Genomic DNA, 225,931 nt, shown 5'->3' on the forward strand with positions numbered 1-225,931 from the left:
AGTCAGCTGCGCTTGCACTTGCAACGGCCCCAACGGCTCCATATCGAACGCCAGTTCCACGCGCCAGAGCATCTGCTTGGGGTCTTTGCGCTCTTTGCGGTCGGGCTGCTCTTTATCCGCGGGCGGCTCCTCGCGCTGGAATTTCACCTGCAGCGGCACGATGTCCTGCAGGTTGCGCATGGGGATTTCCAGTTGCCAGGTGGTTTGCAGGCGGCCATCGGCGGTGGTGCCGGTCTGTTCCAGGCTCGACAGTTGGTGGCTCTGTAAGCGAGCGATCGCCCCGGCGGCCAGGCGCAGCAGGTTTTCCAGGTCGCCTTCGCCTTCCAGTTTGGCCATCAGCCGCTCGGGCAGTGGGAAACTCGCGGGCGTCTGACGCGCACTGACCTGACCGAGGGTGCCCAACGGGCTGCGCACAAAATTGGGCAATACCTGGGCCAACGTATTGGCGGCGAGGATGGCATTCAGATTGGTGCTGGCGGGCAGGGCAGGCAGTAGATCCGCGACCAGGCGCAGCAGCGCGCCCTTCATGTCCAGCGGTGGTATTTGCGGGTTCTGCCCGGCAAGCAGCTTCGCCTCCAGAAAGGCCCCGCTATTCTGCACCAGTTGCGCCAGCACCTTGGGATTGCTGACTTGTGCCAGGTCGGGGAGGGCCGCCAGTAAACGCTCGGCCGCCCCACGCAGGTCGGCGGAGGTGCTGTCGCCACGGGGCAGGTTTTGCAGGGCGGTAAACACTGCATCCAGCGAGCCTTGGCGACTTTGCTGGGTCGAGAGTTGCTGCGCGACCGCCAATTGGTCCTTCATGCCACTCAAGGGCACGAAGCTCAGGGTCTGCGCGTCCTGCACGACCGCGCTGAGCAAGCTGCCAACCCTTAACGGCTGCGGGCTTTCCACGGTGAGGGTGGCAGTGGTCATGGCGTTATTGAGCACAGTCACCAGCGAGCGATAGACCGCCGGCTGCGCGGTGCCCTGGGGCAGCATCTGGGTGGTCAGCACCTTGGCTTGCAGCAGCGTGCCCACCGGCATTTGGGTAGTGTCGATGCGGGTGAGGGCGGCGACATTGGCGCTCAACGCCTGCTGCAGCGAGAGGGTAAGGTTGCCCGCTGGCGTCTGGCCCACGGCCACGTTACTGCCCAACGGCAGCGGCTGGGTGCTGCTGGCCTGCACCAGGGTCTGGCGACCACCCTCAAGCGTCAACTTCAACAGTAACTGAAAAGCTTCGCCGCCTTGTTTAAGCGCGATGACCTCGGCGTTGACGGTTTTTCCAGGCGCGATCAAGCCGGTCTGCGGCTCCAGCAGCTTGAGCAACTCGCCGGCCGCAGGCAGCGGGGCGGGGCCTGAAGTCGCGGTTGGCGGCAGGCTAGGAAGGTTGATCTCACCGGTCATCGTGCGCATCGTCTCTGGGGAAATTGCCCTCTTTAGAGTAGGGCATCGCATGTATAATGCCGCCCGTCTGCAACGAGAGCGGTAAAAACCTCACAACTATTTGATCCAGCTCTCTAAAATCGGTCGCCAAAGCCGTTATTGTGCATTTCTCTATAACGGCCGCTGCACCGCCGACTTGAACCGTAAAGGCCCGCGATCTCTTGACCAGCCCTCTTCTTGAAGCCGTAGCGCTTGCCTGTGAACGCGACCTGCGCCTGCTGTTCGAACACCTCCAATTGCGCCTGGCGGGCGGCGACATGGTGCAAGTCAGCGGCCCCAACGGCAGTGGCAAGACCAGCCTGCTGCGCTTGCTGGCAGGGTTGATGCAACCGACGGCGGGTGAGGTTCGGCTTAACGACAAGCCCCTGCATGAACAGCGCACCGAGTTGGCCCGCAACCTGATCTGGATCGGCCACGCCGCCGGGATCAAGGACGTACTCACCGCAGAAGAAAACCTCAGTTGGCTCAGCGCGCTGCATCATCCCGCTGGCCGCGATGCAATCTGGCAGGCCCTGGCCGCTGTCGGTCTCAAGGGCTTCGAAGACGTGCCCTGTCACACCCTCTCCGCCGGCCAGCAGCGTCGTGTCGCGCTGGCGCGCCTGTACTTGCCGGGCCCGCCGCTGTGGATTCTCGACGAACCATTCACCGCCCTCGACAAACAAGGCGTGGCCCAATTGGAAGAACACCTGGCCCGGCATTGCGAGCAGGGCGGGTTGGTGGTGCTCACCACCCACCACACCCTGGCGCGCAGGCCCGCCGGTTACCGTGAACTGGATCTGGGGCGGTGGTCGGCATGAGCGTCTTTGCGCTGCTGGTCGCCCGCGAAGCACGCCTGTTGTGCCGTCGCCCGGCAGAGCTGGCCAACCCGCTGGTGTTCTTCGCCATCGTGGTTGCCTTGTTCCCCCTGGCGGTCGGTCCCGAGACTAAACTGTTGCAAACCTTGTCCCCGGGACTGGTTTGGGTAGCGGCGCTTTTATCCGTGCTGCTCTCGCTGGACGGGCTGTTTCGCAGTGATTTCGAAGACGGTTCCCTGGAGCAATGGGTCCTTTCGTCGCACCCTTTGCCCCTTCTGGTATTGGCCAAGGTACTGGCACACTGGGCCTTTTCCGGCCTCGCGCTGGTCTTGCTTTCGCCGCTGCTGGCGCTGATGCTGGGTTTGCCGGTTGAATGCTTGCCGGTGTTGCTCCTGTCCTTGTTACTCGGTACACCAGTGCTCAGCCTGCTGGGGGCGGTGGGCGCAGCGTTGACCGTCGGTTTGAAGCGCGGTGGCCTGTTACTGGCCCTGCTGATTCTGCCGTTGTACATCCCGGTCCTGATCCTCGGCAGCGGTGCTTTGCAGGCTGCGCTGATGGGCATGCCGGCAACCGGTTACCTCCTGTGGCTTGGCAGCCTGGCCGCCCTGGCGGTAACCCTGACACCCTTTGCCATAGCGGCCGGCCTGAAGATCAGCGTCGGCGAATAATGAGGTCTGGTCAGGCTTTACACGCTTAGCCAGTAAAGACCCTAAGCTGCTTGCCACGACAAGCAGCAACCGTGAGAAACAGCAATGAACTGGACCTGGTTTCACAAGCTCGGCTCGCCCAAATGGTTTTATGGCATCAGCGGCAGGCTGCTGCCGTGGTTGAGCGTCGCCGCCGTGCTGCTGATCGGCACCGGCCTGGTTTGGGGCCTGGCCTTCGCACCGCCGGACTACCAGCAAGGCAACAGCTTTCGCATCATCTATATCCACGTGCCCGCCGCCATGCTGGCGCAGTCCTGCTACGTGATGCTGGCGGTATGCGGCATCGTCGGTCTGGTCTGGAAGATGAAGCTTGCCGACGTCGCCCTGCAATGTGCCGCGCCGATAGGTGCGTGGATGACCGCCGTGGCGCTGGTCACCGGCGCGATCTGGGGCAAACCCACCTGGGGTTCGTGGTGGGTGTGGGATGCGCGGCTCACGTCCATGTTGATCCTGCTGTTCCTGTACTTCGGCCTGATTGCCCTGGGCAACGCGATCAGCAACCGTGACAGCGCCGCCAAGGCCTGCGCGGTGCTGGCGATTGTCGGCGTAATCAACATCCCGATCATCAAATACTCGGTAGAGTGGTGGAACACCTTGCACCAGGGCGCCACCTTCACCCTCACCGAAAAACCGACAATGCCGGTGCAAATGTGGGCGCCGTTGCTGTTGATGGTGCTGGGTTTTTACTGCTTCTTCGGCGCGGTGCTGCTGCTGCGCATGCGCCTGGAAGTGCTCAAGCGTGAAGCCCGCACCAGCTGGGTCAAGGCCGAAGTTCAAGCCAGCCTGGGAGCGCCTGCATGAGTTTTACTTCATTCAGCGATTTTCTCGCCATGGGCCATCACGGCCTGTATGTCTGGACGGCCTATGGCATCTGCCTGGCGGTGCTGGCCCTCAACGTCGCCGTGCCACTCCTGGCGCGCAAGCGTTACCTGCAACAAGAGGCGCGTCGTCTGCGCCGGGAGACCGATAAGTGAATCCGTTGCGCCGAAAGCGTCTGTTGATCATCCTTGCCATCCTCGCCGGCGTCGCCATTGCCGTGGGCCTGGCCCTGAGTGCCTTGCAGCAGAACATCAACCTGTTCTACACCCCGACCCAGATCGCCAATGGCGAAGCGCCGGTGGACACGCGCATCCGCGCCGGCGGCATGGTGGAGAAGGGTTCGCTGAAACGCTCCGGCGATTCCCTGGACGTGACCTTCGTCGTCACCGACTTCAACAAAGCCGTGACCATCACCTATCGCGGCATCCTCCCGGACCTGTTCCGCGAAGGCCAGGGCATCGTCGCTCTGGGCAAGCTCAACGCCAACGGCGTGGTGGTGGCCGATGAAGTGCTGGCCAAGCACGATGAAAAATACATGCCGCCGGAAGTCACCAAAGCGCTGAAAGACAGCGGCCAATCCGCGCCTGGCTCAATGCCGGCACCTGCCAAGGAGGGCTAAGCGATGACGTCCGCACTGTTTATTCCTGAGCTGGGCCAGTTGGCGATGATCCTCGCCCTGTGCTTCGCCGTCGTCCAGGCCGTGGTGCCGCTGCTCGGTGCCTGGCGCGGCGACCGCCTGTGGATGAGCCTGGCGCAGCCGGCCGCCTGGGGCCAGTTCGCGTTCCTGCTGTTCGCCTTCGGCTGCCTGACCTACGCCTTCATGACCGACGATTTTTCCGTCGCCTATGTGGCCAATAACTCCAACAGCGCGCTGCCCTGGTACTACAAGTTCAGCGCCGTGTGGGGCGCCCACGAAGGGTCGCTGCTGCTGTGGGCGTTGATCCTCGGCGGCTGGACCTTCGCCGTATCGGTGTTCTCGCGCCAATTGCCGCAAGTGATGCTGGCGCGGGTGCTGGCGGTGATGGGCATGATCAGCATCGGGTTCCTGCTGTTCCTGATCATGACGTCCAACCCGTTCAGCCGCATCCTGCCGCAGGTTCCGGTGGACGGGCATGACCTCAACCCACTGCTGCAAGATATCGGCCTGATCGTGCACCCACCGATGCTTTACATGGGGTATGTCGGCTTCTCCGTGGCCTTTGCCTTCGCCATCGCCGCGTTGCTCGGCGGGCGCCTGGATGCGGCCTGGGCGCGCTGGTCGCGTCCCTGGACCATCGTCGCCTGGGCCTTCCTGGGTATCGGCATCACCCTGGGGTCGTGGTGGGCTTACTACGAACTCGGCTGGGGCGGCTGGTGGTTCTGGGACCCGGTGGAAAATGCGTCCTTCATGCCCTGGCTGGTCGGCACCGCGCTGATTCACTCCCTGGCTGTCACCGAAAAACGTGGCGTGTTCAAGAGCTGGACCGTGCTGCTGGCCATTGCGGCATTTTCCCTCAGCCTGCTCGGCACCTTCCTTGTGCGTTCGGGCGTGCTGACGTCAGTGCACGCGTTTGCGTCGGACCCTGCGCGCGGCGTGTTCATCCTGATCTTCCTGCTGTTTGTGGTCGGTGGTTCGCTGACGCTGTTTGCCCTGCGCGCACCAGTGGTCAAGAGCCAGGTCGGCTTTAACCTGTGGTCGCGGGAAACCTTGCTGCTCGGTAACAACCTGGTACTGGTGGTGGCCGCGTCGATGATCCTGCTCGGCACGCTGTACCCGTTGGTGCTGGATGCCTTGAGCGGTGCCAAGCTGTCTGTCGGCCCGCCGTACTTCAACGCCTTGTTCATTCCGTTGATGGGCCTGTTGATGGTGGTGATGGCGGTCGGCATGCTGGTGCGCTGGAAAGACACCCCGGTGAAATGGCTGGCCGGCATGCTGATGCCGGTGCTGCTGGGCAGTGTGGCCCTGGCCGTGATCGCCGGGGTGGCCTACGGCGATTTCAACTGGGCGGTGCTCGCCACGTTCCTGCTCGCGGCCTGGGTACTGCTGGCCGGTGTGCGCGACATTGCCGACAAGACCCGTCACAAGGGCTTGATCAAAGGCTTGCCGACGTTGACCCGCAGCTACTGGGGCATGCAGATCGCCCACCTCGGCATCGCGGTGTGTGCCTTGGGTGTGGTGCTGTCGAGCCAGAACAGCGCCGAGCGCGACCTGCGCCTGGCGCCGGGTGAGTCCATGGACCTGGCCGGTTATCACTTCATCTTTGAAGGCGCCAAGCATTTCGAAGGGCCGAACTTTACGTCAGACAAAGGCACTGTGCGCGTCGTGCGCAACGGCAAGGAAATCGCCGTGCTGCATCCGGAAAAACGCCTGTACACGGTGCAGAGCTCAATGATGACCGAAGCCGGCATCGACGCGGGTTTCACTCGTGATCTGTATGTGGCGCTCGGTGAACCGCTGGGCGACGGCGCCTGGGCGGTGCGCGTGCATGTCAAACCGTTCGTGCGCTGGATCTGGTTTGGCGGTTTGTTAACCGGTTTCGGTGGCTTGCTTGCCGCGCTGGACCGGCGCTATCGGGTCAAGGTCAAGAGTCGGGTGCGTGAAGCCCTCGGTATGGGAGCGGCGGTATGAAGCGTTGGTTGATGGTGTTGCCGCTGGCAGCGTTCCTGGTGGTGGCGGTGTTCCTTTATCGTGGCCTGTACCTGGACCCGGCCGAGTTACCGTCGGCAATGATCGGCAAGCCGTTCCCGGAGTTTTCACTGCCGAATGTGCAGGGCGACAAGCAGCTGTCCCGCGCCGACCTGTTGGGTAAACCGGCGCTGGTCAACGTGTGGGGCACCTGGTGCATCTCCTGCCGCGTCGAACACCCTGTGCTGAATAAACTGGCCGAGAACGGTGTGGTGATCTACGGCATCAACTACAAGGACGACAATGCCGCGGCCTTGAAGTGGTTGGCCGAATTCCACAACCCGTACCAGCTGGATATTCGCGATGAGGACGGCAACCTCGGCCTGAACCTGGGGGTGTACGGCGCCCCGGAAACCTTCTTTATCGATGCCAGGGGCGTGATCCGCGACAAGTATGTCGGCGTGATCGACGAAGTGGTCTGGCGCGAACAACTGGCCGCCAAATACCAGGCCCTGGTTGATGAGGCCAAACCATGAAGCGCCTGTTGGCTGCCGCCGTCCTGGCGCTGGGGCTGGCCGGTGTGGCCCACGCCGCCATCGACACCTATGAATTTGCCAACGACGCCGAGCGTGAGCGTTTTCGCGAGCTGACCAAGGAACTGCGCTGCCCCAAGTGCCAGAACCAGGACATCGCCGATTCCAATGCGCCCATCGCTGCCGACCTGCGCAAAGAGATCTTCCGCATGCTGGGGGAGGGCAAGGACAACCAGCAGATCATCGACTTCATGGTCGACCGCTACGGTGATTTCGTGCGCTATAAACCGGCCCTGACCGGCAAGACCGCGCTGCTCTGGTTCGGCCCTGCCGGGCTGTTGCTGGCCGGCGTGGTGGTCATGGCCGTGATCGTGCGCCGCCGCCGTGCCGCGCCTGCCGATGGCTGCGATGCGCTGTCCCCTGAAGAGCGTAAACGTCTCGACCACTTGCTGGACACCAAGACTGATGATTGATTTCTGGCTCGCAGCCGGCCTGCTGCTGTTGATTGCCCTGAGTTTCCTGTTGATTCCTGTTTTGCGTGGCCGCCGCGCCCAGCGTGAAGAGGACCGCACCGCGCTGAACGTGGCGCTGTATCAAGAACGCGTCGCCGAGCTGCAAGTGCAGCAGGACGAAGGCGTGTTGAATGCCGCGCAACTCGATACCGGCCGCGCCGAAGCGGCGCGTGAGTTGCTGGCCGACACCGAGGGCCTGGAAAAGCCTCGCGAATCCCGCCTGGGCAAACCGCTGCCATTACTGGCGGCGGTGTTGGTACCGGTGCTGGGCTTGGGCATGTATCTGCATTTTGGCGCGAGTGACAAAGTCGAACTGGCCCGTGAGTTCTCCCAACCGCCAGTGTCCATGGCCGACATGACCCGACGCCTGGAACGCGCCGCCGCTGCGCAACCGGATTCAGCAGAAGGGTTGTACTTCCTGGGGCGCGCCTACATGGCCCAGGACCGTGCGGCCGATGCCGCTAACGTCTTCGAACGCACCGTGGCCCTGGCCGGGCGCCAGCCCGAACTGCTCGGGCAGTGGGCTCAGGCGCAATATTTTGCTGACAACAAGCAGTGGTCACCCAAGGTCCAGGCGCTGACCGACGAAGCCTTGAAGCTCGATCCAAAGGAAGTCACCAGCCTTGGCCTGCTTGGTATCGCCGCCTTCGAAGGCCAGCGCTACCAGGAGGCTATCGATTACTGGAAGCGTCTGCTGGCGCAACTGCCCCCCGAAGACAATTCCCGTGTTGCGCTGCAAGGCGGTATCGACCGCGCGGCGCAAAAGCTCAGGGAGAGTGGCGGCACTGTCGCGCAAAAGGCCGTGCTGAAAGTACGCGTGGACCTGTCCGCCGAAGTGAAAGCCAAGGCCCTGCCAGGCGACAGCGTGTTCATCTTTGCCCGCGCCGTCAGCGGCCCGCCGGCGCCCCTGGCGGCCAAGCGTGTCAGCGTTGCCGAACTGCCCGTCACCGTGGAACTGGGCGATGCCGACGCGATGATGCCGCAGTTGAAACTGTCCAACTTCCCTGAAGTCCAACTGGTTGCGCGCATATCCCGGGCAGGTGTTCCAACCGCTGGCGAGTGGATCGGCCGCAGCCAACCCCTGGCCAGCAACACCACTGCACTGCAGCAGCTGACCATCGACAGTCCGGATAAGTAATTCGAGGAAACGCCCATGACCGCATTTGCACGTATCACCCTGCTCAGCCTGGTAGTGGGCCTGAGCGCCTGTGCGGTCCACCGGCCACCTCCCGGGCCCACTGGGCCGACCATTCCACCGTCCGGCCCGTCGACGCAACCGACGACCAAACCCTCCGGCCCGGTCACCCCGCCGCCGAAACCACTGCCAACCAAATCGCCAACCTTCGCCCCACCTCCCGGCGCCGCCAGCCACTGGGACGGCAAGATGCAGGTCTACGTACTCGACGACCAGCCCGACACCTTCTATCGCCAGCGCACCTACTACCGCTGGAGCAACGGCTGGAGCCGCTCCATCAGCCCGAACGGGCCGTGGGAAGAAACCAACGTGCAAGGCGTGCCGCCGGGGTTGAGCAAGCAGTACGCGCAATGACAACAGGCGACCTTTATAGGTCGCCTTTTTCATGACTGTAAAATGATCGTTCCCTCGCTCCGCGTGGGAATGCATCCCGTGACGCTCCGCGTCACCAGTGCGCAAAAAGCAGGACGCGGAGCGTCCAGGGTGGCATTCCCACGCAGAGCGTGGGAACGATCCTATTATCAAGCGACAGGACACTCCCGGTTCAACGCTTCATCCACCAATAACTGCGCAATTTCCATCATCTGCACGACCGCCAGCACCTGCTTGCGGCCTGAGCCATCCAGATGCTCGGCGCAGTCGTACGCACATACAGTCGCCGACCCCAGCATCTCGCTGGCATTGCTTAACGCCGCTTCGGTGCTAAGGCCGGGTCGTACGGTGAAGATGAGGTTGGGCGGGGTTTGTGGGATGTCATCCGGACGGGATGGTGGGGGATTTGGCGTAACCTTTTTCATGCAGTCAGTCTCCATTCAGTTGGAGCTCACCACATCCGCGACCAAGCAGAAGGGTGGCGAGCTGTACGCAGGTTGGTCGACCAGGGAATGGAAACCCGGCAGGGCCCTAAGCCCTCCCGCGCACAGCTCGCCATAACGCGAGCACAAGAATGCCGCTTGCGCGGCACTGTGCGCCATTCTAACCCAGGCGACCAAGCCTGATCGCTGATGAGCAGCGATTGCGAGAGGCTAACGGCGCCTTATAGCAACTGCAAGCCACGCAGATCGTAGGAAAATTCCTGTCTGGATCAAGCGTTGCGCCGTCTGAGTTGTGCCCAGTAAGCACCGCAGCTATCACAGCTGTCATGGCTCACCCTTTCCCGGTAAGGTGACCACCGCTGGCCTGGCTGCCTAGCAACCGCTGGATATACTCTGCTGTACCGGGCAAACCGGTACAGTGGGCCAATGAGTGGGAAAACAAGCAAAGAGGGTGTGGTGATGGCAGGCAGGTTGATCTATCTCATCGGGCCTTCCGGTTCGGGCAAGGACAGCCTGCTGGAGGCCGCACGCCCACGGTTGGCCGAGCGCGGTTGCCGTATTGTGCGCCGCGTCATCACCCGGTCTGCGGAAGCGGTGGGTGAAGCGGCGCTGGGCGTGAGCCCGGCGCAGTTTGCGGCGATGCAGGCGCAAGGCGAGTTTGCCCTCAGTTGGCAGGCCAATGGGTTGTCCTACGGCATTCCCAAGCAGATCGATGAATGGCTGGCGGCCGGGGAGGACGTGCTGGTCAACGGCTCGCGCGCCCACCTGGCGCAAACCCGTGAGCGTTATCCGACATTGCTGGTGTTGTTGCTGACGGTCGATCAGGTGGTGTTGCGCCAGCGTTTGATCGCACGCGCACGTGAGTCATTGGCCGATATTGAGGAACGCCTGGCACGCAACGTGCGGTTCACCGAGGAACTGATCACCGCCAATGGCGAAGGGTTATTCGTGCTGGATAATTCCGGCCCGTTGGAACATACGGTCGAGCGTTTGCTGTGTTGCCTGGCCCATGGGCACTCGGCCTGAGCCCGATACTGCGTCGAAACGCCCAGATCTCTTTGATATCACCCACCGCGCCACCAGGCGCGCCTTCCGTTGTGCATATTCAGTAAAACAACCGCCAGTCAGACCAGTCAATTCTGTGCTTGAGTAAAGATAACTCTAGGGTTATTTTTATTTAGTCCAAGCCAAGGAGGCAGGGGGGCAAAGCAGGCTATTGATCAAAGAGCTGCAAGAGGCGGGTTGGGTGCTGGATCGTGTCACCGGCAGCCATCACATTTTTACCCACCGCTATAACCCGTACACGATCCCGGTGCCTCATCCGAAGAAAGATCTTCCCTTGGGCACCGTCAGAAGCATCAGGAAACGCGCCGGGCTGTTTCAGTTTTAAGGAGAGCATGCATGCAATACCCAATCTGCATCGAATGGGGCGATGACTTTACCGCCACCGGTATCCAGATCCCCGATATTCCGGGTGCTGTCACCGCCGGGGACAGTTTTGAAGAGGCGTATAACGCGGCCGTGGAGGTTGCGCACATCATGCTGCAGGAGATCGCCGCCGAGGGCGGAGTGATTCCGATGCCAACCTCGGTCGCCACTCATCACGCCCATGAAGACTACGCCGGCATGGGCTGGGGCATGTTGGAGCTGGATATCTCGCCCTATCTGGGCAAGACCGAGAAGGTCAATGTGACCTTGCCCGGCTATGTCATCCAACGCATCGACCGTTACGTGCGCGAGCATAAAGTCAAAAGCCGCTCGTCATTTCTGGCGGACGCGGCTTTGGAGAAGTTGGTGCGTTCTTAAGCGGTTGCCGCCGCCACCTGGCGCGACGCACTGAGAAACCGCAACAACGCCACCAGCGGGAACGCACTGCCCACCAGCATCACCCCCAGCCAACCGCCGTGTTCGTACACGCTGCTGGCAATCGCCGAGCCGAAGGCGCCGCCAATGAAGATGCTGGTCATGTACAGCGCGTTCAGGCGGCTGCGGCTCTGGGCGTCGAGGGCGTAGACGGCGCGCTGGCCGAGGACCATGTTCATCTGCACGCAGAAGTCCAGCACCACGCCGGTCACCGCCAGGCCGATCACACTGTACAGCGGGTGCACGAAGGCCGGCAGGAAGCTCAACGCGGCAAACAGCATCGCCAGCAGCGACGCACGGTGGGTGTGGCCGGCATCGGCCAGGCGCCCGGCGATGGGCGCCGCGATGGCACCCAGGGCACCGACCAGGGCGAACAGCGCGATTTCGCTCTGGGTCAGGCCATGATTGCGTGCCAGTTCCAGTGGGGCAGCGGTCCAGAACAGGCTGAAGGTTGCGAACATGCAACCCTGATAAAACGCGCGCTGGCGCAGCACCGGCTGGTGGCGCAACAGGCTGCCCAGCGAGCCCAGCAATTGGCCGTAGCTGGCGCTATGATCCGGCTGGCGCTTGGGAATGGTCAGCATCAACACTACGCTGATGAACACCATCAATGCTGCTGCCGCCATGAACATCGCACGCCAGCCGAAGTGGTCCGCCACCACGCTGGACACCGGCCGCGCCAGCAGAATGCCCAGCAATAACCCGCCCATGATGCTGCCGACCACCCGGCCACGGGACTCGGCAGGCGCCAGGTGTGCGGCCAACGGGATCAGGATCTGCACCGACACCGAGCTGAAGCCGATCAGCAGCGACACCAGCAGGAACAGGTTGGGCTGCTCGGTGAACGCGGCGCCCAGCAGGCTGGCGATGGCCACCACGGTGGTGATGATCATCAGCCTGCGGTTTTCCAGCAGGTCGCCCAGCGGCACCAGGAAGAACAGGCCCAGGGCATAGCCGATCTGCGTCAGCGACACAATCAGGCTGGCCATGGCCGGCGTGAGCCCGATGTCCGGCGCGATCAGTTCGATGATCGGCTGCGCGTAATAGATGTTGGCGACGATGGCACCGCAGCAAAACGCAAACAGCATGACCATGCCTCGGGTCATGGTGCCTGTCGCCTGGGAGGTAGCGTTCATGGTGTTCTCATAAAAGCGAAGGAAGATGGCGTGAGAGGGTAAAGACAATGGCCGGCAGTGAGTAGGCCGCTTGTAGTGATAACGGTCATGCCGCGAAATAATGACACTCCACAAAACCAATGTGGGAGGGGGCTTGCCCCCGATGGCGGTGCATCAGTCAATGCCTGTGCTGGCTGACCCACCGCTATCGGGAGCAAGCCCCCTCCCACAGTATCGAGGAACGCTTACTGGCCGGAGTAAATCTGGTCAAACACGCCGCCATCATTGAAGTGGGTTTTCTGCACGGTGCGCCAGTCACCAAAGGTTTTCTCTACCGACAGGAAGTCGACTTTCGGGAAACGGTCGGTGTACTTGGCCAGCACTGTCGGGTCACGCGGGCGCAGGTAGTTGTTGGCGGCGATTTCCTGGCCTTCGGCCGACCACAGGTACTTCAGGTAGTCTTCAGCGGCCTCGCGGGTGCCTTTCTTCTCGACCACTTTGTCCACCACCGACACCGGCGGCTCAGCTTCGGCGGAGACGCTTGGGTAGATCACTTCGAACTGATCGCGGCCGAATTCACGGGCGATCATTTCCGCTTCGTTTTCAAAGGTGACCAGCACGTCGCCGATCTGATTGGTCATGAAGGTGGTGGTGGCGGCACGGCCACCGGTGTCGAGTACCGGCGCCTGTTTGAACAGCTTGCCGACGAAGGCCTTGGCCTTTTCTTCATCGCCGCCGTTCTTCAGCACATAGCCCCAGGCCGACAGGTAAGTGTAGCGGCCGTTACCCGAGGTTTTCGGGTTGGGCACGATCACCTGTACGCCATCCTTGAGCAGGTCGGGCCAGTCTTTCAGGGCTTTGGGGTTGCCCTTGCGCACGATGAACACCGTGGCCGAGGTGAACGGCGCGCTGTTGTTCGGCAGGCGGGTGACCCAGTTGTCCGGTACCAGTTTGCCGTTGTCGGCCAGGGCGTTGATGTCGGTGGCCATGTTCATGGTGATCACGTCCGCCGGCAGGCCGTCGATCACCGAGCGCGCTTGTTTGCTGGAGCCGCCAAAGGACATCTGCAGGGTCAGCTTGTCATTCGGGTGTTCGGCATCCCAATGCTTCTGGAAGGCGGCGTTGTAGTCCTTGTAGAAATCACGCATCACGTCGTAGGAGACGTTGAGCAGGGTAACCGGTGCCGCCTGGACGGCGCCGGCCAGGGCCAGGCCGGCGGCCAGGAGAGAGGCGCTGAGGATGTTTTTCACTGCTCATTCCTTGTTGTTCGAGAGAAGAGGGGAGGCACAATGCCAGCGACTATAGCCGGGGCCGCATAGTCGCTTAAAGATTAAAAAGAACTTTGCTTATTCCACTTTCTTAAAGAGATTGCTGCCACAGCGTGAGCAAAACGCTGCATTCGGCTCGTGGCTGTTCTTCTTGCACACCGGGCAGTCGGTTTGCAGCTGCTCACCGCGCATGGCGCTCGCCAGCTCTGCGGTGAATATCCCGGTGGGCACGGCAATGATCGAGTAACCGGTGATCATCACCAGCGAGGAAATCACCTGGCCCAGGGGAGTCTTGGGCACGATGTCGCCAAAGCCCACGGTGGTGAGCGTCACGATCGCCCAATAGATGCCCTTGGGAATGCTGGTAAACCCGTGTTCCGGGCCCTCGATCACGTACATCAAGGTGCCGAACACCGTCACCAGGGTGCACACGCTCACCAGGAACACCACGATCTTCTGCTTGCTACCGCGCAGCGCCGCCATCAGGTAGTTGGCCTGCTTGAGGTAGGGGCTCAGCTTGAGTACGCGGAAGATCCGCAGCATGCGGATGATGCGGATAATCAGCAGGTACTGCGCGTCGCTGTAGTACAACGCGAGGATGCCGGGGACGATGGCGAGCAGATCCACCAGGCCATAAAAGCTGAAGGCATAGCGCAATGGCTTGGGCGAGCAGTAAAGCCGCAGGCCGTACTCGATCAGGAAGATGAGGGTGAATCCCCACTCGATATACGCCAGCACGTCGGCGTAGTTCTGGTGGATCTGGTCGATGCTGTCGAGCATCACGATCACCAGGCTGGCGAGGATGATCAACAACAGGATGCCGTCAAAGCGCCGCCCGGCGACGGTGTCGCTTTGAAAAACCATGACGTAGAGCCGCTGGCGCCAGTCGTTGTTGCTGTCCATAAGTCCGCCTGAGGTGAATATCGGCAAAGCCTAGGGGGATTCGAACGGCCTGTCCATGCGCGGTGTGCGCAGCATTCGCTGGCTGGCGCGCACCAGCCAGCAACTGAGAATGAACGGCGCGGTCAGTGCCGGCAGGTGCAGGGCGGCAAAACCTGGGGTGAGCAGAATGGCCAGCCCGATGCCGAGCAGCGGCAGCCAGGGTTGGCGCTGTGCCTGGCTCAGCGCCAGGGCGGCGAGCGCCGGGTTGTAGCTGTGCAGGCCGAGCAGGGCACCGCTGGTTTCGCCCAGCAGCAAGGCGACCATTACGCCAGCGATGGCGCCGAGCAGTGCCCACACGGCAGCGCGGCGGTCAGCCAGTAGCAGGCCGACGGCGATCAAGGCCCCGGCCAGGGGCTGGTCGAGCAGCATCACCTGGGCCAGGCCGGTGAACGGGGCGCCGAGTAGCGCCAGGGTATCGGGCTCGCTCGGGGCGAAGGTAGCGGGCGCCATGGTGCCCAGCAACAACCAGCCCAGGCCGACAAAGGGCGAGGTGTAGGCGGGTAGGTCCTGGGGGTGCGAGGCCAGTTTCAACCACTGCCTCACCAGCATCGCGCTCACGCCGCCGCACGCCAGGATCAGTGGCGGCACCAGAGCCGACCAGGCGAAGTGCTGGCTGATCAATAAGCCCAGCAAGACGCCGTTGTAGCTATGCAGCCCGGCCTGGCGTTCGGCCTTGGGGTAACCCCGGCGCTGGGCCGTGAGCAAACCCGCGACGCCGCCCAGCAAGGCACCGCCGAGCAACGCCGGGGCGCCGATCAGGATCGCCAGCAGGCACAGCAGGCCGCACAGTGGATGGCGCTGGAGAAAAATCTGGCTGAAGCCGTTGAGCAGGGCTTCGGCCCAGTCGGGGCAGGTGGAGTTGTGCATGATGGGTATTCAGGAGGACCGAGTTGTTCCCATCGGGGGCAAGCCCCCTCCCACACTTGATTGGGTTCACAAATTTACAGATGTGAACGCGTCCAATGTGGGAGGGGGCTTGCCCCCGATGAGGCCCGAGCAAGCGCTAAATCAACGTCTCTATACGCAGCGAGTTGGTCGACCCCAACTGCCCGAACGGCACCCCCGCGGTAATCACCAGCGTATCCCCGCGTTGCGCCATCCCTTGGGCCTGGGCGATCTCCAATGCGGTGGAACACACCTCATCCACCTGGCGCAGCCGATCATTGACCACCGAGTGCACCCCCCACGCCACGCTCAAACGCCGCGCCGTGGACAGGTTCGGCGTGAGGTTGAGGATCGGCGCCACCGGCCGCTCCCTGGCCGCGCGCAGGCTGGAGGCGCCCGACTCGCTGTAGTTCACCAGCACCGCCACCGGCAGGATGCTGCTGATACGCCGGATCGCACAGCTGATGGCGTCCGACACCGTGGCGTCCGCCCTGGGCCGGCTGACATCCAGCTGGGCCTGGTAGTCCGGGCCGTTCTCAACTTGGCGGATAATCTTGCTCATCATCTGCACGGCTTCCAGCGGGTACTCGCCCGACGCGGTTTCCGCCGACAGCATCACCGCGTCCGCGCCTTCTGCCACCGCATTGGCCACGTCGGTGACTTCGGCGCGGGTCGGCGCCGGGGAAAAGCGCATGGACTCGAGCATCTGTGTCGCCACCACCACCGGTTTACCCAGTTGGCGGCAGGTTTTAATGATGTCCTTCTGGATCTGCGGCACGCTTTCGGCCGGCACCTCCACGCCCAGGTCGCCGCGGGCCACCATGATCGCGTCGCTCAGTTCGGCGATTTCCCGCAGCCGTTGCACTGCCGAGGGCTTCTCGATCTTGGCCATCAGGAACGCCCTGTCGCCGATCAGCTCGCGGGCTTCGCGGATATCTTCCGGGCGCTGCACGAACGACAGCGCCACCCAGTCCACGCCCAATTCCAGGCCGAACGCCAAGTCGCGACGGTCCTTGGCGGTGAGCGGGCTGAGTTCCAGCAGCGCCTGCGGCACGTTCACGCCTTTGCGATCGGACAACTCGCCGCCATTGAGCACCGTGGTGTCGATGGCATCGGCATGCTTGGTGAGCACGCGCAGGCGCAGCTTGCCGTCGTCCAGCAACAGCTCCATGCCCGGCTCCAGTGCCGCGATGATTTCCGGGTGGGGCAGGTTGACCCGACGCTGATCGCCCGGTGTTTCATCCAGGTCCAGGCGCAGCGCCTGGCCGCGCACCAGTTGCACCTTGCCCTCGGCAAAGCGCCCGACGCGCAGCTTGGGCCCTTGCAGGTCCATGAGGATGCCCAGCGGGTAGTTCAACTGGCGCTCCACCTGGCGAATCCACTGGTAGCGCTGCGCGTGATCGGCGTGGTCGCCATGGCTGAAGTTGAGGCGAAAGATATTCACCCCGGCTTCCACCAGCTCGCGGATGTCATCGATCCCATCAGTGGCCGGGCCCAGGGTGGCGAGGATTTTGACCTTCTTGTCAGGCGTCATGTTTGGCAGTCTCGAGGATCAGGATGGCGCGGAAGTCGTTGACGTTGGTGCGGGTCGGCTCGGTGACGATCAGCCCGTCGAGCGCGGCGAAATAACCGTAGCCGTTGTTGTTGTCCAGCTCGTCGCTGGCGCTCAGGCCCAGGGCTTCGGCGCGGCGGTAGCTGCACGGGGTCATGATCGCGCCGGCGTTGTCTTCCGAGCCGTCGATGCCATCGGTATCGCCGGCCAGGGCATAGACGCCGGGCAGGCCCTTGAGGCTGTCGGTGAGGCTGAGCAGAAACTCCGCGTTGCGCCCGCCACGGCCATTGCCGCGCACGGTGACGGTGGTTTCGCCGCCGGAGAGAATCACGCAGGGTGCCGCTAATGGCTGGCCGTGCTGCACGATTTGCCGGGCAATGCCGGCGTGCACCTTGGCCACGTCGCGCGCTTCACCTTCGAGGTCGCCGAGGATCAGCGGGCTGAACCCGGCCTGGCGTACTTTTACCGCCACCGCTTCCAGGGATTGCTGCGGCCGGGCGATCAACTGGAAGTGGCTGCGGGTGAGCAGCGGGTCACCAGGCTTGACGGTCTCCGACGCAGGGTCCTGCAACCAGTTGCGCACCGAGGCGGGCACGTCGATGCCGTAGCGCTTGAGAATTGCCAGGGCCTGTTGCGAAGTGCTCGGGTCGCCGACCGTGGGGCCGGAGGCGATCACCGTGGCCTGGTCGCCCGGCACATCGGAAATCGCGTAGGTATAGACCGTGGCCGGCCACGCGGCCTTGGCCAACCGCCCGCCCTTGATCGCCGAGAGGTGCTTGCGCACGCAATTCATCTCGCCAATGGTGGCGCCGGATTTGAGCAGGGCTTTGTTGATGCTTTGCTTGTCGGCCAGGGTGATGCCTTCGGCGGGCAGGGCAAGCAACGCGGAGCCGCCGCCGGAGAGCAGGAAAATCACGCGGTCGTCTTCGGTCAGATGGCTGATCAGTTCCAGCACGCGCTTGGCCACGGCGAGGCCGGCAGCGTCGGGCACGGGATGGGCGGCCTCGACCACTTCGATTTTCTGGCACGGCGCACCATGGCCGTAGCGGGTGACGACCAGGCCGCGAACCTCGCCCTGCCAGCAGTCCTCCACAACCAGCGCCATGGCGGCTGCGGCCTTGCCGGCGCCGATCACGATCACCCGGCCGCTGCGGTCGGCGGGCAGGTAAGGTTCAAGGACTTGCCGGGGATGGGCGGCGTCGATGGCTGTGGCAAACAGCTCGCGAAGCAGGTGTTGCGGATCGACCGACATAAGCGGGCTCCGGGGGAAATTCTTGTTATTAGAGGTGCAACAATCCAACGATGAAATGAGGGCCAAATGTGGGAGGGGGCTTGCCCCCGATAGCAGTGTTTCAGTCACCTCATCCATAACCTGACACACCGCAATCGGGAGCAAGCCCCCTCCCACCTTTGAATGCATTTCAACAGGGGAGAGTGGTGTGGGTTATTTATCGCGAATCGAGAAATTCGCCATATGCTCCAACCCCTTGATCAGTGCCGAATGGTCCCAGTTACCGCCACCAAGCGCCGCGCAGGTGCTGAACACTTGCTGGGTGCCGGCGGTGTTCGGCAAGTTGATCCCCAACTCTTTCGCCCCGGCCAGGGCCAGGTTCAAGTCCTTCTGGTGCAGGTTGATACGAAAGCCTGGGTCAAAGGTGCCCTTGATCATGCGTTCGCCATGCACTTCCAGGATCTTCGACGAGGCAAAGCCGCCCATCAGCGCTTCACGCACCTTGGCCGGGTCGGCGCCGTTTTTCGAGGCGAACAGCAGCGCTTCGGCCACCGCCTGAATATTCAGGGCCACGATGATCTGGTTGGCGACCTTGGCGGTCTGGCCATCCCCGTTACCGCCCACCAGGGTGATGTTCTTGCCCATCGCCTGGAACAGCGGCAGCGCGCGCTCGAAGGTCTGCGGTTCGCCACCAACCATGATGCTCAGGGTGCCGGCCTTTGCGCCGACTTCACCACCGGACACCGGGGCATCCAGGTACTGCGCGCCGGTCGCATTGATCTTCGCAGCGAACGCCTTGGTGGCGGTGGGGGAGATCGAGCTCATGTCGATCACCACCTTGTTCGGCGACAGGCCGGCGGCCACGCCGTCGGCGCGCAACAGCACGTCCTCGACCTGCGGGGTGTCGGGCACCATGACGATGATGAACTCGGCTTCCTGGGCGACTTGCTGGGGGTTGGCCAAGGCCACCGCGCCGGCGCTGATCAGTTCAGCCGGGGCCTTGCCATGATGTTCGGAGAGAAACAGTTGGTGACCTGCTTTCTGCAGGTTCGCGGCCATGGGTTGGCCCATGATGCCGGTGCCGATAAATCCGATTTTAGCCATGATGAAAGTCCTCTTTTTTATTAGATATGGCGCGGTCTTTTAGACGCTGCCAAGCCAATGTGGGAGGGGGCTTGCTCCCGATAGCGGTGCATCAGTCGACACACCTGTTGAATGAACGATTGCTATCGGGAGCAAGCCCCCTCCCACATTGTTTGGTGTTGTGTCTGTTAGATGGCGTTGTGGCTTTTTAGCCAGCCGAGACCCGCTTCGGTGGTGGTCAGCGGCTTGTACTCACAGCCGACCCATCCCGTGTAACCAATCCGGTCCAAGTGCTCGAACAGGAAGCGATAGTTGATTTCACCAGTGCCCGGCTCGTTGCGCCCTGGGTTGTCGGCCAGTTGAATGTGGTTGATCACACCCAAGCGCGTGGCCAGGGTGCGGGCCAGATCGCCCTCCATGATTTGCATGTGATAGATGTCGTATTGCAGGAACAGGTTGTCACTGCCCACCTGCTCGCGGATCGACAGAGCCTGCGCGGTATTGTTGAGGTAGAAACCCGGAATGTCGCGGGTGTTGATCATCTCCATCACCAGCTTGATGCCCGCTGCCTGCAATTTGTCGGCGGCGTACTTGAGGTTGGCGACGAAGGTTTTCTCAACGGTTTCGTCATCCACGCCGTGCGGCCGAATGCCCGCCAGGCAATTGACCTGGGTATTGCCCAGCACCTGGGCGTAGGCGATAGCCAGCTTGACCCCGGCGCGGAACTCTTCGACCCGGTCGGGGTGGCAGGCCAGGCCGCGTTCGCCTTTGGCCCAGTCGCCGGCCGGCAGGTTGAACAGCACCTGGGTCAGGCCGTTGGCGTCGAGCTGCGCCTTGATCTCAGCTGAGCTGAATTCGTACGGGAACAGGTACTCCACCCCTTCGAAGCCGGCATCGGCGGCCGCTTTGAAGCGGGAAAGGAAATCCTGCTCGGTAAACAGCATGGACAGGTTGGCGGCAAAGCGCGGCATAGGGTTCTCCTTAATCGAGCAGGGAAATGGCGGTCGGTGCGTCGTTGCCGACCAGGGCCAGGTCTTCGAATTCGTTGACGGCGTTGATCTCGGTGCCCATGGAAATATTGGTCACGCGCTCCAGAATAATCTCAACGATCACCGGCACCTTGAATTCTTCAATCATTTCCTGAGCGCGGCGCAGCGCCGGCTGGATCTGGCTCGGCTCGAACACGCGCAACGCCTTGCAACCCAGGCCTTCGGCAACCGCGACGTGGTCCACGCCATAGCCGTTGAGTTCGGGTGCGTTGAGGTTGTCGAAAGACAGCTGCACGCAGTAGTCCATTTCAAAGCCGCGTTGCGCCTGGCGGATCAGGCCAAGGTAGGAATTGTTCACCACCACGTGGATATACGGCAGCTTGAATTGCGCGCCCACGGCCAGCTCTTCGATCATGAACTGGAAGTCGTAGTCGCCCGACAGGGCCACCACTTTGCGGCTCGGGTCGGCCTTGACCACCCCGAGCGCCGCCGGAATCGTCCAGCCCAAGGGCCCGGCCTGGCCGCAGTTGATCCAGTGGCGTGGCTTATACACATGCAGAAACTGCGCGCCGGCGATCTGCGACAGGCCGATGGTGCTCACGTAGCAGGTGTCTTTGCCGAACACCTGGTTCATCTCTTCGTACACCCGTTGCGGCTTGACGGGCACGTTGTCGAAGTGGGTCTTGCGGTGCAGGGTGGCCTTGCGCTGCTGGCAATCATGGAGCCAGGCGCTGCGGTCCTTGAGCTTGCCGGCGGCTTTCCACTCGCGGGCGACTTCAATGAACATCGTCAGCGCGGCGCCGGCGTCGGACACGATGCCCAGGTCTGGGGTGAATACGCGGCCAATCTGGGTAGGTTCGATGTCGACGTGGATGAATTTGCGGCCTTCGGTATACACCTCCACCGAACCGGTGTGGCGGTTGGCCCAGCGGTTGCCGATGCCCAGCACCACGTCCGACTTGAGCATCGTCGCGTTGCCATAGCGGTGGGAGGTTTGCAGGCCGACCATGCCCACCATCAGCGGGTGGTCGTCGGGAATGGTGCCCCAGCCCATCAGGGTCGGGATCACCGGAATGCCGGTCAACTCGGCGAATTCCACCAGCAACTCGCTGGCGTCAGCGTTGATCACACCGCCACCGCTCACCAGCAGTGGGCGTTCGGCCTGGTCGAGCAGGGCCAGGGCTTTTTCCACCTGAATGCGTGTGGCCAATGGCTTGGCCAGGGGCAGCGGCTGGTAGGCGTCGATGTCGAATTCGATTTCGGCCATCTGCACGTCGAACGGCAGGTCGATCAACACCGGGCCAGGACGGCCGGAGCGCATTTCATAGAAGGCTTTCTGGAACGCGTAGGGCACCTGGCCGGGCTCGAGCACGGTGGTCGCCCACTTGGTCACCGGCTTGACGATGCTGGTGATGTCCACGGCCTGGAAGTCTTCCTTGTGCATGCGGGCACGGGGCGCTTGCCCGGTGATGCACAGGATCGGGATCGAGTCGGCCGAGGCGCTGTACAGGCCGGTGACCATATCGGTGCCCGCCGGGCCCGAGGTGCCGATGCACACGCCGATGTTGCCGGCCTTGGTGCGGGTGTAGCCCTCGGCCATGTGTGAGGCGCCTTCAACGTGGCGAGCAAGGACGTGATCGATGCCGCCCACCTTCTGCAAGGCCGAATACAACGGGTTGATCGCGGCGCCTGGGATACCGAAGGCGGTGTCCACCCCTTCACGGCGCATCACCAGGACGGCGGCTTCGATTGCTCTCATTTTGCTCATGGTTTTGGTGCCTCTTGCGTTTTGTAATTGTATACAAGTGGTGTCTGGACAAAGTGTATTCACGGCGAGCGGCGTAGGTCAATGCATTTTATAAACTGGCCTTTGCGTTCGTCGGAACGGCTTTTTTCGACGTATGGACGGTTTGTTTGTAAATATTGTATACAAAAAATAAATATCATTGTGTTCTATTTGTTCGATCCGGCATCTGATCAAACAGACGCTCCAACGTATTCCCAATAACAAAAGAAGGACGGCACCATGAGCGCTTTAACCTTGAAGATTGCCACCCAACTGGCCAGCCAGGCCCTCGCTGCGGGTCGCACCATTGCCGCCGCGCCGCTGACCATCGCGGTGCTCGACAGTGGCGGCCACTTGGTCACCCTGCAACGCGAAGACGGGGCGAGCCTGCTGCGCCCGCAGATCGCCATCGGCAAAGCCTGGGGCGCGATTGCCCTGGGCAAAGGCTCACGGCTGCTGGCGCTGGATGCGCAGCAGCGTCCGGCGTTCATCGCGGCGCTGAACAGCCTGGGCCAGGGCAGCGTGGTGCCGGCGCCGGGTGGGGTATTGATTCGAAATCAGGACGGCGTGGTGCTGGGGGCGATCGGGATCAGCGGGGATACGTCGGATACTGATGAGCAGTGCGCGATCACGGCGATCGAGGGGGTGGGGTTGATGGCGGATGCGGGGGTGTCAGCTTGATCTTTGGGTAATCTTGAAAAGCATCGGGGGCAAGCCCCCTCCCACACTTGATTGGGTTCACAGATTTCGATTTGTGAATACGGTCAAATGTGGGAGGGGGCTTGCCCCGGTACAAACCGGGGACATCGTTTACATTTCTAACCGGGGACATGGTTTACAGGTTAATACGCATGATCAGGAGGTAACTGATCATGCCCTGGAACCAAGAGTCTCCGATGAATCAACGAATCAGACTGGTCGCTGACTGGCTTTCTGGTAATTACACCAAAAGCCAGCTGGCGCGCCGCTTTAACGTAAGTCGGCCTACCGTCGACAAATGGATCGGCCGGCACAATGGCGATTTAAAGTCGTTAGCCGAACTGTCCCGACGCCCTCACAACAGCCCCAATAAAACCGACGATGAAATCCTGGCCCGTGTGGTGGCGATGAAGGAGGCGCACGATAAATGGGGTCCGAAGAAGCTTCTCGAGCTATTGCGACTTGAAGATCCCTCCATCGCCTGGCCTTCCCCAAGTACAGCAGGCCAATGGCTTGATCGACTTGGGCTCGTCCAAAAGCGGCGCTTCAAGCGCAGACACGGTAATTCCCCTGTAGTAATGCGCGAGGCCAACGAACCTAACCAGACGTGGTGCGCCGACTACAAAGGGCAATTCAAAATGCATAACGCGCAGATGTGCTTCCCTTTGACCATCACAGACCACGCTTCCCGGATGATTTTGGCGTGCAGGGCTCATTCAAAGATCAAGACTGAACCTGTTAAACAAGCCTTTGAGAGACTGTTTCAGGAGTACGGCATGCCCGAAGTTATTCGGTCGGACAACGGTGTTCCGTTTGCCTCTCCTGGCCTGGCAAGAATATCCACGCTGGCAGTTTGGTGGATACGTCTGGGCATCTATCCGGAGCGCACCATGCCAGGAAGACCGGCCCAAAATGGTCGCCATGAGCGGATGCACCGTAGCTTGAAACTGGAGCTGCCCTTAGGAGAAAACTTAATCGAGCAGCAGCTTTTGCTGGAGCATTTCAGGCATGAGTTCAATTACGTGCGCCCTCATGAAGCGCTCGGTATGAAGCGTCCAGGGGACGTGTATGTGCCGTCTACGCGGATTTACCCAGGATGCTTGCCGGATGTGGAGTATCCGTCCGAAATGAAGGTTCGAAGCGTCAGACAGGACGGGTCGATCAAGTGGAACGGCAAGTTGGTATTTATCAGCGAGGCGCTGTCAGGGGAGCAGATAGGGCTTAAAGAGGCTGAGGATGATGTTTGGGATTTGTACTTGTGTGATTATCCCCTGGGAAGGCTTGGGCGAGGTATGACCCGCGTCCAAGCCTCAAATGTGTAAACGATGTCCCCGGTTTCAGATGTAAACGATGTCTACGGTTCTACACCCCGATTAGCCCAGGCACTGCGGTCTTTCAGTCCGGCTCACACCCCTTGAGCACCAACCGAATAATCGTTTGCGCCGCCGCTTCATAATCCGCTTCATCCAGCTTGGCCTTGCCGGTCACCGCCGAAATCTGCCAGTCGAAATCGGCATAGGTCTGGGTCGCGGCCCAGATGCTGAACATCAAGTGGTTGGGCTCGATCGCCGCGATCAGGCCGCGTTCCACCCAATGCTGGATGCAGTCGATATTGTGCTTGGCCTGGGCATTGAGCTGTTCGACCTGCTCGGCACTGAGGTGGGGAGCGCCGTGCATGATTTCGCTGGCGAACACCTTGGAGGCAAACGGCAAGTCGCGGGAGATGCGGATTTTCGAGCGGATATAGTTGCTCAACACTTCCTTGGGCTCGCCCTCGGGGTTGAACGGCGTGGAAGCGGCCAGGATCGGCTCGATAATGCTCTCGAGCACCTCGCGGTAGAGGTTGTCCTTGGATTTGAAGTAGTAATAGACGTTGGGCTTGGGCAGCCCCGCCTTGGCGGCGATGTCGCTGGTTTTGGTCGCGGCGAAGCCCTTGTCGGCGAACTCCTCGCTTGCCGCCCGCAGGATCTTTTCTTTGTTGCGCTCGCGAATGGTGCTCATAAACCAGGAACTTCCTTGCCAGGACAGGCGGTTGCGCATGGTAGCACCGGCCATCCGCGGGCCTCAACAATGTGCCCGCAAAGCGTTGCGCCGCGCTATGCTCGCGCCATCTCTCACTTTACGGATACCCGATTCATGGCAGGAAGCAGCTTGTTGGTTTTGCTCGACGATATCGCCGCTGTACTCGATGACGTTGCACTGATGACAAAAATGGCGGCGAAGAAAACCTCGGGTGTGCTCGGTGATGACCTGGCGCTGAACGCCCAGCAAGTGTCCGGGGTGCGCGCCGAGCGCGAAATTCCCGTGGTGTGGGCGGTGGCCAAGGGCTCGTTTGTCAATAAGTTGATATTGGTGCCGACGGCGCTGCTGATCAGCGCGTTTGCACCCTGGGCGGTGACGCCGTTGTTGATGCTGGGCGGCGCTTACCTGTGCTTCGAAGGTTTTGAAAAACTCGCGCACAAGTTTCTGCACAGCAAGGCAGAAGACCAGGCCGATCACGCGCAGTTAAGCGAAGCGGTGGCCGACCCGGCGACGGACCTGGTGGCCTTCGAAAAGGACAAGATCAAAGGCGCGATTCGCACCGACTTCATTCTGTCGGCCGAAATCATCGCCATCACCCTGGGCATCGTCGCTGACGCGCAGCTTACCCAGCAGGTGATCGTGCTGTCGGGCATCGCCATTGTCATGACCGCAGGCGTTTACGGGTTGGTCGCGGGTATCGTCAAGCTCGACGACCTTGGGCTGTGGCTGACACAGAAGCCGGGCCAAGTGGCGCGCAGTATTGGCGGCGCCATCTTGAGTGCGGCACCGTACATGATGAAAAGCCTGTCGGTGATCGGCACGGCGGCGATGTTCATGGTCGGCGGCGGGATCCTGACTCATGGCGTGCCGGTGGTGCATCACTGGATCGAAACCGTGAGCCAGAACGCCGGGGCGCTGGCTTGGTTGATGCCGACATTGCTGAATGCGGTGGCGGGGGTTATTGCCGGGGCCGTCGTGCTGGCGGTTGTATCAATACTTGGCAAAGCATGGCGAGCAGCGAAACGCTGATTAGTTCGCATCGAGTACAGTTTGAAACGCTGTTTAAGCTTAATCCTACAGTTCGATTTTTCAGGCATTTATAGGATGCGTTGCGCTTCTTCATGTGTAGAGCGCGATAAAAAAATGGATCGACAGGGGGTTAAGGATGAACTGGTGTTTTCAAGCGATGAAAAACTATATCAAGTTTAGTGGGCGAGCCTGTAGAAGAGAGTACTGGGCGTTTGTAGTGATGGACATCATGGTGATTTGGGGCTCTATTTTGATAGCGTACCTGGCAGATGTTTCTTCGAGTCCTTGGTTTATCGTCCCATTTGGCTTTTATGTGCTGTTTATGATCCCCCCTGCGGTGTCAGTGACATTCCGCAGGCTTCATGATGTGAACATCACGGGGGCGTATGCACTTTGGTTTTTGATACCGGTCGTTGGTTTTATAATGGTGTCCATCCAGTTGCTCACTCAGGGCGATAAGGGGGATAACGATTACGGTGTGCCTCCTAGTAAAAATGTCAGCTAGGTAATTGAGTAAAGCCAGTGCAATAAAAAAGGCCATTCATTCGAATGGCCTTTTTTATGGTCAAGAGATGATCGTTCCCTCGCTCCGCGTGGGAATGCATCCCGTGACGCTCCGCGTCACCCTTGCGCAGGTGCTGGATTTTGCGCTGAAAGCGGGACGCGGAGCGTCCTGGGTGGCATTCCCACGCGGAGCGTGGGAACGATCTTGTAAGGGGCGCTGTTTACTCGGCAATCTGCAATTTGCGCGATTCCGTGTAGATATAGCGCACCTTTTCATACTCGAACGGCGAGTTCATCTGGCCGTAGCGGAAGCTGGTCTGGTAGCGCTTGTCCACGGCGCGCAGAGCCCAGATTTCCGGGTGGTTGGAGCTGACCTCGGACACGTTGAGGAAGTTGATCTGCGACTCGGCGGTGTAGTCCACCAGCAAGCCTGCGGTATCGCGCAGGTTCGACGGGCCGAAGATCGGCAAAACGACGTAGGCGCCGCCCGGCACACCGTAGAAGCCCAGGGTCTGACCGAAGTCTTCGCTCTGGCGCGGCAGGCCCATGGCGGTAGCCGGGTCCCACAGGCCGGCGATGCCGATGGTGGTGTTGACCAGCAGGCGACCGGTGGTCTCCAGGGAGCGATGGCCCTTGAGTTGCAGCAGGCTGTTCAACAGGTTGGGCACGTCGCCCAGGTTGTTGAAGAAATTGCTCACGCCGGTGCGCAGGAAGCTCGGCGTGACGTAGCGGTAACCGTCCACCACCGGCAGGAACACCCATTGGTCGAAGCGATAGTTGAAGTGGTACACGCGGCGGTTCCACGACTCCAGTGGATCGTAGACGTTGAGCGCGGTCAGCGACGAGCGCTCGAATTCACGCTGGTCCAGGCCGGCGTTGAACTTGAGTTTGGTCAACGGTTCCTTGAAACCGTCGGCACCGACCTTGACCGGTTCATGGGCCTTGCTGTTGTCGGCATTGGCCACGCCCGCGCACATCAGTGCGGCAAGCAGCAGAAGATATTTAGCCACGGAAGAACTCCAGCATGGCGTCGGCGTTGACGCGGTAATTGAGGTTGCCGCAGTGGCCGCCCAGCGGGTAGACGGTCAAGCGATCGCCGAAGGTTTTACGCAGGAAACCCAGGTCGCCCGGGCCGAGGATCACGTCGTCGGCGTTGTGCATCACGGCGATCTTCGGGCTGGCGTGCAGGTAGTCCTTGAGCGCGTACAGGCTGACCTGGTCAACCAGTTGCAGCAGGCTGCCGCCGTCGGAGCGGGCGCGCCACATCGGGATCACCTGTTCGGTGAGGTAGCAGTCGAAGTCGCACTGCAGGGCACGCTTGAGGAACGGCGTGAGGCTGGTGCCTTCGGTGATCGGGTATTTCGGCGGGATGATCAGGCCGCGACGGTTGATCAAGTCCGAGGTGAAGGCGATGTCGGCAGCGGAGAAACGGAACGAGGTGCCGATCAGCATGGCCATCTGTTCGTTGGTCAGGTGCTGCTTGGATTGCTGGAAGTCGTAGAGCAGGGCGTCGTTGAGGTCGATGTAGCCCTTTTGCTGGAAGTAGCGGGTCAGCTTGCTAAGCACCAGCTCATAGAAGGTGGTGGTGTTGTTGATGCCCTTGACCTCGGTCTGTACCAACTTGTCGAGGTTGGTGATCGAGGTGTAGAGGTTGACCGGTGGGTTGAGCAGCAGGACTTTCTTGAAGTTGAAGCTGCGACGGGTTTCGTCGAGCTTGCTGACAAACGCCGCGTCCAGGGCGCCCAGGCTGTAGCCGGTCAGGTAGAAGTCAGTGACCGGCAGCGAGGCGTTCTGCGCGCGCACGGCTTGCATCACGCGGTACATGTCTTCGGCGTCTTCCTGGGTGATACCCGGAGTGGCGAAGCGCGACGCGGCGCTGATGAAGTCGAAGCTGGTCGGCGACGACAGCTGCACCACGTGGTAGCCGGCCTGGTAATACAGTTTCTTCAGGTATTCATTGATGCTGCTGTCAAACCGCGCACCGGTGCCGGCGATCAGGAAGATCAGCGGCGCGGCGCGGTCCTGCTTGGCAATGCGGTAGGTGAGTTTCTTCACCGCCCAGAAGTTGTCCGGCAGGCTGAACTCGCGCTCGGGTCGCATGTTCAAGGTGTAGTCGGATTGATTGATCTCGTCGTCAGTCGGCAGGGTTGGCCGAAGATCGGGCGGCGTGGTGGCGATGGTCGCTTCGAACGGGTTCGTCAAAGGGTAGCCATAGCTGGCCTGGTCGATATCGACGGCCAGTGCTGACGCACTCAAAAAAAGGCTGCCCAGCAAGGCAGCACAGCGCAAGGAACGGAGCATGACTTAATCCCTAGGAGGAAAGGTGCTGAATGAAATTCGCAGGCTATGACCACCGCGTTGCCACCGAAGTGCCAGCCCTCGGCACGAAAAGTCGGAAAAAACGTGGGAATCGGAGTAATAGCTGGCAGAAGATACACTTTGCCACGCATTGATGAACAGATATCTGCGCAGACACCTTGCTAACGGCCGCCGTGGGATTAAGCTGAGCGCCGTTTTTGCCTATCGGAGTGCCCCATGTCCCGTCGTTTGCCGTTGATCCTGCTGCTTATCGCCCTGCCGTTATGGTTGGCGGCCAGTTACGCTGCGCGTTATGGCTTCATGGAAGACGGGCAGTGGGTTGGCATCTGTGCGGATGAGGCCAGCCGTTGGGAATGCCAGGTGCGTTCGAACCTGGGCTTGATGATTCATTTCAAGGTACTGGGCTGGGGCGCGCTGGTGACCTCGGTGCTGGCGTTTTTCGTGCCGGGCCGGGCGGGATGGGGCTTGGCGGTGCTGGGGCTGGTGTTTGGGTTGCCGGCCCTGGCCTTGTATAACACCACGTTTGCGGTGTTTGCTGTGGTGATTGCAGGGTTGCGGTTGGTCAGGAAGCCTCGCGTCGCCTGATAGGGCCAATCGGGGGCAAGCCCCCTCCACACTTGATTGGGTTCACACATTTCCATTTGTGAATACGGTCAAATGTGGGAGGGGGCTTGCCCCCGATGGCGGTGTTAGGACTTGCGCACCCGCAAGCAGCGCCACAAAGCTGCAACCATGAGCACACTCACCACCGCCCACCCCCAGGCCTGCTGATTCAACAAACCTTCCCGGAACAGCTGCGGCGCAATGCCGGCACCGATGATGAAGGCCAGCAAAGCAATCTCCCGACGCGGCCCGCTCACCGGGCGCACCAGGTACACCAGGGCCGGCAGCACCAGTGCCGCGCTGGGGAAGCTGCGATAACGCGGGTCGAACACCAGCGCCAGCATCATCACCGCACCGGCAAAGCCGGCAATCGCCACCAGCCAGCCCGCACGTTGCTGCAGCCAGTTGAATGCGCGTTCACGCCAGCCGTCCCTGGCGCTGAGTGCCAGGGCGGCGTGGGCCAGTACCAGCAGGTTCAACACCACCAGCAAGCCGGCCCACACCCATTCATCATTAAAGCGCGCGGTGACGCGGGTCAATTCGGCCCAGGTGCCGAGGGAGCATGCGGCAATCGCACCCAGCAGCGGCAGTGCGAGGGCCGCGCGGGTTGTGCGCACGCGCCCGCCCAACACCAATGTACCCAGCAGAATCATCCCACCAACGCCCAACCACAGCGGCCAGTACGGTACGTTGCTGACTGGCCCGGCGAGGGTGCCCTTGTCCTGGCGATCAGCATCGAACAGGCCCCAATAACCGCCCACTGCGCCTTCACTGGCGCGCTTCCAGGGCTGGTCAAAGGCTTCGATCAGGTTGTAACGCCAGCCATTGGCTTCGGCCATGGCGACAAAACCACGCATGAACTTGGCTTCGTTGACCCGGCTCGGCAAGGCGGTTTCGCGCTGGCGGCCTTCACTGGGCCAACCGGTTTCGCCGATCAGGATGTCCTTGGGCGCGAACTTGTGGCCGAAGGTCTGGCGTACATCGCCTACGTGTTTGAGCGCCTGGTCGATGCCGGACGGCTCATCTTCCCAATACGGCAGCAGGTGAATGGTCAGGAAATCCACCGCCGGGGCAATTTCCGGGTGTTGCAGCCAGAACTCCCACACATCGGCGTAGGTGACCGGTTGCTTGATCTGGCGCTTGACCGTTTGGATCAGCGTCACCAGTTGTTTGGCGGTGACTTCCTTGCGCAACAGCGCTTCGTTGCCGACGATCACCGAGGTCACTACGTCCGGGTTGGCATTGGCTGCCGTGATCAACTCGTCGATTTCCTTTTGAGTGGCTACCGGGTCACTGCTGACCCAGGCGCCGGCCATCACCTTCAAGCCATGCTTGCGCGCCATGCCCGGCAAGGCTTCCAGGCCGGTCATGGAATAGGTGCGGATGCATTCAAAGCGTGTGGCCAGCAGGGCCAGGTCGGCGTCCATGCGCTCGGGGCGCAGCTGGAATGGCTGGTCGAACGGCGACTGGTCCTTGTCGAACGGCGTATAGGACGCACATTGCAGCTTGTGGCTGGCGCTCGCCACATCCGGCAGCACCACCGGCCGGCCGAGGCCATACCAGTAGCCGACGAGGGCAAGCAAGCCAATGAACAAGGCGAAAACATAGGGCAGGGCAGGGAGGCGGGCAGTCGCGGGCATGGTCGGCTTATCTGGGGGAGCAAAGGCGCGCATCTTACCCGTAATTGTCGCGTTCCAGTGGGGCCGCATACTTTTGACATGCAAAGTTCGGGCGGGAATAGGTGGGCAAGTCCTACAAAGTGGTCTGCTGGCGATGTGATGTCGTTTCTTGCTCAACCAAGGTCGCTGACAGAGCAGGGCAAAGGCCTACGCAGGTTGATGATAAAACTGTCAGTACTCCACTGATGCCTCAGCAACCGGATCGATGCGCGTGAAGGGGGCGCGTTGCACCGTATAACAACAGGTTGACGTCGCTCGGCATTCGTCGGGCGCAGCACTTTCGGGGAAGTACATATGAAGATGCGACGACTCTTGGGCGCAGCTGCCACTCTGGTAGTTGCGATGGGCTCCACACTGGCCAGCGCCGACAGCAAAACCCTGAGCATCGGTTACGTGGACGGCTGGTCCGACAGCGTTGCCACCACCCATGTGGCGGCAGAAGTGATCAAGCAGAAGCTCGGCTATGACGTCAAACTGCAAGCGGTCGCCACCGGGATCATGTGGCAGGGCGTTGCCACCGGCAAGCTCGACGCCATGCTGTCCGCCTGGCTGCCGGTGACTCACGGTGAATACTGGACCAAGAACAAGGATAAAGTGGTCGACTACGGCCCCAACTTCAAGGATGCAAAAATTGGCTTGATCGTGCCGGAGTACGTCAAGGCCAAGTCCATCGAAGACCTCAAGACCGACACCACGTTTAAAAACAAGATCGTCGGCATCGACGCCGGTTCAGGCGTGATGCTCAAGACCGACGAAGCCATCAAGCAATACGGCCTCGACTACAAACTGCAGGCCAGCTCGGGCGCCGCAATGATCGCCGAACTGACCCGCGCCGAAGACAAGCAGGAATCCATCGCCGTCACCGGTTGGGTGCCGCACTGGATGTTTGCCAAGTGGAAACTGCGTTTCCTGGATGACCCAAAAGGAATTTATGGTGCTGCTGAAACCGTCAACAGCATTGGCAGCAAGGGCCTGGAGAAGAAAGCGCCGGAAGTCGCGGCCTTCCTGAAGAAGTTCCAGTGGGCCTCCAAGGATGAAATCGGTGAAGTCATGCTCGCTATCCAGGAGGGCGCCAAGCCTGATGCAGCGGCCAAGGATTGGGTGGCCAAGCACCCTGAGCGTGTCGCTGAGTGGACCGCTAAGTAACTTTCCCTGTTGATGCAATACCCTGTGGGAGGGGGCTTGCCCCCGATGGCGATGGTTCAGTCAGAGCATTCTTGGCTGACCTACCGCCATCGGGAGCAAGCCCCCTCCCACATTAGTTTCGCACCGCCTCAAATTTTTCTGTGCTCCAGCAATCCCTCGCTACACTCGATCTACTACTAAGGTCGTCTGGAACCCTTTCCACAGCCGCATACAGTGGATACGTTCCAATAATAAAAAAGCTGTGCTGCGAGGATAAAAACAATGAACGACAGCATTTACCTCTCGATTCAAAACAGCCCGCGCTTCAAGGAGCTGGTCAGAAAAAGAGAAAAGTTCGCCTGGATTCTCTCGGCGATCATGCTTGGGCTTTACTCCGGTTTCATCCTTTTGATTGCCTACGGGCCACACGTGCTGGGGGCCAAGATCAGCCCCGGTTCGTCGATTACCTGGGGCATTCCCCTGGGCGTCGGACTGATTGTGTCCGCCTTCATCCTGACCGGCATCTACGTACGCCGGGCCAATGGCGAATTTGACGACCTGAACAATGCGATTCTCAAGGAGGCTGCGCAATGATCCGGCGTCTATTGGCGGTACTCGGCGCTTCGCTGTTTGCTCCGGCCCTTTGGGCGGCCGACGCATTGACCGGCGAAGTGCAAAAGCAACCCCTGAATGTCTCGGCCATCGTGATGTTTGTCGCGTTCGTCGGCGCTACCCTGTGCATCACCTACTGGGCGTCCAAGCGCAACAAATCGGCGGCCGACTACTATGCGGCCGGCGGCAAGATCACCGGTTTCCAGAACGGCCTGGCGATTGCCGGTGACTACATGTCGGCGGCGTCCTTCCTGGGGATTTCCGCGCTGGTGTTCACCTCCGGCTACGACGGCCTGATCTATTCGATCGGCTTCCTGGTGGGCTGGCCGATCATTCTGTTCCTGATCGCTGAGCGCCTGCGCAACCTGGGCAAGTACACCTTTGCTGACGTGGCGTCCTATCGCCTCGGGCAAACCCAGATCCGCAGCCTGTCGGCCTGTGGTTCGCTGGTGGTGGTAGCGTTCTACCTGATCGCGCAGATGGTCGGCGCGGGCAAGCTGATCCAACTGCTGTTCGGCCTCGATTACCACGTTGCGGTGATCCTGGTAGGTATCCTGATGTGCATGTACGTGCTGTTCGGCGGCATGCTGGCGACCACCTGGGTGCAGATCATCAAGGCGGTGCTGTTGCTGTCCGGTGCCTCGTTCATGGCGCTGATGGTGATGAAGCACGTCAACTTCGACTTCAACATGCTGTTTTCCGAGGCGATCAAGGTTCACCCCAAAGGTGAAGCGATCATGAGCCCGGGCGGCCTGGTGAAAGATCCGATCTCGGCGTTCTCCCTGGGGCTTGCGCTGATGTTCGGTACTGCGGGCCTGCCGCACATCCTGATGCGCTTCTTCACCGTGAGTGATGCGAAAGAAGCGCGCAAAAGCGTGCTGTATGCCACCGGCTTTATCGGCTACTTCTATATCCTCACGTTCATCATCGGCTTTGGCGCGATCCTGTTGGTCAGCACCAACCCGGCGTTCAAGGATGCAGCAGGCGCCTTGCTGGGCGGTAACAACATGGCGGCGGTGCACCTGGCCAACGCGGTGGGCGGCAGTATCTTCCTGGGCTTCATCTCGGCCGTGGCCTTCGCCACCATCCTTGCGGTGGTTGCCGGCCTGACCCTGGCCGGTGCCTCGGCGGTGTCCCATGACCTGTATGCCAGCGTGATCAAGAAGGGCAAGGCCAACGAGAAAGATGAGATTCGCGTGTCGAAGATCACCACGGTCGCCCTGGCAGTGCTGGCTATCGGCCTGGGTATCCTGTTCGAAAGCCAGAACATCGCGTTCATGGTCGGCCTGGCGTTCTCGATTGCGGCCAGCTGTAACTTCCCTGTGCTGCTGCTTTCCATGTACTGGAAAAACCTCACCACCCGTGGCGCCATGATCGGCGGCTGGCTGGGCTTGATCAGCGCCGTGGGCCTGATGATCCTGGGCCCGACCATCTGGGTGTCGATCCTGCACCACGAGAAGGCGATCTTCCCGTATGAATACCCGGCGTTGTTCTCGATGATCATCGCGTTCGTGGGTATCTGGTTCTTCTCCATCACCGACAAGTCGGCGGCGGCAGAGAAAGAGCGTGCGCTGTACTTCCCGCAGTTTGTGCGTTCGCAGACTGGCCTGGGGGCGAGTGGGGCGGTTAACCACTAAGCTTGTAACTGGATGAGAAATGCCCCGGTCGAAAGGCTGGGGTATTTTTTTGCCTTGGATTTAGTGGTGTCTGGGTGATGGGCATCGGGAGCAAGCCCCCTCCCACAGTTGACCGAGTTCCAACATGAGAATGCGGTCAACTGTGGGAGGGGGCTTGCTCCCGATAGCGGTATGTCAGGCGACCCAAACAAAAACGGCCTCCACTAAGGGAGGCCGTTTTCAATACAGCTGGGCAATGCTTACTTGCGATCTTCCAGCTTGGTAATGTCACGCGACTCGTAGCCGGTGTACAGCTGGCGCGGGCGGCCAATCTTGTACGGGCTCGAGAGCATTTCCTTCCAGTGGGAGATCCAGCCCACGGTCCGCGCCAGGGCGAAGATCACGGTGAACATGCTGGTTGGAATGCCGATCGCCTTGAGGATGATCCCCGAGTAGAAGTCGACGTTCGGGTACAGCGAGCGTTCGATGAAGTATGGGTCGGTCAGGGCGATCTCTTCCAGGCGCATAGCCAGTTCGAGTTGCGGGTCGTTCTTGATGCCCAGTTCCTTCAACACTTCGTCGCAGGTCTGTTTCATTACGGTGGCGCGCGGGTCGCGATTTTTGTAGACCCGGTGACCGAAGCCCATCAACTTGAACGGATCGTTCTTGTCCTTGGCCTTGGCGATGAAGGTGTCGATGTTGGACACATCGCCGATTTCATCGAGCATGGTCAAGACGGCTTCGTTCGCACCGCCGTGGGCAGGGCCCCACAACGCGGCGATACCGGCGGCGATACAGGCGAACGGGTTGGCACCCGACGAACCTGCCAGGCGCACAGTAGAGGTGGAGGCGTTCTGCTCGTGGTCGGCGTGGAGGATGAAGATCCGGTCCATTGCCTTGGCTAGCACCGGGCTGATCGGTTTGATCTCGCACGGGGTGTTGAACATCATGTGCAGGAAGTTTTCCGCGTACGTCAGGTCGTTGCGCGGGTACATCATGGGTTGGCCCATGGAATACTTGTAAACCATCGCGGCCAGGGTTGGCATCTTGGCGACCAGGCGGATCGCGGAAATTTCGCGATGCTCGGCGTTATTGATGTCCAGAGAGTCGTGATAGAAGGCCGACAGGGCGCCGACCACGCCGCACATGACGGCCATCGGGTGGGCGTCGCGACGGAAGCCGTTGAAGAAGGTCTTCAACTGCTCGTGAACCATGGTGTGGTTCTTCACGGTGCTGACGAACTGGGCCTTTTGCTCAGCTGTTGGCAGTTCGCCATTTAGCAGCAGGTAGCAGGTTTCCAGGTAGTCCGACTGTTCAGCCAGTTGTTCGATCGGGTAGCCGCGGTGCAGCAGGATGCCATTGTCGCCGTCGATATAGGTGATCTTCGACTCGCAAGAGGCGGTCGACATGAAGCCTGGGTCGAAAGTGAAACGGCCCGTGGCCGTCAGGCCCCGTACGTCGATAACATCGGGACCAACGGTGCCGGTTAAAATGGGCAGCTCGACGGGGGCTGCGCCCTCGATGATCAACTGCGCTTTTTTGTCAGCCATGTGGCCTCCTATTTATGCTTCAAATCATCAGACAGACCCCCCACGCAGGGCCCGCACCACTATAGTGAGATAAATTCAGATGTCAATTTGCCTAAAGTCTTGCTCCAGAAGGCTTTAACCGTACTTTTTCGTCGAAATTGCCTGCCATTTACGCCTTTTATCGCGTCAGCGCAATCAGCTATTAGGGTGAGGTGTGCGCGTTGTCATTAGTAACCTAACTGTCTATACTCGGCCACCGACCGCCAAGGGCTTTTGGGCTTGCTTTCATTGGGGGTCGCACTCCCTGGGTGGTGCTTACCTGACCAGTCGCACTCCCCAACAACTTTGCCCTGATTGTTAGGGGCTCTTCAGTGTGAAAAAAAGCCGTGAATAGCCAACGACCTGTAAACCTAGACCTAAGGACCATCAAACTCCCCATCACCGGCGTTACGTCGTTCCTGCACCGTGTTTCCGGCATCATCCTGTTCCTGGGCCTGGGCATCATGCTTTACGCATTGAGCAAATCCCTGGGTTCCGCGGAAGGTTACGCCGAGGTGAAGGCAACCTTGACCAGCCCACTGGCCAAGTTCGTAGCGTGGGGCCTGCTGTCCGCTCTGCTGTATCACCTGGTAGCCGGTGTGCGCCACTTGATCATGGATGCGGGTATCGGTGAGACGCTGGAAGGCGGCCGCCTGGGCTCGAAAATCATCATCGCCATTTCCGTGGTGCTGATCGTTCTGGCAGGAGTTTGGATATGGTAACCAGCGTAACGAATCTGTCGCGTTCGGGCCTCTATGACTGGATGGCACAGCGTGTGTCTGCGGTCGTTCTCGCGGCTTATTTCATTTTCCTGATCGGATACCTCGTCGCAAACCCGGGCATCGGCTATGAGCAATGGCACGGCCTGTTCGCCCACAATGCGATGCGAATCTTCAGTCTGCTGGCCCTTGTGGCCCTGGGCGCTCACGCCTGGGTCGGCATGTGGACCATCGCGACCGACTACCTGACGCCAATGGCGCTGGGCAAGTCCGCGACCGCAGTCCGTTTCCTCTTCCAGGCAGTATGCGGCATCGCGATGTTCGCTTACTTCGTCTGGGGTGTGCAGATTCTTTGGGGTATCTGATTCATGGCTAACATTCCTACTATTTCATTCGACGCCATCATTATTGGTGGCGGCGGTGCCGGCATGCGCGCTGCGCTGCAGCTGGCCCAGGGTGGCCACAAAACCGCCGTGATCACCAAGGTGTTCCCGACGCGTTCGCACACCGTATCGGCCCAGGGTGGCATTACCTGCGCTATCGCCTCCGCCGACCCGAACGATGACTGGCGCTGGCACATGTACGATACCGTCAAGGGTTCCGACTACATCGGTGACCAGGACGCTATCGAATACATGTGTCAGGAAGGCCCGGCTGCGGTGTTCGAGCTGGACCACATGGGTCTGCCGTTCTCCCGTACCGAGCAAGGCCGTATCTACCAGCGTCCGTTTGGCGGCCAGTCCAAGGACTATGGTAAAGGTGGCCAGGCTGCCCGTACCTGCGCCGCGTCCGACCGTACCGGTCACGCGCTGCTGCACACTCTTTATCAGGGCAACCTGAAAGCCGGTACCACGTTCCTGAACGAGTACTACGCTGTCGATCTGGTGAAGAACGGCAAGGGCGAGTTCGTCGGCGTGATCGCCATCTGCATCGAAACCGGTGAAACCACCTACATCCGCGCCAAGGCTACCGTGCTGGCGACTGGCGGTGCAGGCCGTATCTACGCGTCGACCACCAATGCCCTGATCAACACCGGTGACGGCGTCGGCATGGCACTGCGTGCAGGCGTACCGGTGCAAGACATCGAAATGTGGCAGTTCCACCCGACCGGCATCGCCGGCGCCGGTGTACTGGTGACCGAAGGTTGCCGTGGTGAAGGTGGCTACCTGATCAACAAGCACGGCGAGCGTTTCATGGAGCGTTATGCGCCGAACGCGAAAGACCTTGCTGGTCGTGACGTCGTGGCCCGTTCGATGGTCAAGGAAATCATCGCCGGCAACGGCTGTGGCCCGAACGGCGACCACGTACTGCTCAAGCTCGATCACCTGGGCGAAGAAGTGCTGCACAGCCGTCTGCCAGGTATCTGCGAGCTGTCCAAGACCTTTGCTCACGTTGACCCGGTGGTTGCGCCGGTGCCAGTGGTTCCGACTTGCCACTATATGATGGGCGGCGTGCCGACCAACATTCATGGCCAGGCAATCACCCAGAACGCCGATGGTGTGGACGAGATCATCCATGGTCTGTTCGCGGTAGGCGAAGTGGCCTGCGTATCGGTTCACGGTGCCAACCGCCTGGGCGGCAACTCGCTGCTCGACCTGGTGGTATTCGGCCGCGCTGCCGGCTTGCACCTGGAAAAAGCTCTGACCGACGGCATCGAATACGATGACGCCACCGACGCCAACATCGAAGCCGCCCTGGCGCGCCTGAACGCTCTGAACGAGCGCACTGACGGCGAAGACGTGGCAACCCTGCGTCGCGAGCTGCAAAGCTGCATGCAGAACTACTTCGGTGTGTTCCGTACCGGCGAATACATGCAGAAGGGCATCGCCCAGCTGGCCGACCTGCGCACGCGCATCGCCAACGTCAAGATCAACGATAAGAGCCAGGCGTTCAACACCGCGCGTATCGAAGCCCTTGAGCTGCAAAACCTGCTGGAAGTGGCAGAAGCGACTGCGATCGCCGCCGAGGTTCGTAAGGAATCCCGTGGTGCCCACGCTCGTGAAGACTTTGAAGACCGCGACGACGAGAACTGGTTGTGCCACACCCTGTACTTCCCGGGTGACAAGCGCGTAACCAAGCGTGCCGTGAACTTCTCGCCGAAGACGGTGCCGACGTTTGAACCGAAGATTCGGACTTACTAAGGGTGGCTGCCATGTTGAAAGTCAGTGTTTACCGCTACAACCCTGATCAGGACGCCGCGCCGTTCATGCAGGAGTTCCAGGTCGATACCGGTGGTAAAGACCTGATGGTGCTGGATGTACTGGCACTGATCAAAGAGCAGGACGAAGGTTTCTCCTATCGTCGCTCTTGCCGTGAAGGTGTGTGCGGTTCCGACGGCATGAACATCAACGGCAAAAACGGCCTGGCGTGCATCACGCCGCTGTCCGCCGTGGTCAAGGGCAACAAGCTGATCGTTCGTCCACTGCCAGGTTTGCCGGTTATCCGTGACCTGGTTGTCGATATGAGCATCTTCTACAAGCAATACGAGAAAGTTAAGCCATTCCTGCAGAACGACACGCCGGCTCCGGCCATCGAGCGTCTGCAGTCCCCGGAAGAGCGTGAAAAACTCGACGGCCTGTACGAGTGCATCCTGTGCGCTTGCTGCTCGACGTCCTGCCCGTCCTTCTGGTGGAACCCGGACAAGTTCCTGGGCCCGGCTGCACTGCTGCAAGCCTACCGCTTCCTGGCAGACAGCCGCGACACCAAGACGTCCGAGCGTCTGGCTTCACTGGATGACCCGTTCAGCGTATTCCGCTGCCGCGGGATCATGAACTGCGTCAACGTATGTCCCAAAGGCCTGAACCCGACTAAGGCCATTGGTCACATCCGTAACATGCTGCTGCAAAGCGGCGTGTAACTGACGTAAAAGCAGGACCGTTGTGCCCGTAAATGCTGCGGCGCAGGCTTCAACCGGCGCCGTAGTTTTAACTTGAGCAGCGACTTACAAAGCCGCGGCTCTTATTTTGAAGAAATGAGACAAGCAGGGGCATTCGGGTTGGTACCCGAACTATCAGCGTGATCCTAAGTGGCTTGTTTTGGTCGCTGCACTTGGCCTTTTGCAAGCAAACTCGGTGTTTTCGCCGGTGGTGTCCCCAAATCGAGGGTGACCAAGCATGCAAGAAAGCGTGATGCAGCGCATGTGGAACAGCGGCTATCTTTCAGGTGGTAACGCTGCCTATGTGGAAGAGCTTTATGAGCTCTACCTGCACGACCCTAACGCTGTGCCAGAAGAATGGCGCACCAAATTTCAGACGTTGTCTTCAGACGGCAACGCTGCCACCGATGTATCGCATGCTGCGATTCGCGATCATTTCGTGTTGCTGGCAAAGAACCAGCGCCGCGCCCAACCGGTTTCCGCCGGCAGCGTGAGCAGTGAGCACGAGAAGAAGCAAGTTGAAGTACTGCGACTGATCCAGGCTTACCGGATGCGTGGCCACCAGGCGGCCCAGCTTGACCCGCTGGGGCTCTGGCAGCGTCCTGCACCTGCTGACCTGTCGATCAATCATTACGGCTTGACCAATGCCGATCTTGATACGACCTTCCGTGCCGGCGACCTGTTCATCGGCAAAGAGGAAGCGAGCCTACGCGAAATTCACGAAGCGTTGCAGCAGACATATTGCCGCACCATCGGCGCTGAGTTCACGCACATCACCGATTCCGAGCAACGCCAGTGGTTCCAGCACCGCCTGGAAGGCGTGCGTGGCCGTCCGGTATTGTCCGCCGATGTGCGCAGCCACCTGCTCGAGCGCGTGACTGCCGCTGAAGGTCTCGAAAAATACCTGGGTACCAAATACCCGGGCACCAAGCGTTTCGGCCTGGAAGGCGGCGAAAGCCTGATTCCGATGCTCGACGAGCTGATCCAGCGTTCCGGTTCCTACGGCACCAAGGAAGTCGTGATCGGCATGGCTCACCGTGGCCGCTTGAACGTGTTGGTCAATACCTTCGGCAAGAACCCGCGCGAGCTGTTCGACGAGTTCGAAGGCAAGAAGAAGGTCGAGCTGGGTTCCGGTGACGTTAAATACCACCAGGGCTTCTCGTCCAACGTCATGACCACCGGCGGTGAAGTTCACTTGGCCATGGCCTTCAACCCCTCCCACCTGGAAATCGTTTCTCCAGTGGTCGAGGGTTCGGTGCGCGCTCGCCAGGATCGTCGTAACGACACCACGGGTGAAAAGGTGCTGCCGATTTCCATCCACGGTGACGCGGCGTTCGCTGGCCAAGGCGTGGTCCTGGAAACGTTCCAGATGTCGCAGACTCGCGGCTTCAAGACCGGCGGTACGGTTCACATCGTCATCAACAACCAGGTTGGCTTCACCATCAGCAACCCGCTGGATGCGCGCTCCACCGAGTACGCCACCGACGTTGCCAAGATGATCCAGGCGCCGATTCTCCATGTGAATGGTGATGATCCGGAAGCCGTACTGTTCGTGACCCAACTGGCTGTCGACTACCGCATGCAATTCAAGCGTGACGTGGTGATCGACCTGGTTTGCTACCGCCGTCGCGGTCACAACGAAGCGGACGAACCAAGCGGCACCCAGCCGTTGATGTACCAGCAGATCACCAAGCAGCGCACCACCCGTGAGCTGTACGCCGAAAGCCTGACCAAGGCCGGCGTGCTGGATGATGCGCGTGTTCAGGCGAAAATCGATGAATACCGCAACGCGCTGGATAACGGCCTGCATGTAGTGAAGAGCCTGGTCAAAGAGCCGAACAAAGAGCTGTTCGTCGACTGGCGTCCGTACCTGGGTCATACCTGGACCGCACGCCATGACACCAGCTTCGACTTGAAGACTTTGCAGGAGTTGTCTGCCAAGTTGCTGGAGATCCCTGAAGGGTTCGTGGTTCAGCGCCAGGTTGCGAAGATCTACGAAGACCGTCAGAAGATGCAAGCCGGCGGCCTGCCGATCAACTGGGGTTACGCCGAAACCATGGCGTACGCAACCCTGGCGTTCGAAGGTCACCCGATCCGCATGACCGGCCAGGACATCGGCCGCGGTACGTTCTCGCACCGTCATGCCGTGTTGCACAACCAGAAAGACGCGGGCACCTACATCCCGTTGCAGAACCTGTACGAAGGCCAGCCACGTTTCGACCTGTACGATTCGTTCCTGTCCGAAGAAGCCGTACTGGCGTTCGAATACGGCTACTCCACCACCACGCCGCAGGCGCTGGTGATCTGGGAAGCCCAGTTCGGCGACTTCGCCAACGGTGCCCAGGTGGTTATCGACCAGTTCATCACCAGCGGCGAGCACAAGTGGGGCCGTCTGTGCGGTCTGACCATGTTGTTGCCCCATGGTTATGAAGGCCAGGGTCCGGAGCACTCCTCGGCCCGTCTGGAGCGTTACCTGCAGTTGTGCGCCGAGCACAACATCCAGGTGTGCGTACCGACGACCCCGGCGCAGATTTACCACTTGCTGCGTCGCCAGGTAATCCGCCCGCTGCGCAAGCCGCTGGTCGTGTTGACTCCCAAATCGCTGTTGCGTCACAAATTGGCCGTTTCGACCCTGGAAGACCTGGCCGAAGGTTCGTTCCAGACCGTTATTCCAGAAATCGATACGCTGGACGCCGCCAAGGTCACTCGCCTGATCCTGTGCAGCGGCAAGGTCTACTACGATCTGCTGGAAAAACGCCGTGCCGAAGGCCGCGAAGACATCGCCATCGTGCGTATCGAGCAGCTTTACCCGTTCCCGGAAGATGACCTCATGGAGATCATCGCGCCTTACACCAACCTCACGAATGTCGTGTGGTGTCAGGAAGAACCGATGAACCAGGGCGCCTGGTACAGCAGCCAGCATCACCTGCGTCGCAGCATCGGCAACCACAACAAGGCTTTGGGCCTGGAGTACGCCGGTCGTGATGCATCTGCTGCACCTGCTTGTGGCTACGCGTCGATGCACGCCGAGCAGCAGGAAAAACTGCTGCAAGATGCTTTCACTGTTTAACGCCTTCGCGCTGACTGAAACCGAATTTTAAGGACCTACAGATAATGGCTATCGAAATCAAAGCCCCGTCATTCCCGGAATCGGTTGCCGATGGCACCGTTGCCACTTGGCACAAGAAACCAGGCGAGGCCGTCAAGCGTGACGACCTGATCGTCGACATCGAGACCGACAAGGTTGTGCTGGAAGTGCTGGCCGAAGCCGACGGCGTGCTGGGCGCGATCGTTGCAGAAGAAGGCGCTACCGTTCTGTCGAACCAGGTACTGGGCTCGATCGAAGAGGGCAGCGCTGCTGCCGCGCCTGCCGCTGCCGCACCGGCTGCCGCTGCCGCTGCCTCTGCTGCCCCGGCCGCCGCTCCGGCTGCAGGTGGCGAAGACCCAATCGCTGCACCGGCTGCGCGTCAACTGGCTGAAGAGAACGGTATCAACCTGGCTTCCATCAAAGGCACCGGCAAAGACGGCCGTGTTACCAAGGAAGACGTGGTTGCTGCTATTGAAGCCAAGAAAAACGCTCCGGCTGCCGCACCTGCCAAGGCCGCTGCTCCAGCTGCCGCCGCGCCTGTATTCGCCGCCGGCGACCGCACCGAGAAGCGCGTACCGATGACCCGTGTACGTGCCACCGTGGCCAAGCGCCTGGTTGAAGCTCAGTCGAACATGGCGATGCTGACCACGTTCAACGAAGTCGACATGACCGAAGTCATGGCCCTGCGTTCGAAGTACAAGGATCTGTTCGAGAAGTCCCACAACGGCGTGCGCCTGGGCTTCATGTCGTTCTTCGTGAAAGCGGCCACCGAAGCGCTGAAGCGCTTCCCGGCAGTCAACGCTTCCATCGACGGCGCCGACATCGTTTACCATGGTTATGCAGACATCGGCGTTGCCGTGTCCAGTGACCGTGGCCTGGTGGTTCCGGTTCTGCGTAACGCCGAGCTGATGAGCCTGGCCGAAATCGAAGGCGGCATCGCCGGCTTCGGCAAGAAAGCCCGTGACGGCAAGCTGACCATCGACGAGATGACCGGCGGTACCTTCACCATCACCAACGGTGGTACCTTCGGTTCGATGATGTCGACGCCGATCGTCAACCCACCGCAAGCTGCGATCCTGGGCATGCACAACATCATCCAGCGTCCGATGGCCATCAATGGCCAGGTCGTGATCCGCCCAATGATGTACCTGGCGCTGTCTTACGATCACCGCCTGATCGATGGTAAAGAAGCCGTGACGTTCCTGGTGACCATCAAGAACCTGCTGGAAGACCCGGCTCGCCTGCTTCTGGATATCTAAAAAGCAGCTGCAGGTCGCAAGCTGCAAGCGCCAAGCCCAAAGCGGCGAGCGGTGCTTTCAACTTGCGGCTTGCGGCTTGTAGCTTGCAGCTAAAAAGGGAACCTTTTTATGACACAGAAATTTGACGTTGTAGTGATTGGTGCAGGCCCTGGCGGCTATGTTGCCGCCATCAAGGCCGCACAACTGGGCCTCTCGACTGCTTGCATCGAAAAGTACACCGACAAGGAAGGCAAACTGGCGCTGGGTGGTACCTGCCTGAACGTGGGTTGCATTCCGTCCAAGGCGCTGCTGGACAGCTCCTGGAAATTCCACGAAGCCCAGGATGGCTTCGCGATTCACGGTATCAACCATGCTGGCGTGACCATGGACGTGCCAGCGATGGTCGGCCGTAAAGCCAACATCGTCAAAGGCCTGACTTCCGGCGTTGCCACCTTGTTCAAGGCCAACGGCGTTACTTCCCTGCAAGGTCACGGCAAACTGCTGGCCGGCAAGAAAGTTGAAATCACCAAGCCGGACGGCTCGGTTGAAGTCATCGAAGCCGAGAACGTGATCCTGGCACCGGGTTCGCGTCCAATCGACATTCCACCGGCTCCAGTCGATCAGAACGTGATCGTTGATTCGACCGGCGCCCTGGAATTCCAGGCCGTACCTAAGCGCCTGGGCGTCATCGGCGCCGGTGTCATCGGCCTGGAACTGGGTTCGGTATGGTCGCGCCTGGGTTCCGAAGTGACCGTGCTCGAAGCCTTGGACACGTTCCTGCTGGCTGCCGACACCGCCGTGTCCAAGGAAGCCTACAAGACCCTGACCAAGCAAGGTCTGGACATCAAGCTTGGCGCCCGTGTTACCGGTTCTAAAGTCAACGGCGAAGAAGTGGTCGTGACCTACACCGACAAGGAAGGCGAGCAGACCATCACCTTCGACAAGCTGATCGTAGCCGTTGGTCGCCGTCCAGTGACCACCGATCTGCTGGCTTCCGACAGCGGCGTGAGCATCGATGAGCGTGGTTTCATCCACGTTGACGATCACTGCGCAACCACCGTACCGGGCGTTTACGCGATCGGCGACGTGGTTCGTGGCATGATGCTGGCCCACAAGGCTTCCGAAGAAGGCATCATGGTTGTCGAGCGCATCAAGGGTCACAAGACCCAGATGAACTACGACCTGATTCCATCGGTTATCTACACCCACCCGGAAATTGCATGGGTCGGCAAGAACGAACAGCAGTTGAAAGCTGAAGGCGTTGAAGTTAACGTCGGCACCTTCCCGTTTGCCGCTTCTGGCCGTGCCATGGCAGCCAACGACACCGGTGGTTTTGTCAAAGTCATCGCTGATGCCAAGACTGACCGCGTATTGGGCGTCCACGTGATTGGCCCAAGCGCTGCAGAACTGGTTCAGCAAGGCGCTATCGGTATGGAATTCGGCACCAGCGCCGAAGACCTGGGCATGATGGTCTTCTCCCATCCGACCCTGTCCGAAGCGTTGCACGAAGCAGCGTTGGCTGTGAATGGCGGCGCCATCCACATCGCCAACCGCAAGAAGCGCTAAGCGAGATAATAAGAAACCACGGCGGAGTTGCCCGTCGTGAGCCTTGCGCGCAAGACTCACCGCGGAATATCCGCTGGACGCAGCCTTGCGCAGCTTTACGGGCCATAAGCCCTGCAAGTTGCGCAAGCAGCAGTCACAGGTGGCGCGGCACTCATAATGAGCGCAGCGCCGAATGCGCAGTACCTAACGAAGACGGTAAAAAGCATGAATCTTCACGAGTATCAGGGTAAGCAGCTGTTCGCTGAATACGGCCTGCCAGTTTCCAAGGGCTACGCAGTAGACACCCCGGAAGCAGCAGCAGAAGCTTGCGACAAAATCGGCGGCAGCGAGTGGGTTGTCAAAGCCCAGGTCCACGCCGGTGGTCGCGGTAAAGCGGGCGGCGTTAAGCTGGTTCGCAGCAAAGAAGACGCCAAGGCCTTCGCACAGCAGTGGCTGGGCAAGCGTCTGGTGACTTACCAGACTGATGCCAATGGCCAGCCAGTCACCAAGATCCTGGTTGAATCGTGCACTGATATCGCTAAAGAGCTGTACCTGGGCGCTGTCGTTGACCGTTCGAGCCGTCGCATCGTGTTCATGGCCTCCACCGAAGGTGGCGTGGACATCGAGAAAATCGCTCACGAAACCCCAGAAAAAATTCTGAAAGCCACTATCGATCCACTGGTTGGCGCTCAGCCATTCCAGGGTCGCGAGCTGGCTTTCCAGCTGGGCCTGGAAGGCAAGCAAGTTGCCCAGTTCGCCAAGATCTTCGTCGGTCTGGCCAAACTGTTCCAGGATCACGATCTGGCCCTGCTGGAAGTGAACCCGCTGGTGATCAAGGCTGACGGCGATCTGCATTGCCTCGACGCCAAGATCAACATCGACGCCAACGCCATGTACCGTCAGCCTAAGCTGAAGACTTTCCATGATCCGTCCCAGGACGATCCGCGCGAAGCGCACGCTGCCAAGTTCGAACTGAACTACGTAGCCCTGGAAGGTAACATCGGTTGCATGGTCAACGGTGCTGGCCTGGCCATGGGTACCATGGACATCGTCAACCTGCATGGCGGCAAACCAGCCAACTTCCTCGACGTAGGTGGTGGCGCTACCAAGGAACGCGTTACCGAAGCGTTCAAGATCATCCTGTCCGACTCCAACGTCGCTGCAGTACTGGTCAACATCTTCGGCGGCATCGTTCGTTGCGACATGATTGCCGAAGGCATCATCGGTGCAGTGAAAGAAGTTGGCGTTAAAATCCCGGTTGTTGTTCGCCTTGAAGGTAACAACGCTGAACTGGGCGCTAAAGTACTGGCAGAAAGCGGTTTGAACATCATCGCGGCTACCAGCCTGACCGACGCTGCTCAACAAGTTGTCAAAGCTGCGGAGGGCAAATAATGAGCGTCCTGATCAATAAAGACACCAAAGTTATCTGCCAGGGTATTACCGGTTCGCAAGGTAGTTTCCACACCCAGCAAGCCATCGAATACGGCACCAAGATGGTTGGCGGCGTAACTCCGGGCAAAGGCGGCACCGAGCACCTGGGTCTGCCAGTGTTCAACACCGTGAAAGAAGCTGTAGACACCACTGGCGCTACCGCCAGCGTGATCTACGTTCCAGCACCTTTCTGCAAAGATTCCATCCTGGAAGCGGCATTCGGCGGCATCAAGCTGATCGTGTGCATCACTGAAGGCATTCCTACCCTGGACATGCTGGACGCTAAAGTTAAGTGCGACGAGCTGGGCGTTGTCCTGATCGGCCCTAACTGCCCAGGCGTGATCACTCCAGGCGAATGCAAGATCGGCATCATGCCAGGTCACATTCACTTGCCAGGCAAAGTCGGTATCGTTTCCCGTTCCGGCACCCTGACCTACGAAGCTGTGAAGCAGACCACTGACGCCGGTTTCGGTCAGTCGACTTGCGTCGGCATCGGCGGTGACCCGATCCCAGGCTCCAACTTCATCGACATCCTGAAGCTGTTCCAGGAAGACCCGAAGACCGAAGCGATCGTCATGATCGGTGAGATCGGCGGTTCGGCTGAAGAAGAAGCCGCTGCCTACATCAAGGCACACGTGACCAAGCCGGTTGTTTCCTACATCGCTGGTGTGACTGCCCCCGCAGGCAAGCGCATGGGCCATGCTGGCGCAATCATCTCTGGCGGCAAGGGCACTGCAGACGAGAAGTTTGCTGCCCTGGAAGACGCAGGCGTGAAAACCGTGCGTTCGCTGGCAGACATCGGCAAGGCTTTGTCCGAGCTGACCGGTTGGGCTGTCAAGTAAGCCTCTCGCTTAGCTGACGCTTTACCAGCAAAGGCCACCTTCGGGTGGCCTTTGTGCATGTCGGGCTCGGTAACATGCCTGCGACGGGTAGAGATCCAAATGTGGGAGGGGGCTTGCCCCCGATTGCGAAGTTTTAGTCAGGATGATGTGACTGAGCCACCGCTATCGGGAGCAAGCCCCCTCCCACATTTTTGTCTGTATTGCCAAATTAAGTATGAAAACACGACATTGAAATGTCGCTTATCGGACAGTTCGCCCTGCAACAGTGCGTTTGTCAGGCTAATTCTGTACCCTAGCCGCCTCTTTATGCGTGCGCCTCCCAAAAGGAAGCCCCGCGCTGGACCGGTCGGTCCCGATCAGGACCGGCAGCCTTTCCCTCATCCATAGGGAAGCCCTCTCTAAATTCCGATTCAGTAGTGTGGTATTTCCTCAAATGAAAGTGTTGAAAAGCCAGGATATCCTGGCGTTGGGCTTTATGACCTTTGCCCTGTTCGTGGGCGCCGGCAACATCATCTTCCCGCCCATTGTGGGCTTGCAGTCCGGGCCACACGTCTGGATGGCCGCCTTAGGGTTCCTGATTACGGCAGTTGGCCTGCCGGTCGTCACCGTGATCGCACTGGCCAAGGTCGGCGGCGGTATGGATGCGCTGAGCAGCCCGATCGGCAAAATCGCCGGCGGCCTGCTCGCGGCGGCGGCGTACCTGGCGGTCGGGCCGCTGTTCGCCACGCCACGTACCGCCACCGTTTCGTTCGAAGTGGGCCTGGCGCCGCTGACCGGCGAAAGCCCGCTGGCGCTGTTCCTGTACAGCTCGGTGTATTTCCTGGTGGTGTTTTTCGTGTCGCTGTACCCAGGGCGCCTGCTGGACACCGTGGGGCGTTTCCTCGCGCCGCTGAAGATCATCGCCCTGGCCATCCTTGGCATCGCCGCGTTTGCCTTGCCGGCCGGTGAAGTCGGTGTCGCCACGCCGGAATACGTCGCTGCGCCATTCTCCCAGGGCTTTATCAATGGCTACCTGACCATGGATACCCTGGGTGCGCTGGTATTTGGCATTGTCATCGTCAACGCGATTCGCTCCCGTGGCGTGGAGTCGCCCAAGCTGATCACGCGTTACGCGATCATTGCCGGGCTGATTGCCGGCGTGGGTCTGGCGCTGGTGTACATCAGCCTGTTCCGCCTCGGCTCGGGCAGCCATGCCGTGGCCGCAGGTGCCAGCAACGGTGCCGCAGTGCTGCACGCCTATGTGCAACATACCTTCGGCTCACTGGGCAGCGGTTTCCTGGCGGTGCTGATTTCCCTGGCGTGCCTGGTCACCGCCGTGGGCCTGACCTGCGCCTGCGCCGAGTACTTCAGCCGTGTGCTGCCGCTGTCCTACAAGACCCTGGTGGTGATCCTCGCGCTGTTCTCGCTGTTCGTGTCCAACCTGGGCCTGACCAAGCTGATCGCGTTCTCCATCCCGGTGCTCACCGCGATCTACCCGCCGTGCATCGTGTTGGTGGCCCTGAGCTTCTGTAAGGATTTCTGGCAGGAGCAGGGCCGTATCGTTGGCCCGGTCATGCTGGTGTCGTTTATCTTTGGCTGCATCGATGCGCTCAAGGGCGCGGGCCTGGCGGATTGGATGCCGTCGCAACTGATGCACCTGCCGTTGAGCGAGCAGGGCCTGGCGTGGTTGGTGCCATCGGTGATGATCCTGGTGGTGGCGGTGGTGGTGGATCGCATGCTGGGAAAACGCAGCGAAGCCATCGCGTAGTACCGGTTTCAACGCATTGATGAAATGCCCCGTATCAATCGATACGGGGCATTTTTTATGGGCGTCATGCAGTGTCTTTTTGCTTGAGCTAGCGTCGAACAGGTGACTCATTTCTCAAATGAAAACTGTGAACAAGGGCCCACATGTCGTTTGTCGAAACCAATCAAGTCCACCTGCTTGCTGCCCTATGGTTCATCCTGTGTTGGGGCGGTTATACCCGTTACGCCACTTGGAAGGCCCGCGACACGGCCTGCCTGGCCAGCGTGTTGCATCTGTATCGCGAAGACTGGATGCGCCGCATGTTGCTGCGCGATAACCGCATCGCCGACGCCAGCGTGATCGGTAACCTGGAGCGGAACGCCTCGTTCTTCGCCTCCAGCACCTTGATTATCCTCGCCGGCATCCTCACCGTGCTGGGCGCCTCCGAGCGGGCGGTATCGCTGCTGGCGGATATCCCGATGGTGCAGCAGGCCTCCCAGGGTATGTCGGAGATCAAGTTGCTGTGCTTGGCGCTGGTGTTCGTCTACGCCTTCTTCACCTTCAGCTGGTGCATGCGTCAGTACAACTTTGCCGCAGTGCTGGTGGGCTCGGCGCCGATGATCGGTGAGCGGCATGTGTCGGAGCAGGAGCGCAATGCATTTGCCTTGCGGGCGGCGCGGGTGATTTCGATGGCGGCCAACCAATTCAACTTTGGCCTGCGCGCTTATTACTTCGGCATGACCATGCTGGCCTGGTTTGTCAGCCCGTGGTTGTTCATGTTGATGAGCAGCGGGGTGGTACTAGTGCTTTACCGTCGTGAGTTCCATTCCGACGTTTTACAGGTGATGGTGTATACCCCGACGGAGATGCACGTCCCGGATCCGGCAAAAGACAGCGTGTCTTGAACGCCGGATAAACAGCAGGCAAAGAAAAGCCCGCTTTATAAGCGGGCTATCTTTTGCAGCACTACAGCTTTACACCGTGCAATTACTGCTTGGCAGGCTCTGCAGGTGCGGCAGGTGCAGCTTCTTTTGCGGCGGCAGCGTTCGATTCAGCCTGAGCTTTGGCAGCATCGGCGTTTTCTTTCGCAGCGTCGTTCACTTTATCCTGTGCTTTCGCCATGTCTTGCTGAGCTTGCTCAGAATGTGCAGCGGCGTCTTGGGCTTTGTCTTCGGATTTCTTGTCGCAGGCAGCCAGGCCGAGGGCAGCGGCCAGCATCATGGAAATAGCTAATGTGTTGCGCATGGTGTTTCTCCTTATTGAAGATATCTACTGGCCTTTCGAACTCAGAGGGCCAGCATTAGTTCCTTTTGTTCCACAGATATATAAAGCTTTTCGCCAGGAACTTTCCAAATTATTACCTATCCGGCCCACCCACACTAATAAGAATTTAAAAACAATGACCGAAACCCCCTTGTTAGACCGCGCCACTCGCTTTGCTTCGGCGCTTCGCCATTGCCAGGTACTGGGGATTACGGTCCATGCTGCGACGGAGGAGGGCATGACGCTGGTGTTGCCCTACGGCGCGCATATCGTCGGTGATCCCCGCACCGGCGTCATCCACGGTGGCGCGCTGACTTCGTTGATGGACACCGCCTGCGGCATGGCCACCCTGTGCGTGCTGCCCGAGTTCGAGGTATGCCCGACCCTGGATTTGCGCATCGACTACATGCATCCCGCCGAACCGCATAAACCGGTGTATGGCTTCGCCCAATGCTACCGGGTAACCACCGATGTGATCTTCACCCGCGGCGTGGCCTATCAGGACGATCCGCAGCAGCCCATTGCCCATGTAGTAGGCACCTTCATGCGCATGGGCAAGCACCTCAAGGGGATGCCAGCATGAGTCATCGATTCAAGACCCGCCTGGAGCAAGCACTGGAGCACGGCGATTACGCGGCACTGCTCGGCCTGGTTCCCTACGCAAAGCTGATCGGCGTCGAATGCACGCGCTCAGGGGACGAATTGCTGTTTCGCCTGCCAGCCAACAAGGACAACATTGGTAACCCTATATTGCCGGCGCTGCATGGCGGGGTGATCGCAGGCTTCATGGAACTGTCAGCGGCGTTGCACTTGCTCGTATTTACCGGCGCCCCGGGCCTGCCGAAAATCATCGACTTCTCCCTGGATTACCTGCGCGCCGGCCAATTTCGCGACACCTACGCCACCTGTCAGGTGTGGCGCCAGGGCCGGCGTGTCGCCAACGTGGCGATCACCGCCTGGCAAGCCACGCCAGCGGAACCAATTGCCACCGCTCGCGCACATTTCAAGATCGAGGAACCGCCGCGCCCTTGAAATCCAGGTTGGAGCCCCCAACTTTGATGACAACCCGCCGCCAACCCTTTCGGGCGCGGCCATTGCCATCCAATTGGAGTTTGATGACCATGAGTGTGGAAACTCAAAAGGAAACCCTGGGCTTCCAGACCGAGGTGAAGCAGCTGCTGCACCTCATGATCCATTCGCTGTATTCCAACAAGGAAATTTTCCTTCGCGAATTGATCTCGAACGCCTCTGACGCTGTCGACAAATTACGTTTCGAAGCCCTGTCCAAGCCTGAGTTGCTGGAAGGTGGCGCCGAACTGAAAATCCGTGTGAGCTACGACAAAGACGCCAAAACCGTCACCCTCGAAGACAACGGTATTGGCATGAGCCGTGACGATGCGATCACCCACCTGGGGACCATCGCCAAATCCGGCACCGCAGACTTCATGAAGAACCTGTCGGGCGACCAGAAAAAAGATTCTCACCTGATCGGCCAATTCGGCGTGGGCTTCTATTCGGCTTTCATCGTTGCCGACAAGGTAGAAGTGTTCAGCCGCCGCGCCGGCCTCGACGCCAGCGAAGGCGTGCACTGGGCTTCCAAAGGTGAGGGCGAGTTTGAAATCGCCACCCTCGACAAGCCTGACCGTGGCACCCGTATCGTGCTGCACCTGAAAGATGGCGAAGACGAATTCGCCGATGGCTGGCGCCTGCGCAACATCATCAAGAAATACTCCGACCACATCGCCCTGCCGATCGAGTTGCCGAAAGAACAGACGGCTGCCGAAGGCGAAGAAACACCGGCCGTCGAATGGGAAACCGTCAACCGCGCCAGCGCCCTGTGGACCCGTCCGCGTACCGAAATCAAGGACGAGGAATACCAGGAGTTCTACAAGCACATCGGCCACGATTACGAGAACCCGCTGAGCTGGAGCCACAACAAGGTCGAAGGCAAGCTGGAATACAGCTCGCTGCTCTACGTGCCGGCCCGTGCGCCGTTCGACCTGTACCAGCGCGAAGCGCCGAAGGGCCTGAAGCTTTACGTCCAGCGTGTGTTCGTGATGGACCAGGCGGAATCGTTCCTGCCGCTGTACCTGCGCTTCATCAAGGGTGTGGTCGACTCCAACGACCTGTCGCTGAACGTGTCGCGTGAGATCCTGCAAAAAGATCCGATCATCGACTCCATGAAGTCGGCGTTGACCAAGCGCGTACTCGACATGCTGGAAAAACTGGCGAAGAACGAGCCTGAGAAATACAAGGGCTTCTGGAAAAACTTCGGCCAGGTCATGAAAGAAGGTCCGGCAGAAGATTTCGCCAACAAGGAAAAAATCGCCGGTCTGCTGCGTTTTGCCTCGACTCAAGGTGAAGACGGTGAACAGATTGTGTCGCTGGCCGACTACCTGGCACGCGCCAAGGAAGGTCAGGACAAGATCTACTACCTCACCGGTGAAACCTACGCTCAGGTTAAAAACAGCCCGCACCTGGAAGTCTTCCGCAAGAAAGGCATCGAAGTGCTGCTGCTGACCGACCGTATCGATGAGTGGCTGATGAGCTACCTCACCGAATTCGACGGCAAGTCGTTTGTGGACGTGGCGCGTGGCGACCTGGACCTGGGCAACCTGGATTCCGAGGAAGACAAGAAAGCCGCTGAAGAAGTCGCCAAGTCCAAAGAAGGCCTGGTTGAGCGGATCAAGGCGTCCCTGGGTGAAGCCGTCAGCGAAGTGCGGGTTTCCCATCGTCTGACCGATTCGCCGGCGATCCTGGCCATCGGCGAGCAGGACCTGGGCATGCAGATGCGTCAGATCCTCGAAGCCAGCGGTCAGAAGGTTCCGGATTCCAAGCCGATCTTCGAATTCAACCCGGCGCACCCGCTGATCGAGAAGCTCGACGGTGAGCAGAGCGAAGAGCGTTTTGGCGACCTGTCGCACATCCTCTTTGACCAGGCGGCCCTGGCCGCTGGCGACAGCTTGAAAGACCCGGCCGCTTATGTGCGTCGACTGAACAAGCTGTTGGTTGAACTGTCGGTTTAACACCGTTGTAGAAAAACCCGCTTCGGCGGGTTTTTTCGTTTTAGCGCACCTCAACTGGAGTGAATCATGAGCCAAGTCACACTACGTTCCGTGGTCTATCAGATTGATGGCCAGACTTATGAAAGCCGCTTGGCGTTCGATGCCAGCCACAAAGGCCCGTTGCCGGGGCTGTTGATGGCGCCGAACTGGATGGGCGTGAGCGCAGGGGCCGAAGAGATCGCCAAGAGCGTGGCCGGCCAAGGCTATGTGGTGTTGATCGCCGACCTCTATGGGCAAACCGTGCGCCCTTCGAACGGTGATGAGGCGGGTGCGGCGATGATGCCGCTGAAGAACGACCGTGCGTTGCTGAACAAGCGTATGCAAGCCGCCTTCGAACACCTGCAAAGCCAGACTGAAGCGGCTGTGGATACGTCGAAACTGGCGACCTTCGGCTTCTGCTTCGGTGGCTGCTGCTCCCTGGAGCTGGCCCGTACCGGTGCGCCGTTGAAAGCGGCGGTATCGTTCCATGGCACCCTCGACACACCGAACCCCGCAGATGCGAAGAACATCAAGGGTTCAGTGCTGGTGCTGCACGGCGCCTCGGACCCGCTGGTACCGAAAGAACAACTGCCGGCGTTCGAAGATGAAATGAACGCGGCGGGTGTGGATTGGCAATTGCTGAGCTACGGTGGCGCGGTGCATTCCTTTACCGACCCCGAAGCCAATGTGCCGGGCAAGATGATGTATGACGCCAAGACCGCAGCGCGGGCGTTCCGGTCGATGCATAACTTGCTGGATGAAGTGTTCAAGGGCTGAATTTTTCAGTGCCTGTTAGGGCCTCATCGGGGGCAAGCCCCCTCCCACATTTTGAATGTATTCACAATTCAAGTGTGGGAGGGGGCTTGTTCTGGCCTAATGATCCCGGACACCTCTTAAGGGCGATATGATTCGCCCAATCAGGAGGTTCCATGCAACAGCGAAAGACCTATACCCGCGAGTTCAAGCAACGTGCTGCAAGCATGGTTCTTGATGATAACTGCTCAGTTCCCGACGTCTGTGCATCCATGGCCGTTGGCCCTACGGCTCTGCGCCGCTGGGTGGATCAGGTTCGTAAAGAGCGTCACAAAGGGCAGCCAGTGGCAGGTACCAAGGCAATCAGCGACGAACAGCGAGAGCTTCAACAGCTGCGAGCCAAGGTCAAGCGCCTGGAGACCGAGGCTGAAATCTTAAAAAAAGCTACGGCTCTCTTGATGTCGGATCCCGATCGTTTTTCCTGATCGAGGAACTGAGGGAGTCGAGTTCATATCCGACCAGCCTGCTTTGCAGTGCGCTAGGCGTTTCTCGTAGCGCGTTTTATGACTGGATCAAGCGTCGCTCAGCGCCGAATGCCGAGCGTGACGCGCTTAGAGCAAAAGTCGTGCAATTGCATGTCGAAAGCCGGGAAAGTGCAGGCGCGCGGATGATTTCTCAGCACTTGAAAGCCCAGCAGATCAAGGTGGGACGGTATTTAGTTGCAAAGCTCATGGCGGAGGCAAATCTGGCCAGCAAACAGCGCCGCCGCCATCAGTATCGTTCTAGAGGTGTCGAAGCATTTGTGGCCAAGAACCTGCTCGAGCGTAACTTCGAGCCAACCGCAATTAATCAGGTCTGGTGCGGCGACGTTACCAGCCTGATGGTTGGGAAACGCTGGTATCACTTGGCAGCGGTCATTGATCTGTTCGCCCGCCGAATCGTTGGCTGGGCGTTTTCTCTGATCAATGACGCCAACCTGGTTAGCAAGGCGCTGAGAATGGCGGTGGAGGTTCGAGGCAAACATGCAGGCTTGATGTTTCATTCGGATCAAGGCTGCCAATACACCAGCCAGCTCTTTCAATCCGAGCTGCTGGGGCATGGGATAACGCAAAGCATGAGCCGTAGGGGGCAGTGCTGGGACAACGCGCCAACAGAGCGTTTCTTCGGGACGCTCAAATCAGAGTGGGTGCCCACCAAAGGCTATACGACAGTTGAAGAAGCCAAGCAGGATATGACTTGCTTCTTCATGCGATACAACCGGATCAGGCTGCACAGCTACAACAACTACCTGTCGCCAATAGCCATGGAGCAGGAGGCGGCTTGATCACCGTAATCGGTGTCCGGAAAAACTTGACCAGAACAGCTTGCCCCCGATGGCTATCTCACTGGCAACTCAATCCTTTCAGACTCCCCCGGCACCGTCGGCCAATCCCCAGCCGCCCAGCGCTGCCGCGCCTGTTCGATCACCGCCGGATCGCTCGACACAAAGTTCCAGTTTATCCGCCGTGGTCCATCCAGCGGCGCGCCGCCAAGTATCACCAGGTGGCAGTCACTCTCGGCGGACAGGGTCATCTCCTGCCCAGTCGGTAAGACCACCAGGCTGCATACCTCCAGAACCTCACCGTCCAACTGCGCGTCACCCTCCAGTACATACACCGCGCGCTCCTCGTGCTCATCCGGGATCAGCAGGGTAGTGGCCGTCTGCATCCGCACGTCGGCGTACAGCGTGGGCGACAACACCGGTACGGGCGACTTGAGACAGAACCCGCTGCCGGCGATCAGGCGCACCTGCACGCCCAGGTTATCGCTGACCGGCAAACTGGCCGCCGGGTGATGACTGTAGTGGCCCGGTCCGGTTTCGTGGTGCTTGGGCGATGCCAGCCACACTTGCAGCCCATGCAGCGTAAAACCACTGGCCTTGACCGCCTCAGGCGTGCGCTCGACGTGGGCAATCGCGCTGCCAGCAGTCATCCAGCTGACCTCTCCGGCTTGCACCTCCTGGTCCGAGCCCAGGCTGTCCTTGTGCTGCAAGGTGCCTTCGAACAGATAGGTGAGGGTCGACAGCCCGATATGGGGATGCTGGCGGATATTCATCCCACTGCCCGGCGCGTAACGGATCGGCAGCATATGGTCGAAAAACACGAAAGGCCCGACGCTGCGGCATTCACGCGAGGGCAGTGGGCGCAGGATAGGCTGGCCCTCGACATCTTCGGGGCGAGGGCGGATCACGGTGAGCGTGGTCATGGGGGCATCCCTGTCTGAGCGGGTTGATGACGCTGAGCATAACCCGCTCGGACAGAGTTGGCGTTATTGGCTGAAGGCGCCTTCCGAAAGTGTGGTCTCGATGCTGACTTCGGCGGTGGTCATCAGTTTGTGCACCGGGCACTTGTCGGCGACACGGTGCAACTCATCGCGCTGAGCGTCGGTGAGCACGCCCTTGAGGGTCAGCTTGACGTTGAGCCTGTACTTACCTTTTTGCTCTTCGGCGGCGTCGTGGGTAACTTCTACCGTCACCCCGGTGAGCGGAATGTCTTTCTTCTGCGCATAGAGCCTGACGGTCAAGGCCTTGCACGATGCCAGCGCAGCATCGAAGTAATCATGGGGAGAGGGCGCTGAATCGTCACCTCCCAGGCTCTTGGGCAGGTCGGTAAACAGCTCGTGGTTGTTGATAGCGACGCTGTGACGGAAATTCTCAGCGTTCAACGTATTGACGGTAACAGGCATGGCGAACCTCACAAGGCTGTGGATGACGGTCATGCAGTAATAGAACATGCCGACGCTGGGGCGTTCCAGGTTTTTGTCCGTGCTGAACCCTGATGCGTGGCGTAGGGTCTACCCGTATCAGCCCCTATCGAGGTATCACCGTGCTCTGGACCCGTGTGAGTTTTGCCCTGATGCTCGCCGCCAGCAGCCTTGCCGCGCAGGCTCGCGAGTATGCCTACAGCGATGCGCACCTGCATTACGTGGATTTTTTCCAGGAAACCGCAGGCATGGACAAGCTGCTCAAGGCCATGGCGGACAATCGCATCGAACATGTGATGATTTCCGGCATTCCCGTGGCCAAGAAATGGCATGAGGACGAACCCAAGCGCCCGCGCTATTACGCAGGCGACGATGCCGATGCCTATTGGTACAGCGCCACCGATGTGATCGTCGCCGCCGCGGTCAATAAGCTGACCCCTGAACAGCGCCAGCACTTTCACCCGTTCCTGGCCGGTTTCAATCCTAACGACAAGAACTCCGCTGCCCACATCCAGCGCATGCTCGACCTCAACCCAGGGCTGTGGCAGGGCATAGGCGAGGTGTTTACCCGCCACGACGACCTCACCGCGCTGACCTCGGGTGATACACCGCGCGCCAACAACGAAGCCATGACGCGCATCTATCACTTGGCGGCGGAGAACGACCTGCCGGTGATGGTGCATTCCAACATCACCTCCAAGCGCGAGCGCAACCCGTTGTACCTGGCCGAAATCGAGCAGCCGCTGCGCAACCATCCGCACACGCGCTTTATCTGGGCCCACGCCGGCACCAGCAAGGAAATCCATCGCCATCAGGTGCAAATGGAGTTCTTGCTGCCCACCTTGACTCGCCTGCTGGAAACCTACCCCAACCTGTATATCGATCTGTCGTGGAGCATGCTCACGCCCTATCTGCTGGATGATGCGGGCAAGCCCAGGCCGGAGTGGGTCAAGCTCGTGGAGCGCTTCCCTGATCGCTTCATGTTGGGCTCCGACGTGGTAGGACGCTTCAACAAGCTGGGTAAGGAAATGCGCCGCTTTGATCCCTTCCTTGATGCATTGCCTGAAGACGTTGCCCATAAGGTCGCGCGGGATAACTTTTTGGCCATCCTGCCCAAGTCGCCTCGCGATAAGGGAGCGCATTGATAGCGGGTTTTGGTTTTGTGTAATGACGTAAGGCGCCGTTAACCTACAGCGGTGGCGCGGTTTTTGGTGTAGGGCTGGGGCTGAGGTGGCCCTATCGGGGCATAGGTATCTACACAATTTTGCCACGCTCCTGAACCTGTGACGGCTCAGGAGCCGAAGCCTCTCTAACTGACGCCCCGCGACCAAAATGTGGGAGGGGGCTTGTTCTGGCCTAATGATCCCGGACACCTCTTAAGGGCGATATGATTCGCCCAATCAGGAGGTTCCATGCAACAGCGAAAGACCTATACCCGCGAGTTCAAGCAACGTGCTGCAAGCATGGTTCTTGATGATAACTGCTCAGTTCCCGACGTCTGTGCATCCATGGCCGTTGGCCCTACGGCTCTGCGCCGCTGGGTGGATCAGGTTCGTAAAGAGCGTCACAAAGGGCAGCCAGTGGCAGGTACCAAGGCTATCAGCGACGAACAGCGAGAGCTTCAACAGCTACGAGCCAAGGTCAAGCGCCTGGAGACTGAGGCTGAAATCTTAAAAAAGGCTACGGCTCTCTTGATGTCGGATCCCGATCGTTTTTCCTGATCGAGGAACTGAGGGAGTCGAGTTCATATCCGACCAGCCTGCTTTGCAGCGCGCTAGGCGTTTCTCGTAGCGCGTTTTATGACTGGATCAAGCGTCGCTCAGCGCCGAATGCCGAGCGTGACGCGCTTAGAGCAAAAGTCGTGCAATTGCATGTCGAAAGCCGGGAAAGTGCAGGCGCGCGGATGATTTCTCAGCACTTGAAAGCCCAGCAGATCAAGGTGGGACGGTATTTAGTTGCAAAGCTCATGGCGGAGGCAAATCTGGCCAGCAAACAGCGCCGCCGCCATCAGTATCGCTCTAGAGGCGTCGAAGCGTTTGTGGCCAAGAACTTGCTTGAGCGTAACTTCGAGCCAACCGCAATTAATCAAGTCTGGTGCGGCGACGTTACCAGCCTGATGGTTGGGAAACGCTGGTATCACTTGGCAGCGGTCATTGATCTGTTCGCCCGCCGAATCGTTGGCTGGGCGTTTTCTCTGATCAATGACGCCAATCTGGTTAGCAGGGCGCTGAGAATGGCGGTGGAGGTTCGAGGCAAACATGCAGGCTTGATGTTTCATTCAGATCAAGGCTGCCAATACACCAGCCAGCACTTTCAATCCGAGCTGCTGGGGCATGGGATAACGCAAAGCATGAGCCGTAGGGGGCAGTGCTGGGACAACGCGCCAACAGAGCGTTTCTTCGGGACGCTCAAATCAGAGTGGGTGCCCACCAAAGGCTATACGACAGTTGAAGAAGCCAAGCAGGATATGACTTGCTTCTTCATGCGATACAACCGGATCAGGCTGCACAGCTACAACAACTACCTGTCGCCAATAGCCATGGAGCAGGAGGCGGCTTGATCACCGTAATCGGTGTCCGGAAAAACTTGACCAGAACAGCTTGCCCCCGATAGCGGCCTGACAGCCGACTAGGATGTTGGATCAGAGCGAGTACATATCCGTTGCTGCGGTAACGGCGGTTGGCGGTTCCGCTTTTACAGCCAGCCCTTTCAAGGTCTTTGATAAAATCCCGCAAAACTCCGATCAGGGTGACGAAAGCGATGTGGGCAGAGGTTCTAGCGCGGTTTGAAAAAAAAGCACCGGCCAGTGTCATGACCAGAGTGATATTGGAGCAGGCTGTTCCTGCTGAATGGGTCGACCAGGTGTTCGAAGAGCACCGTCAGCGGCAGTACCCACGAGAGCTTTTGTTTTCAACCATCGTTGAACTGATGTCCCTTGTTTCATTGGGTTTGCGACCTTCGCTGCATGCCGCCGCGCGACAGATGGAAGATCTTCCTGTCAGCTTGGCGGCGCTGTATGACAAGGTCAGTCGTACAGAGCCTGCGCTACTGCGCGCCTTGGTCACCGGTAGCGCAGAGCGTTTGGCACCGACGATAAAAGAACTGGGGCACACAGCCATTTTGCCTGGTTGGCAACTACGGGTCGTTGACGGTAACCACCTGCCTTCCAGCGAAAAGCGTCTGGGCGCTTTGCGCCGTGAACGAGGCGCCGCCCGGCCTGGTTTTTCCGTTGTGGTTTACGACCCCGATCTGGACCAGGTCGTTGATCTTCAGCCTTGTGAAGATGCCTATGCCAGCGAACGCGTCAGCGTGCTGCCGTTGCTGGAAAAGGCCAACGCGGGGCAACTGTGGATGGCTGATCGACTCTACTGCACGCTCCCAGTCATGGAGGCCTGCGAAGATACCGGGGCCTCGTTCATCATTCGCGAACAGAGCAAACATCCACGCCTGCTTAAGGAAAGCGACTGGCAGCTGCCTGTTGCGGTCGCGGCAGGCAGCGTGCGTGAGCAAATCATCGAAGTAAAAGGTGGACGCCAGTGGCGGCGAGTCGAACTGAGCCTGCAAAACCCCACCGAATCCGGCGACACCACGCTGCTGTTCTGGAGCAACTTGCCCGACTCTATCAGTGCTGAGCAAATCGCCGATTTGTACCGCCGTCGCTGGAGCATCGAAGGGATGTTCCAGCGCCTGGAAGCGGTGTTGGACAGTGAAATCGAAACCTTGGGCAACCCTAAGGCAGCCCTGTTGGGATTTGCATCGGCCGTGTTGGCTTACAACGTTCTGGCCGTGCTCAAACGCAGCGTCGAACAGGCTCATCGCCAAACTCTGCCCGACGATTGGGAAGCATCGATTTTTCACCTGACGGTGCAGGTACGCAGCGGTTACGAGGGGATGCAAATAGCCTTGCCAGAATATTTATCCATCCCTATCCCCGCAGCGGGGCTGGCTCAATACCTGCTTGCACTTGCTCGAAATATCCAGCCCAAAGCGGTCGTCAAGAGCAAAAGGGGGCCGAAGGTGCCTAAACCCAAGGAATGGCTGGAAGGCAAAGCCGCGAATGCCCATGTGTCGACGGATCGGGTGCTCAAGGCCGCTAAAATCAAAAGACCTTGAAAGGGCTGGCTTTTACAGCGTGTCACTTTTGGAAGGACCCAAAAGTAACCAAAAGGTCCTCGCCCCACCACTCGGCACCTCGCCCCGGCTCGGTGTGCCCGCAATCCGACATTGATTTGGGGGGCCGCCGCCACGCGCCATCCATGGCGCGGGGCGGCTAAACCGGCATCCCTGCCGGTTTACCCCCCAAATCACTGTCGGATTCCGGCCAGCGTGGTTTAACGGGGCGCCTAAGATCAAGAGCAGGAGCAAGATCAAGAGCGGCTCGCTTCGCATCGTGGTTACCGTAGGCTGCTACAAAAGTTGTGTAGATACCTATGCCTATCGGGGGCAAGCCCCCGATGCAGGTGACCCGGTCTCATTCAATGGCTCACAAAAAAGCCCCGAACCAGTCGTAATGCTGTTCACTTAAGCGGAGCAGCATTGCGATCCACTGGAAATCGGGTTTTTGAGATCTTCACCGTCCTCGGCCTTGCAGGTCTGGGGCGGTGATCCAGAAACAAGCTGCCGATACCCTTCCTTAGTTCGGCCAAGCGTCTGCCTGTGGCTGATACCGGATTGGCTGCCGCCATCACGATCAACTGCACGGCGATATACTGGCAAACGGGCTTAAAGCGTATGTCCGACGGAGCTCGACCAAACGCTACCGCTGCTTGACCGGCCTCCCGGCGAATCACGTTGTAAGCGAGTAAAAGCCCCCAGACCTCCTGATAGACCAAGTCGATTTTTTTACTGCGCAAGGTCACGGCATTCTGCTGCATAGAGCTTTTGATATCCCTAAAGCCCAATTCGATTTCCCAGCGTTCCTGATAAAGTTTGGCAACGACCTTGGTGCTGTAGGTGTTGGCTGGTAACGACGTCATGACAGTTTTTAATCTGCCTTGGATTTCATAGCTGACTTCGCGGGCTTCCCAGTGGGTGCCAAGAGCCGGATTTCTCTTTCTGGCTTGCGGTGAGACCTTCATGCGCACCAAGCGGTCGTGCTCGCCGTAACGGATCACTTCTTCACAGACCATGCCTTTTTTGGCGGGAATCAACCAATGACGGTGGGTTCCGGTGTTACTCAGGCTCAACAGCATTTCTGCGCCCCAAAATCCTTTATCGAATAGCGTCACGGAGTGGTCGGGGACTTGCTGCAAAAACTCGTCGGCCAAGCGCATTTCACTGCGCCGGTAAGGCCCTAATTGTGCATCCAGGATTAAGTGCGAACGCACGTTCATCAGCGCTACCAAGCGCATCATGGGGAAGGGAGTCTGACGATCACTGGGCGTATTTCCTGACCCGAAATGATCTCGAAGCTCGGGTGTGTCCGGCGTGCGCAAGAGCGCACCGTCCACCGCGAAGACCTGCAAACCGTGCCAGTCGTCCTCGTCGTAGCGCTCCAAGCCCCATTGAGTGCCGGTTTTACGGAATAACCACTCAACGGGATCGGCCCCTAGTCGCTTGCGGGCTTCAGTGACGCCGCTTCGGGCCAACAAGTGGTCGGAGGCGAGGCCTTGAGCGCAAATGTTCAACCGTCTAGCGACCTCATGGACAGGCTCATCACGAAACAACGCCATGCCAAGCACCAACCAAAGCACCTGATCGGCGGGCAAGCGACGCCGACGAATAGTGGCCTGACTGGATAGATCCAGCGCAGACGCAACCCATTCAATGGGGATGTTCTGGGTGAAAGTGCTTAGGTCGCAGAAGTTGAAAAGGTCGCCGAGGTCGAGCAGGTCCTGTTGAACAGACATAAAAAAATCCGATGCCAGAGGTCTGGCATCGGATTTTCTAGGAAGCCCCGCTTTAGCTCAAATGCTTAAGTGAACAGCATTACGAACCAGTCGGGGCTTTTTCATGTGATCAGCCTGCGGGCCTTACTTGCCCTGCCAGCGTTTCAACACCAGGGTGGCGTTAGTGCCACCAAAGCCGAAGCTGTTGCTCATCACGGTGTCGATTTTTACATCTTCAACGGTCTTGGTCAGGATCGGCATATCGGCGACGACCGGGTCAATCTCGTCGATGTTGGCCGAACCGGCCATGAAGTTGCCTTCCATCATCAGCAGGCAGTAGATCGCTTCGTGAACGCCAGCGGCGCCCAGGGAGTGACCCGACAGGCTCTTGGTGGAGCTGATTTTCGGCGCATTGTCACCGAATACCGCACGCACGCCTTCCATTTCCTTGGCGTCGCCAACAGGAGTCGAAGTGCCGTGGGTGTTCAGGTAGTCGATCGGGGTGTCCACGGTGGACATCGCCATCTGCATGCAACGAATGGCGCCTTCACCGCTTGGCGCAACCATGTCGTAGCCGTCGGACGTCGCACCGTAGCCGACGATTTCCGCGTAGATCTTGGCGCCGCGGGCCAGGGCGTGTTCCAGTTCCTCGACCACGACCATGCCGCCACCACCGGCGATGACGAAACCGTCACGCTTGGCGTCGTAGGCGCGGGAGGCTTTTTCCGGGGTTTCGTTGTACTGGGTGGACAGCGCGCCCATGGCGTCGAACAGGAACGACTGGCTCCAATGTTCTTCTTCACCGCCGCCGGCGAATACGATGTCCTGCTTGCCCAGTTGAATCTGCTCAACGGCAGTGCCGATGCAGTGAGCGCTGGTGGCGCAGGCCGAGGAGATCGAGTAGTTGACACCCTTGATCTGGAACGGCGTGGCCAGGCAAGCCGAAACGGTGCTGCCCATGGTCCGCGTGACGCGGTACGGGCCAACGCGTTTCACGCCTTTTTCGCGCAGGATGTCCAGCGCTTCCATCTGGTTCAGGGTGGATGCGCCGCCGGAGCCGGCGATCAGGCCGGTACGTACGTTCGACACCTGGTCTTCGCTCAGGCCGGAGTCGGCGATCGCGTCTTTCATGGCCAGGTAGGCGTAGGCGGCAGCGTGGCCGACGAAGCGATAGATCTTGCGATCGATCAGTTCTTCGAGGGGCAGGTCGATGGAGCCGGAAACCTGGCTACGCAGACCCATTTCGGCATATTCCGGGTTGAAGCGGATGCCAGGGCGACTTGCACGCAGGTTAGCGGTGACGGTCTCTTTGTCATTGCCCAGGCAAGAAACGATGCCCAGACCAGTGATAACGACGCGGCGCATGCGGATAACCCTTAAAAGTTGTCAGTGGAAGTGAATACGCCGACCCGAAGGCCTTCGGCAGTATAGATCTCGCGACCGTCGACAGTCACCGAACCGTCGGCAATGGCCAGGTTCAGCTTGCCCTTGAGGACGCGCTTGATTTGAATGTTGTAGGTGACTTTCTTGGCGGTCGGCAGGACCTGGCCAAAGAACTTCACTTCGCCCGAACCCAGGGCGCGACCGCGACCCGGCAGGCCTTGCCAGCCCAGGTAGAAGCCGACCAGTTGCCACATGGCATCGAGGCCCAGGCAGCCCGGCATCACCGGGTCCCCTTCGAAGTGGCAGGCGAAGAACCACAGGTCAGGGGTGATATCCAGCTCGGCGACCAATTCACCTTTGCCGTACTTGCCACCCTCTTCGCTGATATGGGTGATGCGATCCACCATCAGCATGTTCGGGGCGGGCAGTTGCGCGTTACCTGGGCCGAACAGCTCACCGCGACTGCAGCGCAGCAGGTCTTCCCGAGTAAAGGCGTTTTGTTTGGTCATGCGAGCTCCTCAATAATCCCATGCGGCAGGGTAGGGCAAATCTTCCCGAACCGAATGAAGCGTTCATGCCTCATAGCGGTAGCCTACACATAGACTATTGCGTTGTAGTGAAAGTCACAGCGGCAAGGTACTCAATGTACACTTGTTCACTGAAATGTTAAACCGGACCTGTTTATCGGTCCGTTCGGGTGCCTAAGACTGCCGCACTTTCGTCTTCCACGCCAGTCGGACTTGGCTTGAACGCGACAGCTAATGTACCCAGCGCTGTAGGATTTGCTGCAAATCCGTGCGTTTGAACGGTTTGGCCAGGTAATCGTTCATTCCGGCTGCCAGACAGGCTTCGCGGTCGCCCTGCAAGGCGTTGGCGGTCAGGGCGATAATCGGCAGATCGGCGCAGCCCGGCAGCTGGCGGATGCGCCGGGTGGCCTCGTAGCCGTCGATCAATGGCAGGCGGCAATCCATCAGGATGGCCGTGAAAATCAGGCTTTCGGCGCTGCGGATCGCCTCGGCGCCATCGGTGGCCAGGCTGACTTCGAAGCCCAGGCTGCGCAGCATGGCCTCGACCACGGTACGATTAACCGGGTTGTCTTCCACCAGCAGTATATGCCGCCCGTCGCCTGCACTGGATTTACCCACGGCGTCCTCGGCGATGGCGGGCAGGCTCTGTTGATCGATAGCCAGCGGAATTTCCAGGGTGAATACCGAACCACGGCCCTCTTCGCTCTGGGCGCGCAGGGTGCCACCCATGCGTTCGGCCAGCGTACGGGCAATCGGCAGGCCGAGGCCGGTGCCGCCGTAACGTCTTGAAATGGAACTGTCGGCTTGCTGGAACGCGTCGAACATCAATTCCAGGCGCTCGGCGGAAATACCGATGCCGCTGTCGCGCACGGTGCAGGTGAACCACACCAGTTCATGGTCGAGGGTTTGCCAGTGGGGCTGCACGTGTACCGTGCCGTGCTCGGTGAACTTCAAGGCATTGCCGATCAGGTTGACCAGAATCTGCCGGATACGCGTCGGATCACCGCGCACCCGCAGGGCTTCCATGCCCAATGGAATCGGCAGCTCCAGGGCCAGCCCGCGTTGCTGCGCACTGTGCTGGAACGCCTGGGCGCAACTGCTGATCAGTTCAGCCAGGTTGAAGGAAATATGTTCCAACTCCAGCGCGGCCCGCTCGATACGTGAAAAATCGAGGATGTCATTGATCACCTTGAGCAGGTGCTCGGTGGACTCGGAGGCCAGTGCCGCGTACTCGGCCTGCTCTTCGGTCATCTCGGTGGTTTCCAGCAGTTGCAGCATGCCCAGCACGCCATTCATGGGCGTGCGCAGCTCATGGCTCATCATCGCCAGGAAGTCCGACTTGGCATTGTTCGCGCGCTCGGCTTCTTCGCGGGTCTGGATCAATTGGGCCATGGCCTGCTGTTGTTCACGGCTGGCCTGGTTGAGGCCGGCGGCCAGGTTGTTGATGTGACGCGCCAGATCGCCCAGTTCGGAGTCATCGACAATCGGCAGCGGTGTCTTGTAGTCGCCCTGCTGGATGGCCTTCACCGCATTCCCCATGGCGCTGATCGGTTGCGACAGGCTGGCGGCCAGGCGTCGCGCCAGCAGGCAGGTGAACAACAGCGCGAACAGCGCCAGGATGCCGGCCTTGAACAGGATTTCCTGCTGGCGCTGGCTGAACGCATCGTTGGACATCCCGACGATCACTCGGCCCAGGTAATCCGCGCGTGGCGCCTTGGGTTCGTTGAGGTTGTCCTGGAAAAAGTCATTGCCCAGCTGGATATGTTGCAAGCGGATCGGTGCCTGGAACACCTTTACCGACAGTGAGCGGTCGTGTTTCTCCGACGGCTGCTCGACGTACACCAGAATGTTCTCGGCGCTGTCCTGAATCTCCAGGAAACGCACGTGCGGGGTAGCCAGCGTCGCGCGCAACAGGGTGTCGAGCACCTCGTTGTTGCCGGAAATAACGCCGTACTCGGTGGCCGGCGCCAGTTGGTTGGCGATCAACTGGCCGGTGTGGTCCAGCTCCTGGCGCAAGTCCTGGATACGCACGAAGGTAAAGAAGCTGATCAACAGCAAGGTCAGCAACAGCGCGGGCCCCAGGGTAATGAGCTGGGTGCGGGTGTTGATGTCCCAGCGACGGCGCAGGGTCATGGGCGTCTGTCTCCTTCGGCCAAGCGGGCGGCGACGGCAGCTTCGTCGACCTGTTCGATGCCCAGTGAGCGCGCGACTTGCGGGTTGCCCACCACTTTGAAGTGTTCCGGGTAGAGCGTGCGCGGCCAGTTGGCCGGCGGGTGGTCCAGCAGCCGATCGAGTACCGCGAGCCAGTCAGGCTGGTCGCTATAGGTACTGGCCAGGCTGCCCGCCCGGACAAACCCGGCATTGGGCCCCACCAACGGCAGTTGCTGGGCATAGCTGCTCAATAACAGGTTCTTGGCGGTTTTAGGGTTGTACAGCTGCGGATCGTCCAAGCCCAGCAGCACGTCACTGTTTTTGAACAGGGCTTGCAGGGGGCGGCTGTCATTGGTGTTGTCCCAGCGTTGCGGCACGATTTCCAGGCCCAGCGGCGCCGCGTACCGGTCAAGCTCAGGCAGCAGGAATTCGCTGTCGGCACCGTAAAGCACACCGATGCGCCGGGCCTGGGGCACGATGCTGGCGATCAGGCGCAACTGGCGCGTCAGCGGCGGATCGCTCCACAACAGGCTGATTTTTGCCGGGTGCGCGCCACCCAGGCGTTGCTGGGCTTGCAGACGGCTGATGCGCAGCACCAGGGTCGGCGGGCCCTGGCTGTCCTGCAAGCGCCAGTCGAGGCCGGGCAGGTCGAGCAGGATCAGGCGGGTAGTGGCGGGCAACTGGCTCGGCGCCGGCAGGTTTTGCAGCAGGATGAAGGAGACATGGTCTTCGGGGCGCTGCTGCGCGAGGGCCTGTGTAAAGGCTTGGACGCCGGCACCGTCCTCGGCGGCGGTCAGCAGGATTTCCGCGCTCCACACGGGCCTCGTGACCAGCAGGCACACCAGCAGCAAGCCTTTGCGCCACAGCCTTGAAACGACAGGGAGGGTCATCCGTGACGGGTCGCCCATGTCAGAACTCTAACTGCGCGCTGAAGTAGAGCACATGGCGATGGTCGTAATAGTTGTCGGGCCAAGTGGTCGGCTGGTTATCGAGGCGTTGTTGCAGCATGCCAGCCAGCTCCACGTTGGTTTTGCCCAGGGCAATGCGCTTGGCCACCCGCAGGTCGACCCGTTCGAAGCGATACTCGTTGAGTGCGTCGTCACCATAGTAGAACAAGGCGCTGGACCAGCCGTGGCCCCATTCGCGCAACCAGCCGGCCGAGCCGCTGTTACGTGCGGTCTGCGCCTTGTCGAGTGGGTTGCTGGTGCTCGCGTCGACGTAAGCGTAGGTCAGGCGCAGGCGGTCGGCGTTGCTCACGCGCCAGTCGAATTGGGATTCGGCACCGGTAAAGCGCGAGCTGTTGGCGTTGCTGGCGATGTATTGGTTGTTGCGCAACGGCGAGCTGATCATGTCGGTGATTTCGTCATAGAACAGCTTCACGTCGACATTCAACCCGAGGTCGGCAAAGAAGCCGTTGTAGCCCAGTTCGCGCGAGCGCATCAACTCTTTATCGAGATTGCCCGGGCCGCGTGTTACCACAAAATATTGCCCGGAATTCTGCCCATACACCGGCGAACTGAGGTTGGTGACGCGGTAGCTCCAGTTGACGTTGTTCTCGAACATGTCCGGTGAACGGATCGCCTCGGAGTACACCGCCCGCAGACCGTGGCGCGGGTTGATCAAGTAGTTGACCGCCACGCGGGGTGTCAGCGAGTTACCGCTCAAGTGGGTGTCTTCGTACATCGCGCCGCCTTGCAGCAGCCAGTGTTCGCTGGCGCGCCATTCCAGGTGGCCGAACAGGCGCCAGGTGGTGTCGTCCAGCGTTCCGTTGAAGTAGGTGTCGGAGTCGGCGCGGTCGTAGCGGTAATTCATTCCGCTGACCAGGCGCAGGCTGTCGGAGAGGCTGAGGGTGTCTTGCAGCTCCAGGTCGTAGCGGCTTTCCTGGGTGCTTTGGTCGATATCGCCGCACACGCTTTGGCTGGCGCCGTTGCGCCATTGGTCCAGTACCTGGTTGCCCAGCGCCTGTTCGGCGGCGCTGCCGGGTGGGGCGCTACCCTGGCTGAACTGGTCCATGTGCCGCGCCAGCTTTTCGGCGTAGTTGGGGTTGAGCTGCCACAGCTGGGTCAGTTCAGGGCTGAACGAGACCTTGGCGTCACAGGCTTTCCAGATCTGCCGACGGTTCCATTGCTGGGCCGACCCCTGGATATACAGGCTGTGGTCGGGGTTGAAGTCGAAGTTCCAGCGCATTGAACCCGCGTAGTCCTTGGCGGTGACGTCGGAATTGGTGCCGCCTTCGGTAATCCCGGCGAACACCGGAGTGTAGGTATAGGGACGCTGATTGGTGCCTTCCTTGGCATCCAACTGCCAGTCGATGCTCTGTTGCGCATTCAACGTCTGGCTGACGGCCAGGCTGAAACGGCTGAGGCGGCGGCTGTCTCGGCGGTCGGCACCGACGGCATCGCTATCAAAACCATCGTCCTGTTGCCCGGACAGCGACAGGCGCAAGTCGCCGGTGTCCCAGCCCACGCCCTGGCTGGCATAGACATCGTTGATCCCGCGTTCACCGCGTATGACCTTCACCCGCGTGCCCTGGCTGTTGGCCGGTGAACGGGTGAGGATATTGACCACCGCCATCAGCGCATTGGCGCCGTAGCTGACGGTATTGGGGCCACGAAACACCTCGATGCGCTCGATGTCTTCCATGGCCACTGGAATATCGCTCCAGTCCACCGTGGCCAGGCCTGCGCGATACACCGAACGCCCGTCGATCAAGACCTGCATGCGCCGTGCATCGCTGGCGCTGGTACCGTGGTAGTTCACCGCCGCCTGATTGCCGGTGGTGTAGCCGACCATCATCCCGGGCACCAGGCGCAACAGCTCGGCAATGTCACGCGCACCGCTGGCCTTGATCAACTCGCTGTCGATGACGGTCATGCTGCCGGGTACGGCCGCGGCCGATTGCTTGAGACGGGTGGCGGTCAATACCTGCGGCAGCGGTTGGCTGTCGAGGAACAGATCGTCGGCCGACGCACTGGCGCTGCACGCCAGGGTCAACGGCAGCATCAACAGCAGGGATGAGCGGGGAGGAGGGCCCAGGTACACGGCGCGGCCTTGATAATTGCGGATAGCCGCCCATGTTAACTGAGGTGAGGCCTTTTGCCAGTCGTGAGACCTGCAATTACTTCACTCAAGTGTGGCATTTTCCGACAAGCGCACGAATTCATACGGGGGCTGGCCGCAAGCGGGTCGCCCCGTATAATGCCGCCATCGCCACTGGTATGGATTAACGGATTGCATATGACTGAACAGCGCCCTATCGCGGTCCTGGGAGGCGGAAGTTTTGGTACCGCCGTGGCTAACCTGCTGGCCGAGAACGGCCACGCCGTGCGCCAGTGGATGCGTGATCCCGAGCAGGCCGAGGCCATTCGCGTGCATCGGGAAAACCCGCGTTACCTTAAAGGCATCAAGATTCATCCGGCGGTCGAACCCGTTACCGATCTGTTGGCGACCCTCACGGCCTGCGACCTGTGCTTTGTCGCGCTGCCTTCCAGCGCCTTGCGCTCGGTGCTGGCGCCCCATGCCGAACGCCTGGCGGGCAAGCTGCTGGTCAGCCTGACCAAGGGTATCGAGGCGCAGACATTCAAGCTGATGAGCGAAATCCTCCAGGAGATCGCACCCCAGGCGCGCATTGGTGTGCTGTCCGGGCCGAACCTGGCGCGGGAAGTGGCCGAGCATGCGCTGACCGCCACCGTGGTCGCCAGTGAAGACGAGCAACTGTGCGAGCGCGTCCAGGCGGTGCTGCATGGGCGCACTTTCCGCGTCTACGCGAGTGCCGACCGGTTCGGCGTCGAGCTGGGCGGTGCGTTGAAGAACGTCTACGCCATTATCGCCGGCATGGCCGTGGCCTTGGGGATGGGCGAAAACACCAAGAGCATGCTGATTACCCGCGCCCTGGCGGAGATGACTCGTTTCGCCGTGAATCAGGGCGCCAACCCGATGACCTTCCTGGGCCTGGCGGGCGTCGGCGACCTGATCGTCACCTGCTCGTCGCCGAAAAGCCGTAACTATCAGGTCGGGTTCGCGCTGGGCCAGGGGTTGAGCCTGGAAGAGGCCGTGACCCGTCTTGGCGAAGTGGCTGAAGGGGTCAACACCCTCAAGGTGCTCAAGGCCAAGGCTCAGGAAGTCGGGGTGTACATGCCGCTGGTTGCCGGGCTGCACGCGATCCTGTTTGAAGGGCGCACCTTGAACCAGGTCATCGAGCTGCTGATGCGCGCCGAGCCGAAAACCGATGTCGACTTTATTTCCACCAGCGGTTTCAACTGAGGAACGCGGCATGAACGATTCGAAAGCAGCCCCCAAGTATGAGTCCATTGTGCTGCGCATCCTGTGGATGCTGGTATTTGCCCTGGTGTGGCAGGTGGCGCAGTTCGTGCTCGGCGCCTTGGTGGTGGTGCAACTGATTTACCGGTTGATCTATGGCGCGCCGAACCTGAGCCTGATGAACGTTGGCGACAGCCTCAGCCAATTCCTTGCGCAGATCGGTCGCTTCGGCAGCTTCCATACCGAGCAAAAACCCTGGCCGTTCGCTGATTGGCCAACCCCGCGTGCACCGGAAGGCGAAGCCGCCCATAGCGTGCCGCCAGCACCGCACCCGGTGCGTGATGAAGAGCCCAAGCTATGAAATTGTGGATCCTGCGCCACGGGCAAGCCCAAGCTCATGCGCCAACTGACGCCGAGCGCAACCTCACCGAGCACGGCCGGGCTGAAGTATTGCGCAGTGCAGCGCACCTGATCGGCCAGCCGCTCAGTGCCATCATTGCCAGCCCTTATGCGAGGGCGCAGCAGACGGCGCAGTTGGTGCGCGAGGCGTTGGGTTTCGAGCCGCCGGTCTGCACGGTGCCGTGGCTGACGCCAGAGGGCAGCCCGGCGCAGGTGCTGGAAAAACTCGATACCGATGACAACGTGCTGCTGGTCAGCCATCAGCCCCTGGTGGGCAACCTGATCAGCTTTTTGCAGCACGGTCACTCGCGCCAGCCGCAGCCGATGCATACCGCCAGCCTCGCGCTGTTGGAGGGTGACTTCCCATTGGCAGGGTTGATGAGCCTGGTCAGCGTTGAAAATCCATAAGCTATAGCGCTTATCTGGAATGCCGTTGTGTGGCAGGATTAGGATCGTAATAAAACCAATAAGGACAGTCCCATGAGCCTGTGGCGCACGCAACCGAATATCGAACAGCTCAACGCGAGCCAGAAAAACACTATCGGTGAATTGCTGGATATTCGCTTCGAAAGCTTTGACGACGAATCCATCACCGCCAGCATGGTGGTCGATCACCGCACCCATCAGCCCTACGGCCTGTTGCATGGCGGCGCCTCCGTGGTACTGGCCGAAAGCCTGGGCTCCGTGGCGGCCTACCTGTGCGTCGATGCGAGCAAGTTCTATTGCGTGGGCCTGGAGGTCAACGCCAATCACCTGCGCGGTGTGCGCAGCGGGCGCGTCACGGCGGTGGCCAGGGCCATTCATATCGGCCGCACGACCCAGGTGTGGGACATCCGCTTGACCAACGACGAGGGCAAGGCCAGTTGCGTATCGCGCCTGACCGTGGCCGTGGTACCCCTGGGCGAACAGCCTCCGGCGCGATAGACATGGCGTGAGTGTCATCATTCCTGGCGGTTACGGTCATTGCCGTGAACGCCAGGCATGGTGACAATCAACCTCTGTTCCTGAAGAGCGCGCCGCTATGTCGCAGCATGTGTTTTTCGCCCACGCCAATGGCTTCCCGTCGGCCACCTACGGCAAGTTGTTCGCGGCCCTGGCTCCCGAATATACGGTGGGGCATTTGCCGCAGCACGGCCACGATCCCAGGTTTCCGGTGGACGATAACTGGCAGAACCTGGTCGATGAACTGATCCACCATCTGCAGCAGCAACCGGAGCCGGTGTGGGGCGTCGGCCATTCCCTGGGCGGGGTCTTGCATTTGCACGCCGCCATGCGCTGCCCGCAGCTGTACCGTGGCGTGGTGATGCTGGACTCGCCGGTGTTGACCCGCGCGGATCGCTGGGTGATTCGCGCCGCCAAACGCTTTGGTTTCATCGACCGCCTGACCCCGGCCGGACGCACCCTGGGCCGTCGTGAGGAATTCACCGACCTGGAGGCCGCGCGCGCTTACTTCGCCGGCAAGACCCTGTTTCGCGGTTTCGACCCCGAGTGTTTCGAGGCGTACCTGCAACATGGTCTGCTGCCAGTGGGCGACCGTCTGCGTCTGCGTTTCGACCCCGCGACGGAAATCAGCATCTATCGGGGCGTGCCTCACACCAGCCCCGGCCAGGTGCGCCAGTTGAAAGTGCCGCTGGCGGTGGTGCGCGGCCAGCAGAGCCGTGTGGTGATGCGCCATCATGTCAGCGGCGTAGGTCGCCTGCCCATGGGTGAGATGCTCACCATGCCCGGCGGCCATATGTTCCCCCTTGAGCGACCCCAGGACACCGCGACCTTGATCAAGCACCTGTTTACCCGCTGGCAGGCCCGTGAGCGTAGTTGCGCATGAGCGCGCCCGTGGAAGAAGTACGCCTGAGCCTGCCGCATATCGAGCTGGCGGCGCATCTGTTCGGGCCTGAAGACGGCTTGCCGGTCATCGCCCTGCACGGTTGGCTGGACAACGCCAACAGCTTTGCGCGCCTGGCGCCGAAGCTGCAGGGTTTGCGCATCGTCGCGCTGGATATGGCCGGGCACGGGCACTCGGCACATCGTCCGGCCGGGGCCGGTTACGCCGTGTGGGATTACGTCCACGATGTGTTGCAAGTGGCCGAGCAACTGGGCTGGCAACGTTTTGCATTACTTGGCCATTCCCTCGGCGCCATCGTTTCCCTGGTGCTGGCCGGAGCCTTACCGGAGCGCGTGACGCACCTGGGGCTGATCGACGGGGTGATCCCGCCGACCGCCCGTGGCGAGAACGCGGCCGAGCGGTTGGGCATGGCATTGCAGGCGCAATTGAGCCTGCAGGGCAAGCGCAAGCCGGTCTATGCGAGCCTGGATCGGGCGGTCGAGGCGCGCATGCACGGCCTCGTCGCGGTCAGCCGCGAAGCCGCCGAACTGCTGGCCCAGCGCGGTTTGATGCCGGTGCCGGGTGGCTATACCTGGCGCAGCGACAGTCGCCTGACCCTGGCATCACCGATGCGCCTGACCGATGAACAAGCCATGGCGTTCGTACGACGCGTGAGTTGCCCCACGCAGTTGGTGGTCGCGGCTGACGGGCTGTTGGCGAAACATTCCGAATTGCTTTCACAGCTGCCCTTTACCGTGACGACGCTGCCGGGTGGCCATCATTTGCACCTGAATGACGAGCCCGGTGCGGTTCTTGTTGCAGACTGTTTCAATCGGTTCTTCTCCGCGCCTTGACTTGGCGCGGTCAACTGCCGAGGCTGGGCGGATTGAAAGGGAGTCAACCATGAACCATCTTGAAACCGCTGCGACCCTCCATGGCCACGGCTCATCGATCCGATGAGCCTGGGTAAAGGCTGTATCCGTGCCTTTGGGCTGTGCTGTTTCAGCCCGCTGGTGTTCGCCGCCGATGTAGCGGGAAGCCAGGACTTACCGGCCATTGCCCGCCAGGTGGACGCGCAGATCGTCGACTATCGCCCTGCTGAAGAAAAGGAGCGCATCTACCCCATGGGTGCGATCCGCAAGATCAGCGGTCAATTGCGCTCCGAAGCCCAGGCCACCGCACGCGGTCCAACCACCGCGATCACCTACGAATTGCCTGCCGAGCACAGTTCCAGCGCCGCCTTTACCGCCACTCGTGAAGCCTTGCAGGCTCAGGGCGCGCAGCTGTTGTTCTGGTGCCAGGCCCGCGATTGTGGCGAAAGCAGCCTGTGGGCCAACGAGGTGTTCGGCAACGCCAAGCTGGTCGGGGCCGATGGCCAGCAGGAGTACCTGCTTTTGCGCCTGGCGGCCCCACAGGACAACTCGCTGGTGGCGCTGTACGGCATTACCCGTGGCAATCGACGCGCCTATCTGCATGTCGAGCAACTGGATGCCAGCACGCCGCTGGGCACTCTTCTGCCCACGTCGGCAACGCTGTTGCGTGAGCTCAAAAGCACCGGCGAGCTGGACTTTCCTGCATTGGGCGCCGAGCCCGACGCCACCTGGTTGACCTTGATTTCCCGTGGGCTGAACCTCGACACCAACCTGCGCGTCAGCCTGACCGGGCCCAGCGCCGAAGCCTGGCGCCAGGGCCTGATTGACAGTGGCGTGCGCGCCGCGCGCCTGGAAACCGGCACAGGCAAGGCTGAAGGCCTGCATGTGCATCTGATACGCTAAGCGCCACAGGGCGAACGGACCCGCGCCGTTCGCCTAAGCTGTCTTCCTACATGACTCTTTTCGAGATACCCGATGCTCAATAACGATCGCCTGCTGGTGCAAATCCTGCTGCTGGTGCTGTTCGGTGCCAGCTTCTGGGTCATGGCGCCGTTCTGGTCGGCGCTGTTCTGGGGCGCGGTGCTGGCGTTTGCCAGTTGGCCGCTGATGGTACTGCTGACCCGTGGGCTGGGCGGTCGCGAATCACTGGCGGCCGGTATCCTGACATTGGGCTGGATGTTGCTGGTCGCGCTGCCGCTGGTGTGGCTGGGGTTCAACCTGGCGGACCATGTGCGCGATGCCGTCGTATTGATCAAGGATATCCAGGTCGACGGCTTGCCCAATGCGCCCACCTGGCTGGGCTCGATCCCGCTTATCGGCGAGCGGCTGGTGGCGACCTGGGACAGCATCGACCAACAGGGCGCGGCGCTGATGCTGAGTATCAAGCCTTACCTGGGCCAGGTCGGCAATTGGTTGCTGGCGCGCAGTGCGCAAATCGGCGGCGGCATTCTCGAGCTGACCTTGAGCCTGGTCTTCGTGTTCTTTTTCTACCGCGACGGGCCGCGCCTGGCGATGTTCGTGCACCGTCTGCTGGAGCGCCTGATCGGCGACCGCGCCAGCTATTACATCGAGCTGGTGGCCGGTACGGTGCAGCGGGTGGTCAATGGCGTGATCGGCACGGCTGCCGCCCAGGCCGTGCTGGCGCTGATCGGCTTCCTGATTGCCGGCGTGCCTGGCGCGTTGCTGCTGGGCGGCGTCACTTTCCTGCTCAGCCTGATTCCCATGGGCCCGCCGCTGGTGTGGATTCCGGCCACGGCCTGGTTGGCGTGGAAGGGTGACTACACCTACGCGGTGTTCCTTGGCGTGTGGGGCACCTTCATCATCAGCGGCGTCGACAACGTGCTCAAGCCTTACCTGATCAGCCGTGGCGGCAACCTGCCGTTGGTGATCGTGCTGCTGGGCGTATTCGGCGGCTTGATCGCGTTCGGCTTTATCGGCCTGTTTATCGGCCCGACCTTGCTCGCGGTGGCCTACAGCTTGTTGACCGACTGGAGCGCGACCCAGGCCCAGGCGCGGCGCGAAGACAAGCCGCTTTAAACCCTCGGCAGCCACACTACGGCGGTCAAACCGCCGCCTGGCGTATCGTCCAGGCTCAGGTGGCCGCCGAGGCGTTCGACCGCTTCCTTGGCGATCGTCATGCCCAGGCCGACGCCGCCGGAATTACGGTTGCGCGAGCCCTCCAGGCGAAAGAACGGTTCGAACACCGCTTCGCGCTTATCGGCCGCGATGCCGGGGCCGTGATCGATCACCCGAATCACCAGGGCGCCGCGGCTGTCGGCCAGTTCCACGCGCGCCGAGCCGGCATAGCGCAGGGCATTGTCGATCAGGTTGTTGAGGCACGAACGCAGCGCCATCGGCTGCACCTGCAAGGGCGCGCAGGTGCCGCACACCTGCACATCGCTGCCCTGGTCCTGGGCGTTTTCGCTGAGCGATTCCACCAGCGCCTGCACGTCGAGCCAGTGGCGGGTCTCGCTGGTGCGCTGTTCGTGCAGGTAGCTCAAGGTGGCGTCGAGCATGCCGATCATGTCGTTGAGGTCCTGGCGCATCTGGCCTTGCAGCTTGGTGTCTTCGATCTGTTCCAGGCGCAGTTTCAGCCGGGAGAGCGGCGTGCGCAGGTCATGGGAGACTGCCCCGAGCATGCGTGCGCGCTGGCTGACTTGTTCGCGGATGCGCCTTTGCATCAGGTTGAAGGTTGACGCGGCCTGGCGTGCCTCGCGAGGCCCGGATTCGTCCAGCGGCGGGCTGTCGAGGTCGAGGCTCAAACGCTCGGCCGCCGCGCTCAGGCGCTGGATCGGCCGGCTCAACAGCTTGGCGCCGTACCAGGCGGCGATGATCAGCGAGATGAACTGAAACGTCAGCGGCACCACCGGGCCACCGAACCAGGGTCGCTGATGCTTGGCCAACGGCTTCATCGAGCCATCCGGCTGTTCGACGAAGGTTTCCGGCGGCGGTGGCGGCGGTGGGCCGTAATGATGGAACCAGAAGAACGCCAGCACATGCGCCAGCACGATGGCCACCAGCAACACGCCGAACAGCCGCCCGAACAAGGTATTGAAGGTGGCGCGCATCAACCGATATCCCGCGCGTCGAACAGATAGCCTTCGCCGCGCACGGTCTTGATCAAGCGGGGGGCCTTGGGGTCGTCGCCCAGTTTCTGGCGCAGGCGCGACACCAGCAGGTCGATGCTGCGATCGAAGGCTTCGATGGAGCGACCGCGTGCGGCATCCAGCAATTGTTCGCGGCTCAACACGCGGCGCGGGCGTTCGATGAACACCCACAGCAGGCGGAACTCGGCGTTGGACAGCGGCACCACCAGGCCATTGTCGGCCACCAATTGGCGCAACACACTGTTGAGGCGCCAGTTGTCGAAGCGGATGTTGGCGCGCTGCTCGGTACGGTCATCGCGTACACGGCGCAGGATGGTCTGGATACGCGCCACCAGTTCGCGCGGTTCGAAGGGTTTGGACATATAGTCGTCGGCGCCCAGTTCCAGGCCGATGATACGGTCGGTGGGCTCGCAGCGGGCGGTGAGCATCAGGATCGGGATGTCCGATTCAGCCCGCAGCCAGCGGCACAAGGTAAGGCCGTCTTCGCCCGGCAGCATCAGGTCGAGCACCACCACATCGAAGGTCTCGGCTTGCATGGCCAGGCGCATCGCCGCGCCGTCGGTCACACCCGTGGCTAAAATATTGAAGCGCGCCAGGTAATCGATCAGCAATTCACGAATCGGCACATCGTCATCGACGATCAGCGCACGGGTGTTCCAGCGCTTGTCGTCGGCGATCACCGCGCCTGGGTGCTCGTCGTTTACCGGGACGGAAGGAGTCTGCATAGTGCGATCATCTACCTGATTGTTACGGCCAGCATAGGCGCCCAGCCCCATGGCTGGAAGTGCTGGACGGTCGGTCATGCGGCGAGGCTAACGGTGGGGCGTGTTGGGCGCATGTCGTGAATGTATCGGCGTTGAAATAATTGCCGTAAACCGGTGCCTATCAACGCCGAAATCAGTATTTACCGATCATCGGATCCCGCAACGGCGCCGCTTGCGCTACAATCCGCGCCGATTTCGACTTGCCTGAGAGCCCATTCCAATGCCCGTCTGCCAGACTCCTATCATCGTCGCCCTGGATTACCCCACCCGTGACGCCGCACTGAAGCTGGCTGACCAGTTGGACCCCACGCTTTGCCGGGTCAAGGTCGGCAAGGAACTGTTCACCAGTTGCGCGGCGGAAATCGTCGGCACCCTGCGTGACAAGGGCTTCGAAGTGTTTCTTGACCTGAAATTCCACGATATTCCCAATACCACCGCCATGGCGGTCAAGGCAGCGGCCGAGATGGGCGTGTGGATGGTCAACGTGCATTGCTCTGGCGGCCTGCGCATGATGAGCGCCTGCCGGGAAGTGCTGGAACAGCGCAGCGGGCCGAAACCGCTGCTGATCGGCGTGACTGTGCTGACCAGCATGGAGCGCGAGGACCTGGCCGGCATCGGCCTGGACATCGAGCCGCAGGAGCAGGTGTTGCGCCTGGCCGCGCTGGCGCAAAAAGCCGGCCTCGACGGCCTGGTCTGCTCGGCCCTCGAGGCCCAGGCGCTCAAGAGCGCTCACCCGACGCTGCAACTGGTGACCCCGGGGATCCGCCCGGCGGGCAGCGCTCAGGATGACCAGCGCCGTATTTTGACGCCGCGCCAGGCGCTCGATGCCGGTTCCGACTACCTGGTGATTGGCCGTCCGATCAGCCAGGCGGCCGATCCGGCCAAGGCGCTGGCAGCCGTCGTTGCCGAAATCGCCTGATACTGGATGTGAAAGTGGTCCACTGTAGGAGCGAGCTTGCTCGCGAAAAACGTCCAGGCAACGCGTTCATTCTGAATAAACGCGGGAGCCCTGAGTTCTTCGCGAGCAAGCTCGCTCCTACAAAAAGCCTTAAAGCATGCCCCTCCCACATTTGTCTATCCTGTATCAGCTGACCTTCAGCACCAGCTTGCCGAAGTTCTCGCCGTTGAACAGCTTCATCAACGTCTCGGGAAACGTCTCCAGCCCTTCAACGATATCTTCCTTGCTCTTGAGCTTGCCCTGCGCCATCCAGCCGGCCATTTCCTGCCCGGCAGCGGCAAAGTTCGCTGCGTGATCCATCACCACAAAGCCTTCCATCCGTGCGCGGTTGACCAGCAATGACAGATAGTTGGCCGGGCCTTTCACGGCTTCCTTGTTGTTGTACTGGCTGATGGCCCCACAAATCACCACCCGCGCCTTCAGCGCCAGGCGGCTGAGTACCGCGTCGAGAATGTCGCCGCCAACGTTATCGAAGTACACATCCACGCCTTTGGGACACTCACGCTTGAGGGCGGCGGGTACGTCTTCGTGTTTGTAGTCGATGGCGGCATCGAAGCCCAGTTCGTCGACCAGGAACCTGCACTTGTCAGCGCCCCCGGCGATGCCCACCACGCGGCAGCCCTTGAGTTTGGCGATCTGCCCGGCAATGCTGCCGACCGCACCGGCCGCGCCGGAGATCACGACAGTCTCGCCGGGCTTGGGTGCGCCGGTGTCCAGCAGCGCGAAGTAGGCAGTCATGCCGGTCATGCCCAGCGCAGACAGGTAGCGCGGCAGGGGCGCGAGTTTCGGGTCGACCTTATAGAAACCGCGCGGCTCGCCCAGGAAGTAATCCTGCACGCCCAAGGCGCCGTTGACGTAGTCGCCGACCGCAAAGTTCGGGTGCTTGGAGGCAATCACCTTGCCTACGCCCAATGCACGCATCACTTCGCCGAGGCCGACAGGTGGAATGTAGGACTTGCCCTCATTCATCCAGCCGCGCATGGCGGGGTCGAGGGACAGGTACTCGTTGTGCACCAGCACTTGCCCGTCCTGCGGCGTGCCTACCGGGACTTCCTGAAAGGTGAAGGTGTCCCGCGTGGCGGCGCCGACCGGGCGTTTGGCAAGCAGGAACTGGCGGTTGGTCTGGGCAGTCATGGCGGCAACTCTTTAGAAGGGGAGTATGAGTGATAGACAAGGAACCGCCTGTGAGCAAGGTTGTTCGAGCCACGCGAATGCTTGCCGATAGACGGGGTTGATAGTCAGCCCGGTGGCCTTATCACCCAGACGCATGCAGCACCAACCGGCCTCCTGATAGTGCTGACGCGTCGCTCCCCTGATTGACTAGACTCGCCCGACGGCTATCAACCCCCAAAGGACATTCCCCATGAGCATGACGTTTTCCGGCCAGGTTGCCCTGGTGACCGGCGCCGCCGCCGGTATTGGCCGCGCGACCGCGTTGGCGTTCGCCGCCGAAGGCTTGAAAGTGGTGGTGGCCGACCTCGATGTGGCGGGCGGCGAGGGTACGGTTGCGTTGATTCAGCAAGCGGGTGGCGAAGCCTTGTTTGTGCGCTGCAACGTCACCTTGGAGGCGGATGTGCAGCAATTGATGGCGCAGACCGTCGCCGCCTACGGCCGCCTGGACTATGCCTTCAACAATGCCGGGATCGAGATCGAGAAGGGCAAGCTGGCTGACGGCAGTCTGGATGAGTTCGATGCCATCATGGGGGTCAACGTCAAGGGCGTGTGGTTGTGCATGAAGTATCAACTGCCGCTGTTGCTGGCCCAGGGCGGTGGCGCCATCGTCAACACGGCGTCGGTGGCGGGGCTGGGCGCGGCGCCGAAAATGAGCATCTATGCGGCGTCCAAGCATGCGGTGATCGGCCTGACGAAGTCGGCAGCCATCGAGTACGCGAAAAAGAAAATCCGCGTCAATGCGGTCTGCCCGGCGGTGATCGATACCGACATGTTCCGCCGCGCCTATGAAGCTGATCCGCGCAAGGCCGAATTTGCCGCAGCAATGCACCCGGTCGGGCGCATTGGCAAGGTCGAGGAAATTGCCAGCGCGGTGTTGTACCTGTGCAGTGATGGGGCGGCCTTCACCACCGGTCAGGCCCTGGCGGTGGACGGCGGTGCCACGGCAATTTAAGACTTCACACTGCAACCTGTTCGAAAAGGACTGGGGGTGTTGTGGGGTGTTTCCGTAGCTGGCACAAAGCCGCGATCGAATGTGTATCACTAGGTAAAAAACTCAATAAAATCAATACTTTAATAAAATCTGAGAACGGGTTTTATTGGACTTCTGTGCTTAACTGTTTGGGTTGAATAACAAACAGTTGAAGTGAGTGGCTCATGGATTTAGGGATTGATCGACAAGCCCCGGTACCGGTGGTGCAGCAAATCATCAGCGCAGTCGCGGGATGGATTCGCAAGCATGGGGTGAGCCCCGGCACACGCTTACCGTCTGTGCGGCAATTGGCCCTCGACAACCTGCTCAGCCAGTCCAGCGTGATCGAGGCATTCGAACGGATGGAGGCCCAAGGCATGCTGGCCTCGAAAAAAGGCTCGGGGTTCGTCGTGGCGCAGCCCGCGAGCATTCAGGAGAACCAGTGGTACGAAGGCGCCGAACAGGGCTGGGGCAGGTTTACCGACAGCCCTTTAGGCGAGCTCAAGCTCAGCTGTGGCTGGCTGCCGGACGCCTGGCGCGAGAGCGATGACATCAGCTACGCGATCCGCGAAGTCAGCCGCACCGACACCGCAGGCCTGTTCAACTACAGCACGCCTCTGGGCTTGCCGGCCCTGCGTGAACAATTGCTCAAGCGCCTGACCCAGATTCACGTGCCCAGCAGTCTCGACTGCATTCTCACCACCCATGGCGCCAGCCATGCCCTGGACCTGCTCATACGCACGCTGCTCAGGGCCGGCGATACGGTGGTGGTCGAGACCCCCGGGTATGGCAACCTCTACCGGCAACTGGCGTTTCACGGGGTAACGTTGCTGGAAGTGCCCCGCACGCGCAGCGGCCCGGATATCGAGGTGCTGGAGGCGCACCTGCAATGCCATCGGCCCAAATGCCTGTTTATCAACAGCCTCTATCACAACCCTACCGGCACCAGCCTGTGCCGCGCGGTAGCCGAGCGTTTGCTGGCGCTGGCATGCAGTCGGGATTTTCTGATCATCGAGGAAGACGTCTACGGCGATCTGCAGCATGCCAGTTGCACGCGGTTGTCGGCGTTGCCCCATGATGACCGTGTCATCTACGTCTCCAGTTTTTCCAAGACGCTGAGCAGCGCCTTGCGCGTGGGCTACCTGAGCGCCAGTGCGGCGATCATCGCACAACTGGCGCAACTCAAGACCCTGACGGGCATCGGCACCTCACGCTTTGCCGAAGCGATAGTGGCCACTTTGCTGGTCAACGGCGCCTACCGCAAGTGGGTGCAGCGCCTGCGCAAGCGCCTGAATACGCAAATGGCCGCCACCTTGCAGGTGCTGGAGGATGAAGAATGGCAAGTGTTTGCAGTACCCGCCGGCGGCATGTTCCTGTGGGCGCGGCCTGGCGCGCAAAACCCTTCGCGCGTGCAGGCGTGTGCCCGCAAGCTCGGTGTGCTGCTGGCGCCGGGAATGCTGTTCAACCCGGCGGGTGAGTGCTGCGAGTGGCTGCGCATCAATGTGGCCTACGCAGCTGATCCGCGAGCACTGGCGCTGTTTCGTGCCCTGGGGCCCGCCAGATCGACCTCGACCATTCTGAAAACGACGGGCGTGTAGCTTTTTGCCATTATTGTGGCGCCCACGACTTGTGTTCAGTGCCCCGTGATTGCGACTCTCGCTGCTGGTAAGCGGGTTTATGGCATCTGCCATTGCAAGAGGACTCACGTGCAATGATTTCGGGCGCGCAACGACGTTTCGCCAACCTCGGTATGGCGAAAAAACTGGGCTTGGGTTTTACCCTGGTGCTGCTGCTGACGGCAGTGATAGCGGCCATTGGCGTATGGTCGCTGCAAACCGTTGGTCAGCGCTTCGAAGGCCTCAAGCACATGTCTTCGCTCAACAGTGGACTGCAGAAGGTGCGCCTGATCGAACAGGATTACGCCTTGCACGCCGACCCCAAGGCTGTTGACGCCCTGCATGAAAGTGTCGACGCGCTGGCCGCGCTGGCGGCCAGTCTCAAGGCCCAGTCCGCTGCCAACGTGCCGGTCATGGCCGATGTCGAGCAAGCCCTGGCAGCCTACCGCAAGGCGTTCGACGAGTTCGTCGAACTGACCCAGGCCAAGGACCTGGCCCTGGAAATGGCCAGTTGGTCGGTGTCCAGCGTGGCCAATAACCTCGATGTGTTGCAGGCCGGCCTGGCGGACGATGGCGCCTATGGCCTGAAGGAAAGCCAGGGCAAGGCGGGTGCCGAGTTTATCGAGCAGGCCGGGCAGGTGAGCCAGGTGTCGCGGTTGATGCTGCAGGCGATGAACGAAGCGCGGCTACGCCTGGATCAGAGCCGCAAGGCCGATGCGGAGGAGGCCGAGCAGGGCAAGATCGAACAGGCCGACCAGGCGTTGGCTCAGGCCGAACAACTGAAAACCTCGGTCAAGGACCCCGGCTACCAGACTGTGCTCAATGAAGTGTCCGGGCATATCGCCGCATTCAGCGAAAAGCTCGGCGAGTACACCGGGCTGTTGGCCCAGGAAAAACTGGTTTACAAACAACTGCATGATCGCGCCGATCAGGTGGTCAGCCGAGTCAACCTGGCCTATGACGCCGAAGACCAGTCGATGCAGGCGCAACTGGGCAAAAGCACGCTGCTGATCATCGGTTCATCCGCCCTGGCGCTGCTGGTGGGGCTGATTGCCGCCTGGGTGATTACCCGCTTGATCGTGGCGCCGCTGCGCAGTGTGATCGCAGTGGCACAGCAGATTGCCTCCGGTGACCTGAGTGGGCGCATGGAGGTCAACCGCCGCGACGAAATCGGCCAACTGATGCAGGCGATGCAGCAGATGGGCAACGGCCTGAGCCATATGGTCAGCGGGTTGCAGGCCGGTATCGAGCAACTGGCCAGCTCGGCGCAGACGCTGTCCAGCGTTACCGAGCAGACCAACGTCGAAGTCAGCAGCCAGAAGGAAGAAACCGAACAGGTAGCCACGGCGATGAACCAGATGACGGCCACGGTGCACGACGTGGCGCGCAATGCCGAAGAGGCCGCGCAAGCCGCACAGACGGCGGATGACAAGGTCGACAGCGGCCAACAGGTGGTGCGCCAGAGTTTGCAGCGCATCGAATTGCTGGCCACGTCCAGCAACAGTGCCAGCGCCAGTATCGAAAGCCTCAGCGCGGAAATTCAGAATATCGGCACGGTCCTGGGCGTGATCAAGAGCGTCGCCGAGCAAACCAACTTGCTCGCCCTGAACGCCGCGATCGAAGCGGCCCGCGCAGGAGAGCAAGGGCGTGGCTTTGCGGTGGTCGCCGATGAGGTGCGGGCCCTGGCCAAGCGCACCCAGCAATCGACTGAAGAAATCGAACGCCTGGTCAGCACCTTGCGCAGCGCGGCGCAGTCGTCGGTGCAGCAGATTCAACAAAGCGGCGAACTGGTGAAGCTGGCGGTCAGTGATGCGTTGGAAACCGAGAGCGCCCTGGGCAGCATTGCAGCGGCGGTGTCATTGATCCAGCAGATGAATCAGCAGATTGCCGCAGCGGCTGAAGAGCAAAGCTCGGTGGCCGAAGAGATCAACCGCAGTGTCACCAGCATCCGGGCAAGTGCCGATCAGTCGGCGTTGAGCATGCAAGGCAATGCCGCCTCGAGCATCCAGCTGGCGCAGCTGGGCGCGGAACTCAAGGGCATGGTGGGGCACTTCCGCCTCTGATCGCGGCCGGGGCGCCGCGATCAGAGGGGAAGGCGATCAGGCGTTGTTGGCGAGGAACGTCAGCAGCGCCTCATTGACGAAGTCCGGGTTCTCGCGGCTGGAGATATGCCCAGCGTCGGGAATCAACGTCAGGGCGCAGCCGATCAGCTCGGCCATTTCCCGGGATTCCGCAGGTGGCCGCGGCTTGTCCTGCTCGCCGCACATCACCAGGGTGGTATCGCAATCCAAGCGATGAAGCTGATCGAGAATGTCTGCGCGGCTGAAAATCAAGCGGCCCAGGGGCACTACGCTGTCCAGCAGGCGCTCCCGGGGGAAATCCTGCAGCGACTGGCGAAAACCCTGATACAGGGCTGATTCGCGGTCGATTCCCGGTCTGAAGAAAATCGGCGCGATCACATCCAGCAGCGGCGGCGGGATGGCGCCAGCGTCTTCGATCATCTTGAACAGCGAGAAGTAATACTCGCGCGTGGCCCCCGGCTCGGCGCCCAGGTAGGTGTCCATCAGCACCAGGCTGTTGATGCGTTCCGGTGCCAGCAAGGCGAGGCGGGCGCCCCACATGCCGCCGACCGACAGGCCCACCAGGTTGACCTGTGAGATGTCCAGTTGGTCGAGCAAAGCCAGGTTGTGACGTGCCAGGTCATCAAGGGACAGGGTTTGCGCAGGCAGCGTGCCCGACTCGCCATGGCCCCACAGTTCAGGGACGATCACACGGTATTGCTGCGACAGCGCTTCGATCTGCGGTGCCCACATGTCGCGGTCCCACAGGTAGCTCGAACCCAACAAGACGACCGGGCCGGTGCCCTGGTCGATATAGTGCAGCGGTTGTCCATCAATCACGGCGACAGGCATAGCAGGCCTCTAACTTCACGGAGTGAGGGGCACTTTTTTACGCTAGTCGGGGGCGGGGGGATAGATGCAAACTGATGGCACCGTCATGTGCGGCGCAGGCAGGAGCGAGCAAGCTCGCCCCTGCACTCGGAAGGCCGGCCCGTGACGGGGCCAGCGGCACTCAATCGTAAATGGCTTTCTTTTTCCACTCGGCATCGGCGTCGACAACCTTCAGGCCTTCGGTCAGTTCGTTGACTTCGTCTTCGGCCGGCGCGCTGTTGGTCAACACCGTGGAGTTGGCGCGGGCCAACTGTGATTCCAGCAATTGCAGCTGTGCGCTGTACAGCACGGGCTCCGGTTGTTTGCGCAGGTACTGTACGCCACGCTCGAACGCCAGGCGCGCCTGGCCCGGCTGACCTTGCTGCAGGGCATGCTGGCCCAGGTTGTTGAAGAACTCGATGTGCAGCAGCACCAGGATATGGCGGATTTCCTTGATCCAGTGCTTGGCCTCGTTGGTCGGCAGAAAGCCGTCCTGGGCTGCCCGGGTGACCTGACCATGCAGTGCTTCGAGCAGGAAGCGCACATCCTTGGCCTTGGCTTCGGTCTGGATCGGCGCGGGTGGGTTGGCCACCGGAATCGATTCGCCTTGGGCGATCATTGCATTCAGCTCGGCGATCCGCGCCTTGAGCGCGGCGCTGGACTTGTTGAGGTTCAGCAGGCGTTGGTTGACGTTGAGTTCCAGGCGGGTCAGCAACAGCTTGAGCGCCGGCGTCATCAACTGGCCGGGAAAGGTCTCGGTGATTTCACCACAGCGACGCAGCCGATCATTGAGCTCGATCTCGGTACGCTTCTTTTCCAGCTTATTGTTTTCCACCACATGGTTCATGTAGCCAATGGCGATCAGTATTACGATCCCGGCTACTACCAGCAGGGTGATCATGAGTGGTGTCACCGGTGTGACCTCTTTATAGGGTTTGCTGTGGAGTGTAGTGACTGCGCTAACCGGCGGATAGGACTGTTCGACCAGTTGCCCAGGTAGTTTCTTCTATATAGGTAAAGTGATCCTGCGTGGATGCACATTGCCATCATTTGCCTGTGGCAACTATAGCGCCTTGTGGCGCGTCAGAATATAGGCGCCAGGGCTTGGGCGCAGCAGAATGCCCGCGCAGGCCGCTCAACGGGGCGAAGTCATTGATTTAAATAAATTTATCCTTGGGGGTTGACGACCTTTCAATCCATCCATAGAATGCGCGCCACTTACAGCGTAAAGCACACAGCGAAACGCGGTAGGGAGTGAATGTTGTACGTGTGTCCCCTTCGTCTAGTGGCCTAGGACACCGCCCTTTCACGGCGGTAACAGGGGTTCGAGTCCCCTAGGGGACGCCATATGCGGGAATAGCTCAGTTGGTAGAGCACGACCTTGCCAAGGTCGGGGTCGCGAGTTCGAGTCTCGTTTCCCGCTCCAATTTACAAGCAGTGTGGCTCTCGGGCGGCATTGAGTGAAACCAGGACCACGTCTTCGGACGAGGCCTCTGGGCACTGAAATACACACCATGTGTTTCAGTAGCGTGTCCCCTTCGTCTAGTGGCCTAGGACACCGCCCTTTCACGGCGGTAACAGGGGTTCGAGTCCCCTAGGGGACGCCATTTGCGGGAATAGCTCAGTTGGTAGAGCACGACCTTGCCAAGGTCGGGGTCGCGAGTTCGAGTCTCGTTTCCCGCTCCAATTCAAAGAAAAAGCCACTCAAACGAGTGGCTTTTTTTTGTCTGCGAAAAACAGCGCCCACCTCTGAAGTCATTGGCGCTGAAGGCTGTTGGCCGCTTGGGCCAAGCGCAAGGTGGCTTGACGGATTTCCTCCTGATTGAGCGACGCAAAACCCAACCGCAACGCATTTTCCGGCTGGCCCAGCGGCGAGAACTGCCGACCGCTGCGCACCACCAGTCCGTGGTCCAAGGCAGTGTTTACCATTCGATCTACGTCTAGTTCATCCTCGAAACGCACCCACAGTGCCAGGCCGCCTTCCGGCTCGCGCACCTGGATACGAGCGCCCAGCGACTCATGCAGACAGGTCTGCAACGTCTCTCGACGCACTCGATATTCTTTCGACACGCGGCGCAGATGCTTCTTCAATTCACCGTCATTGATCAGGTCGGCCAGCATCTTCTGGGCGACGGCGTCGGCATCTCCCAACATCAGTGCTGCGTTGCGGTGCAGGGCCTCTATCACGTGGGTCGGGGCCACCACATAGCTGCATCGAAACGTCGAGCCCAGCGCCTTGGACAACGAACCGATATAGATCACATGGCGCTGAGAACGGTCACTGGCAAGCGGCAGGTAAGGGCGCCCGTTAAAGTGGAATTCGTGGTCGTAATCTTCTTCGACAATGCAGAAGTCGTGCAGCGCTGCGAGCGTCAACAGTTGTTGTCGGCGCGCGGCGTGCAGGCTGACGGTGGTCGGGAACTGGTGATGCGGCGTGACATAGATCATGCGCACTTTATGCTGCTGGCATAGACGGTCGATCTGGTCCGTGCGACAGCCTTCTTCGTCTATGTCCACGGTGACCAGTTGCGCGCCCAACTGCCGGAAAATTTCCCACGCCGGCGGGTAACTCAGACGCTCCACCAGTACCACATCTCCCGGTGTGAGCAGCAGGCTGGCGCTCAGGTACAGCGACATCTGCGTGCCCTGGGTCAGGCAGATATTGTCGGCGTTGACGGCCAGCCCGCGTTCGCCGCGCAGCATCTCGGCGAGGGCGCAGCGCAGGTGATAGCCGGTGCCTTCGCTGCCGTAGCGTACGGTGTTGGAGGCAAAGCTGTTGCGCAGGGCGTTGCGGTAGTAGCGATGCAACACGGCTTGCGGTAGCAGGCGGTGGTCGCTGGTGCCATTGTCGAAAAACAGCGCGTCATGCCGATGGCGCAGCGCGGTGACCTGAGCGTTATGGGCAAAATACGGCACCACCGGCTGCGCCAGCAGGGGTGGTGCAAAGGCCTGCGGCGCGCCACCGGGCAGTTGCTTGGGCTTCAACTGGGCATTGACGAACGTGCCGCGACGCGGCTCGCTGATGAGCCAGCCTTTGGTCGCGGCTTCTTCATAGGCCAGGATGACCGTCTTGCGGTTAACGTCGAGCAATTGCGCCATTTCCCGCGTACCTGGCAGCAAGGTGCCGGGCGGCAGGCGCCCTTCGAGAATCGCGGTCACCAGGCCCTCGGCAATCTTGCGGTAGGACGCTTGTGATGCGTTCTCATCGAGCTTGAGTAAAGGGCGCCATTTACGCATCTGGACCATCTGAAGTATCCAAAACTGGAGGTTCTTATGGGCCCAGTCTAGCGCAACAATGCGGCTTCACATTCTGAGGTCCTGAGCACATGCGCCATGTCATCGAACTGTCCCCCTCGGGGAAAACCTTTGAGGCCGGCGACGAGCTGTTGCTTGACGCCATGCTCGCCAGCGGCCTGTCGGTGCCGTTCTCCTGTCGCCGTGGCGCGTGCGGCTCGTGCAAGGTGATAGTCGCTGAAGGCGGGTATCGGGCCAAGCGCCTGGCACCGGATGCGCCGGCGCCGTGTTACCCACTGGCCGCCAATGAAATGTTGTTGTGCCAGAGCCATGCGTGCACCGACATGCGCCTGGAAATTCCTGGCTGGTCCCTGGATACCCCCGCGTTGGTCATTGATGCTCAGGTACTCGACAAGCGCGCACTCGGACCCGATGTCATCGAACTGGTCCTCAAGCCGGATACACCGTTGGTGGCGCGGGCTGGCCAATACCTCAAGTTCCGCCTGGCGGACGGTGACACGCGCTGTTTCTCGATTGCCAACCTGCCTGCAGAGGACGATGGGCGTCTGGTCTTCCAGATCCGTCGGGTCAGCGGCGGTTGCTTTTCCGACGGTATGCTGGGTCGCCTGGCGGTGGGTGAGCGCTTGCGACTGGAAGGACCGTTTGGCGCCTGTACCTGGCAGGACGATGCCGCCAACGCCGTCGTCCTGTTCGCCACGGGCACCGGTTATGCGGGTATCAAGCCGATCCTGTTGAGCGCGCTCAAACAGGATATCGAGGTGACGTTGTATTGGGGCGGCGCGCAGTCTACGGACTTTTATGACAGCGCCTTCCTGGACCAATCGACGCTCAAGCATCCGCGTTTTCGCTGGCATCCCATACGCTCATCCGAGGGCAGGGTGCAGGAGGTTGCATTGAGCCATGGGCATCACTGGGAAGCGGCTCAGGTCTATGCGTGCGGGAACGGCGCTATGCTCCGCCAGGTACGGACCCAGTGCCTTGCGGCGGGGTTGCCGAGCCATCGGTTTGTCGCGGAGGCTTTTGTCGCCAGCGGTCGGGCGAATGCTGTAACGGTTTCCCCATCGTTCGACCCGGTCTGGGAGAAAGTCGGCCCGCGTTATTCCCTGGATGGCATGCTGGCGGCGCGAGACAAATCCATACGCGCCCTCGCGGCCATCGTCAGCCAGTTGAGGGTCGGCATGACCACCGGGGAAGCCCTTGAGATGGCCGCCGCACAATTGCAGGCCATGGGCGCGTCGCACACCTGGCATCCCACCTACATCCGTTTTGGCGCCGACACGGTGCGGCCACCTCGCGAAGGCATCGATCGTCAGCGCAGGCTGCGCGCCACGGATATCGCCGTGGTCGACCTTGGCCCGGTGTGGGACGGCTACGAAGGTGATTATGGCGACACCTTTGTATTCGGTGATTCGCCGTTGTACCTGGCCTGTACCACCGCGCTGCATGAAGTGTTCGATGAAACCCGCCAAGCGTGGTTGCGCGGCCTGACCGGGCGCGAACTCTATGACTTCGCCGAACAGTGCGCCGTGGCCAAAGGCTGGAGGCTGGCGCGGAACCTGGCGGGGCATCGCCTTGCGGATTTTCCCCATGCGTTGTTCGAAAGCAAGCAACTGGCCGACCTGGAAATCGCACCGAGTGAGATGGCTTGGGTGCTGGAGATCCAGCTGTGCCATCCCACTGAGCCGGTCGGTGGGTTCTTTGAGGATATGCTGATGTTACAGGCCTGAAAAACCCATCTGCAGGACGAAGCAGAGCCCAATGTGGGAAGGGGCAAACCCTTCCCACATTGGATATTCACAGCTTAGGCAACTGGCCGACACGCCCCATCATTTCCGTAACGATCTGCAGGTCCAGCAGGAACTGCTCGACGGTCTTGAACTCACCGTCGGTGTGCCCGGTGTATTTCTCTTCCGGGCGGGCCAGACCGAATTGCACGCCGTTGGGCAGGTCGTGCACGGAGGTGGCGCCAGCGGATGTGCCGAACTTGTGCTGCATGCCCAGGTTTTCAGTGGCCACCGCCAGCAACGCTTTTACCCATTCGCCCTCGGGGTTGCGGTACATCGGTTTATCCAGCGAATAGGTGAAGTTCACGTTGACCTTGGCGTGTGCGTTCCAGGCGTTCAGTTTCTGCTCGAGCTGTGCCTTGAGTGCCTCCGGGGTTTTGCCTTTCGGCGCGCGCAGGTTCACCGCCAGCTTGAGGGCTTTGTCATCCAGGCCGACAAAGGTCGGCGAGGTGGTCAGCGGCCCCATGAAGTCATCGGCAAAGCCCACGCCCAATTTGCCGCCCAGGTAATCCAGGCCCCAGTTGTCCGCCGCATACTTCGCAGCATCGGTGATGTGGTTGTGCTGGAGGGCAATCTTGCCATCGAGGCTGTGGATCAACTCCAGCATACGTGCCACCGGGTTGACTCCGGATTCGGGCTCGGAAGAGTGGGCCGACACGCCGGTGACGGTGAGTTTGACGTTCTTGCCGTCGACCTTGGCGGCCACCTGGAAATTGCCGCCATTGCGCTTGGCATAGTCATCCCCGGCCTGCTGCAGGCTGGCCGCCAATTCAGCAGGGTTATCGCTGAGCAGCGTGGCGACCGATACCGATGGAATCTGGTTGGCGGCCTTGCCGCCGGTCATTGCGATGATCTGCGCGCCGGTGCCTTCACCCTTGCGCACCGGGAAGGTGGCCATGACGGTGCCCGAGCCTTTCTCGGCAATCACCACCGGGTAACCGCCATCCAACGCCAGGTTGTATTGCGGCACGGGGTTGCGTTCAAAGTAGTAAGGAATGGCGTCACCGGAGGTTTCTTCAGTGGTGTCCACCAGCAGCTTGAACGTGCGCGCCAGCGGCAGCTTTTCTTCCTTGATCACTTTCATGGCGTACATCGCCACGACGATCGCGTTCTTGTCGTCCTCGGTGCCACGGCCATACATGCGGTCGCCGATCAGCGTGACCTTGAACGGTTCGAGCTTGGTGCCGTCCTGCAGCACCCAATTTTCCGGCGTCACCGGTACCACATCGGCGTGGGCATGCACGCCGACCACTTCTTTACTGCTGCCTTCCAGGGAAATTTCATACACGCGGTTATCGACGTTACGGAAGTTCAGGTTGAAAGACTTGGCCAGGGCCTGGATTTTGTCGGCGATCTTGAGGAATTCCGGGTTTTTATACTGCGGTAACCCGTCGACGTTGAACGTCGGGATTTCCACCAGCTCGCGCAGGGTCTCCAGCGCGGCTTTGCCGTACTTCACGCGGGTGTAAACGCCCAGCAGGCGGTTGATCTCGTTCTGCTGGTCGGCGCTCAGGGTTTTGTTATCGAGAAAGGCGCTGATGGCCGGGGCGATGTCACCGGTTTTGCCCAGGTCGCCTTTAGCCAGGGCACCGAGGAAACTGCGAAAATCGCTGACCGATGTGTCGCTGAAACTCTTCAGAATTGCGGTGTTCTGTTCAGGCGTGATGTTGGCAAGCGCAGCTGGGGTGACGGCTGCAAGGCTGGCGGCGAACAGGGTGGCGGCCGCGAGCTTTTTCAGTGGAAAGTGCATGGTTAGAGGCATTCCTTTGCAGGGAGTGAGTAGGGGTGTTTCTGACCGATAAGGCAGAAACATTTCTACACACTACCATTACCCAGATGCCCCAGGTCAATGCTGGCCAGGATGAGGCGCGGGGTACTCATCCGTCACGTTCAAGGCTCTAGCGTAGGGGCTGTCCCACAATTGCTCATGCAATTGCCCTACGCGCTTGGCCATCGCTTCACTGCGCATCACTACTTCCAGATTGCGCGAATTATCCAGGTAGCCGCCCAACCAGTTGCTGGTACCCACCCACGCTACCTGCCCGTCGATCTCCATGGTCTTGCTATGGATCACCCGTGCATAGGGGATGAATCCTTGTTTGGCCTCGGTCAGTGTAATGCTGGCCTCTATCCAGCGAAATCGCGTGCATAACCCGGTGTTCTGGGGCGGGGATATCCACTCGTTCTGGGCTACGGACCTGCACGCGGATGCCAATGATCCCGACTCAGCGATTGTGGCGACCGAGTTCGTCGGCTCTTCGGTGACTTCCGATGGCCCGCCTTATGAGGCCTTCATGAAGATCCTGCCGCTCAACCCCCATGTGAAGTTTTTTGATAGTCGCCAGCGGGGGTATGTGTCGGTGGAAGTGGACGCCCAGCAGATGCTCACGCATTTTCGCGTGATCAGCGACCCACGCGACCCGGCGGCCACGGTGTCGGCGTTACAGTCGTTCGTGGTGGAGCCGGGCAGGGCGGGGGCAATTGCTGTGTAGCCGGATGTCTTTGTAGTGCACAGTTTAAATGTGGGAGGGGGCTTGCCCCCGATAGCAGTGTGTCTGTCAGCTTGTCTGTCACTGATACACCGCCATCGGGGGCAAGCCCCCTCCCACATTTTTGAGTGTCAGTTGATTTCGTAGCGCACCGACAACGCGCCTTTTTTCTCCGACAGGGTCAGGATCGTCACTTGGCCCACTTCCCCCAGAGCCTGCACATGGGTGCCGCCACAGGCGTAGGCCGGCAGTTCGCCGAAGCCGACTTCGCGTGTGCCTTCATCCAGCCACATCTGCCGTGAGTAGTCAGCGGCGATCCACTGATTGACTTGCTGTTGGAGCGCCTCGGCGTCCATGGTTTGTGCGGTTTCGCCACGGATAAAGGTGATCTTGCCTTCCCCCGGCCAATGGTGAGCCTTGATCGGCATCCAGCCCAGGCGTTCGCCGGCATTGCCAATCAAATGCCCCGCTGAGTGAAGGCGGCTGTGCAGCGCGCGGCGTTGTGCATCGACCCGGGCAGTGATCGGGCCGGGTTCCACAGCTTGATTGACGTAGTGCACCACATGCTCGGCTTCCTGCATGACGCGCAGCACCTGGCTGTCGCCGAGCCACCCGGTGTCGAATGGCTGGCCGCCGCCCTGGGGATGGAAAATCGTCGACTGCACAACAACGGCGAATTGCTCAGCGTGCGGGGTACAACTGAGCACTTCCAGTTCGGCAGTCAGGTGATCGTGGGTGAAAAACAGGCGCTGGGTCATGGTCGTCTACATCCGCATTCAGGTTCTGCGGGCAGTATAAATACTGCGCTGATAGGTGATAATCCATGCAAATATCAATGGACCTGTGCGTCATGAGCATGAATCTTCCTTTGCCGCTGCTGGGTGAAATGGCGATTTTCGTCAAAGTGGTGGAAACCGGCAGCTTCTCCGAGGCGGCGCGGCAGCTGAGCGTTTCACCTTCGGCGGTGAGCCGCAGCATTTCGCGCCTGGAACAGGCCTTGGCAACCCGGTTGTTGCAGCGCACCACGCGCAAGCTGCGCCTTAGCGAGGGCGGCGAAGAGGTGTTCAAGCGGTGCCAGGAGATGGTCAACGCGGCGCGCTCGGTGATGGAAATCAGCGGGCAATTTACCCATGAAGCCGAAGGCCTGGTGCGAGTCAGCGTGCCCAAGGCGGTGGGGCGGTTTGTGGTGCATCCGCATATGCCGGAATTTCTGCGGCGCTATCCCAAGGTGGATGTGCAACTGATCCTTGAGGATCGGCATGTGGATTTGATCGACGACAATGTCGACCTGAGCATCCGCATCACCGACAGCCCTCCACCCGGTCTGATCGGGCGGCAGCTATTGCCGATTGAACATTTGCTGTGTGCAACGCCGCAGTACCTGGCCGAGCATGGCACGCCGAGTCACCCCCATGATCTGCTGGAGCACAGCTGCATCTACCTGGGTGAAACCCCAGGGGACTCACGCTGGAAGTTCCGCCAGGCCGGCAAGGCGGTGACGGTCGGTGTACGCGGGCGATATGCGGCGAACCACACGGGCGTGCGGCTGGATGCGGTGTTGCAGCATGTGGGGATTGGCAGCTTGCCGTATTTCACGGCGCGACACGCCTTGGAGGCGGGGCAGTTGGTGCAGGTATTGCCGGGGTGGGATTTTATTGCGTCGTATCATGGTGAGGCGTGGTTGCTGCACTCACCGACGCGATACTTGCCGCCGAAGTTGCGGGTGTTTATTGATTATCTGGTGGAGTGCATGGCGAAGGAGCCGACACTGCGCCGCCGTTAAAAATGTGGGAGGGGCTTGCCCCCGATGGCGGTGGATCAGTGACAGGTAAGCTGACTGACACACTGCTATCGGGGGCAAGTCGAATCGTCGCACCGCCCCTCCCACATTTGGATTGGGTGTTCTGCAAGTCAGTGCTTGCTCTGGTCGTCCGGCATGGCCAGCAGCTGCTTTTCCTGATTCCAGTCGAACGGTTCGTCGTTCAACTCGGCTTCATGGCGACGCTCTTCCAGGGCCTGGTACAGGTCCAGTTCTTCGTCGGGCATGAAGTGCAGGCAATCGCCGCCAAAGAACCACAGCAGGTCGCGCGGTACCAGGTGGGCGATTTGCGGATAGCGCAGGATGACCTGGCTCATCATGTCCTGGCCAAGGTACTGGCTTTCGATCGGATCGATCGGCAGCAGGGCGCGCAGTTCGTCGAAACGTTCCAGAAACAACAAATGGCTTTCCTCGGGTACCTGTTCGGCTTCGCCGACGGCAACCAGGATGCTACGCAGGTGGTCGAGCAAGACGAGATGATCGGCAACGACGTTGGACACGAGATAAGTCCTCTAAAGCAAAAACGGGCGCGAGAGTATAGGCCTCTCGCGCCCGTTTTTATATGACCGCTGGTATCAGCGGACTTTACCCTCAGCCTGCAGCAGCTCTTCCTTGCTGAAATCATCCACGTCGATCACCTTGCGGCGAGCCGCTTCGGCGTCACGCAGGGTTTGCGCTTCGGCGGGTTGCAGCACGCCAGCGTGCAGCGCGGCGTCGATGGCATGCTCGCCGGCAGTCGGTTTGACTTGCCCGCTCTTGAGCGCGGCGTGCAGTTTTTTCTGCAGCGGATGGCTGGCACCGAGCAGGTCATAGGCATGTTGCAGTGCGCCCACAGGGTCTTGCGCCGATTGTGGGCGATAGCAGCCAGCCAGCAACTCTTCCAGAGTCGGGTCGCCCTTGGCACGGCCGATCACGGCTGCAACCTCGGCGTCCAGGGCATCGGACGGCCCGGTATGCCGACGCCCGAACGGGAACACGATCACCCGCAGCAGGCAGCCGAGGATTTTATTCGGGAAGTTGCTCAGCAATTCATCCAGTGCGCGCTCGGACTGGCCAAGGCTTTCTTCCATGGCCCAGGCGAACAGCGGTTCCAGGTGATCCGGCGAGTCCAGGTCGTGGTAACGCTTGAGCGCCGCTGACGCCAGGTACATGTGACTCAGCACATCGCCCAGGCGCGCCGACAACCGTTCACGGCGTTTCAATTCGCCGCCCAACAGCATCATGCTCAGGTCTGCAAGCAGGGCAAACGCCGCGGCCTGACGGTTGAGTGCGCGGAAATAACCCTGGCTCAAACGGTTGCCCGGGGCTTTTTCGAAGTGGCCGATGCCCAGGTTCAGCACCAAGGTACTGGCGGCATTGCTCACGGCGAATCCGATGTGTTGCATCAACAGCCCATCGAACTCCTTCAATGCCTGGTCATGGTCTTCACGACCGGCCAGGGCCATTTCCTTGAGCACGAACGGATGGCAGCGAATCGCCCCCTGGCCGAAGATCATCAGGTTACGCGAAAGGATATTCGCGCCTTCCACGGTGATGAAGATCGGCGCCCCTTGCCAGCTACGGCCCAGGTAGTTGTTCGGGCCCATGATGATGCCCTTGCCGCCATGAACGTCCATGGCGTGGCTGATGCATTCGCGGCCGCGTTCGGTGAGGTGGTACTTGAGGATCGCCGACAGCACCGAGGGTTTCTCGCCCATGTCCACGGCATTGGCGGTGAGCATGCGGGCGCTGTCCATCAGCCAAGCGTTGCCGCCGATGCGCGCCAGGGCTTCCTGGATACCTTCGAAGGCCGACAGCGGCACGTTGAACTGTTCACGCACTTGCGCGTATTGGCCGGTCACCAGGCTGGTGAACTTGGCGGCGCCGGTGCCTACTGCTGGCAGGGAAATCGAACGGCCCACGGACAGGCAGTTCATCAGCATCATCCAGCCCTTGCCGAGCATCTCCTGGCCGCCGATGAGGAATTCGAGCGGAATGAAGACGTCCTTGCCCGAGTTGGGGCCATTCATGAACGCGGCGCCTAAGGGCAGGTGACGGCGGCCGATTTCGACGCCGGGGGTGTCGGTAGGAATCAGCGCGAGGCTGATGCCCAGGTCTTCTTCCTCGCCCAGCAGATGGTCCGGGTCATGGGCCTTGAACGCCAGGCCGAGCAAGGTCGCGACCGGGCCGAGGGTGATGTAGCGCTTTTCCCAGTTCAGGCGCAGGCCGAGGGTTTCCTTGCCTTCCCACTCGCCTTTGCAGATGACGCCGGTGTCGGGCATGGCGCCGGCATCGGAGCCGGCCAGCGGGCCGGTCAGGGCGAAACACGGAATATCGTCGCCACGCGCCAGGCGCGGCAGGTAGTGGTTGCGTTGCTCGTCGGTGCCGTAGTGCAACAGCAATTCGGCAGGGCCCAGGGAGTTGGGCACCATGACGGTGGAAGCCAGGTCGCCGCTGCGGGTGGCCAGTTTCATCGCGACCTGGGAGTGGGCATAGGCTGAGAAGCCTTTGCCGCCATATTCCTTGGGGATGATCAGGGCGAAGAAACCATGGGTCTTGATGTGCTCCCAGGCAGCGGGGGGCAGGTCCATGGCCTGGCCGATTTCCCAATCACTGACCATGGCGCAGAGTTCTTCGGTGGGGCCGTCGATGAAAGCCTGTTCTTCCTCGGTCAATTGCACCTTGGGGTAGGCCAGCAATTTGTCCCAGTCGGGCCGCCCGCTGAACAGTTCGCCGTCCCACCACACCGTGCCCGCGTCGATGGCATCGCGCTCGGTTTCGGACATCGGCGGCAGGACTTTCTGGAACCAGCTGAACAACGGCTTGGTAAAGTATTGGCGGCGCAGGTCGGGCAGCAGCAGGGGCACGGCCACGATGGCGATCAGCACCCAGAAAATCAGCAGCAGCCAACCCGGTGCATGGCTCCAGGCGCCCATCGCCAACAGGTAAACGGCGACCGCACCCAGGGCGGGCAGGGGCGCGGTGCGGCGGTGTGCCAGGTAGGCAATGCCGACCACCAGAACCAGTATCCACAACAACAGCATATTCAATCCTCCGTGAAACCAGGGGCGAAACCACCAGGGAGCTTAGACGGCGTCCGGCCAAGCGGGGTGATCAGGGTGTTACAAGTTGTACTGGGGATACCTGAGTCCCAGCCGCTTCATCGATAGTGACCACCCTGCGGGGGTGGAGTTCGCCGGGAAACATCGTGGAATCCGCGCGGATTTATATGACCAGGCAGTCAATCTCGACGGCGACGTGCATGAGGCGGTGCGCTGCAACCCCTGTACCTTGAACACCCAGGCTTGCCGGGCGACGGGCAGAGTGATTCAAGGCGCGTGTGAACCGGCGTATGCTGCGATGCTCATCAAGCCATGTTCACCAACGATAAGGCGCGGTCATGCTGAAGATCTGGGGTCGTAAAAACTCATCAAACGTCAGGAAGGCACTCTGGTGCGCCGAGGAACTCGGCCTGGACTATGAGGCGATTGATGCGGGCGGCGCTTTTGGTGTGGTCGACACGCCGCAATACCGGGCCTTGAACCCCAATGGCCGGGTGCCGATGATCGAAGACGGCGACTTCGTACTGTGGGAATCCAACACCATCGTGCGTTACTTGTGCGCCAAGCACGCGTCGGACTTTTACCCAAGTGACCTGCAAATCCGGGCCAGCGCCGAAAAGTGGATGGACTGGACCACGTCCACGCTCGCCGATCCCTTCAAGGCCGTGTTCTGGGGCATCGTGCGCACACCGCCGGAAAAACAAAACTGGGACAGCATCAATGCCGGGCGCCAAGCCTGCATCGATGCACTCAAAACGGTCGACCAGGCTCTTGCCGAGCAACCTTACCTTTCCGGCAAAACCTTCGGCATCGGTGATATTCCCCTGGGCTGCTTCATCTATGCCTGGTTCGAGATGCCCATCGAACGCCCGGCAATGCCCAACCTGGAGGCGTGGTACCAGCGCCTGAAGCTACGTCCGGCCTACCGCAAGGCAGTGATGACCGCGTTGACCTGATACACACTATTAACACGGGTGACTGTACTTGTGCGGCGCGGGCACGCACCATGCTGGAACACATCGCAGGTTGAACTACCTGCGCTGCGCCCTCATCTATTGTTTCTATTCTTTTCCTTGGTGCGTAATCCGATATGAGTTCCGCTCTGTCCATCCGGCAGCTAACCAAAACCTACGGCAACGGTTTCCAGGCCCTGAGTGGTATCGATCTGGACGTCGCCGAAGGTGATTTCTTCGCCTTGCTCGGCCCCAACGGTGCCGGCAAATCCACCACCATCGGTATCCTCTCGACCCTGGTCAACAAGACCAGCGGCACGGTGAATATCTTCGGCCATGACCTGGACAAATCCCCGGCGGCGCTCAAGCGTTCCATCGGCGTGGTGCCTCAGGAATTCAACTTCAACCAGTTCGAAAAGACCTTCGACATTGTCGTGACCCAGGCCGGTTACTACGGCATCCCGCCGAAAATCGCCAAGGAACGCGCCGAGCAGTACCTGACCCAACTGGGCCTGTGGGACAAGCGCGATGTGCCTTCGCGCTCGTTGTCCGGCGGCATGAAGCGGCGCCTGATGATTGCCCGCGCACTGGTGCATGAACCGCGCCTGCTGATCCTCGACGAGCCCACCGCTGGCGTGGACATCGAGTTGCGTCGTTCAATGTGGACCTTTCTCACCGAGCTGAACGAGAAGGGCATCACCATCATCCTCACGACCCACTATCTGGAAGAGGCCGAGCAGCTGTGCCGCAACATCGGCATCATCGACCACGGCACCATTGTCGAGAACACCAGCATGCGTAATCTGCTGGGCCAGTTGCATGTGGAAACTTTCCTGCTCGACCTGAAAAACAACCTGTCGGCGCCGCCGAATCTGTTGGGCTACCCGAGCCGCCTGGTGGACAGTCACACGCTGGAAGTGCAAGTGGACAAAGCCATGGGCATCACGGCGCTGTTCAGCCAACTGGCGGCCCAGAACATCGAAGTGTTGAGCCTGCGTAACAAAACCAATCGCCTTGAGGAGTTGTTCGTGTCCCTGGTGGAGAAAAATCTGGCGAAGGTGGCGGTATGAGTTCCGAACTGCAACCCAACCTCGTCGCGCTGCAGACCATCGTTTACCGCGAAGTGAAGCGCTTTACCCGGATCTGGCCGCAGACCTTGCTGCCGCCGGCGATCACCATGGTCCTGTACTTCGTGATCTTCGGTAACCTGATCGGCCGGCAGATCGGTGACATGGGTGGCTTCACCTATATGGAGTACATCGTGCCGGGCCTGATCATGATGTCGGTGATCACCAACTCCTACGGCAACGTGGTGTCGAGTTTCTTTGGCAGCAAGTTTCAGCGCTCTATCGAAGAGCTGATGGTGTCACCGGTGTCGCCGCACACCATCCTGATCGGCTACACCTTGGGCGGCGTGCTGCGCGGCTTGATGGTGGGGGTGATCGTGACCCTGCTGTCGTTGTTCTTCACCCACCTGCAAGTGCATCACCTGGGGGTCACCATTCTGGTCGTGGTACTCACGGCGACGATTTTCTCGCTGCTGGGGTTTATCAACGCAGTGTTCGCGCGCAACTTCGATGATATCTCGATCATTCCGACGTTCGTGCTGACGCCGCTGACCTACCTGGGCGGGGTGTTCTACTCCATCACGCTGCTGCCGCCGTTCTGGCAGACCGTGTCCCTGGCCAACCCGGTGCTGCACATGGTCAACGCTTTCCGCTACGGCATCCTGGGCGTGTCGGATATCAAGATCAGCGTGGCGATCACGTTCATGGTTGTCGCCACCATCGCCTTGTATATCGGCTGTGCGCGGTTGCTGGTAAGCGGGCGTGGGATGCGTACGTAAAAATGTGGGAGGGGGCTTGCTCCCGATAGCGGTCTGTCAGCCAGCCTTGTACTGACTGACCCAACGCTATCGGGGGCAAGCCCCCTCCCACATTTGGTTTTGTATAAGGCTTCAGTTTTTCAGCGCGAAGTCGATCAGCGTATGCAGCTCTTCAACAGCCAACGGCTGGGTCGAAAACAGAATACGAAACACCGTGGGGGCCGCGAGCAGATTGATCAAACGATCCACGCTGGGGGCTGGCTGGTCCGGGTAACGATCAACGATCACCTGCAACTGCCCGCTCAGAATGCTCACGCAATACCCCGGCGTCACGCTGCATTGCACGTCGCGCATCATGTTGCGTCCAGGCTCCGAACTCATTTCATCCAGATATTGTTCCGCCCAGGCTTGCAGGTCGCCGCGCAGGCTGCCGGTAATGGCCGGCTCGCTGTCCGGGCGCATGCGCGCCAGGGCCACGTCGGCCAGCAGCGCAGAGAGGTCACCCCAGCGCCGGTAGATGGTCGAGGGCGTGACGCCCGCGCGTGTCGCAATCATCGGCACGGTGACGCTGGCGCGCTCATGGGTTTCCAGCAGTTCGCGGACGGCCGAATGCACGGATTCTTGTACCCGGGCACTACGGCCCCCCGGGCGAAGGCCTTCTTTGATCGCCATGGGTAAAACCTTAACACAAAGAATTTGCTTTAAGCGTCGACGGGTAGCACACTCCACAAAAGCAAAATATTAGCTTTAGCGGAGCGTGCCTATGCCCAGCAACCTGTCTCAACGGTCCAGCCTGACATTTCTGGTGATCACGGTACTGACCTTTCTCGCCGCCTCCAGCGCGCCGACGCCGTTGTACCAGGTGTATCAGGACAACCTGCATTTCTCCGCAGCGATGCTGACGCTGATCTTCGGCGTGTATGCCGTGAGTCTGCTGGCGGCGCTGCTGACGGTGGGATCGCTGTCGGATTACATCGGGCGCAAGCCGGTGATTTTCGTCGCGCTGCTCCTGAATATCGTGGCGATGCTGTTGTTTATCAACGCCGACAGTACCGCCTGCCTGATTGCCGCGCGGGGTCTGCAAGGCTTTGCCACGGGGACGGCGACGGCAGTATTGAGTGCGACGCTGCTCGACACCGACCGTCTGCGCGGCCCGATGCTCAATAGCCTCGCGCCGATGCTGGGGATGGCCAGTGGCGGTTTGGGCAGCGGTTTGCTGGTGGAATACGCGCCATGGCCGACCCAGTTGATCTACTTCACCCTGCTCGGATTGATGGTGCTTCAGGCGCTGTATGTGTGGCGCTTGTCGGAAACCGTCAGTCGCATACCGGGTGCCTTGAAATCCCTGGTGCCGACCCTGCATGTGCCGAAGCAGGCGCGCCGGGCCCTGGGCTTGGCGATGCCGTTGAATGTGGCGGTATGGGCGCTGGGTGGGTTCTATTCATCCCTGGCGCCGTCGCTGGTGCGGGCAGCAACGGGTTCGACTTCGCACCTGATCGGCGGCGGACTGGTGGCCGTGATTACCTTGAGTGGCGCAGTGATGATCTACAGCCTGCGCGAGCACCCGGCGGATAAGGTCATGCGCCTGTCTGCGATGTTGCTGGCGGCGGGCGTGGCACTGTTGCTGACGGCTGTGCAAAGCGCCAGCCTGTGGTTGTTCTTTGTCGCCAGTGTGGTGGCCGGCCTGGGTTTTGGCGGCGGGTTCATGGGCAGTGTGCGCAGTATCGTGGGGTTGGCATTGCCCCATGAGCGCGCGGGATTGATGTCGGCGTTCTACGTGTTGAGTTACCTGGCGTTCTGCTTGCCGGCACTGCTGGCCGGTAACTTGAGCAGGGAGTTTGGTTTGATCGCTACCACTGATGCGTACGGCGCACTCCTGATTCTGCTGGCCTTGGGGGCTTTGGCCGGAATGCTCTGGCAGCGCTCTGTATATCTGCATAATAGATAATGTATAGAGATATTACACGTTATATAGATATTCGATTCGCTTCTATGATGGTCTCACCCTCATGCGAGGAAGAGGATTGCCATCATGACCTGCTTGACCCCCATCAGCTATAAACCCTTCAGTCACCTGGCCCGCCCTCGGGAAGTGGTTCGTCAGTTCACCCCGAATTGGTTTGCCGCGACCATGGGCACCGGCGTTCTGGCGCTGGCCCTGGCGCAACTGCCGGTGGCCCTGCCCGGCGTGCATGCCGTCGCCGAGGGGCTGTGGATGTCTACCATCGGCTTGTTCATCCTGTTCAGCGCGCTGTATGCCGCACGCTGGGTGATGTTTTTCCACGAGGCGCGGCGGATTTTCGCGCACTCCACGGTCTCGATGTTTTTCGGCACCATTCCCATGGGCCTGGCGACCCTGCTCAATGGTTTGCTGCTGTTTGGCCTGCCACGCTGGGGCAACGCTGTGATCCCCCTGGCCGAAGCCCTGTGGTGGCTGGACGTGGCCATGGCGTTGGCCTGCGGCGTGTTGATTCCGTTCATGATGTTCACCCGCCAGGAGCACAGCATCGACCAGATGACCGCGGTGTGGCTGCTGCCGGTGGTGGCCGCCGAAGTCGCCGCCGCCAGCGGCGGCCTGCTGGCGCCGCACCTGGCGGATGCCCATGGGCAACTGGTGATGCTGGTGACCAGCTACGTACTCTGGGCGTTCTCCCTGCCAGTGGCCTTCAGCATCCTGACCATCCTGATGTTGCGCATGGCTTTGCACAAACTGCCCCACGCCAACATGGCGGCCTCGAGCTGGCTGGCGCTGGGGCCCATCGGCACCGGTGCCCTGGGCATGTTGCTGCTCGGCGGCGATGCGCCCGCGATTTTTGCCGCCAATGGCCTGGCGGGGGTCGGCGAAATGGCCAACGGGCTCGGCCTGGTGGCGGGCATCACCCTGTGGGGTTTCGGCTTGTGGTGGATGTTGCTGGCGGTGTTGATCACCCTGCGTTACCTGCGCGCCGGTATCCCGTTCAACCTCGGCTGGTGGGGCTTTACCTTCCCGCTGGGGGTGTACGCGCTGGCCACGCTCAAGCTTGCAAGCCTGCTGCACCTGGAGTTCTTCAGCGTATTGGGCAGTGGGCTGGTGGTGGCCCTGGCGCTGATGTGGCTGATCGTGGCCACGCGCACGGTGCAGGGTGCCTATAAAGGCGAGCTTTTTGTTTCACCTTGCATTGCAGGGCTAGCGAATAAGTAAGAGAGATTAGGTAAAGTCGTGGCCTGATCAATAACAGGCCACGCAGGAACACGGACGATGAGCCACCCCTCACAATTCACCTTGCTGCGCACGCGGCGTTTCCTGCCGTTTTTCATCACCCAGCTCCTGGGCGCGTTCAACGACAACATCTTCAAGCAATCGCTGATCCTGGCGATTCTCTACAAGCTCACCCTCGACGGTGACCGTTCCATCTGGGTCAACCTGTGCGCCTTGCTGTTCATCCTGCCGTTCTTCCTGTTCTCGGCGCTGGCCGGGCAATTTGGCGAGAAATTCAACAAGGACGCGTTGATCCGCGCGATCAAGCTTGGTGAGATCGTGATCATGGCGGTGGGGGCCACCGGCTTTCTGTTCGATCACCTGGAATTGATGCTGCTGGCGCTGTTCGCCATGGGCACCCACTCGGCGCTGTTCGGCCCGGTGAAATATTCGATCATGCCCCAGGCGCTGCACGACGATGAGCTGGTCGGCGGCAACGGCCTGGTGGAAATGGGCACGTTCCTGGCAATCCTCGCCGGCACCATCGGCGCGGGCATCATGATGTCGTCCACCCATTACGCGCCGGTGGTGGCCGTGGCGATTGTCGGCGTGGCGCTGCTGGGGTACCTCGCCAGCCGCAGCATTCCACGGGCGGCAGCTTCTACGCCGCAATTGCGCCTGGACTGGAACATCTTCACCCAGTCCTGGGCCACGCTGCGCATGGGCCTGGGACAGACCCCGGCGGTGTCGCGCTCGATCGTCGGCAATTCATGGTTCTGGTTCGTCGGCGCGATCTACCTGACGCAGATTCCGGCCTACGCCAAAGAATGGTTGTATGGCGACGAAACCGTGGTCACCCTGATCCTTACCGTGTTCTCGGTGGGGATCGCCCTTGGTTCGATGCTCTGTGAAAAGCTTTCCGGGCGTAAGGTGGAAATCGGCCTGGTACCGTTCGGCTCGTTCGGCCTGACGGTGTTCGGCCTGCTGCTGTGGTGGCATTCCGGCGGCTTCGCGCAGAATGTCCAGCCCAACGACTGGCTTGCGGTGCTCGGCTACGGGCAAGCCTGGTGGGTGTTGTTCGATATCCTCGGCCTGGGCGTGTTCGGGGGCTTTTACATCGTGCCGCTGTACGCGCTGATCCAGTCGCGCACCGCCGAGAACCAGCGTGCGCGCGTGATCGCGGCCAACAACATCCTCAATGCGCTGTTCATGGTGGTGTCGGCAATTGTGTCGATCCTGCTGCTGAGCGTGGCCAAGCTGTCGATCCCCGAATTGTTCCTGGTGGTGTCGCTGCTCAACATCGCGGTCAATACCTACATCTTCAGGATCGTGCCCGAGTTCACCATGCGCTTCATAATCTGGCTGCTCAGCCATTCCATGTACCGCGTCGAGCACCGCAACCTGGAGCAGATTCCGGATGAAGGTGCGGCCTTGCTCGTTTGCAACCATGTGTCGTTTGTCGATGCGTTGCTGATTGGCGGCGCAGTGCGTCGGCCGATTCGGTTTGTCATGTACTACAAGATCTACCGCTTGCCAGTGCTCAACTTCATCTTCCGCACCGCCGGGGCGATTCCGATTGCCGGGCGCCACGAAGACATCCAGATCTACGAAAAGGCCTTTACGCGGATCGCCAAATACTTGAAGGACGGTGAGCTGGTGTGCATCTTCCCGGAAGGCAAGTTGACCGGCGATGGCGAGATGAATGAGTTTCGCGGCGGCGTGACGCGGATTCTGGAAGAGACGCCGGTGCCGGTGATTCCGATGGCGTTGCAGGGGCTGTGGGGGAGTTTTTTCAGTCGCGATCCGGATAAGGGGTTGTTCCATCGGATCTGGTCGCGGGTGGTCTTGGTGGCAGGTGAGCCTGTTCGTGTAGAGGAGGCGACACCTGCGCAGTTGCAGGCTGTGGTCGGTGTTCTGCGTGGGAGTGTCAGGTAGTTCTGTGCTGGATGTACTGGCCTCATCGGGGGCAAGCCCCCTCCCACTTTTTGATTTGTGAACGCATTCAAATGTGGGAGGGGGCTTGCCCCCGATGGCGGTAGTGGCCTAGGTGGAGATCTTGAGGCCAATAAGCCCGCAGATAATCAACGCCACGCTGGCCAACCGAAACAGCGCCATGGATTCCCCAAACAGGATAATCCCGGCGATCACCGTACCCACGGCACCCACCCCGGTCCATACGGCGTAGGCGGTGCCCAGCGGCAGCTCCTTAACCGCCATCCCCAGCAGGCCAAGGCTGATGGCCATGGCGGCAATGGTCAGTGCGGTGGGCAGGGGCTTGCTGAAACCGTCGGTGTACTTCAGGCCGACAGCCCAGCCGACTTCGAACAACCCGGCAAAAAACAGAATGATCCAGGACATGATGACCTCGCTTCTTCAGGCGGGGTCGTCCCCGGATTCAACGCTCGTTGGCGTCGCGGGGTCGTCCCGGCGAAGCGCTTAGAGTGCCGAACATGCACCCCACGATCAAGTTTGCGGGGTGTTCTCCAGCGCGCGGCGGTCTTCCTTCTCGCTCATGCGGCGAAAATAGGTCGAGAGCAACGCCCCGGAAATATTGTGCCAGACGCTGAACAGCGCACTGGGCACCGCCGCCAGCGGCGAGAAGTGCGCGCTCGCCAGCGCGGCGCCGAGCCCGGAGTTCTGCATACCCACTTCCAGCGCCAGTGACTTGCGTTGGGCCAAGGGCAATTTGAACAGCCGCCCGGTGAAGTAACCGAGCAGGTAGCCGAAGCTGTTGTGCAGCATCACCACCGCCATGATCAACAGGCCCGACTCGGCAATTTTCGCCTGGCTGGCGGCAACCACCGCTGCGACGATGATCACGATGCTGACCACCGAGACCAACGGCAACACGTCGACCGCATGCCGTACCCGACTCCCCAGCAGCCGCTGCGCGACCACCCCGAGCACGATAGGCAGCAGCACCACTTGCAGGATCGACCAGAACAACTCCATGAACGACACTGGCAGCCAGGCCGAGGCCAGCAACCAGATCAACGCCGGCGTGAGCAGCGGGGCGAGGAGGGTGGTGACGGCGGCGATGGCCACCGACAGCGCCAGATCGCCACGGGCCAGCCATGTCATCACGTTGGATGAAGTGCCGCTTGGGCAGCAGCCGACCAGAATCACCCCGACGGCAATTTCCGGCGGCAGGTGAAAGACCTGGCACAACAGCCACGCCACGCCCGGCATGATCACAAAGTGCGCGACCACGCCGAGGGCGACGCGCCAGGGATGGCGGGCCACCTCAGCGAAGTCTTCAAGTTTCAAGGTCAGGCCCATGCCGAACATCACCAGGCCCAGCAACGGCACAATGGCGCTTTTCAGGCCGATGAACCACGCGGGTTCCAGGAAGGCGAGCACCGCGAAAATCAGCACCCAGTAGGCGAAGGTATTGCCGACGAAGCGGCTCAGGGCGGCGAGTGCGCGCATGGGGTAGTCCTTGTTATAGAAATTTGTAAATGCGGTCGAATGTGGGAGGGGGCTTGCTCCCGATGGCGGTGGTTCAGTCAAAGATACCTTGGCTGACACTCTGCCATCGGGAGCAAGCCCCCTCCCACATTTCGCTCTTCACCCGGCTTAGATGCCTTGTGGCGTCTCTTCACCGCCCAGTGCTTCGATCAGCGCTGGCAGGAACTCGCCGAAGGTCAGCATCATCAGGGTAAAGCTGGCATCCAGTTGCCCCAGGGCTTCGTCGCCGCCGTCCTGTTCGGCCTGGTCCTGCAGCAGGTCTTCGAACTTCAGGCGCTTGACGGTCATTTTGTCGTCGAGCATGAAGGACAGCTTGTCCTGCCAGGCCAGGGACAATTGGGTCACGACTTTGCCAGTGGTCAGGTGCAGCTGGATTTCTTCGCCGGTCAGGTCCTGACGCTTGCAGCGCACGATGCCGCCGTCTTCATGGGTGTCGCGCAGTTCGCATTCGTCGAGCACGAAGAAGTCGTCGGCAGGCTTCTGGGTGGTGACCCAGTCGGTCATGATCGCCGTCGGTGCGGTTTTCACGGTCAGTGGGCGAACGGGCAGGGTGCCGATCACTTCGCGCAAGGTGGAGAGCAGGTCTTCGGCGCGTTTCGGGCTGGCCGAGTTCACCAGGATCAGGCCCTGTTTCGGCGCGATGGCGGCGAAGGTCGACGAGCGACGAATAAAGGCGCGCGGCAGGAACGCCTGGATGATTTCATCCTTGATCTGGTCGCGTTCCTTTTTATAGACCTTGCGCATTTGCTCGGCCTCGATCTCCTCGACCTTCTCTTTAACCGCATCGCGCACCACGCTGCCCGGCAGGATGCGTTCTTCCTTGCGTGCGGCGATCAGCAGGAAGTCGCCGCTGACGTGCACCAGGGGCGCGTCTTCACCTTTACCGAAAGGCGCGACGAAACCGTAAGTCGTCAACTCCTGGCTTGCGCACGGGCGCGCCAGTTTGGTGGCCATGGCCGCTTCCAACGCCTCGGCATCAACGGGCAGATCTTGGGTCAGGCGATAGATAAGCAGGTTCTTGAACCACATGGGGTGAGTCTCTCCTCTATACAAAGGGGGGCATTATTCTCTTGATCACGCCCCAGGCCAACCCTGCGTAAGCCATTGGAAGGGCTGAAAAAAAAGATTTAAGAAAGTGCTTGCCAGACCTTGGGTCGCTCCGTAGAATGCGCGCCACACCGAAACGAAGGGTGATTAGCTCAGCTGGGAGAGCATCTGCCTTACAAGCAGAGGGTCGGCGGTTCGATCCCGTCATCACCCACCATTCGCTTCAAGTGTTACGCGCAGCGGTAGTTCAGTCGGTTAGAATACCGGCCTGTCACGCCGGGGGTCGCGGGTTCGAGTCCCGTCCGCTGCGCCATATTCGGTAACCTGGAACGCTGAACGCCAGGTCGCCACAAGAAGCCCGCTCATTGAGCGGGCTTTTTATTGTGCGAAATATGGCAAAAAGTCGTGCGGTAAACTTTTTTTAAATAAATTGCATTTAAATCAAGACATTACGATTTTTTGATGTATGATGCGCCCACACCGAAACGAAGGGTGATTAGCTCAGCTGGGAGAGCATCTGCCTTACAAGCAGAGGGTCGGCGGTTCGATCCCGTCATCACCCACCATTCGCTTCATGTGTTACGCGCAGCGGTAGTTCAGTCGGTTAGAATACCGGCCTGTCACGCCGGGGGTCGCGGGTTCGAGTCCCGTCCGCTGCGCCATATTCGGCAACCTGGAACACTGAACGCCAGGTCGCCACAAGAAGCCCGCTCATTGAGCGTAATGCTGTTCACTTAAGCATTTGAGCTAAAGCGGGGCTTCCTAGAAAATCCGATGCCAGACCTCTGGCATCGGATTTTTTTATGTCTGTTCAACAGGACCTGCTCGACCTCGGCGACCTTTTCAACTTCTGCGACCTAAGCACTTTCACCCAGAACATCCCCATTGAATGGGTTGCGTCTGCGCTGGATCTATCCAGTCAGGCCACTATTCGTCGGCGTCGCTTGCCCGCCGATCAGGTGCTTTGGTTGGTGCTTGGCATGGCGTTGTTTCGTGATGAGCCTGTCCATGAGGTCGCTAGACGGTTGAACATTTGCGCTCAAGGCCTCGCCTCCGACCACTTGTTGGCCCGAAGCGGCGTCACTGAAGCCCGCAAGCGACTAGGGGCCGATCCCGTTGAGTGGTTACTCCGTAAAACCGGCACTCAATGGGGCTTGGAGCGCTACGACGAGGACGACTGGCACGGTTTGCAGGTCTTCGCGGTGGACGGTGCGCTCTTGCGCACGCCGGACACACCCGAGCTTCGAGATCATTTCGGGTCAGGAAATACGCCCAGTGATCGTCAGACTCCCTTCCCCATGATGCGCTTGGTAGCGCTGATGAACGTGCGTTCGCACTTAATCCTGGATGCACAATTAGGGCCTTACCGGCGCAGTGAAATGCGCTTGGCCGACGAGTTTTTGCAGCAAGTCCCCGACCACTCCGTGACGCTATTCGATAAAGGATTTTGGGGCGCAGAAATGCTGTTGAGCCTGAGTAACACCGGAACCCACCGTCATTGGTTGATTCCCGCCAAAAAAGGCATGGTCTGTGAAGAAGTGATCCGTTACGGCGAGCACGACCGCTTGGTGCGCATGAAGGTCTCACCGCAAGCCAGAAAGAGAAATCCGGCTCTTGGCACCCACTGGGAAGCCCGCGAAGTCAGCTATGAAATCCAAGGCAGATTAAAAACTGTCATGACGTCGTTACCAGCCAACACCTACAGCACCAAGGTCGTTGCCAAACTTTATCAGGAACGCTGGGAAATCGAATTGGGCTTTAGGGATATCAAAAGCTCTATGCAGCAGAATACCGTGACCTTGCGCAGTAAAAAAATCGACTTGGTCTATCAGGAGGTCTGGGGGCTTTTACTCGCTTACAACGTGATTCGCCGGGAGGCCGGTCAAGCAGCGGTAGCGTTTGGTCGAGCTCCGTCGGACATACGCTTTAAGCCCGTTTGCCAGTATATCGCCGTGCAGTTGATCGTGATGGCGGCAGCCAATCCGGTATCAGCCACAGGCAGACGCTTGGCCGAACTAAGGAAGGGTATCGGCAGCTTGTTTCTGGATCACCGCCCCAGACCTGCAAGGCCGAGGACGGTGAAGATCTCAAAAACCCGATTTCCAGTGGATCGCAATGCTGCTCCGCTTAAGTGAACAGCATTAGCTCATTGAGCGGGCTTTTTTTCGTCTGCACAATTTCGCTGCAATTGCATCCCCAACCACGGTTTTTAATAAGACAGTTAAGCTGTGTCGTTAGAACAACGGGAGGGGCGTCATGCAGCACCTGGATCACTTATCTTTGCACTTGTTCATTCTGGTCTGTGAAGAGGGCACGATTGCACGCGCCAGCGAGCGGGCATTCATTGCGCCGTCGGCGGTCAGTAAACGTATTTCCGATATTGAGGCGCGGTTTGGTACGCCGCTGCTCAACCGCAGCAAGCGCGGGGTCGAACCGACGCCGGCGGGGTTGGCGCTACTTCGGCACGCTCGGTCCCTGACGCGGGCCATGGAGCGGCTCGATAGCGAGCTTAGCGAATACGCTGAAGGCGCCCGAGGACATGTCCGGGTATTGGCAAACATCTCATCAATCATGGAGTTCCTGCCCGAGGAATTATCGGACTTCATGATCGAGCATCCAAGAATCCAGGCAGACATCGAAGAGCGTTTCAGTCCCGACGTGGTGCGCGGGGTAGCCGAAGGCAATGCCGATTTAGGTATTTGTCGACGATCAATGGCCGTGGGCGATCTGGAATTTTTGTCCTATCGCCGGGATCACCTGGCGGTCGTAGTAGGGGCGAACCATGCCCTGGCCGGTCGTACCCATATTGCGTTCGCAGAGACCCTGGCCTTTGATCACTTGGGGCTGTCGGCTTTCGCCACGTTGAATAACTTCATGCGCAGTGAAGCGACGAAGGAGGGCCATGAGTTGCGGTTTCGCTCCTATGTGTCGTCATTTGACGCAGCTTTTCGGCTGGTGCAATTCGGCTTGGGACTTGCCGTATTCCCCCTGGAAGCAGTGGAGCGGTATGCGCGGTTGTTTGACTTGCGGATTATCCCGCTGACCGACGATTGGGCATTGGGTGAGTTCGTCATCTGCGTCCGTGACCGGGATGCACTGTCGCTGTCGGCCCGGCGATTGCTGGATCATCTGCTTTTGCGCGCGACACCGCCTGCGCCCCGCACCTGACTGTATCCGTCGCCGTTGGCGATGGATCACCGCGTAAATGACGTCTTTTTGCTGACTCCCTGGCTCTCTAATCTGAAGGTGCGCTTCAGCCTGTGAGAGCTTTTTCATGACAACAATAACAATCAACGAAGTCGGCATGCGTGATGGTTTGCAAAGCCTTCAAGCCACTATGCCGACATCCGCCAAACGACAATGGATTGATGCCGCCTATGCCGCAGGTGTGCGGTACATGGAGGTCGCGTCCTTTGTTCCCGCCAAACTGTTGCCGCAGATGGCCGATGCCAAAGAAGTCGTCGCCCATGCCTTGAGTTTTCCGGATCTGGTTGTCACGGTCCTGGCGCCTAACCTGCGCGGCTGTCGCGATGCGCTGGAATCCGGTGCGCACCGTATCATTGCGCCCGTGTCCGTCAGCGCAGCCCATAGCCTGGCCAATGTGCGCCGTACTCCGTTGGAAATGGTCGAAGAGCTGGCGCGAATGTGCCAGCTGCGTACTGAATCCGGCTTGCACAACGTTCAAGTGATCGCCGGCATGTCTGTGGCGTTCGGCTGTACCCGCCAAGGTGATGTGCCATTGAGCGATCTCTGCGCGTTGACCGGGCATGTGTTGCAAGCCGGCTGCGATCTGGTGTCCCTGGGAGACACCACGGGCTACGCCAATCCCGGCCAGGTGGCGACCACCTTGCAGGCGGTTCGCGCCATCGCGGGTGACAAGCTCAGGGCCGCGCACTTCCACGACACCCGAGGCCTGGCGCTTGCCAATAGCCTGGTTGCCGTTCAGCAAGGTATCACCGAGCTCGACTCGTCACTGGCCGGATTGGGCGGTTGTCCGTTCGCACCGGGTGCATCCGGCAATACGGTCACAGAAGACTTGGTGTTCATGCTGCAGAGCATGGGCTACGAGACGGGCATCGACCTGGCAGCCCTGATCGCTTCCCGCCATGTGCTCAGCGAAGCACTGCCGCACGAGACGCTCTACGGCTGCATTGCCCGAGCTGGCCTGCCACTCAATTACCCATCAGTCGCCGGTCGCGTCTGAACCTGCCCGATCAAGGAGAACCCTAATGTCCAGGCTTCCATTGGACGGCATTCGTGTCGTTGAAATTTCTCACATGGTGATGGGCCCGACCTGCGGAATGATCCTGGGTGACCTCGGTGCCGAGGTGATCAAGATTGAACCGATCCGTGGCGACGGTACACGCCGTTTGCTGGGCGCCGGTGCCGGTTTTTTTCGCACGTTCAACCGCAACAAACAGTGCATCGCCATCGACGTCAATACTCAACAGGGACGAGAGGCGGTACTGGAGCTGATCGATACCGCTGACGTATTCATCGAGAATTTCAAGCCCGGCCGCATGAGCGAGCTGGGCTTCGGTTACGCGGCGATTCGAGCGCGTAACCCGCGCATTATCTACGCCTCGCACAAAGGCTTTCTCAACGGCCCCTACGACAATCGCCTGGCCCTGGATGAAGTTGTGCAAATGATGGCAGGCCTGGCCTATATGACCGGCCCGGTAGGCAGGCCTCTGCGTGCCGGCAGTTCGGTGAACGACATCATGGGCGGCATGTTCGGTGCTATCGGTGTGCTTGCTGCGCTCAACGATCGTCATGTCACCGGCGTCGGTCGTGAGGTGCAAAGCGCGCTTTACGAAAACTGCGTATTGCTCGCTGCTCAGCATATGCAGCAATACGTCGTGACCGGCCAGGCGGCTGCACCGATGCCAAACCGTATCAGTGCATGGGCCATTTACGATGTATTCGAGTTTGCCAATGGGGAGCAGATGTTCGTCGCCGCCACGGGTGAAGGTCAGTGGACCGCCCTGTGTCAATTGCTCGGCCAGACCGCGTTGCTGGACGACCAGACCCTTGCTACTAACAATGATCGCGTGCTGCAGCGGCCACGTCTGCTGGCTCACTTGGCTGAAGTCTTTGCCAGCATGGACGCTCAAGCGCTGGCCCTGGAACTTGAGGCCAACAGTATTCCGTTTGCTCCGATTCGACGGCCCGAGGAACTGTTCGAAGATCCTCATCTGCTGCACAGCGGTGGCCTGGCAAATCTTGAACTTGAAGACGGATCGTTCACCGCCATGCCACTGCTGCCGTTGTCCCTGGATGGCGAGCGACTGCAACCCCGTCGATCTATCCCACGCATCGGCGAGCACACCCACAACGTCATGCGTGAACTGGGCTACAGCGACGAACACATTGCCGAGCTGTGTGCCGCCGGTGTCCTGAAAACCGACGCTCAGCCTTGAGGAAGAACTGCCATGGCTATTTATCAATACGACACCCTTATTCCTGTCATTCACGCCGAAACTTTCATCGCGCAAGACGCTACCGTCATCGGCGATGTCACGCTGGCGCAGGGCGTCAGTGTCTGGCCGCAGGCTGTTCTGCGGGGTGACAACGAGCCGATTCGCATTGGTCAGCACAGCAATGTGCAGGAGGGGGCGGTGCTGCATGCCGATCCGGGATTTGCGCTGACGGTGGGCGAGGGCGTCACTATCGGCCACCAGGCCATGTTGCACGGTTGCACCGTCGGCGACGGAGCGCTGATCGGGATTCAGGCTGTTGTGCTCAATGGCGCGGTCATCGGCAGCAATTGCCTGGTCGGCGCCGGGGCGGTTGTGACCGAAGGCAAGGTGTTCCCGGACAACTCACTTATTCTCGGCGCACCTGCCAAAGTCGTGCGCGAACTGACACCTGAAGCAATTGCCGACATGCATCGAAACGCCGCTGACTATGTCGTCAAAGGTCAGGCTTACAAGGCCAAACTTATTCTGATCGGCTGAACCCATTGAGCAGGGTTCCTCAAGAGCCTTGCCTCTCTCCAATAATTACAACAATGGAGAAACATCATGGTTGCCATGACTGGCGAAATCGCGCTTGCGCGCAACGCAGAAACGATCAATGAGCTGCTGCTCTATCGGCGTGTGGCCTGGCGAATCATGCCGCTGGCCATTATCTGCTTTCTCTTTTCCTATTTTGACCGGATCAACATCAGCTTCGCCAAGACCCAGATGCAGCAAGAATTGGGTTTGTCCGACGCGGCGTACGGCCTGGCCGCGAGCATGTTCTTTTTCGGCTACGTACTATTTGAAGTCCCCAGCAGCCTGGGGCTCAAGCGCTATGGCGCGCCTGCCTGGATCTGCCGGATCATGATCTCCTGGGGGCTGGCAACGGCGGCGTTAATGTTCGCCTACACGCAATACACCCTGTACTTCCTGCGTTTTCTGATCGGCGTCATGGAAGCCGGTTTTGGCCCGGCGATCCTGTTCTACCTGGCGTGCTGGTTTCCCAAGAAGCACCTGGCGAAGATGAATGGCCTCTGGTTCCTCGCTGTACCCCTGGCAGGCGCGGTCGGGGGGCCAGCGGCGGGAATCCTGTTGGGCACGATGGATGGCGTGTTCGGTCTGGCTGGCTGGCACTGGCTGTTCCTGATGTCCGGACTGCCCTGTGTGGTACTCGGCCTGCTAGTGCTGTGGAAGCTGGACCGGGACATCGAATCGGCCAAATGGTTAAGCCGTAGCGAGAAGGATCTGCTGGCGGCGAACCTGGCGCATGACAAAGTCAACGATAAGCCGGTATTGGGGTCCTTGTGGCGTGTGTTGCTGACCCGGGAAGTCGCGATCATGGCGTTCATCTACTTTGTGATCAAGACAGCTTCTTATGGCCTCAACTTCTGGATGCCGCACCTGATCAAATCGTCCGGTGTACAGAGCCTATTCTGGATAGGGATGCTTTCGGCGCTGCCTTACATCGTGGCCTGTATCGGCATGATATGGCTGACCCGGCGTTCCGATCGTACGGGTGAGCGCAAGACTTACCTTGTTCTGTGCTTGGCGGCGGCAGCCGCCGGCTATCTGTTGGCTTGCCTGTTCTCGGATTCATCCTGGGCCATGATGGCAGCGCTCGTACTCGCTACTGCCGGTACCTTTATTGCGATCCCGATTTTCTGGACCATCCCGCAATCGACCTTTTCGGGACTGGCGATCGCCACGGGGACTGCGGCGATCAACTCCATCGGTCAACTGAGCGGTATGGTTGCCCCGGTGATGGTGGGGAAAATCAATGATCTGACCGGCTCTACCTACATGGGCATGCTCTCCATCGCACCGCTGATTCTGGTCGCGGGTTTCGTGGTCCTGCGCTACGTCAAGAATCCCGGGGCCTGACCCCGTTATTCAACCCGGCAAGGGATAATCCGCTGAATCCGCCCGGCAGGCTTTGTGCTTCAGCCGATCGCCTGGGTCACCAGCGCAAACTCGGTGACCCCGGCGCTTGATCTGGGCGGCAAACCGCGCACCATCCGTGGCGCGTTATCCACGCAGGGCAGCCCCAGGTTTTCCAGCCAGTCGGCCAACCCGCATGCGATGGGAATATCCAAACGTACGAACGCACCCGGGATCAACCGAAGAAGGTGAGTGATCAAGTGTCGGGCCTGCTCCGGGTGTTGCGCGACGACGGGGCCAATGAGGTGGCCGCGACCAAATTGGCGCAGCAGGGCGCACCCTTGCAGGTGCCCCTCTACCTCGAGGCCCACCACGTGCTCGGCTGTCGGCAGCAGGTCGTTGAGTACACCGGTGCGGTCCAGGCCACTGGCGGCATTGGCCAGTTCGATTACCTTGGGGTAGTCGGCCCGGTTCAGTACGCGACAGTGCGCGTGGCGCGTCTCGGGTAGGGGCTCCGGCGTCTGCGGCACGCCCTGATGTTGCTGAATCCGTGCAAATTCAACGAATCCCATGCTGGCGTACAGCGGCGCGCCTGACTCGGTGGCATTGAGGATCGGCGTGCGCTGGCCCACGCTGTCCAAGCACAGATTCATCAAGCGACGTCCGATGCCTTTGCGCTGGTGCTGATGACTGACGATCACCAGGCCGATGGACGAATAGGCCCCCTGATGGCAGGCGAATGCGACGCCTGCCAAGACACCGTCCTGTTCGGCGACGAAGCCCTCGGATGTGCGCTGCACCATCGCCCAGTCTTGCTCGCGATGCGGCCATTTGAGGTGTACGGAGAGTGCATGGGCGGCGGGCATGTCGGCGGCGGTTGCCGGGCGATACAGGTAAGCGCAATTCACATCGGTTTCCTCTGCTGGCATGCAGGCACCGAGCCTACGGTGCATTACGGCTGTGGCGGTAATCGCTGACGGCCTCGTACACCGCCTTGCGCAGGCGGTTGATGCCGCCGATGGGGCGGTGTTCTTCCACGCCGAACCAGGGGTTGAATGACTGGTTGTCACAGGCGAGATTCAGCGCCGGCGTGTCGAAGTCCTGCGCCGGAACCCGCACCTTGGCCACGGTTTCAAAAGGTGCGTCGCTTTCCTTCCATTCGATGCTGGTGTCTTCGATGGGCATGAATATCTGCGGGTTCTGTCGCTGGATCTGCAACACGAAGCACGCCGGTACGCGGTCGGTGGAGAGCTGCTGGTTCAGGGCGCTGCGCAGGAAGTTCGGCAGGTCCAGGTTCTGTTTGGGCAACGTATATTCCGGGCAGCTTTGCGGGTCGGGGGCGACGCGGAACTTGGCGTTGGCCGCACCGAACTTGTAAGGCGAAACCGAAAAGTAGGTGGTCTGCGTCGGGCTGGCCGGGGCGGGGGCGAGGGTTGCCAGGGCGATGAACAGGTGGCGTATCTGCCAGGTGCGTGGGTCGGCCTTGGGGAAGAACGCCAGCACTTTCTTGCCATCCGCCTGGGCTCCGATGTTCTGCGCATATTCGGCCACATCGCTGACAAAGAAGTTCGGGTGGCTGAACATCACGAAGTCCTGTTCCGTGCGCGCTTGCTGATCGGCCATCAGCTGTTTGCCCGGTACATCCAGCAGTTTGATGGCCATGCCGCGGGCATCGCGGATGCTGTCGAATTGCGGGTAGGCATTGCCGTTGGACAAGCGCATCGTCGCCTGCCAGGTTTTGCCCGGCTCGGCGAACACACCCTGGCGCAAGGCCGGGTCGAGGTCGGCCAGCACGCTGACTTCGGCTTTCACACAGCCATGCGCCTTGGCGTGGGCATCGCGCAGGTAGCGCGTGCCTTCGCGGTGCTGGTCGACAATGCGTACGGCGGTCTGGATGATGCCCTGGGTCATGGCGGCTTCACCTGGAGGGATCTGTTCGTCCGGCGACACCGGGCCGCTATGCTGCCAGGCGAACCACAGGCTCGAGGCCAGCCATACCAGCAAGCCCAGGCCCACCAGCCACAGCAGTGTTTTGCCAACGAAGGCGCCGAGACGCAGCCAGATACGCGCGAGCATGGAGGGTTCCTTGTGGGGTGATCGGATCATCATGGCAACTGTTGCTCCAGGGGGCCGCCCAACACTTTGAGGTATTCCAGCAGTGCCCAGCGTTCTTCGGGGAGCAAGCCCCGGCCGATCACGCCATTGCCACGCTGGCCGGCACGGAATTCGTGGCCGCTGTTGTGGTTGCCGGTGATTTTGGTATCGAACACAAAGGCATTCTTGAACGCGTCGGTCTCAAAGCCGAGATGGCGCGGATCATAGTTGAAGGTGCCTTTGTAGAAGGTGGTGCTGCGCTCGTCCTGGGGCGAGAGCAACTGGTAGATCGTCGGTACCGAACCGTTATGCAGGAACGGCGGCGTTGCCCAGACGCCAGCCAGTGGCCGCGCTTTGTAGGCACGCAACTCGCGCACACCGATGGGCAGGCCGTAACCGTCCAGGCGCGGGCGCTCGGCAGGGGTCACACCGGCGGCGCGGTAGGCGTGGTCCTCGACAAAGGCCGTGACGTAGGCCAGGCCCTTGGCTACGGACATCTTTTTAAGGTCCAGTGGCTCGGTCGGCGTGGGATGCAGTTGAACGTTGAGCCCGGCCAGCTCCGCCAGGTCCCATTGCAAGGCGCTGAGGTCGTAACGCTGGTCGGCGATGTTGTTGGCCGTGCCGGGGTCGGTGCCGATGTAGTCCACCGGCAGCATCTTGAGTTGCTGCACCGGCCGGCCGCCTTCTTCAGTCACGGTAGGCACGTGACAGCCGGCGCAGTTCTCGGCGAACAATGCACGGCCCTGGGCGGCAAGGGGCTTGTCGATGGCGCCGAACAGCTCTTGCGGCCAGGTGGGCGGCTTGAGGCGCTGCAAGGTTTCTTCGATCAGGTTCAGATCGCGCACGCGTACGCTGGATGGGTAGCGCGCATCGCCCTGCAGAGGCTGGCCGGCAGCGTCGAAGAAGTCCAGGGTCGCGCCCACGCCGAGGGCTTCACCGATATTGCGTGCCATGGGTTGCTGGGCCGAACCGTTCCATTGCACCCAGTCGAAGGTCCAGATATCCCACAGCTGCGGGTAGTCCACCGGGGCGTTGGCGATGCGGTAGTTCTGCGGAGAAATGGCATCGCCGAAGCTGGCATTGGCGATGCGGCCGAAGGCGTCGGTGCGCCCCGGTCCTTCTTCGGTGGGGTAGAGGCCCCGGTGGGTATCGTTCCAGGCGACCTTAATGAATTTTTCCAGCGACTGTTTGAAGTCCCGGCGCAGTTGGCTGTGCTCGGCTTCGTAGCGGTCGCCCAGAACCTGGCGGGCGAAGCGCTCGAACTTCCATGGGTTGTAATAAGTTGCCGCAAGGCTGGCGACCAGGGCCTGGCCGAAACTGCCGCCGCGCAAGGTCGGCACGCTCGACGGCAGCACATGCTGGGCTGAGCCGCCGTCGATGCGCAGGGCCTGGCCCTTGAAGTGCAACTCGCCGGTGTGGCAGGCGGCGCAGGTGATATCCAGGTATTCAACGTTGCTGCCGGCATTTGTATGCCGGGCGAACCCCACGGGCAGGTTGCCGGGGTTTTGCGGGGTGGGCACTTGCCTGGGGTCGACCAGGAAACCGAAACGGGCCAGGTACTCAGGCGTGGCAAAACGGCGCTCGGAAAACGGCAGCTCCAGGGCGCTGAACCAGTCGTAGTGCAGGCCTTTGACCTGGGTGCCCTGGGGGGTGAAGTAATAGGTCTGGCGGTCGGCGGCGCTCCATTGATCCTGATAGTGCACCTGCTCGACGGGCACGTAATCCGGCAGCTTGGGGTTGACGATGTAGTAGAGCACCACGGCCAGAAGCAGGCCCAGGGCTATGAGGATCAAGAGGAAAACACGGGAAAAAATGCGCAAGTTAACTATCCTTGTCGAGTTATCACGTTGTTATGCCACTACGCCAAGGGTGCGGCAAGTGGCCATGAGCCTGGTAGTGGCCGTCCCACGATCCGTCGCGGGCCTTCATCATGGATGAAATTGCTTTTAAACACGTGAACTTATCAGACGTTTCCTGCTCACATGCCGGTAGCCATTGGTCGTGGCCGCCTGATAAGCTCGCGACTTTATTCGAATGCCCTTTTGGCGCATGAACAAGGAAATAGCATGAAACAGCATCGGTTGGCGGCGGCGGTGGCCCTGGTTAGCCTGGTACTTGCGGGTTGTGATTCGCAGACCAGCGTAGAGCTGAAAACCCCGGCGCAAAAAGCTTCCTACGGCATCGGCCTGAACATGGGCAAAAGCCTTGCCCAGGAAGGCATGGATGACCTGGACTCCAAAGCGGTAGCCCAAGGCATTGAAGATGCGGTCGGCAAGAAAGAGCAGAAGCTCAAGGACGACGAACTGGTTGAAGCCTTTGCCGCGCTGCAAAAGCGCGCTGAAGAGCGCATGACCAAAATGAGCGAAGAGTCGGCGGCCGCCGGCAAGAAATTCCTTGAAGACAACGCCAAGAAAGACGGCGTCGTCACCACCGCTTCCGGTCTGCAGTACAAGATCGTCAAGAAAGCCGACGGCGCCCAGCCCAAGCCGACCGACGTGGTGACTGTTCACTACACCGGCAAGCTCACCAACGGCACCACCTTTGACAGCTCCGTGGACCGTGGCAGCCCGATTGACCTGCCGGTCAGCGGTGTGATCCCAGGTTGGGTCGAAGGCCTGCAACTGATGCACGTGGGCGAGAAGGTCGAGCTGTACATCCCGTCCGACCTGGCTTACGGCGCCCAGAGCCCGAGCCCGACGATTCCAGCCAACTCCGTGCTGGTATTCGATCTGGAGCTGCTGGCCATCAAGGACCCAGCCAAGGCTGACGCCGCTGCCGCACCTGCTGCACCTGCCGCCAAGAAGTAATCGGCGCTTGAACAGACAACGCCCCGTTTCGACGGGGCGTTGTCGTTTATAGGGTTTGAGGCGCTGTAAACCCCCTATGAGGCTCGCCAGCTGCCGCATAACGCCCGGGCAAATCCAAACGAACGTCCGCAACCTGAAGCAGTCTGATATAAAACTCGAGCACGGGTAGCCGTACACGCCTGCCAAGTCAATGAAATCTTGGGTTTTTTTGATGTGCGCAAAAAACGCCCGATCTGACTGCAAGCCTTGTAGTTCGTGGCTTTCAGCCATGAAAAAAGGCTCTGTTCACAAGGTTATCCACAATTTGTGTGGATAACCTTTCTGTCGTATGGAACTGGAGTGACCCATGAAACCACCCTTCAATTTCACCCGCTTCCTGCCCATGGCCGCACGTCTGCTCGGGCGTGGCCGTTTGCCGACGCTGCTGTTCGCGGTCGCTGCCAAGGGCTCAAGCCAGGGCAATCGCCTGGGCCAGCTCAAGGATGATCTCAAGTTGCTCCAGGCCCTGTGCCTGGCCTACTGGCGCGGTGAGTATCGGGCGATCAGCCCCAAGGCGTTGATCTCGGTGGTGGCGGGGCTGATGTACTTCCTCAGTCCGATTGACGCGATCCCGGACTTTATCCCCATGTTCGGCATGCTCGACGACATCGCCGTGCTGGCGTGGGTCATGAAGACCCTGAGCGGCGAGCTGAGCGCGTTTCGTGCCTGGCGTGATGCGCAGCGCCCGGAAAAGCTGGCCGTGGTCGAGCGCCTGCCCGCCACGCCCGAGCTGCTCGCCCGGGAAAATCCGCAAAAAAACTAATGCTATTGACTATCCTCTGCGACCTCTGTGGCTGTTAGGATTACACTTCTAAGGAAAGAACTTACTTAGTAAGTGTTTTTATCCTACGGGGCAGTCATGGATATCCAGATCATTTCACGCAATGGCGAACCCGAATATGCGGTGTTGCCATGGGACCAGTACCAGGCGCTGCTAAAAGCGGCCGGTCAGCAACCCCCCACATTCGCTTCCTCCCTTGCCGCACCCACTGTCACCGACCAGGACCTGCATCCGCTCGCAGCCCTGCGCGGCCTGCGTGAAGCCAAGGGCCTGGCCATCGAAACCCTGGCGCGCACGGTGGGTATCAGCCCCTCGTATCTAGGTTTGATTGAAACGGGTGAACGCCAGCCGGATGCCGCCATTCGCCGCAGCCTGGCCTGGGAATTGGGCGTTGCAGGTTGGAGGGAAGAATCGTGAGCCTACGTATCAGCCGTCAACATTGGGATGGGTTACTCAACGAACTGGACCAGGCACGCCGCCAGCGCCATCTGCTGACCTACCGTGCGCTGCTTGAGCGCCTGCAGTTCCCAACGCCGGCGATGCAGACCCTGGCCGCCGCCCTGGAGCACCTGGCGGCGCTGGACGCCAAGGCCGAGCAGCCGCTGCGCAGCTCGCTGGTGATCAGCCAGGGCGCCAGCCGCTTGCCGCGTACGGGGTTCTTTGAGTGTGTGGAGCGCCTGGGACGTTTCAGCGGGCCCTCCGACGGCGTGGCCGCCGCCTCCTGGCACGCTTCGGAGGTGGTGCGGGTGTTCGAGTACGAGTACCCGGAATCCGCCGAGGCCTAAGCGGGCAGCAGGTCCAGGCTGTCGATCACATGGATGCTGTAGCCCGTCACTGCTTTGGCATGGTGCTTGGCCTGCGACGCCAGCTCCGCCAACTGGCTGGCATCAAGTTGCGCACAGGCCTGTGGATACAAATGCACCACCCCAATCGACAGTGAAAGCAATGCGAACTCTTGGCGTACGCCCTGGCGGTTGAGTGCGACGAAGCAGCCGGCGTCGAGGTGCTCGGCGCGGTAGAAGCGCCGGCATTGGGTGTGAAAGTCATCCAGCAGTTGATTGAGCCGTTTGCGCCAATCCTGTGGGCCCAGCACCAGTAAAAAGTCATCGCCACCGATATGCCCGACAAAGTCGCGGCTGGGGTCGACCCGGTCGTTCAGGCACTGCGCCAGGCACAACAGCACCTCATCCCCGCGACCATAACCGTAGATATCGTTGAATGGCTTGAAGCTGTCGATGTCCACGTAGCAGATCACCGATTCACGCTGCTGCTGCAACAGACGCGTCAGGCATTGCTGGATCGGCACGTTGCCCGGTAGCAGGGTGAGCGGGTTGGCATAACGCGCCTGCTGGATTTTCAGCTCGGTGATCAGCTTGAGCACATCGATGACCCGGCCCAGGCCCAGGTAGTCGCCGTTCAAGGTAATGATGAAATCTTCTTCAATGCGTTGCCGCGCGCGGCTGGTCAGCAAGCGGCTGACCTGCTGCAGGGACTGGCTCAACTCCACTGCCAGGAAGTCGTCGCTCATCAGGCGGCTGATCGGCTTGCGGGCGAACAGGTCGGTAGCGAACGGTTTGAGCAGCGCGTCCGACAGCGAGTGTCGATGCACAATGCCGACCGGGTGGCCGCGGCTATCGAGCACCGCCAGTGAGTTGAGATTGGCCTGGCGGCGGAAGGATTCGAGCACCTGGGCGGTTGCGGTGTTTTGGTCCACCGCCGGCTGTTCATTGAGCAGGGCGCTCAGGTCACTGCCTTCTTCACTGAGGGCGATATTGGCGTTATCCGGCTTGGGCAGCATCAAGCGTGCCTCGTGCGGCGGCTGTTCCTGGGGCCGGCAAAGCAGGTAGCCCTGGACCAGATCGACGCCCATGTCCGTCAACACCGCCAACTCTTCCGGCAATTCGATCCCTTCGGCGATCACTTGGGCGCGGGACGCCTTGGCGATCTGCATGATCGAACCGACGAATTCGCGCTTGAGGGCGTCCTGGTGAATGCCGTCGATAAAGTGCCGATCGATCTTCACATAATCCGGGCGCAGCTCCGACCACAACCGCAGGCTGGAGTAACCGGCGCCCAGGTCATCCAGGGCGATGGCAAACCCCATGTCGCGATAATGATGCAACGCGGTCTGCAACAGCTGGAAATCATCGGTGGGGGTCTGCTCGGTGAGTTCGATCACCACCTGGCTGGGGGCGATCCCGAAGTCGCGCAGCAGCTGCAGCGTGCGTCCGGGTTGGTGCGCTGTCTCCATCAGGGATTCCGGCGAGATATTGAGAAACAGCTTGCCCGGCAGCTTTTGTTCGCTGAAGCGTCGGCAGGCGCTTGCACGGCAGGCCATTTCCAGTTCGCTCAGGCGCCCGGCGTGGTTGGCAATGGAGAACAGCGCGACGGGGGAGTGCAGCGGGCTGTTGGACGGGCCGCGACTGAGGGCCTCGTAGCCGAGAACGCGCCGTTCAGACAAGCAGATGATGGGTTGGAACAGGCTGTGCAAACTGCCTTGAGCCAGGATAGAGCCCAGTGCATCCAGCTGTTCGGTCATGGTCATGGCGATCTCGAGCGAAAAAAAAGGACCGCAGGCGTGAAGCCTGCGGTCCTTTATTTCACGACAGAATGATGTCTATATGATGACACTCCGAGGAGCGATCACATTAAATTGCCATCATTTACTGCTTGGCCACCTGCTTGGTGATTTTCAGGTAGTCCAGCAGGATGCGACCGGTCTCGGCCAGATAGGCGTCGTCTTCCGGCTTGGTTTTATCTGCCTCGGTGGGCAGTGCATCTTCATCTTCTTTCTTCAGCTCTTTGAGCGGCTCTTCGCCCTTGGCCTTGCGGCGCACGTTTTCCAGGACAAGCTGTTGATTTTCAATGTCGGCGTGCTGCTTGCGACGATCCGCCTCGTTGAGGCTGACGGTTTTCTCTTCCATCAACTTCTTGGCCAGGGCCAGCTTGTCGCGGATGAAGACGAACTCGGCGTCCTTGGCGGAGCGCGTATCGTGGTCAGCTTTGAGCTGGGTCAGGAACGGTTTGAACGGGTCCGACGCCGGCTTGATCGCAGGACGGATGGTGTCCCACGGCATGGCTTCGGGCAGGGCGCTCTCGCCGATTTCCTTGGTGTCGATGATCGACGGGAAGTCGATGTCCGGCAGTACACCCTGATGCTGGGTGCTCTGCCCGGAAACCCGGTAAAACTTGGCCAGCGTCAGTTTGAGCTCGCCATGGTTCAGCGGCTGGATGGTCTGCACGGTGCCTTTGCCGAAGGTCTGGCCACCGATGATCAACGCGCGGTGGTAGTCCTGCATGGCGCCGGCGAAAATCTCCGAAGCCGAGGCCGAGAGACGGTTGACCAGCAATGCCATCGGCCCTTTGTAGAAGGCGCCCGGGTTCTCGTCTTCCAGCACGTCGACACGGCCGTCAGCGTTGCGCACCAACACGGTCGGGCCCTTGTCGATGAACAGGCTGGTCAGCTCGGTGGCTTCCTGCAGGGAACCGCCGCCGTTGTTGCGCAGGTCGATGACCACGCCGTCGACTTTTTCCTTCTGCAGCTCAGTCAGGATTTTCTTCACGTCGCGGGTGGTGGACTTGTAGTCCGGGTCACCGGCGCGGAAGGCCTTGAAGTCCAGGTAGAAGGCCGGGATTTCAATCACGCCCAGCTTGTAGTCCTTGCCATCCTGCTTGAGGCTGAGGACTTTCTTCTGCACGGCCTGGTCTTCGAGTTTCACCGCTTCACGGGTGATCGACACGATCTTGCTGGTCTGGTCGTTCGGTGCATTGGTGTGCGGAATCACTTCCAGGCGCACCACGCTGCCCTTGGGCCCGCGGATCAGCTTGACCACTTCGTCCAGGCGCCAGCCGACCACATCGACCATCTCTTTGTCGGCCTGGGCCACGCCGATAATCTTGTCAGCCGGGGCGACCTGCTTGGTCTTGTCCGCCGGACCCGCCGGCACCAGGCGCACGATCTTGACCTGGTCATTGTCGCTTTGCAGGACGGCACCGATGCCTTCCAGGGACAGACTCATGTTGATATCGAAATTTTCCGCGTTATCTGGCGACAGATAATTGGTGTGCGGGTCGTAGGACATCGCGAAAGTGTTGATGTAAGCCTGGAAGATGTCTTCGGCACGGGTCTGGTCCAGGCGCGCCAGTTGATTCTTGTAGCGCTTGGTCAACAGTTCCTGGATGGCCTTGGGCTCTTTGCCGGCGATCTTCAGGCGCAGCACCTCGTCCTTGACGCGTTTGCGCCACAGGTCGTCGAGTGCGGCGGTGCTGGTCAGCCACGGCGCGTCCTTGCGATCCACCAGAAGGGTTTCTTTCTCGGTGAAGTCGAGCTTGTCGATGCCTTTGTTCAACTCACCCAAGGCGAAATCCAGGCGCGCTTTGACGCGGTCCAGATAACGCTTGTAGATGGTGAAACCAGGCTGCAGGTCGCCGCTCTTGAGGAAATCGTCGAACTGGGTCTTCCACTTGTCGAACTCAGTGATATCACTGGCCAGGAAGTAGCTGCGCGAGGGATCCAGCAGCTTGAGGTAGCTGTCGTAGATGATCACCGAGCGCGCGTCGTCCAGCGGCGGCTTGCTGTAGTGATGGCGCTTGAGCAACTCGACGACGTTAAGGCTGGCAATCACCTCATCGCGATCAGGCTGAAGATTGTCCCAGCTGTTGGCTGCGAACGTATTGGTCGACATCGACGCGAAGCCGAGACCAATGAAAAAAGCGAGGGCGGTGCTGGGGAACAGATGCTTCATGCTGATTCGACGCGGGGGCAATTGATAACGCATATTAGGCCGTCTTTGAGGGAGCCGGTTCCATATGGTCCGGTCGCATAATGCAAAAAGCCCGGCGCTACTGCTACGGGCTCAGTCCGGACTCACTATGGAGGCACTGTGAAAGCATTGCAAGGCGTTGAGGGTCATGTCGAGCGGTGGAATAGCTCGCTCCTACATGCAATGTAGTCGCAGTTCGCATCCGTGAGGTGGCAGCGAACTCTTATCGCGCTGAATTCCAGAGTGGGAGGGGGCTTGCACCCGATGGCGGTGTGTCAGTGAAGAATGTTTCATCTGATAGACCGCGATCGGGGGCAAGCCCCCTCCCACAGGGGTATCTTGGTGGGTTCAGACCCAGTGGTGGATCGGCCAGCCGGCCTTTTCTGCGTGTTCGTGCAGTACCGGGTCCGGGTTGACCACCTGCGGATGGTCCACCTTGAGCAATAACGGCAGGTCATTGCGCGAATCCGAATAGAAATACGCGCCTTCCAGGTTTTCACCTTCCTGCTCCAACCACGCCAGCAGCCGTGTGATCTTGCCTTCGCGGTACGTCAGCACGCCTACCGTACGGCCGCTGTACACGCCATGGCTGACATCCAGCTCGATGCCCAGAACTTCGTCGATACCGATGCGCGCCGCGATCGGCCTGACCAGGTGTGTACCCGAGGCGGAAATCACCAGGATCCGGTCGCCATTGGCGCGGTGCCGGGCGATGGTCTTGGTCGCGTCGCTGTAGATCAGCGGCTCGATCACGTCCTCGACCCAGGGCTCCACCAAGTGTTCGATTTCTTCCGGGGTGCGGCCGATCATCGGCTCCAGGCTGAAATCCATGAAGTCTTCCATGCGCAACTCGCCCCGGCTGTAGGCCGCCATCAGTTCGTCGTTCCTGCGCATGAAGGATTCCGGGTCGACCCAGCCCAGGCGGCCCATCTGTGCGCTCCATAACGTGGCGCAGTCGCCGTGGATCAGGGTGTCGTCCAGATCAAAAATTACCAATGCCATCCGTCTGCTCTCTCAGTCAATCGTCGCCCGTCAGGCTACTTCACACAGGGCGCTGGGGTCGATGGAAAGTGCCAGGCGCTGGCCGTCCGGATGCAGATCGTCGGCGCTGCGGTTGAGCACATCCACCACCAACTCCACGCCACGCGCTTCGATGCGGTAGCGAATCACGTTGCCCAACAGGCTGTGGCTGCGCACCAGCGCATCGAGTTCCCCGCTGCGGCTCAGTTCGATGGCTTCGGGGCGAATCGCGATGCGCCCGCTGATCGGACGTTGCAGCAGTTGGCTGGCCTTGTCGGCATCCAATAGGTTGTAGTTGCCGATAAAACCGGCGGCGAAGACATCCACCGGCGCGGTGTAGAGGGTCTCGGCATCGCCGCTCTGCACGATCTTGCCCTGGTTCATCAGGAAGATGCGGTCCGACATGGTCAGGGCTTCTTCCTGGTCGTGGGTGACGAAGATGGTGGTCAGCCCCAGTTCGCGCTGGATCTGGCGGATCTGCTCGCGCAGGTGCTTGCGAATCCGGGCATCCAGCGCCGACAGCGGTTCATCCAGCAGCAACAGGCGCGGGCGGGTCACCAGGGAACGGGCGAGGGCGACGCGCTGGCATTGGCCGCCGGACATCTGGTGCGGGTAACGGCCGGCCAGGTCCTTGAGTTCCACCAATTGCAATACATCCTGCACCCGCTTGTGACTCTCATCGGCGTTGACCTTTTGCATGCGCAGGCCGAAGGCAACGTTCTGCTCCACGGTCATGTTGGGGAACAGCGCATAGCTTTGGAACACCATGCCGATGTGGCGTTTCTGCGGGCTCAGCGGGACGATGTCCTGGCCGTCCAGCAGGATTTTCCCACTGTCCACCGAGGTCAGCCCGGCGATGCAGCGCAGCAGGGTCGACTTGCCGCAACCGGACGGGCCGAGCAGGGTGACGAACTCGCCCTTGGCGATTTCGCAGTTGATATCGCTGAATACCTGTGTGCCGGCGTAGCCTTTTTGCAAATGTTGGACGCTGACGAAGCTCATTGGCTTTTGTCCTTGTTCAAGATATTGGCGGCCCAGGTCAGCACCAGCACAAAGAAGAAGTAGGAGATGACGACGGCGCTGGTGAAGTGGCCGCTGCTGTTGCGCATGTTGTTCAGGTACACCTGCAGGGTTTCATAGCGGGTGCCGACCAGGATGTTGGCGAACACGAACTCACCGAACAGGAACGAGAACGACAGCAGCAGTGCCACCATCAGGCCTTTGCGCAGATTGGGCAGGACCACGAAGATCGCGGCTTGCCAGGTGCTGGCACCGAGCAGTTGCGACGCGTCCATCAAGTCGCGCAGGTTGATGGCCTGCAGGTTATTGGTGATCGCGCGGTACATGAACGGCAATGCCACGGTGAAGTAGCAGCCGATCAGAATCCACGGCGTGCCCACCATCGCCAAGGGCCCGGAACCGTACAGTTGCAACAGGCCCACCGACGACACCACCGGCGGCACGGCGAACGGCAGCAGGATCAGGATGTTCATCAGCGCATCCAGCTTGGGGAAGTGGTAATGCACCACGAACAGCAGCGGCAGGATCAACACCACCGAGAGAACCAGCGCGCCCACACACACCAGCAACGATTGCGCGAAGGCCATCAGGAAGCGCGGGTCGCTCCATAGCTGCGTGTACCATTTCAGGCTGAAACCGGCGGGCAGGATGGTGGCCGACCAACTGCTGGAGATGGAATAGACAAAGGTGCCCACCAGCGGCAGTACCAGGATCAGGAACAGTATGTACACCACCACCCGGTGGTAGAGCGACGCCGGGCCGCCTTCAGCGCGAGACATGGTAGCTCCTCTTGAGTAGCAGTTGATGGACCACCGTAACCACGGTCATCAGCGCCACCAGCACCACGGCCAGGGCACTGGCCAGGTTCGGGTCCAGCGACACGTCGCCGGAAACCAGCCCCGCAATGCGGATCGGCAGCACGTTGAAGTTGCCGGTGGTGAGGGCGTACACGGTGGCGTAGGCACCCAGGGCGTTGGCCAGCAGAATCACGAAGGTGCCGAGCAGCGCGGGCGTCAGGACCGGCAAGCCGATATGCCGCCAGAAGTGCCAGCCATTGGCGCCGAGCAGGGCGGCCGACTCACGCCAGTCTTCGCGCAATGCATCGAAGGCCGGGTACAGCAGCAGCACGCCGAGGGGAATCTGGAAATACGTGTAAAGAATGATCAAGCCGGTTTTCGAGTACAGGTTGAAGTCCTGAATGATCCCCGCCTGCTTGAGCATGATGGTGATGCTGCCGTTGAACCCCAGCAGGATGATGAACGCGAAGGCCAGGGGCACGCCGGCAAAGTTGCTGGTCATATTGGCGAAGGCGGTGACGAAGTTGCGCAGTGGCGAATCGACCCGGCGCAGGGAGTAACTGCCCAGGGTGGCGATGATGATGCCGAAGACGCTGGAGTAGAAACTGATCTCGAGGCTGAACTGGATCGCTTGCAGGTAAAACTTCGAGCTGAAGATACGCGTGAAGTTTTCCAGGCTCCAACCGCTGTCTTCGGTTTGCAGGCTGTTGATCAGCACCCAGGCCAACGGCGCGATTTCGAACACGATAAAGAACAGCGCGAACGGCACCAGGCACAGCAGGGCCAACCATTTGCCGCGATTCATGGCATTCACTTGAGCAACTCCCGGCAGACAGGCTTGTCGTGGGGCACGCCGAGCAGCTCGCAGACGGTACCGCACAGCTCGGTCTGTTTCGGCGCGGCGTTGGCATCCAGGCTGAAGGCGTCGCCAAGCACAAACAGCGGCACTTCGCGCTCTTCCGGCAGCAGGCCGTTGTGGGAGCGGTCGTTGTTCATGCCGTGGTCGGCGGTGACCAGCACTTGGTAACCGGCGTCGAGCCAGCCCTGCAGGTAGTCGGCGAGAATGATGTCGGCCGAGCGTGCGCTGTTGCGGTACTGCGCGCTGTCGAGGCCGTGCTTGTGGCCGGCGTCGTCAATGTTCATCGGGTGCACCAGCAGAAAGTCCGGCGCGTGCGCAAGGCGCAGGCTTTCGGCGTCGGCCAGCAGATGGGAGTCCGGGTAGTGGTCATTCCAGTAAAAATGCCCATGCTGGATCGCCAGCGCTTGATCGTCGGTATGACGATCACGGGCGGCGAGAAAGGGGCTGCGGTTATACAGTTCGCTCACCCAGTGGTATGCCGCCGCCGCGGTGGTCAAGCCGGCATCGCGGGCGTAATGAAAAATGCTGCGCTGGTTGGACAGGCGCGAGACGTTGTTGTGGACGATGCCGCTCTGGATCGGCGCAACGCCGGTCAGTATGCATTCATACAGCGGGCGGGACAGGGCAGGCAGTTCACATTCCAGTGTGTAGAGGGCTGCGCGTCCTGCGCCAACGTAAGCCTGCAAATGCCCCATGGCGTGCCGGGCAACCGCGAAGTTCAGGCCGTCGAGCACGACAAGGATGACAGGGTGCTTCATGGGGGAGAGCGCTCCGCAGCAATAGACTTGACTCAATTTCCCTGGAGGAACGAGGTCAAAAGTGTGGGAGGGGGCTTGCTCCCGATAGCGGTGGATCAGCCAATGAATCTGTTGAATGACACACCGCTATCGGGAGCAAGCCCCCTCCCACATTGGATCTCCAGTGGATTTCCAATGTGGGCGACAGGCTTACTTCATTTCTACGATGACCTGCTCGTTCCACAGCTGCGGCAGCTTTTTGGACGTGGCTTCCCAGGCATCGGCATCCTTGATCGGCTGCGGGTTGGCCTTGGTGTACTGCTCACCCGGGATCAGGTTCTTGGCGATGTCAGCCGGCAGTTTCAAGTCGGTTTCGGCGCGGATCGGGCGTGCATTGCCTTTGGCCAGGTTGATCTGGCCGGCATCGCTGAAAATGTATTCGCGCGTCAGCTTGGCGGCGTTCGGGTGTTTGGCGTACTTGTTGATGATGGTGGTGTAGCCGGATTTCACCGAGCCATCCGACGGGATCAGCACCACGTAGTCATCCGGGTTGGCCATCTTGGCTTTATAGCTCAGGCCGTTGAAGTCCCAGACGATACCCACTTCGACTTCGCCTTTTTCCATGGTGGCGATGGTCGGGTTGGACAGCGAGAGGCGACCTTGCTGGGCGATCTTGGTGAAAAATTGCAGGCCCGGCGCGATGTTTTTCTCGTCGCCTTTATTGGCGATGGCGGCTGCCAGCACAGCGTTGGAAGCCTGGGCCGCGGTGCTTACGTCACCCACCGAGACCTTGTACTTGCCGGTTTGCAGGTCGGCCCAGCTGGTTGGAACGTCGGAGCCGTGCAGCAGCTTCTTGTTGACGATAAACGCGATGGTGCCGGTGTAGGCCAGCGCCCAGTGGCCGTCCTTGTCTTTCGCCCAATCCGGCACCTGGGCCCAGGTGGACGGTTTGTAAGGCTGGGTCACTTCCTGCTTCACAGCGATGGGGCCGAAGGCCGCGCCCACGTCGCCGATATCGGCGCTGGCATTGTCTTTTTCGGCTTTGAACTTGGCGATTTCCTGGGCCGAACTCATGTCGGTGTCGATGTGCTTGAGGCCATAGGTCTTGGCCAGGTCTTCCCAGGTGCCTTTCCAGTTGGCCCAGTCATCGGGCATGCCGACGCTGTTCACGGCGCCCTCGGACTTGGCGGCGGCTTCCAGGGTTTTTAGATCGGTATCAGCGGCCATGGCTGCGGTGCACATGGCAATGGTCGAGCCTAACAGTGATGCCAGGAAAAGCTGTTTCATCCGAAGCTCCTTTGGGCGTTTTCAACGCGGCGTTTTATGCAGGCGGTGTGGTTGGTCTAGGTCAGAGCAATACCTGAGCCAATCTAGACGCGATGGATGACAGTTTCATGTCGATGTCGTTTTTGAGGCGCTGATGTCGTTCGGCGCAGATTTAGCGTAGACCATGCCCAAGTGCCCGTAACGCCTGGACTTGGCCGATGTATTGCAGGGTGTGGTGCACGCGGGTGATGCGGCTGTCATCTGTCGGTCATCTGCAATGCCTAGGCTGGCGCAACATTGAGGTGGGACGTTTATGCAGCTTTATGTGCACTTGAATGGTGCTGGTCTAGTCCAGATAGGTAACGTTGATGCGTGACGAGGCAATCAAAGCGGTAACCTCCATCGGGCTGGCGCTGCAGGAGCAGATCGACCACGGCCTGTTGCCGCCCGCCAGCAAACTGCCCGCCGAGCGCAAGCTCAGCGAGTTGTTTGGTACCACTCGCATTACCGTGCGGGAAGCCTTGTTACAGCTTGAAGCCCAAGGGCAGATCTATCGCGAGGAGCGCCGAGGCTGGTTCGTCTCGCCGCCTCGGTTGGCCTACAACCTGATGCAGCGCAGCCACTTTCACGCGATGGTCAACGACCAGGGCCGGGTGGCATCGACCCAGGTGATTTCTGCGCGCCTGCAACCGGCATCGGCGGCGGTGTGCGCCTGGTTACAGTTGCCGGCGCTGTCCAGCGTGATCCAGATCTGCCGGGGACGGCGGATCGATGGGCGGCTGGTGCTGTACGTCGAGCACTACCTGAACCCGCAGTATTTTCCTGGGATCCTGGCGTGCGACTTGAATCAGTCGATGACCGAACTGTATGCGCGCAAGTACGACTTGCACTATGGCCGGGTGCGTTTCGAGATCGTACCGACCTCACTGCCGGTGGAGGCTGCTGCGGCGTTGCGCGTATCGGTTGGCAGCCCGGGCTTGCGGATCGCCCGGGTCAACTATGATCAGCACCAGCGCTTGATCGACTGCGACCTGGAGTTCTGGCGGCATGATGCGATACATGTAGGTGTGGACGTGGTTTGAGGCTATGGCGAGGGTGTGAGTGCCTTGATCACCTGATCCACATTGGTTTGCAGCTCCGTCACCGGGTCGACACCGTCCACATTCAACACCAGCAGGGTGGCGCCGCCAGCCGTGACAGCCGCTTTCACCGCCTCACTCGGCTGGCGGTGGTGCAGCACCGTCGCCACATCATTGGTTTTCAACTGCGCACTGAACTGTTGCAGCGCTTCAGGCGTCCAGTCCGCATCCGGTCGTGCATCGGTACTGACCAGTTCCAGGTTCAGGCTGCTGACCAGATAGGCAAAGTGATCGCTCAAGCTGACCACGCTCAGGTTATCGGCCTGGGCCAGGCGCGCCTCGCTGTCGGCGGCGAGCTTGAGCAGGCGCTGCTTGAGCGCGGCCAGGTTCGCGTCAATCTGCGGTTTGGCGCCCGGCGCCAGGCGGCTCAGGTCGGCCGCCAATACATCGGCCATGCGCCCCATGTTGTTGCCCGACTGCCACGGCTGGCTGTTCAAGCCATCGCTGACGCCCGGCTGCACGGCGATGCCCGGTAAGCCGCCATCCACCGGGCGCGCGGCGTCCACTTCGACAATGCGGATATTGCTGCGCCGCGCCACGGGGTAGAGCGGGTCGTCCGCCCACAGCGAGCGCAGGCCGATGGCGGCATCGGCATCCTGGGCGAGTTGGCTCAGCGCTGGCGCACCGCGCCCGGTGAAGTACGAAACCTGCCGCGAACCGGGCAGATTGGCGGGGGCGGCGCGTTCGAGCTGCACATCGGTGCCTTTAAGCAGCACTTGCGCGAGGCCGTAGGTGATCGGCAACGAGGCCAGCACCTTGACCGGTTTTGCTGTGTTGGGCTTGGTCAGCGCGGCATGGCCAAGGCCATGGTTGGCGACGAAGTCCCTGGTTTGGAAGCCATCCACGACGGCGAGCGACGGGGTGCTGATCAGGCAAGCCATGGCCAGGGCCAGTGGGCGAAAGTCAGGGCGCATTATCCAAGATTCCCTTTGAGGCTGGGCACTGTACCGCGCGCGATCGCGGCGAGGGCGAAGGCGATACCGGCGACCAGGATGATTGCGGCGCCGGAAGGCACCGGCAGGTCGAAGATGATCGGCAGCAGGATGCCGCACAGGGTGCTGACGGTCGCAATCGCCACCGACACCCAGAAGAACCCTTTGAGCGACTGGCTCAGCAGCCGCGCCGCCGCCGCCGGGATCACCAGCAGGGCACCGACCAGGATGGCGCCGATCACCTTGACCGCCGCGACGGTGATCAGCGTCACCAGGATTACGAACAGATAGTCCAGGGTCTTCACCGCCACCCCGCGCACCGCCGCCAATTGCGGGTTGAAGCTGGCGAGCATGATGCGGTTGTACAGCGGCAACGCCAGGGCCATCACCAGCGAACCGACGACCGCCAGCACCAGCAGGTCGTTGCCATTGACCGTCAGCACCGAACCGAACAGCACGTTTTCCAGAATGTGCACATTGATCTTGCCGGCCAGAATCAGCAGCAGGCTTGCGCCCAGCGCCAGGGACACCGACAGGAACACGCCGATCAGCGTATCCGGCGCCAGGCCGGTACGGTTGCGCAGGTAGTTGAGCAGGATGCCGAACAGCAGGCAGTAGCCGAACAGGCTGCCGTAGGGCCCGGTGTAGGGTTCCCCGAGCAGGATGCCCACGGCCACGCCGGTCAGCGCGGCATGCCCGACCGCTTCGGAGAAAAACGCAAAGCGCTTGACCACCACCAGTGTGCCCAGGCCGCCCAGCACCGGGCCGATCAGCAGACCGGCGAGCAGGGCGTTGACCACAAAGCCGTAGGCCAGTGCCTCGGGCAGATAACCGGCAGAGGCCCAGCCCTGGACCATCAGGCGAAACGCTTCATAACTCATTGCGCCAGGCTCCGAGGGTGGGTGGAGAACAGGGTCAGCAGGCGATCGGGGGTGAGGGCCTGTTTCGGCGTGGCGTCGAACAGTACGCGGCGGTTCAAGCCGGTCACGCGGTCGGCCAGGCGCCCGACTGCCTCGAGGTCGTGCTCGATCCACAGCACGGTAATCCCGGCCAGTCGCCAGTCATTCAACAGTCGCTCGAACACCTGGATACCGGCCTCATCGAGGGCCGACATCGGTTCATCCAGCACCAGCAATTGCGGCGCCGGAATCAGCCCCTGAGCCAGCAATACCCGTTGGCGTTCACCGCCGGACAAGGCGCCCATGCGCCGCTTGCGCTTGTCCTGCATGCCGACCCGTTCCAGCGCCTCGCCAATCGCGCCGGCGTAGTGCCGGGACAGGCCGAGAAACGCCGGCCGCCGCTGGCACATGGCGGCCATAAAATCATCCACGGTCATCGGCAAACCCCGGTCGAACTCCAGGGCCTGGGGCACATAGCCAATGGTGCCGGGGCTGCCCGGCCACTCCAGGCTCAAGCGGCCCTGGTGCGGCGTTTGCCCGAGCAGGGTCTTGATCAGCGAGCTTTTGCCGCCGCCATTCGGGCCGACCAACGCGTGAATGCTGCCGGGCCGTACCTGAAAGCTCACCTCATCGAGAATAACGGTGCGGCCCAAGGTCAGCGACACCTGGTCAAAGTCGAGGGTCGGGCCACAGGCCAGGTTCAGCGGTTGCGCCGCCGTCATGTTCCCGACTCCTGGATCGCGCGAACCACGGTGTCGAGGTTGCCGGTCATTTCCACCTCATACTTTTGCGCGCTGTATTCACCGTAGGAAATATGCGACAGCGGATACAGCTTGACCCCGGATTCCCGTTGGATTGTGTCGACATAGGAAGACGGGAAATCCATTTCCGAGAAAATCACTTTCACGTCCAGGGCGCGCAGTTCATCAATGGTTTTTTTCAACTGGCTGGGGCTGGGCTCGATACCGTGGGCCGGTTCGACCACGGCGGTGACTTCCAGGCCGAACTCGCGCAGCAGGTAGTCGTAGGCCGCGTGTACCGTGGCCACGCGCAGGTCCGGGTTGGGCGCACTGGTCAGCTTGGCCAGGGCATCGGCGCGCATCTGGCGCAGGCGTTTGCCGTAGGCGCGGGCGTTCTGGGTGTAGGTCTTGGCGTTGTCCGGGTCGAGCTTGCCCAGCTCGCGGGCGATGTTGTTGACCTGGGCAATCGACGCACTGATCGACAGGAACGTGTGCGGGTTGACCACCTTGCCCGCACCGCGCGCGGCATTGCCGGTGGCGGCCAGCAAAGGCACGTTGGCGTTGGCTTCGATCACCGGGATGTCCGGGCGCTCGCTGGTGGCGATCATGCGGTCGGCGAAGTCATCATGCCCCACGCCATTGAGCACGATCACGTCCAGGGTGCCGATGCGCTTGATGTCTTCGGCGCGCGGCTCGTAGGCATGGGGGTTGAACCCGGCCGGAATCAGTGGCACCACCTCGGCCTTGTCGCCGACGATGTTGGCCACGTAGCTGTAGTAAGGATGCAAGGTGATGCCGATGCGCAGGCGTTTACCCGCCTCGGCGTTCGCCAGGGGCGCGAGCATCAGGCTGAACAGGCCAACCAGCAACAGGCGCAACAGGGGAGATGAAATGGACATGGGCAATCGGTCTTCTCGTTCAGTGGCGGTGCTGGCGGGTCACGCCAGCATCGAATTGCGCGACCACTTGCCGCCAGCCGGCAGCGATCAGCGCCTGGTCAGTGAGGTCGGAGGGGGCAGCCAGGTCGTTGCCACGGTTGAGCCAGATATCCGGCTCGGTGCCCTGCACGCGCATCAACAGCGAACCGCTGGTGCCCGGTGCCTGGCTCAAGCCCAGGTAGGCCGAGGGGGCGAGCAGCTGCCAGCGATGATCGCCACGGCTGACGGAACTGGCGTCCTGGGCAAACGGCGCAAAGCCTTCCTGGGCCAACTGGGCCGGTGTCGGCAGGGCGTTTTGCTCCTGCTGCAGCAAATGGATTTCATCCAGGGTCACCCGCAGGTCGGCGTAGATGCCCTGTTCGGCGGCGCTCAGGTCGCGTCGGGCATCCAGTTGGTGGCTTGGCACCGTTGCGAGCTGCTGGGTCTCACCGTGCAAGGCCACCACCGTTCCCGACACCGCCAGGATGATCAGGCACAGCAACAGCACGTAAAGGGTTTCATGACCCGCGCCGGCCGGGCGCACTACTTGTACGGTACTCATGGCGCCTGGATATCCGCTTGGTCGATTTCCACCACGTGTCCGGGGCCGGCATCGAACAGCACATAGAATTCGGCCGCGGGTTTCTTGAAGGTCAGGGTCGAATCCTCACCGAGCTTGCCCGGCACCAGGATGGTCTCGTCGTAGCCGATCACATCCAGGGTCACGCCCGGAGCGCCGCTGCCATCGGAGAACCCCCCTTTGCACTGGATCTGCTCGCCGGGGATTTCCTTGCATTCGCACATCGGGTTGTGGGCGAAGGCCACGTCAGTGAAGCCGGCGCTCAGCACTAGCACGCCAGCGGCGCGCATCAGGCGCTTGAACATCATGGTTTGACTCCTTGCTTGTTCAGCCAGGCAACAGTGGCGGGCGAGGCCTGGCTCAGTGGAATGGAACCCTGGTGCATGCTGCCGTCCCAGCCTTCCATGGTGACCCACAGTTCAGCGTCGACCGGCGTGCGTTCCGGCACCGGCAGGACGGCGCCCATGCGGTAGGGCGTGCCAAAGAAGATCACCCCGGCGGCCCGCAGGCTGCGCGGTTTGCCGATGCGCAGGTAAGTCGCCTTGACCTGCTCGGCGCAGGTGGCGCACAGGGCGGCGTTAAAGGTTTTCATCGGGCCGGCCGGGTCCGGGCGCGGGCCTTCGTTGCGAAATTCCGCGAGGGTCAGGCTCCAGGGGCCGACTTGAACGTCCCCGGCGACCCGCTCGCCGATGCCGGCATCGCCGCGAAACAGCGCGGCATCGGCGAAATACTTGGGCATAAACCCCAGCGGCACCAGCAGCAGCAGGATGTTTATATGAAAACGCCACTTCAGCCAGCATGCGCGCAGGGGTGAAGAGGGTTTGGCCGCGACCTTGCTCATCATTGCGTCTCCGAGGTTTCAGCCTGCAGGGCAGGGATGGGCACAGGCGGGCGCTGGGTCTTGGCCTCGCGTTTGAGGGCGTGGAGGGTGGCCAGGGCGGTGCGCTTAGTCCAGATCAGCAAGCCGCTCAGCACCATCATGCTCAGCACCAGGCCGAAGAAGGCCCAGATCAGCTTGATCCACAGGCCACCGAAGTCACCGGTGTGCAGCGGGCGCATGGACTCGGTGACGAACTCCAGCGTGGTGCGGTCGGACAACAGGTGCGAGACCGCGATTTCACCGCTGTAGGGGTTCAGTTGCGCGGTCTGGAACATCAGCGGGTACCAGCCGCGCCCGCCGATCTGCAGGTGGCTGTAGGCATTGAGGGGCAGGAAGGCAAACGTGGCCTCCAGCCTGGGAATGCGCTGGGTGGCGATCTTGATCGCTTCGTCCAGGGCAATCATCGGGGCCGGTACGCCGGGGGCGGACAGCGGTACCTTCTCCCGGGCAATCACCGGCACGATGGGCTCGCTGGAGATGGAAATCTGATTGTCGGCCAGGGTCGCCTCGATCAGGAACCAGGTGCCGGTAATGGAAATGACGGCGATGAACCAGATCGACCAGATACCGCTCAGGCGGTGAAAGTCACCCCAGAAGATGCGCGCGCCGTGGCGGATGCGCAGGGTGGGGCGCAAAAAGCCTTTCCAGAAACGCTTGTACACCACAAGCCCGGTGACCAATGAGGCCAGCAAGGGCAGGCCGAGCAGCGACACCAGGTACCAACCCCAGCTGTAGCCATTGGTGAACGGCACCAGCCACCAGCCGTGCAGGGCACGGGTAAATTGCTTGAAGTCGAACGATGGGCTGATGCCCTGGATGGCGCCCGTGTAGGGGTTGGCATAGGCCTCGACCGAACGCCCGTCCGGGTAGCTGAGACCGACGGTCAACGCGAAGTGTGATTCGTCGGGGCGGATGATCGAGCGCACGATGACTTGGGGCTCGTCGTGCTTGATGGCGGCGATTACCTGGTCGAAGCTCAGCGGCTGGGCATCATCCGACGGCTTGGTCGCCCGGATATCCGGGTTGGCCAGCCAGACGATTTCCTGGCTGACCACCGCCAGGGTGCCGGTGACGCAGACGATCAGTACAAAGAACCAGATGGGCAGCGCCAGCCAGCTGTGTACGAGAAACCAGAGTTTTGAGCGTGACTTCTTCGACATGTGAATGAGGGTCTTGATCGGAGGGGCGATGGAAGCCCGGAAAAGGCCAGTCGTAGCTTTTGCTGACGCGACGGGCTGTATCTAAGTTAAGACGGATGAGAATGAGAAATCCCCAAGGGGGAAATGAAAGAAAATGTTTCAGGCTCACCGGGGGTGGCCTGCGCAGGGGCAATGATCGTGCCTGATTGCACTGAGGGATGGGGTGCAAGCGAAGCGCACGTCGAGGCTGAGTGGCTAGCGTTGAAGTACGTAGTTACATAAGTATAAAAATAATTTGGCGGGTTATTTGCTGTGCTATTTACTTTTTAAATTAACCCATGTGAGCGGCTGGATACCCATGCCTGCGGGGGTAGGCAAAGGTGCGGTTTAAAACCAGAAAAAAACAAAGGATATTGTATTGACGGTATCGGAAGCTTCGGCTTAAGTAGGTATCGGCTTGGAAGTCAGATAATTTTAAAAAAAAGGAAGTTGCTATATGACCGTATTCATCGTCTATCCGAACCCTCAGATAATAAATTCCTGTCACTTTCCAGCGGGGCTGATTGCATCGGCCAGCTGATCGTCGCCTGTCACTTAAGTCGATTGTCATTGTTGCGAATATCGCTGTTCCCGAGAGGGAAGGGCACGCATTCATATGCCTGAACAGAGAGTACCCACTCATGTCGATTTTTGATCAAGAAATTCACCGCTCGGTACAGTGGCAGGACTGGCGCTGGCAGCAGAAGAACGCCCTGCGTGATGAACCGACGCTGCGCGCCGCCTGCGGTGGTTGGGACGAGGAAACGACTGCGCACATCGAACATAACCTGCTCGGGCGCAAAATGCAGATCACGCCTTACTACATCGATCTGATCAAGCGCTCCCTCACTACCGGCACGGTCATGGACCACCCGCTGTGGCGGCAAGTGGTGCCGTACTGGAGTGAACAGGTCGAGGGCGATTACGACGGCACTTCCGAGAACTGGGAGTTGGGCCATGAAATGAAGACGCCCATCTGCCAGCACAAATACGACAATCGCGTCATCCTGCGCACCACCAATACCTGCAACGCCTATTGCCAGTTTTGCTTCGAAGCGCTGCGCACGCTGCAGGTGGGCACTGAAAAGGCCAACGCCAGCCGGGATTCCTTCATGGAATCGGTCGAGTACATCCGCGCCAACCCGGCTATTGAAGAAGTGATTCTCAGCGGCGGCGACCCGTTGATGCTGGCCGACCGCAAGCTCGAAGAATACCTGGCCGCCCTGCGCGGGATCAGTGATGACTTGCTGATCCGTATTCACTCGCGGGCCCTGAGCTTCAACCCGTTTCGCGTGACCGATGAGTTGATCGCGATGCTGGAAAAGTACAAGGTCAACGCGTTCGGCGTGCACGTCTGCCATCCGCTCGAACTCAGCGCTGACTTTGCGGTGGCGGTCAAACGTATTCAGGGCGTGGTGCCGATTGTCTTTTCCAATATGCCATTGTTACGGGGCGTCAACGACGATGAAGCGACCCTGCATAAACTGTTTATCGATCTTTATCGTCTGGGCGTAAAACCGTATTACTTATATCACTTCATGCCGTTTTCACCCGGTGCGTCAGAATATAAGGCCTCGATCAGCCAGGCCATCGCGATCATGGATCGCCTCAAACGGCGAGTGTCTAATATCGCCCTGCCTGAATATGTTCTACCGCACGCACAAGGCAAGTTCACGGTGCCGCTGTTGGACTTTGAAAAGCCTGAGAATTTACCGCACTTCGAAGTTCGCGACGGGCAGCGCCATTACCGCTTCCTTAACTGGGAAGGGCAGTGGTGCAGTTGGCAGGATGCCTGAATCAACGTATGGACTGAGGCGGTATAAGTGATGAAACAAGACGCCATTCTTTTTATTGATGTCGATGACAGTATTGCTGTCCGTTATAACTACCGAGAGCCGCATTTTGCGGTTGCCCGCGCCCAGGGCCTGGTGTGCCTGACGGCGGGGGTGACTGGGCGCAGGCATCTGCAACGGCTCAGGGATGACAGTGATGCGGTGTTCCTGCTCGACGCACTCAACGAGGAGGCCATCCTCGACCTGGTTGGCCAGCTCGATGAGCAGTATCAGATTCGCGCAATTTTCTGCCAGGCCGGTCATCCGTCTGCGCAAGGCGAAGTCGGCTGCATCGTGGCACGGGCGTCCCTGCGCCTGGGCCTGGTGCACAGCAGTCCCGAGGCGATTGCCGCGTGCAACAACAAGTTCCTGATGCGCAGGGTACTGAAACAGCACGCCATTCGTTCCGTGCCGTTTGCGCTGTGCAATGACGAACGACAACTCCAGCAGAATGCCGAGCGGGTGGGTTACCCGCTGATCGCCAAACCGCCGTTTGGCGGGGCTTCGGCGTTTATCAAGAAGTGCGCCAATTGGGCCGAGCTGCGCAGCCACTACGTGCTGTTCGTCAGGGATCACGCTGGCGCCGCGTATGCGGATTTCTACGGCTGTGTGCACACCCTGCCGGAAGACGACGGCCAACGGCACGACTACATTCCCGGGCGCAGTCTGTTATTGGAGGGGTACATCCCCGGTATCGAAGGCAGTGTGGAATGTGTCGTGGCCGGCGAGCGTGTGCACCCGCTGCTGATCAACGAAAAGCTGCTGTTGACCGAGCGCAGTGGCACGGTCCTGGAAAACCTGCTGATTACCCCACCGACGTCCTTCACCGACAGCCAGTGCGCGCAGATCCGCGAGTACGCCGTGGCGTGCCTGCAGGCGGTCGGCCTGACCAACGCCGTGGTGCATTTCGAGTTCCGCATGACGGAGCAAGGGCCGGTGGTGATCGAGATCAACCCACGTGTGGGCGGGCTCTATGTGAACGCCGCGTTGCGTGACCTGGCCGGTATCGATCCCTACCAACTGTATCTCTTGTTGTTGACGGGCGAGCAGGATGTCACTGCGCAGTTGGAGGCGGGTGCACGCAAGGTTGCCGAGACCGGGCAGCATTACGCGATGCTGGCGATTTACCCGCAGCACAGCGGCCGGTTCGAGGGCATCGAAGGCATGGAGTACCTGGAGCGTAACGCTGCGGTGCTGGAGTACGCCCAGCAGGAGCCGGGCCATATGATCGATGCGGACATCGAGGAGCACTATCTGCTCAAGTGCTGGGCCAAGGTCGACGACGCTGCCGACGCCCACGCGCTGCATGACGCGGTCAGTCAGCATCTGCGCGTTATCATCGACCCCCCAGTGGCAGGCTAGCGATATGGACATCCCACGAATTAGCGCGCAGTTGCGCGAGCAGCATTACTGCCATCGCCGTGACTTTGGCGAACTGATCAATGTCGAGCCCGCAGAAGAGCAAAGTTTCCGGGCCTACTGGGCCAACCTGGTGCGCGACGAGGCGTTCAAGGCGTACACCCATCGTGAACGGCGGATTCTGCGCTATCGTTTATCACCTTCACGGCAGTTGCAGATCGACAGGAGCACCGCGTTCAAGTCGCCGGTCACCTACGCCGTCAACTATCGTCAGGGGGTGAACCACTTGAGCTATAGCGAGGAAGGCTTTATCGAGCATCCACTGATGCGCAAGCTGCTGACCACAGACTTGGCGGTGATCGCACCGCACCTGGGCGAACAGAGCTACACCATCGACATCCACCAGTTCCGCGTGCGTGCGGATGCCCAAGCGAGCAGCCCCACCACGTCGGGGATTCATCAGGATGGCCTGGATTGGGTGTTCATGCATTTTATCGGCGAGCACAACACGGTGCCGGTGGTGTCGGAAGTGTTCACCGGTGAAGCAGAGCACAGTCGGGTGTTGAATGTGCCCATGGAGCACTTCCTGGAAACCCTCGTGGTCAACGACCGCAGGCTCTACCATCGCGCCGGGGATGTACGGCCCAAGGTCGATTCGACACCCGCCTGGCGCGATATGCTGTTGGTCAGCCTGCGCAGCGTGCCCGCCGATCAAGAGGCGCCGCCCGCATGAGCCTCGATCAACAGCTGTACCTGTCGACCCGCAACGCGCGGTTGATCATTTTTGCTCGCGGCGTTTCGGACTTTGGCGCCTTTCTCAACCTGGTGGCCCTGTCCACCTATGTCTACTGGCTCAGCCAGAGCGTGGTGTTCGTCAGCATCTTCCTGGCGTGCCGCGTCACCGGTGGCATTGTCGCCAGCCTGTTTGGCATCCCGTTTTTCCGGCGCTTTGCCGGGCGCGGCACGTTGGCGGGGCTGGACCTGGCGCGAGCGTTGTTGCTGACGCCGCTGTTGCTGCTGATTCCCACCCATCAACTCAGCCTGTTGCCGTTCATTGCCTTTGGTATCGGCCTGTGCAATTCGCTGTTTGCCATTGGCCTCAACAGTCAGTTGCCCACCTGGGTTGCCCCTGAGCAGCGGGTGAACACCAACGCCTGGATCACCTCGGCGGCCGCCACCGGCGCGGTGTTCGGCAGTTTGCTGTCGGGGTTGCTGATTGCCACCGGGGGATTCGAGGCGGTGTTCGCGGTGAATATCGGCACCTATGTGATTGCCGCTTGCCTGGTGCTGCCATTGCGCGGGTTGTACTGCGTCGCCATCGCCGCCCATCGCGGGCTCTCGGCCGAATGGCGCGAGTTGACCAAGGGGCTGCGCGCCGCGCCGGTATTGGCCGCCATGTTGTTGATCAGCATGCTCGACACCCTTGGCAGTGCGGCGCATAACGTCGGCTGGCCGGTGCTGTCCCAGTACATTTCCCCGGACACGGCCAAAACGGTGATGGGGTATCTGCTGGCGGTCTGGGCCTGCGGCAAGTTTATCGGGGCACGTATTGCCAGTGCGCTGTTGAAAGGCCGTGGCACGCCGAGCATGGAACGCCTGTTCATGTTCGGCGTGGCGCTGATGTCCAGCGGCTTTATCCTCACCTTCCAGCAAACCCAATTGTGGCTGGCGCTGCTGTTGGTGGTGTGGGCGGGGTTGGGAGACGGGCTGTCTGAAGTGGCGTTGGTCTCGCGTGCGCAAAGTGAACCGGATAGCCTGCGCCTGCCGCTGTTCAGTTTATTGACCCTGATTCAAATGGCGGGCTTCGGCGTGGGGATGCTGGTGGTCGGGCCGTTCTACCTGACGTGGACGCCGGCCCAGGTGATTGTGCTGTTCCATGGGCTACCGCTGACGGCGCTGGCGGTAATGACCCTGTGGCTGGGGTGCACGGCTTACCGAAGCCGGCCGGACGTGTCGCGCACACCGCCCGCGCGTTGATAGCGACCGGTGGGAGGGGGTGAGCCCCTTCCCACCTGGGTAGCGCCTCAACTGGGTTCAAGCAACTGCGCTCCCGGCCCACGCTCACCGAGTTGGTCATCCTGGTTGCGCAACGGGCAGGCGTCCATCGACAAGCACCCGCAGCCGATACAGCCATTGAGCTTGTCGCGCAGTTGCACCAGCTTGTTGATCCGCTCATCCAGGTCTTCCCGCCAGCGTGCCGACAGGCGTGCCCAATCCTTGGCCGTCGGTGTGCGGCCTTCAGGTAATGCTTGCAGCGCCTCGCCGATGGTGGCCAACGGAATGCCCAGGCGTTGGGCGATCTTGATCACTACCACTCGCCGCAACACGTCACGCGGGTAGCGCCGTTGGTTACCGGCGTTGCGATTGCTTTTGATCAGCCCCTTGGTTTCGTAGAAATGCAGGGCGGTGACGGCCACGCCGCTACGGGCGGCCAACTGGCCAACGGTGAGTTGTTTGTCGAGCATACAAACTCCGATTCATCACTTGACCTTGACTTAACTAGAGGTTTTACCCTGCGTGGCACTGAATCGCAAGATTCTGCCTACAGAGAAAGGGGAGTGTTCATGCAGGTATCAGAGAAGAATCGCAGCTTCACGCAATTGATCGAGTTTCAGATCGACCCCCGCCAGCAATCTGCCCTGGTCGCGGCCCTGACTGTCCAAAGCGAGCGACTGGCCGAGAACCATGGTGGCTTTTTGAGTGCGAGCGTGCAGGTCAGCGATGATGGGCGGCGGGTGCTCAACTGCCTGCAATGGCAATCCCGCGAGGATGGCGAGGCGGCATTCCGGCGCTTCGAGCAAGGCGGCGAAGACCTCTGGACGCTGATCCGGATGCACCAGGCCAGGGCGGTGACCTTTGATTCATTTCAGGTGCTGCGCAGTTTTGAGCGCAGCCATGACGACGCCTTGCACTGCCGCCTAAATGGATAGGTGCAGCATCCGCTCGCCCTGCAGGTTTCCCCCAGGCCGACGCTTGTTGACTGCCAGCTCGCCGATCTTGATCAGCCGTGTGCGCGTGACGTTGCGGCTCAAGCCCAGCAGGCTGGCGGTGTGCACCTGGTTGTAATGGCTGAAGCGGTACGCGGCGCGTAACAGCGCATCCTCGACCTTTTCGTGCAGGGCGCCGGCCTGCTCCTCGAACAGCTTTTGAAAGGCGCGCGCCAGCAACGCTTCGGCGCTGTTGTCGGTGCCGTGCTGGCTGTCGTCCTGGCGTTCGATGCGCAGGTTCGACAGGCGCAGATCGTCGCGTTCGATCACGCTGTTGCGGCAGATCAGCAGGGTGTGGTGAATCACGTTTTCCAGCTCGCGGATATTGCCCGGCCAACTGTAGCTGCGCAGTTTTTGCTCGGCCTCACGGCTGATGGTGATCGGACCGTAGCCCAGGCGTTGGCTGTAGGCTTCGATGAAGTGTCGGGTCAGTGGCAGGATATCGCCGGGACGCTCGCGCAGGGGGCTCAGCTCCAGGCTGACCACGTCGAGACGGTAGTAGAGGTCTTCGCGGAAGTGCCCGGCATTGATGGCCTTTTCCAGTTGCACGTTGGTTGCCGCCAGTACCCGGACGTTGATCGGAATGCTCTTGCGCGAGCCCAGGCGCACCACTTCGCGCTCCTGCAGCACGCGCAGCAGCTTGACCTGAATGGCCATGGGCAGATCGCCGATTTCGTCGAGGAACAAGGTGCCGCCGTCCGCCTCTTCGAACCAGCCCGCCTTGGCGCTGAGGGCGCCAGTAAAGGCACCTTTTTCGTGGCCGAACAGCTCGGCTTCGACGAGGGATTCAGAGAACGCCCCGCAGTTCACCGCCACGAATGGCCGGTTGCGCCGCGCGCTGAGGTTGTGGATATGGCGCGCCACCAGTTCTTTTCCGGTGCCGGTTTCGCCGATGATCAGCACGCTGGCTTCGCTGGGCGCCACTTGCTGGATATGGTTGAGCAGGGCCTGGGATTTAGGGTCTTCGAACACCTGAGCCGTGGCACGGATCGAGGTCGCGAGGGCAGGCGAGGGTGGGAGGGTCAACAGCTGCATGGGCACCTCTCTTAGGAATAGAACGTGGGAATCGGCAGGGCCTGGTTTAACGCCCAGTCACCCAGTTCGTGGAGTTTGTAATCCAGCGGGTCGTGCAGGGTTTGCGTGCGCAGGTTGCGCCAGTGGCGGTCCAGGCGCAGTGACGCGTGGGTGGACCGCGCGCCGGTGACGTCGAACAGACGGGTACACAGGTCCAGGCCCTGGCGCGTCGCGGCCACTTTGGCGGTGGCGATGGCAATGGCCAGCTGGCCGCGTTCCTGTTCGCTGAGGCTTTGGCCTTTGGCCCATGCCTGGTCGAACAGCTCTGCGGCGCGTTCCACCAACAGGCGCACGCCTTGCAGCGCGACCCAGAAGTCGCCGTAGTGGTGCAGAACGTAAGGGTCCTGGCGCACGTCCTCGGCCATGGATTTATGCCACGCACGGGTTTCGGTGAGCGTGTAGTGGCGCGCCTCTTCGAAAGCGCCTTCGGCAATGCCTAAAAACATATGGGTGAAGGTCAGTTGCGCGATCAACGGCCGCAGGCAGGCGAAAGGCGTGCTCAGTGGGCCCGGTTCGAGCAGTAATTCCGACTCCTCAACGCGCACCCGTTCAAAGCTGGCGCTGCCGCTGTCGGTCTGGCGCTGGCCGATGGTGTTCCAGTCATTGTGCAAGGTGATCCCGCTGCGCCCGCTGGGAATGGCGGCAATCAGCAGCTTGCCTCCGGCGCTTTCATCCACCGCCGAGGCGATGAGCATTTCTGAATCATTGGCCCCGGAGCAGAAACTTTTCTTGCCGGAAAATTCCCGCCAGCCGCCGAAGTCCTTGACCACCGTGCGCGTGTCCAGCGGGTTGAGGGCATTGCCCCAGAACCAGTTCTTGCGCGCGGTTTGTTCGAACCAGGGTTGCCATTGGTCCGGGCGGGCAAACAGGCGCACGGTGGCGAGCATCAAGTGGTGGAAGCCGAAGACATGGGCGATGGAACTGTCGACCTTGGCGAACTCGCGCACGATGCCCAGCGTTTCGCTCCAACGCGCGCCGAGGCCGCCGTATTGGCGGGGAATACTCAGGGCGAGCAGGCCACTGTGGCGCAGGGCGTCACGTTCGGCCTTGGGTGTGCCGCCGCGTTCGTCACGCTCGACGGCGCTGAGGGCGAATTCGGCGGCCAGCAGTTTGGCGGTCTGCAGTGCACTGGGCAGCACGCTTTGGGGGGTGGCGGTCAAGGGAAAACCTCAATCTTGTTTGGCAATGCTATCCGATGTGCGTTGGGCCTCGTCTGGCGGGCAGCGTTGTGGTGTTTATAGAGGGATTCTTATATTCCGTAAATTAATTGATTCACATATTTATATATCTTAAAAGAATATAGCGTTGTGCCTATTGAGACTGCCGCCACGGTTGATAGCCACTATCGAGGACGGTGATTTTTCCCTGGGCAGGGGCGGGAGTAGCCTGTGTTCATTGACTCGACACCTCCTTCGCAGGGCTACCGCCATGAACCGTTCACTCGCTGTTTCGCTGATGCTTGTCACCGCTGTCCTCGCTGGATGTGCAACCCATCCGGCGCCTGAATTGCGGCCTTACACGGAACAGGAAACCAGACAGCTGGCGTTGGAAGCGCTGAGCCGCCGCGGATTGTCCTTCGATGAATATCAGCAGCAGCGGGCGGCATTGACCGGCCAGCCACAAAAAACCTTTGGTTTTGATCACCAGGGCGAAATGAACGCCGAGCGCAGCGTAGCCCTGAAGGATCGCCCCAGTTGAGCGGCGCTGGTACGGTGAAGAACCCGAGTGTTCCCATAAGGAAACTCGGGTTTTTTGTTTTCCATGGCGTGACTTCAGCCTGTTAAGCTGAATTTCAGGAGCGTTCCTACGCACATTTTCATAAAGTGGTCCTTCTATAACGGCATCCGATCAGTTAAACCTGACGACCTCTGTTCTGTTCGATGCCCCCGCGACACTGTTCTCGGGAACACGCTCTGCGAGTTTTTAACGCCATGAATAAACGTCCGTTGTATTTCGACTACGCCGCCACCACACCGGTGGATGAGCGGGTCATCCAGGTGATGGTTGAGTGTCTGGGTTTCAATGCCAATTTCGGTAACCCGGCGTCCAGTTCCCACGCCTTCGGCCAAGCGGCCCGGCAAACGGTCGAGCAGGCGCGTCGCCAGGTGGCCGAACTGGTTGGCGCCCAGCCCGAGCAGATCGTCTGGACCTCCGGCGCCACCGAGTCCAACAACCTTGCACTCAAGGGCGTGGCCCAGGCGCGTGGCGTGGCGGGCGGGCATATCATCACCAGCCAGATCGAGCACAAGGCCACACTCGACACCGCGCGCCAATTGCAGGACGCCGGGGTGGCGGTGACGTATCTGGTGCCTGATGCCGATGGCTTGATCAGTGTCGAGGCGGTCAGTGAAGCACTGCGTGAAGACACCTTTCTGGTCTCGCTGATGCTGGTCAATAACGAGCTGGGCACGTTGAACGACATCCCGGCTATCGGCGCACGGGTGCGCGAGCACGGGGCGTTGTTTCACGTGGACGCGGCGCAAGGGGCGGGCAAGGTGGCCATCGACCTGGCGCAGTGGCCGGTGGATTTGATGTCGTTTTCCGCCCACAAGCTTTACGGTCCGAAGGGCATCGGCGCGTTGTATGTAGGACCGCGTGCGCAGCAGAAGGTGTTGGCGCAGATTCATGGTGGCGGGCATGAGGGCGGCTTGCGTTCGGGTACCCTGGCCACTCACCAGATTGCGGGCATGGGCACGGCGTTCGCCCTGGCAGCAGCGTCTTTCGCCGAGGAGAAGGCACAGATCGTAGCCTTGCGTCAGCGTCTGCTGGATCAATTGGCGTCGATCGCGGGTCTGCGCCTCAACGGCAGCCCCACACAGCGAATCCCCCATACCCTTAGCCTTACGTTCAATGAAGGCGAGTTCAACGCGGCTGCGTTGAGTGCAGGGATTGCCTTCTCGGCGACTTCAGCGTGCAATTCGGCCAGCAACGCGCCGTCCCATGTGCTTCTAGCCCTGGGGCATGACGCTCGCAGCGCCGGCCGTACCATTCGCCTGAGCCTGGGCCGGTTTACCACCGAGCGGGATATCGACGAAGCGGTACAACTGATCAAGTCGGCACTGGCCAGCGCACCGGCGTTCTGGGCCGTCTGAAACTTCATTCGCAGTGCATAACAATTATTAGCGGTTAGCAGGAGACACAATGACTACGCAGCCTTTGACCCATGGAACGGTTCCCCAGCGCCTGGCGCAAACCCGTGAGCTGATGAGCCGAGAGGGGATTCATGCCCTGCTGGTACCGTCTGCGGACCCGCATTTGTCCGAGTACCTGCCCGGATACTGGCAAGGGCGTCAATGGTTGTCCGGGTTCCATGGTTCGGTGGGGACGCTGATCGTCACTGCGGAGTTTGCCGGGGTGTGGGCCGACAGCCGCTACTGGGAACAGGCGACCAAGGAGCTCAAGGGCAGCGGCATCGAACTGGTGAAACTGCAACCGGGCCAGCCCGGGCCGCTTGAATGGCTGGCTGAACAAACCCCGGAAGGTGGCGTTGTGGCGGTGGATGGCGCGGTAATGGCCGTGGCCTCGGCGCGCACTCTGGGTGACAAGCTGGCGCAGCGTGGCGCGCGCTTGCGCACGGACATCGATCTGCTCAATGCTGTCTGGCATGACCGCCCGGCGCTGCCGAACCAGCCGATCTATCAACACCTGCCGCCGCAGGCGACCCTCAGCCGCAGCGAAAAACTCGCGGCCTTGCGCGCCAGCCTCAAAGACAAGGGCGCTGACTGGCATTTCATTGCGACCCTGGATGACATCGCCTGGTTGTTCAACCTGCGCGGTGGCGATGTGTCGTTCAACCCGGTGTTCGTATCCTTTGCCCTGATCAATCAACAGCAGGCCACCTTGTTCGTGGCGCTGAGCAAGGTCGATACCGAGTTGCGCGCCGCGCTTGAGCGCGATGGCGTGAGCGTGCGCGACTACAGTGATGTGGCTGATGCGCTGCGAGCCGTACCGTCCGGAGCAAGCCTGCAGATTGATCCGGCGCGCGTGACGGCCGGTTTACTGGAACATCTCGACGCCGGCGTGACGCTGGTAGAAGGCTTGAACCCCACCACACTGGCCAAGTCGCGCAAAAGCCTGGCCGATGCCGAACATATTCGTCAGGCCATGGAACAGGATGGCGCCGCGTTGTGCGAATTTTTCGCCTGGCTGGAATCGGCCCTGGGACGTGAACGCATCACTGAACTGACTATCGATGAGCATCTGACGGCAGCACGTGCCCGCCGTCCGGGGTATGTGTCGCTGAGTTTCAATACCATTGCTGCCTTCAATGCCAATGGCGCGATGCCGCATTACCACGCCACGCCAGAAGAGCATGCCGTGATCGAAGGCGATGGCTTATTGCTGATCGATTCCGGCGGCCAGTACCTGGGCGGTACTACGGATATCACGCGTATGGTGCCCATCGGTGCGCCGAGCGCAGAGCAGAAACGTGATTGCACGCGGGTGCTCAAGGGCGTGATTGCCTTGTCCCGCGCTCAATTCCCCAAAGGCATCCTGTCGCCGTTGCTGGACGCCATCGCGCGTGCGCCGATCTGGGCCGAGGGCGTGGATTACGGCCACGGTACAGGTCACGGTGTAGGGTATTTCCTCAACGTGCACGAAGGCCCGCAGGTGATCGCCTACCAGGCTGCCGCTGCACCGCAAACGGCGATGCAGCCGGGCATGATCACGTCGATTGAGCCGGGAACCTACCGCCCTGGACGTTGGGGCGTGCGCATCGAAAACCTGGTGTTGAACCGTGAAGCGGGGACCACCGAATTTGGTGAGTTCCTCAGATTCGAAACCCTGACCTTGTGCCCAATCGACACCCGTTGCCTGGAGCCTTCCTTGCTCACGGCGGATGAGCGCGAGTGGTTCAACGCTTATCACGCCCAGGTGCGTGAACGCCTGAGCCCGTTACTCAGTGGCGAGGCGCTCACGTGGTTACAGGTGCGCACAGCGGCGATTTGATCGCGGGCTGACTGAGGGCTTCGCGCTGTGCTGCCTTGATCGCGAGCGATCAGGGCGGCACTCAGGCGGCTACTTACAAATGACGATCATACTGCGACTGGTGTAGCCGGCAGGGTTGAGGCCGAAGGGGTAATCGCCGGGTTCTTCGGCGTTATCGCCGGATTTTGCGATAACCCGATAGCCCTTGGTGCCGCAGGAATCGGCCGCACTGGTGTAGCACTTATCCCAGGAGGAGGACAGGCCCGAGCAGTTGATATGCAGCCCTTTCTTGCCTCGTTTCACTTCTGTTTTCGTGGTCGCGGCACAGCCGACAATGCCTACGACCAGCAACAGTATCAAAATTCGTTTCATTCCCATCCTTAAATAGCCGCTTCGCAAAAGAAACGAAGCCGGCCTTTACTCGCTCTCGAGCGTAGCGTTCATGCTGTCCGTGTCGAGTTTCTCCATGAAAGACCTTCGTTTACGGCCTAAACATGGCCTAAATGAGCGGTAAATACCAGAGCTGCCTTTTAAAGAGCTCAGTCGGCGGGCACCAGCGGTTTGGATTCGTTGCGCATTGTCAGTGTGGCGCCAACGGAGGCCAGAATGATGCAGGTGATCGCCAGCCATTGCGCGAGCGTCAGGTGTTCATGCAGGAAGAACAGCCCGGAAAGGGCGCCGAACGCCGGCTCGACACTCATCAGGGTGCCGAACGTACGCGCGGGCAGGCGGGTGAGCGCAACCATTTCCAGTGTGTAGGGCAGCGCTGTCGATAAAATGGCGACACCGATGGCAATGGGGATCAAGGTGGGAGTCAGCAGCGCGGTCCCCGCGTGCACGATGCCGATTGGCGCGACGAACAAAGCGGCAATCATGACGCCGAGCGCGGCGGTCTGCACACCGTTATCGTTACCAGCCTTTTGGCCGAACAGAATATAAAGCGCCCAGCAGACACCAGCGCCGAGAGCATAGGCGGCACCGATCGCGTCGATGCCACTGCTGGTTTCGCCCGACGGTATCAGCAGGAGTAAACCGACGACTGCGAGCGCGATCCACAAGAAATCCACTGCCCGGCGCGATGCATACAGGGCGACGGCGAGCGGGCCGGTGAATTCCAGCGCTACCGCAATACCCAGGGGCACGGTGCGCAACGACATATAGAAGAGAAAATTCATGCCGCCCAGCGCCATGCCGTAGACAACTACAGTGCGCAAGGACTTGGCCGTCAGCTTGGCGCGCCATGGGCGTAATAGAAGCAGCATGATCACGCTGGCGAAAATCAAGCGCAGGGTGGTGGTACCTTGCGCGCCGATGACAGGGAACATGCTTTTGGCCAGCGAGGCGCCGGACTGGATGGATGCCATCGCTATTAACAGCAGGCCAACAGGGAACAGTATGGAGGCCAGGCTGCGGGGTGGGGTGGTCATTGAAGGTTTTCGTCCGAAGTCTTTCATATAAAGGGCAGAGCGCTGATGCGCTTAACGGGCACACAATGCGCAATATACTGCTCAAGTGCAGAGAATTTAAAGAGTTTCGGGCTGTTTGATAGGAAATTCAAATTAAACGTTGACGGCAGATTCTGTGCGCCTATAATTCGCCCCACTTCCGGCGCAGTCGAAACGGAAAACTCCTTGGTAAACAATGAGTTAAGTAAGTTTTGACAGTAAGTTGCTTCAGTTCATCGAGGCCAAAAGGAAGTTGAAAAAGAGGTGTTGACAGCAGCGTGTAACGCTGTAGAATTCGCCTCCCGCTTACGAGAGATCGCAAGCGCAAGTGGTTGAAGTTGTTGAAGAAATCTTCGAAAACTTCTGAAAATAACCGCTTGACAGCAAATGAGGCTGCTGTAGAATGCGCGCCTCGGTTGAGACGAATAGCTCTTAACCAACCGCTCTTTAACAACTGAATCAAGCAATTCGTGTGGGTGCTTGTGGAGTCAGACTGATAGTCAACAAGATTATCAGCATCACAAGTTACTCCGCGAGAAATCAAAGATGTAACCAACGATTGCTGAGCCAAGTTTAGGGTTTCTTAAAAACCCAAAGATGTTTGAACTGAAGAGTTTGATCATGGCTCAGATTGAACGCTGGCGGCAGGCCTAACACATGCAAGTCGAGCGGTAGAGAGAAGCTTGCTTCTCTTGAGAGCGGCGGACGGGTGAGTAATGCCTAGGAATCTGCCTGGTAGTGGGGGATAACGTTCGGAAACGGACGCTAATACCGCATACGTCCTACGGGAGAAAGCAGGGGACCTTCGGGCCTTGCGCTATCAGATGAGCCTAGGTCGGATTAGCTAGTTGGTGAGGTAATGGCTCACCAAGGCGACGATCCGTAACTGGTCTGAGAGGATGATCAGTCACACTGGAACTGAGACACGGTCCAGACTCCTACGGGAGGCAGCAGTGGGGAATATTGGACAATGGGCGAAAGCCTGATCCAGCCATGCCGCGTGTGTGAAGAAGGTCTTCGGATTGTAAAGCACTTTAAGTTGGGAGGAAGGGCAGTTACCTAATACGTGATTGTTTTGACGTTACCGACAGAATAAGCACCGGCTAACTCTGTGCCAGCAGCCGCGGTAATACAGAGGGTGCAAGCGTTAATCGGAATTACTGGGCGTAAAGCGCGCGTAGGTGGTTTGTTAAGTTGGATGTGAAATCCCCGGGCTCAACCTGGGAACTGCATTCAAAACTGACTGACTAGAGTGTGGTAGAGGGTGGTGGAATTTCCTGTGTAGCGGTGAAATGCGTAGATATAGGAAGGAACACCAGTGGCGAAGGCGACCACCTGGACCAACACTGACACTGAGGTGCGAAAGCGTGGGGAGCAAACAGGATTAGATACCCTGGTAGTCCACGCCGTAAACGATGTCAACTAGCCGTTGGGAGCCTTGAGCTCTTAGTGGCGCAGCTAACGCATTAAGTTGACCGCCTGGGGAGTACGGCCGCAAGGTTAAAACTCAAATGAATTGACGGGGGCCCGCACAAGCGGTGGAGCATGTGGTTTAATTCGAAGCAACGCGAAGAACCTTACCAGGCCTTGACATCCAATGAACTTTCCAGAGATGGATTGGTGCCTTCGGGAACATTGAGACAGGTGCTGCATGGCTGTCGTCAGCTCGTGTCGTGAGATGTTGGGTTAAGTCCCGTAACGAGCGCAACCCTTGTCCTTAGTTACCAGCACGTAATGGTGGGCACTCTAAGGAGACTGCCGGTGACAAACCGGAGGAAGGTGGGGATGACGTCAAGTCATCATGGCCCTTACGGCCTGGGCTACACACGTGCTACAATGGTCGGTACAGAGGGTTGCCAAGCCGCGAGGTGGAGCTAATCCCAGAAAACCGATCGTAGTCCGGATCGCAGTCTGCAACTCGACTGCGTGAAGTCGGAATCGCTAGTAATCGCGAATCAGAATGTCGCGGTGAATACGTTCCCGGGCCTTGTACACACCGCCCGTCACACCATGGGAGTGGGTTGCACCAGAAGTAGCTAGTCTAACCTTCGGGAGGACGGTTACCACGGTGTGATTCATGACTGGGGTGAAGTCGTAACAAGGTAGCCGTAGGGGAACCTGCGGCTGGATCACCTCCTTAATCGACGACATCAGCTGCTCCATAAGTTCCCACACGAATTGCTTGATTCATTGAAGAAGACGATAGAAGCAGCTTTAAGCTCCAAGCTGATAGCTCTTAGCTAATCAGTTGCGCTCGAAATTGGGTCTGTAGCTCAGTTGGTTAGAGCGCACCCCTGATAAGGGTGAGGTCGGCAGTTCGAATCTGCCCAGACCCACCAATTTTGTTATGGGGCCATAGCTCAGCTGGGAGAGCGCCTGCCTTGCACGCAGGAGGTCAACGGTTCGATCCCGTTTGGCTCCACCATTAACTGTTTCTGCTGTTAGAGTTTAGAAATGAGTATTCCGCTGTGAATATTGATTTCTAGTCTTTGATTAGATCGTTCTTTAAAAATTTGGGTATGTGATAGAAAGATAGACTGAACGTTACTTTCACTGGTAACGGCTCAGGCTAAGGTAAAATTTGTGAGTCGCTCTTAATTGAGTATGATCGAATTTTCGGCGAATGTTGTCTTCACAGTATAACCAGATTGCTTGGGGTTATATGGTCAAGTGAAGAAGCGCATACGGTGGATGCCTTGGCAGTCAGAGGCGATGAAAGACGTGGTAGCCTGCGAAAAGCTTCGGGGAGTCGGCAAACAGACTTTGATCCGGAGATGTCTGAATGGGGGAACCCAGCCATCATAAGATGGTTACCTTACACTGAATACATAGGTGTATGGAGCGAACCAGGGGAACTGAAACATCTAAGTACCCTGAGGAAAAGAAATCAACCGAGATTCCCTTAGTAGTGGCGAGCGAACGGGGACTAGCCCTTAAGTGGCTTTGAGATTAGCGGAACGCTCTGGAAAGTGCGGCCATAGTGGGTGATAGCCCTGTACGCGAAAATCTCTTAGTCATGAAATCGAGTAGGACGGAGCACGAGAAACTTTGTCTGAATATGGGGGGACCATCCTCCAAGGCTAAATACTACTGACTGACCGATAGTGAACTAGTACCGTGAGGGAAAGGCGAAAAGAACCCCGGAGAGGGGAGTGAAATAGATCCTGAAACCGTATGCGTACAAGCAGTGGGAGCCTACTTGTTAGGTGACTGCGTACCTTTTGTATAATGGGTCAGCGACTTATTTTCAGTGGCGAGCTTAACCGAATAGGGGAGGCGTAGCGAAAGCGAGTCTTAATAGGGCGTCTAGTCGCTGGGAATAGACCCGAAACCGGGCGATCTATCCATGGGCAGGTTGAAGGTTGGGTAACACTAACTGGAGGACCGAACCGACTACCGTTGAAAAGTTAGCGGATGACCTGTGGATCGGAGTGAAAGGCTAATCAAGCTCGGAGATAGCTGGTTCTCCTCGAAAGCTATTTAGGTAGCGCCTCATGTATCACTGTAGGGGGTAGAGCACTGTTTCGGCTAGGGGGTCATCCCGACTTACCAAACCGATGCAAACTCCGAATACCTACAAGTGCCGAGCATGGGAGACACACGGCGGGTGCTAACGTCCGTCGTGAAAAGGGAAACAACCCAGACCGTCAGCTAAGGTCCCAAAGTTATGGTTAAGTGGGAAACGATGTGGGAAGGCTTAGACAGCTAGGAGGTTGGCTTAGAAGCAGCCACCCTTTAAAGAAAGCGTAATAGCTCACTAGTCGAGTCGGCCTGCGCGGAAGATGTAACGGGGCTCAAACCATACACCGAAGCTACGGGTATCACGTAAGTGATGCGGTAGAGGAGCGTTCTGTAAGCCTGTGAAGGTGAGTTGAGAAGCTTGCTGGAGGTATCAGAAGTGCGAATGCTGACATGAGTAACGACAATGGGTGTGAAAAACACCCACGCCGAAAGACCAAGGTTTCCTGCGCAACGTTAATCGACGCAGGGTTAGTCGGTCCCTAAGGCGAGGCTGAAAAGCGTAGTCGATGGAAAACAGGTTAATATTCCTGTACTTCTGGTTATTGCGATGGAGGGACGGAGAAGGCTAGGCCAGCTTGGCGTTGGTTGTCCAAGTTTAAGGTGGTAGGCTGGAATCTTAGGTAAATCCGGGATTCTAAGGCCGAGAGCTGATGACGAGTTGTCTTTTAGACGACGAAGTGGTTGATGCCATGCTTCCAAGAAAAGCTTCTAAGCTTCAGGTAACCAGGAACCGTACCCCAAACCGACACAGGTGGTTGGGTAGAGAATACCAAGGCGCTTGAGAGAACTCGGGTGAAGGAACTAGGCAAAATGGCACCGTAACTTCGGGAGAAGGTGCGCCGGTGAGGGTGAAGGACTTGCTCCGTAAGCTCATGCCGGTCGAAGATACCAGGCCGCTGCGACTGTTTATTAAAAACACAGCACTCTGCAAACACGAAAGTGGACGTATAGGGTGTGACGCCTGCCCGGTGCCGGAAGGTTAATTGATGGGGTTAGCTAACGCGAAGCTCTTGATCGAAGCCCCGGTAAACGGCGGCCGTAACTATAACGGTCCTAAGGTAGCGAAATTCCTTGTCGGGTAAGTTCCGACCTGCACGAATGGCGTAACGATGGCGGCGCTGTCTCCACCCGAGACTCAGTGAAATTGAAATCGCTGTGAAGATGCAGTGTATCCGCGGCTAGACGGAAAGACCCCGTGAACCTTTACTATAGCTTTGCACTGGACTTTGAATTTGCTTGTGTAGGATAGGTGGGAGGCTTTGAAGCGTGGACGCCAGTTCGCGTGGAGCCAACCTTGAAATACCACCCTGGCAACTTTGAGGTTCTAACTCAGGTCCGTTATCCGGATCGAGGACAGTGTATGGTGGGTAGTTTGACTGGGGCGGTCTCCTCCTAAAGAGTAACGGAGGAGTACGAAGGTGCGCTCAGACCGGTCGGAAATCGGTCGTAGAGTATAAAGGCAAAAGCGCGCTTGACTGCGAGACAGACACGTCGAGCAGGTACGAAAGTAGGTCTTAGTGATCCGGTGGTTCTGTATGGAAGGGCCATCGCTCAACGGATAAAAGGTACTCCGGGGATAACAGGCTGATACCGCCCAAGAGTTCATATCGACGGCGGTGTTTGGCACCTCGATGTCGGCTCATCACATCCTGGGGCTGAAGCCGGTCCCAAGGGTATGGCTGTTCGCCATTTAAAGTGGTACGCGAGCTGGGTTTAGAACGTCGTGAGACAGTTCGGTCCCTATCTGCCGTGGACGTTTGAGATTTGAGAGGGGCTGCTCCTAGTACGAGAGGACCGGAGTGGACGAACCTCTGGTGTTCCGGTTGTCACGCCAGTGGCATTGCCGGGTAGCTATGTTCGGAATAGATAACCGCTGAAAGCATCTAAGCGGGAAACTAGCCTCAAGATGAGATCTCACTGGGACCTTGAGTCCCCTGAAGGGCCGTCGAAGACTACGACGTTGATAGGTTGGGTGTGTAAGCGCTGTGAGGCGTTGAGCTAACCAATACTAATTGCCCGTGAGGCTTGACCATATAACACCCAAGCAATTTGACTACTCCTGACTTTAAAAAAGCAGAAGCATCAGATTGCGGTGTGTGAAGACGCAATGAACCGAAAGTTCGATGCTCACAAAACACCGACTTCTATCCCATACCCAATTTGCTGAAGCGTGGCCACATGGCCACGATTCAGTACCCGAATTTCTTGACGACCATAGAGCATTGGAACCACCTGATCCCATCCCGAACTCAGTAGTGAAACGATGCATCGCCGATGGTAGTGTGGGGTTTCCCCATGTGAGAGTAGGTCATCGTCAAGATTAAATTCCGAAACCCCATTTGCGAAAGCAGATGGGGTTTTGTTTTGGGCGGTTGAAAAGACGACGGCGCTCCCAATGCACACCATCACAGCGCGTTCGCCGCCCTTGCCTCACTTTCTCAATGATGAAATAACCCGCCGTTAAGGGAAATCGATGCAAAGTGTTTCTGCATTTTTGGTATGGTGCAGCACATTTTCACAAGGATTGACCCTTATCCGCAGGACGCGGCGTCGACCTTTTTCAACGAGATGCTGTAGAAATGCCTGAACCGATACCCATCAAGGACCACGAAAAAGAACACCGTCTGGTCAACAAACGTTTGCTCGCCTGTGCCCTCCTGGTGATCGGCATCACCTGCGCCCTGGTAGGGCGCATGTACTTCCTGCAGGTCGTGCAATACGACTATCACGCCACCATTTCCGAAAACAATCGCGTTCACGTGCTGCCCATCACCCCTACGCGCGGCTTGATCTATGATCGCAACGGTGTGGTCCTGGCTGACAACCGACCCAGCTACAACCTGACCATTACTCGCGAACGCACCACCGACCTCAAGGGAGAGTTGGACGCGATCGTCAGTCTGTTGCACCTGCCCGCCGAAGATCGTGCCGTGTTCGACAAAGCGCTCAAGCAGGCCCGCCATCCGTTCGTTCCTGTCACGCTGTTTTACGAGCTGACCGAAGAGCAAATTGCCGTTCTGGCCGTCAACGAGTTCCGTCTACCGGGTGTAGACGTTGAACCTCAGTTCGTCCGCCACTACCCGCTGGGTGCGCACTTCGCTCACTCCATCGGCTATGTCGGACGAATCAACGAGAAAGAATCCAAGGCCCTCGATTCGGTGGAATACCGCGGCACCCAGTCTATTGGCAAAACCGGTATCGAACGCTTCTACGAGTCTGAACTGCATGGCCACGTGGGTTATGAAGAAGTCGAAACCAACGCCCAAGGGCGGGTATTGCGCGTGCTCAAGCACACGGACCCTATCCCCGGCAAAAACATTGTCCTGAGCCTCGACGTCAAGCTCCAGGAAGCCGCCGAAGAAGCCCTGGGTGACCGCCGTGGCTCGGTGGTTGCCCTGGACCCGCAAACCGGTGAAGTGCTGGCCATGGTCAGCAAACCGAGTTTCGACCCGAACCTGTTCGTTACCGGTATCAGCTTCAAGGAATATGCCGCGCTGCATGATTCCATCGATCGCCCGCTGTTCAACCGCGTGCTGCGCGGGCTGTATGCGCCCGGCTCAACCATCAAGCCTGAAGTGGCCATCGCAGGGCTCGACAGCGGCGTTGTCACCCCGCAAACCCGCGTGTTTGATCCCGGTTACTACCAGTTGCCGGACTTCGATCACAAATACCGCAACTGGAATCACAGTGGCGACGGTTGGGTAGACATGGACGCCGCCATCATGCGTTCCAATGACACCTACTTCTATGACCTGGCCCACAAGCTCGGCATCGATCGGCTGCATGATTACCTGGCTGAATTCGGCCTGGGTCAGAAGGTGTCCCTGGACATGTTCGAAGAATCCGCCGGCCTGATGCCTTCCCAGGCCTGGAAACGCGCGACACGTCGCCAACCCTGGTTCCCGGGCGAAACCGTGATCCTGGGTATCGGCCAGGGTTATATGCAAGTCACGCCGCTGCAACTGGCCCAAGCCACTGCGCTGATCGCCAATAAGGGTGTATGGAACCGCCCGCACCTGGCCAAGACCATCAACGGCGTGCCTCCGGTGGATGAGAATCCGATGCCCAACGTAGTGCTCAAGGATCCGCGTGATTGGGAACAGGTCAACCACGGCATGCAATTGGTAATGCACGACCCGCGCGGTATCGCTCGGGCCGCAGCGCAGGGTGCCCAATATCGCATCGCCGGCAAGAGCGGTACCGCCCAGGTGGTGGCGATCAAGCAGGGTGAGCGTTACAACCGCAATAAGACCCTCGAGCGTCACCGCGACAACGCCTTGTTTGTTGGCTTTGCGCCAGCCGAACACCCCAAGATCGTGATTTCAGTGATGATTGAAAACGGTGAGGCCGGTGGCCGTGTAGCCGGCCCGGTGGTGCGACAGATCATGGACGCCTGGCTGCTAGACCAGGAGGGGCACCTGAAGCCCCAATATGCGACGCCGGCCAAAGCGCCCGGCGATCCGCACGTTTAAGTCACACCTGCCATTCGCCCCAGCGCTCTATGTCGTCATAAGCGAGCCAGGGCACATCATGGGCTGTCCAGATATGCGCGGTGGGCCTGACGCCCGGATCATCGTCCAGCGTCGCCACCCGCACGATGACGTGGGACTGGTGCGCGCGCTCGGCGATCAAATGCGAGCCACAGCGCGAACAGAAATGGCGCCGTTTGCCTGGCGATGACTCAAACGACGACAGCAATTCTTCACCGTGCGTCCAGCGAAAGTGCTCGCGCATCACCCCGGCCGTGGCGACAAACACTGCCGCATGCGCCTTGCGACAGCTGCCGCAATGGCAGTGACTGATGGGCATGTCCAAACGCTCCACCCGATAGCACACACCTTTACACAAGCAACTTCCATTCAACGGTTCAGTCATAACTTATGGCCAGGTCAAGGATGGCGTCATCATCATTGCGCATAACCAAAGGTTGCGCATTGGTCGATGTCGCCTAGTGTTCAATGGAGGAGGTGACTTATGCACGTATTAGATCGCATCGAACGGAAAGTCCTGCTCAACGCATCGCGTAAACACGTCTGGGAAGCGCTCACGAACGCCGAACAATTTGGAGAGTGGTTCGGTATTGCCCTCAAGGAAAAAACGTTTGTTGCCGGAGAAACCATCGAAGCGCCGATCACCTACCCAGGCTACGAACATGTGGTGTGGAAGGCCAGGATCGAACGTATTTTGCCGCAAACCCTGTTTTCTTTCTGGTGGCATCCCTTCGCGGTAGAGAAAGACGTCGACTATGACCAGGAAACCCCGACGCTGGTGGAGTTCACCATCGAGGACCGCGCGCCGGGCATTCTGTTGCGGGTGGTCGAGTCCGGTTTTGACAAGGTGCCCCAGACCAGGCGCCTGAAAGCGTTCAAGATGAACTCCCGTGGCTGGGACGAGCAAATGGGCAATATCGAAAACTATCTGGATAAGGCCCAGCGAGCCTGACGCTGGGCATCATGGCGGATGCCCAGCGTCAGTCACCGTGACGTTAAAAATCGATCGTCGCCGACAGCTTCGCCACCCGCGGATCACCCTGGCTGAGGAAACCGCCCTGGGCCGATTCCCAGTACTTTTCGTTGGCAACGTTCTCCAGCGTAGCGCCGAGTGTGACTTCACGTTGGTCCAGCGCAAAGGTGTAGCGCGCGCCCACGTCGAAGCGGTTCCAGGCCGGCAGGCTCAGGTTGTTCGCCGCGTCGGCATATTGGCCGCCGGTGCGCAGCATGCGACCATTGAGGCTCATGCCTTGCAGGCCGGGTACGTCCCAATCCACGCCGGCGTTGAGCTGGAATGAAGGCACACCAATGGCGCGGTTGCCGTCGTTGGCACCGTTGAGGGTGCCCTTGAGTTCCGTCTTCATCAGGGTCACCCCACCCAACAGGCGCAGGCCGCTCATCGGTTCGCCGAACATGTTCAGCTCAACGCCCTTGTTGATCTGCTGGCCTTCACGCACATAGCGCGCCGTGGTTGCATCGATCACTTCGGCGTAACCCGCGCCAGGCTGCTCGATCCGGTACACACCGAGGGTTGCGCCATAGCTACCCATGTCGACTTTGACACCCGCTTCGATCTGCTTGGAGCGCGCGGGGGCATAGGCCTGCCCGCCGCCGATGATCGTCCGGTCGCCGGATTTGAGCGGCGAGGTCGGGCCCTGGGCCAGGCCCTCGATGCGGTTGGCGTACAGAGACACATGCTCCCACGGCTTGAACACGATGCCGTAGACCGGCGTGGTGATCGATTCGTCATAGTTGGCCGTGCGCGTACCGCTCATGTAGTTGTAACCCTGCACTACCATTTGCTGACGACGCGCGCCCAGCGTTACCAACAAACGGTCATCGAACAAGCCAAACGTGTCGGATACTGCGGCGCTGCGCACGAAGGTCTTGTCGGTAACGGTCGGGTCGCTGAAGTCGGTGCCAGGGGTGTTGCGCGGCGTGTTTAGCGTAGGCGGTGCGCCGGTCACCGGGCTGTAAATGTTGGTCGCGCTGGGTGAGCCGTTGAACACATAAGCGTTGCGCGCCTGGGTCCAAATGCCGGCGAGGCCGACGTTGAGTCGATGGCTCACGGGGCCGGTCTGGAATTTGCCGTTCAAGCCGGCCATCAGACTGGTGTTGTCTTCCTCGTGCGCGATGGTCGAGCGGCTGGAGGTGGCATTGCCCAGATTATCGGTCAGGGTAATCGAAGAATATCGGCCCATTTCTCGGCTGTGTTTGATGCCGCCTGCGGCGTAAGCCGTCCAGTTTTCATTCAGGTCGTACTCGGCGCGCAGCATGCCCAAGGTGTCCTCAAGGTTGGTGCTGCTCCAGCTGGGTGCATAGTTGGTATCCGCCGAAGGTGCATCCGGAACCTGGGTCGCGGTACCCAGGAACACCGAGTTTCGTCCGCCATTGATGTGCTGCTTTTGATACACGAAATCCCCCGACAGGCGCAACGCCTCACCACGGTAATCCAGGCCGACCGCGAACAGTTTTGAACGCTGGTTTTCGTCGTCGATGCCGGTATCGCCTTCGCGCTGGGACAGGTTGACCCGAGCGCCAAACCGCTCGTCTTCACCAAACCGCTGGCCGATGTCCAGATGCTCGCCCACCCGGCCATCGCTGCTGATGTCCGTGCTGAACCGCCGCAGCGGCACCTCACCGGCGCGCTTGGGTTGCAGGTTCACACCGCCGCCGATCCCCGAACCGCCTGGCGTGACGCCGTTGATGAACGCGTTGGGCCCCTTGAACACTTCCACGCGTTCCAGCGCGTCAGTAGACATGATCTGCCGTGGCAGGATGCCGTACAAACCGTTGTAGGAAATGTCGTCGCCATTCAACGGTAAGCCTCGGATCATGAACGTCTGGGCCTGGTTGGCAAACCCCGAGGCCTGGCGCACGGACGAGTCATTGAGCAGCACGTCGGCGAGGGTTTCCGCCTGCTGGTCGCGAATCAATTGCTCGGTGTAGGAGGACATGCTGAACGGCACGTCCATGATGTCCTGGTTACCCAGGACACCCAGTTGGCCACCGCGCGCCACTTGTCCGCCGGCATACACAGCAGGCAACGCATCGGGCGCGGGGGCTTGGGCATCGATGCGCGTCGCATCCAGTTCCAGCGTGTTACCCGTGTCTGCATGCGCAGCAACGCTCAGCGAGCAGCAAAGGGCGAGCAGGGTGGGGCGAAAGGGCGCAGCAAGTCGGGCACAGAGGGGCATGATCGATCCTGACGGCGAACCGTCAACTATGAACAAGGGGGGGGGGCAACACGATGCGCTTCCTCCTTGCGCGGATACGACTCCGGTGCAAATGATAGTGATTGTTATTAATGTAGTGCAACAAATTTGTGAGATCACAGTTAACCTGCCGCGTTTGCTCGGATGCCGAGTAGAATCACGCCCTGAAAGCGATTCCTGAGGTGCGGTACGGTGGATTTACAGCAGGGGTTTGTCCTGACCCGGCATTGGCGCGACACCCCGGCGGGTACGGAGGTCAGCTTCTGGTTGGCGACCGACCAAGGGCCACGGTGTATTCGCCTACCCGTGCAAACCTCGGTGGTGTTCATTCCCGAAGCCCATCGCAAGCCGCTGGACTGGCTGCTCAAGGGCGAGCGCGATATCGAATTGCGTGGGTTGCAGTTGTGCGACTTCCATCATCGACCGGTCCTGGGTCTCTACGCCCGGCAGCACCGCCAGATAATGGATATCGAAAAGCGCCTGCGCGCTGCCGGGGTGGATGTCTACGAAGGCGATGTGCGCCCACCCGAGCGCTACATGATGGAACGGTTCATCACCGCGCCTGTGTGGTTCGGCGGCACGCCGGATGCCAGCGGCACGTTGCTCGATGCGCAGATGAAGCCCGCTGCCGATTACCGACCGACCCTGAAACTGGTATCCCTCGATATTGAAACCACCGCCCAGGGTGACCTGTATTCCATCGCGCTCGAAGGGTGTGGCGAGCGCCAGGTGTACATGCTCGGTCCGCCCAACAAAGCCTGCGCGGTGGACTTCAAGCTCGACTATTGCGACACCCGCGCTCAACTGCTCGAACGCCTCAACCAGTGGCTGGCCACTCACGATCCGGATGCGATCATCGGTTGGAATGTGGTGCAGTTCGACCTGCGCGTGCTCCACGAACATGCCCAGCGCCTGAATGTGCCGCTGCTGCTGGGGCGGGGCGGTGAAACTATGGCCTGGCGCGAACATGGCAGCCGCAATCATTACTTCGCTGCGGCAGCGGGCCGGTTGATCATCGACGGCATCGAAGCCCTGCGTTCAGCGACGTGGAGTTTCGAGTCGTTCAGCGTGGAGAATGTCGCGCAAACCCTGCTGGGTGAAGGCAAGGACATCTCCACGCCGTACCAGCGCATGGACGAAATCAACCGCATGTTCGCCGAGGACAAGCCCGCCCTGGCGCGCTACAACCTCAAGGACTGCGAGTTGGTCACGCGGATTTTCGAGAAGACCGAACTGCTCAAGTTCCTGCTCGAGCGCGCCAGCGTTACCGGGCTGCCTGCCGACCGCAATGGCGGCTCCGTCGCGGCGTTCACCCACCTCTACATGCCGTTGATGCACCGCCAGGGCTTTGTCGCGCCGAACCTCGGCGACAAGCCGCCCCAGGCCAGCCCCGGCGGGTTTGTCATGGACTCGCGCCCAGGCCTGTATGAGTCGGTGCTGGTGCTGGACTACAAGAGCCTGTACCCGTCGATCATCCGCAGTTTTCTGATCGACCCGGTGGGCTTGATCGAAGGCCTCAAGCACCCCGACGACAGCGACTCGGTGGAAGGCTTTCGCGGTGCGCGTTTCTCCCGCACCCGGCATTGCCTGCCGTCCATCGTCACACGGGTGTCCGAAGGCCGCGAAGTGGCCAAGCGTGAACACAATGCACCGCTGTCCCAAGCCCTGAAGATCATCATGAATGCCTTCTACGGTGTGCTCGGTTCCAGCGGTTGCCGGTTCTTCGATACCCGGCTGGCGTCCTCGATCACAATGCGCGGGCACCAGATCATGCGCCAGACCCGCGAGCTGGTGGAGGCCCAGGGTTATGAAGTGATTTACGGCGACACCGACTCCACTTTCGTCTGGCTCGGCGGCGCCCACTCTCTTGAGGACGCCAGCCGCATCGGCCAGGCGCTGGTGCAGCACGTCAACGACTGGTGGCGCAGCCATCTGCACACGGAATACGGCTTGCAAAGCGCCTTGGAGCTGCAGTACGAAACCCATTTCAGCCGCTTCCTGATGCCGACCATTCGCGGTGCGGAGGAGGGCAGCAAGAAGCGCTACGCCGGCCTGGTGGTGCGCGCCGATGGTAGCGAAGAAATGGTCTACAAGGGCCTGGAAACCGTGCGCAGTGACTGGTCGCCTTTGGCCCGGCAATTCCAACAGGAGCTCTACCGGCGCATCTTCCATCGCCAGCCCCATCAGGATTATGTACGCGACTATGTGCGCCGCACCTTGAGCGGCGAACTCGACGAGCTGTTGATCTACCGCAAGCGCCTGCGCCGACCCTTGCATGACTACGAACGCAACGTCCCGCCCCATGTGCGGGCCGCACGCCTGGCCGACGAATACAACGATCGCCTCGGACGCCCGCGCCAGTACCAGCGCGGCGGCTGGATCCGCTATGTGATCAGCGTCAATGGCCCGCAGCCGCTGGAAGTGCAGCAAGCGCCTATCGACTACGATCATTATGTGACGCGCCAATTGCAGCCCGTGGCTGACGCCATCCTGCCGTTCGTGAACGATGATTTCGCCACCCTGGTGGGCGGGCAGATGGGCCTGTTCTAGACAATCGGCCACAATCCCCGTTACACCTGAAGCTTAGGAGGAACGCCCATGTACACACTCTATGGTACCGACGAATCCGGCTCCTGCATGATCGAGATTGCGCTGCAGCGCTGCGGCGTGCCGTGGCATCGCGTGGATGCCAGCTCCTGGCATGAAGGCGAGGGCAGCGAAGCCCTCGCGCGCATCAACCCGCTCAAACAGATCCCCACCCTGGTCACCCCCGATGGCCAGGTGCTGACCGAAAGCGCCGCCATCCTGATCCACCTGGGCCTGGAGTTTCCCGACGCGAACCTGCTGGCCGGCAACCGCGCGCAGATCCTGCGCGGCCTGCTGTACATCGCGGCCAATTGCTATTCGGCCATCGGCATCATCGACTATCCGCAACGCTGGCTGGGCGACGCCGGTGAAAGCCTGCAAACGCAACTGACCACCGGCACGCGGCGTTATCTGCATCAGGCCTGGGTGGTGTTCGCCGATCAGTTTGCCGACCAGCTGTTTACGCCCGACAACGTACCCAATGCACTGGGCATCATGGCGGCGGCGGTGTCGCGCTGGGACGAGGGGCGCGAGGTACTCCGCAGCCTGGCGCCGGGCTTTGCCCACGCCCTGGAGCGCGTGGATGCCGACCCGGTCGTGGCGCCCGTGTTCGCCAGGCATTGGCCGCAGTGGCAGGTCTCGTAATCAGAAGAAACAATGCCCCGCCGCCCGCCAATCCCTTGCGGCGCGGGCATCCTGACCTACGCTTCTCAATGTGGCGTAGGAATCATCCTTGAATTTGACTGTCGCAGACATGAAACTCAAGAACCCTGCATGGAATTCAAAGGAGGTGCGCATGCTCATCCGGTCGCTGACCCTGGCTACCTTGATGGCTTTTACGGGGCCGTTGTTGGCTGCTGATGATAATCCGCTCAAGCTGGAGATGGGCAAAACCCGCCCTCTGGTGGTGGTGGAACTCGATGCGGGTAACCCGACGTTGGCCACGCTCAGGAAACAACTGGAAGAGCCTGCCACCAAGCAGTCCTTCGAAGAGCGCAGCATGGTGTTCTACACCGTGAAGTTCGGCAGCATCGGCGCCGAGGGCGAGAAGTTCGCCAAGGACCCCAAGGACAGCAAAAAGCTCACCCCGCCTGAAACCAATGCACTGATCCGCGCCCTCAAGCTCGGTGTCGGCAGCGGCACCAAGGTGATCCTGATCGGCAAGGATGGCGAGAAGAAACTCGAGAAGACCGTGCCGCCCGATAGCCTTGATCTCAAAGAGTTCTTCAGTGCCATCGACCAGATGCCGATGGCCGAGAAAGAAGCGGCGGCGGCGCCGGAACCTGCGCCCATTGCGCCTGCACCGGCCAAGGGCGCCAAACCGGTCAAACCCGGCAGCAAGCCGGCGCCGCAACCCCTCGACGATTGAATACATAACCCTGTAGGAGCGAGCTTGCTCGCGAAGAACTCAGGGCCACCACGTTTATCCAGAATGAGCGCGGTGCCTGGGGGTTTTTCGCGAGCAAGCTCGCTCCTACATCAGGGCTAGCCGCTGCACGTCAGCTAGACGCGCAATCAAGGCTTTGGCGCTTTACGCACCGGAAACGGAAAGTAGAAAAACCGCAGGAATGCCACCCGCTTGATCACTTCCCCGATCAGCAACGGCACCACCACCGCCACCACGAAACCCACGCACGCGGCCATGAACGGATGCAAACCCAGGCGCTCCATCAGGTCGAAGGTCTTGTGCTGGATCTCGCCGTGGAAGATCAACAGGATCAAGGTGGATTGGCCGATGTAGGTCATCGCCCGTGTCAGCAGGGGCGACACCATCAACACCCGCGCCAGCGCCCAGCACAGGTACACACCGATCACCGCCAGCAGGCTGGTCCACAACCAGTGGTCGTAGCGACGTTGCGCCAGGTCCATGGTGTCGTGGCTGTAGAGGAACACGGCGGCGAACAGCACCAGCGAAATCAGCAGGGTCAGCAGCGAGCCTTCGTGCCGGCGCAGCCAATCACGCAGCAGGTAGCCGTACATGAAGTAGGTGCTGCTGATCAGGGTCACGTCGAGGCTGAAGGGCAGGCCGGGCAACGTCCATGTTTGTTCGCCGAGGGTAACCGGCACTTGCCAGAACCACTTCAACATCCAGATGCCGAGCAACAGTTGCGCGCCGATCAGCAGGCAAGCGGCCAGCAACGGCAGCTTCAGGCGCTGAATCAGCCGCAGCATCAACCAACTGAACAGGATCGCCACCCAGAAGTGCGGCAAGAACCACAACGCCTGCCACGGGATGGTGTCCACGGAGGCGTACAGCACGCCGCCGATATCCCCCAGCAACGGTTGCCCGCGCAGCACATCGCGCACGATCACATACACCAGCATGGTGAAGAAGAACGGCTTGAGCAGGCCATCGGCCTTGCGCACCGCCATCTCCACGAATGGCTGCTCGGGCTTGAAGAACACCCCGGACAAAAAGAAGAACAACGGCAGCACGAACGACGCCAGGATCGGGTACATCAAGTCCAGCGAGGTGGCGACAAACCAGCTGTGGCCATACACGATAATCAGGATGCCAATGCCCTTGGCGATGTCCATTTGAATCCAACGATGCTTCATGTGAGTCTTCCCGAACGATCATTCACGCCTTGCGCCACGGCGTCAGCCACAGCCCCATACCCAGCAACACCACGGCGCCTGCCAGGGTGCTCAGCCCCACTTGCAGCCACACGTCTTCGATTCGAAACAACACCAGCGCCGCCAGCCCCATCAGCACCGTACTGAGCAGCCATTGCCGGGCCCAGGGCAGGGCGCCGAGCAACGCCTGGCGCTGCATCAGCAGCAGCGCGGTGCAGATCACCCCCGCCAGTGCCGCCAGTGGAATGCCGGCCAGGCCAAACGCAAACGGCAATACGCCCAGCAGCAACACATTGACCAGGCTGCCGAGCAGTTCGCAGCGCAGCGGCTGGCGCGTGTCGCCGGCGGCGTAGGCGTAGCGCGCGAGCAGGGCGTTCCAGGCACCGAATACCAGCGGCACGGCAAACCAGGCGAGCAACAGCGGCAGTGGCGAGTCTGCCGATTGTGCGGGCAGCAGCAGCGCGACCAGGCTCGGCGCCGCCGCCACCAGGCCGACGCCGGCCGGCAAGGTCAGCACGCTGGCGGTTTCCAGGCCGCGCTTGAGCAGGGCCAGGCGTTCATCGCCCTGGCGTCGGCTCATCATGCCCAGCAGCACTTGATTGAGGCTCATCAGCGCAATCAAGGGCAGGTTCATCAGCTTGCGCGCCAGGTTGACCCAGGTCACCGCGCCTTCCCCCAGCAGCGACGCCACCAGGCGCTCGATCAACGCCAGGCCCTGGCTGGCGCCATTGCTGAGTAACAAGGGGCCGATACGTTGGCCCAACTCCCGCAAAGGCGCGAGCGACAGTTGCACGCGCCAGGGTCGCCAGCCCAGGCGCCAGAGCGACGGCAGCAGCGCCAACGGCATCAAGCCGCTGCCGACCAAGCACGCCAGCGCGAGGCTGTGCGGCTGGCTGGCGGTGCCTGCCAAGGCTAGGTACGCCACCGGCGGCAGGTTGAACAGCAGCGAGCCCAACCCCGCCAGCACAAAGCGCTCGCTGGCCTGTAAGGGCACACTGAACAGCGCATGCAGCAGCAGGCCCGGCACGCACCACGCCACGATCTGCAGATTGCTGCCGGCCAGGGCCGTGGCGCTGGCCGCCAACCCCGGGCCGAGCAGTTGCACCAGCCAAGGCGCCAATAGCATCAGCAGCAGGCTGGTGACCAGCGCAATCAACAGCAACGCCGGGAACAATACGGCCAGCCAGTCCAGGCGTTCGCTGTCCTTTCTTTGCAGATACAGCGGCAACGCGGCGGCGCTCAACACGCCGCCGGCCAGCGACATGCGCAGCGCCTCGGGCAAGAACAGCGCGATCAGGAACGCATCACTGCGCTCCCCCGCGCCCCAGGCCGCCACCAGCAACCACTCGCGCGCAAACCCCAGGCACAGGCCCAGCAGGGTCGCCACGGTCAGCCATACGGCAGAACCCAGCATCAGGGCCGCGCGCCATCAAGCATCGGCTTGCGAAACGCCAACGCCTTGACCTGGGGCGGGCGCGCCGGGAACAAGCGCCGCGCCTCCAGCACGTTAATCCCCACCATCAGCCAGAACAGCGCGACCATCACCACGGCAAAGCTGAAGTAATGGTCAAACAAACCGCTGACCAGCGCCGACAGAATCCCGGCGGTGCTGCCCAGCCACAGCGCGTTGTCCTTGGTCAGGCGGATCGGGCCATTTTCCGGCCGGGCTTCACGCCACCAGCGCACAGTGACTGCGATAAACAACAGCATGCCCACAACGCCGGTCTTGTAGATGAAGTTCAGCCACAGGTTGGAGATCCCCAGCAAGTGCGTGCCCGGTACCGGCGGGTCGACTTTGAAACCGATGCCGAACGGGTACGCCGCCACGGCCTGCGGGAACATGCGGTATTCGTCGAAACGCACCTCGGTGCTGGCGTTGCTTGAGGAGAAGATAGTCGCCAGGCGTTCCTGCAGCGGCGGATAAGCCATCACCAACGCCACGGTCAACGCCGCGCCGATCATCAGTAAACGTCCGGTGTAAGGCACGCGCCGCGTGGCCAGCCACATCAGCACCAGCGCCAGGCTGACCATCGCCCCGCGGCTGCTGGCCAACAGCAACGCCGCCGCACCCAGGCACGCCACGCTCAGGCCCAGTGCGCGTTTCCAACCTTGTTCGGTCATGCCGTAGCAGAACGCCAACGGCAGCAGCAGTGCCATGATTCCGCCAATGGCATTCGGGTGCATCCACGGCGAGCCCATGCGTGACGACATGGCTTCCAGGCCGAATTTCAATGTGTCGAAGTTGCCGTAGTTGAGCAGTGCCAGGATCGGCGCAATCCCCGCCCCGGAGCGTGTGCGCACGAACACCGCAATCGACATCACCAGCATCGCCAGGGTGCCCAGCAGCAGGGCGATCACCAGGCTTTCGCGGTGTTTGTAGTCCACCAGCAGCTTGGCTGTGAGAAATACTCCCGAGAGGTTCAGCAACCAGCGCAGCCAGTTGGCCACGCCGCTGCTTTCGGCGTGGATGCTGACCTGGCCGACGATAAACGGGAACACGCTGAACAGCATCAGCCACAGCAGCATCTGGTCGGTGGGGCGAAGCGCCAGGCGCGGCGCGTCCGGCAGGCGCGACAGAAAGCCGTGCCACAGCACCGCGCCCCAGGTCAGCGCAAGAATGGCTTCGCTCACCGTACTGCGGATGCCCAGATTAAGCGTGGAGTAGGGCATGAAGGTCGCGACCAGGGCGAACAGCAGCAAGCCCCAGAAGGGAAAGCGCAGGATGGTCACGGCCGCCGCCAGGCCGATCACGGCGAGAAACGCCTTGGCCGGTGACAGCGCCAGGGCGACCACACCGAACAGCACGCCGAAGAGGATCGCGACGAGGCTTGCCAGGGAGAGTCTCATTTCAGTTCCTCGATCAGTTCGGCCAGGCGCTGGCGATAGGCGTGTTGGTTAAAGCGTTCGGCCCATCGGCGGTGGTGTTCGGGCGTGGCTTCATCGGCGCGCTCACCCAGCTTCAGCATCAACTGGACCAACGCGGGGCCATCGGTGGGTGAAAAGCGCGGCGCCGACGGCGGGGTGATTTCGTCCAGCGAGGTGCCGCTGGCCACGGCGACCGGGGTGCCGACGCTCAACGCTTCAATCACCGGCAAACCAAAACCTTCCGCGTAGGACGGTTGCCACACACGTGACGCCTGGCGGTACAGCGCCTGCAACTCGGCGTCGGAGACGCCACTCAACGCATGAATCCCCGGCAGTTGGCGCTGGGCTTCGGGCAAGTGCTCAAGGCTGCCCACCAGGACCAGTTCCGGCACGCTAGGGGAGTCGCGCCGCGCCTGTTGCCAGGCATCCACCAGGAACGGCACGTTCTTGCGCAGTTCACGGGTGCCGACCAGCAGCCAGAAGCCTGTGGGCAATTGGCGCGCGGACACGTCGGCTGGCGGTTCGTTGAAACCCTCCACTTGATTGGGCAGGACGCGAACCTTGCCTGCCGCCTTTGGAAACAACCGCACGGTTTCGTCGGCACTGTACTGGGAAGGCGTCCACACCCGGTCGGCGCTGCGCACCGCGTAGGCAATCGACAGGCGATCGGTGGTCTTGTACACCAGCGCCTTCAGGCGGCTGGCGTGGTAGTTGTCCAGGGTGATCTGAAACAGGTCGTGCAGCAGCACCACGGTACGCAACCCTTGAGGCTTGGGCGGTAACGGCAGGCCCATATTGAAGGTGCTGATGTACAGATCGATGTGCTGTTCGCGCAGCGCGCGGGGTAAAAAACCGGCTTCGAAGCGCAGGCGATTCTGTGGCTGGTGCATCGCCGTTTTCGCGCAGCCCCAGGCCGGGCAGTGTGCCTGCAAGCGGGTTTGATCGCCCAGGGGCGCGACGGTAAATCGCTCCAGTTCGATGTCCGGCAGGCTGCGCAGAGCGCTTTCCAGCGCATACACCTGGCGGCTGATGCCCGATTGCGGTGAGGTGCCGACGGTGCGGTAATCCAGGCCTACACGCATGCGGGCTCCTTTTGATTGAGCGGCGAAAGGGTGGCGTACACCTGCTCCAGTTGGCTGGCGGCAACGCTCCAGTCATGGGCTCGCCGCGCATAGGCGCGGCCGGCTTCACCCATGGGCGCGGCGGCTTCGGGAGCGTGCAGCAGGCGCACCACGGCGTCGGCCAGGCCGACAGCAGTTTGCCCGCCCAGATAATCCAGGCCCTCGACCAGGTCCAGGCCCGACACGCCCTGTTCGGTACTGGCTAGCGGCAGGCCGGCGGCCAACGCTTCGAGCACTTTGAGCTTGGAACCGCCGCCATGGCGCAACGGCGCGAGAAACACTGAACAGCTCGATTGCAGGTTCAACAGGTTTGGCACAAAGCCCTGCCACTCGATGCGCGGGTCCGGCCAGCGTTCGCGCCAACCGTCGGGCATGCCGAAGCCGCACACGCTCATGCGCGCGTCGGGGCAGCGCTCCCAGACTTTCGGCAGGATTTCATCCAGGGCCCATTCGATGGCATCCACATTGGGGGCGTATTCATAGTTGCCGAGGAACAGCACGCGACGGGTCGAGGGGTCAGGGCGGGCGCCGGCGAAGTGATCGCAGTCCACGCCGTTGACCACCACCGGCACCGGTTTGCCGGCGATGTTTTCCAGCACCTGCGCATCGCTGTCGGTGACGGCCACCACTTGGCTGGCCTGGCGCATCACGCGACGCTCCCAGCGCGTGTAGCGCCATTGGTCGTAGCGAATGAACGGCAGCGCCCAACGCGGCAAACGGTCGTACGTCGCTGCGCCGAGCGCCGACTCAACGTTATGTTCAGTCAACACGAAGGGTTGGGATTTGCGCGCCAGGGCATCTTCGTAAGGTTGGAAGGTATAGGTGTGCTCGATCTGCACCACGTCCCAATGTTCGTTGAGCAGTTGATTGAACCGGTCCTCCAATTGTCCCGACAGGCCATTCACGCTGGCCAGCAGCGGGTAGGGCGCAAACAGCCCGGCCAGCAGGGTTTTCAGGCTGCGCAGTGGCCGACGCGGCAGGATGATCAACTGCTCGAGAAAGCCTTCCAGCACTTGGCGATCGCTCAGCGACACCGGGTGCTTGTCATGCAAAAGCAACGTTATCCGGTGCCCACGCGCCGCCAGGCTGCGCAGCAGGTGGAACTGGCGCGTCTTGCCGCCGCTGGTGGCAGGCCAGGGCGAATAGGGCAGGATCCATAAAATGCGCATGGCGGGCTTCAATCCCATAACAGAATTTGCAGGTTCGACTTGACCGGGACAGTCAACCCGTTAGTGCCGCTCACCGGTGTCTGTGTGCCGCGCAACGGGTCATACAGCGTCGCGCTGGCGAGGCCGGGCAAGTGCGCGTTACCGCCACGGGCCGACCAGAAAAACCACAGTTTGCGCCCGTCGGCGCGGGTCCAGCCGATGCTGAACAGGCCGTCGGGCAACTGGTCGGCGGTGGGCGGGTCGCCGGGGGTCAGCTGCGGCCCACTGATGTCGAGGAAATTCTTCAACGCGGTGTAGACCGGCTTGGGCTTGGCGTCGATATCGAGCAGGCCGTAGGCACGGTCGCGCACGCTGGCGCGCTGGTCGAGGTCGCTCAAGGTAAACAGGAAGATCTTGTCGAAATCCAGCGCGCTCATCAGCGCCAGGCGGCGTATCACATAATCGGCCTGGCCCTGCTGGGTGATGATGTCCTGCGCTTCCTTGGGCCCGACGTAGTTCGACCAGCCCCACTCGGTGCTCCACAGGGTCTTGACGCCATTGCTGCGCAGTTTCTGGTTGAGCGCGCTGGTCTTGGCTACGAAGTCGAGGTTGGCCGGGTCGTTGCCCTCAGGCAGTTGCGTGTAAGGGTGGTAGGACATCACGGTGTTCAGCTTGGGCACACCGAGGGCGTCGAGGGCGTCGAGCATGGTCTGACCGTTGGGCATTTCGCTGAAAAACGCCATGCCGGCGGCCACCACCGGTTTGTTCGGGGCGACGGCGCGCAGTGCGGCGGCGGTGGTGCGCAGCAACCTGGCATAACCGGCCGGGTCCGCCGCCGGGCGCCAGAAGCCCAGTAGGTTCGGTTCGTTCCACACCTGCCAGGCGTCGACGCTGGGGTAGCGTTGGGCCAACAGGGCCATGCGGATCGCAAATACATTCGGGTCCTGCGGCGGGTACTGGTCCTGATAGGGCGCACCCGCTGGCGCGGTGGTGATAAAGGGCGCCGAGCCGACCAGGTAAAACACCGACTTGAGCTGGTTGTCCTTGAGCTTGGTTACCAACTCATCCAGGGTCGCCACCTGGTACCGGTCGGCGGCTGGCTCCAGCCGGTCCCAATGCAAATCCAGGCGCACCCATTCCAGGCCCAGGTCCTTGAGGCGGTCGATCTGCAGCTGGTAGCGCTCGGGGCTGAACCACAGGAACTGCGCGTTCACCCCGAGGAAATCCTTCCACACCACCACCTTGTTACCCTTGAGCACATGGTTCTCGGCGTCGGCCGGGCGCCCCCAGATAAAGGCGGTCAGGCCCAGGGCCGCGACCAGCGCAAGGGTGGCGAAGTAGGTCCATTTACGCGTCATACGGGGCCCCCGCGATCGCCTGTTCGAAAAGCTGCTTGAAGCGCTGCGCCGTCAGCGGCCACAAGCGTTCGCGGCCGATTGCGCCGGCGCGTTCGGCCCAGTCCCGGGCCAATGTGGGCGTACGGGCCAGGCGCAACAATTGCTCGCCCAGCGCGGCCACATCGCCTTCGGGGTAGATCGCGCCGTTACCGCTGGCGACTTCCTCGGCAAACGCCCGGGCATCCGAGGTAATCGCCCCACGCCCGCACGCGGCGGCCCAGGACAGCGCGCCACTGGTGCCGCGCTGACGGCCGAGCAGGCCGAGTTTTTTCGATTCGCGATACGGCAGCACCATCACATGGTGGGCGTGGATCGTTTGCGCAATCTCGTCGGCCGGCAGGTTCAGCCGCCAATCAATGGAGCTCGCCAGGCCGAGGTCGGCGATCTGGCGGTTCAACTGCTCCAGGTAATTACCGCCCGCGCCAAACGCCATTTCGGCGGCAGTGCCACCGGCCAGGGTCAGGCGCACACGGTCACGCAATTCGGGGGCTTGCTTGAAAACGGCGGCCAGGGCCTGCAACAGGTCTTCAATGCCTTTGCCACGGTAGATAAAACCGAAATACAGCAGGTGCAGCGTGTCCAGCGGCGGCAGCGCTACGGCTGCAATCGCCAGGTTGGCGTGGTGGATCACCGCCACTTTGCCGGCGGGCAATTGCATCCGCTGGCTGAGGCAGTCGGCGCCCAGGCGGGTGAGGGTGATCAGCCTTGTCAGGCCACCGGCGACATGGCGTTCTTCGCGCAGGGTCAACGGGTCTGCCAGCACCACCGCCGCCTGCGGCAACGGGCTGGGCAGGCGCTGCAGCAGGTTGAGCGGGAAGGGCAGGTGCTCGCGCCGCCATACGATGCGCTCGGGGTCATGCACGGTAGCCGTCAGCGGCAGGTTCGGGTAGGCGCTGCGCAACGCGCGCAACGCCAAAAACTCCCCCAGGCGCCCGCCGCCCAGCTCGGCGTGGACCAGGTCCACGCTGTGCCAGTCGAACGCGGCGACGGCCTGCTTGATCGCCGCGCTCGTGCCTTCCACGCCGCTCAACGGTGTCAGCACCGTCACGCCCAGCTGCTCCAATGCCGTCTTGAAATGATTCGCGTAGTCGGCGATCCCATTCTTTTCCGGTGGCAAAGGCGCGAGCAGGGCAATGCGCATCAGAACGCCCCCCGATATTTGGCGATGCTGTGCAGCACCTTGGCCGGCACTTCGAATTTACGCCGGTTGATGATGATGCCATCGACTTTGCCGAACGCCGTATTGAGGATCGACAGCGCGTGTTCCACCACCGGCACCGTGCTTTTCTGCGCTTCCACCACCAACGCGATCAGGTCAGCGCGCCGCAGGTTGACGAACGCATCGCGGTTGTCCAGCAGCGCCGAGGCGTCCAGCAGCACCACTTCGCCCGGTGCTGCGGGCGCCGCCCCGCCCACGCGCACGGTAATGCCGTTTTCCTGGAGCAGTTGGCGCAGTTGCTCCACCACGAAGGTCACGCCTTCACCGTGGCGCGCCGAGGTCAGCCCGAGGGTCAGGCCGCGTTCGGCGACGCGGTCCAACTGCAGCAGACCGTACAGCCGGTAGATGCTCGCATTGAACGCGTTGGTGCCTTGCGCGGTGCTGGTGTCCAGCTCCGGCAGGGTCGTCCACAGCGGCAGGCCGAATTTGCGTTCCACCAGGCCGCCATCGTGAATGCGCTGGTCAAGCAGGTAGCACAGGTAAATCACCAGCAGGCCGACGACGATGGCAAACGGGATCGCCAGCAACAGCATCAGCAGGGTTTTGGGGAAGATGCGACCTGGGTTCAGGGTCGCTTCCTCGATCACCGCGATGTTGCTGATCTGGCTGTTGTCCAGTTCACGGTCGATGCGTGATTTTTCCAGGTTGTCCACGTACAGCGCATAGTTACGCTCGGTGGCACTCAGCTCACGGGACAGGCGCGCCAGCTCCGGTTCAATCTCCAGGGCTTCCTTGCGTTGCGCTTCGAGGTTGACCAGTTGCTTTTGCTGCTGCACCAGTTGGGTGCGCAACGCCAGGTTGTTGCTGGACTCATCGAGCAGCACGCGCTGCAAGTGGATTTCCAGGGTGTTCGGTGCGCGGTTTTCCGAGCTTTGTACGGTGTTGCTTTCACCGGCGACCTGGGCCTGCATTGCCCGAATCGACGCATCCAGGGCTTTGACCGGCGGCGCGTTATCGGTGTAGGTGCGCATCATGTCGGCTTTTTCCAGCAGCTTCTGGTTAAGCAAGCGACGTAAATCCTGCTGCTGCGGGTTCAGCGCAATCTGGCGGACCGTGGTCACTTCCTTGGGCTGGGTCTTGAGCTGGGTGCGAGTGCTCTCAAGGGCACTGTCCGACGAGGCAATCAAGCGCGTGGTGTTGAAGGTTTCGCCGCGCAGCACGTTGATGCGTTCGGACAAATCTTCCAGGCGATCGGTGATGCTCGCCGCGCCAATCTGGTTCAAGTGGGTCAGGATCTGCTGCTTGTAGCTCTTGATCTCGGTGGCGCTGTTGGACACCTGACCTTCATAGAACGCATACAGGCTCTTGCGCCCCAGGGCCTGGGTGCGTTCGTTGATGTAGGTTTCGACCCAACTCTTGACCACCGCCTGGGCGATCTCGGGGTCGCTCCACTTGAAGCTGATGTCCATCACCGTGGACCCGGCCGCATGGCTGACTTCGAAGTTCTTCTCCAGGCTCGCGGCGAGGCGTTCCACCGGCGTGGTCTGTTCAATCACGCCCACGGTTTCCAGCACCACGCGCACGCCGTCGAACACCGCGCCGATAGCGTTTTTGACGTAGTACTTGGTGCGCTTCCAGACACCTTCCGGCGGCGGCATTTTGTCGATGACTTCCAGGTAATGCTCGGCCACCGCGCGTACGATCGGGCGGCCGGTCAGCAGGCGCTCCTCGTCGACAATCGGGTCGCGCTGGGTGCTGGGCATGACCAGCGCCTGGCGGTTGCTGATTTCGATCGGCAGCGTCGAATCACGCCCCGGCTTGACCAGCAGGCGCGCGGTGGATTCGAACTTGGCGGGCAGCAGGAAGGCGCCCAGCAAAATGATCACCAGCGCCGCGATGGCCGCCAGCTTGAACTCGTGCCGGAAGATGAAGAACAGGCGCAGAAGATCGCGAAAAGAACGGATCTCGATCATGGGATGTCGCTCCTTTAGTTACTGCCGCCGCTGGTTCGGGTGTAGTTGTAGCCAACCCCGATCGACTTGGTGAATGGGATCAACTGGTTCAGGTAGGTATCCACGCCCTGGATGCGCTCGCCCACATTGGATTTGGGCACGAACACCACGTCACCGCGTTGCAGGGGCACTTGTTTGCGCCCGTTGGGCCCGGTCTTGAGGTATTGGCTGAAGTCCAGGAAATAGGCGCGATACACGCCTTGGGTATCTTCGCGCAGCAGCGCAACCATGCTGGCATTGCCTGCCGGGTTGACCCCGCCGGCGCCGACAATGGCTTGCTCCAGGGTGTTGGCCGAGGCGATCGGCACCGTGGTCGGGTTGTTGACCGCGCCGCCGACGATGATCGAATTGCCCGGCGCCTGGTTGATGTTCACCGTCACCCGTGGCTCGCGATACACCGGCGCAAGCTTGCTGCTCAGCTCATTTGCCACCTCGGACGGGGTGCGCCGGGCCACCTGGATCGGGCCCAGGAACGGGTAGTTGATCTTGCCGTCGGTTTGCACCGTGTACAGCGTCAGCTCGTAGATGGTGCTGACGTTGAACGCCGACAGAGTCGGCATTTCCCCGGCATCGCGCACGATGCGCAACTGATCGCCGATGCGGATGCGTTCCACCGCCGGCGGCAGTTGGGCCAGTTGGTCGAGGGCGCGCTTGCCGTCCTCGACGGTCTTGCCGTCAGGCGCGACGATGCGCGCGGGGGTATTGCAGGCGGCCAGGGCCATCATGGCCAGGACGAGCAGGGTTCGTTTCATCAAATAGGACTTCCTGTAGGTCATGATGCTCACCTCCAATAACCGGGGAACATGCTGATGCGCCGCTTGAGGGCGAGGGGTAGCCGGCGTTCCTGCTGGCCCAGTCGATAGCCGAGCAACTTGAACGCGCTGCGCACCAGTACTTCGGGTACGCGATGCAATGCACCGGCTGCGCGCAATGCCGCGAGTTCAGCCAGTACATAGCGTTTACCTTCACCGCCGGCATCGCCAAAGGCCTGGCGTATCCAGGGTTCGCGACCGTAGAACACGCCAATGTCGAAGTAGCGGTGAAACTCGTCCATGAGTCGGTAATCGTGGGAGTGGTACACCTGCGCGGAGGCGGCGTAGCGCACGGTGTAGCCTTCGATCAGCATGCGCGCCGCGACGTAGGCGTCTTCGCTGCCGATCACATCGGCGGGGAAACCACCTACGGCTTGCAGGGCGCTGCGTCGGTAAACGGAAAACGAGTCGGAGCTGAAACAGGTCTTGATCCCCAGCTGCGGCGCATCGGCCAGGCGCTTGCTGCGGCTGTCGGCCGGGTAATTGAAGTGGCGCGACTGCGCGCCCAGCACACCGGCATCCGGGTGCGGCAGTTGGCGACCATAGGCCACGCCGTTGAGCGGGTCCTGCTGCAATTCAGCGAGCAGGTTGGCGAAGGTCTCTGGCGCGGCGGGAATGGCGTCCTGGGTCATGACGATCAGGGCATCGCCGCTTACCTGTTCGCTGGCCCAACGCCGCGTGCCGCCGTGGTTGAAGGCGCGGGCGTCGATCACCTCGACCCGCGCGCCGTATTCGCGAAAGCGCGCCACGGTGTCATCGCTGGACGCGCTGTCAACCACCAGCATCTCGTCCGGTTGCAGGGTCTGCATCTTCAGCGCAGGCAGCAGCCGCGCCAGGTGGCTTGCGGCGTTACGGGTCGGGATGATCAGCGAGGTGCGCATGTCACGGCTTCACTTCGGCAGGCGCACGCCCATAGATGTCATCGAAGCGCACGATATCGTCTTCGCCCAGGTACTCGCCGCTCTGCACCTCGATCATCACCAGGTCGATGATGCCGGGGTTGGTCAGGCGGTGTTTGTGCCCCGCCGGGATGTAGGTGGATTCGTTGGCGTTGATCAGAAATTCGCGCTCGCCATTGGTGATCTGTGCCGCGCCGCTGACCACCACCCAGTGTTCGCTGCGGTGATGGTGCATTTGCAGCGACAACGACGCCTGGGGCTTGACCACAATGCGCTTGATCTTGAAGCGGGTGCTTTCCTCCAGCACGGTGTAGGTGCCCCACGGCCGGGTGACGGTGCGGTGCAGGCTGAAAGCCGGATGGTTCTGGCGCTTGAGCTCGGCCACGATGTAGCGCACGTCCTGGCTGCGGTGGGCGTCGGCGATCAGCAGGGCGTCGGGGGTGTCGACGATGATCAGGTCACGCACGCCGACCGCACCGAGCACGCGCTTGGGCGAGTCGATGTAGCAGTTGTGCACGTCATGCAAAATCGCTTCGCCATTGACCTGGTTGCCCTGGGCATCGCTGGGGGTGAGCTGGCGCAGGGCTTCCCAGGAGCCGATATCGCTCCAGCCGATGTCGCACGGCACCACGGCCACTTGCGTGGACTTTTCCATCAGCGCCACGTCAATGGAAATGTCCGGCGCGCTGCCGAAGGCGTCACTGTCCAGTTCGCGCTGGCGCGAGGTTTTGTTTTGCAGGTGCTGGCTGTGCTCGAGGGCGGCACGCGCAGCGATCAATACGTCGGGCGCGTGGGTGTTCAGTTCATCCACCAGGGTGCTGGCCTTGAAGCAGAACATGCCGGCATTCCACAGGTGTTTGCCGCCGTCGAGGTAGGCTTGGGCGGTGGCCAGGTCGGGTTTTTCGACAAAGCGTTTGACAAGGTTGCCCTGGCTCAGCGCTTCGCCTTTTTCGATATAGCCGAAACCGGTCTCCGGGTGGTCGGGTTGAATGCCGAAGGTCACCAGGTAGCCGGCGTCGGCCAGCTCGCGGGCCTGGGACACGGCGTCGGCGAATGCGGTCTCGTTGAGCACCAGATGGTCGGCGGGCATTACCAGAAGTTGCGCGTCACCACCGAAATGTTCCTGCACATGCAGCGCCGCCACGGCGATCGCCGCTGCGGTGTTGCGCCCGAAGGGCTCGAGCAGCAGGTCCAGGGGCAAGTGGGCCTTGTTGACCCCACGGTAGTCATCCAGGGTGCGAAACAGCAGGTCGCGGTTGGTCACCGTGAGCACGCTTTCCACGCCGGGCAGGCGGGCGGCGCGCTGGAAGGTTTTCTGCAGCAGGCTCTGGCCGTCGCGCATGCGCATGAACGGCTTGGGCATGTTCTGCCGGGACACCGGCCACAAGCGCGTGCCCGAACCACCGGAAATGATGCAGGGAATTAATCCGTTGAGGGTATTCATCAATAGACTTCCTTGGTGGAAAGGACGGCCGGGACCGTCATGAAAACGATGTACAAGTCAAACCACACCGACCATTTGGAGATGTACTCCAGGTCGTACTCGACGCGTTTCTGGATTTTGAACAGGGTGTCGGTTTCGCCCCGGTAGCCGTTGATTTGCGCCCAGCCGGTGATGCCTGGCTTGACCCGGTGCCGTGAGCTGTATTCGCTGACCGCCACTTCGAAAGGAATGCCCGCCGCCTTGGTGGCGGTGGCGTGGGGCCGGGGGCCGACCATGGACATGTTGCCCTGCAGGACGTTGAACAACTGCGGCAGCTCGTCGATGCTGGTTTTGCGGATAATGCGCCCGACTCGGGTGATGCGCGGATCCTGGCGGGTGGTTTGGCGTTCGGCGGTGAAATCGCTCTGGTCGGTGAACATCGAACGGAACTTGAACACGCGGATTTCATTGTCGTTATAGCCATAGCGGTTCTGGCGAAACAGCACCGGGCCCTTGGAATCGAGCTTGATCGCGATCGCCGTCAACAGCATCACCGGCGACAGCACCACCAGGGTGATGCTCGCCAGCAGCAGGTCTTCGCAACGCTTGATAAAGGGCGACCAGCCGCGCAGCGGTAACTGCGAGGTGTTGAACATCAAGATGCCGCCCACGTCGGTGATGCGGCTGTGGCCGTAGCGCAGGGCGGCCATGTCCGGCACCAGCATCACGTTCACCGACATCTGCCGCAGGCGATTGACCAGCCCGTGGATACGCTGCTCGGCGGCCCACGGCAGGCAGATCATCACTTGGTTGACCTGCTCGGCGCGGATCAGCTTTTCCAGGTCGCGGGTATTGCCCAGCAGCGGCAGGTTGCTCAGTTCCTTGGGAATGCGTTCGGTGCGGTCGTCGATAAAACCGATCAGGCCGGAGCGGATATCGCCATTGCGCTGCAGGTGGTCGGCGACGTGCACGGCGGTGTCGGTGAAGCCCAGGATCACCGTGCGTTGCAGGAATTTGCCCTTGCGCATCAGGTTGCGGTACAGGCGCAGCATCACCAGGCGCTCCAGGCAGAACAGTCCGAGGCTGGCGAAGTACCACACCACCAGGTTGCGCGGGTTCAATTGCGGGAACACCTGCAGGATCTGGTACATGAACAGCAGGATGCAGAACGCCGACGACCAGGCCACGATATTGGCGCGCAGGCGCAAGCGGTTGCTGAACAGCTCTTCGGAATAGATGCCCAGGGCCTGGAACAAAATAACCGTCAACACCGCAAAAAACAGCAGCAGCCCCAGGAAATGCGAGCGCATCTCGGCGTCCATCGGGTCGAGGAAAATAGCCAGGACCAGCGGTGGCAAAATGGCGGTCAGGCCATGCACCAACTTGACAAAAACAACAAAAAACTCAACGAAGCCGGCCCGGGTCAGAAACAAACTGACCACTGATGATTTCTCGCGCATACAACCATCCCTCATTGCACACCAAGTTTGCGCCGCAGCTGTTCAACGGAGCAGTCAACGGGCCACATTTGGTTAAAACGCAACCATTCATCCAAGTGAAACCATCCAAATGAAGGAAGTTTTGCGGAGCTAGTGGCTAAAGGAGTTCCTTTTTACGGCACAGTCAATAAGTTGACCATTCTGCGAAGATTGTATTATAGGCATGTTAATTGAAGTTTTGTGTGCCATTTTTATGACGGTCGTAGTGCTGGCACTTGGGCATCTGGGTGTGATTTTGAGTGTAGGAACAAATGTCAGAATTTTCCTGTTTGGCGGGAAAAGGTTTTTTTTGGCGGGGGGTCAGGAAGAGGGCAGTTGGCGGGACGCGGAGCGTCCCAGGAGGCGTTCCCACGCAGAGCGTGGGAACAATCCATTCAACCCAGGCGCGCCGCCGCCCGCGCAACAATCTCTGCGCGCACCCTGCGCGATTCTGCCGTGCGCTTGTTGGCTTCCTCCAGAACGTGCCTGGGCGCCGTATCCGGGCGGCCCGCATCAAATGGCGGGGCCGGCGCATATTCGATTTGCAGCTGCACCAATTGCGCTGCCGCTTCGCTGTACAGCTCCGCCGCCAGGGTCAGCGCAAAGTCGATGCCCGCCGTAATTCCACCGCCGGTAAACAGGTTGCCGTCACGTACCACGCGCGCCTGTACCGGGATGGCGCCCAATGGCGCGAGCAAGTCGTGGTAGGCCCAGTGCGTGGTGGCTCTGCGGCCGCGCAGCAAACCCGCCGCGCCCAGCACCAGCGCACCGGTGCACACCGAGGTCATGTAGCGCACGGTGTGCGCCTGAGCCCGGAGGAAGTCCAGTGTGGCGGGGTCTTCCATCAACGCGCCGACACCGGCACCGCCGGGCACGCACAGCACGTCCAGCTTCGGGCAGCCGGCATAGGTGATGGTCGGCGTGAACACCAGGCCGGTGCTGGAGGCGATCGGCGCCAGGTCTTGCCAGACCAGGTGCAGTTTCACGTCCGGCAGCGAACCGAGCACGTCATAGGGGCCGGTAAGGTCCAGTTGCTGGATGCCGGGGAATAGCAGGAAGCCGATGTGCAGGGTCATGAGTGAAGCTCCAATCAAGAGGGTGGACGGCTTCACTGTAGAGGCCTAGGCTTTGGCGCATACGCCATTGAGCCCACAGATCACGCCAATCATGCCCCGACTCATTCATGTGCTCGCTTTTGATAATGCCCAGGTGCTCGATGTCACCGGGCCTCTGCAGGTGTTCGCCTCGGCCAATGACCTGGCTCGCCAGCGCGGCTTGCCCGCGCCCTATGCGGTGAATGTGATCGCTGACCAGGCCAAACCGGTGATGACCTCGGCAGGCCTGGCGCTGGTGGCCGAGCCGCTGCCCGCCGTCGATCAGCCGTGTGACACCTTGGTGATCGCCGGTGGCTGGGGCGTCTACGGTGCCGCCGAAGACCCGGCGCTGGTGCACTGGGTACGCGAGAAATCGCGGCACACACGGCGCATGGCCTCGGTCTGCACCGGTGCTTTTCTGCTGGCCGCCAGTGGCCTGCTCGACGGATGCCGCGTGGCTACGCACTGGACGCGCTGTGAGGAACTGGCGCGCAAGTTTCCCGCGCTGACGGTGGAGCCCAATCCGATCTTTATTCAGCAAGGCACGCTGTGGACCTCGGCCGGCGTGACCGCTGGTATCGACCTGTGCCTGGCCCTGGTGGAGGAGGACCTGGGCCGCGCCGTCGCCTTGGACGTGGCACGGCAGTTGGTGGTGTTTCTCAAGCGTCCCGGCGGGCAATCGCAATTCAGCGTGACCTTGTCCCTGCAAAAGAGCGACAGCCGCTTTGCCGAGTTACACGCCTGGATCGCCGACAACTTGGCGTTGGACCTGAGTATTTCCACCCTGGCCGCCCAGGCTGGCATGAGCGAGCGCAGCTTTGTGCGCCACTACCGAGCCGAAACCGGCCAGACCCCGGCGCGGGCCGTGGAGCTGATTCGGGTCGAAAGCGCACGCCGGCAGTTGGCGGACAGCAGCATTGCGATCAAACGCATCGCCGTGCACTGCGGGTTTGGCTGTGAAGAGACCTTGCGCCGCAGTTTTCTGCGGGCCCTGTCGGTAACGCCCCAGGCCTATCGCGAGCGGTTTTCACCGGTGTAGCAACTCCAGCAGCGCCGCCAGGGTGGCCTGGGGCGCTTCTTGCGGAATATTGTGGCCCACGCCGGGCAACACCTGGCGTCGATAAAAACCGCTGAAGTGCTCGACATCGTCGTCCTCTTCCGGGGGCGGCCCCACGCCGTCATCGGCGCCGCACAGGGAAATGCTCGGCACCGAAATCGGTGGTTGCAGCGCCAATGCCTGCTCGATGAATTCCAGCCCAGGGTCCCCCGGCGCATACCCGAAGCGGTGGCGGTAGGAGTGGATCACCACCGCGACGAAATCCGGGTTATCGAACGATGGCGCGGTGTGCCCATACAGGCTCGGCCCGCGCTCCCACGACGGTGACCACAACGCCCACAACAGCTGGCACAGTTCGCGGCGGTTGGCGGTCAGGCCGTCCACGCCGCGCTGGGTGTGAAAGTAATACTGGTACCACAACCGATGTTCTGTCGCGGGCGCCCGTGGCTTGGGAGACTTGGCGATGTCCTGAATGTTGTAGCCGTCTGCGCTCACCAACCCACGCACCCGTTCCGGCCACAGCGCCGCGACGATACACGCGGCGCGCCCACCCCAGTCATAACCGGCGAGCGTGGCGCAGGGAATGGCCAGCGCATCCATGAAGTCCAGCAAGTCCTTGGCCAGCGCTGCCTGCTGACCGGAACGCATGACTTGATCGTTGATAAAACGCGTAGGCCCATAGCCGCGCAGGTACGGCACCAGCACCCGGTGGCCACGCTGCGCCAGTACTGGCGCGATTTCGTCGTAGCTGCGCGGGTCGTAGGGAAAGCCATGCAGCAGGATGACGGGCTCGCCATCGACAGGGCCGTGGGTTTCGTAAGCCACATCGAGCATGGACGTGCGCACATACAGCAGCGGGGCAGGTGGTATCAGGGTTGCCATACGGTTTTCTCCCCACTGAGCTTACGGTCCAGAAACGTTGCCGCACTGATCAACGCTAAATGGCTCAAGGCCTGGGGTGTGTTGCCCAGGTGCCGGGCCTGGCTGTCGAACTCTTCGGCGTACAACCCCAGCGGGTTGGCGTAGCGCAGCAACTGTTCGAACTCCAGGTGGGCTTTTTCCACTTGCCCGGCGCGGGCCAGGCATTCGACGTACCAGAACGAACATGCGGTAAACGCGCCTTCGGTGCCTTGCAGCCCATCGATCTGGCTGTCGTCGTTGCGGTAGCGGTAGACCATGCCGTCGCGTACCAGGCTTTTCTCGATCGCCTCCAGCGTCGACAGCCAGCGTGGATCAGTCGCGGCAACGAAGCGCACCAGCGGCATCAACAGCATCGAGCCGTCAAGGGCAGTGCTGTCGATGTGCTGCACGAAATGCCCACGTTCTTCGTTCCAGAAGTTGCTCCAGATGTCTGCATATATGGCCTGGCGCGTCTGGTCCCAACGCGCGAACGGCGCCGGTAGTGAGCGCTTGGAGGCAAGGCGGATCGCGCGGTCCAGCGCCACCCAGCACATCAGCCGCGAGTGCAGGAAGTGATGCTGCTCGCCGCGCATTTCCCAGATGCCGACGTCTTTCTGGTTCCAGATTTCGCAGACCTGGTCGACCACTTCCACGGTGTGTTTCCAACCTTGGTGGGAAATCGCTTCGCCGTATTTATTGACCAGGTAAACCGCGTCCATCAGTTCGCCGTAGATATCCAGCTGGATCTGGTCGAACGCTTCATTGCCCACGCGCACCGGCTGGGCGCCACCATGACCACGCAACTGGTCCAGTGTGGTTTCCGGCAGTTCCTGGCGACCATCAATGCCGTACAGGATGTTGATCTTGGTGGTTTGGCCGCAGCAGTCGCTGACCCGGCCTCTGAGCCAGCGCATATAGGCATTGGCTTCCTCGATGAAGCCCAGGCGCATGAAGGCGTAGACGGTGAAGGAGGCGTCGCGGATCCAGGTGTAGCGGTAGTCCCAGTTGCGCTCGCCGCCAGGGCTTTCCGGCAGGCCGAAGGTGGCGGCGGCGATGATTGCGCCCTGTTTGCGCGAGGTCAGCAGCTTCAGCGCCAAGGCCGAGCGGTTAACCATTTCGCGCCAGCGCCCACGGTAGTTCGATTGGCTGATCCAGCCGCGCCAGAACTTCAAGGTGCGTTGCAGGTAAAGGTCGGTGCAGGCATTCGTCACGCGCGGGTCGTCCTCGCCGCCGAGGACGAATTCGGCGCTTTCGTCCTGGGCCAGGCTGAAGTGGGCCACCGCCACATTCTGGTCCAGCGTCAGCGCGTGGCTGCCGGTCAGGCGCAGGCCAGGCTGGCCGTCAGCGCTGAACACTACGCCGGTGTCGCAGGCTGTGGCGTGCGTGTTGGCGCGGGCGTAGTCATGGCGTACGGCGCAGCGCAGGTGGAATGTCGCCGTGCCGCTGACCACTCGCACGCGGCGGATCAATAGCGGCAGGTCGTCGACCTCTTCGCTGACGGCCAGCAAATCGGTGACTTCCACCACCGCCGCATCGCTCAGCCAACGGGTCTGCAGCACATTGGTGTCGGGCAGGTAAATCTGCTCGCGGCGCGCATTGGGCAGGTCCGGGGTGAGCTGGAAGGTGCCGGCGTCGGGGGTGTCGAGCAACGCACAGAAAATCGACGGGCTGTCGAATTCCGGCCAGCAGAAAAAATCGATGCTGCCCTGGTCATTCACCAACGCGGCGCTGCGCATGTCGCCAATGATGCCGTGCGCACCGATGGGGCTTTGTGGCTCGTTCTTCAAATCAACCATTGCCACGAAACTCCGGATAAAGGCTCATGCCGCCATCGATGAACAGCGTGCTGCCGACCACATAATCGGACGCATCGCTGGCCAGCCACACCACCGCATTCGCCACGTCTTGCACATCACCGACCCGGCCATAGGGAATCAGCTTGAGCAGCTCTTTTTGCGCCGCGCCTTCGGTGGCCGCACGGTTGATTGCCGTGCGAATCGCGCCTGGCGCAATGCCGTTGATTCGAATGCGCTGCTCGCTGACTTCCTGGGCGAGGGTGCGCATCAGCATCTCCACGCCGCCCTTGGACGCTGCGTAATTCGCATGCCCGGCCCAGGGAATCAATTGGTGCACCGAGCTCATATGAATGATCTTGCCGGCCGCGCGGGACACGCCAGCGCGCACGCCTTGCCGGTTGAAAATACGCACGGCGGCGCGTGCGCAGAGAAATTGGCCGGTGAGGTTGACGCCGATCACGGTGTTCCAGTCGTCGAGGCTCATGTCGACCAGGTTGGCGTCTTTTTGCAGGCCGGAGTTGGCCACGAGGATATCCAGGTGGCCGAAGGCATCGAGGGTCTGGGCGAACAGGCGTTCGACGTCGGCTTCTTTCGATACATCGCCACCGATGGCAATCGCCCGGCCGCCGTTGGCGTTGATCTGCGCGGCGAGGGCTTCGGCCGGTGCCGCCTGGGAGTTGTAGTTAAGTACGACGGCCGCGCCGGCTTCGGCCAACGCCTTGGCCGCACCGGCGCCGATGCCGGAGCTGGCACCGGTGACCAGGGCCACTTGTTGCTGCAAGGAAATCTGCATCGCCCACCCGCTGTTTAATGAGAGTCTTTTGTGCTGACTGATGCGCGGTGATGGAAGTTCAGCACGCCGCTGTGCATTTGAAAGGGTCGCGGACCAATGCAACTGTAATTTCTGACAGTAGACGCGTCTTTATCCTCAAGTGAACCTGCGAGCGTTGACGTGCCCGGGGATGGATGTCATGGACATAAGGCGATTTGCGTTGATGTGGCAGGGAAATTTCCCGGTTCGCTCTTCGTTACGCAAGACCTCCTTCCTACCCCTAGTTGGATGTTTTCAGCACGTCGAGGAACCTATTGCCATCGCTCTGCCACACAGCAAAGGCCTGCTGGTGCAGACCTGCGCCACGATTCATCCATCGTTGGCAAGGCTGCGGCAGCAAGGTATCGCCCTAAATCAGCACTGGAGTACCCCATGTCGGTATCCGCATCCAATCAAGCGTTCGCCTCATCAACTGACAACCTGGCGCAGACTCGCGCAGACGCACAACCCAGCGCGGTGGCCAAGGCTGCGGGCGCGGCGGGCCCGAGTTTCGAGCAGTCGGCGAGTCAGTCCGGCCCGGTTTTCGACAGCGCAGCGCAGTCGCGCAAACCAGGCTTCAATCCAGGCCCGCCCCCACGTCCCAACCCCACCCTGCCGGATCCTCTTTACGGAAAACAGAGCAACGAGCTGTTGGCCCAGGGGCTATTGAATAATTACAACGCGTTCAAACCTTGGTACGCACCGACCGTCACGCCTGAGCATATAAATAATATGGCAGGTCGACCCTTGACCGGGTTTTCGAAGGTGGATGAGAACATCAGGCTTGCCAGGGAATTGCTCAAGCGCCCGGGCCTGATGCAGGCCCTCGATCGAAATAATGGGACGGGGGCTCAGGATAAATCCCTGTCTAAACAAGACATCAGCAAATTCATTCTTTCGTCGAACCCACTCAAGCTTCAAGACGACAGGCAACTTGCCCAGAATGTCTTGAATAACTTCAACGCGTTGAAAGGGCCGTGGTGGAGCGCCGATAGAAACGCCATCGACGTCAACACCTTCGCAAAGTTTGCGTCGCGTCCGCTTTATGGTCATGGACCCACCGACAGCATTACCCAGCTATCGCGAGAAGTCATGGCGCGTTCTGAGTTGAAGGGCTCGATGGATAACGTCTTCGGGTTCCTGCGCGATGGCAAGATCACCCGGGACGACCTGTATCGGCTCCTGCGCTAATACCTGGCCCAATGCGTCGCATCGGTTGGTAGATACTTGGCCAGGAAATCGCTCCGCAGTGATGCTGGAACCATTTGCAAGTATTTACCACGAAGAAAGCATCCATTGGTGTGACCCATGGATGCCTTCGTTTACTGGAACAGGTAATGGCCTATGAATTCGACATCATTTGAACCTCGCCAATCTCACTCCCAGTACGCTGTTGCAAACCTGCCCGCTCCGGCAACTACGCTACACGGCCTGGGCTCATCTCAAGCAAAGGGGCTCAATCTCACGTCGTCACCCAAGTTCAGTTTCAAGGCGCCTACGACTGAAGACTTCGATAGGGGCTCGCGAGCCGTAGAGGACGGGCCGGCGCCTCGGTCAGCAGTGTCATTGCTCGAAGCGCTGTGGAGCAAATTGTCACGCCGTCAATGACAGTCAACCCACTGACGTCGCTGGCTGGTTACAAATGTTCAAGGTTTACCGGGAGCAGGCTGGCGGCTTGCCGGAACCATTATTTTTAGGTTGCCACATATTCGATACTTGCCTCGCGCTGACCGTCACCGCGCTTTTGAAGACGGAGCACTCGAGGTCCAAGTAATGCAATCTAAATAAGGTGGGAATCAACATGACTAATGGGATAAATACTTCAGGCTCTGGATTACCGCATCTGCAGAATTGGACTGCCGGTGCGAATCAGGCGCCTGCTCCAGCCGGGGGTGGTTACGCGCGGCTCAGCGTCGTGGACAAGGCGTTGGGAACCCAGCAGCCGCTCGGAACGACCTCGAGTTTTGCCCCCAACAGCTTGATGGTCAATGGCGCCAGCCGGCATTTTGACGGCCAAGGGTTGTATGGCGGAATGTCAAAGGTGGGAAATCCCTATATCAGTTCGGACGACCGCCTGCTGGCGACAGATCTGAATAACAACTTTTCCATGCTGGATAAGTTCAAGAAAGATGGCCACCTGACCCAGAGCGGACTGCAACAAATTGCCGCTGAAGACGTGCACAAAAGCAGCGTCTCTGAACGCACCATCATGTTGGCAAGGGAGATACTCAATCGCCCCAGGCTCAACGAGGCGATTCTAGTCGATGGCGGTAAAATCACGCCTGAAAGCCTGGCCAATGCATCTGACCTGGTCGTTGGCAATACCAACCCCAATACCCAAAGTGTGGATCCATTCCATTCGAAAACCAATGCACAAGTCGTGCAAGCGTTCAGGGGCATGTTTGATCAACTGCGGGATAAATCCGAAGACTACACCTTCTTTTTCGAGAAGCACCGATACGTCAAGACAGACACACTGATCGAAATGAGCAAAGATCCTGACGAGACCGACAAGAACGGTAATGTCGTACGGGATCCGGCGACTGGGTTCCCCAAGAAAAAATACAGCGAGCAGCAGGTATACGTCGCCAAGAACATTGTTGAGCGACCAGGATTGCTCGACTCCCTGGACAGCAACAAAGCGAACGGCACCAATATTTTTGGGAGCCACAACATTGATGGCTGGTTGAAGAACTACAGCATCGATCGATGGTTGGAAAACGATAAGAAAGAAAAGGGTAACTGAAGGCGTCGCAGGTATGAGCGGGTGGATAATCAGGCCGCTCATACCGGCGAGCGTTTATACACGCACTATCCTGCCGCTGATCGCCACCGCTGCCAGCAACCCACCGATCAGCAGGAACGCGGTTGCCACGCTGCTGGCATGGGCAATGAAACCGATCACTGCCGGCCCGGCCAATATGCCCGCATAGCCCAGCGTGGTGATGGCGGGCACGGCAATATGTTCCGGCATCACCTTCTGTTTGCCCACGGCGGTATAAAGCACCGGGACGATATTGGAGCAGCCGGCGCCCACCAGCGCATACCCAAGCAGCGCCATTTCCCAGGCAGGGGACAGCGTGGCCAGAAACACACCGGCCGCTGCCAACGTGCCACCGGCCACGATCACCCAGGTAGCGCCCAGGCGCCGCACAATCACGTCACCGGTCAAGCGCCCGGCGGTCATGGTCAGGGCGAATGCCGCGTAGCCGAGGCCCGCATAAGCTTCGTCCAGGCCGCGTTCGGCACTGAGGAACACCGCGCTCCAGTCCAGTACTGCGCCTTCGGCCAGGAAAACGATGAAACACAAGCAGCCGATAAACAGCACCACGCCATGAGGAATGGCAAACGCCGGCCCTGAGCTTTCACTGCCATAGGGGAGCAGATGCGGCCTGGCCTTGAGCAGTGCCACTGCCATGATGACGATCACCACCAGGGTTGCCTGCAGCGGCGACAAGCCCAGCCCCAGCAAGCCGGAGACCCCCGCCGCACCGACGATCCCACCCAGGCTGAACAACCCGTGGAAGCCCGACATCATGGTTTTCCCGCTGGCGCGTTCAACGATCACCGCTTGCAGGTTGACCGTCGAATCCACCGTGCCCAGCCCTGCGCCAAACAGGAACAACCCTGCCATCAGCAGCGGAATCGAACTGACGGTGGCCAGCATCGGCAACGCCAGGCAAATCAAGACCGTGCCGGCGGTCAACACGCGCCGGCAGCCAAAGCGTGACGCCAACACCCCGGCTACGGGCATGGCGAGGATCGATCCTACCCCCAGGCACAATAGCAACAGGCCAAGTGTGCCTTCGTTGAGTTGCGCGCGCGCCTTGGCGTACGGCACCAGCGGTGCCCAGGCCGCGATGCCGAAGCCAGCGATGAAAAAAGCGATACGGGTCGACATTTGCTCCAGCCGCCCGGGAACCACGGGGGCGGAAGTGGGGATGGCAGTCATGAATAATCCTTGGTGTTGCGTTCAACGAACGATGTCCGGCGTGACATCCTTGCACATCAGGCCTCGTCGGGCGAGCCGGGTTCCCTTGGGATTAGCGAGCGGCCCGTGACGGTATTTCCAACCTGAAGGTGTCGCGTGTGTAGAAGTGGGCGTTCTGTAATACGCTGTTGCTCTCTCTTTCAGGCTACCGACGAACAGACCGATGACTTTTTTCAAGCAGCTTACAGCGTGACTCGGTTCTATGACGCGCGCGGCAATATCTATGGGGTAGTCAGCCCCGATTATTTACGTCGCCGGGGTGTTGACCTGCCCGATGGCGCCGACCTCGCCGCGAGTGCGCGCCAGGCATGGAGCGCATCGGCCATTGCTGCCGAATGCGGGTGGGGAGCGGTGTCGCCGGCGCCCGGTGCCAAGGCTCATCGCTGCGACGGGTTGCTGGTTGGGCCGTTTCAGGCTGCGCCACCTTTCGATCTATTGATCGTCAATACTGACGGTAGCCTCGCCGAGCGCAGTGGCAACGGGTTAACCATCTTTGCCCAGGCATTGACCGACCAAGGCGTTATGTCAGAAGGCTGCGAGTTGCGGGTGCATCACGATAAAGCGGATGCAGTTTCACCGGTGGTCACGCGGGTGGAGCCTGCGGTGTACCAGCAGGTCGAGGGCTTTTGGCTGGACCTGGGGCAACCGGGTTTCGGCCCATCGGCAGCCGGTGCGGGAGTGGATAGCGGTGTGGCGCAGCAGGGTGAGTTCAGTCACGTGGCCGCGTTGGCGGCGATAGACCCGCAATGGGATAGAAGCCAGTTCGTGCGGGTGGGCAATCCCCATTGCGTAACACTTGTCGAGCAGATGGCGGCATTGCCCACCTATCTCGCCATGCATCAATTGGCACTGTTTGAGCGATTGCAAGCGATCGCCTTCGCTCCGCCTGTGGGCAGCGGTCGTCCCTGTGTCGCGGGGGTCAATTTGCAATGGGCCGCGCGTGCTTCGGGTAATCAGGTAATCGCGCGGGTGTTCGAGCGCGGCGAAGGGCCTACTGCGTCTTCGGGTACCAGCGCCAGCGCGGTGGCCTGTGCGGCATGGCGAGCAGGTTGGGTCGGCGCCGGGGAGGTGGCGGTGGTGATGCCGGGCGGCACGGCGCCAGTACGTTTGCGGGTTGAAGCTGAAACGTTGTCGAGCGTCAGTCTTTTCGGGACCGCGCATTCACTGGCGTAAGCAATTGCCATGGTGATGTGGGTCAGCTATTTCCTTAATGGATAGTTCTATTTGGAAGTGTCGAAGTAAGAATTTTCTTATTGTTGATAATTTGTTTGTTAAACGAATTTCTTATTTTGTAAAAGACACTTCCAACCTTGTCGTACGAAACTTCTTTTTTATTTTCCAAGGGCCGAATTTTCCCTGAGATCGCTAAGCTTCAAGGCGTTCAGGCGCTTTTTCTCGGCCAGTATTCGGCAGTCAACGAGGAGAGCTTTTAATCAGCGAGTTATGGATTGGCGGGTAACAACGGATGGTTGATGCGTTTGTTTCGTCACGTTTCAAATTAATGATCCAAGGCGTCACTGCCCACTTGCAGGTACTCGCTTTCAACGGCAGTGAGTGTCTTGATCAACCGTATTTCATCCAGGTGCAATTCGTCAGCGAAAGCCCTGACCTGGATCTGGAGGCGTTGCTTCATCAGCCGGTCTATCTGTACCTGGGCGAAACGGAGCAAGGCCTGCACGGGTTGGTCTATACCATCGGCCGCGATGCTCCGGGTGCCCGGCTCACCCGTTATCACCTTACCCTCGCGCCCCGCCTGGCCTGCCTTGCCCATCGCCGCGACCAGCGGGTTTTCCAGCAGCGTAGCGTGCCGCAGATGATTGCCAGCGTTCTTGAACAGCACGGCATCCTGGCAGATGCCTACGCCTTCGAGCTCGGCCCGGTGGTTTATCCGCTTCGGCTCTTTTGCGTGCAGTATGCGGAAACGGACCTGCACTTCATCCAGCGCTTGTGCGAGGAGGAGGGTATCCATTACCACTTCCGCCATAGTGTCGACGGTCATCTGCTGGTGTTCGGGGATGATCAAACCGTGTTTCAGCGCCTGCCGTTGCAGCGATACTGCTCGACGATCGATCCGCTGGCCGCAACGAAGGGTATTCACCGCTTCGATGTACGCCTGCAAACCCGCAGCCGGCGAACGGTGCGCCGCGACCATGACTTCGAACACCCGTCGCTGCGGTTGCAGGATACCGCCGGCGGTGTACCGGACGCGGCGCTTGAAGACTACCGTTATCCAGCCGGTTTCACCGGCCATGCACGGGGGGCGCAACTGGCGCGTCGCAGCCTGGAGCGACATCAATCCGACCGCCATTGTGCGTCAGGCAAGAGCGACCAGCCCCTGTTGCGCAGTGGCCATTTTCTTGAGTTGCAAGGCCATCCGGATCCGGTCTGCAACGACCTGTGGCTGATCACCTCGGTGCGTCACGAAGGCTATCAGCCGCAGGTGCTGGAGGAACTGGTAGTCGATACGGACACCTTCGTCGGGTATCGCAACCGCTTCATTGCGACCCCCTGGCGTGCGGTGCATCGACCCCCGCTCAAACATCCCAAGCCGTCCATCAACGGCAGCCAAACGGCGACTGTTACAGGGCCTGCGGATGAAGAGGTGCACTGCGATGCCTATGGTCGAGTGAAGGTGCGGTTTCATTGGGATCGCCTGGACCAGACGGATGACAAGAGCAGCTGTTGGGTAAGGGTTGCCTCCGGGTGGGCCGGTGCCGGGTTTGGCGCCATGATGATTCCACGGGTGGGCATGGAGGTGTTGGTGACCTTCCTGGAGGGCGATCCGGACCGGCCATTGATCAACGGTTGCCTGCCCAATGCGTCGCAGATGCCGGCTTATTCCCTGCCGCAGCACAAGACCCGCAGCGTGTTGCGCAGTCGCAGCGTCCCCGGGGGAGCGGGCAGCAATGAGCTGCATCTTGAAGACCGCCGTGGCGAAGAGCTGATCTACCTGCGAGCCCAGCGTGACCTGGAGCAGCAGGTGGGCCATGACAGCCGTTTGGAGGTGTCTGGTGAGCGCAGTGAAATCATCCGAGGCTTGAGCACGGTGCGTCTTGAGAGCGGAGAGCAGCGCCACATCACGGGAGACCGCAGTATTGCGCTGACGGCAAACGACCATCTGGCCGTGCAAGGCGACAGCCACACCCAGGTGACACAGGTGATGGTGATCGAAGCCGGTCAACAGATTCACCTGAAGGCGGGTGCCAGCCTTGTCATCGATGCAGGCGCGCAGTTGAGTTTCAAGGCCGGCGGCGAGCATTTGCAGATTCAGGCCGGCGGGATTTTCAGCAGCCGGCCCATCACCGTCGGTGGCGCGCCATCCGCTGCAAGGTCGGCCAGCCCAGCGTCTGTTGCGGCTACGCCTGAAGTCTCTGTTGTGCAGGGCCTCATCATGGACATGGCCCGCCAACTGGACGCGGATTTTTGCCCGATCTGCGAGCGTTGTCGCGAAGGCCAATGCGATTTCGCCGGGAGAGCCGCATGATGCAAGACTTGGCTTATCAATGGATGGCGCAGCAACAACAGGCGGGGCGTCGTTTATGCCTCATGCTCGAAGCAAATAATGAGAACTGCCAGTCGCTGATGGCGGCTCGCGACCCCTCGCAGTATTGCCCGCTCTATGGGGAAACAGCGGCAGCCGGCCTGGCGAGCAGGGGCCCCGTGATCCTGATGTTGGAGCAGATAAGAGAGCCTGCGCTGGTCAACCATCTGCAAAGTCCGGAGGCAAACCGGGGATGGCTGGGCAGTTTACCCAGCGATGACCTGGGTGTTGTGATCCGACATTGGCGTGAGCGACTGCTGGTCGGGCCAGAAGGCGAAAAGGCCCTGTACCGTTTTCACGACAACCGCACCCTGGCCCGTGCCATGGCGTATCTGCCGGCAGAACAATGGCCCATCTACTTGGGCCCGCTGACCAGCGTGTGTTACTGGCATGAAGGCCGCTGGTGCAGCCGCGACAATCCCGCGCCGGGCGAGTATGCGGTCCCCGATCCCGCGCCCTGGTTGCAGGCGCCCAACCCTCAGACCGCGACCATTCTGCAGGCCAATATCCTGCGCTACCTGCTGGCCGAGCACAGTGAAGACCTGGCTGCTCTGGTGGAGTTTCATGACCCCAGGATCTGGTTGGCCCAAGTGCTGGAGCAGGCCCGTCTCTGGCAGTGGCGTTTGCCCGAGCAGCTTGAATTTCTGGTGGTGCGCCGGTTGGAGGAGGCGACGCGCGGCAGTGTCGTTCGCTGGCAGCCGTTAGAGGGGGAGGCACCGGGACAGCATTTTGAGCGTGTGCTGGAGCAGTGGCGCAAGGAGGCGGTCAAGGATGAGTAGGTGGATGGGACGTGCATTGCTGGCTGTTGGAATGATGTGGCTTACGGGGTGTGCGGGGAAGGCGACGGATAGCTTTACGCTGGAAGTGGATTTGCCGGCCGAGTTTGAACTTAAAACGGCGGCTAATTACCGACCTGCACCAGGTGAAATCTGCACGCTGCCGCGGCGTCGGGGCAAGAGGCCCGAAAGGAAAGTCTTTTTTACCGACTACAAGCCTTCAGCGAGCCGGGTGAGTTATGAGTTGCCGTTGAGTGAAAGAGTGGAAGGATGTCCTTTGGTATTGGCGAGTGTGGAATTCAACTTCAATGCCAAATGGGGCACGCGGAACGCAGATTTCGGAGGGGATTATGCCCACATTGCCTTTAGGGATCGCCTGGAGACACCCGGGATGCCGGCATCAGGGGTTCAGCAGTTAAAGGGGGTGTGTCAGTGGTGGTTTCGAACGATAGGTCCTGCTCACGGAATCAGGAAGATTCTGCAGTGCCGTTCGATAGACGCTACGGGGCAACTGCAAAACGCGCGACCAGGAGGCGTCGCGCAACGCGATCAGTTGCCAGGGAAAACACTCAGGATGGAGTTGACTGTGACCGATGAGGAACAGCCTGCTTTTGACAATAAATGGGTAGCTGTTCCAGGCGGATGGAAGCGTTGCCGAGGCAAGAGTTTCGAAGATATGTACGCTTTCTGCAACGGCGATACGACCCACTTCAAACCTATAAAAATGCCGGATGGTCGCATTTGTGATGTTTACCCGTCGTGTAATTAATAAGGAGAAAATTCATGAATCAGGACGCACGGAAGCAATCTTTTTTCAGTGATATTAAACCGGCCTGTGCATTGCGAGGACACTGGGTAAGTTTTTGTCTAGTTGATGAACTCGGTGTGGGGACGACTTATGGCGGCCTGCGGTACACCGTCCACGACAGTACCGGGCAACGATACGAAGGTAGATTAAACGAAGAAGGTTTCGCGAAGCTGCAGAATATTTATTGCGGGCCAGTTGTGCTTTTCTTCGACGATCCCTATTCGGGAGTAGAGCAGCTGTACCAGGAGTTGATGGTCCGACGTACGTATGCGCTCCCTATCACGGAACTTCAATTTCGCGCTGAACAAACGCGGTTTTCCAACACTCATGGCCAGCGAACCGAGAATAATCCTGTACGGCAGAAAGCCGACCGGTTCTATCAAGTCGAAGTCCGTGACTTAGTCCGGCATGCCGCCCATTTGCCGCCGATAGAACCACGCGCCCACCGCCCAAAAAGCCATGCTTTGAAAATGATGGCGGAACTTGGATTTGGCCCGCCCGAGCCAACCTTGGCGGGTATTGTATTGTTCCCCAACTACCACACAGCTCTTGAAGTGCGGCCACTGCGGGCGTTACGCCCAATGTTATCCACGCAAGACAGCTTCTGCGCCCTGAACCTGTATCAGTTGGCATTGTTTGCTGCGATGAGCTACTGCGATTTCGGCCAGGAGCCACCCATAAACCCTTTGGATAAGGTCGGCTTCCCGCAGGACCCCAGCGTTGGAAATCTGTTCGCCGAGCAGCTGTCAGGGTATCACGAAGCCTGGCGGATCGATCCGAAGCAAGAGCAGCGCTTTTATCCGCTGTATGAAGAAGTCCCTTATTCAAGACGCTTTGAAATCCTGCCCTTCGATCCCGAGTTGTACCCGCAAAATCGCCCGGAACTGAAAGAGGAGCAGGAGCACCCTGCGCGCTTGCACTTTTTCGATGACGAAAAAGACGGTACCGACACCCAGGCTTTTATCACTCACCACGAGGAGGTGGTCCTGATATCTGTGCGAGGCACATTCAGCAGAGCCGACGCGCTGCGCGATGCAAATGCCCACCAAGTGGCTTTCGCTGACGGTGTCGGCAAGGCGCATGAAGGTTTTTATCAGGCATACCGAGCGATGCGCAGTTTCGTGACGCAATACCTTGACCAATTCTACATGGGGCAGCGAATTGTCATCTGCGGCCACAGCCTCGGCGGGGCGATTGCCTTGCTACTCGCTGAAGGGCTGCGGCGCATCCCGGACGCCAACTACAACATCCTGCTCTACACCTACGGTGCGCCCCGCGCCGCCGATTCCGAATTTACCGCAGGCGCCCGCGCCCTGGTCCATCACCGAATCGTCAACCACAATGATCCCGTCCCCAGTGTGCCGGCGCCGTGGATGAACACCACTGCCAAACTCTGGGTGCCAGGCGCCGTCACATTATTCAGTGCCCCCACCGCCGGCGGCTTGTTGTTTGCCGCTGGCCTGGTACGCGTCGGTGGGAGTGCCTACCAGCACCATGGTGAACAGCAGCACTTCATGCCGATTAGACTTGCCGATGGCACACACGCTTCGGTGTTGTGGAAACCTGGCTGTGAGTCGATCCAGGAGGCTGGTTGTAATCGAGCGCTGCAGTTACACGGCGACATGCCCGACCGCGACAACCTTTTGCGGCAACTGTTCCAGGCCAACCAGCACTTCATGACCGCCAGCTATATTCCCGCAGCCTGGGCGACATTGCGGCGCTGGCAGCAAACCCTGGAGAGCCAGGAGCCTCTGGTGACCGCGAGGGAGTTCGAGCTGGTGGATAGCGCGCTCGCAGACATGCGCGAGCAGTTAAGGACCAAACGCCGCGACCTTGCCCGTTCGCGCCCGGCCAATGACCGTAGCCATGAGCACAACGACGCCTTGAACGCCGAGATCGACCGTTTGCACACCGGTCGCGAGCGCCTGGCCAGCCTGCGCTGGCGCCGCCTCGATGCGCGCGATGTGTACGGTAGCCATGCCCACAGTTCCAATCTGCAACTGGGTCTCAAACGCTGGTTCACTCACCGGGAAAACCGCGCCTTGTCCCAGGTGGCCAGTGTTCCGTCACCCCTCCACAGCGACCGGGGAAAAGCGCAAATACTGGACATCGACGCGATCGTCTAGCTCAGTGCATTACACAAACTCCACCTGCGCCGGCTGACGTTTCATCAGCACCTTGCCGTTGCGGATCGAATACAACGGCAGGCCCTGGCTGCGAATCACCTCATAATCACTGTCTGCAGAGAGGACCAACAGGTTGGCCGGTCGACCGGGTTCCAGGCCGTACCGGTCGCCGAGGGCCATGGCCTTGGCGCTGTTGTCGGTGACCAGGTCCAGGGCGTTCTGCAGGTTGCGGTAGCCGAGCATATGGCAGATGTGCAAACCGGCTTCCAATACGCGCAGGATGTTGCCGTTGCCCAACGGGTACCAGGGGTCGACGATGGAGTCCTGGCCGAAACACACGTTCATGCCGGCTTCGAGCAGTTCGTTGACGCGTGTGACGCCCCGGCGTTTGGGGAAGCTGTCAAAGCGGCCTTGCAAGTGGATACTTTCGGTGGGGCAGGAGACGAAGCTGATGCCGGAGTGACCCAGCAGGCGAAACAGTTTGGCGCAGTAGGCGTTGTCGTAGGAGCCCATGGCGGTGGTGTGGCTGGCGGTGACGCGAGCACCCATGTCGCGGCTGCGTGCTTGCTCGGCCAGCACTTCGAGAAAGCGTGAGTGCGGGTCGTCGGTTTCGTCGCAGTGGACATCCACCAGGCAGCCGGTGCGTTCGGCCAGGTCCATGAGGAACTTCACCGAACTCACCCCTTGATCGCGGGTGTACTCGAAGTGGGGGATGCCGCCGATGACGTCGGCGCCCAGGCGAATGGCTTCTTCCATCAACTCACGGCCATTGCGGAAAGACTCGATGCCTTCCTGGGGAAAGGCAACGATTTGCAGGTCGATCAGGTGCGAGCTTTCTTCGCGCACTTGCAGCATGGCTTTGAGCGCGGTGAGGTCCGGGTCGGTCACGTCGACGTGGGTGCGCACATGCTGGATACCGTGGGCGGCGAGGGCCTGGATGGTTTTTTTGGCGCGGGTTTTGGTGTCTTCCTCCGTGATGGTGGCTTTGCGTTCCCCCCAGCACTCGATGCCTTCGAACAGGGTGCCGCTCATGTTCCAGCGTGGTTCGCCGGCCGTGAGGGTGGCGTCCAGGTGAATGTGCGGTTCGACGAAGGGTGGGATCACCAGATTGCCGGCGGCATCCAGGTCGCCGGTCATTAAGGTCGGTATGCTTGTTTGTGCAGTGATGCTGGCGATCCGGCCATGTTCCAGGTGCAGATCATGCAGGCCTTCACGGTTGCGCAGGCGGGCATTGATGATGTGCATGGGCAAGTTCCTCTTGGCTAAATTCAATCAGGCGGCCGTCAGGTTACCATTGGCAGTGGTCAGGCTCATGCCGGGGCGTCGGCCAGAGGTTCGCGCACGCGCAGTAAAGCGATGAGCAGCATGTAGGTGAGCGACGCGGCAGCGATCCCCACCAGCGGTGCAACCCAGGGTGAGTTGAACGCCAACAGCGTGCCCACCGCGTACGCCGCCAGCCCGGGCCAATTGAACGCGGGCAGGCGGGCATCCGCCAGGCGTGGGTATTGGCCGCGATAACGGTAGAAGAAGTCCGCCATGATCACCCCGCCAATCGGCGGGATCACCGTGCCCAACAGAATCAGGTACGGCACGAGCATGTCGTACATGCCCAGCAAGGCGAGCAGGGTGCCGATCACTGCACCGGCCAGGGTCACGGTTTTGCGCCGCCGGGTGCGCAGCAGGTTGCAGCCGGCGACGGCGAAGTTGTAGATGGTGTTGTCCTGAGTGCTCCAGATATTGAGCAGCAGCATGGCCATCGCCGCCATGGCGAAACCCTGCAGCAGCAAGACTTCCACTACGTCAGGCTGCTGATAAACGATTGCGCCGTAGGCTCCGATCAACACCATCAGGCCGTTGCCGATAAAAAAGCCGATCAGGCTGGCCAGTACCGCGACCTTGGCCGAGCGAGAAAACCGCGTCCAGTTGGTGGCCTGGGTTGCGCCGCTGACAAAGGTGCCGAACACCAGGGTGATCGCCGTGGACAGGTCCAGCTCAGCGGTCGGCACCACCGCCAGCAGGCCGTCCAGCCCGCCAACCTTTACGGTTGCGACCCACATCGACAGCACCAGCAGAATGCCCATGGCGGGCACCGCGATGTAAGACAGGATTTCCAGCCCGCGATACCCCACGTATGCCGTGGCACAGAACACCAGGCCAAACACCACCATCAATGCCAATACGCTGCCCTGGCTCAATTCAAAATACTTGCCCAGCACCACGGCGGCCGTGGCGGTGCCCCAGGCATACCAGCCGATCTGGGTGAACCCGAGGATCAGGTCACTGAGCTTGCTGCCGATTTCACCGAAGCAGAAACGCCCCATCAATACCGAGTTCAAACCGCTCCTGAAGGCGATGTAGCCCAGGCCCGCGGCGTAGATACCCAGCAGCAGGTTACCCAGGGCCACAACGCCGAGCATGTCGATAAAGCTGAAGGCCACCCCCAGCTTGCCGCCGGCAAACATGGTCGCCGTAAAAAATGTGAACCCCAGCAGCACCATGGCCGTGGAGGCCAGGCCCTTGCGCGCATGCAGGGGCACTTCGCTGAGCGGGTAATCGTTACCGGATTCTTGCTGGGTCATGTGCCTTGCTCCCTGGATAATGACGCAGGCCTGTTGCACCGTGCGTGCCAAAACGGCGGCGCGGATGCATGCGCCCTGGGGCGCCCGGTAGTTATAGCCAATGGCAGGGAAGTCGTCGGCGCAAGGGGAACTGCTGGCCCATCAAGCGCGAAAGCGGTGCAGCCGTGATACAAATCGGATCAGTCGAGGGCAGGCATAAAAAAACCACCCGCAGGTGGTTTTTTCAACAGTCCAGGACTTACTCGCCGCGATAGATACATCCGCTGGTGCACGTCTCATGGATGCGAATCGCGCTGAGTTCCGGCAGCAAGGGTTTCAATTCAGTCCAGATCCACTTGGCCAGCACTTCGCTGGTGGGGTTTTCCAGGCCGGGGATGTCGTTGAGGTAGTTGTGGTCGAGACGCTCGTAGAGCGGCTTGAAAATCGCCTTGATTTCCGAGAAGTCGCGAATCCAGCCGGTATGGGGATCCAGGTCGCCGCTCAAGTGGATCGCCACCTTGAACGAATGCCCGTGCAGGCGTCCGCATTTATGGCCGTCGGGGACGTGGGGCAGGCGGTGGGCGGATTCGAACGTAAACTCTTTGAAGATTTCCACGGTATTTTCAGCTCGGTCAGGTATCTGGCAGGCGGCGAGTTTAACAGCTTGACCCGTCGCCGCGCATACCGCTGGGTCAAAGTGCTTGCAAACGCTCGCCCAGTCCACCGTTGTCCGCCAGCTGCAGAAACTCGTCGCCCAACCGCCGACTCTCGCTCATTGCCGTCTGCCAGTATTTGTTGCGACTTTTGTCGTCGCCCATGAAGCGCTTGAAGTCGCTACGGTCCGGCAATTTGCCGTGAGGCAGGCGGGCCAGGTAGTCCCTGGACGGTGCCAGCAGCAAGACATCCTGCAAACCCTGTGGATTGCTACGCCGCCATGGCAGGCCTTTGTCGAACCAGCCCGGAATGACCCGGTCGGTAAAGTGCGGGTACAACACGATATCGTCGCCGCAGTAGGGCAGGTCGAGGTGGTAGTCCAACAAGCCGCCGTCGCGGTAGGTTCCGGCGCCTGCACCAGGCAGGTCGCGTACGCCCTGCATCACCATGGGAATCGAGCCGGACGCCAGCAGCGCCTGGCGCAGGTTGCTCATTTCCAGTGCAAGGAAGCGCGACGGAAAATCCTTCAGCGGGTGCACCGGGGGCGCCTGGCGGGGGTCGTGGACGATCAGGCGTTCGAAATGCCGCGACAACCGCGCGCGGCCGCGCAGGTTATCGGCGATCACCGAGGACAGGCCCAGGCCCAGCCGGCCTCGGTGGTCATCGGCGAGCAGGCCATGGCTTTTCACCACCATGATGTTCAGGCGATAGTCGGGGTTGTCCAGCACCTGTGCATCGCGGCCGGCCAGCAGGTCGTCGAGCATGCGCTCACAGCTCTGGCTGACTTCGGTCATGGTCACGCCTTTGGCAAAACGCTGCTCGTTATACAGGCGGCCCAGGTCGAGCAAGCCTTGCACCGGGTCGGGCAGGCAAGCGCTGGCAAATCGCCAGGAACCGATGGACGCACCGATCAGCGCGCGCTCCCGAGGCGCACGCGCCAGCCAGTCGCCGAACAGCGCCAGGTCAAGGCCCTGAATGCCCAGGGCCTTGGGGCCGCCGGCCGCGCCGGGAAGGATGCCAACGTCAGCAGGCGCAAGGCCTTGCTCGCGAATACGAGTGAAGGCGCGCGTGCCGGCCTTGAGCGTCAGCGCGGGGAATTTGATGTGAATGGCGGTCATACACGTCTCGGGCAGGGGCGAGGGTGCTCGCGAAAAACGTTAACGATAACGGTTGTATCCAGAGTAAACAGTATGGCGTGGGAGATCGAAGCGAAATTGCCATGGTGGCAATTCAGTTTCAGTTAAGTTGCCGCGCGTACCGTGATCAGGTGTAGGAAAAACATCCTGAAACGGAGACTCATCATGAAGCGCCTTACAGCGCTGGTCGCCGCCGGTATCATTGCATCCTCGATCACGCAGGGCTGGGCAATGGACCCCGACAAACCGCTGAAATTGCCTGGCACTGTTACCATTGTCGCCTTCGATCAGCTTGAAGCCACGGCCCTGGCCTTGCATCCGGGTTCCACCTTGCTGGGCACTGACCTGGACGAGGAGTACGGCAAGTACGTCTACCAGGTCGAACTGGAAGATGCCCATGGCCTTGAGTGGGACGTTGAATTGGATGCGCTCACCGGGCACGTTCTCAAGAATCATCAGGACACGTAATGACGCTATATCGACGCGCCGGTAGTTTGGTGCTGCTGGCGCTCCTGGCCTTTTGCTCAAGCCTGGCCGCTCGCGACCTCAATCAGGATGAAGCCTTGGCGCTGCGCCAGCAGGGGGTGATCCTGCCGCTGGAGGACCTGTTGCATACGGCCATGTCACGCTACCCTGGAGCCCGGCTGCTGGAGGCGGAGCTGGAGAAAAAGCACGGTGAATATGCCTATGAAGTGGAACTGGTGACCACCGAAGGCGTAGTGCGCGAAATCAAGCTCGACGCAACCAACGGTACATTGATCAAAGATAAGGAAGACTGATGCGCCTGCTCCTGGTGGAAGACAACGTCCCGCTGGCCGATGAGCTGCTGGCCGGCCTGCAGCGCCAAGGCTACGCGGTCGACTGGCTGGCCGATGGGCGCGATGCGGCGTACCAGGGGCGCAGCGAACCCTATGACCTGATTATCCTCGACCTTGGCCTGCCGGGTTTGCCGGGGCTGGAGGTGCTGGCGCAATGGCGCGCGGCAGCCCTGGCCACGCCGGTGCTGGTGCTGACGGCGCGTGATTCCTGGGCCGAACGTATCGAGGGGCTCAAGGCCGGCGCCGATGATTACCTGAGCAAGCCGTTTCACCCCGAAGAACTGCACCTGCGCATTCAGGCGCTGTTACGAAGGTCTCACGGGCATGCCAACCAACCGACCCTGCAAGCCGCCGGCCTGCACCTGGACGAAGGCCGCCAGTGCGTGCTGCGCGACGGTGAAGAGATCCAGCTCACGGCAGCCGAGTTCCGCCTGTTGCGTTATTTCATGCTGCACCCCGAACAGATCCTGTCGAAAAGCCATCTGGCCGAGCATCTTTATGACGGCGAGACCGAGCGCGACTCCAACGTGCTGGAAGTCCACGTCAATCATCTGCGCCGCAAGCTGGGGCGCAGCGTGATCGAAACCCGGCGTGGCCAGGGCTACCGGTTTGGCGCCAGCCCTGCATGAAATCGATCCAGCGGCGCTTGAGCCTGGGGTTGATCAGCGTGCTGGTGATCGTCGGCGTGGTGCTGGCGCAAACCAGCCTGTGGCTGTTCGAAGCCGGTTTGCAGCGTTATCTGGAGGCCGGCCTGCGCAACGACAGCGAAAACCTGCTGGTGGCGCTGGTGCGTGGGCCCAACGGCGTACAGTTGGATGAGCATCGCCTGTCGCCCGCCTATCAACGCCCCTTCTCGGGGCATTACTTCCGCATCGATTTTGCCGACACTCACTGGCGCTCCCGCTCCTTGTGGGACCAGGAACTGCCGACGCTCCCCGAGGCCGGGATCAAGGGCAATCTGCAACTGGGGCCTGAAGGCCAGAAACTGCTGGTATTGCGCTCCGACTACAAACGCTTCGGCCTGCCGATCTCCATCAGCGTGGCGCAGGACTACACGCCGGTACGGGAAAGCTTTCGCCTGATGCGCCAGATCGGCCTGGTACTGGGGCTGGCGGCATTGCTGGTGGTGCTGGTATTGCAACGGATCACCGTGCGCCGCGCCTTGCGCCCGTTGGAAACTGCGCGCAATCAGATTGCTCAGTTGCAACAGGGCCAGCGTTCGCAACTGGACACCCAGGTGCCGCTGGAGCTGGAGCCGCTGGTGGCGCAGATCAACCATTTGCTGGCACACACCGAAGACAGCCTCAAGCGCTCGCGCAATGCCCTGGGCAACCTGGGGCACGCGCTGAAAACCCCATTGGCGGTGATGTTGAGTGCGGCGTCGAGCGAGGCACTCAGGGATCAGCCGCAGTTGAGCAAGTTGTTGCGCGATCAGCTTGAGCAGGTGCAGCAGCGCCTCAACCGCGAGCTCAATCGCGCGCGCCTGGCTGGCGAAACTCTGCCGGGGGCGTTGTTCGACTGTGAAAAAGAACTGCCGGGGCTGTTGGCTACCCTGAACATGATCCACGGCGAACACCTGGACCTGCGCTACCACGTCGCCCCCGGCCTGCAACTGCCCTGGGACCGTGAAGATTTGCTCGAGTTGCTCGGCAACCTGCTGGACAACGCCTGCAAATGGGCGGATGCCGAAGTACGACTGAGCGTGAGTGAGACGCCGCACAGCTACCTGCTGGCCGTCGAAGACGATGGCCCCGGCATTCCCGAGACCCAGCGTGACCAAGTGTTCAGCCGTGGCGCACGCCTGGATGAGCAGGTCGACGGCCACGGTCTGGGGCTGGGCATCGTGCGCGATATCGTCGAGGTGTGGGGCGGGACGTTGCAGTTGCAGGAAAGCGAGTTGGGCGGGCTCAAAGCGTTGATCGAATTGCCCAGGCGGTAGTGCCGATTTAAAAATGTGGGAGGGGGCTTGCCCCCGATGGCCATAGGTATCTACACAACTTTTGTAGCATCAGCCTACGGTAACCACGATGCGAAGCGAGCCGCTCTTGATCTTGCTTTCGATCTAGGCGCCCCGTTAAACCACGCTGGCCGGAATTCGATAGTGATTTGGGGGGTAAACCGGCAGGGATGCCGGTTTAGCCGCCCCGCGCCATGGATGGCGCGTGGCGGCGGCCCCCCAAATCACTATCGGATTACGGGCACACCGAGCCTAGGCGAGGTGCCGAGTGGTGGGGCAAGAGCGTTTTGCTTACTTTTGCGCTTTTCAAAAGTGAGACGCCGTAAGGGCGGAACCCTAAGCCGCCGTTACCGCAGCAACGGATATGTACTCGCCTTGATCCAACATCTTGGTCGGCTGTCAGGCCGCTATCGGGGGCAAGCCCCCTCCCACATTTGGATCGCGCGGCATCAGTCAGATAGCTATAGGCCGCCAAGTCGCCACGGGCGCAAGCTCCCTCGTCACAGGTTCAGGGCCGTGCCAAAGTTGTGTAGATACCTATGCCCCGATGAGGGAGTGTCGTCAACACATCAGTGACTGACCCACCGCCATCGGGGGCAAGTCGAATCGTCGCACCGCCCCTCCCACATTGGATCTGCGTCAGGATAAGAGTGGTTACACCCTGAACTGATCCATCAACCCCTGCTGCTGATTCGCCAGGCTGTTCAACGCCCGGCTCACCCGCGCCGATTCATTGGCCTGTTCCGACAGCGACTCAGTCACATCCCGAATCGTCGCCACGTTGTGGTTGATCTCTTCGGCCACCGCGCTTTGCTCTTCGGCGGCGCTGGCGATTTGCAGGTTCATGTCGCTGATCACGGTCACGGCGTCACCGATCTGGCGTAGCGCGGTGACGGCCTGGCCGACCTGCTCGACGCTGCCTTGGGCCTGGCGGTAGCTGTTGCCCATGGCACCGACCACTTCCTCGGTGCCGCTTTGCAATTGTTCGATCACCACGCGGGTTTCTTCCACCGACTCCTGGGTACGCCGTGCCAGGTTGCGCACTTCGTCGGCCACCACGGCAAAGCCACGGCCAGCCTCACCGGCGCGGGCTGCCTCGATGGCGGCATTGAGCGCCAGCAGGTTGGTCTGCTCGGCGATGCCGCGAATCACTTCCAGGACCGAGCCGATTTTTTCGCTGCTGCTGGCCAGGCCTTCAACCTGCGCCATGGCCGTGCTCATGTCAGCGGCCAGCAAGCCGATGTTGCTGGTGGTCTGATCGATCACGGTCAGGCCATCGCGGGTCGATTGATCGGCATCGCGGGCGGCTTGCGCTGCCTGGGCTGCGCTGCGGGCGACGTCCTGGGCGGTGGCGCTCATTTCGTGGGAGGCGGTGGCCACCTGGTCAACCTGGCGATACTGCTGCTCCATGCCGGCACTGGTTTCGCTGGCAATCGCGGCGGATCGGTCGGCCGTGCCACGGGCGTCCTGCACCGAGCGTTTGACCTCGGCGATGATCGGCTGCAGCTTGTCGAGGAAACGGTTGAACCAGCCCGCCAGTTGGCCCAGCTCGTCCTGTTTGTCGTAAGCCAGGCGGCGGGTCAGGTCGCCTTCGCCGCTGGCGATGTCCTCGAGCATGTGCGCCACGCCGAGGATCGGCCGGGTCACGCTACGCGCCATCAACCACACCAGGATCAGACCGACCACGGCGGCCAGCAGGCCCAGCCCGAGTTCCAGCAGGGTGCCCTGGGTATTGTCGGCATCCAACTGGGCCTTGAGCGCCTCGGCCGGCGCCACCAGAACTTTTTTCGGCACGTCCAGCAACACGCCCCACGGCCTGCCGCCGGGGATCGGGGCAAAGGGCGCCAGCACTTTGAGTTGCTGATCGCTACGCAGGCTGCGGGTCTGTGTGCTGCTGGCCAGGGCAGTGATCAACTCTGCGCCGTTGGTCGTGTCGACCTGGTCCAGGCGCTGGCTGAGCTTGCTGGCGTCCGGGCTGTAGCCGGCGAGCAAGCCGGTGGGGCTGAGGATGCTGACGTGGGTCTGGCCGTCGTACAGTTTCTGGCTGGCCTGTTGGCTCACGGCCTGCAGGCTGTTGAGGTTGATGTCCACCGACAACGAGGCAATGACCTTGCCGTTGACGATCAGCGGGAAGACGATACTGGTCATCAGCACGTTCTGCCCGTCGATCACATAAAAGTAAGGCTCGATCACGCAGGGCTTGAGGGTGGTGCGCGGGCAGGTGAACCAGGCGTTGGCTTTTTCGCCGCTGGGGCCGACGGAGGTGTCGCTCATGTCGCTTTCGGGCAGCGCCATGGAGGTGATTTTGCCGGGCGTCGGCTGCGACCAGTACAGCGCGAAGCGGCCGGTGTCGTTACTGCCCAGTTCCGCCTGGTTGGCGAACAACTCATCCTTGCCGTCCAGCGCATTGGCTTCGAACACCAGGGACAAGCCGAGCAGGTCGGGGTTGGCCTGGAGCGCGGCCCTGACCTGACGGGTCAGGTCTTCGCGGGTGTCGAAGGCGTCGAGAAAGCGTTTTTCCGCCTGCTCGCGCAAAAACAGCACCTGGCGGGAAAACCCATGGCCGTACTGGTAGGCATCCATGAACTGCTGGCGAATGCCCAGCGCCTGCACTTCACCTTGAGCCTCAATGCGCGCCTGGGCGGCCTCATCGAGCATCTGCATGCTGGACGCTTTTACCTGCTCGGAACTCTGCGCCATGCGATACAGCGACAGACCCACCAGCAGGGTCACGATCCCCAGCAGGCAGAGGCCCGCGAGCAGGGTGATTTTCCATTGAATGGAGAGCTGCCTGAGCGACATCGGGACATCCTTTACCTGAATACACATAGAAAACCGTTATCGGCTACGCTGGTTTTTTCTTTATTCAAACATTCAATTTAACCCTCAAAACGGCGTCGCTTTTTGACATGGCCGCCCGGCTGCTGCAAAGTGCGCGACCTCTAATAAGACCTCTTTGAGCCCGTACGCCGGCAGCGCCTTCAATGGCCGCTGAGGCGCGGGCATGCCTGTCTTTTATGTTTATGTCCTGAGGTAACCATGATTAACGCTGTTATCGCCGCGGTCGGCACCATGCTGGTGCTCAGCCTGTCCCGCGTGCATGTGGTCATCGCCATCATCGTGGGCGCCCTGGTGGGCGGCTTGACCGGTGGCCTGGGTATCGACGCCACGCTCAAAGCGTTCAACAGTGGTTTGGGCGGCGGTGCGACGGTGGCTTTGTCCTACGCCTTACTCGGCGCTTTCGCGGTGGCGATTGCCAAATCCGGCCTGGCCCATGCCCTGGCGGACAAAGCGCTGTTGCTGGTCGATCGCCAGGAAGCCAGCGGCGGCAATCACGTCAAATGGCTGTTGATCGGCCTGTTGTGGGCGGTGGCGATTGCTTCGCAGAACATCCTGCCGATCCACATCGCGTTCATCCCGCTGCTGGTGCCGCCGCTGTTATACGTGTTGACCAAGCTGCAACTGGATCGCCGCCTGATCGCTTGCGTCATGACGTTCGGCTTGATCACGCCCTACATGTTCCTGCCGGTGGGCTTCGGCAATATCTTCCTCAACCAGATCCTGCTGGCCAACGTGGCCAAGAGCGGCGTGGACATCAGCCAGGTCAACGTAACCCACGCCATGAGCCTGCCCGCGCTGGGCATGGTGGTCGGCCTGCTGGTGGCGGTGTTTATCAGCTACCGCAAAAAGCGCGTGTACGACCTTGAAAAAATCGAGCGTGTCGAGCAGGTGGCGGTGCAGTACAACCCGTTGACCCTGCTGGTCGCCGGCCTGGCGATTGCTTCGGCGTTCATCATTCAGCTGTGGCTGGACTCGATGATCATCGGTGCGCTGGCCGGGTTCCTGATTTTTTCGGTGTCGGGCATCGTGCGCTGGCGCGACACCGATGACCTGTTCACCGAAGGCATGAAGATGATGGCGATGATCGGCTTCATCATGATCGCCTCGTCGGGCTTTGCCGAAGTGCTCAAGGCCACCGGTGATGTGCGCTCGCTGGTGGAGGCCTCGGCGGCGTTCATCGGCCATAGCCGTGGGGTAGGGGCGCTGTTGATGCTGCTGGTGGGGCTGTTGGTGACCATGGGCATCGGTTCGTCGTTTTCCACAGTGCCGATCCTGGCGGCGATTTTTGTGCCGTTGTGCGTGCAGCTGGGTTTCAGCCCGCTGGCGATCGTGTGTATCGTCGGCACCGCCGGGGCCTTGGGCGACGCCGGTTCACCGGCGTCAGACTCCACCCTCGGGCCGACCTCCGGCCTGAACATCGACGGCCAGCACCATCATATCTGGGATACCGTGGTGCCGACCTTCCTGCACTACAACCTGCCGCTGCTGGCGTTCGGCTGGCTGGCGGCGATGACGCTCTGACAGCCGGGCCCATACCTTACTGTAGGAGCGAGATTGCTCGCGAAAAACGTTTAGATAATGCGTTCATCCAGAATGCACGTGTTAGGTCGGAGACCTTCGCGAGCAAGCTCGCTCCTACAGAAATCACGCGTTTGGCCGCTAACCTCTCAAGTCGCCCCTAATAAGAGAGAAAAGCCATGCGTCTGAGCCTCAAGGCCAAAGTCCTGACCCTTGCCATAGTGCCGGTGTTGCTGTTCGCCCTGGTGATCAGCCTGACCACCGTGTGGATACTTCAGGGCCAGGCGCGCAACGAAGTGGATGAAACCCGCCAGCGCCTGCTCAACGACGCCAAGACCACGCTGCACAGTTATGTCGAGGTGGCCCTGACCACCATCAAGCCGTTCTACGACGCGGCCGCCCCCGGTGATACGGCAGCGCGGGCGCAGGTGGTCAAGTTGCTGTCCAACACCAGCTACGGCAAGGACGGTTATTTCTTCGGCTACGATTCCGAGACCATTCGCCTGTTCAAGGGCAACAGCCCGGACGGCGTGGGCAAGAGTTTCAAGGACAACCGCGACCCCAACGGCGTCTACGTCAACCGCGACCTGGTCAAAGTCGGCAAGGACGGTACCCACTACCTGCAATACAGCTCGACCCAGCCCGGCCAGACCGAGCTGGTGCCCAAGCTCGGCTATACCGAATACCTGCCCAAGTGGGACATGGTCATCGGTACCTCGGTCAACCTGGATGGCATCGATGCTCAGGTTGCGGTGGTCGAGGCCAAGGTAGAGAAACGCATGGAAGGCGTACTGTTGAGCATTCTCGGTCTGGCGGTTGTGGTATTGCTGGTGATTGCTGCCGTCGGCCTGCTGGTGGCCAACACGATCCTGCGCCCACTGAGTCTGATGAAGGCCAACCTGGACGATATCGCCGCCGGTGAAGGTGACTTGACACGCCGCCTGGCCATTACCAGCCAGGATGAGCTCGGCGACCTGGCCGGCGCGTTCAATCGGTTTGTCGACAAGATCCACGGCCTGGTCCGCCAGATCACCGAAATGACCGCGCAACTCACCGGCCTGGTGAGCCAGGTGTCCGAGCAAGCCCAGCGCTCGGAAACCGCCATGGAACGCCAGCGTCACGAAACCGATCAGGTCGCCACCGCGATCAACCAGATGTCGTCCGCCGCCCATGAAGTGGCGCGCAGTGCCCAGGGGGCCGCCGTCGCCGCGCAGCAGACCGATGCCGAGGGCCAGGCCGCCAAGCGTGTGGTGGACGGCAGCATCGCGCAGATCCATGCGCTGGTGAACGATATCCGCAGCAGCGGTGTGTCCCTCGACAGCCTGCAGCAGGACGTGTCGTCGATTGTCAGTGTGCTTGGCGTGATCCGCTCGATTGCTGAACAAACCAACCTGCTGGCGCTCAACGCGGCAATTGAAGCTGCGCGGGCAGGGGAGGCCGGACGTGGGTTTGCGGTGGTCGCCGATGAAGTGCGCGCCCTGGCCAGCCGCACCCAGACCAGCACTCAGGAAATCCAGGGCATGATCGACCGCCTGCAAAAAGGCACCGAAGCCGCCGTGGATGCCATGCGCCGCTCCAGCGATGCCGGGGACGGCACATCGGCCCAGGCCAACCAGGCCGGCGCGTCGCTCGACACCATGGCCCAGCTGATCGGCACCATCAACTCGATGAACGCGCAAATCGCCAGCGCCGCCGAGGAACAAACGGCCGTGGCGGAAGAGATCAACCGCAGCGTGCACCAGATTGCCGTGGCGGTGGACAGCGTGGCCGATGAAACCCAGCTAGGCGCCCAGACTTCCCGCAGCCTGGCGGACTTGGGCCAGCGCCTCGGGCAGTTGGTGGGCCAGTTCAGGATCTGACCTACACGTCGCGCATCAGCAAACCAAACGCCAGGTCCAGCTCGGCCGGCAGGGGCACATACACCGTGTGCCCATCCCCCGGCGCTACCTCGATGGCGTCGCCCTTGGCGTTATGCAAGGTGGCCAGGGCAAAGTGAAAGTTGCCGGCCGGCGTCATCAGTTCCAGCTGATTGCCCACGGCAAAGCGGTTCTTCACCTTGACCTCGGCCAGCTCGCCCCGGCGTTCGCCGGTCAACTCACCCACAAACTGCTGGCGCTCGGAGACGGAGCTGCCGTTCTGGTAGTTCTGGTATTCGTCGTGCACATGGCGGCGCAGGAAACCTTCGGTGTAACCGCGCTGGGCCAGGGATTCGAGGTCGGTCATCAAGCGGCGGTCAAAGGCGCGACCGGCCATTGCATCATCAATTGCGCGGCGATACACCTGGGTGGTGCGCGCGCAATAGAAGTGCGATTTGGTACGGCCTTCGATCTTCAGTGAATGCACGCCCATGCGGGTCAGGCGCTCCACGTGCTGCACGGCGCGCAGATCCTTGGCGTTCATGATGTAGGTGCCGTGTTCGTCTTCGAACGCCGGCATCTGCTCAGTGGGGCGATTGGCTTCCTGCAACAGGAATACCTGGTCGGTCGGCGTGCCGATGCCCAGCGTCGGTTCGAATGCCTGGACGATGTCACCCGTGGCGTTTTCCACCGCCGGGGTGGCCTGGTATTTCCATCGACATGCATTGGTGCAGGTGCCCTGGTTGGCGTCGCGCTTGTTCATGTAGCCAGATAGCAGGCAACGCCCGGAATAGGCCATGCACAGGGCGCCATGGACGAACACCTCCAGTTCCATGGCCGGCACGTGTTGGCGAATCTCGCCGATCTCTTCCAGCGACAACTCCCGCGACAGGATTACCCGGCAGATGCCTTGTTGTTGCCAGAACACCACACTGGCCCAGTTGACGGTATTGGCTTGAACCGACAAGTGAACCGGCATCTGCGCAAAATGCTGGCGCACCAGCATGATCAGCCCTGGGTCAGACATGATCAGCGCGTCCGGGCCCATGGCGACCACGGGGGCCAGGTCCTTGAGAAAGGTTTTCAGTTTGGCGTTGTGCGGCGCGATGTTCACCACCACGTAGAAACGCTTGTCCTGTGCATGGGCTTCCTGGATCCCGAGGGCCAGGTTGGCGTGGTCGAATTCATTGTTGCGCACGCGCAGGCTGTAGCGCGGCTGGCCGGCGTACACCGCATCGGCGCCATAGGCAAAGGCGTAACGCATGTTCTTCAACGTGCCGGCGGGCGCGAGCAGTTCGGGGGCGATCAGTGGGAGCATGGAGGTGTGAGCCGCAAAAGGCGCGAGGGTAGTGCAGGCCTTGGCGTGGTGCATTGATCCACGTCTAGATAAGCCGATCTATGCTTGTTCGAACAACCAGGGCACTCCCAGGTTTCGCTGCGGACTAAGCAACAGGGCCGACACCGGCCCTGTGCTTTTTTGACATGGATCGGACATGAATCAAACCAACCTGCAATTCAAGACCCTGCTGTTACTGCTGGCCCTGGTGACCGTCGCCTTCATCTGGATATTGCTGCCGTTTTACGGCGCGGTGTTCTGGGCGGTGATCCTCGGCATCATCTTCGCGCCCATGCAGCGCCGCCTGCAGCAGCGCTTTGGCTGGAACCGCAACCTGACTTCCCTGACCACCTTGACGGTGTGCCTGGTGATCGCGATTTTGCCAGTGATCATTACCAGCGCCTTGCTGGTGCAAGAGGGCGCCACCCTTTACAAGAACGTCGAAAGCGGCCAGTTGGATGTGGCCGGTTATATCGAGCAGTTCAAGCATTTCCTCCCGCCATACTTCCAGCACCTGCTGGACCGCTTCGGCATGGGCAACCTGGAAGGGCTGCGGGAAAAGGTGGTGAAAGGCGCGATGCAGGGCAGCCAGTTCTTCGCCACACAGGCGTTCAGCTTCGGCCAGGGCACGTTCGATTTCCTGGTGAGCTTTTTCATCATGCTCTACCTGCTGTTTTTCCTCCTGCGCGACGGCCCGGAACTGGTGCGCAAGGTGCGCACGGCGGTGCCATTGGCCGAGCCGCAAAAGCGTCGCCTGCAACTCAAGTTCAACCGGGTGGTGCGAGCCACGGTCAAGGGCAACGTGCTGGTGGCCGTCACTCAAGGTGCGCTGGGGGGCTTTATTTTCTGGTTCCTGGATATTCCCAGTGCATTGCTCTGGGCGGTATTGATGGCGTTTCTATCCCTGCTGCCTGCGGTGGGTGCCGGGATTGTATGGGGCCCGGTGGCCGCCTACTTCCTGTTGAGCGGTTCGATCTGGCAGGGCGTGGTGCTGGCGCTGTTCGGCGTGTTCGTGATCGGCCTGGTAGACAACGTACTGCGCCCGATTCTGGTGGGCAAGGACACCAAGATGCCGGACTACCTGATCCTGATCTCGACGCTGGGCGGCTTGTCGGTATTCGGCCTGAACGGCTTCGTGATCGGGCCGCTGGTCGCGGCGCTGTTCATTTCCTGCTGGGCGTTGTTCGTGGAAACCAAGCCGCGCGTCAAATTGCCGTTACCCTAGGCTTCAAGCCTGTAGTTGGCAGCCAGTTGCAGTTGGGCGTCGGATAACGAAGTGAGCGGGCCGCTGATAGGCTCGCCATCGCGTACTACATACCAGCAGGCGAGCAAGCCCAGCTTGCGAAGAGGGGCGGGAACGGCGCTGCCGATGACGGACATGATCTGAACAGTGGGCATAAGTACCTCCAAACGTTATGGAGGTCACCTTACGGTGCGGCGGCGCGTAGGAAAAATCACCTGGCTCGATAGTCAACATCAACGCCGGGCGTCAGTCCACCACTTGGTCGAGCATGTGCACCACTTCCTGTTCGCTGAGCAGGCCCTTGCGCACCAGGTTCTCTGCCAGCAATGCCAGGAACTTCGCGCTGCGGTGGCCTTCCAGGTGCTTGAGTTCGGTCAGGGCGCTATAGACCTTGCTGGAAGTGCAGAGGCCAGCGGTGCGATGCGGATTTTGTGTGGGCATGGTCAATCGTCCGTAATTGTTATTGGGTGGACAGGGTCGATAGTGAAACGGGCTCATGACACAAACATGACAGCGTTCGTACCGGTCGAGCAAGAGGAGATCCCAACCGGATCATGTGGGATTGCCGCCCGAGCATTGTCCTCACAACGACCTTTGCAAGATAAATCCAGACGTTCAAGGCAAAAAAAGGCCCCGCGTTTGGGCGAGGCCTGTTGCATGTACAGCAATGTGTTACCAGCCGTGGCGGTAGTAGCCGTGGGGCGGGCCATAGTAGCCGTAACCCCGTGGCGGGCCGTAATAGACCGGCGCCGGGCGGTAATAAACCTGTTGCTGCACGTACACCGGTGGTGGCGGTGCGTAGTAGACCGGCGGCGGAGCGGCATACACCGGCTGCGGCTGGACGTACACCGGTTGCTGCACATAAACCTCACGAGGCTGGCTGGCAACCACGGAGCCGACAACGGCTGCACCGACAAGAGCACCCAATACGGCCGGGCCGCCCCAACCACCACCGTGGGCGGAGGCTTGGCCTGCCATCGCGAGTGCGCCAATAAGCAAGGCGATCCTGGGGACTTTACGCATCATGGTCATTCCTCGGTTAGCCCCTGCGCTTGTGGTCTGCGATCAATAGACTCAAGGATTGTCGCGGGGATACTTTTAAGACAACGTATTTCTGAAAAACAGCACAGCCGATAGGTAAAGGTTGTGTAAGGTCTGTACCGATTTGCTTACTTCAAGGAGCTACCCATGCAGATGCACCCCAACAAGGACACCCAACTGTGCATGTCACTGTCGGCGCGGCCCGGGAATTTCGGCCTGCGTTTCCATAACCATCTGTATGAGCAGTTGGGCCTGAATTTTTACTATAAAGCCTTCAGCAGCCAGGATCTGCCCGGCGCGATCGGTGGCATACGGGCGCTGGGCATCCGGGGTTGTGGCGTGTCGATGCCGTTCAAGGAGGCTGCCATCGCTTTAGTGGACGAACTGGACGATTCGGTTCAAGCCATCAATTCCCTGAACACCATCGTCAACACCGGCGGCCGTCTCAAGGCCTACAACACCGACTACATTGCCGTCGAGCAACTGCTGAAAAAACACCAGGTGCCGAAGGACTCAACCTTCGCCCTGCGCGGCAGCGGCGGCATGGCCAAGGCCGTCGCCAGCGCTTTGCGTGACGGCGGTTACGCCAATGGCGTGATCGTGGCGCGCAATGAGGTGGCGGGCAGGGCGCTGGCACGCAACCTGGGGTATGAGTGGCAGGCTGAACTGGGCGGGTTACGCCCGCGCATGCTGGTTAACGTGACACCGATTGGCATGACCGGCGGGGCAGAGGCGGATCAGTTGGCGTTTGAAGCCGATGCCGTTGATCAAGCCGAGACGGTGTTCGATGTCGTGGCGATCCCCGCTGAAACCCCGTTGATAGTGCGCGGGCGTGCCCAGGGGAAGCGGGTGATTACCGGCCTTGAAGTGATTGCGATCCAGGCATTGGAGCAGTTTGTGCTGTATACCGGCGTGCGTCCTACACCGGAGCAATTTCAGGCGGCCGTGGCGTTCGCCCGAAGCTGATACGCTGCGCAGCGCCAACCGGGAGAGCGGGCAACCCCGCTCCCCGGTTGGACCCTCCTCAGGCCTGTTCCAACTGCGCCAGGCGTTCTTCCAGCGCCGCAATTCGCGCTTCCAACTCTTCGATACGCTCGACGGAGACGCCCCCGCCGCCGCGCTCCACCGGGTTACCGCGCGCGGCAATAATCGTTTCGATATCCGCCGGGTCCCCCAGCGCATGGGTATACCGGTCCTCGCGCTGCCCCGCCTGGCGCGGCACCAATAGCGCCAGGCCCCGTGCAATCAGGCGTTCGAGCTGGTGCACCACCTGCTCGGCATCCTCAAAGTCATGCATGCGCCCGCTGCGCGTCAGCAACTCATTGACCGTCTGCGGGCCGCGCAGGAACAGCAGCCCGATCAGGATCATTTGCGCGGGCACCAGTTCCAGCGCCTTGTCCACGCGGTGTTCCCAGCGGTCGGCGCGGCTGCCCATGACCAGCCGGGTGTAACCCTGACCTTCCAGCACGCGCAAGCTCTGGCCGACCTGGCCCTGGCTGAGATTGGTCACCGGTTCCCGGCTGGTTTTCTGGTTGCACGCCAGCACCAGGGCGTTGAGGGTCAGGGGGTAGGTTTCCGGGTTGGTCGCCTGTTTTTCGATCAGGCAGCCCAGGACGCGGATTTCCGTGCTATTCAGGCGCGGCTCAGGCGTGTCGGTGTCGTGCTCGGCGGTCATCGCGCTTTCCCTATGCAGTGAATCCACTAGCCTAAGCCGGAAAAAATAAAAGACAAGCGGCAGGCATGGCTATAATCGTCGCTGGTTCCAACCCTGCCATTACCACGAGACTGACATGACTATTTCCCTGTATGCCGCTTCTATCCCAGTCTTCAAGCAAATGCTCAACGCCCTCAGCGATGTGCTGAACAAAGCCGAAGCCCACGCCACCGCCAAGAACATCGAGCCGAACGCTCTGCTGCAAGCGCGCCTGTTCCCGGATATGTTCGCGCTGGTGCGCCAGGTGCAGATCGCTGTCGACTTCGCCAAGGGCGTTTCCGCGCGCCTGGCCGAGATCGAAGTGCCGAAGTACGAAGACAGCGAAGTCACCTTCGCCGACCTGCAAGCGCTGATCGCCAAGGTGCTGGCCTTCGTCGATACCATCAAGCCCGAGCAGATCGACGGCAAGGAAGGCATCGAAATCGTCACCCGCCCAGGCACCCCGAAAGAGAAGCGCTTCAGCGGCCAGTCCTACCTGCTGACCTACGGCCTGCCGCAGTTCTTCTTCCACGTCACTACCGCTTACGCCTTGCTGCGTCATAACGGCGTTGAAGTGGGCAAGCGTGATTACATGGGCGCTTTCTAAGCACCCACTAAAAAGCCCGGGTGCGTTCTTCAACGAACGGCCCGGGCTTTTTTACAGCTGGCGTTCACGCCAACTGTTTATCCTTGTCCAGGCACGCCGCCGCAGTGAACAGCACATCGGTGGACGAGTTGAGCGCGGTTTCCGCCGAATCCTGCAGCACACCGATGATGAAGCCTACAGCCACCACCTGCATGGCGATCTCGCTCGGAATGCCGAACAGGCTGCACGCCAGCGGAATCAACAGCAGCGAACCACCGGCCACGCCCGAAGCCCCGCAGGCGCAAATGGCCGCGACCACACTGAGCAGCACGGCGGTGGGCAGGTCTACGGCAATGCCCAGCGTGTGCACGGCCGCCAGGGTCAGCACCGTAATGGTGATCGCGGCGCCGGCCATATTGATCGTGGCGCCAAGCGGGATCGACACCGAGTAGGTGTCTTCATGCAGGCCCAGGCGTTTGCTCAGCGCCAGGTTCACCGGAATATTCGCCGCCGAACTGCGGGTGAAGAACGCGGTAATACCGCTTTCGCGCAGGCACAGCAGCACCAGCGGATAAGGGTTGCGACGCAGTTTCCAGAATACGATGGCCGGGTTGATCACCAGCGCCACGAACAGCATGCAGCCGATCAGCACTACCAGCAGGTGGGCATAGCCGAGCAGGGCGCCGAAGCCGGAGGTGGCCAGGGTCGAGGCGACCAGGCCGAAGATCCCCAGCGGGGCAAAGCGGATCACCACGCGCACGATCAGCGTCACACCGTTGGACAGGTCATCGAGCACCGTGCGGGTAGTTTCGCCGGCATGGCGAATGGCAATGCCCATGCCGATGGCCCAGGCCAGAATGCCGATGAAATTGGCATTCATCAGTGCGCTGACCGGGTTATCGACCACGCTCAGCAACAGGCTTTGCAGCACCTCGCCGATACCGCCGGGAGCGCTCACGGTGGCGTCATGGGTGGCCAGTACCAGGGACGACGGAAACAGCATGCTGGCAACCACCGCAACCACGGCAGCGGCAAAGGTACCCAGCAGATACAGGAACAGGATCGGCCGGATATGGGTTTCCTGGCCGTGTTTATGATTGGCGATAGACGCCATCACCAGCACGAACACCAGGATCGGCGCGACGGCCTTCAGCGCCGTGACGAACACTTTGCCGATAAACCCGGTGGCCTTGGCGGCCTCAGGCAGCAACAGGGCCAGCAGAATCCCGGCGATCAGGCCGATGATAATTTGGGTGACCAGGCTGACGCGCATTAAACGTTGCAGCAGGGAAGGGGCAGCAGTCATAAACAGTTGTCTCTGGTTTTTTTAGTAGGGCACAGCATTGCAAGGAGAAAGTACTGTAGGCAGCAGGCGCGAAGTCTAACATGCTGTAGGACGGGTCCCGTTCGCTGCGTCATTCCGTCACTCGCACTGTCGGATTTGGATTCATCGGCGCGGGCGTGTCATCAGGGCAGGGTGGTAAACAGTTCGCGTCGGGCGCCCTCGGTAATCGCCACGATGCCAGGGTGCTTGACCTTGCGCTCCACCGAGATGGCATAAAACGACTCGGTCACCGCGTCGGTCTGGCCGATCAGCGCCACGCCGTATTGGCGCACCACCTCATCGGCGATCACGCTGGGGGCGATAAAGATGCCGCTGCCCGATTGCCCGAAGGCCTGCATCAATGCGCTGTCGTCGAACTCGCCGATGATCCTGGGTTGAATCTGCTGATCGGCAAACCAGCGTTGCAAACGGCTGCGCACCACGGTCTCTGCGCCGGGGATCAGCAACGGTGCGCCGTGCAAACACCCTGGGAAATCGCCGCTATGTTGGTCAGCCAATGCCTGGGTGGCGAAAAAACTGATGCCACATTCCCCCAGCTTCTGGCTGTAGCCCTTGATGTCCAGGTGCGTGGGCATCGGGCTGTCGGAGATCACCAGGTCCAGGCGCTGGATGGCCAGGTCGGCCAATAACCGTTCGAGTTTGTCTTCACGGCAGGTGATGCGGATCGGTTCGCTCAGCTCCATGGTGGGGGCAATCAGCCGGTACACGATGGACTTGGGCACCACATCCGCCACGCCGACGCGAAATACAATCTGCTGCTCGTTGGGTTGTGCGCGCAGCATCGCCTCCAATTCATTGCCGGTCTGGAACATCTGCTCGGCATAGGGCAGCGCCTGGCGTCCGGCTTCGGTCAGCTCCAGCTGGCGGCCGACACGCTGAAACAGCGCGATGCCAAAGGTATGTTCCAACAGGCTGATCTGCCCGCTGATGGTCTGGGGGGTGAGGTTCAGTTGCTCGCAGGCACGCACGATGCTGCCGGTCTTTGCCACCACCCAGAAGTAATGCAGTTGTCGATAATTGAGCATCGCTGTCTACACTTCGTAAAAAACGAAGTATACGCGAGAAAAATACGAATTTTCCTGAACTGTTTGCCTGCATAGAATGCGTCGCTATCGCGGGGCTACTATTTGGACCCAAGCGTTCTAACGAGGAATACATCATGAAACTCAATTCCCTGGGCGCGGCTGCACTGCTTGCGCTTTCATTGGTGATGATTGGCGGGTGCGATCAAGTCGAGAAAAGCGCGCAGCAGGTACTGGGCAAAGCCACCGAAACGGCCAAGCAAGCAATCGATGACACCCAGAAAGCCGCTGAACAGGCATTGAGTGAAGCGACCCAGGGCCTGATCAATCCGCAGAAGAAGGATGATCAGCCAGAAAAAGATGCAGAATCCGATACCCAAGAAACCTAATTTCCCAGCACAACGTCAGGACTGACCTATGGATTATCTTTTACAACTGGCCGCCAGCCCCACCGCCTGGATCGCACTGGCGACCTTGATCGTCATGGAAATCGTGCTGGGCATCGATAACCTGATCTTCATCTCGATCCTCACCAACAAATTACCGGAGCAGCACCGGGCCAAGGCGCGGCGCATTGGCATCAGCATGGCGTTGGTGTTGCGCCTGGGCCTGTTGAGCACCATCGCGTTTATCGTGCAATTGACGACGCCGGTCTTTGAAGTGTTCGGCCAGGCGTTCTCGTGGAAGGACATGATCCTGATTGCCGGTGGCCTGTTTCTGGTATGGAAGGCAACCACCGAGATCCATCACAGCATGGACCCGGAGCCCGAAGACAAAGCCAGCGTTGGCAATACGGTTGCCATCGGCTTTGCGGCCGCCATCGGACAGATCCTGCTGCTCGACCTGGTGTTCTCCATCGACAGCATCATCACGGCAGTTGGCATGACCGAACACTTGCCGATCATGATCATCGCCGTGGTGACCTCGGTGATCGTGATGCTGGTGGCGGCAGAACCCTTGGCCAAGTTCATCAACGACAACCCGACCGTGGTGATGTTGGCACTGGGCTTTTTGATCATGATCGGCATGACGCTGATCGCCGAAGGCTTCGGCGCCCATGTGCCCAAAGGCTACGTGTATGCGGCCATGGCGTTCTCGGCGGCTATCGAGTGCCTGAATATCGCACGGCGTAACCGCCACAAGCGTTTGCTCGCTGCCCGCCAGTAAGCGCTGTACCAAAAGGCCGGCTGGGCTCATATGAGCCCAGCCGGCCTTTTGCTGTCTGCTAGAATCGGCGCACTTGATAGCTTGAGGTCCACCATGAACGAGCCGATTCGCCTTACCCAGTACAGCCACGGTGCGGGTTGCGGCTGCAAGATCTCGCCCCAGGTGCTGGAAGTGATCCTTGCCGGCAGCGGCGCGCAGAACCTCGACCCCAACCTGTGGGTAGGCAACGCCTCCCGTGACGATGCGGCGGTGTACGCCATCGACGACGAGCGCGGCGTGGTCTCCACCACCGATTTTTTCATGCCGATCGTCGACGACCCCTTTGACTTCGGCCGCATCGCCGCCACCAATGCCATCAGCGACATCTACGCCATGGGCGGCGACCCGTTGATGGCCATTGCCATTCTCGGTTGGCCGGTGAATGTGCTGGCGCCGGAGATTGCCCGCGAAGTCATTCGTGGCGGCCGCGCGGTCTGCGACGCTGCCGGTATCCCGCTGGCCGGTGGGCACTCCATCGACGCCCCGGAGCCGATCTTCGGCCTGGCCGTGACCGGCATCGTGCACAAGCGCCATATGAAGCGCAACGACACCGCCACCGCCGGGTGCAAGCTGTACCTGACCAAACCCTTGGGCATCGGCATCCTCACGACCGCCGAAAAGAAAGGCAAGTTGCGCGAAGCGGATATCGGCCTGGCCCGCGACTGGATGTGCACCCTCAACAAACCCGGTAGCCGTTTCGGCAAATTGGCCGGGGTGACGGCGATGACCGATGTCACCGGTTTCGGCCTGCTTGGTCACCTGGTAGAGATGGCCGACGGCAGCGGCCTCACGGCCCGCATCGAGTATGCAAAAGTGCCCCGTCTGCCGGGCGTCGAGTACTACCTGGAGCAGGGTTGCGTACCGGGGGGCACCTTGCGCAACTTCGACAGCTACGCCAGCAAGCTCGGGCGTGTGCAGGAGCTGCACAAGCGCGTGCTGTGCGATCCGCAAACCAGCGGCGGCCTGCTGATCGCCGTCACGCCCGAAGGCGACGCCGAGTTCCACGCGGTGGCCGCTGAACTGGGCCTTACCCTTGAGCCGATCGGCGAACTGCTTGAGCGACAGAGCAACGCGGTAGAGGTGGTTTGATGGCGACTGACATCACCGATTACCGCGACATCTTCCTCAACGACCGGCCGATGATGGATACCCGCGCGCCGGTTGAATTCACCAAAGGCGCATTTCCCGGTGTGGTCAACCTGCCGTTGATGACCGACCAGGAGCGCCAACGTGTAGGCACCTGCTACAAGCAGCAAGGCCAGCAAGCTGCAATCGTGCTGGGCCATGAGTTGGTGTCGGGGCGGATCAAGGCCGAACGCATCGCGCAGTGGGCGCAGTTCGCCCAGGCCAATCCAGACGGCTACCTGTATTGCTTTCGCGGCGGGCTTCGTTCACAGATCGTGCAGCAATGGTTAAAAACCGAGGCGGGTATCGAATACCCCCGCGTCGGCGGCGGCTACAAGGCCATGCGCACCTTCCTGCTGGACACGCTCGAGCAGGCCACCGTCCAATGTGATTTCGTCTTACTCGGCGGCATGACCGGCACCGGCAAGACCGAAGTGCTCGGCCAACTACGCAACGCCCTGGACCTGGAAGGCCACGCCAACCATCGCGGCTCCAGCTTCGGCAAGCGTGCCACGGCGCAACCGTCCACTATCGACTTCGAAAACCGCCTTGCGGTAGACCTGCTGAAAAAGCGCGCGGCAGGCATCGAGCAGTTCGTGGTCGAGGATGAGAGCCGCATGATCGGCAGTTGCGCGCTACCGCTGCCGTTGCACAAAGGTATGCAGGCGTTTCCAATGGTGTGGCTGGAAGACAGCGTTGAAGGCCGCGTGGAACGCATCCTGCGCGATTACGTGGTCGACCTGTGCGCCGAGTTCATCGGGGTATGGGGTGAGAATGGCCAAGCGATGTTTGCCGAACGGCTTACCCAGAGCCTGGCCAATATCCATAAGCGCCTGGGTGGCGAACGCTTCCAGCGGCTGCAGGCGATTTTGCAGGACGCCCTGGCGGAGCAGGCGCGCACTGGCGCCGTGGATGTGCACCGGGTGTGGATTGAAGGGCTGTTGCGTGAGTATTACGACCCGATGTATGCGTTTCAGCGTGAGAGCAAAGGCGCACGAATCGAATTTTCCGGGGAGCAGGGCGCGGTGGTGGAGTATTTGCGCGCGCGGGCTGCTCGGGTGGGGTGAGTTTTCGGATGCCATTGAGCTCACAACAGGTTGAGCCGGTTTCTTCAGTTAATGCCGGGAAACAGGAGTTTTGGCTCTCGAGCGCCGGATGATCCAGTCCAAACGCCGCAGGCCCAATGTGGGAGGGGGCTTGCCCC

Annotated in this window: 199 protein-coding genes, 10 tRNA genes, 3 rRNA genes and 9 pseudogenes (1 of these 221 running past the window's edge); 124 read left to right on the plus strand and 97 right to left on the minus strand. The window is 60.5% G+C overall.

Annotated elements, in window-relative coordinates; genetic code table 11:
• A protein-coding gene (locus C4J91_RS08670; RefSeq protein WP_124361942.1) for a flagellar hook-length control protein FliK crosses the window boundary here: on the minus strand, positions 1 to 1,383 show its 5' portion. 195 nt of this gene lie to the left of the window's left edge; the window shows 1,383 of its 1,578 coding nt (coding positions 1-1,383); its start codon is at positions 1,381 to 1,383; its stop codon lies off the left edge, out of view.
• A 200-nt stretch (positions 1,384 to 1,583) separates the two neighbouring features.
• Here C4J91_RS08670 and ccmA point away from each other — a divergent pair, with 200 nt between their 5' ends.
• From ccmA to C4J91_RS08720, 10 genes are all read left to right on the plus strand, one after another.
• The gene (gene ccmA, locus C4J91_RS08675; RefSeq protein ID WP_124361943.1) at positions 1,584 to 2,219 is read left to right on the plus strand and encodes a cytochrome c biogenesis heme-transporting ATPase CcmA; all 636 of its coding nucleotides are present in this window, start codon (positions 1,584 to 1,586) and stop codon (positions 2,217 to 2,219) included.
• Positions 2,216 to 2,884, plus strand: coding sequence for a heme exporter protein CcmB (ccmB, locus tag C4J91_RS08680; protein WP_124361944.1), 669 nt, complete (start codon positions 2,216 to 2,218; stop codon positions 2,882 to 2,884). The genes ccmA and ccmB overlap by 4 nt, the downstream gene beginning before the upstream one ends.
• Before the next feature lie 84 nt (positions 2,885 to 2,968).
• On the plus strand, positions 2,969 to 3,724 hold the full coding sequence (locus C4J91_RS08685; RefSeq protein ID WP_124361945.1) for a heme ABC transporter permease: 756 nt from the start codon (positions 2,969 to 2,971) through the stop codon (positions 3,722 to 3,724).
• Positions 3,721 to 3,897: a heme exporter protein CcmD gene (gene ccmD, locus C4J91_RS08690; protein ID WP_124361946.1), complete on the plus strand. Its 177-nt coding sequence runs from the start codon at positions 3,721 to 3,723 to the stop codon at positions 3,895 to 3,897. Before C4J91_RS08685 ends, ccmD begins: the two co-directional genes overlap by 4 nt.
• Positions 3,894 to 4,361, plus strand: coding sequence for a cytochrome c maturation protein CcmE (gene ccmE / locus C4J91_RS08695; RefSeq protein ID WP_124361947.1), 468 nt, complete (start codon positions 3,894 to 3,896; stop codon positions 4,359 to 4,361). The genes ccmD and ccmE overlap by 4 nt, the downstream gene beginning before the upstream one ends.
• Positions 4,362 to 4,364: 3 nt before the next feature.
• Entirely contained in the window at positions 4,365 to 6,350 is a 1,986-nt protein-coding gene (locus tag C4J91_RS08700) for a heme lyase CcmF/NrfE family subunit (RefSeq protein WP_124361948.1), read from the plus strand.
• A complete protein-coding gene (locus tag C4J91_RS08705; RefSeq protein WP_124361949.1) occupies positions 6,347 to 6,883 on the plus strand; it encodes a DsbE family thiol:disulfide interchange protein in 537 nt (178 codons plus the stop codon). Before C4J91_RS08700 ends, C4J91_RS08705 begins: the two co-directional genes overlap by 4 nt.
• Positions 6,880 to 7,353, plus strand: coding sequence for a cytochrome c-type biogenesis protein (locus C4J91_RS08710; protein WP_124361950.1), 474 nt, complete (start codon positions 6,880 to 6,882; stop codon positions 7,351 to 7,353). Before C4J91_RS08705 ends, C4J91_RS08710 begins: the two co-directional genes overlap by 4 nt.
• Positions 7,346 to 8,530: a c-type cytochrome biogenesis protein CcmI gene (gene ccmI / locus C4J91_RS08715; RefSeq protein WP_124361951.1), complete on the plus strand. Its 1,185-nt coding sequence runs from the start codon at positions 7,346 to 7,348 to the stop codon at positions 8,528 to 8,530. The genes C4J91_RS08710 and ccmI overlap by 8 nt, the downstream gene beginning before the upstream one ends.
• A gap of 15 nt (positions 8,531 to 8,545) precedes the next feature.
• Complete coding sequence (locus C4J91_RS08720) at positions 8,546 to 8,941, plus strand: hypothetical protein (protein ID WP_124361952.1); 396 nt, start codon at positions 8,546 to 8,548, stop codon at positions 8,939 to 8,941.
• A gap of 167 nt (positions 8,942 to 9,108) precedes the next feature.
• Here C4J91_RS08720 and C4J91_RS08725 read toward each other — a convergent pair whose 3' ends face one another.
• Positions 9,109 to 9,384 carry a DUF6124 family protein gene (locus tag C4J91_RS08725; RefSeq protein ID WP_124361953.1) on the minus strand — a complete coding sequence of 92 codons (276 nt, stop codon included), beginning with the start codon at positions 9,382 to 9,384 and terminating at the stop codon, positions 9,109 to 9,111.
• 477 nt (positions 9,385 to 9,861) lie between these two features.
• On the opposite strand from C4J91_RS08725, the gene phnN reads away from it, so the two are divergent.
• From phnN to C4J91_RS08740, 3 genes are all read left to right on the plus strand, one after another.
• Entirely contained in the window at positions 9,862 to 10,428 is a 567-nt protein-coding gene (gene phnN / locus C4J91_RS08730) for a phosphonate metabolism protein/1,5-bisphosphokinase (PRPP-forming) PhnN (protein ID WP_124361954.1), read from the plus strand.
• A 190-nt stretch (positions 10,429 to 10,618) separates the two neighbouring features.
• Positions 10,619 to 10,792 (plus strand): type II toxin-antitoxin system HicA family toxin, encoded by a 174-nt coding sequence (locus C4J91_RS08735; protein ID WP_124361955.1) that lies wholly within the window; start codon positions 10,619 to 10,621, stop codon positions 10,790 to 10,792.
• A gap of 11 nt (positions 10,793 to 10,803) precedes the next feature.
• On the plus strand, positions 10,804 to 11,208 hold the full coding sequence (locus C4J91_RS08740; RefSeq protein WP_124361956.1) for a type II toxin-antitoxin system HicB family antitoxin: 405 nt from the start codon (positions 10,804 to 10,806) through the stop codon (positions 11,206 to 11,208).
• Here C4J91_RS08740 and C4J91_RS08745 read toward each other — a convergent pair.
• The 9 genes from C4J91_RS08745 to gcl all read right to left on the minus strand — a co-directional run bounded on the left by C4J91_RS08745 (position 11,205) and on the right by gcl (position 22,098).
• The gene (locus tag C4J91_RS08745; protein ID WP_124361957.1) at positions 11,205 to 12,401 is read right to left on the minus strand and encodes an MFS transporter; all 1,197 of its coding nucleotides are present in this window, start codon (positions 12,399 to 12,401) and stop codon (positions 11,205 to 11,207) included. The two genes, C4J91_RS08740 and C4J91_RS08745, sit on opposite strands and share 4 nt — an antisense overlap.
• Positions 12,402 to 12,625: 224 nt before the next feature.
• Complete coding sequence (locus tag C4J91_RS08750) at positions 12,626 to 13,630, minus strand: sulfate ABC transporter substrate-binding protein (protein WP_124361958.1); 1,005 nt, start codon at positions 13,628 to 13,630, stop codon at positions 12,626 to 12,628.
• 96 nt (positions 13,631 to 13,726) lie between these two features.
• Positions 13,727 to 14,551, minus strand: coding sequence for an ion transporter (locus C4J91_RS08755; RefSeq protein ID WP_124361959.1), 825 nt, complete (start codon positions 14,549 to 14,551; stop codon positions 13,727 to 13,729).
• 30 nt (positions 14,552 to 14,581) lie between these two features.
• Positions 14,582 to 15,457: an urea transporter gene (locus C4J91_RS08760; RefSeq protein ID WP_124361960.1), complete on the minus strand. Its 876-nt coding sequence runs from the start codon at positions 15,455 to 15,457 to the stop codon at positions 14,582 to 14,584.
• Positions 15,458 to 15,593: 136 nt separating this feature from the next.
• Positions 15,594 to 17,009: a pyruvate kinase gene (gene pyk / locus C4J91_RS08765; RefSeq protein ID WP_124361961.1), complete on the minus strand. Its 1,416-nt coding sequence runs from the start codon at positions 17,007 to 17,009 to the stop codon at positions 15,594 to 15,596.
• Positions 16,999 to 18,279 (minus strand): glycerate kinase, encoded by a 1,281-nt coding sequence (locus C4J91_RS08770; RefSeq protein ID WP_124361962.1) that lies wholly within the window; start codon positions 18,277 to 18,279, stop codon positions 16,999 to 17,001. The genes pyk and C4J91_RS08770 overlap by 11 nt, the downstream gene beginning before the upstream one ends.
• 192 nt (positions 18,280 to 18,471) lie before the next feature.
• Positions 18,472 to 19,362, minus strand: coding sequence for a 2-hydroxy-3-oxopropionate reductase (locus C4J91_RS08775; protein WP_124361963.1), 891 nt, complete (start codon positions 19,360 to 19,362; stop codon positions 18,472 to 18,474).
• A gap of 167 nt (positions 19,363 to 19,529) precedes the next feature.
• Entirely contained in the window at positions 19,530 to 20,312 is a 783-nt protein-coding gene (gene hyi, locus C4J91_RS08780; RefSeq protein WP_124361964.1) for a hydroxypyruvate isomerase, read from the minus strand.
• 10 nt (positions 20,313 to 20,322) lie between these two features.
• Positions 20,323 to 22,098 carry a glyoxylate carboligase gene (gene gcl, locus C4J91_RS08785; protein ID WP_124361965.1) on the minus strand — a complete coding sequence of 592 codons (1,776 nt, stop codon included), beginning with the start codon at positions 22,096 to 22,098 and terminating at the stop codon, positions 20,323 to 20,325.
• Positions 22,099 to 22,356: 258 nt separating this feature from the next.
• Between gcl and C4J91_RS08790 the strand changes: the two genes are divergently transcribed.
• Together C4J91_RS08790 and C4J91_RS08795 are read left to right on the plus strand one after the other, a co-directional pair.
• Entirely contained in the window at positions 22,357 to 22,797 is a 441-nt protein-coding gene (locus tag C4J91_RS08790; protein WP_124361966.1) for a heme-binding protein, read from the plus strand.
• Positions 22,798 to 22,988: 191 nt separating this feature from the next.
• Positions 22,989 to 24,137, plus strand: a complete 1,149-nt coding sequence (locus tag C4J91_RS08795; protein WP_124361143.1) for a DDE-type integrase/transposase/recombinase — start codon at positions 22,989 to 22,991, stop codon at positions 24,135 to 24,137.
• 73 nt (positions 24,138 to 24,210) lie between these two features.
• Here C4J91_RS08795 and C4J91_RS08800 read toward each other — a convergent pair whose 3' ends face one another.
• Entirely contained in the window at positions 24,211 to 24,816 is a 606-nt protein-coding gene (locus C4J91_RS08800; RefSeq protein ID WP_124361967.1) for a TetR/AcrR family transcriptional regulator, read from the minus strand.
• Between the two features lie 135 nt (positions 24,817 to 24,951).
• Between C4J91_RS08800 and C4J91_RS08805 the strand changes: the two genes are divergently transcribed.
• Positions 24,952 to 25,866 carry a DUF808 domain-containing protein gene (locus C4J91_RS08805; RefSeq protein WP_124361968.1) on the plus strand — a complete coding sequence of 305 codons (915 nt, stop codon included), beginning with the start codon at positions 24,952 to 24,954 and terminating at the stop codon, positions 25,864 to 25,866.
• Positions 25,867 to 26,023: 157 nt separating this feature from the next.
• A complete protein-coding gene (locus C4J91_RS08810; RefSeq protein WP_124361969.1) occupies positions 26,024 to 26,371 on the plus strand; it encodes a DUF805 domain-containing protein in 348 nt (115 codons plus the stop codon).
• 220 nt (positions 26,372 to 26,591) lie between these two features.
• On the opposite strand, the gene C4J91_RS08815 is transcribed toward C4J91_RS08810, so the two are convergent.
• Positions 26,592 to 27,380 carry a VacJ family lipoprotein gene (locus C4J91_RS08815; RefSeq protein ID WP_124361970.1) on the minus strand — a complete coding sequence of 263 codons (789 nt, stop codon included), beginning with the start codon at positions 27,378 to 27,380 and terminating at the stop codon, positions 26,592 to 26,594.
• On the minus strand, positions 27,373 to 28,671 hold the full coding sequence (locus C4J91_RS08820; RefSeq protein ID WP_057722697.1) for a serine/threonine protein kinase: 1,299 nt from the start codon (positions 28,669 to 28,671) through the stop codon (positions 27,373 to 27,375). The genes C4J91_RS08815 and C4J91_RS08820 overlap by 8 nt, the downstream gene beginning before the upstream one ends.
• A gap of 234 nt (positions 28,672 to 28,905) precedes the next feature.
• Here C4J91_RS08820 and C4J91_RS08825 point away from each other — a divergent pair, with 234 nt between their 5' ends.
• Positions 28,906 to 29,274 carry a hypothetical protein gene (locus C4J91_RS08825; RefSeq protein WP_124361971.1) on the plus strand — a complete coding sequence of 123 codons (369 nt, stop codon included), beginning with the start codon at positions 28,906 to 28,908 and terminating at the stop codon, positions 29,272 to 29,274.
• 104 nt (positions 29,275 to 29,378) lie between these two features.
• Here C4J91_RS08825 and C4J91_RS08830 read toward each other — a convergent pair whose 3' ends face one another.
• The gene (locus tag C4J91_RS08830) at positions 29,379 to 30,932 is read right to left on the minus strand and encodes a glycosyl hydrolase family 17 protein (protein ID WP_124361972.1); all 1,554 of its coding nucleotides are present in this window, start codon (positions 30,930 to 30,932) and stop codon (positions 29,379 to 29,381) included.
• A gap of 333 nt (positions 30,933 to 31,265) precedes the next feature.
• Here C4J91_RS08830 and C4J91_RS08835 point away from each other — a divergent pair, with 333 nt between their 5' ends.
• The 3 genes from C4J91_RS08835 to C4J91_RS08845 all read left to right on the plus strand — a co-directional run bounded on the left by C4J91_RS08835 (position 31,266) and on the right by C4J91_RS08845 (position 34,345).
• On the plus strand, positions 31,266 to 32,117 hold the full coding sequence (locus tag C4J91_RS08835; RefSeq protein ID WP_003233255.1) for a glycine betaine ABC transporter substrate-binding protein: 852 nt from the start codon (positions 31,266 to 31,268) through the stop codon (positions 32,115 to 32,117).
• A 261-nt stretch (positions 32,118 to 32,378) separates the two neighbouring features.
• Positions 32,379 to 32,690, plus strand: a complete 312-nt coding sequence (locus tag C4J91_RS08840) for a DUF485 domain-containing protein (protein WP_124361973.1) — start codon at positions 32,379 to 32,381, stop codon at positions 32,688 to 32,690.
• Entirely contained in the window at positions 32,687 to 34,345 is a 1,659-nt protein-coding gene (locus C4J91_RS08845) for a cation acetate symporter (RefSeq protein WP_124361974.1), read from the plus strand. The genes C4J91_RS08840 and C4J91_RS08845 overlap by 4 nt, the downstream gene beginning before the upstream one ends.
• A 239-nt stretch (positions 34,346 to 34,584) precedes the next feature.
• Here the strand turns inward: C4J91_RS08845 and gltA are convergent, their stop codons facing one another.
• A complete protein-coding gene (gltA, locus tag C4J91_RS08850; RefSeq protein ID WP_124361975.1) occupies positions 34,585 to 35,874 on the minus strand; it encodes a citrate synthase in 1,290 nt (429 codons plus the stop codon).
• Positions 35,875 to 36,239: 365 nt separating this feature from the next.
• Here gltA and sdhC point away from each other — a divergent pair, with 365 nt between their 5' ends.
• The 11 genes from sdhC (at position 36,240) to C4J91_RS08905 (ending at position 50,261) form a co-directional block, all read left to right on the plus strand.
• On the plus strand, positions 36,240 to 36,614 hold the full coding sequence (gene sdhC / locus C4J91_RS08855; RefSeq protein WP_124361976.1) for a succinate dehydrogenase, cytochrome b556 subunit: 375 nt from the start codon (positions 36,240 to 36,242) through the stop codon (positions 36,612 to 36,614).
• Positions 36,608 to 36,976 (plus strand): succinate dehydrogenase, hydrophobic membrane anchor protein, encoded by a 369-nt coding sequence (gene sdhD, locus C4J91_RS08860; protein WP_003233245.1) that lies wholly within the window; start codon positions 36,608 to 36,610, stop codon positions 36,974 to 36,976. The genes sdhC and sdhD overlap by 7 nt, the downstream gene beginning before the upstream one ends.
• Before the next feature lie 3 nt (positions 36,977 to 36,979).
• Entirely contained in the window at positions 36,980 to 38,752 is a 1,773-nt protein-coding gene (gene sdhA / locus C4J91_RS08865; RefSeq protein ID WP_124361977.1) for a succinate dehydrogenase flavoprotein subunit, read from the plus strand.
• 11 nt (positions 38,753 to 38,763) lie between these two features.
• A complete protein-coding gene (locus C4J91_RS08870; protein ID WP_003172807.1) occupies positions 38,764 to 39,468 on the plus strand; it encodes a succinate dehydrogenase iron-sulfur subunit in 705 nt (234 codons plus the stop codon).
• A 256-nt stretch (positions 39,469 to 39,724) separates the two neighbouring features.
• A complete protein-coding gene (locus tag C4J91_RS08875; protein WP_124361978.1) occupies positions 39,725 to 42,556 on the plus strand; it encodes a 2-oxoglutarate dehydrogenase E1 component in 2,832 nt (943 codons plus the stop codon).
• 44 nt (positions 42,557 to 42,600) lie between these two features.
• Positions 42,601 to 43,833, plus strand: a complete 1,233-nt coding sequence (gene odhB / locus C4J91_RS08880; RefSeq protein ID WP_124361979.1) for a 2-oxoglutarate dehydrogenase complex dihydrolipoyllysine-residue succinyltransferase — start codon at positions 42,601 to 42,603, stop codon at positions 43,831 to 43,833.
• Between the two features lie 108 nt (positions 43,834 to 43,941).
• Positions 43,942 to 45,378, plus strand: coding sequence for a dihydrolipoyl dehydrogenase (gene lpdA, locus C4J91_RS08885; RefSeq protein WP_065949127.1), 1,437 nt, complete (start codon positions 43,942 to 43,944; stop codon positions 45,376 to 45,378).
• Positions 45,379 to 45,582: 204 nt separating this feature from the next.
• Positions 45,583 to 46,749, plus strand: a complete 1,167-nt coding sequence (gene sucC / locus C4J91_RS08890; RefSeq protein WP_003190011.1) for an ADP-forming succinate--CoA ligase subunit beta — start codon at positions 45,583 to 45,585, stop codon at positions 46,747 to 46,749.
• The gene (sucD, locus tag C4J91_RS08895) at positions 46,749 to 47,630 is read left to right on the plus strand and encodes a succinate--CoA ligase subunit alpha (protein ID WP_124361980.1); all 882 of its coding nucleotides are present in this window, start codon (positions 46,749 to 46,751) and stop codon (positions 47,628 to 47,630) included. Before sucC ends, sucD begins: the two co-directional genes overlap by 1 nt.
• A gap of 433 nt (positions 47,631 to 48,063) precedes the next feature.
• Complete coding sequence (brnQ, locus tag C4J91_RS08900; RefSeq protein ID WP_124361981.1) at positions 48,064 to 49,377, plus strand: branched-chain amino acid transport system II carrier protein; 1,314 nt, start codon at positions 48,064 to 48,066, stop codon at positions 49,375 to 49,377.
• Positions 49,378 to 49,520: 143 nt separating this feature from the next.
• Positions 49,521 to 50,261: a DUF599 domain-containing protein gene (locus C4J91_RS08905; protein ID WP_124361982.1), complete on the plus strand. Its 741-nt coding sequence runs from the start codon at positions 49,521 to 49,523 to the stop codon at positions 50,259 to 50,261.
• An 82-nt stretch (positions 50,262 to 50,343) separates the two neighbouring features.
• Here the strand turns inward: C4J91_RS08905 and C4J91_RS08910 are convergent, their stop codons facing one another.
• Positions 50,344 to 50,601: a hypothetical protein gene (locus C4J91_RS08910; protein ID WP_124361983.1), complete on the minus strand. Its 258-nt coding sequence runs from the start codon at positions 50,599 to 50,601 to the stop codon at positions 50,344 to 50,346.
• Positions 50,602 to 50,755: 154 nt separating this feature from the next.
• On the opposite strand from C4J91_RS08910, the gene C4J91_RS08915 reads away from it, so the two are divergent.
• The 6 genes from C4J91_RS08915 to C4J91_RS08935 all read left to right on the plus strand — a co-directional run bounded on the left by C4J91_RS08915 (position 50,756) and on the right by C4J91_RS08935 (position 55,740).
• Positions 50,756 to 51,202, plus strand: coding sequence for a PaaI family thioesterase (locus C4J91_RS08915; RefSeq protein WP_124361984.1), 447 nt, complete (start codon positions 50,756 to 50,758; stop codon positions 51,200 to 51,202).
• Positions 51,199 to 51,651 carry a PaaI family thioesterase gene (locus C4J91_RS08920; RefSeq protein ID WP_124361985.1) on the plus strand — a complete coding sequence of 151 codons (453 nt, stop codon included), beginning with the start codon at positions 51,199 to 51,201 and terminating at the stop codon, positions 51,649 to 51,651. Before C4J91_RS08915 ends, C4J91_RS08920 begins: the two co-directional genes overlap by 4 nt.
• An 89-nt stretch (positions 51,652 to 51,740) precedes the next feature.
• Entirely contained in the window at positions 51,741 to 53,645 is a 1,905-nt protein-coding gene (gene htpG / locus C4J91_RS08925) for a molecular chaperone HtpG (protein ID WP_124361986.1), read from the plus strand.
• 66 nt (positions 53,646 to 53,711) lie between these two features.
• Complete coding sequence (locus tag C4J91_RS08930) at positions 53,712 to 54,440, plus strand: dienelactone hydrolase family protein (protein WP_124361987.1); 729 nt, start codon at positions 53,712 to 53,714, stop codon at positions 54,438 to 54,440.
• Between the two features lie 152 nt (positions 54,441 to 54,592).
• A complete protein-coding gene (locus C4J91_RS27730; RefSeq protein ID WP_256681590.1) occupies positions 54,593 to 54,901 on the plus strand; it encodes a transposase in 309 nt (102 codons plus the stop codon).
• An 8-nt stretch (positions 54,902 to 54,909) separates the two neighbouring features.
• Entirely contained in the window at positions 54,910 to 55,740 is an 831-nt protein-coding gene (locus tag C4J91_RS08935; protein WP_256681687.1) for an IS3 family transposase, read from the plus strand.
• 53 nt (positions 55,741 to 55,793) lie between these two features.
• Here the strand turns inward: C4J91_RS08935 and C4J91_RS08940 are convergent, their stop codons facing one another.
• The gene (locus C4J91_RS08940) at positions 55,794 to 56,660 is read right to left on the minus strand and encodes a pirin family protein (protein ID WP_124361988.1); all 867 of its coding nucleotides are present in this window, start codon (positions 56,658 to 56,660) and stop codon (positions 55,794 to 55,796) included.
• Between the two features lie 63 nt (positions 56,661 to 56,723).
• Positions 56,724 to 57,140: an OsmC family protein gene (locus C4J91_RS08945; protein WP_124361989.1), complete on the minus strand. Its 417-nt coding sequence runs from the start codon at positions 57,138 to 57,140 to the stop codon at positions 56,724 to 56,726.
• Positions 57,141 to 57,310: 170 nt separating this feature from the next.
• On the opposite strand from C4J91_RS08945, the gene C4J91_RS08950 reads away from it, so the two are divergent.
• The 4 genes from C4J91_RS08950 (at position 57,311) to C4J91_RS08960 (ending at position 61,271) form a co-directional block, all read left to right on the plus strand.
• On the plus strand, positions 57,311 to 58,303 hold the full coding sequence (locus C4J91_RS08950; RefSeq protein WP_372238308.1) for an amidohydrolase family protein: 993 nt from the start codon (positions 57,311 to 57,313) through the stop codon (positions 58,301 to 58,303).
• Between the two features lie 267 nt (positions 58,304 to 58,570).
• On the plus strand, positions 58,571 to 58,879 hold the full coding sequence (locus C4J91_RS27735; RefSeq protein ID WP_256681590.1) for a transposase: 309 nt from the start codon (positions 58,571 to 58,573) through the stop codon (positions 58,877 to 58,879).
• A gap of 8 nt (positions 58,880 to 58,887) precedes the next feature.
• The gene (locus C4J91_RS08955; RefSeq protein WP_256681688.1) at positions 58,888 to 59,718 is read left to right on the plus strand and encodes an IS3 family transposase; all 831 of its coding nucleotides are present in this window, start codon (positions 58,888 to 58,890) and stop codon (positions 59,716 to 59,718) included.
• Positions 59,719 to 59,969: 251 nt separating this feature from the next.
• Positions 59,970 to 61,271 (plus strand): IS4 family transposase, encoded by a 1,302-nt coding sequence (locus tag C4J91_RS08960; protein WP_124363681.1) that lies wholly within the window; start codon positions 59,970 to 59,972, stop codon positions 61,269 to 61,271.
• Positions 61,272 to 61,675: 404 nt separating this feature from the next.
• Here the strand turns inward: C4J91_RS08960 and C4J91_RS08970 are convergent, their stop codons facing one another.
• From C4J91_RS08970 to C4J91_RS08995, 6 genes are all read right to left on the minus strand, one after another.
• Positions 61,676 to 63,007 (minus strand): IS4 family transposase, encoded by a 1,332-nt coding sequence (locus C4J91_RS08970; protein WP_124361991.1) that lies wholly within the window; start codon positions 63,005 to 63,007, stop codon positions 61,676 to 61,678.
• A gap of 123 nt (positions 63,008 to 63,130) precedes the next feature.
• Positions 63,131 to 64,351, minus strand: a complete 1,221-nt coding sequence (gene fabB, locus C4J91_RS08975; RefSeq protein WP_124361992.1) for a beta-ketoacyl-ACP synthase I — start codon at positions 64,349 to 64,351, stop codon at positions 63,131 to 63,133.
• Between the two features lie 11 nt (positions 64,352 to 64,362).
• Positions 64,363 to 64,878: a 3-hydroxyacyl-[acyl-carrier-protein] dehydratase FabA gene (fabA, locus tag C4J91_RS08980; RefSeq protein ID WP_003210552.1), complete on the minus strand. Its 516-nt coding sequence runs from the start codon at positions 64,876 to 64,878 to the stop codon at positions 64,363 to 64,365.
• 249 nt (positions 64,879 to 65,127) lie between these two features.
• Entirely contained in the window at positions 65,128 to 67,029 is a 1,902-nt protein-coding gene (locus tag C4J91_RS08985; RefSeq protein WP_124361993.1) for an ATP-binding protein, read from the minus strand.
• Positions 67,026 to 67,955: an ABC transporter substrate-binding protein gene (locus tag C4J91_RS08990; protein ID WP_124361994.1), complete on the minus strand. Its 930-nt coding sequence runs from the start codon at positions 67,953 to 67,955 to the stop codon at positions 67,026 to 67,028. The genes C4J91_RS08985 and C4J91_RS08990 overlap by 4 nt, the downstream gene beginning before the upstream one ends.
• A gap of 1 nt (position 67,956) precedes the next feature.
• Entirely contained in the window at positions 67,957 to 70,089 is a 2,133-nt protein-coding gene (locus C4J91_RS08995) for a TonB-dependent siderophore receptor (RefSeq protein WP_124361995.1), read from the minus strand.
• Positions 70,090 to 70,284: 195 nt separating this feature from the next.
• Here C4J91_RS08995 and C4J91_RS09000 point away from each other — a divergent pair, with 195 nt between their 5' ends.
• From C4J91_RS09000 to C4J91_RS09035, 8 genes are all read left to right on the plus strand, one after another.
• Complete coding sequence (locus C4J91_RS09000) at positions 70,285 to 71,310, plus strand: NAD(P)H-dependent glycerol-3-phosphate dehydrogenase (RefSeq protein ID WP_124361996.1); 1,026 nt, start codon at positions 70,285 to 70,287, stop codon at positions 71,308 to 71,310.
• 10 nt (positions 71,311 to 71,320) lie between these two features.
• Entirely contained in the window at positions 71,321 to 71,668 is a 348-nt protein-coding gene (locus C4J91_RS09005; protein WP_124361997.1) for a DUF4389 domain-containing protein, read from the plus strand.
• A complete protein-coding gene (sixA, locus tag C4J91_RS09010) occupies positions 71,665 to 72,114 on the plus strand; it encodes a phosphohistidine phosphatase SixA (RefSeq protein ID WP_124361998.1) in 450 nt (149 codons plus the stop codon). The genes C4J91_RS09005 and sixA overlap by 4 nt, the downstream gene beginning before the upstream one ends.
• Before the next feature lie 72 nt (positions 72,115 to 72,186).
• On the plus strand, positions 72,187 to 72,630 hold the full coding sequence (locus C4J91_RS09015) for a hotdog fold thioesterase (RefSeq protein WP_124361999.1): 444 nt from the start codon (positions 72,187 to 72,189) through the stop codon (positions 72,628 to 72,630).
• Between the two features lie 97 nt (positions 72,631 to 72,727).
• Positions 72,728 to 73,531, plus strand: coding sequence for an alpha/beta fold hydrolase (locus C4J91_RS09020; protein ID WP_124362000.1), 804 nt, complete (start codon positions 72,728 to 72,730; stop codon positions 73,529 to 73,531).
• Entirely contained in the window at positions 73,528 to 74,382 is an 855-nt protein-coding gene (locus C4J91_RS09025) for an alpha/beta hydrolase (protein WP_124362001.1), read from the plus strand. Before C4J91_RS09020 ends, C4J91_RS09025 begins: the two co-directional genes overlap by 4 nt.
• Before the next feature lie 102 nt (positions 74,383 to 74,484).
• Positions 74,485 to 75,303 (plus strand): DUF4892 domain-containing protein, encoded by an 819-nt coding sequence (locus C4J91_RS09030; protein ID WP_124362002.1) that lies wholly within the window; start codon positions 74,485 to 74,487, stop codon positions 75,301 to 75,303.
• 72 nt (positions 75,304 to 75,375) lie between these two features.
• The gene (locus C4J91_RS09035) at positions 75,376 to 76,437 is read left to right on the plus strand and encodes an AI-2E family transporter (RefSeq protein ID WP_124362003.1); all 1,062 of its coding nucleotides are present in this window, start codon (positions 75,376 to 75,378) and stop codon (positions 76,435 to 76,437) included.
• Here C4J91_RS09035 and C4J91_RS09040 read toward each other — a convergent pair.
• Positions 76,434 to 77,468 (minus strand): HAMP domain-containing sensor histidine kinase, encoded by a 1,035-nt coding sequence (locus C4J91_RS09040; RefSeq protein WP_124362004.1) that lies wholly within the window; start codon positions 77,466 to 77,468, stop codon positions 76,434 to 76,436. The two genes, C4J91_RS09035 and C4J91_RS09040, sit on opposite strands and share 4 nt — an antisense overlap.
• The gene (locus C4J91_RS09045) at positions 77,468 to 78,232 is read right to left on the minus strand and encodes a response regulator (protein ID WP_124362005.1); all 765 of its coding nucleotides are present in this window, start codon (positions 78,230 to 78,232) and stop codon (positions 77,468 to 77,470) included. Before C4J91_RS09045 ends, C4J91_RS09040 begins: the two co-directional genes overlap by 1 nt.
• Before the next feature lie 259 nt (positions 78,233 to 78,491).
• Here C4J91_RS09045 and pyrF point away from each other — a divergent pair, with 259 nt between their 5' ends.
• On the plus strand, positions 78,492 to 79,190 hold the full coding sequence (pyrF, locus tag C4J91_RS09050) for an orotidine-5'-phosphate decarboxylase (RefSeq protein WP_124362006.1): 699 nt from the start codon (positions 78,492 to 78,494) through the stop codon (positions 79,188 to 79,190).
• 165 nt (positions 79,191 to 79,355) lie between these two features.
• Here the strand turns inward: pyrF and C4J91_RS09055 are convergent, their stop codons facing one another.
• Positions 79,356 to 80,363, minus strand: coding sequence for an NADP-dependent oxidoreductase (locus tag C4J91_RS09055; RefSeq protein WP_124362007.1), 1,008 nt, complete (start codon positions 80,361 to 80,363; stop codon positions 79,356 to 79,358).
• Between the two features lie 229 nt (positions 80,364 to 80,592).
• Between C4J91_RS09055 and C4J91_RS09060 the strand changes: the two genes are divergently transcribed.
• The 4 genes and pseudogenes from C4J91_RS09060 (at position 80,593) to C4J91_RS28070 (ending at position 85,051) form a co-directional block, all read left to right on the plus strand.
• Positions 80,593 to 81,354 carry an SDR family oxidoreductase gene (locus C4J91_RS09060; protein WP_124362008.1) on the plus strand — a complete coding sequence of 254 codons (762 nt, stop codon included), beginning with the start codon at positions 80,593 to 80,595 and terminating at the stop codon, positions 81,352 to 81,354.
• 203 nt (positions 81,355 to 81,557) lie between these two features.
• Positions 81,558 to 82,970, plus strand: coding sequence for a PLP-dependent aminotransferase family protein (locus C4J91_RS09065; protein ID WP_124362009.1), 1,413 nt, complete (start codon positions 81,558 to 81,560; stop codon positions 82,968 to 82,970).
• A 995-nt stretch (positions 82,971 to 83,965) separates the two neighbouring features.
• Positions 83,966 to 84,190, plus strand: a pseudogene (locus C4J91_RS28065) (HAMP domain-containing protein); the annotation flags it as partial.
• 18 nt (positions 84,191 to 84,208) lie between these two features.
• Entirely contained in the window at positions 84,209 to 85,051 is an 843-nt protein-coding gene (locus C4J91_RS28070) for a methyl-accepting chemotaxis protein (RefSeq protein ID WP_372238205.1), read from the plus strand.
• Positions 85,052 to 85,087: 36 nt separating this feature from the next.
• On the opposite strand, the gene C4J91_RS09075 is transcribed toward C4J91_RS28070, so the two are convergent.
• Positions 85,088 to 85,900: an alpha/beta fold hydrolase gene (locus tag C4J91_RS09075; RefSeq protein WP_124362011.1), complete on the minus strand. Its 813-nt coding sequence runs from the start codon at positions 85,898 to 85,900 to the stop codon at positions 85,088 to 85,090.
• 160 nt (positions 85,901 to 86,060) lie between these two features.
• Positions 86,061 to 86,819: a hypothetical protein gene (locus tag C4J91_RS09080; protein WP_124362012.1), complete on the minus strand. Its 759-nt coding sequence runs from the start codon at positions 86,817 to 86,819 to the stop codon at positions 86,061 to 86,063.
• Between the two features lie 370 nt (positions 86,820 to 87,189).
• Here C4J91_RS09080 and C4J91_RS09085 point away from each other — a divergent pair.
• The 4 genes from C4J91_RS09085 to C4J91_RS09100 all read left to right on the plus strand — a co-directional run bounded on the left by C4J91_RS09085 (position 87,190) and on the right by C4J91_RS09100 (position 87,604).
• A tRNA-Glu gene (locus tag C4J91_RS09085) sits at positions 87,190 to 87,265 on the plus strand.
• 3 nt (positions 87,266 to 87,268) lie between these two features.
• Positions 87,269 to 87,344, plus strand: a tRNA-Gly gene (locus C4J91_RS09090).
• A 105-nt stretch (positions 87,345 to 87,449) separates the two neighbouring features.
• Positions 87,450 to 87,525: transfer RNA gene (locus C4J91_RS09095), tRNA-Glu, on the plus strand.
• Positions 87,526 to 87,528: 3 nt separating this feature from the next.
• Positions 87,529 to 87,604: transfer RNA gene (locus C4J91_RS09100), tRNA-Gly, on the plus strand.
• 69 nt (positions 87,605 to 87,673) lie between these two features.
• On the opposite strand, the gene C4J91_RS09105 is transcribed toward C4J91_RS09100, so the two are convergent.
• Entirely contained in the window at positions 87,674 to 89,164 is a 1,491-nt protein-coding gene (locus tag C4J91_RS09105) for a PLP-dependent aminotransferase family protein (RefSeq protein ID WP_124362013.1), read from the minus strand.
• 80 nt (positions 89,165 to 89,244) lie between these two features.
• On the opposite strand from C4J91_RS09105, the gene C4J91_RS09110 reads away from it, so the two are divergent.
• Positions 89,245 to 90,900, plus strand: a complete 1,656-nt coding sequence (locus C4J91_RS09110; protein ID WP_124362014.1) for a M24 family metallopeptidase — start codon at positions 89,245 to 89,247, stop codon at positions 90,898 to 90,900.
• 67 nt (positions 90,901 to 90,967) lie between these two features.
• Here the strand turns inward: C4J91_RS09110 and C4J91_RS09115 are convergent, their stop codons facing one another.
• Positions 90,968 to 92,707, minus strand: coding sequence for a dipeptidase (locus tag C4J91_RS09115; protein WP_124362015.1), 1,740 nt, complete (start codon positions 92,705 to 92,707; stop codon positions 90,968 to 90,970).
• Between the two features lie 96 nt (positions 92,708 to 92,803).
• Positions 92,804 to 93,076 (minus strand): annotated as a pseudogene (locus C4J91_RS09120) (phospholipase D-like domain-containing protein); the annotation flags it as partial.
• Here C4J91_RS09120 and C4J91_RS09125 point away from each other — a divergent pair.
• Positions 93,066 to 93,449, plus strand: a pseudogene (locus C4J91_RS09125) (alkaline phosphatase D family protein); the annotation flags it as partial. The pseudogenes C4J91_RS09120 and C4J91_RS09125 sit on opposite strands and share 11 nt — an antisense overlap.
• Positions 93,450 to 93,577: 128 nt before the next feature.
• On the opposite strand, the gene C4J91_RS09130 reads toward C4J91_RS09125, so the two are convergent.
• Entirely contained in the window at positions 93,578 to 94,204 is a 627-nt protein-coding gene (locus tag C4J91_RS09130) for an alanyl-tRNA editing protein (RefSeq protein ID WP_124362016.1), read from the minus strand.
• A 92-nt stretch (positions 94,205 to 94,296) separates the two neighbouring features.
• Here C4J91_RS09130 and C4J91_RS09135 point away from each other — a divergent pair, with 92 nt between their 5' ends.
• Positions 94,297 to 95,229, plus strand: a complete 933-nt coding sequence (locus C4J91_RS09135) for a LysR family transcriptional regulator (RefSeq protein WP_124365122.1) — start codon at positions 94,297 to 94,299, stop codon at positions 95,227 to 95,229.
• Positions 95,230 to 95,357: 128 nt separating this feature from the next.
• Here the strand turns inward: C4J91_RS09135 and C4J91_RS09140 are convergent, their stop codons facing one another.
• Together C4J91_RS09140 and C4J91_RS09145 are read right to left on the minus strand one after the other, a co-directional pair.
• Positions 95,358 to 95,765, minus strand: a complete 408-nt coding sequence (locus C4J91_RS09140; RefSeq protein WP_124362017.1) for a PA2817 family protein — start codon at positions 95,763 to 95,765, stop codon at positions 95,358 to 95,360.
• Between the two features lie 75 nt (positions 95,766 to 95,840).
• Complete coding sequence (locus C4J91_RS09145; RefSeq protein WP_124362018.1) at positions 95,841 to 98,288, minus strand: acyl-CoA dehydrogenase; 2,448 nt, start codon at positions 98,286 to 98,288, stop codon at positions 95,841 to 95,843.
• 85 nt (positions 98,289 to 98,373) lie between these two features.
• Between C4J91_RS09145 and C4J91_RS27740 the strand changes: the two are divergent.
• The 4 genes and pseudogenes from C4J91_RS27740 to C4J91_RS09165 form a co-directional block, all read left to right on the plus strand.
• Positions 98,374 to 98,541: pseudogene (locus C4J91_RS27740) on the plus strand (cysteine protease); the annotation flags it as partial.
• 103 nt (positions 98,542 to 98,644) lie between these two features.
• Positions 98,645 to 99,262: a glutathione S-transferase family protein gene (locus C4J91_RS09155; RefSeq protein ID WP_124362019.1), complete on the plus strand. Its 618-nt coding sequence runs from the start codon at positions 98,645 to 98,647 to the stop codon at positions 99,260 to 99,262.
• A gap of 134 nt (positions 99,263 to 99,396) precedes the next feature.
• Positions 99,397 to 100,329, plus strand: a complete 933-nt coding sequence (locus C4J91_RS09160) for an ABC transporter ATP-binding protein (protein ID WP_124362020.1) — start codon at positions 99,397 to 99,399, stop codon at positions 100,327 to 100,329.
• The gene (locus tag C4J91_RS09165; protein WP_124362021.1) at positions 100,326 to 101,105 is read left to right on the plus strand and encodes an ABC transporter permease; all 780 of its coding nucleotides are present in this window, start codon (positions 100,326 to 100,328) and stop codon (positions 101,103 to 101,105) included. Before C4J91_RS09160 ends, C4J91_RS09165 begins: the two co-directional genes overlap by 4 nt.
• Before the next feature lie 111 nt (positions 101,106 to 101,216).
• Here C4J91_RS09165 and C4J91_RS09170 read toward each other — a convergent pair whose 3' ends face one another.
• Positions 101,217 to 101,756 (minus strand): TetR/AcrR family transcriptional regulator, encoded by a 540-nt coding sequence (locus tag C4J91_RS09170; RefSeq protein ID WP_124362022.1) that lies wholly within the window; start codon positions 101,754 to 101,756, stop codon positions 101,217 to 101,219.
• A 91-nt stretch (positions 101,757 to 101,847) separates the two neighbouring features.
• Between C4J91_RS09170 and C4J91_RS09175 the strand changes: the two genes are divergently transcribed.
• The 3 genes from C4J91_RS09175 to C4J91_RS09185 all read left to right on the plus strand — a co-directional run bounded on the left by C4J91_RS09175 (position 101,848) and on the right by C4J91_RS09185 (position 106,197).
• Complete coding sequence (locus C4J91_RS09175; RefSeq protein WP_124362023.1) at positions 101,848 to 103,032, plus strand: MFS transporter; 1,185 nt, start codon at positions 101,848 to 101,850, stop codon at positions 103,030 to 103,032.
• Between the two features lie 84 nt (positions 103,033 to 103,116).
• The gene (locus tag C4J91_RS09180; protein ID WP_124362024.1) at positions 103,117 to 104,265 is read left to right on the plus strand and encodes a TDT family transporter; all 1,149 of its coding nucleotides are present in this window, start codon (positions 103,117 to 103,119) and stop codon (positions 104,263 to 104,265) included.
• A 57-nt stretch (positions 104,266 to 104,322) separates the two neighbouring features.
• Positions 104,323 to 106,197 (plus strand): MFS transporter, encoded by a 1,875-nt coding sequence (locus tag C4J91_RS09185; RefSeq protein ID WP_124362025.1) that lies wholly within the window; start codon positions 104,323 to 104,325, stop codon positions 106,195 to 106,197.
• Positions 106,198 to 106,305: 108 nt separating this feature from the next.
• Here C4J91_RS09185 and sugE read toward each other — a convergent pair whose 3' ends face one another.
• The 3 genes from sugE to rdgC form a co-directional block, all read right to left on the minus strand.
• Positions 106,306 to 106,620: a quaternary ammonium compound efflux SMR transporter SugE gene (gene sugE / locus C4J91_RS09190; RefSeq protein ID WP_124362026.1), complete on the minus strand. Its 315-nt coding sequence runs from the start codon at positions 106,618 to 106,620 to the stop codon at positions 106,306 to 106,308.
• Between the two features lie 105 nt (positions 106,621 to 106,725).
• Entirely contained in the window at positions 106,726 to 107,691 is a 966-nt protein-coding gene (locus C4J91_RS09195; protein WP_124362027.1) for a bile acid:sodium symporter family protein, read from the minus strand.
• A 147-nt stretch (positions 107,692 to 107,838) separates the two neighbouring features.
• Positions 107,839 to 108,759 carry a recombination-associated protein RdgC gene (gene rdgC / locus C4J91_RS09200; RefSeq protein WP_124357762.1) on the minus strand — a complete coding sequence of 307 codons (921 nt, stop codon included), beginning with the start codon at positions 108,757 to 108,759 and terminating at the stop codon, positions 107,839 to 107,841.
• A 159-nt stretch (positions 108,760 to 108,918) separates the two neighbouring features.
• Between rdgC and C4J91_RS09205 the strand changes: the two genes are divergently transcribed.
• From C4J91_RS09205 to C4J91_RS09250, 10 genes are all read left to right on the plus strand, one after another.
• Positions 108,919 to 108,994, plus strand: a tRNA-Val gene (locus tag C4J91_RS09205).
• Positions 108,995 to 109,013: 19 nt separating this feature from the next.
• A tRNA-Asp gene (locus C4J91_RS09210) sits at positions 109,014 to 109,090 on the plus strand.
• Positions 109,091 to 109,267: 177 nt separating this feature from the next.
• A tRNA-Val gene (locus tag C4J91_RS09215) sits at positions 109,268 to 109,343 on the plus strand.
• A 19-nt stretch (positions 109,344 to 109,362) separates the two neighbouring features.
• Positions 109,363 to 109,439 (plus strand) — tRNA-Asp (locus C4J91_RS09220).
• Between the two features lie 141 nt (positions 109,440 to 109,580).
• Positions 109,581 to 110,912: an IS4 family transposase gene (locus C4J91_RS09225; RefSeq protein WP_124362028.1), complete on the plus strand. Its 1,332-nt coding sequence runs from the start codon at positions 109,581 to 109,583 to the stop codon at positions 110,910 to 110,912.
• Positions 110,913 to 111,033: 121 nt separating this feature from the next.
• Positions 111,034 to 111,945, plus strand: coding sequence for a LysR family transcriptional regulator (locus C4J91_RS09230; protein WP_124362029.1), 912 nt, complete (start codon positions 111,034 to 111,036; stop codon positions 111,943 to 111,945).
• A 106-nt stretch (positions 111,946 to 112,051) separates the two neighbouring features.
• Positions 112,052 to 112,981 carry a hydroxymethylglutaryl-CoA lyase gene (locus tag C4J91_RS09235; RefSeq protein ID WP_124362030.1) on the plus strand — a complete coding sequence of 310 codons (930 nt, stop codon included), beginning with the start codon at positions 112,052 to 112,054 and terminating at the stop codon, positions 112,979 to 112,981.
• Between the two features lie 25 nt (positions 112,982 to 113,006).
• Positions 113,007 to 114,197 carry a CaiB/BaiF CoA-transferase family protein gene (locus C4J91_RS09240; protein ID WP_124362031.1) on the plus strand — a complete coding sequence of 397 codons (1,191 nt, stop codon included), beginning with the start codon at positions 113,007 to 113,009 and terminating at the stop codon, positions 114,195 to 114,197.
• Between the two features lie 12 nt (positions 114,198 to 114,209).
• A complete protein-coding gene (locus C4J91_RS09245) occupies positions 114,210 to 114,734 on the plus strand; it encodes a gamma carbonic anhydrase family protein (RefSeq protein WP_124362032.1) in 525 nt (174 codons plus the stop codon).
• Positions 114,735 to 114,800: 66 nt separating this feature from the next.
• Positions 114,801 to 116,117, plus strand: coding sequence for an MFS transporter (locus C4J91_RS09250; protein WP_124362033.1), 1,317 nt, complete (start codon positions 114,801 to 114,803; stop codon positions 116,115 to 116,117).
• A 59-nt stretch (positions 116,118 to 116,176) separates the two neighbouring features.
• On the opposite strand, the gene C4J91_RS09255 is transcribed toward C4J91_RS09250, so the two are convergent.
• From C4J91_RS09255 to C4J91_RS09265, 3 genes are read right to left on the minus strand one after another with little or no spacing between them, the layout of a single operon-like run.
• On the minus strand, positions 116,177 to 117,043 hold the full coding sequence (locus tag C4J91_RS09255; protein ID WP_177412823.1) for a GNAT family N-acetyltransferase: 867 nt from the start codon (positions 117,041 to 117,043) through the stop codon (positions 116,177 to 116,179).
• A gap of 13 nt (positions 117,044 to 117,056) precedes the next feature.
• Complete coding sequence (locus C4J91_RS09260; RefSeq protein WP_124362034.1) at positions 117,057 to 118,190, minus strand: catalase family protein; 1,134 nt, start codon at positions 118,188 to 118,190, stop codon at positions 117,057 to 117,059.
• A gap of 29 nt (positions 118,191 to 118,219) precedes the next feature.
• Complete coding sequence (locus C4J91_RS09265; RefSeq protein ID WP_124362035.1) at positions 118,220 to 120,028, minus strand: di-heme-cytochrome C peroxidase; 1,809 nt, start codon at positions 120,026 to 120,028, stop codon at positions 118,220 to 118,222.
• Positions 120,029 to 120,274: 246 nt separating this feature from the next.
• Here C4J91_RS09265 and C4J91_RS09270 point away from each other — a divergent pair, with 246 nt between their 5' ends.
• The 4 genes from C4J91_RS09270 (at position 120,275) to C4J91_RS09285 (ending at position 122,620) form a co-directional block, all read left to right on the plus strand.
• Positions 120,275 to 121,015 carry an FKBP-type peptidyl-prolyl cis-trans isomerase gene (locus C4J91_RS09270; protein ID WP_124362036.1) on the plus strand — a complete coding sequence of 247 codons (741 nt, stop codon included), beginning with the start codon at positions 120,275 to 120,277 and terminating at the stop codon, positions 121,013 to 121,015.
• A gap of 346 nt (positions 121,016 to 121,361) precedes the next feature.
• A complete protein-coding gene (locus C4J91_RS09275) occupies positions 121,362 to 121,817 on the plus strand; it encodes a YkvA family protein (RefSeq protein ID WP_124362037.1) in 456 nt (151 codons plus the stop codon).
• Between the two features lie 96 nt (positions 121,818 to 121,913).
• Positions 121,914 to 122,252 carry a helix-turn-helix transcriptional regulator gene (locus C4J91_RS09280; RefSeq protein WP_124362038.1) on the plus strand — a complete coding sequence of 113 codons (339 nt, stop codon included), beginning with the start codon at positions 121,914 to 121,916 and terminating at the stop codon, positions 122,250 to 122,252.
• Complete coding sequence (locus C4J91_RS09285) at positions 122,249 to 122,620, plus strand: hypothetical protein (protein WP_005786715.1); 372 nt, start codon at positions 122,249 to 122,251, stop codon at positions 122,618 to 122,620. Before C4J91_RS09280 ends, C4J91_RS09285 begins: the two co-directional genes overlap by 4 nt.
• On the opposite strand, the gene C4J91_RS09290 is transcribed toward C4J91_RS09285, so the two are convergent.
• The 8 genes from C4J91_RS09290 to C4J91_RS09325 all read right to left on the minus strand — a co-directional run bounded on the left by C4J91_RS09290 (position 122,617) and on the right by C4J91_RS09325 (position 132,318).
• On the minus strand, positions 122,617 to 124,380 hold the full coding sequence (locus C4J91_RS09290; protein WP_124362039.1) for a bifunctional diguanylate cyclase/phosphodiesterase: 1,764 nt from the start codon (positions 124,378 to 124,380) through the stop codon (positions 122,617 to 122,619). The two genes, C4J91_RS09285 and C4J91_RS09290, sit on opposite strands and share 4 nt — an antisense overlap.
• 118 nt (positions 124,381 to 124,498) lie before the next feature.
• Positions 124,499 to 126,580: a carboxy terminal-processing peptidase gene (locus C4J91_RS09295; protein ID WP_256681668.1), complete on the minus strand. Its 2,082-nt coding sequence runs from the start codon at positions 126,578 to 126,580 to the stop codon at positions 124,499 to 124,501.
• Between the two features lie 366 nt (positions 126,581 to 126,946).
• Entirely contained in the window at positions 126,947 to 127,600 is a 654-nt protein-coding gene (locus tag C4J91_RS09300) for an HAD family phosphatase (RefSeq protein ID WP_124362041.1), read from the minus strand.
• 30 nt (positions 127,601 to 127,630) lie between these two features.
• Complete coding sequence (locus C4J91_RS09305; RefSeq protein WP_124362042.1) at positions 127,631 to 128,620, minus strand: ABC transporter ATP-binding protein; 990 nt, start codon at positions 128,618 to 128,620, stop codon at positions 127,631 to 127,633.
• Complete coding sequence (locus C4J91_RS09310) at positions 128,617 to 129,417, minus strand: ABC transporter permease (RefSeq protein ID WP_124362043.1); 801 nt, start codon at positions 129,415 to 129,417, stop codon at positions 128,617 to 128,619. The genes C4J91_RS09305 and C4J91_RS09310 overlap by 4 nt, the downstream gene beginning before the upstream one ends.
• The gene (locus tag C4J91_RS09315; protein WP_164484520.1) at positions 129,404 to 130,240 is read right to left on the minus strand and encodes an ABC transporter permease subunit; all 837 of its coding nucleotides are present in this window, start codon (positions 130,238 to 130,240) and stop codon (positions 129,404 to 129,406) included. The genes C4J91_RS09310 and C4J91_RS09315 overlap by 14 nt, the downstream gene beginning before the upstream one ends.
• A gap of 5 nt (positions 130,241 to 130,245) precedes the next feature.
• Complete coding sequence (locus C4J91_RS09320; RefSeq protein WP_124362045.1) at positions 130,246 to 131,052, minus strand: alkaline phosphatase family protein; 807 nt, start codon at positions 131,050 to 131,052, stop codon at positions 130,246 to 130,248.
• A gap of 189 nt (positions 131,053 to 131,241) precedes the next feature.
• On the minus strand, positions 131,242 to 132,318 hold the full coding sequence (locus C4J91_RS09325; protein ID WP_124362046.1) for an ABC transporter substrate-binding protein: 1,077 nt from the start codon (positions 132,316 to 132,318) through the stop codon (positions 131,242 to 131,244).
• A gap of 347 nt (positions 132,319 to 132,665) precedes the next feature.
• Between C4J91_RS09325 and C4J91_RS09330 the strand changes: the two genes are divergently transcribed.
• The gene (locus tag C4J91_RS09330) at positions 132,666 to 133,379 is read left to right on the plus strand and encodes a UTRA domain-containing protein (RefSeq protein WP_124362047.1); all 714 of its coding nucleotides are present in this window, start codon (positions 132,666 to 132,668) and stop codon (positions 133,377 to 133,379) included.
• Positions 133,380 to 133,381: 2 nt separating this feature from the next.
• Here C4J91_RS09330 and C4J91_RS09335 read toward each other — a convergent pair whose 3' ends face one another.
• From C4J91_RS09335 to C4J91_RS09370, 8 genes are read right to left on the minus strand one after another with little or no spacing between them, the layout of a single operon-like run.
• Positions 133,382 to 134,350, minus strand: a complete 969-nt coding sequence (locus tag C4J91_RS09335; protein ID WP_124362048.1) for a metal ABC transporter solute-binding protein, Zn/Mn family — start codon at positions 134,348 to 134,350, stop codon at positions 133,382 to 133,384.
• Positions 134,350 to 135,249, minus strand: coding sequence for a metal ABC transporter permease (locus C4J91_RS09340; protein WP_124362049.1), 900 nt, complete (start codon positions 135,247 to 135,249; stop codon positions 134,350 to 134,352). The genes C4J91_RS09335 and C4J91_RS09340 overlap by 1 nt, the downstream gene beginning before the upstream one ends.
• On the minus strand, positions 135,246 to 135,989 hold the full coding sequence (locus C4J91_RS09345) for a metal ABC transporter ATP-binding protein (protein ID WP_124362050.1): 744 nt from the start codon (positions 135,987 to 135,989) through the stop codon (positions 135,246 to 135,248). The genes C4J91_RS09340 and C4J91_RS09345 overlap by 4 nt, the downstream gene beginning before the upstream one ends.
• A complete protein-coding gene (locus C4J91_RS09350) occupies positions 135,986 to 136,906 on the minus strand; it encodes a metal ABC transporter substrate-binding protein (RefSeq protein ID WP_124362051.1) in 921 nt (306 codons plus the stop codon). The genes C4J91_RS09345 and C4J91_RS09350 overlap by 4 nt, the downstream gene beginning before the upstream one ends.
• Positions 136,907 to 136,925: 19 nt before the next feature.
• The gene (locus C4J91_RS09355) at positions 136,926 to 137,486 is read right to left on the minus strand and encodes a DUF6162 family protein (protein ID WP_124362052.1); all 561 of its coding nucleotides are present in this window, start codon (positions 137,484 to 137,486) and stop codon (positions 136,926 to 136,928) included.
• Positions 137,483 to 137,794 (minus strand): hypothetical protein, encoded by a 312-nt coding sequence (locus C4J91_RS09360; RefSeq protein WP_256658985.1) that lies wholly within the window; start codon positions 137,792 to 137,794, stop codon positions 137,483 to 137,485. Before C4J91_RS09360 ends, C4J91_RS09355 begins: the two co-directional genes overlap by 4 nt.
• Positions 137,795 to 137,808: 14 nt before the next feature.
• A complete protein-coding gene (locus C4J91_RS09365; RefSeq protein ID WP_124362054.1) occupies positions 137,809 to 138,345 on the minus strand; it encodes a thiamine pyrophosphate-binding protein in 537 nt (178 codons plus the stop codon).
• The gene (locus C4J91_RS09370) at positions 138,345 to 139,544 is read right to left on the minus strand and encodes a PepSY domain-containing protein (RefSeq protein ID WP_124362055.1); all 1,200 of its coding nucleotides are present in this window, start codon (positions 139,542 to 139,544) and stop codon (positions 138,345 to 138,347) included. The genes C4J91_RS09365 and C4J91_RS09370 overlap by 1 nt, the downstream gene beginning before the upstream one ends.
• Positions 139,545 to 140,203: 659 nt before the next feature.
• On the opposite strand from C4J91_RS09370, the gene C4J91_RS09375 reads away from it, so the two are divergent.
• From C4J91_RS09375 to C4J91_RS09390, 4 genes are read left to right on the plus strand one after another with little or no spacing between them, the layout of a single operon-like run.
• On the plus strand, positions 140,204 to 141,358 hold the full coding sequence (locus C4J91_RS09375; protein WP_124362056.1) for a KamA family radical SAM protein: 1,155 nt from the start codon (positions 140,204 to 140,206) through the stop codon (positions 141,356 to 141,358).
• Between the two features lie 30 nt (positions 141,359 to 141,388).
• Positions 141,389 to 142,756 (plus strand): acetyl-CoA carboxylase biotin carboxylase subunit family protein, encoded by a 1,368-nt coding sequence (locus tag C4J91_RS09380; protein WP_124362057.1) that lies wholly within the window; start codon positions 141,389 to 141,391, stop codon positions 142,754 to 142,756.
• 4 nt (positions 142,757 to 142,760) lie between these two features.
• Positions 142,761 to 143,486: a 2OG-Fe dioxygenase family protein gene (locus C4J91_RS09385; protein WP_124362058.1), complete on the plus strand. Its 726-nt coding sequence runs from the start codon at positions 142,761 to 142,763 to the stop codon at positions 143,484 to 143,486.
• Entirely contained in the window at positions 143,483 to 144,730 is a 1,248-nt protein-coding gene (locus C4J91_RS09390; RefSeq protein WP_124362059.1) for an MFS transporter, read from the plus strand. The genes C4J91_RS09385 and C4J91_RS09390 overlap by 4 nt, the downstream gene beginning before the upstream one ends.
• A gap of 47 nt (positions 144,731 to 144,777) precedes the next feature.
• On the opposite strand, the gene soxR is transcribed toward C4J91_RS09390, so the two are convergent.
• Entirely contained in the window at positions 144,778 to 145,218 is a 441-nt protein-coding gene (gene soxR / locus C4J91_RS09395; RefSeq protein ID WP_124362060.1) for a redox-sensitive transcriptional activator SoxR, read from the minus strand.
• A gap of 99 nt (positions 145,219 to 145,317) precedes the next feature.
• Between soxR and C4J91_RS09400 the strand changes: the two genes are divergently transcribed.
• A complete protein-coding gene (locus C4J91_RS09400) occupies positions 145,318 to 145,683 on the plus strand; it encodes an antibiotic biosynthesis monooxygenase (protein ID WP_124362061.1) in 366 nt (121 codons plus the stop codon).
• Here C4J91_RS09400 and C4J91_RS09405 read toward each other — a convergent pair.
• Positions 145,672 to 146,775, minus strand: coding sequence for a sigma-54-dependent Fis family transcriptional regulator (locus C4J91_RS09405; protein ID WP_124362062.1), 1,104 nt, complete (start codon positions 146,773 to 146,775; stop codon positions 145,672 to 145,674). The genes C4J91_RS09400 and C4J91_RS09405 overlap by 12 nt on opposite strands.
• Positions 146,776 to 146,786: 11 nt before the next feature.
• Positions 146,787 to 147,974, minus strand: coding sequence for an acyl-CoA dehydrogenase family protein (locus C4J91_RS09410; protein ID WP_124362063.1), 1,188 nt, complete (start codon positions 147,972 to 147,974; stop codon positions 146,787 to 146,789).
• Positions 147,975 to 148,242: 268 nt separating this feature from the next.
• Here C4J91_RS09410 and C4J91_RS09415 point away from each other — a divergent pair, with 268 nt between their 5' ends.
• The 3 genes from C4J91_RS09415 (at position 148,243) to C4J91_RS09425 (ending at position 151,764) form a co-directional block, all read left to right on the plus strand.
• Positions 148,243 to 148,512 (plus strand): hypothetical protein, encoded by a 270-nt coding sequence (locus C4J91_RS09415; RefSeq protein WP_124362064.1) that lies wholly within the window; start codon positions 148,243 to 148,245, stop codon positions 148,510 to 148,512.
• 233 nt (positions 148,513 to 148,745) lie between these two features.
• Positions 148,746 to 149,906 (plus strand): cysteine desulfurase family protein, encoded by a 1,161-nt coding sequence (locus C4J91_RS09420; protein ID WP_124362065.1) that lies wholly within the window; start codon positions 148,746 to 148,748, stop codon positions 149,904 to 149,906.
• 49 nt (positions 149,907 to 149,955) lie between these two features.
• Positions 149,956 to 151,764, plus strand: coding sequence for an aminopeptidase P family protein (locus C4J91_RS09425; protein WP_124362066.1), 1,809 nt, complete (start codon positions 149,956 to 149,958; stop codon positions 151,762 to 151,764).
• A 69-nt stretch (positions 151,765 to 151,833) separates the two neighbouring features.
• On the opposite strand, the gene C4J91_RS09430 is transcribed toward C4J91_RS09425, so the two are convergent.
• Both C4J91_RS09430 and rhtA read right to left on the minus strand, forming a co-directional pair.
• Positions 151,834 to 152,115: a hypothetical protein gene (locus C4J91_RS09430; RefSeq protein ID WP_124362067.1), complete on the minus strand. Its 282-nt coding sequence runs from the start codon at positions 152,113 to 152,115 to the stop codon at positions 151,834 to 151,836.
• A gap of 167 nt (positions 152,116 to 152,282) precedes the next feature.
• Positions 152,283 to 153,170: a threonine/homoserine exporter RhtA gene (rhtA, locus tag C4J91_RS09435; protein WP_124362068.1), complete on the minus strand. Its 888-nt coding sequence runs from the start codon at positions 153,168 to 153,170 to the stop codon at positions 152,283 to 152,285.
• A gap of 621 nt (positions 153,171 to 153,791) precedes the next feature.
• On the opposite strand from rhtA, the gene C4J91_RS09445 reads away from it, so the two are divergent.
• From C4J91_RS09445 to mrdA, 6 genes are all read left to right on the plus strand, one after another.
• Positions 153,792 to 155,328 (plus strand): 16S ribosomal RNA (locus C4J91_RS09445).
• Positions 155,329 to 155,450: 122 nt separating this feature from the next.
• Positions 155,451 to 155,527, plus strand: a tRNA-Ile gene (locus tag C4J91_RS09450).
• A 10-nt stretch (positions 155,528 to 155,537) separates the two neighbouring features.
• Positions 155,538 to 155,613, plus strand: a tRNA-Ala gene (locus C4J91_RS09455).
• Positions 155,614 to 155,852: 239 nt separating this feature from the next.
• Positions 155,853 to 158,743, plus strand: a 23S ribosomal RNA gene (locus C4J91_RS09460).
• Positions 158,744 to 158,914: 171 nt separating this feature from the next.
• Positions 158,915 to 159,030 (plus strand): 5S ribosomal RNA (gene rrf, locus C4J91_RS09465).
• Together the 16S, 23S and 5S rRNA genes with 2 tRNA genes alongside form the textbook arrangement of a ribosomal RNA operon.
• A gap of 259 nt (positions 159,031 to 159,289) precedes the next feature.
• Positions 159,290 to 161,182, plus strand: coding sequence for a penicillin-binding protein 2 (gene mrdA, locus C4J91_RS09470; RefSeq protein WP_124362069.1), 1,893 nt, complete (start codon positions 159,290 to 159,292; stop codon positions 161,180 to 161,182).
• A gap of 1 nt (position 161,183) precedes the next feature.
• Here mrdA and C4J91_RS09475 read toward each other — a convergent pair whose 3' ends face one another.
• A complete protein-coding gene (locus C4J91_RS09475; RefSeq protein ID WP_124362070.1) occupies positions 161,184 to 161,585 on the minus strand; it encodes a GFA family protein in 402 nt (133 codons plus the stop codon).
• Between the two features lie 99 nt (positions 161,586 to 161,684).
• Between C4J91_RS09475 and C4J91_RS09480 the strand changes: the two genes are divergently transcribed.
• Positions 161,685 to 162,152 (plus strand): SRPBCC family protein, encoded by a 468-nt coding sequence (locus tag C4J91_RS09480; protein WP_124362071.1) that lies wholly within the window; start codon positions 161,685 to 161,687, stop codon positions 162,150 to 162,152.
• A 43-nt stretch (positions 162,153 to 162,195) separates the two neighbouring features.
• Here C4J91_RS09480 and C4J91_RS09485 read toward each other — a convergent pair whose 3' ends face one another.
• The gene (locus tag C4J91_RS09485) at positions 162,196 to 164,397 is read right to left on the minus strand and encodes a TonB-dependent siderophore receptor (RefSeq protein ID WP_124362072.1); all 2,202 of its coding nucleotides are present in this window, start codon (positions 164,395 to 164,397) and stop codon (positions 162,196 to 162,198) included.
• A 210-nt stretch (positions 164,398 to 164,607) separates the two neighbouring features.
• Between C4J91_RS09485 and C4J91_RS09490 the strand changes: the two genes are divergently transcribed.
• The 3 genes from C4J91_RS09490 (at position 164,608) to C4J91_RS09500 (ending at position 168,370) form a co-directional block, all read left to right on the plus strand.
• Positions 164,608 to 166,965: a DNA polymerase II gene (locus C4J91_RS09490; protein WP_124362073.1), complete on the plus strand. Its 2,358-nt coding sequence runs from the start codon at positions 164,608 to 164,610 to the stop codon at positions 166,963 to 166,965.
• A gap of 48 nt (positions 166,966 to 167,013) precedes the next feature.
• Entirely contained in the window at positions 167,014 to 167,646 is a 633-nt protein-coding gene (locus tag C4J91_RS09495; protein ID WP_124362074.1) for a glutathione S-transferase N-terminal domain-containing protein, read from the plus strand.
• Between the two features lie 151 nt (positions 167,647 to 167,797).
• Positions 167,798 to 168,370, plus strand: a complete 573-nt coding sequence (locus tag C4J91_RS09500; RefSeq protein ID WP_124362075.1) for a DUF4174 domain-containing protein — start codon at positions 167,798 to 167,800, stop codon at positions 168,368 to 168,370.
• Positions 168,371 to 168,516: 146 nt separating this feature from the next.
• Here C4J91_RS09500 and C4J91_RS09505 read toward each other — a convergent pair whose 3' ends face one another.
• The 13 genes from C4J91_RS09505 to C4J91_RS09565 form a co-directional block, all read right to left on the minus strand.
• The gene (locus C4J91_RS09505) at positions 168,517 to 169,560 is read right to left on the minus strand and encodes an acyltransferase family protein (RefSeq protein WP_124362076.1); all 1,044 of its coding nucleotides are present in this window, start codon (positions 169,558 to 169,560) and stop codon (positions 168,517 to 168,519) included.
• Between the two features lie 22 nt (positions 169,561 to 169,582).
• The gene (gene murJ / locus C4J91_RS09510; RefSeq protein ID WP_124362077.1) at positions 169,583 to 170,992 is read right to left on the minus strand and encodes a murein biosynthesis integral membrane protein MurJ; all 1,410 of its coding nucleotides are present in this window, start codon (positions 170,990 to 170,992) and stop codon (positions 169,583 to 169,585) included.
• Positions 170,992 to 172,425, minus strand: coding sequence for an O-antigen ligase (locus C4J91_RS09515; protein ID WP_124362078.1), 1,434 nt, complete (start codon positions 172,423 to 172,425; stop codon positions 170,992 to 170,994). Before C4J91_RS09515 ends, murJ begins: the two co-directional genes overlap by 1 nt.
• The gene (locus C4J91_RS09520) at positions 172,422 to 173,525 is read right to left on the minus strand and encodes a glycosyltransferase family 1 protein (protein WP_124362079.1); all 1,104 of its coding nucleotides are present in this window, start codon (positions 173,523 to 173,525) and stop codon (positions 172,422 to 172,424) included. Before C4J91_RS09520 ends, C4J91_RS09515 begins: the two co-directional genes overlap by 4 nt.
• Positions 173,516 to 174,733: a glycosyltransferase family 4 protein gene (locus C4J91_RS09525; protein WP_124362080.1), complete on the minus strand. Its 1,218-nt coding sequence runs from the start codon at positions 174,731 to 174,733 to the stop codon at positions 173,516 to 173,518. The genes C4J91_RS09520 and C4J91_RS09525 overlap by 10 nt, the downstream gene beginning before the upstream one ends.
• 8 nt (positions 174,734 to 174,741) lie before the next feature.
• Positions 174,742 to 176,070 carry a cellulase family glycosylhydrolase gene (locus C4J91_RS09530; protein WP_124362081.1) on the minus strand — a complete coding sequence of 443 codons (1,329 nt, stop codon included), beginning with the start codon at positions 176,068 to 176,070 and terminating at the stop codon, positions 174,742 to 174,744.
• Complete coding sequence (locus C4J91_RS09535) at positions 176,060 to 177,250, minus strand: glycosyltransferase (RefSeq protein ID WP_124362082.1); 1,191 nt, start codon at positions 177,248 to 177,250, stop codon at positions 176,060 to 176,062. The genes C4J91_RS09530 and C4J91_RS09535 overlap by 11 nt, the downstream gene beginning before the upstream one ends.
• The gene (locus C4J91_RS09540) at positions 177,250 to 179,241 is read right to left on the minus strand and encodes an exopolysaccharide transport family protein (protein WP_124362083.1); all 1,992 of its coding nucleotides are present in this window, start codon (positions 179,239 to 179,241) and stop codon (positions 177,250 to 177,252) included. Before C4J91_RS09540 ends, C4J91_RS09535 begins: the two co-directional genes overlap by 1 nt.
• Before the next feature lie 14 nt (positions 179,242 to 179,255).
• Positions 179,256 to 180,032, minus strand: a complete 777-nt coding sequence (locus C4J91_RS09545; RefSeq protein ID WP_124362084.1) for a polysaccharide biosynthesis/export family protein — start codon at positions 180,030 to 180,032, stop codon at positions 179,256 to 179,258.
• A 29-nt stretch (positions 180,033 to 180,061) separates the two neighbouring features.
• Entirely contained in the window at positions 180,062 to 180,973 is a 912-nt protein-coding gene (locus tag C4J91_RS09550) for a glycosyltransferase family 2 protein (protein WP_124362085.1), read from the minus strand.
• Between the two features lies 1 nt (position 180,974).
• Complete coding sequence (locus C4J91_RS09555) at positions 180,975 to 182,435, minus strand: mannose-1-phosphate guanylyltransferase/mannose-6-phosphate isomerase (RefSeq protein ID WP_124362086.1); 1,461 nt, start codon at positions 182,433 to 182,435, stop codon at positions 180,975 to 180,977.
• Positions 182,435 to 183,874: an undecaprenyl-phosphate glucose phosphotransferase gene (locus C4J91_RS09560; protein ID WP_124362087.1), complete on the minus strand. Its 1,440-nt coding sequence runs from the start codon at positions 183,872 to 183,874 to the stop codon at positions 182,435 to 182,437. Before C4J91_RS09560 ends, C4J91_RS09555 begins: the two co-directional genes overlap by 1 nt.
• Before the next feature lie 413 nt (positions 183,875 to 184,287).
• Positions 184,288 to 184,968, minus strand: a complete 681-nt coding sequence (locus C4J91_RS09565; protein ID WP_124362088.1) for a DJ-1/PfpI family protein — start codon at positions 184,966 to 184,968, stop codon at positions 184,288 to 184,290.
• Positions 184,969 to 185,059: 91 nt separating this feature from the next.
• Between C4J91_RS09565 and C4J91_RS09570 the strand changes: the two genes are divergently transcribed.
• Complete coding sequence (locus tag C4J91_RS09570; RefSeq protein ID WP_124362089.1) at positions 185,060 to 186,025, plus strand: GlxA family transcriptional regulator; 966 nt, start codon at positions 185,060 to 185,062, stop codon at positions 186,023 to 186,025.
• Here the strand turns inward: C4J91_RS09570 and C4J91_RS09575 are convergent.
• From C4J91_RS09575 to C4J91_RS09585, 3 genes are read right to left on the minus strand one after another with little or no spacing between them, the layout of a single operon-like run.
• Positions 186,014 to 186,925, minus strand: a complete 912-nt coding sequence (locus C4J91_RS09575; protein ID WP_124362090.1) for an alpha/beta fold hydrolase — start codon at positions 186,923 to 186,925, stop codon at positions 186,014 to 186,016. The two genes, C4J91_RS09570 and C4J91_RS09575, sit on opposite strands and share 12 nt — an antisense overlap.
• Entirely contained in the window at positions 186,913 to 188,739 is a 1,827-nt protein-coding gene (locus C4J91_RS09580; protein ID WP_124362091.1) for a glycoside hydrolase family 15 protein, read from the minus strand. Before C4J91_RS09580 ends, C4J91_RS09575 begins: the two co-directional genes overlap by 13 nt.
• Positions 188,732 to 189,532, minus strand: coding sequence for a glucose 1-dehydrogenase (locus C4J91_RS09585; RefSeq protein WP_124362092.1), 801 nt, complete (start codon positions 189,530 to 189,532; stop codon positions 188,732 to 188,734). Before C4J91_RS09585 ends, C4J91_RS09580 begins: the two co-directional genes overlap by 8 nt.
• A 411-nt stretch (positions 189,533 to 189,943) precedes the next feature.
• Between C4J91_RS09585 and C4J91_RS27745 the strand changes: the two genes are divergently transcribed.
• Together C4J91_RS27745 and C4J91_RS09600 are read left to right on the plus strand one after the other, a co-directional pair.
• Positions 189,944 to 190,741: a hypothetical protein gene (locus tag C4J91_RS27745; RefSeq protein WP_256681669.1), complete on the plus strand. Its 798-nt coding sequence runs from the start codon at positions 189,944 to 189,946 to the stop codon at positions 190,739 to 190,741.
• 610 nt (positions 190,742 to 191,351) lie between these two features.
• Positions 191,352 to 192,296 (plus strand): hypothetical protein, encoded by a 945-nt coding sequence (locus tag C4J91_RS09600; protein WP_256658942.1) that lies wholly within the window; start codon positions 191,352 to 191,354, stop codon positions 192,294 to 192,296.
• 54 nt (positions 192,297 to 192,350) lie between these two features.
• Here the strand turns inward: C4J91_RS09600 and C4J91_RS09605 are convergent, their stop codons facing one another.
• Positions 192,351 to 193,502, minus strand: coding sequence for an MFS transporter (locus C4J91_RS09605; protein ID WP_124362094.1), 1,152 nt, complete (start codon positions 193,500 to 193,502; stop codon positions 192,351 to 192,353).
• Between the two features lie 228 nt (positions 193,503 to 193,730).
• Between C4J91_RS09605 and C4J91_RS09610 the strand changes: the two genes are divergently transcribed.
• The 5 genes from C4J91_RS09610 to C4J91_RS09630 all read left to right on the plus strand — a co-directional run bounded on the left by C4J91_RS09610 (position 193,731) and on the right by C4J91_RS09630 (position 200,792).
• Positions 193,731 to 194,714: a diaminopimelate epimerase gene (locus C4J91_RS09610; RefSeq protein WP_124362095.1), complete on the plus strand. Its 984-nt coding sequence runs from the start codon at positions 193,731 to 193,733 to the stop codon at positions 194,712 to 194,714.
• Positions 194,715 to 195,006: 292 nt separating this feature from the next.
• Positions 195,007 to 197,025, plus strand: coding sequence for a type VI secretion system tip protein TssI/VgrG (gene tssI / locus C4J91_RS09615; RefSeq protein WP_124362096.1), 2,019 nt, complete (start codon positions 195,007 to 195,009; stop codon positions 197,023 to 197,025).
• Positions 197,025 to 197,861 (plus strand): DUF4123 domain-containing protein, encoded by an 837-nt coding sequence (locus C4J91_RS09620; protein ID WP_124365126.1) that lies wholly within the window; start codon positions 197,025 to 197,027, stop codon positions 197,859 to 197,861. The genes tssI and C4J91_RS09620 overlap by 1 nt, the downstream gene beginning before the upstream one ends.
• On the plus strand, positions 197,854 to 198,627 hold the full coding sequence (locus tag C4J91_RS09625) for a hypothetical protein (protein ID WP_124362097.1): 774 nt from the start codon (positions 197,854 to 197,856) through the stop codon (positions 198,625 to 198,627). The genes C4J91_RS09620 and C4J91_RS09625 overlap by 8 nt, the downstream gene beginning before the upstream one ends.
• 14 nt (positions 198,628 to 198,641) lie before the next feature.
• Positions 198,642 to 200,792: a lipase family protein gene (locus C4J91_RS09630; protein ID WP_124362098.1), complete on the plus strand. Its 2,151-nt coding sequence runs from the start codon at positions 198,642 to 198,644 to the stop codon at positions 200,790 to 200,792.
• A gap of 9 nt (positions 200,793 to 200,801) precedes the next feature.
• Here the strand turns inward: C4J91_RS09630 and codA are convergent, their stop codons facing one another.
• The 4 genes from codA to C4J91_RS09650 form a co-directional block, all read right to left on the minus strand.
• Complete coding sequence (gene codA / locus C4J91_RS09635; protein WP_124362099.1) at positions 200,802 to 202,037, minus strand: cytosine deaminase; 1,236 nt, start codon at positions 202,035 to 202,037, stop codon at positions 200,802 to 200,804.
• Between the two features lie 65 nt (positions 202,038 to 202,102).
• Positions 202,103 to 203,371: a cytosine permease gene (gene codB / locus C4J91_RS09640; RefSeq protein WP_124362100.1), complete on the minus strand. Its 1,269-nt coding sequence runs from the start codon at positions 203,369 to 203,371 to the stop codon at positions 202,103 to 202,105.
• Positions 203,372 to 203,609: 238 nt separating this feature from the next.
• Entirely contained in the window at positions 203,610 to 203,966 is a 357-nt protein-coding gene (gene queD / locus C4J91_RS09645; RefSeq protein ID WP_017736453.1) for a 6-carboxytetrahydropterin synthase QueD, read from the minus strand.
• A 76-nt stretch (positions 203,967 to 204,042) separates the two neighbouring features.
• Positions 204,043 to 205,122 carry a patatin-like phospholipase family protein gene (locus C4J91_RS09650; protein ID WP_124362101.1) on the minus strand — a complete coding sequence of 360 codons (1,080 nt, stop codon included), beginning with the start codon at positions 205,120 to 205,122 and terminating at the stop codon, positions 204,043 to 204,045.
• Between the two features lie 183 nt (positions 205,123 to 205,305).
• On the opposite strand from C4J91_RS09650, the gene C4J91_RS09655 reads away from it, so the two are divergent.
• Genes C4J91_RS09655 through C4J91_RS09670 form a run of 4 tightly spaced genes read left to right on the plus strand, consistent with a single transcriptional unit; the run spans position 205,306 to position 207,897 of the window.
• A complete protein-coding gene (locus tag C4J91_RS09655; protein ID WP_124362102.1) occupies positions 205,306 to 205,608 on the plus strand; it encodes a PepSY domain-containing protein in 303 nt (100 codons plus the stop codon).
• Positions 205,608 to 205,919 (plus strand): PepSY domain-containing protein, encoded by a 312-nt coding sequence (locus C4J91_RS09660; RefSeq protein ID WP_124362103.1) that lies wholly within the window; start codon positions 205,608 to 205,610, stop codon positions 205,917 to 205,919. Before C4J91_RS09655 ends, C4J91_RS09660 begins: the two co-directional genes overlap by 1 nt.
• Positions 205,919 to 206,587 (plus strand): response regulator transcription factor, encoded by a 669-nt coding sequence (locus C4J91_RS09665; RefSeq protein ID WP_124362104.1) that lies wholly within the window; start codon positions 205,919 to 205,921, stop codon positions 206,585 to 206,587. Before C4J91_RS09660 ends, C4J91_RS09665 begins: the two co-directional genes overlap by 1 nt.
• Positions 206,584 to 207,897: a sensor histidine kinase gene (locus C4J91_RS09670; protein ID WP_124362105.1), complete on the plus strand. Its 1,314-nt coding sequence runs from the start codon at positions 206,584 to 206,586 to the stop codon at positions 207,895 to 207,897. Before C4J91_RS09665 ends, C4J91_RS09670 begins: the two co-directional genes overlap by 4 nt.
• 672 nt (positions 207,898 to 208,569) lie before the next feature.
• On the opposite strand, the gene C4J91_RS28075 is transcribed toward C4J91_RS09670, so the two are convergent.
• Together C4J91_RS28075 and C4J91_RS28080 are read right to left on the minus strand one after the other, a co-directional pair.
• Positions 208,570 to 209,325, minus strand: a complete 756-nt coding sequence (locus C4J91_RS28075) for a methyl-accepting chemotaxis protein (RefSeq protein ID WP_372237494.1) — start codon at positions 209,323 to 209,325, stop codon at positions 208,570 to 208,572.
• Between the two features lie 150 nt (positions 209,326 to 209,475).
• A pseudogene (locus C4J91_RS28080) lies at positions 209,476 to 210,744 on the minus strand (chemotaxis protein); the annotation flags it as partial.
• Between the two features lie 213 nt (positions 210,745 to 210,957).
• Between C4J91_RS28080 and C4J91_RS09680 the strand changes: the two are divergent.
• From C4J91_RS09680 to C4J91_RS28090, 3 genes and pseudogenes are all read left to right on the plus strand, one after another.
• Positions 210,958 to 212,277: a Na+/H+ antiporter family protein gene (locus C4J91_RS09680; RefSeq protein ID WP_164484581.1), complete on the plus strand. Its 1,320-nt coding sequence runs from the start codon at positions 210,958 to 210,960 to the stop codon at positions 212,275 to 212,277.
• A gap of 176 nt (positions 212,278 to 212,453) precedes the next feature.
• Positions 212,454 to 213,227 (plus strand): annotated as a pseudogene (locus C4J91_RS28085) (cache domain-containing protein); the annotation flags it as partial.
• A 315-nt stretch (positions 213,228 to 213,542) separates the two neighbouring features.
• Positions 213,543 to 214,133, plus strand: a pseudogene (locus C4J91_RS28090) (methyl-accepting chemotaxis protein); the annotation flags it as partial.
• Position 214,134: 1 nt separating this feature from the next.
• On the opposite strand, the gene yegQ reads toward C4J91_RS28090, so the two are convergent.
• Entirely contained in the window at positions 214,135 to 215,448 is a 1,314-nt protein-coding gene (gene yegQ, locus C4J91_RS09690; protein WP_124365127.1) for a tRNA 5-hydroxyuridine modification protein YegQ, read from the minus strand.
• 175 nt (positions 215,449 to 215,623) lie between these two features.
• Between yegQ and C4J91_RS09695 the strand changes: the two genes are divergently transcribed.
• Positions 215,624 to 216,691 carry an AI-2E family transporter gene (locus C4J91_RS09695; RefSeq protein WP_124362109.1) on the plus strand — a complete coding sequence of 356 codons (1,068 nt, stop codon included), beginning with the start codon at positions 215,624 to 215,626 and terminating at the stop codon, positions 216,689 to 216,691.
• Here C4J91_RS09695 and C4J91_RS27525 read toward each other — a convergent pair.
• The 3 genes from C4J91_RS27525 to C4J91_RS09705 form a co-directional block, all read right to left on the minus strand.
• A complete protein-coding gene (locus C4J91_RS27525; RefSeq protein WP_164484521.1) occupies positions 216,688 to 216,864 on the minus strand; it encodes a hypothetical protein in 177 nt (58 codons plus the stop codon). The genes C4J91_RS09695 and C4J91_RS27525 overlap by 4 nt on opposite strands.
• 91 nt (positions 216,865 to 216,955) lie before the next feature.
• Positions 216,956 to 217,150: a hypothetical protein gene (locus C4J91_RS09700; RefSeq protein ID WP_033899765.1), complete on the minus strand. Its 195-nt coding sequence runs from the start codon at positions 217,148 to 217,150 to the stop codon at positions 216,956 to 216,958.
• A gap of 231 nt (positions 217,151 to 217,381) precedes the next feature.
• Entirely contained in the window at positions 217,382 to 217,741 is a 360-nt protein-coding gene (locus tag C4J91_RS09705; protein WP_124362110.1) for a hypothetical protein, read from the minus strand.
• A 156-nt stretch (positions 217,742 to 217,897) separates the two neighbouring features.
• Here C4J91_RS09705 and C4J91_RS09710 point away from each other — a divergent pair, with 156 nt between their 5' ends.
• Positions 217,898 to 218,716, plus strand: coding sequence for a shikimate 5-dehydrogenase (locus tag C4J91_RS09710; RefSeq protein ID WP_124362111.1), 819 nt, complete (start codon positions 217,898 to 217,900; stop codon positions 218,714 to 218,716).
• A gap of 58 nt (positions 218,717 to 218,774) precedes the next feature.
• Here C4J91_RS09710 and C4J91_RS09715 read toward each other — a convergent pair whose 3' ends face one another.
• Positions 218,775 to 219,425 (minus strand): YceH family protein, encoded by a 651-nt coding sequence (locus C4J91_RS09715; RefSeq protein ID WP_124362112.1) that lies wholly within the window; start codon positions 219,423 to 219,425, stop codon positions 218,775 to 218,777.
• A 115-nt stretch (positions 219,426 to 219,540) separates the two neighbouring features.
• On the opposite strand from C4J91_RS09715, the gene C4J91_RS09720 reads away from it, so the two are divergent.
• A complete protein-coding gene (locus C4J91_RS09720; RefSeq protein WP_124362113.1) occupies positions 219,541 to 220,050 on the plus strand; it encodes a DUF1993 family protein in 510 nt (169 codons plus the stop codon).
• A 64-nt stretch (positions 220,051 to 220,114) separates the two neighbouring features.
• Here the strand turns inward: C4J91_RS09720 and sstT are convergent, their stop codons facing one another.
• Positions 220,115 to 221,335: a serine/threonine transporter SstT gene (gene sstT / locus C4J91_RS09725; protein WP_124362114.1), complete on the minus strand. Its 1,221-nt coding sequence runs from the start codon at positions 221,333 to 221,335 to the stop codon at positions 220,115 to 220,117.
• 161 nt (positions 221,336 to 221,496) lie between these two features.
• A complete protein-coding gene (gene nhaR / locus C4J91_RS09730; protein ID WP_124362115.1) occupies positions 221,497 to 222,399 on the minus strand; it encodes a transcriptional activator NhaR in 903 nt (300 codons plus the stop codon).
• Positions 222,400 to 222,533: 134 nt separating this feature from the next.
• Here nhaR and C4J91_RS09735 point away from each other — a divergent pair, with 134 nt between their 5' ends.
• From C4J91_RS09735 to mnmH, 4 genes and pseudogenes are all read left to right on the plus strand, one after another.
• Positions 222,534 to 222,785: a hypothetical protein gene (locus C4J91_RS09735; protein WP_124362116.1), complete on the plus strand. Its 252-nt coding sequence runs from the start codon at positions 222,534 to 222,536 to the stop codon at positions 222,783 to 222,785.
• 28 nt (positions 222,786 to 222,813) lie between these two features.
• On the plus strand, positions 222,814 to 223,563 hold the full coding sequence (locus tag C4J91_RS09740; RefSeq protein ID WP_124362117.1) for a TerC family protein: 750 nt from the start codon (positions 222,814 to 222,816) through the stop codon (positions 223,561 to 223,563).
• Between the two features lie 93 nt (positions 223,564 to 223,656).
• The gene (gene selD / locus C4J91_RS09745) at positions 223,657 to 224,691 is read left to right on the plus strand and encodes a selenide, water dikinase SelD (protein ID WP_124362118.1); all 1,035 of its coding nucleotides are present in this window, start codon (positions 223,657 to 223,659) and stop codon (positions 224,689 to 224,691) included.
• 53 nt (positions 224,692 to 224,744) lie between these two features.
• Positions 224,745 to 225,719: pseudogene (gene mnmH, locus C4J91_RS09750) on the plus strand (tRNA 2-selenouridine(34) synthase MnmH); the annotation flags it as partial.
• On the opposite strand, the pseudogene C4J91_RS28095 reads toward mnmH, so the two are convergent.
• Positions 225,657 to 225,809, minus strand: a pseudogene (locus tag C4J91_RS28095) (hypothetical protein); the annotation flags it as partial. The pseudogenes mnmH and C4J91_RS28095 sit on opposite strands and share 63 nt — an antisense overlap.
• Between the last annotated feature and the right edge of the window lie 122 nt (positions 225,810 to 225,931).

Source organism: Pseudomonas sp. R3-52-08, from assembly GCF_003851745.1.
GTDB lineage: Bacteria > Pseudomonadota > Gammaproteobacteria > Pseudomonadales > Pseudomonadaceae > Aquipseudomonas.

What these genes read in the sequence shown, in the direction of transcription:
- ccmB (WP_124361944.1), top strand. Translation starts at nt 2,216, where the DNA reads ATGAGCGTCTTTGCGCTGCTGGTCGCCCGCGAAGCACGCCTGTTGTGC.
- C4J91_RS08685 (WP_124361945.1), top strand. Translation starts at nt 2,969, where the DNA reads ATGAACTGGACCTGGTTTCACAAGCTCGGCTCGCCCAAATGGTTTTAT.
- ccmD (WP_124361946.1), top strand. Translation starts at nt 3,721, where the DNA reads ATGAGTTTTACTTCATTCAGCGATTTTCTCGCCATGGGCCATCACGGC.
- C4J91_RS08700 (WP_124361948.1), top strand. Translation starts at nt 4,365, where the DNA reads ATGACGTCCGCACTGTTTATTCCTGAGCTGGGCCAGTTGGCGATGATC.
- C4J91_RS08705 (WP_124361949.1), top strand. Translation starts at nt 6,347, where the DNA reads ATGAAGCGTTGGTTGATGGTGTTGCCGCTGGCAGCGTTCCTGGTGGTG.
- C4J91_RS08710 (WP_124361950.1), top strand. Translation starts at nt 6,880, where the DNA reads ATGAAGCGCCTGTTGGCTGCCGCCGTCCTGGCGCTGGGGCTGGCCGGT.
- ccmI (WP_124361951.1), top strand. Translation starts at nt 7,346, where the DNA reads ATGATTGATTTCTGGCTCGCAGCCGGCCTGCTGCTGTTGATTGCCCTG.
- C4J91_RS08720 (WP_124361952.1), top strand. Translation starts at nt 8,546, where the DNA reads ATGACCGCATTTGCACGTATCACCCTGCTCAGCCTGGTAGTGGGCCTG.
- C4J91_RS08725 (WP_124361953.1), bottom strand. Translation starts at nt 9,384, where the DNA reads ATGAAAAAGGTTACGCCAAATCCCCCACCATCCCGTCCGGATGACATC.
- phnN (WP_124361954.1), top strand. Translation starts at nt 9,862, where the DNA reads ATGGCAGGCAGGTTGATCTATCTCATCGGGCCTTCCGGTTCGGGCAAG.
- C4J91_RS08740 (WP_124361956.1), top strand. Translation starts at nt 10,804, where the DNA reads ATGCAATACCCAATCTGCATCGAATGGGGCGATGACTTTACCGCCACC.
- C4J91_RS08745 (WP_124361957.1), bottom strand. Translation starts at nt 12,401, where the DNA reads ATGAACGCTACCTCCCAGGCGACAGGCACCATGACCCGAGGCATGGTC.
- C4J91_RS08755 (WP_124361959.1), bottom strand. Translation starts at nt 14,551, where the DNA reads ATGGACAGCAACAACGACTGGCGCCAGCGGCTCTACGTCATGGTTTTT.
- C4J91_RS08760 (WP_124361960.1), bottom strand. Translation starts at nt 15,457, where the DNA reads ATGCACAACTCCACCTGCCCCGACTGGGCCGAAGCCCTGCTCAACGGC.
- pyk (WP_124361961.1), bottom strand. Translation starts at nt 17,009, where the DNA reads ATGACGCCTGACAAGAAGGTCAAAATCCTCGCCACCCTGGGCCCGGCC.
- C4J91_RS08770 (WP_124361962.1), bottom strand. Translation starts at nt 18,279, where the DNA reads ATGTCGGTCGATCCGCAACACCTGCTTCGCGAGCTGTTTGCCACAGCC.
- C4J91_RS08775 (WP_124361963.1), bottom strand. Translation starts at nt 19,362, where the DNA reads ATGGCTAAAATCGGATTTATCGGCACCGGCATCATGGGCCAACCCATG.
- hyi (WP_124361964.1), bottom strand. Translation starts at nt 20,312, where the DNA reads ATGCCGCGCTTTGCCGCCAACCTGTCCATGCTGTTTACCGAGCAGGAT.
- gcl (WP_124361965.1), bottom strand. Translation starts at nt 22,098, where the DNA reads ATGAGCAAAATGAGAGCAATCGAAGCCGCCGTCCTGGTGATGCGCCGT.
- C4J91_RS08790 (WP_124361966.1), top strand. Translation starts at nt 22,357, where the DNA reads ATGAGCGCTTTAACCTTGAAGATTGCCACCCAACTGGCCAGCCAGGCC.
- C4J91_RS08795 (WP_124361143.1), top strand. Translation starts at nt 22,989, where the DNA reads ATGCCCTGGAACCAAGAGTCTCCGATGAATCAACGAATCAGACTGGTC.
- C4J91_RS08800 (WP_124361967.1), bottom strand. Translation starts at nt 24,816, where the DNA reads ATGAGCACCATTCGCGAGCGCAACAAAGAAAAGATCCTGCGGGCGGCA.
- C4J91_RS08805 (WP_124361968.1), top strand. Translation starts at nt 24,952, where the DNA reads ATGGCAGGAAGCAGCTTGTTGGTTTTGCTCGACGATATCGCCGCTGTA.
- C4J91_RS08810 (WP_124361969.1), top strand. Translation starts at nt 26,024, where the DNA reads ATGAAAAACTATATCAAGTTTAGTGGGCGAGCCTGTAGAAGAGAGTAC.
- C4J91_RS08820 (WP_057722697.1), bottom strand. Translation starts at nt 28,671, where the DNA reads ATGCTCCGTTCCTTGCGCTGTGCTGCCTTGCTGGGCAGCCTTTTTTTG.
- C4J91_RS08825 (WP_124361971.1), top strand. Translation starts at nt 28,906, where the DNA reads ATGTCCCGTCGTTTGCCGTTGATCCTGCTGCTTATCGCCCTGCCGTTA.
- C4J91_RS08830 (WP_124361972.1), bottom strand. Translation starts at nt 30,932, where the DNA reads ATGCCCGCGACTGCCCGCCTCCCTGCCCTGCCCTATGTTTTCGCCTTG.
- C4J91_RS08835 (WP_003233255.1), top strand. Translation starts at nt 31,266, where the DNA reads ATGAAGATGCGACGACTCTTGGGCGCAGCTGCCACTCTGGTAGTTGCG.
- C4J91_RS08840 (WP_124361973.1), top strand. Translation starts at nt 32,379, where the DNA reads ATGAACGACAGCATTTACCTCTCGATTCAAAACAGCCCGCGCTTCAAG.
- C4J91_RS08845 (WP_124361974.1), top strand. Translation starts at nt 32,687, where the DNA reads ATGATCCGGCGTCTATTGGCGGTACTCGGCGCTTCGCTGTTTGCTCCG.
- gltA (WP_124361975.1), bottom strand. Translation starts at nt 35,874, where the DNA reads ATGGCTGACAAAAAAGCGCAGTTGATCATCGAGGGCGCAGCCCCCGTC.
- sdhD (WP_003233245.1), top strand. Translation starts at nt 36,608, where the DNA reads ATGGTAACCAGCGTAACGAATCTGTCGCGTTCGGGCCTCTATGACTGG.
- sdhA (WP_124361977.1), top strand. Translation starts at nt 36,980, where the DNA reads ATGGCTAACATTCCTACTATTTCATTCGACGCCATCATTATTGGTGGC.
- C4J91_RS08870 (WP_003172807.1), top strand. Translation starts at nt 38,764, where the DNA reads ATGTTGAAAGTCAGTGTTTACCGCTACAACCCTGATCAGGACGCCGCG.
- C4J91_RS08875 (WP_124361978.1), top strand. Translation starts at nt 39,725, where the DNA reads ATGCAAGAAAGCGTGATGCAGCGCATGTGGAACAGCGGCTATCTTTCA.
- odhB (WP_124361979.1), top strand. Translation starts at nt 42,601, where the DNA reads ATGGCTATCGAAATCAAAGCCCCGTCATTCCCGGAATCGGTTGCCGAT.
- lpdA (WP_065949127.1), top strand. Translation starts at nt 43,942, where the DNA reads ATGACACAGAAATTTGACGTTGTAGTGATTGGTGCAGGCCCTGGCGGC.
- sucC (WP_003190011.1), top strand. Translation starts at nt 45,583, where the DNA reads ATGAATCTTCACGAGTATCAGGGTAAGCAGCTGTTCGCTGAATACGGC.
- sucD (WP_124361980.1), top strand. Translation starts at nt 46,749, where the DNA reads ATGAGCGTCCTGATCAATAAAGACACCAAAGTTATCTGCCAGGGTATT.
- brnQ (WP_124361981.1), top strand. Translation starts at nt 48,064, where the DNA reads ATGAAAGTGTTGAAAAGCCAGGATATCCTGGCGTTGGGCTTTATGACC.
- C4J91_RS08905 (WP_124361982.1), top strand. Translation starts at nt 49,521, where the DNA reads ATGTCGTTTGTCGAAACCAATCAAGTCCACCTGCTTGCTGCCCTATGG.
- C4J91_RS08910 (WP_124361983.1), bottom strand. Translation starts at nt 50,601, where the DNA reads ATGCGCAACACATTAGCTATTTCCATGATGCTGGCCGCTGCCCTCGGC.
- C4J91_RS08915 (WP_124361984.1), top strand. Translation starts at nt 50,756, where the DNA reads ATGACCGAAACCCCCTTGTTAGACCGCGCCACTCGCTTTGCTTCGGCG.
- C4J91_RS08920 (WP_124361985.1), top strand. Translation starts at nt 51,199, where the DNA reads ATGAGTCATCGATTCAAGACCCGCCTGGAGCAAGCACTGGAGCACGGC.
- htpG (WP_124361986.1), top strand. Translation starts at nt 51,741, where the DNA reads ATGAGTGTGGAAACTCAAAAGGAAACCCTGGGCTTCCAGACCGAGGTG.
- C4J91_RS08930 (WP_124361987.1), top strand. Translation starts at nt 53,712, where the DNA reads ATGAGCCAAGTCACACTACGTTCCGTGGTCTATCAGATTGATGGCCAG.
- C4J91_RS27730 (WP_256681590.1), top strand. Translation starts at nt 54,593, where the DNA reads ATGCAACAGCGAAAGACCTATACCCGCGAGTTCAAGCAACGTGCTGCA.
- C4J91_RS08940 (WP_124361988.1), bottom strand. Translation starts at nt 56,660, where the DNA reads ATGACCACGCTCACCGTGATCCGCCCTCGCCCCGAAGATGTCGAGGGC.
- C4J91_RS08945 (WP_124361989.1), bottom strand. Translation starts at nt 57,140, where the DNA reads ATGCCTGTTACCGTCAATACGTTGAACGCTGAGAATTTCCGTCACAGC.
- C4J91_RS08950 (WP_372238308.1), top strand. Translation starts at nt 57,311, where the DNA reads ATGCTCGCCGCCAGCAGCCTTGCCGCGCAGGCTCGCGAGTATGCCTAC.
- C4J91_RS27735 (WP_256681590.1), top strand. Translation starts at nt 58,571, where the DNA reads ATGCAACAGCGAAAGACCTATACCCGCGAGTTCAAGCAACGTGCTGCA.
- C4J91_RS08960 (WP_124363681.1), top strand. Translation starts at nt 59,970, where the DNA reads ATGACCAGAGTGATATTGGAGCAGGCTGTTCCTGCTGAATGGGTCGAC.
- C4J91_RS08970 (WP_124361991.1), bottom strand. Translation starts at nt 63,007, where the DNA reads ATGTCTGTTCAACAGGACCTGCTCGACCTCGGCGACCTTTTCAACTTC.
- fabB (WP_124361992.1), bottom strand. Translation starts at nt 64,351, where the DNA reads ATGCGCCGCGTCGTTATCACTGGTCTGGGCATCGTTTCTTGCCTGGGC.
- fabA (WP_003210552.1), bottom strand. Translation starts at nt 64,878, where the DNA reads ATGACCAAACAAAACGCCTTTACTCGGGAAGACCTGCTGCGCTGCAGT.
- C4J91_RS08985 (WP_124361993.1), bottom strand. Translation starts at nt 67,029, where the DNA reads ATGACCCTGCGCCGTCGCTGGGACATCAACACCCGCACCCAGCTCATT.
- C4J91_RS08990 (WP_124361994.1), bottom strand. Translation starts at nt 67,955, where the DNA reads ATGGGCGACCCGTCACGGATGACCCTCCCTGTCGTTTCAAGGCTGTGG.
- C4J91_RS09000 (WP_124361996.1), top strand. Translation starts at nt 70,285, where the DNA reads ATGACTGAACAGCGCCCTATCGCGGTCCTGGGAGGCGGAAGTTTTGGT.
- C4J91_RS09005 (WP_124361997.1), top strand. Translation starts at nt 71,321, where the DNA reads ATGAACGATTCGAAAGCAGCCCCCAAGTATGAGTCCATTGTGCTGCGC.
- sixA (WP_124361998.1), top strand. Translation starts at nt 71,665, where the DNA reads ATGAAATTGTGGATCCTGCGCCACGGGCAAGCCCAAGCTCATGCGCCA.
- C4J91_RS09015 (WP_124361999.1), top strand. Translation starts at nt 72,187, where the DNA reads ATGAGCCTGTGGCGCACGCAACCGAATATCGAACAGCTCAACGCGAGC.
- C4J91_RS09020 (WP_124362000.1), top strand. Translation starts at nt 72,728, where the DNA reads ATGTCGCAGCATGTGTTTTTCGCCCACGCCAATGGCTTCCCGTCGGCC.
- C4J91_RS09025 (WP_124362001.1), top strand. Translation starts at nt 73,528, where the DNA reads ATGAGCGCGCCCGTGGAAGAAGTACGCCTGAGCCTGCCGCATATCGAG.
- C4J91_RS09030 (WP_124362002.1), top strand. Translation starts at nt 74,485, where the DNA reads ATGAGCCTGGGTAAAGGCTGTATCCGTGCCTTTGGGCTGTGCTGTTTC.
- C4J91_RS09035 (WP_124362003.1), top strand. Translation starts at nt 75,376, where the DNA reads ATGCTCAATAACGATCGCCTGCTGGTGCAAATCCTGCTGCTGGTGCTG.
- C4J91_RS09040 (WP_124362004.1), bottom strand. Translation starts at nt 77,468, where the DNA reads ATGCGCGCCACCTTCAATACCTTGTTCGGGCGGCTGTTCGGCGTGTTG.
- C4J91_RS09045 (WP_124362005.1), bottom strand. Translation starts at nt 78,232, where the DNA reads ATGCAGACTCCTTCCGTCCCGGTAAACGACGAGCACCCAGGCGCGGTG.
- pyrF (WP_124362006.1), top strand. Translation starts at nt 78,492, where the DNA reads ATGCCCGTCTGCCAGACTCCTATCATCGTCGCCCTGGATTACCCCACC.
- C4J91_RS09055 (WP_124362007.1), bottom strand. Translation starts at nt 80,363, where the DNA reads ATGACTGCCCAGACCAACCGCCAGTTCCTGCTTGCCAAACGCCCGGTC.
- C4J91_RS09060 (WP_124362008.1), top strand. Translation starts at nt 80,593, where the DNA reads ATGAGCATGACGTTTTCCGGCCAGGTTGCCCTGGTGACCGGCGCCGCC.
- C4J91_RS09065 (WP_124362009.1), top strand. Translation starts at nt 81,558, where the DNA reads ATGGATTTAGGGATTGATCGACAAGCCCCGGTACCGGTGGTGCAGCAA.
- C4J91_RS28070 (WP_372238205.1), top strand. Translation starts at nt 84,209, where the DNA reads ATGGTCAGCGGGTTGCAGGCCGGTATCGAGCAACTGGCCAGCTCGGCG.
- C4J91_RS09075 (WP_124362011.1), bottom strand. Translation starts at nt 85,900, where the DNA reads ATGCCTGTCGCCGTGATTGATGGACAACCGCTGCACTATATCGACCAG.
- C4J91_RS09080 (WP_124362012.1), bottom strand. Translation starts at nt 86,819, where the DNA reads ATGATCACCCTGCTGGTAGTAGCCGGGATCGTAATACTGATCGCCATT.
- C4J91_RS09105 (WP_124362013.1), bottom strand. Translation starts at nt 89,164, where the DNA reads ATGGTCCAGATGCGTAAATGGCGCCCTTTACTCAAGCTCGATGAGAAC.
- C4J91_RS09110 (WP_124362014.1), top strand. Translation starts at nt 89,245, where the DNA reads ATGCGCCATGTCATCGAACTGTCCCCCTCGGGGAAAACCTTTGAGGCC.
- C4J91_RS09115 (WP_124362015.1), bottom strand. Translation starts at nt 92,707, where the DNA reads ATGCACTTTCCACTGAAAAAGCTCGCGGCCGCCACCCTGTTCGCCGCC.
- C4J91_RS09130 (WP_124362016.1), bottom strand. Translation starts at nt 94,204, where the DNA reads ATGACCCAGCGCCTGTTTTTCACCCACGATCACCTGACTGCCGAACTG.
- C4J91_RS09135 (WP_124365122.1), top strand. Translation starts at nt 94,297, where the DNA reads ATGAGCATGAATCTTCCTTTGCCGCTGCTGGGTGAAATGGCGATTTTC.
- C4J91_RS09145 (WP_124362018.1), bottom strand. Translation starts at nt 98,288, where the DNA reads ATGCTGTTGTTGTGGATACTGGTTCTGGTGGTCGGCATTGCCTACCTG.
- C4J91_RS09155 (WP_124362019.1), top strand. Translation starts at nt 98,645, where the DNA reads ATGCTGAAGATCTGGGGTCGTAAAAACTCATCAAACGTCAGGAAGGCA.
- C4J91_RS09160 (WP_124362020.1), top strand. Translation starts at nt 99,397, where the DNA reads ATGAGTTCCGCTCTGTCCATCCGGCAGCTAACCAAAACCTACGGCAAC.
- C4J91_RS09165 (WP_124362021.1), top strand. Translation starts at nt 100,326, where the DNA reads ATGAGTTCCGAACTGCAACCCAACCTCGTCGCGCTGCAGACCATCGTT.
- C4J91_RS09170 (WP_124362022.1), bottom strand. Translation starts at nt 101,756, where the DNA reads ATGGCGATCAAAGAAGGCCTTCGCCCGGGGGGCCGTAGTGCCCGGGTA.
- C4J91_RS09175 (WP_124362023.1), top strand. Translation starts at nt 101,848, where the DNA reads ATGCCCAGCAACCTGTCTCAACGGTCCAGCCTGACATTTCTGGTGATC.
- C4J91_RS09180 (WP_124362024.1), top strand. Translation starts at nt 103,117, where the DNA reads ATGACCTGCTTGACCCCCATCAGCTATAAACCCTTCAGTCACCTGGCC.
- C4J91_RS09185 (WP_124362025.1), top strand. Translation starts at nt 104,323, where the DNA reads ATGAGCCACCCCTCACAATTCACCTTGCTGCGCACGCGGCGTTTCCTG.
- sugE (WP_124362026.1), bottom strand. Translation starts at nt 106,620, where the DNA reads ATGTCCTGGATCATTCTGTTTTTTGCCGGGTTGTTCGAAGTCGGCTGG.
- C4J91_RS09195 (WP_124362027.1), bottom strand. Translation starts at nt 107,691, where the DNA reads ATGCGCGCACTCGCCGCCCTGAGCCGCTTCGTCGGCAATACCTTCGCC.
- rdgC (WP_124357762.1), bottom strand. Translation starts at nt 108,759, where the DNA reads ATGTGGTTCAAGAACCTGCTTATCTATCGCCTGACCCAAGATCTGCCC.
- C4J91_RS09225 (WP_124362028.1), top strand. Translation starts at nt 109,581, where the DNA reads ATGTCTGTTCAACAGGACCTGCTCGACCTCGGCGACCTTTTCAACTTC.
- C4J91_RS09230 (WP_124362029.1), top strand. Translation starts at nt 111,034, where the DNA reads ATGCAGCACCTGGATCACTTATCTTTGCACTTGTTCATTCTGGTCTGT.
- C4J91_RS09235 (WP_124362030.1), top strand. Translation starts at nt 112,052, where the DNA reads ATGACAACAATAACAATCAACGAAGTCGGCATGCGTGATGGTTTGCAA.
- C4J91_RS09240 (WP_124362031.1), top strand. Translation starts at nt 113,007, where the DNA reads ATGTCCAGGCTTCCATTGGACGGCATTCGTGTCGTTGAAATTTCTCAC.
- C4J91_RS09245 (WP_124362032.1), top strand. Translation starts at nt 114,210, where the DNA reads ATGGCTATTTATCAATACGACACCCTTATTCCTGTCATTCACGCCGAA.
- C4J91_RS09250 (WP_124362033.1), top strand. Translation starts at nt 114,801, where the DNA reads ATGGTTGCCATGACTGGCGAAATCGCGCTTGCGCGCAACGCAGAAACG.
- C4J91_RS09255 (WP_177412823.1), bottom strand. Translation starts at nt 117,043, where the DNA reads ATGCCAGCAGAGGAAACCGATGTGAATTGCGCTTACCTGTATCGCCCG.
- C4J91_RS09260 (WP_124362034.1), bottom strand. Translation starts at nt 118,190, where the DNA reads ATGCTCGCGCGTATCTGGCTGCGTCTCGGCGCCTTCGTTGGCAAAACA.
- C4J91_RS09270 (WP_124362036.1), top strand. Translation starts at nt 120,275, where the DNA reads ATGAAACAGCATCGGTTGGCGGCGGCGGTGGCCCTGGTTAGCCTGGTA.
- C4J91_RS09275 (WP_124362037.1), top strand. Translation starts at nt 121,362, where the DNA reads ATGAAACCACCCTTCAATTTCACCCGCTTCCTGCCCATGGCCGCACGT.
- C4J91_RS09280 (WP_124362038.1), top strand. Translation starts at nt 121,914, where the DNA reads ATGGATATCCAGATCATTTCACGCAATGGCGAACCCGAATATGCGGTG.
- C4J91_RS09290 (WP_124362039.1), bottom strand. Translation starts at nt 124,380, where the DNA reads ATGACCATGACCGAACAGCTGGATGCACTGGGCTCTATCCTGGCTCAA.
- C4J91_RS09295 (WP_256681668.1), bottom strand. Translation starts at nt 126,580, where the DNA reads ATGAAGCATCTGTTCCCCAGCACCGCCCTCGCTTTTTTCATTGGTCTC.
- C4J91_RS09300 (WP_124362041.1), bottom strand. Translation starts at nt 127,600, where the DNA reads ATGGCATTGGTAATTTTTGATCTGGACGACACCCTGATCCACGGCGAC.
- C4J91_RS09305 (WP_124362042.1), bottom strand. Translation starts at nt 128,620, where the DNA reads ATGAGCTTCGTCAGCGTCCAACATTTGCAAAAAGGCTACGCCGGCACA.
- C4J91_RS09310 (WP_124362043.1), bottom strand. Translation starts at nt 129,417, where the DNA reads ATGTCTCGCGCTGAAGGCGGCCCGGCGTCGCTCTACCACCGGGTGGTG.
- C4J91_RS09315 (WP_164484520.1), bottom strand. Translation starts at nt 130,240, where the DNA reads ATGAATCGCGGCAAATGGTTGGCCCTGCTGTGCCTGGTGCCGTTCGCG.
- C4J91_RS09320 (WP_124362045.1), bottom strand. Translation starts at nt 131,052, where the DNA reads ATGAAGCACCCTGTCATCCTTGTCGTGCTCGACGGCCTGAACTTCGCG.
- C4J91_RS09325 (WP_124362046.1), bottom strand. Translation starts at nt 132,318, where the DNA reads ATGAAACAGCTTTTCCTGGCATCACTGTTAGGCTCGACCATTGCCATG.
- C4J91_RS09330 (WP_124362047.1), top strand. Translation starts at nt 132,666, where the DNA reads ATGCGTGACGAGGCAATCAAAGCGGTAACCTCCATCGGGCTGGCGCTG.
- C4J91_RS09335 (WP_124362048.1), bottom strand. Translation starts at nt 134,350, where the DNA reads ATGCGCCCTGACTTTCGCCCACTGGCCCTGGCCATGGCTTGCCTGATC.
- C4J91_RS09340 (WP_124362049.1), bottom strand. Translation starts at nt 135,249, where the DNA reads ATGAGTTATGAAGCGTTTCGCCTGATGGTCCAGGGCTGGGCCTCTGCC.
- C4J91_RS09345 (WP_124362050.1), bottom strand. Translation starts at nt 135,989, where the DNA reads ATGACGGCGGCGCAACCGCTGAACCTGGCCTGTGGCCCGACCCTCGAC.
- C4J91_RS09350 (WP_124362051.1), bottom strand. Translation starts at nt 136,906, where the DNA reads ATGTCCATTTCATCTCCCCTGTTGCGCCTGTTGCTGGTTGGCCTGTTC.
- C4J91_RS09355 (WP_124362052.1), bottom strand. Translation starts at nt 137,486, where the DNA reads ATGAGTACCGTACAAGTAGTGCGCCCGGCCGGCGCGGGTCATGAAACC.
- C4J91_RS09360 (WP_256658985.1), bottom strand. Translation starts at nt 137,794, where the DNA reads ATGCGCGCCGCTGGCGTGCTAGTGCTGAGCGCCGGCTTCACTGACGTG.
- C4J91_RS09365 (WP_124362054.1), bottom strand. Translation starts at nt 138,345, where the DNA reads ATGAGCAAGGTCGCGGCCAAACCCTCTTCACCCCTGCGCGCATGCTGG.
- C4J91_RS09370 (WP_124362055.1), bottom strand. Translation starts at nt 139,544, where the DNA reads ATGTCGAAGAAGTCACGCTCAAAACTCTGGTTTCTCGTACACAGCTGG.
- C4J91_RS09375 (WP_124362056.1), top strand. Translation starts at nt 140,204, where the DNA reads ATGTCGATTTTTGATCAAGAAATTCACCGCTCGGTACAGTGGCAGGAC.
- C4J91_RS09380 (WP_124362057.1), top strand. Translation starts at nt 141,389, where the DNA reads ATGAAACAAGACGCCATTCTTTTTATTGATGTCGATGACAGTATTGCT.
- C4J91_RS09385 (WP_124362058.1), top strand. Translation starts at nt 142,761, where the DNA reads ATGGACATCCCACGAATTAGCGCGCAGTTGCGCGAGCAGCATTACTGC.
- C4J91_RS09390 (WP_124362059.1), top strand. Translation starts at nt 143,483, where the DNA reads ATGAGCCTCGATCAACAGCTGTACCTGTCGACCCGCAACGCGCGGTTG.
- soxR (WP_124362060.1), bottom strand. Translation starts at nt 145,218, where the DNA reads ATGCTCGACAAACAACTCACCGTTGGCCAGTTGGCCGCCCGTAGCGGC.
- C4J91_RS09400 (WP_124362061.1), top strand. Translation starts at nt 145,318, where the DNA reads ATGCAGGTATCAGAGAAGAATCGCAGCTTCACGCAATTGATCGAGTTT.
- C4J91_RS09405 (WP_124362062.1), bottom strand. Translation starts at nt 146,775, where the DNA reads ATGCAGCTGTTGACCCTCCCACCCTCGCCTGCCCTCGCGACCTCGATC.
- C4J91_RS09415 (WP_124362064.1), top strand. Translation starts at nt 148,243, where the DNA reads ATGAACCGTTCACTCGCTGTTTCGCTGATGCTTGTCACCGCTGTCCTC.
- C4J91_RS09420 (WP_124362065.1), top strand. Translation starts at nt 148,746, where the DNA reads ATGAATAAACGTCCGTTGTATTTCGACTACGCCGCCACCACACCGGTG.
- C4J91_RS09425 (WP_124362066.1), top strand. Translation starts at nt 149,956, where the DNA reads ATGACTACGCAGCCTTTGACCCATGGAACGGTTCCCCAGCGCCTGGCG.
- C4J91_RS09430 (WP_124362067.1), bottom strand. Translation starts at nt 152,115, where the DNA reads ATGAAACGAATTTTGATACTGTTGCTGGTCGTAGGCATTGTCGGCTGT.
- rhtA (WP_124362068.1), bottom strand. Translation starts at nt 153,170, where the DNA reads ATGACCACCCCACCCCGCAGCCTGGCCTCCATACTGTTCCCTGTTGGC.
- mrdA (WP_124362069.1), top strand. Translation starts at nt 159,290, where the DNA reads ATGCCTGAACCGATACCCATCAAGGACCACGAAAAAGAACACCGTCTG.
- C4J91_RS09475 (WP_124362070.1), bottom strand. Translation starts at nt 161,585, where the DNA reads ATGACTGAACCGTTGAATGGAAGTTGCTTGTGTAAAGGTGTGTGCTAT.
- C4J91_RS09480 (WP_124362071.1), top strand. Translation starts at nt 161,685, where the DNA reads ATGCACGTATTAGATCGCATCGAACGGAAAGTCCTGCTCAACGCATCG.
- C4J91_RS09485 (WP_124362072.1), bottom strand. Translation starts at nt 164,397, where the DNA reads ATGCCCCTCTGTGCCCGACTTGCTGCGCCCTTTCGCCCCACCCTGCTC.
- C4J91_RS09495 (WP_124362074.1), top strand. Translation starts at nt 167,014, where the DNA reads ATGTACACACTCTATGGTACCGACGAATCCGGCTCCTGCATGATCGAG.
- C4J91_RS09500 (WP_124362075.1), top strand. Translation starts at nt 167,798, where the DNA reads ATGCTCATCCGGTCGCTGACCCTGGCTACCTTGATGGCTTTTACGGGG.
- C4J91_RS09505 (WP_124362076.1), bottom strand. Translation starts at nt 169,560, where the DNA reads ATGAAGCATCGTTGGATTCAAATGGACATCGCCAAGGGCATTGGCATC.
- murJ (WP_124362077.1), bottom strand. Translation starts at nt 170,992, where the DNA reads ATGCTGGGTTCTGCCGTATGGCTGACCGTGGCGACCCTGCTGGGCCTG.
- C4J91_RS09515 (WP_124362078.1), bottom strand. Translation starts at nt 172,425, where the DNA reads ATGAGACTCTCCCTGGCAAGCCTCGTCGCGATCCTCTTCGGCGTGCTG.
- C4J91_RS09520 (WP_124362079.1), bottom strand. Translation starts at nt 173,525, where the DNA reads ATGCGTGTAGGCCTGGATTACCGCACCGTCGGCACCTCACCGCAATCG.
- C4J91_RS09525 (WP_124362080.1), bottom strand. Translation starts at nt 174,733, where the DNA reads ATGCGCATTTTATGGATCCTGCCCTATTCGCCCTGGCCTGCCACCAGC.
- C4J91_RS09530 (WP_124362081.1), bottom strand. Translation starts at nt 176,070, where the DNA reads ATGACGCGTAAATGGACCTACTTCGCCACCCTTGCGCTGGTCGCGGCC.
- C4J91_RS09535 (WP_124362082.1), bottom strand. Translation starts at nt 177,250, where the DNA reads ATGCGCATTGCCCTGCTCGCGCCTTTGCCACCGGAAAAGAATGGGATC.
- C4J91_RS09540 (WP_124362083.1), bottom strand. Translation starts at nt 179,241, where the DNA reads ATGATCGAGATCCGTTCTTTTCGCGATCTTCTGCGCCTGTTCTTCATC.
- C4J91_RS09545 (WP_124362084.1), bottom strand. Translation starts at nt 180,032, where the DNA reads ATGAAACGAACCCTGCTCGTCCTGGCCATGATGGCCCTGGCCGCCTGC.
- C4J91_RS09550 (WP_124362085.1), bottom strand. Translation starts at nt 180,973, where the DNA reads ATGCGCACCTCGCTGATCATCCCGACCCGTAACGCCGCAAGCCACCTG.
- C4J91_RS09555 (WP_124362086.1), bottom strand. Translation starts at nt 182,435, where the DNA reads ATGAATACCCTCAACGGATTAATTCCCTGCATCATTTCCGGTGGTTCG.
- C4J91_RS09560 (WP_124362087.1), bottom strand. Translation starts at nt 183,874, where the DNA reads ATGCGCGAGAAATCATCAGTGGTCAGTTTGTTTCTGACCCGGGCCGGC.
- C4J91_RS09565 (WP_124362088.1), bottom strand. Translation starts at nt 184,968, where the DNA reads ATGACCCTGCACATCGGCTTCCTGCTATTCCCCGGCATCCAGCAACTG.
- C4J91_RS09570 (WP_124362089.1), top strand. Translation starts at nt 185,060, where the DNA reads ATGCCCCGACTCATTCATGTGCTCGCTTTTGATAATGCCCAGGTGCTC.
- C4J91_RS09575 (WP_124362090.1), bottom strand. Translation starts at nt 186,925, where the DNA reads ATGGCAACCCTGATACCACCTGCCCCGCTGCTGTATGTGCGCACGTCC.
- C4J91_RS09580 (WP_124362091.1), bottom strand. Translation starts at nt 188,739, where the DNA reads ATGGTTGATTTGAAGAACGAGCCACAAAGCCCCATCGGTGCGCACGGC.
- C4J91_RS09585 (WP_124362092.1), bottom strand. Translation starts at nt 189,532, where the DNA reads ATGCAGATTTCCTTGCAGCAACAAGTGGCCCTGGTCACCGGTGCCAGC.
- C4J91_RS27745 (WP_256681669.1), top strand. Translation starts at nt 189,944, where the DNA reads ATGTCGGTATCCGCATCCAATCAAGCGTTCGCCTCATCAACTGACAAC.
- C4J91_RS09600 (WP_256658942.1), top strand. Translation starts at nt 191,352, where the DNA reads ATGACTAATGGGATAAATACTTCAGGCTCTGGATTACCGCATCTGCAG.
- C4J91_RS09605 (WP_124362094.1), bottom strand. Translation starts at nt 193,502, where the DNA reads ATGACTGCCATCCCCACTTCCGCCCCCGTGGTTCCCGGGCGGCTGGAG.
- tssI (WP_124362096.1), top strand. Translation starts at nt 195,007, where the DNA reads ATGGTTGATGCGTTTGTTTCGTCACGTTTCAAATTAATGATCCAAGGC.
- C4J91_RS09620 (WP_124365126.1), top strand. Translation starts at nt 197,025, where the DNA reads ATGCAAGACTTGGCTTATCAATGGATGGCGCAGCAACAACAGGCGGGG.
- C4J91_RS09625 (WP_124362097.1), top strand. Translation starts at nt 197,854, where the DNA reads ATGAGTAGGTGGATGGGACGTGCATTGCTGGCTGTTGGAATGATGTGG.
- C4J91_RS09630 (WP_124362098.1), top strand. Translation starts at nt 198,642, where the DNA reads ATGAATCAGGACGCACGGAAGCAATCTTTTTTCAGTGATATTAAACCG.
- codA (WP_124362099.1), bottom strand. Translation starts at nt 202,037, where the DNA reads ATGCACATCATCAATGCCCGCCTGCGCAACCGTGAAGGCCTGCATGAT.
- codB (WP_124362100.1), bottom strand. Translation starts at nt 203,371, where the DNA reads ATGACCCAGCAAGAATCCGGTAACGATTACCCGCTCAGCGAAGTGCCC.
- C4J91_RS09650 (WP_124362101.1), bottom strand. Translation starts at nt 205,122, where the DNA reads ATGACCGCCATTCACATCAAATTCCCCGCGCTGACGCTCAAGGCCGGC.
- C4J91_RS09655 (WP_124362102.1), top strand. Translation starts at nt 205,306, where the DNA reads ATGAAGCGCCTTACAGCGCTGGTCGCCGCCGGTATCATTGCATCCTCG.
- C4J91_RS09660 (WP_124362103.1), top strand. Translation starts at nt 205,608, where the DNA reads ATGACGCTATATCGACGCGCCGGTAGTTTGGTGCTGCTGGCGCTCCTG.
- C4J91_RS09665 (WP_124362104.1), top strand. Translation starts at nt 205,919, where the DNA reads ATGCGCCTGCTCCTGGTGGAAGACAACGTCCCGCTGGCCGATGAGCTG.
- C4J91_RS09670 (WP_124362105.1), top strand. Translation starts at nt 206,584, where the DNA reads ATGAAATCGATCCAGCGGCGCTTGAGCCTGGGGTTGATCAGCGTGCTG.
- C4J91_RS28075 (WP_372237494.1), bottom strand. Translation starts at nt 209,325, where the DNA reads ATGGAGCAGCAGTATCGCCAGGTTGACCAGGTGGCCACCGCCTCCCAC.
- yegQ (WP_124365127.1), bottom strand. Translation starts at nt 215,448, where the DNA reads ATGCTCCCACTGATCGCCCCCGAACTGCTCGCGCCCGCCGGCACGTTG.
- C4J91_RS09695 (WP_124362109.1), top strand. Translation starts at nt 215,624, where the DNA reads ATGAATCAAACCAACCTGCAATTCAAGACCCTGCTGTTACTGCTGGCC.
- C4J91_RS27525 (WP_164484521.1), bottom strand. Translation starts at nt 216,864, where the DNA reads ATGCCCACTGTTCAGATCATGTCCGTCATCGGCAGCGCCGTTCCCGCC.
- C4J91_RS09700 (WP_033899765.1), bottom strand. Translation starts at nt 217,150, where the DNA reads ATGCCCACACAAAATCCGCATCGCACCGCTGGCCTCTGCACTTCCAGC.
- C4J91_RS09705 (WP_124362110.1), bottom strand. Translation starts at nt 217,741, where the DNA reads ATGACCATGATGCGTAAAGTCCCCAGGATCGCCTTGCTTATTGGCGCA.
- C4J91_RS09710 (WP_124362111.1), top strand. Translation starts at nt 217,898, where the DNA reads ATGCAGATGCACCCCAACAAGGACACCCAACTGTGCATGTCACTGTCG.
- C4J91_RS09715 (WP_124362112.1), bottom strand. Translation starts at nt 219,425, where the DNA reads ATGACCGCCGAGCACGACACCGACACGCCTGAGCCGCGCCTGAATAGC.
- C4J91_RS09720 (WP_124362113.1), top strand. Translation starts at nt 219,541, where the DNA reads ATGACTATTTCCCTGTATGCCGCTTCTATCCCAGTCTTCAAGCAAATG.
- sstT (WP_124362114.1), bottom strand. Translation starts at nt 221,335, where the DNA reads ATGACTGCTGCCCCTTCCCTGCTGCAACGTTTAATGCGCGTCAGCCTG.
- nhaR (WP_124362115.1), bottom strand. Translation starts at nt 222,399, where the DNA reads ATGCTCAATTATCGACAACTGCATTACTTCTGGGTGGTGGCAAAGACC.
- C4J91_RS09735 (WP_124362116.1), top strand. Translation starts at nt 222,534, where the DNA reads ATGAAACTCAATTCCCTGGGCGCGGCTGCACTGCTTGCGCTTTCATTG.
- C4J91_RS09740 (WP_124362117.1), top strand. Translation starts at nt 222,814, where the DNA reads ATGGATTATCTTTTACAACTGGCCGCCAGCCCCACCGCCTGGATCGCA.
- selD (WP_124362118.1), top strand. Translation starts at nt 223,657, where the DNA reads ATGAACGAGCCGATTCGCCTTACCCAGTACAGCCACGGTGCGGGTTGC.